The 207,237-nt window shown below is 69.1% G+C and carries 183 protein-coding genes, 3 tRNA genes and 16 pseudogenes (1 of these 202 only partly in view); 147 read left to right on the top strand and 55 right to left on the bottom strand.

The window, feature by feature from the left end; translation table 11 throughout:
* The first annotated feature begins 115 nt into the window (after nucleotides 1-115).
* From AC2W7K_RS02545 to AC2W7K_RS02340, 42 genes and pseudogenes are all read left to right on the top strand, one after another.
* A complete protein-coding gene (locus AC2W7K_RS02545; RefSeq protein ID WP_198498890.1) occupies nucleotides 116-886 on the top strand; it encodes a prepilin peptidase in 771 nt (256 codons plus the stop codon).
* Between the two features lie 10 nt (nucleotides 887-896).
* Nucleotides 897-2,095, top strand: a pseudogene (aroC, locus tag AC2W7K_RS02540) (chorismate synthase).
* Nucleotides 2,092-2,715, top strand: coding sequence for a shikimate kinase (locus tag AC2W7K_RS02535; protein ID WP_140954958.1), 624 nt, complete (start codon nucleotides 2,092-2,094; stop codon nucleotides 2,713-2,715). The pseudogene aroC and the gene AC2W7K_RS02535 overlap by 4 nt, the downstream one beginning before the upstream one ends.
* A pseudogene (aroB, locus tag AC2W7K_RS02530) lies at nucleotides 2,712-3,822 on the top strand (3-dehydroquinate synthase). The gene AC2W7K_RS02535 and the pseudogene aroB overlap by 4 nt, the downstream one beginning before the upstream one ends.
* A 129-nt stretch (nucleotides 3,823-3,951) precedes the next feature.
* Nucleotides 3,952-4,512 (top strand): elongation factor P, encoded by a 561-nt coding sequence (gene efp / locus AC2W7K_RS02525; RefSeq protein ID WP_137823958.1) that lies wholly within the window; start codon nucleotides 3,952-3,954, stop codon nucleotides 4,510-4,512.
* Nucleotides 4,513-4,920: a transcription antitermination factor NusB gene (gene nusB / locus AC2W7K_RS02520; protein WP_137823959.1), complete on the top strand. Its 408-nt coding sequence runs from the start codon at nucleotides 4,513-4,515 to the stop codon at nucleotides 4,918-4,920.
* A 121-nt stretch (nucleotides 4,921-5,041) separates the two neighbouring features.
* Nucleotides 5,042-5,593, top strand: coding sequence for a bifunctional pyr operon transcriptional regulator/uracil phosphoribosyltransferase PyrR (gene pyrR, locus AC2W7K_RS02515; protein WP_198498887.1), 552 nt, complete (start codon nucleotides 5,042-5,044; stop codon nucleotides 5,591-5,593).
* Nucleotides 5,590-6,570: an aspartate carbamoyltransferase catalytic subunit gene (locus tag AC2W7K_RS02510; RefSeq protein WP_198498886.1), complete on the top strand. Its 981-nt coding sequence runs from the start codon at nucleotides 5,590-5,592 to the stop codon at nucleotides 6,568-6,570. Before pyrR ends, AC2W7K_RS02510 begins: the two co-directional genes overlap by 4 nt.
* Nucleotides 6,563-7,873 carry a dihydroorotase gene (locus AC2W7K_RS02505; protein WP_211979155.1) on the top strand — a complete coding sequence of 437 codons (1,311 nt, stop codon included), beginning with the start codon at nucleotides 6,563-6,565 and terminating at the stop codon, nucleotides 7,871-7,873. Before AC2W7K_RS02510 ends, AC2W7K_RS02505 begins: the two co-directional genes overlap by 8 nt.
* Nucleotides 7,858-8,352, top strand: coding sequence for a PH-like domain-containing protein (locus AC2W7K_RS02500; RefSeq protein ID WP_137823963.1), 495 nt, complete (start codon nucleotides 7,858-7,860; stop codon nucleotides 8,350-8,352). The genes AC2W7K_RS02505 and AC2W7K_RS02500 overlap by 16 nt, the downstream gene beginning before the upstream one ends.
* Complete coding sequence (gene carA / locus AC2W7K_RS02495) at nucleotides 8,349-9,488, top strand: glutamine-hydrolyzing carbamoyl-phosphate synthase small subunit (RefSeq protein ID WP_211979156.1); 1,140 nt, start codon at nucleotides 8,349-8,351, stop codon at nucleotides 9,486-9,488. Before AC2W7K_RS02500 ends, carA begins: the two co-directional genes overlap by 4 nt.
* Before the next feature lie 9 nt (nucleotides 9,489-9,497).
* On the top strand, nucleotides 9,498-12,773 hold the full coding sequence (gene carB / locus AC2W7K_RS02490) for a carbamoyl-phosphate synthase large subunit (RefSeq protein ID WP_344250537.1): 3,276 nt from the start codon (nucleotides 9,498-9,500) through the stop codon (nucleotides 12,771-12,773).
* The gene (gene pyrF, locus AC2W7K_RS02485; protein WP_211979275.1) at nucleotides 12,773-13,654 is read left to right on the top strand and encodes an orotidine-5'-phosphate decarboxylase; all 882 of its coding nucleotides are present in this window, start codon (nucleotides 12,773-12,775) and stop codon (nucleotides 13,652-13,654) included. Before carB ends, pyrF begins: the two co-directional genes overlap by 1 nt.
* A gap of 136 nt (nucleotides 13,655-13,790) precedes the next feature.
* Nucleotides 13,791-14,102 carry an integration host factor, actinobacterial type gene (gene mihF / locus AC2W7K_RS02480; RefSeq protein ID WP_137823967.1) on the top strand — a complete coding sequence of 104 codons (312 nt, stop codon included), beginning with the start codon at nucleotides 13,791-13,793 and terminating at the stop codon, nucleotides 14,100-14,102.
* Nucleotides 14,103-14,120: 18 nt separating this feature from the next.
* The gene (gmk, locus tag AC2W7K_RS02475) at nucleotides 14,121-14,684 is read left to right on the top strand and encodes a guanylate kinase (protein WP_198498883.1); all 564 of its coding nucleotides are present in this window, start codon (nucleotides 14,121-14,123) and stop codon (nucleotides 14,682-14,684) included.
* Complete coding sequence (gene rpoZ, locus AC2W7K_RS02470; RefSeq protein ID WP_198498882.1) at nucleotides 14,685-15,032, top strand: DNA-directed RNA polymerase subunit omega; 348 nt, start codon at nucleotides 14,685-14,687, stop codon at nucleotides 15,030-15,032. It abuts the gene before it with no gap.
* A complete protein-coding gene (coaBC, locus tag AC2W7K_RS02465; protein ID WP_211979158.1) occupies nucleotides 15,029-16,330 on the top strand; it encodes a bifunctional phosphopantothenoylcysteine decarboxylase/phosphopantothenate--cysteine ligase CoaBC in 1,302 nt (433 codons plus the stop codon). Before rpoZ ends, coaBC begins: the two co-directional genes overlap by 4 nt.
* Nucleotides 16,327-17,527: pseudogene (gene metK, locus AC2W7K_RS02460) on the top strand (methionine adenosyltransferase). The gene coaBC and the pseudogene metK overlap by 4 nt, the downstream one beginning before the upstream one ends.
* A gap of 2 nt (nucleotides 17,528-17,529) precedes the next feature.
* A complete protein-coding gene (locus AC2W7K_RS02455; RefSeq protein WP_211979160.1) occupies nucleotides 17,530-19,614 on the top strand; it encodes a primosomal protein N' family DNA-binding protein in 2,085 nt (694 codons plus the stop codon).
* A gap of 31 nt (nucleotides 19,615-19,645) precedes the next feature.
* A complete protein-coding gene (locus AC2W7K_RS02450; protein WP_211979161.1) occupies nucleotides 19,646-20,644 on the top strand; it encodes a methionyl-tRNA formyltransferase in 999 nt (332 codons plus the stop codon).
* Nucleotide 20,645: 1 nt separating this feature from the next.
* A complete protein-coding gene (locus AC2W7K_RS02445; protein ID WP_486005705.1) occupies nucleotides 20,646-22,016 on the top strand; it encodes a transcription antitermination factor NusB in 1,371 nt (456 codons plus the stop codon).
* 1 nt (nucleotide 22,017) lies between these two features.
* A complete protein-coding gene (rpe, locus tag AC2W7K_RS02440) occupies nucleotides 22,018-22,683 on the top strand; it encodes a ribulose-phosphate 3-epimerase (RefSeq protein WP_211979163.1) in 666 nt (221 codons plus the stop codon).
* 24 nt (nucleotides 22,684-22,707) lie between these two features.
* Entirely contained in the window at nucleotides 22,708-23,385 is a 678-nt protein-coding gene (locus AC2W7K_RS02435; RefSeq protein WP_211979164.1) for a nicotinamide mononucleotide transporter family protein, read from the top strand.
* Between the two features lie 45 nt (nucleotides 23,386-23,430).
* Nucleotides 23,431-23,694, top strand: a complete 264-nt coding sequence (locus AC2W7K_RS02430) for a phosphoribosyl-ATP diphosphatase (protein WP_198498874.1) — start codon at nucleotides 23,431-23,433, stop codon at nucleotides 23,692-23,694.
* 28 nt (nucleotides 23,695-23,722) lie between these two features.
* The gene (hisG, locus tag AC2W7K_RS02425; RefSeq protein ID WP_211979165.1) at nucleotides 23,723-24,562 is read left to right on the top strand and encodes an ATP phosphoribosyltransferase; all 840 of its coding nucleotides are present in this window, start codon (nucleotides 23,723-23,725) and stop codon (nucleotides 24,560-24,562) included.
* Nucleotides 24,543-25,004, top strand: coding sequence for a PH domain-containing protein (locus AC2W7K_RS02420; protein WP_198498872.1), 462 nt, complete (start codon nucleotides 24,543-24,545; stop codon nucleotides 25,002-25,004). Before hisG ends, AC2W7K_RS02420 begins: the two co-directional genes overlap by 20 nt.
* 2 nt (nucleotides 25,005-25,006) lie before the next feature.
* A complete protein-coding gene (locus tag AC2W7K_RS02415; protein ID WP_486005704.1) occupies nucleotides 25,007-26,230 on the top strand; it encodes a CaiB/BaiF CoA transferase family protein in 1,224 nt (407 codons plus the stop codon).
* A gap of 4 nt (nucleotides 26,231-26,234) precedes the next feature.
* On the top strand, nucleotides 26,235-27,737 hold the full coding sequence (locus tag AC2W7K_RS02410; RefSeq protein ID WP_211979167.1) for a carboxyl transferase domain-containing protein: 1,503 nt from the start codon (nucleotides 26,235-26,237) through the stop codon (nucleotides 27,735-27,737).
* 18 nt (nucleotides 27,738-27,755) lie between these two features.
* Nucleotides 27,756-28,520, top strand: coding sequence for an imidazole glycerol phosphate synthase subunit HisF (gene hisF / locus AC2W7K_RS02405; RefSeq protein ID WP_198498869.1), 765 nt, complete (start codon nucleotides 27,756-27,758; stop codon nucleotides 28,518-28,520).
* The gene (gene hisI / locus AC2W7K_RS02400; RefSeq protein WP_198498868.1) at nucleotides 28,517-28,885 is read left to right on the top strand and encodes a phosphoribosyl-AMP cyclohydrolase; all 369 of its coding nucleotides are present in this window, start codon (nucleotides 28,517-28,519) and stop codon (nucleotides 28,883-28,885) included. The genes hisF and hisI overlap by 4 nt, the downstream gene beginning before the upstream one ends.
* A complete protein-coding gene (gene trpE / locus AC2W7K_RS02395) occupies nucleotides 28,866-30,404 on the top strand; it encodes an anthranilate synthase component I (protein ID WP_211979168.1) in 1,539 nt (512 codons plus the stop codon). Before hisI ends, trpE begins: the two co-directional genes overlap by 20 nt.
* Nucleotides 30,401-31,036 (top strand): Trp biosynthesis-associated membrane protein, encoded by a 636-nt coding sequence (locus AC2W7K_RS02390; RefSeq protein ID WP_211979169.1) that lies wholly within the window; start codon nucleotides 30,401-30,403, stop codon nucleotides 31,034-31,036. Before trpE ends, AC2W7K_RS02390 begins: the two co-directional genes overlap by 4 nt.
* 169 nt (nucleotides 31,037-31,205) lie before the next feature.
* Nucleotides 31,206-31,475: an HGxxPAAW family protein gene (locus AC2W7K_RS02385; RefSeq protein ID WP_198498865.1), complete on the top strand. Its 270-nt coding sequence runs from the start codon at nucleotides 31,206-31,208 to the stop codon at nucleotides 31,473-31,475.
* Complete coding sequence (gene trpC, locus AC2W7K_RS02380; protein ID WP_486005703.1) at nucleotides 31,472-32,278, top strand: indole-3-glycerol phosphate synthase TrpC; 807 nt, start codon at nucleotides 31,472-31,474, stop codon at nucleotides 32,276-32,278. The genes AC2W7K_RS02385 and trpC overlap by 4 nt, the downstream gene beginning before the upstream one ends.
* A 70-nt stretch (nucleotides 32,279-32,348) precedes the next feature.
* Nucleotides 32,349-33,563: a tryptophan synthase subunit beta gene (gene trpB, locus AC2W7K_RS02375; protein ID WP_198498863.1), complete on the top strand. Its 1,215-nt coding sequence runs from the start codon at nucleotides 32,349-32,351 to the stop codon at nucleotides 33,561-33,563.
* On the top strand, nucleotides 33,560-34,366 hold the full coding sequence (gene trpA / locus AC2W7K_RS02370; protein ID WP_211979171.1) for a tryptophan synthase subunit alpha: 807 nt from the start codon (nucleotides 33,560-33,562) through the stop codon (nucleotides 34,364-34,366). Before trpB ends, trpA begins: the two co-directional genes overlap by 4 nt.
* The gene (lgt, locus tag AC2W7K_RS02365; protein WP_211979172.1) at nucleotides 34,363-35,523 is read left to right on the top strand and encodes a prolipoprotein diacylglyceryl transferase; all 1,161 of its coding nucleotides are present in this window, start codon (nucleotides 34,363-34,365) and stop codon (nucleotides 35,521-35,523) included. The genes trpA and lgt overlap by 4 nt, the downstream gene beginning before the upstream one ends.
* Nucleotides 35,524-35,711: 188 nt before the next feature.
* Nucleotides 35,712-40,409, top strand: coding sequence for a glutamate synthase large subunit (gene gltB / locus AC2W7K_RS02360; protein WP_211979173.1), 4,698 nt, complete (start codon nucleotides 35,712-35,714; stop codon nucleotides 40,407-40,409).
* Nucleotides 40,402-41,843: pseudogene (locus tag AC2W7K_RS02355) on the top strand (glutamate synthase subunit beta). Before gltB ends, AC2W7K_RS02355 begins: the two are co-directional and overlap by 8 nt.
* Nucleotides 41,844-41,959: 116 nt before the next feature.
* Nucleotides 41,960-43,498 (top strand): pyruvate kinase, encoded by a 1,539-nt coding sequence (gene pyk / locus AC2W7K_RS02350; RefSeq protein ID WP_198498858.1) that lies wholly within the window; start codon nucleotides 41,960-41,962, stop codon nucleotides 43,496-43,498.
* A gap of 315 nt (nucleotides 43,499-43,813) precedes the next feature.
* Nucleotides 43,814-45,319, top strand: coding sequence for a dicarboxylate/amino acid:cation symporter (locus AC2W7K_RS02345; protein ID WP_249121056.1), 1,506 nt, complete (start codon nucleotides 43,814-43,816; stop codon nucleotides 45,317-45,319).
* A 212-nt stretch (nucleotides 45,320-45,531) separates the two neighbouring features.
* Nucleotides 45,532-45,602: transfer RNA gene (locus tag AC2W7K_RS02340), tRNA-Gly, on the top strand.
* 451 nt (nucleotides 45,603-46,053) lie between these two features.
* Here the strand turns inward: AC2W7K_RS02340 and AC2W7K_RS02335 are convergent.
* A tRNA-Leu gene (locus AC2W7K_RS02335) sits at nucleotides 46,054-46,138 on the bottom strand.
* Between the two features lie 137 nt (nucleotides 46,139-46,275).
* On the opposite strand from AC2W7K_RS02335, the gene AC2W7K_RS02330 reads away from it, so the two are divergent.
* Nucleotides 46,276-46,899 (top strand): ANTAR domain-containing response regulator, encoded by a 624-nt coding sequence (locus AC2W7K_RS02330; protein WP_232623608.1) that lies wholly within the window; start codon nucleotides 46,276-46,278, stop codon nucleotides 46,897-46,899.
* Between the two features lie 229 nt (nucleotides 46,900-47,128).
* Here the strand turns inward: AC2W7K_RS02330 and AC2W7K_RS02325 are convergent, their stop codons facing one another.
* Nucleotides 47,129-47,587 carry a hotdog fold thioesterase gene (locus AC2W7K_RS02325; RefSeq protein WP_211979175.1) on the bottom strand — a complete coding sequence of 153 codons (459 nt, stop codon included), beginning with the start codon at nucleotides 47,585-47,587 and terminating at the stop codon, nucleotides 47,129-47,131.
* A 43-nt stretch (nucleotides 47,588-47,630) separates the two neighbouring features.
* Here AC2W7K_RS02325 and AC2W7K_RS02320 point away from each other — a divergent pair, with 43 nt between their 5' ends.
* From AC2W7K_RS02320 to AC2W7K_RS02310, 3 genes are all read left to right on the top strand, one after another.
* Nucleotides 47,631-48,419: a 5'-3' exonuclease gene (locus tag AC2W7K_RS02320; RefSeq protein ID WP_486005702.1), complete on the top strand. Its 789-nt coding sequence runs from the start codon at nucleotides 47,631-47,633 to the stop codon at nucleotides 48,417-48,419.
* Complete coding sequence (polA, locus tag AC2W7K_RS02315) at nucleotides 48,317-50,299, top strand: DNA polymerase I (RefSeq protein ID WP_486005701.1); 1,983 nt, start codon at nucleotides 48,317-48,319, stop codon at nucleotides 50,297-50,299. Before AC2W7K_RS02320 ends, polA begins: the two co-directional genes overlap by 103 nt.
* Nucleotides 50,300-50,394: 95 nt before the next feature.
* On the top strand, nucleotides 50,395-50,964 hold the full coding sequence (locus AC2W7K_RS02310; RefSeq protein WP_486005700.1) for a maleylpyruvate isomerase N-terminal domain-containing protein: 570 nt from the start codon (nucleotides 50,395-50,397) through the stop codon (nucleotides 50,962-50,964).
* A gap of 300 nt (nucleotides 50,965-51,264) precedes the next feature.
* On the opposite strand, the gene AC2W7K_RS02305 is transcribed toward AC2W7K_RS02310, so the two are convergent.
* Entirely contained in the window at nucleotides 51,265-52,104 is an 840-nt protein-coding gene (locus tag AC2W7K_RS02305; RefSeq protein ID WP_137824113.1) for a class I SAM-dependent methyltransferase, read from the bottom strand.
* A gap of 206 nt (nucleotides 52,105-52,310) precedes the next feature.
* Between AC2W7K_RS02305 and rpsA the strand changes: the two are divergent.
* From rpsA to AC2W7K_RS02280, 5 genes and pseudogenes are all read left to right on the top strand, one after another.
* Nucleotides 52,311-53,788 (top strand): annotated as a pseudogene (gene rpsA / locus AC2W7K_RS02300) (30S ribosomal protein S1).
* Complete coding sequence (locus AC2W7K_RS02295; RefSeq protein WP_376871089.1) at nucleotides 53,766-55,634, top strand: hypothetical protein; 1,869 nt, start codon at nucleotides 53,766-53,768, stop codon at nucleotides 55,632-55,634. The pseudogene rpsA and the gene AC2W7K_RS02295 overlap by 23 nt, the downstream one beginning before the upstream one ends.
* Nucleotides 55,635-55,672: 38 nt before the next feature.
* Complete coding sequence (gene coaE / locus AC2W7K_RS02290; protein ID WP_211979178.1) at nucleotides 55,673-56,647, top strand: dephospho-CoA kinase; 975 nt, start codon at nucleotides 55,673-55,675, stop codon at nucleotides 56,645-56,647.
* 46 nt (nucleotides 56,648-56,693) lie between these two features.
* A complete protein-coding gene (gene uvrB, locus AC2W7K_RS02285) occupies nucleotides 56,694-58,829 on the top strand; it encodes an excinuclease ABC subunit UvrB (RefSeq protein WP_232623606.1) in 2,136 nt (711 codons plus the stop codon).
* A gap of 311 nt (nucleotides 58,830-59,140) precedes the next feature.
* Nucleotides 59,141-60,205, top strand: a complete 1,065-nt coding sequence (locus tag AC2W7K_RS02280; RefSeq protein WP_211979179.1) for a TerC/Alx family metal homeostasis membrane protein — start codon at nucleotides 59,141-59,143, stop codon at nucleotides 60,203-60,205.
* Between the two features lie 115 nt (nucleotides 60,206-60,320).
* Here AC2W7K_RS02280 and AC2W7K_RS02275 read toward each other — a convergent pair whose 3' ends face one another.
* Nucleotides 60,321-60,611 (bottom strand): YciI family protein, encoded by a 291-nt coding sequence (locus AC2W7K_RS02275; RefSeq protein ID WP_211979180.1) that lies wholly within the window; start codon nucleotides 60,609-60,611, stop codon nucleotides 60,321-60,323.
* 71 nt (nucleotides 60,612-60,682) lie between these two features.
* Here AC2W7K_RS02275 and AC2W7K_RS02270 point away from each other — a divergent pair, with 71 nt between their 5' ends.
* From AC2W7K_RS02270 to secG, 10 genes are all read left to right on the top strand, one after another.
* On the top strand, nucleotides 60,683-63,196 hold the full coding sequence (locus AC2W7K_RS02270) for a DEAD/DEAH box helicase (protein ID WP_211979181.1): 2,514 nt from the start codon (nucleotides 60,683-60,685) through the stop codon (nucleotides 63,194-63,196).
* 73 nt (nucleotides 63,197-63,269) lie between these two features.
* Nucleotides 63,270-66,149 carry an excinuclease ABC subunit UvrA gene (gene uvrA / locus AC2W7K_RS02265; protein WP_211979182.1) on the top strand — a complete coding sequence of 960 codons (2,880 nt, stop codon included), beginning with the start codon at nucleotides 63,270-63,272 and terminating at the stop codon, nucleotides 66,147-66,149.
* Nucleotides 66,142-68,004, top strand: a complete 1,863-nt coding sequence (gene uvrC, locus AC2W7K_RS02260; RefSeq protein WP_486005699.1) for an excinuclease ABC subunit UvrC — start codon at nucleotides 66,142-66,144, stop codon at nucleotides 68,002-68,004. Before uvrA ends, uvrC begins: the two co-directional genes overlap by 8 nt.
* A 120-nt stretch (nucleotides 68,005-68,124) precedes the next feature.
* Nucleotides 68,125-69,009, top strand: coding sequence for an RNase adapter RapZ (gene rapZ, locus AC2W7K_RS02255; RefSeq protein WP_137824003.1), 885 nt, complete (start codon nucleotides 68,125-68,127; stop codon nucleotides 69,007-69,009).
* A gap of 1 nt (nucleotide 69,010) precedes the next feature.
* Nucleotides 69,011-70,006, top strand: a complete 996-nt coding sequence (locus AC2W7K_RS02250; RefSeq protein WP_211979184.1) for a gluconeogenesis factor YvcK family protein — start codon at nucleotides 69,011-69,013, stop codon at nucleotides 70,004-70,006.
* A gap of 26 nt (nucleotides 70,007-70,032) precedes the next feature.
* Nucleotides 70,033-71,016 carry a DNA-binding protein WhiA gene (gene whiA / locus AC2W7K_RS02245; RefSeq protein WP_137824005.1) on the top strand — a complete coding sequence of 328 codons (984 nt, stop codon included), beginning with the start codon at nucleotides 70,033-70,035 and terminating at the stop codon, nucleotides 71,014-71,016.
* A gap of 9 nt (nucleotides 71,017-71,025) precedes the next feature.
* Complete coding sequence (gene gap, locus AC2W7K_RS02240; protein ID WP_198498843.1) at nucleotides 71,026-72,027, top strand: type I glyceraldehyde-3-phosphate dehydrogenase; 1,002 nt, start codon at nucleotides 71,026-71,028, stop codon at nucleotides 72,025-72,027.
* Nucleotides 72,024-73,244 carry a phosphoglycerate kinase gene (locus tag AC2W7K_RS02235; RefSeq protein WP_211979185.1) on the top strand — a complete coding sequence of 407 codons (1,221 nt, stop codon included), beginning with the start codon at nucleotides 72,024-72,026 and terminating at the stop codon, nucleotides 73,242-73,244. The genes gap and AC2W7K_RS02235 overlap by 4 nt, the downstream gene beginning before the upstream one ends.
* A 12-nt stretch (nucleotides 73,245-73,256) precedes the next feature.
* Entirely contained in the window at nucleotides 73,257-74,042 is a 786-nt protein-coding gene (gene tpiA, locus AC2W7K_RS02230; protein ID WP_211979186.1) for a triose-phosphate isomerase, read from the top strand.
* A 44-nt stretch (nucleotides 74,043-74,086) separates the two neighbouring features.
* Nucleotides 74,087-74,332, top strand: a complete 246-nt coding sequence (gene secG / locus AC2W7K_RS02225; protein WP_137824009.1) for a preprotein translocase subunit SecG — start codon at nucleotides 74,087-74,089, stop codon at nucleotides 74,330-74,332.
* A 113-nt stretch (nucleotides 74,333-74,445) separates the two neighbouring features.
* Here the strand turns inward: secG and AC2W7K_RS02220 are convergent, their stop codons facing one another.
* The 5 genes and pseudogenes from AC2W7K_RS02220 to AC2W7K_RS02200 form a co-directional block, all read right to left on the bottom strand.
* Nucleotides 74,446-74,751, bottom strand: a complete 306-nt coding sequence (locus AC2W7K_RS02220) for a hypothetical protein (RefSeq protein ID WP_486005709.1) — start codon at nucleotides 74,749-74,751, stop codon at nucleotides 74,446-74,448.
* Nucleotides 74,752-75,524: 773 nt separating this feature from the next.
* Nucleotides 75,525-75,788 (bottom strand): annotated as a pseudogene (locus AC2W7K_RS02215) (glucose-6-phosphate isomerase); the annotation flags it as partial.
* 269 nt (nucleotides 75,789-76,057) lie between these two features.
* Entirely contained in the window at nucleotides 76,058-77,161 is a 1,104-nt protein-coding gene (tal, locus tag AC2W7K_RS02210; protein WP_211979188.1) for a transaldolase, read from the bottom strand.
* Complete coding sequence (locus tag AC2W7K_RS02205; protein WP_486005708.1) at nucleotides 77,158-78,090, bottom strand: transketolase-like TK C-terminal-containing protein; 933 nt, start codon at nucleotides 78,088-78,090, stop codon at nucleotides 77,158-77,160. Before AC2W7K_RS02205 ends, tal begins: the two co-directional genes overlap by 4 nt.
* A 159-nt stretch (nucleotides 78,091-78,249) precedes the next feature.
* Nucleotides 78,250-79,241 (bottom strand): annotated as a pseudogene (locus AC2W7K_RS02200) (transketolase family protein); the annotation flags it as partial.
* Between the two features lie 225 nt (nucleotides 79,242-79,466).
* Between AC2W7K_RS02200 and AC2W7K_RS02195 the strand changes: the two are divergent.
* Nucleotides 79,467-79,964: a hypothetical protein gene (locus AC2W7K_RS02195; protein ID WP_211979190.1), complete on the top strand. Its 498-nt coding sequence runs from the start codon at nucleotides 79,467-79,469 to the stop codon at nucleotides 79,962-79,964.
* A gap of 11 nt (nucleotides 79,965-79,975) precedes the next feature.
* Nucleotides 79,976-80,962 carry a heme o synthase gene (locus AC2W7K_RS02190; RefSeq protein WP_137824014.1) on the top strand — a complete coding sequence of 329 codons (987 nt, stop codon included), beginning with the start codon at nucleotides 79,976-79,978 and terminating at the stop codon, nucleotides 80,960-80,962.
* 221 nt (nucleotides 80,963-81,183) lie between these two features.
* Here the strand turns inward: AC2W7K_RS02190 and AC2W7K_RS02185 are convergent, their stop codons facing one another.
* The 4 genes from AC2W7K_RS02185 to AC2W7K_RS02170 are packed head-to-tail and all read right to left on the bottom strand — an operon-like array spanning nucleotide 81,184 to nucleotide 84,247.
* Nucleotides 81,184-81,594 (bottom strand): VOC family protein, encoded by a 411-nt coding sequence (locus AC2W7K_RS02185; protein WP_344250507.1) that lies wholly within the window; start codon nucleotides 81,592-81,594, stop codon nucleotides 81,184-81,186.
* A gap of 16 nt (nucleotides 81,595-81,610) precedes the next feature.
* The gene (locus AC2W7K_RS02180) at nucleotides 81,611-82,480 is read right to left on the bottom strand and encodes a COX15/CtaA family protein (protein WP_486005698.1); all 870 of its coding nucleotides are present in this window, start codon (nucleotides 82,478-82,480) and stop codon (nucleotides 81,611-81,613) included.
* A 49-nt stretch (nucleotides 82,481-82,529) separates the two neighbouring features.
* Complete coding sequence (locus tag AC2W7K_RS02175) at nucleotides 82,530-83,315, bottom strand: ABC-2 transporter permease (RefSeq protein WP_249121058.1); 786 nt, start codon at nucleotides 83,313-83,315, stop codon at nucleotides 82,530-82,532.
* A complete protein-coding gene (locus AC2W7K_RS02170) occupies nucleotides 83,312-84,247 on the bottom strand; it encodes an ABC transporter ATP-binding protein (RefSeq protein ID WP_211979193.1) in 936 nt (311 codons plus the stop codon). The genes AC2W7K_RS02175 and AC2W7K_RS02170 overlap by 4 nt, the downstream gene beginning before the upstream one ends.
* A gap of 120 nt (nucleotides 84,248-84,367) precedes the next feature.
* Between AC2W7K_RS02170 and AC2W7K_RS02165 the strand changes: the two genes are divergently transcribed.
* From AC2W7K_RS02165 to abc-f, 10 genes and pseudogenes are all read left to right on the top strand, one after another.
* On the top strand, nucleotides 84,368-85,087 hold the full coding sequence (locus AC2W7K_RS02165; RefSeq protein ID WP_137824017.1) for a helix-turn-helix transcriptional regulator: 720 nt from the start codon (nucleotides 84,368-84,370) through the stop codon (nucleotides 85,085-85,087).
* Entirely contained in the window at nucleotides 85,084-86,514 is a 1,431-nt protein-coding gene (gene sufB, locus AC2W7K_RS02160) for a Fe-S cluster assembly protein SufB (RefSeq protein WP_137824018.1), read from the top strand. Before AC2W7K_RS02165 ends, sufB begins: the two co-directional genes overlap by 4 nt.
* A 33-nt stretch (nucleotides 86,515-86,547) precedes the next feature.
* Nucleotides 86,548-87,723, top strand: coding sequence for a Fe-S cluster assembly protein SufD (gene sufD, locus AC2W7K_RS02155; protein ID WP_211979194.1), 1,176 nt, complete (start codon nucleotides 86,548-86,550; stop codon nucleotides 87,721-87,723).
* Nucleotides 87,720-88,043, top strand: a complete 324-nt coding sequence (locus AC2W7K_RS02150) for a non-heme iron oxygenase ferredoxin subunit (RefSeq protein WP_198498831.1) — start codon at nucleotides 87,720-87,722, stop codon at nucleotides 88,041-88,043. The genes sufD and AC2W7K_RS02150 overlap by 4 nt, the downstream gene beginning before the upstream one ends.
* Nucleotides 88,044-88,054: 11 nt before the next feature.
* Complete coding sequence (gene sufC / locus AC2W7K_RS02145; RefSeq protein ID WP_198498830.1) at nucleotides 88,055-88,813, top strand: Fe-S cluster assembly ATPase SufC; 759 nt, start codon at nucleotides 88,055-88,057, stop codon at nucleotides 88,811-88,813.
* Entirely contained in the window at nucleotides 88,813-90,096 is a 1,284-nt protein-coding gene (locus tag AC2W7K_RS02140; protein WP_211979195.1) for a SufS family cysteine desulfurase, read from the top strand. The genes sufC and AC2W7K_RS02140 overlap by 1 nt, the downstream gene beginning before the upstream one ends.
* Complete coding sequence (gene sufU / locus AC2W7K_RS02135) at nucleotides 90,093-90,587, top strand: Fe-S cluster assembly sulfur transfer protein SufU (protein WP_211979196.1); 495 nt, start codon at nucleotides 90,093-90,095, stop codon at nucleotides 90,585-90,587. The genes AC2W7K_RS02140 and sufU overlap by 4 nt, the downstream gene beginning before the upstream one ends.
* On the top strand, nucleotides 90,587-90,922 hold the full coding sequence (locus AC2W7K_RS02130; protein WP_137824023.1) for a metal-sulfur cluster assembly factor: 336 nt from the start codon (nucleotides 90,587-90,589) through the stop codon (nucleotides 90,920-90,922). The genes sufU and AC2W7K_RS02130 overlap by 1 nt, the downstream gene beginning before the upstream one ends.
* Before the next feature lie 171 nt (nucleotides 90,923-91,093).
* Nucleotides 91,094-91,444, top strand: a pseudogene (locus tag AC2W7K_RS02125) (ribonuclease H family protein); the annotation flags it as partial.
* Nucleotides 91,445-91,792: 348 nt separating this feature from the next.
* Entirely contained in the window at nucleotides 91,793-93,391 is a 1,599-nt protein-coding gene (gene abc-f / locus AC2W7K_RS02120) for a ribosomal protection-like ABC-F family protein (RefSeq protein ID WP_211979198.1), read from the top strand.
* A 52-nt stretch (nucleotides 93,392-93,443) separates the two neighbouring features.
* Here abc-f and AC2W7K_RS02115 read toward each other — a convergent pair whose 3' ends face one another.
* From AC2W7K_RS02115 to AC2W7K_RS02105, 3 genes are read right to left on the bottom strand one after another with little or no spacing between them, the layout of a single operon-like run.
* Entirely contained in the window at nucleotides 93,444-94,340 is an 897-nt protein-coding gene (locus AC2W7K_RS02115) for an SURF1 family cytochrome oxidase biogenesis protein (protein ID WP_211979199.1), read from the bottom strand.
* Nucleotides 94,340-94,552, bottom strand: coding sequence for a hypothetical protein (locus AC2W7K_RS02110; RefSeq protein ID WP_137824030.1), 213 nt, complete (start codon nucleotides 94,550-94,552; stop codon nucleotides 94,340-94,342). The genes AC2W7K_RS02115 and AC2W7K_RS02110 overlap by 1 nt, the downstream gene beginning before the upstream one ends.
* The gene (locus AC2W7K_RS02105; protein WP_486005697.1) at nucleotides 94,549-95,139 is read right to left on the bottom strand and encodes a DUF3099 domain-containing protein; all 591 of its coding nucleotides are present in this window, start codon (nucleotides 95,137-95,139) and stop codon (nucleotides 94,549-94,551) included. The genes AC2W7K_RS02110 and AC2W7K_RS02105 overlap by 4 nt, the downstream gene beginning before the upstream one ends.
* 119 nt (nucleotides 95,140-95,258) lie before the next feature.
* On the opposite strand from AC2W7K_RS02105, the gene AC2W7K_RS02100 reads away from it, so the two are divergent.
* The 3 genes from AC2W7K_RS02100 (at nucleotide 95,259) to AC2W7K_RS02090 (ending at nucleotide 97,297) form a co-directional block, all read left to right on the top strand.
* The gene (locus AC2W7K_RS02100; RefSeq protein WP_198498821.1) at nucleotides 95,259-95,969 is read left to right on the top strand and encodes a beta-ketoacyl-ACP reductase; all 711 of its coding nucleotides are present in this window, start codon (nucleotides 95,259-95,261) and stop codon (nucleotides 95,967-95,969) included.
* 76 nt (nucleotides 95,970-96,045) lie between these two features.
* Nucleotides 96,046-96,804, top strand: a complete 759-nt coding sequence (gene fabI, locus AC2W7K_RS02095; RefSeq protein WP_137824033.1) for an enoyl-ACP reductase FabI — start codon at nucleotides 96,046-96,048, stop codon at nucleotides 96,802-96,804.
* A 4-nt stretch (nucleotides 96,805-96,808) separates the two neighbouring features.
* Nucleotides 96,809-97,297 (top strand): SixA phosphatase family protein, encoded by a 489-nt coding sequence (locus AC2W7K_RS02090; protein ID WP_211979201.1) that lies wholly within the window; start codon nucleotides 96,809-96,811, stop codon nucleotides 97,295-97,297.
* Here AC2W7K_RS02090 and serB read toward each other — a convergent pair.
* Complete coding sequence (gene serB, locus AC2W7K_RS02085) at nucleotides 97,275-97,934, bottom strand: phosphoserine phosphatase SerB (RefSeq protein WP_249121059.1); 660 nt, start codon at nucleotides 97,932-97,934, stop codon at nucleotides 97,275-97,277. The genes AC2W7K_RS02090 and serB overlap by 23 nt on opposite strands.
* On the bottom strand, nucleotides 97,931-98,665 hold the full coding sequence (locus tag AC2W7K_RS02080; RefSeq protein ID WP_344250498.1) for a hypothetical protein: 735 nt from the start codon (nucleotides 98,663-98,665) through the stop codon (nucleotides 97,931-97,933). Before AC2W7K_RS02080 ends, serB begins: the two co-directional genes overlap by 4 nt.
* 43 nt (nucleotides 98,666-98,708) lie before the next feature.
* Here AC2W7K_RS02080 and AC2W7K_RS02075 point away from each other — a divergent pair, with 43 nt between their 5' ends.
* The 5 genes and pseudogenes from AC2W7K_RS02075 (at nucleotide 98,709) to AC2W7K_RS02055 (ending at nucleotide 102,959) form a co-directional block, all read left to right on the top strand.
* Nucleotides 98,709-99,494, top strand: coding sequence for an ABC transporter ATP-binding protein (locus AC2W7K_RS02075; protein WP_198498818.1), 786 nt, complete (start codon nucleotides 98,709-98,711; stop codon nucleotides 99,492-99,494).
* Between the two features lie 15 nt (nucleotides 99,495-99,509).
* Complete coding sequence (locus AC2W7K_RS02070) at nucleotides 99,510-100,328, top strand: sulfite exporter TauE/SafE family protein (protein ID WP_211979203.1); 819 nt, start codon at nucleotides 99,510-99,512, stop codon at nucleotides 100,326-100,328.
* 172 nt (nucleotides 100,329-100,500) lie between these two features.
* A pseudogene (locus tag AC2W7K_RS02065) lies at nucleotides 100,501-101,261 on the top strand (TrmH family RNA methyltransferase).
* The gene (locus tag AC2W7K_RS02060) at nucleotides 101,237-102,280 is read left to right on the top strand and encodes an RNA polymerase subunit sigma-70 (RefSeq protein WP_344250493.1); all 1,044 of its coding nucleotides are present in this window, start codon (nucleotides 101,237-101,239) and stop codon (nucleotides 102,278-102,280) included. Before AC2W7K_RS02065 ends, AC2W7K_RS02060 begins: the two are co-directional and overlap by 25 nt.
* Nucleotides 102,281-102,356: 76 nt before the next feature.
* Nucleotides 102,357-102,959: a maleylpyruvate isomerase family mycothiol-dependent enzyme gene (locus tag AC2W7K_RS02055; RefSeq protein WP_249121062.1), complete on the top strand. Its 603-nt coding sequence runs from the start codon at nucleotides 102,357-102,359 to the stop codon at nucleotides 102,957-102,959.
* 16 nt (nucleotides 102,960-102,975) lie between these two features.
* Here the strand turns inward: AC2W7K_RS02055 and AC2W7K_RS02050 are convergent, their stop codons facing one another.
* Nucleotides 102,976-103,473 carry a hypothetical protein gene (locus AC2W7K_RS02050; RefSeq protein WP_211979205.1) on the bottom strand — a complete coding sequence of 166 codons (498 nt, stop codon included), beginning with the start codon at nucleotides 103,471-103,473 and terminating at the stop codon, nucleotides 102,976-102,978.
* A gap of 259 nt (nucleotides 103,474-103,732) precedes the next feature.
* On the opposite strand from AC2W7K_RS02050, the gene AC2W7K_RS02045 reads away from it, so the two are divergent.
* The gene (locus AC2W7K_RS02045; RefSeq protein ID WP_249121063.1) at nucleotides 103,733-104,518 is read left to right on the top strand and encodes a phosphatase; all 786 of its coding nucleotides are present in this window, start codon (nucleotides 103,733-103,735) and stop codon (nucleotides 104,516-104,518) included.
* 74 nt (nucleotides 104,519-104,592) lie between these two features.
* On the opposite strand, the gene AC2W7K_RS02040 is transcribed toward AC2W7K_RS02045, so the two are convergent.
* The gene (locus AC2W7K_RS02040; protein WP_211979207.1) at nucleotides 104,593-105,156 is read right to left on the bottom strand and encodes a YbaK/EbsC family protein; all 564 of its coding nucleotides are present in this window, start codon (nucleotides 105,154-105,156) and stop codon (nucleotides 104,593-104,595) included.
* 177 nt (nucleotides 105,157-105,333) lie between these two features.
* On the opposite strand from AC2W7K_RS02040, the gene AC2W7K_RS02035 reads away from it, so the two are divergent.
* A complete protein-coding gene (locus tag AC2W7K_RS02035) occupies nucleotides 105,334-105,588 on the top strand; it encodes a type B 50S ribosomal protein L31 (protein WP_009375892.1) in 255 nt (84 codons plus the stop codon).
* A 111-nt stretch (nucleotides 105,589-105,699) separates the two neighbouring features.
* On the opposite strand, the gene AC2W7K_RS02030 is transcribed toward AC2W7K_RS02035, so the two are convergent.
* From AC2W7K_RS02030 to AC2W7K_RS02020, 3 genes are read right to left on the bottom strand one after another with little or no spacing between them, the layout of a single operon-like run.
* Nucleotides 105,700-106,524: a PfkB family carbohydrate kinase gene (locus AC2W7K_RS02030; RefSeq protein ID WP_486005696.1), complete on the bottom strand. Its 825-nt coding sequence runs from the start codon at nucleotides 106,522-106,524 to the stop codon at nucleotides 105,700-105,702.
* 35 nt (nucleotides 106,525-106,559) lie between these two features.
* Nucleotides 106,560-107,024 (bottom strand): tRNA (cytidine(34)-2'-O)-methyltransferase, encoded by a 465-nt coding sequence (locus tag AC2W7K_RS02025; RefSeq protein WP_211979208.1) that lies wholly within the window; start codon nucleotides 107,022-107,024, stop codon nucleotides 106,560-106,562.
* A gap of 24 nt (nucleotides 107,025-107,048) precedes the next feature.
* The gene (locus AC2W7K_RS02020) at nucleotides 107,049-107,735 is read right to left on the bottom strand and encodes a class I SAM-dependent methyltransferase (protein ID WP_211979209.1); all 687 of its coding nucleotides are present in this window, start codon (nucleotides 107,733-107,735) and stop codon (nucleotides 107,049-107,051) included.
* Nucleotides 107,736-107,935: 200 nt separating this feature from the next.
* Between AC2W7K_RS02020 and AC2W7K_RS02015 the strand changes: the two genes are divergently transcribed.
* The 6 genes and pseudogenes from AC2W7K_RS02015 (at nucleotide 107,936) to metX (ending at nucleotide 117,276) form a co-directional block, all read left to right on the top strand.
* Nucleotides 107,936-108,865, top strand: a complete 930-nt coding sequence (locus tag AC2W7K_RS02015) for a cation diffusion facilitator family transporter (protein WP_211979210.1) — start codon at nucleotides 107,936-107,938, stop codon at nucleotides 108,863-108,865.
* 156 nt (nucleotides 108,866-109,021) lie between these two features.
* Nucleotides 109,022-109,741 (top strand): P-loop NTPase family protein, encoded by a 720-nt coding sequence (locus AC2W7K_RS02010; RefSeq protein WP_249121064.1) that lies wholly within the window; start codon nucleotides 109,022-109,024, stop codon nucleotides 109,739-109,741.
* Nucleotides 109,731-111,374: a DNA polymerase Y family protein gene (locus AC2W7K_RS02005; RefSeq protein WP_211979211.1), complete on the top strand. Its 1,644-nt coding sequence runs from the start codon at nucleotides 109,731-109,733 to the stop codon at nucleotides 111,372-111,374. The genes AC2W7K_RS02010 and AC2W7K_RS02005 overlap by 11 nt, the downstream gene beginning before the upstream one ends.
* A pseudogene (locus AC2W7K_RS02000) lies at nucleotides 111,374-114,787 on the top strand (error-prone DNA polymerase). Before AC2W7K_RS02005 ends, AC2W7K_RS02000 begins: the two are co-directional and overlap by 1 nt.
* Nucleotides 114,788-114,917: 130 nt before the next feature.
* Nucleotides 114,918-116,240, top strand: coding sequence for a bifunctional o-acetylhomoserine/o-acetylserine sulfhydrylase (locus AC2W7K_RS01995; RefSeq protein WP_198498802.1), 1,323 nt, complete (start codon nucleotides 114,918-114,920; stop codon nucleotides 116,238-116,240).
* A 1-nt stretch (nucleotide 116,241) separates the two neighbouring features.
* Nucleotides 116,242-117,276 (top strand): homoserine O-acetyltransferase MetX, encoded by a 1,035-nt coding sequence (metX, locus tag AC2W7K_RS01990; RefSeq protein WP_486005695.1) that lies wholly within the window; start codon nucleotides 116,242-116,244, stop codon nucleotides 117,274-117,276.
* A gap of 13 nt (nucleotides 117,277-117,289) precedes the next feature.
* Here the strand turns inward: metX and AC2W7K_RS01985 are convergent, their stop codons facing one another.
* Together AC2W7K_RS01985 and AC2W7K_RS01980 are read right to left on the bottom strand one after the other, a co-directional pair.
* Nucleotides 117,290-119,326 carry an acyl-CoA dehydrogenase family protein gene (locus AC2W7K_RS01985; RefSeq protein WP_211979214.1) on the bottom strand — a complete coding sequence of 679 codons (2,037 nt, stop codon included), beginning with the start codon at nucleotides 119,324-119,326 and terminating at the stop codon, nucleotides 117,290-117,292.
* 54 nt (nucleotides 119,327-119,380) lie between these two features.
* Nucleotides 119,381-120,034: a TetR/AcrR family transcriptional regulator gene (locus tag AC2W7K_RS01980; RefSeq protein ID WP_211979215.1), complete on the bottom strand. Its 654-nt coding sequence runs from the start codon at nucleotides 120,032-120,034 to the stop codon at nucleotides 119,381-119,383.
* A 62-nt stretch (nucleotides 120,035-120,096) separates the two neighbouring features.
* Here AC2W7K_RS01980 and AC2W7K_RS01975 point away from each other — a divergent pair, with 62 nt between their 5' ends.
* From AC2W7K_RS01975 to AC2W7K_RS01955, 5 genes and pseudogenes are all read left to right on the top strand, one after another.
* Nucleotides 120,097-121,386 (top strand): acetyl-CoA C-acetyltransferase, encoded by a 1,290-nt coding sequence (locus tag AC2W7K_RS01975; RefSeq protein ID WP_211979216.1) that lies wholly within the window; start codon nucleotides 120,097-120,099, stop codon nucleotides 121,384-121,386.
* Nucleotides 121,383-122,738 carry a 3-oxoacyl-ACP reductase gene (locus AC2W7K_RS01970; protein ID WP_211979217.1) on the top strand — a complete coding sequence of 452 codons (1,356 nt, stop codon included), beginning with the start codon at nucleotides 121,383-121,385 and terminating at the stop codon, nucleotides 122,736-122,738. The genes AC2W7K_RS01975 and AC2W7K_RS01970 overlap by 4 nt, the downstream gene beginning before the upstream one ends.
* Nucleotides 122,738-123,598 (top strand): MaoC/PaaZ C-terminal domain-containing protein, encoded by an 861-nt coding sequence (locus AC2W7K_RS01965; RefSeq protein ID WP_211979218.1) that lies wholly within the window; start codon nucleotides 122,738-122,740, stop codon nucleotides 123,596-123,598. Before AC2W7K_RS01970 ends, AC2W7K_RS01965 begins: the two co-directional genes overlap by 1 nt.
* 137 nt (nucleotides 123,599-123,735) lie before the next feature.
* A tRNA-Leu gene (locus AC2W7K_RS01960) sits at nucleotides 123,736-123,823 on the top strand.
* Nucleotides 123,824-123,935: 112 nt separating this feature from the next.
* Nucleotides 123,936-125,242: pseudogene (locus AC2W7K_RS01955) on the top strand (M20/M25/M40 family metallo-hydrolase).
* Here the strand turns inward: AC2W7K_RS01955 and AC2W7K_RS01950 are convergent.
* Nucleotides 125,196-126,170 carry a DMT family transporter gene (locus AC2W7K_RS01950; RefSeq protein ID WP_486005694.1) on the bottom strand — a complete coding sequence of 325 codons (975 nt, stop codon included), beginning with the start codon at nucleotides 126,168-126,170 and terminating at the stop codon, nucleotides 125,196-125,198. The pseudogene AC2W7K_RS01955 and the gene AC2W7K_RS01950 overlap by 47 nt on opposite strands.
* Nucleotides 126,171-126,178: 8 nt before the next feature.
* Entirely contained in the window at nucleotides 126,179-126,382 is a 204-nt protein-coding gene (locus AC2W7K_RS01945) for a DUF5703 family protein (RefSeq protein ID WP_232623601.1), read from the bottom strand.
* A gap of 54 nt (nucleotides 126,383-126,436) precedes the next feature.
* On the opposite strand from AC2W7K_RS01945, the gene AC2W7K_RS01940 reads away from it, so the two are divergent.
* A complete protein-coding gene (locus AC2W7K_RS01940) occupies nucleotides 126,437-127,168 on the top strand; it encodes a histidine phosphatase family protein (RefSeq protein ID WP_198498795.1) in 732 nt (243 codons plus the stop codon).
* A gap of 2 nt (nucleotides 127,169-127,170) precedes the next feature.
* Here the strand turns inward: AC2W7K_RS01940 and AC2W7K_RS01935 are convergent, their stop codons facing one another.
* A complete protein-coding gene (locus AC2W7K_RS01935; RefSeq protein ID WP_198498794.1) occupies nucleotides 127,171-128,004 on the bottom strand; it encodes an undecaprenyl-diphosphate phosphatase in 834 nt (277 codons plus the stop codon).
* A 350-nt stretch (nucleotides 128,005-128,354) separates the two neighbouring features.
* On the opposite strand from AC2W7K_RS01935, the gene AC2W7K_RS01930 reads away from it, so the two are divergent.
* The gene (locus tag AC2W7K_RS01930) at nucleotides 128,355-128,975 is read left to right on the top strand and encodes an aldo/keto reductase (protein WP_486005707.1); all 621 of its coding nucleotides are present in this window, start codon (nucleotides 128,355-128,357) and stop codon (nucleotides 128,973-128,975) included.
* Between the two features lie 54 nt (nucleotides 128,976-129,029).
* On the opposite strand, the gene AC2W7K_RS01925 is transcribed toward AC2W7K_RS01930, so the two are convergent.
* Nucleotides 129,030-129,338, bottom strand: a complete 309-nt coding sequence (locus AC2W7K_RS01925; protein ID WP_198498792.1) for a hypothetical protein — start codon at nucleotides 129,336-129,338, stop codon at nucleotides 129,030-129,032.
* 95 nt (nucleotides 129,339-129,433) lie between these two features.
* Here AC2W7K_RS01925 and AC2W7K_RS01920 point away from each other — a divergent pair, with 95 nt between their 5' ends.
* Genes AC2W7K_RS01920 through mshC form a run of 3 tightly spaced genes read left to right on the top strand, consistent with a single transcriptional unit; the run spans nucleotide 129,434 to nucleotide 132,115 of the window.
* Nucleotides 129,434-129,997 (top strand): DUF3090 domain-containing protein, encoded by a 564-nt coding sequence (locus AC2W7K_RS01920; protein ID WP_137824063.1) that lies wholly within the window; start codon nucleotides 129,434-129,436, stop codon nucleotides 129,995-129,997.
* Nucleotides 129,964-130,815, top strand: a complete 852-nt coding sequence (locus AC2W7K_RS01915) for an SCO1664 family protein (protein WP_486005706.1) — start codon at nucleotides 129,964-129,966, stop codon at nucleotides 130,813-130,815. Before AC2W7K_RS01920 ends, AC2W7K_RS01915 begins: the two co-directional genes overlap by 34 nt.
* A 40-nt stretch (nucleotides 130,816-130,855) precedes the next feature.
* Complete coding sequence (gene mshC / locus AC2W7K_RS01910) at nucleotides 130,856-132,115, top strand: cysteine--1-D-myo-inosityl 2-amino-2-deoxy-alpha-D-glucopyranoside ligase (RefSeq protein WP_198498791.1); 1,260 nt, start codon at nucleotides 130,856-130,858, stop codon at nucleotides 132,113-132,115.
* Between the two features lies 1 nt (nucleotide 132,116).
* Here the strand turns inward: mshC and AC2W7K_RS01905 are convergent, their stop codons facing one another.
* Nucleotides 132,117-132,947 (bottom strand): proteasome assembly chaperone family protein, encoded by an 831-nt coding sequence (locus AC2W7K_RS01905; protein ID WP_198498790.1) that lies wholly within the window; start codon nucleotides 132,945-132,947, stop codon nucleotides 132,117-132,119.
* 22 nt (nucleotides 132,948-132,969) lie between these two features.
* Here AC2W7K_RS01905 and AC2W7K_RS01900 point away from each other — a divergent pair, with 22 nt between their 5' ends.
* Nucleotides 132,970-133,629: an HAD family hydrolase gene (locus tag AC2W7K_RS01900; protein ID WP_198498789.1), complete on the top strand. Its 660-nt coding sequence runs from the start codon at nucleotides 132,970-132,972 to the stop codon at nucleotides 133,627-133,629.
* Here the strand turns inward: AC2W7K_RS01900 and AC2W7K_RS01895 are convergent.
* Nucleotides 133,607-134,416, bottom strand: a complete 810-nt coding sequence (locus AC2W7K_RS01895; RefSeq protein ID WP_198498788.1) for a RecB family exonuclease — start codon at nucleotides 134,414-134,416, stop codon at nucleotides 133,607-133,609. The two genes, AC2W7K_RS01900 and AC2W7K_RS01895, sit on opposite strands and share 23 nt — an antisense overlap.
* A 153-nt stretch (nucleotides 134,417-134,569) precedes the next feature.
* On the opposite strand from AC2W7K_RS01895, the gene AC2W7K_RS01890 reads away from it, so the two are divergent.
* From AC2W7K_RS01890 to arc, 3 genes are read left to right on the top strand one after another with little or no spacing between them, the layout of a single operon-like run.
* On the top strand, nucleotides 134,570-135,730 hold the full coding sequence (locus AC2W7K_RS01890) for a site-2 protease family protein (RefSeq protein ID WP_198498787.1): 1,161 nt from the start codon (nucleotides 134,570-134,572) through the stop codon (nucleotides 135,728-135,730).
* 46 nt (nucleotides 135,731-135,776) lie between these two features.
* Nucleotides 135,777-136,901, top strand: a complete 1,125-nt coding sequence (locus AC2W7K_RS01885; RefSeq protein ID WP_232623599.1) for a tRNA (adenine-N1)-methyltransferase — start codon at nucleotides 135,777-135,779, stop codon at nucleotides 136,899-136,901.
* Complete coding sequence (gene arc, locus AC2W7K_RS01880) at nucleotides 136,898-138,544, top strand: proteasome ATPase (protein ID WP_198498786.1); 1,647 nt, start codon at nucleotides 136,898-136,900, stop codon at nucleotides 138,542-138,544. Before AC2W7K_RS01885 ends, arc begins: the two co-directional genes overlap by 4 nt.
* A gap of 40 nt (nucleotides 138,545-138,584) precedes the next feature.
* Here the strand turns inward: arc and AC2W7K_RS01875 are convergent, their stop codons facing one another.
* Nucleotides 138,585-138,980 carry a DUF3054 domain-containing protein gene (locus AC2W7K_RS01875; RefSeq protein WP_198498785.1) on the bottom strand — a complete coding sequence of 132 codons (396 nt, stop codon included), beginning with the start codon at nucleotides 138,978-138,980 and terminating at the stop codon, nucleotides 138,585-138,587.
* Between the two features lie 32 nt (nucleotides 138,981-139,012).
* Here AC2W7K_RS01875 and dop point away from each other — a divergent pair, with 32 nt between their 5' ends.
* The 7 genes and pseudogenes from dop (at nucleotide 139,013) to AC2W7K_RS01840 (ending at nucleotide 145,058) form a co-directional block, all read left to right on the top strand.
* Nucleotides 139,013-140,551, top strand: a complete 1,539-nt coding sequence (dop, locus tag AC2W7K_RS01870; protein WP_198498784.1) for a depupylase/deamidase Dop — start codon at nucleotides 139,013-139,015, stop codon at nucleotides 140,549-140,551.
* The gene (locus tag AC2W7K_RS01865; protein ID WP_095375555.1) at nucleotides 140,551-140,742 is read left to right on the top strand and encodes a ubiquitin-like protein Pup; all 192 of its coding nucleotides are present in this window, start codon (nucleotides 140,551-140,553) and stop codon (nucleotides 140,740-140,742) included. The genes dop and AC2W7K_RS01865 overlap by 1 nt, the downstream gene beginning before the upstream one ends.
* A 1-nt stretch (nucleotide 140,743) precedes the next feature.
* On the top strand, nucleotides 140,744-141,544 hold the full coding sequence (gene prcB, locus AC2W7K_RS01860) for a proteasome subunit beta (protein ID WP_198498783.1): 801 nt from the start codon (nucleotides 140,744-140,746) through the stop codon (nucleotides 141,542-141,544).
* Nucleotides 141,541-142,230 (top strand): proteasome subunit alpha, encoded by a 690-nt coding sequence (gene prcA / locus AC2W7K_RS01855; protein WP_198498782.1) that lies wholly within the window; start codon nucleotides 141,541-141,543, stop codon nucleotides 142,228-142,230. The genes prcB and prcA overlap by 4 nt, the downstream gene beginning before the upstream one ends.
* Nucleotides 142,227-143,633 carry a Pup--protein ligase gene (gene pafA / locus AC2W7K_RS01850; protein WP_198500973.1) on the top strand — a complete coding sequence of 469 codons (1,407 nt, stop codon included), beginning with the start codon at nucleotides 142,227-142,229 and terminating at the stop codon, nucleotides 143,631-143,633. Before prcA ends, pafA begins: the two co-directional genes overlap by 4 nt.
* Before the next feature lie 33 nt (nucleotides 143,634-143,666).
* Complete coding sequence (locus AC2W7K_RS01845) at nucleotides 143,667-144,623, top strand: FKBP-type peptidyl-prolyl cis-trans isomerase (protein WP_232623598.1); 957 nt, start codon at nucleotides 143,667-143,669, stop codon at nucleotides 144,621-144,623.
* A gap of 61 nt (nucleotides 144,624-144,684) precedes the next feature.
* Nucleotides 144,685-145,058, top strand: a pseudogene (locus AC2W7K_RS01840) (FKBP-type peptidyl-prolyl cis-trans isomerase).
* Nucleotides 145,059-145,070: 12 nt separating this feature from the next.
* Here AC2W7K_RS01840 and AC2W7K_RS01835 read toward each other — a convergent pair.
* Complete coding sequence (locus tag AC2W7K_RS01835) at nucleotides 145,071-146,207, bottom strand: DUF3866 family protein (protein ID WP_198498780.1); 1,137 nt, start codon at nucleotides 146,205-146,207, stop codon at nucleotides 145,071-145,073.
* A 51-nt stretch (nucleotides 146,208-146,258) separates the two neighbouring features.
* Between AC2W7K_RS01835 and AC2W7K_RS01830 the strand changes: the two genes are divergently transcribed.
* The 5 genes and pseudogenes from AC2W7K_RS01830 (at nucleotide 146,259) to AC2W7K_RS01810 (ending at nucleotide 152,030) form a co-directional block, all read left to right on the top strand.
* Nucleotides 146,259-147,272: a helix-turn-helix transcriptional regulator gene (locus tag AC2W7K_RS01830; RefSeq protein ID WP_232623597.1), complete on the top strand. Its 1,014-nt coding sequence runs from the start codon at nucleotides 146,259-146,261 to the stop codon at nucleotides 147,270-147,272.
* Nucleotides 147,256-148,143: a WYL domain-containing transcriptional regulator gene (locus AC2W7K_RS01825; protein ID WP_198498779.1), complete on the top strand. Its 888-nt coding sequence runs from the start codon at nucleotides 147,256-147,258 to the stop codon at nucleotides 148,141-148,143. The genes AC2W7K_RS01830 and AC2W7K_RS01825 overlap by 17 nt, the downstream gene beginning before the upstream one ends.
* Nucleotides 148,144-148,217: 74 nt before the next feature.
* Nucleotides 148,218-148,499 carry a Sec-independent protein translocase subunit TatA gene (tatA, locus tag AC2W7K_RS01820; RefSeq protein WP_232623596.1) on the top strand — a complete coding sequence of 94 codons (282 nt, stop codon included), beginning with the start codon at nucleotides 148,218-148,220 and terminating at the stop codon, nucleotides 148,497-148,499.
* Nucleotides 148,500-148,555: 56 nt separating this feature from the next.
* A complete protein-coding gene (gene tatC, locus AC2W7K_RS01815) occupies nucleotides 148,556-149,344 on the top strand; it encodes a twin-arginine translocase subunit TatC (protein ID WP_171006939.1) in 789 nt (262 codons plus the stop codon).
* A pseudogene (locus tag AC2W7K_RS01810) lies at nucleotides 149,341-152,030 on the top strand (DEAD/DEAH box helicase). Before tatC ends, AC2W7K_RS01810 begins: the two are co-directional and overlap by 4 nt.
* 54 nt (nucleotides 152,031-152,084) lie before the next feature.
* Here the strand turns inward: AC2W7K_RS01810 and secA2 are convergent.
* Nucleotides 152,085-154,346, bottom strand: a complete 2,262-nt coding sequence (secA2, locus tag AC2W7K_RS01805; protein WP_198498777.1) for an accessory Sec system translocase SecA2 — start codon at nucleotides 154,344-154,346, stop codon at nucleotides 152,085-152,087.
* A 1-nt stretch (nucleotide 154,347) separates the two neighbouring features.
* Nucleotides 154,348-156,057 (bottom strand): 5'-3' exonuclease H3TH domain-containing protein, encoded by a 1,710-nt coding sequence (locus tag AC2W7K_RS01800; protein ID WP_232623595.1) that lies wholly within the window; start codon nucleotides 156,055-156,057, stop codon nucleotides 154,348-154,350.
* A gap of 81 nt (nucleotides 156,058-156,138) precedes the next feature.
* Here AC2W7K_RS01800 and AC2W7K_RS01795 point away from each other — a divergent pair, with 81 nt between their 5' ends.
* Both AC2W7K_RS01795 and AC2W7K_RS01790 read left to right on the top strand, forming a co-directional pair.
* The gene (locus AC2W7K_RS01795; protein ID WP_486005693.1) at nucleotides 156,139-157,137 is read left to right on the top strand and encodes a hypothetical protein; all 999 of its coding nucleotides are present in this window, start codon (nucleotides 156,139-156,141) and stop codon (nucleotides 157,135-157,137) included.
* A 207-nt stretch (nucleotides 157,138-157,344) separates the two neighbouring features.
* Nucleotides 157,345-158,088 carry a polyprenol monophosphomannose synthase gene (locus AC2W7K_RS01790; RefSeq protein ID WP_198498776.1) on the top strand — a complete coding sequence of 248 codons (744 nt, stop codon included), beginning with the start codon at nucleotides 157,345-157,347 and terminating at the stop codon, nucleotides 158,086-158,088.
* Between the two features lie 77 nt (nucleotides 158,089-158,165).
* Here the strand turns inward: AC2W7K_RS01790 and AC2W7K_RS01785 are convergent, their stop codons facing one another.
* A complete protein-coding gene (locus AC2W7K_RS01785) occupies nucleotides 158,166-158,507 on the bottom strand; it encodes an RNA polymerase-binding protein RbpA (protein WP_009375781.1) in 342 nt (113 codons plus the stop codon).
* An 82-nt stretch (nucleotides 158,508-158,589) separates the two neighbouring features.
* Nucleotides 158,590-159,324, bottom strand: coding sequence for a glycerophosphodiester phosphodiesterase family protein (locus AC2W7K_RS01780; RefSeq protein WP_198498775.1), 735 nt, complete (start codon nucleotides 159,322-159,324; stop codon nucleotides 158,590-158,592).
* A gap of 55 nt (nucleotides 159,325-159,379) precedes the next feature.
* Between AC2W7K_RS01780 and AC2W7K_RS01775 the strand changes: the two genes are divergently transcribed.
* Together AC2W7K_RS01775 and AC2W7K_RS01770 are read left to right on the top strand one after the other, a co-directional pair.
* Entirely contained in the window at nucleotides 159,380-159,736 is a 357-nt protein-coding gene (locus AC2W7K_RS01775) for a hypothetical protein (protein ID WP_198498774.1), read from the top strand.
* Nucleotides 159,737-159,900: 164 nt separating this feature from the next.
* A complete protein-coding gene (locus AC2W7K_RS01770; protein ID WP_198498773.1) occupies nucleotides 159,901-160,671 on the top strand; it encodes a septal ring lytic transglycosylase RlpA family protein in 771 nt (256 codons plus the stop codon).
* Here the strand turns inward: AC2W7K_RS01770 and AC2W7K_RS01765 are convergent.
* The gene (locus tag AC2W7K_RS01765) at nucleotides 160,656-161,657 is read right to left on the bottom strand and encodes a helix-turn-helix transcriptional regulator (protein ID WP_486005692.1); all 1,002 of its coding nucleotides are present in this window, start codon (nucleotides 161,655-161,657) and stop codon (nucleotides 160,656-160,658) included. The two genes, AC2W7K_RS01770 and AC2W7K_RS01765, sit on opposite strands and share 16 nt — an antisense overlap.
* Before the next feature lie 95 nt (nucleotides 161,658-161,752).
* On the opposite strand from AC2W7K_RS01765, the gene AC2W7K_RS01760 reads away from it, so the two are divergent.
* The 8 genes and pseudogenes from AC2W7K_RS01760 to AC2W7K_RS01725 all read left to right on the top strand — a co-directional run bounded on the left by AC2W7K_RS01760 (nucleotide 161,753) and on the right by AC2W7K_RS01725 (nucleotide 170,457).
* Nucleotides 161,753-162,736 (top strand): SDR family oxidoreductase, encoded by a 984-nt coding sequence (locus AC2W7K_RS01760; RefSeq protein WP_198498771.1) that lies wholly within the window; start codon nucleotides 161,753-161,755, stop codon nucleotides 162,734-162,736.
* A 73-nt stretch (nucleotides 162,737-162,809) separates the two neighbouring features.
* A pseudogene (locus AC2W7K_RS01755) lies at nucleotides 162,810-164,188 on the top strand (flavin monoamine oxidase family protein).
* 15 nt (nucleotides 164,189-164,203) lie between these two features.
* Nucleotides 164,204-165,742: an APC family permease gene (locus AC2W7K_RS01750; RefSeq protein ID WP_198498769.1), complete on the top strand. Its 1,539-nt coding sequence runs from the start codon at nucleotides 164,204-164,206 to the stop codon at nucleotides 165,740-165,742.
* Between the two features lies 1 nt (nucleotide 165,743).
* A complete protein-coding gene (locus AC2W7K_RS01745; protein WP_198498768.1) occupies nucleotides 165,744-166,175 on the top strand; it encodes a helix-turn-helix transcriptional regulator in 432 nt (143 codons plus the stop codon).
* 1 nt (nucleotide 166,176) lies between these two features.
* Nucleotides 166,177-166,596 carry a VOC family protein gene (locus AC2W7K_RS01740; protein ID WP_198498767.1) on the top strand — a complete coding sequence of 140 codons (420 nt, stop codon included), beginning with the start codon at nucleotides 166,177-166,179 and terminating at the stop codon, nucleotides 166,594-166,596.
* Between the two features lie 9 nt (nucleotides 166,597-166,605).
* A pseudogene (locus tag AC2W7K_RS01735) lies at nucleotides 166,606-168,982 on the top strand (ATP-binding cassette domain-containing protein).
* Between the two features lie 118 nt (nucleotides 168,983-169,100).
* Nucleotides 169,101-169,859, top strand: a complete 759-nt coding sequence (locus AC2W7K_RS01730; protein ID WP_269780024.1) for a transglycosylase family protein — start codon at nucleotides 169,101-169,103, stop codon at nucleotides 169,857-169,859.
* A 151-nt stretch (nucleotides 169,860-170,010) separates the two neighbouring features.
* On the top strand, nucleotides 170,011-170,457 hold the full coding sequence (locus AC2W7K_RS01725) for a transglycosylase family protein (protein WP_486005691.1): 447 nt from the start codon (nucleotides 170,011-170,013) through the stop codon (nucleotides 170,455-170,457).
* Nucleotides 170,458-170,713: 256 nt separating this feature from the next.
* Here the strand turns inward: AC2W7K_RS01725 and AC2W7K_RS01720 are convergent, their stop codons facing one another.
* A complete protein-coding gene (locus AC2W7K_RS01720) occupies nucleotides 170,714-170,917 on the bottom strand; it encodes a hypothetical protein (RefSeq protein WP_198498765.1) in 204 nt (67 codons plus the stop codon).
* Nucleotides 170,918-171,087: 170 nt separating this feature from the next.
* Here AC2W7K_RS01720 and AC2W7K_RS01715 point away from each other — a divergent pair, with 170 nt between their 5' ends.
* Nucleotides 171,088-172,443, top strand: coding sequence for an MFS transporter (locus AC2W7K_RS01715; protein WP_198498764.1), 1,356 nt, complete (start codon nucleotides 171,088-171,090; stop codon nucleotides 172,441-172,443).
* Here AC2W7K_RS01715 and AC2W7K_RS01710 read toward each other — a convergent pair whose 3' ends face one another.
* Nucleotides 172,444-173,037, bottom strand: a complete 594-nt coding sequence (locus AC2W7K_RS01710) for a maleylpyruvate isomerase N-terminal domain-containing protein (RefSeq protein ID WP_198498763.1) — start codon at nucleotides 173,035-173,037, stop codon at nucleotides 172,444-172,446.
* 128 nt (nucleotides 173,038-173,165) lie between these two features.
* Between AC2W7K_RS01710 and AC2W7K_RS01705 the strand changes: the two genes are divergently transcribed.
* The 5 genes from AC2W7K_RS01705 (at nucleotide 173,166) to AC2W7K_RS01685 (ending at nucleotide 177,993) form a co-directional block, all read left to right on the top strand.
* A complete protein-coding gene (locus AC2W7K_RS01705; RefSeq protein WP_198498762.1) occupies nucleotides 173,166-173,912 on the top strand; it encodes a DUF5058 family protein in 747 nt (248 codons plus the stop codon).
* A gap of 10 nt (nucleotides 173,913-173,922) precedes the next feature.
* On the top strand, nucleotides 173,923-174,654 hold the full coding sequence (locus tag AC2W7K_RS01700) for a hypothetical protein (protein ID WP_198498761.1): 732 nt from the start codon (nucleotides 173,923-173,925) through the stop codon (nucleotides 174,652-174,654).
* Nucleotides 174,655-174,681: 27 nt separating this feature from the next.
* Nucleotides 174,682-175,923 carry an amidohydrolase gene (locus AC2W7K_RS01695; protein WP_198498760.1) on the top strand — a complete coding sequence of 414 codons (1,242 nt, stop codon included), beginning with the start codon at nucleotides 174,682-174,684 and terminating at the stop codon, nucleotides 175,921-175,923.
* Nucleotides 175,920-177,353, top strand: a complete 1,434-nt coding sequence (locus AC2W7K_RS01690) for an amidase (RefSeq protein ID WP_198498759.1) — start codon at nucleotides 175,920-175,922, stop codon at nucleotides 177,351-177,353. Before AC2W7K_RS01695 ends, AC2W7K_RS01690 begins: the two co-directional genes overlap by 4 nt.
* A 124-nt stretch (nucleotides 177,354-177,477) precedes the next feature.
* On the top strand, nucleotides 177,478-177,993 hold the full coding sequence (locus AC2W7K_RS01685) for a ferritin (RefSeq protein ID WP_137824099.1): 516 nt from the start codon (nucleotides 177,478-177,480) through the stop codon (nucleotides 177,991-177,993).
* A 113-nt stretch (nucleotides 177,994-178,106) separates the two neighbouring features.
* Here AC2W7K_RS01685 and AC2W7K_RS01680 read toward each other — a convergent pair whose 3' ends face one another.
* Nucleotides 178,107-179,042 (bottom strand): AEC family transporter, encoded by a 936-nt coding sequence (locus tag AC2W7K_RS01680; RefSeq protein WP_198498758.1) that lies wholly within the window; start codon nucleotides 179,040-179,042, stop codon nucleotides 178,107-178,109.
* A gap of 91 nt (nucleotides 179,043-179,133) precedes the next feature.
* On the opposite strand from AC2W7K_RS01680, the gene AC2W7K_RS01675 reads away from it, so the two are divergent.
* On the top strand, nucleotides 179,134-179,598 hold the full coding sequence (locus AC2W7K_RS01675; protein WP_198498757.1) for an Hsp20/alpha crystallin family protein: 465 nt from the start codon (nucleotides 179,134-179,136) through the stop codon (nucleotides 179,596-179,598).
* Between the two features lie 57 nt (nucleotides 179,599-179,655).
* Here AC2W7K_RS01675 and AC2W7K_RS01670 read toward each other — a convergent pair whose 3' ends face one another.
* Nucleotides 179,656-180,378, bottom strand: a complete 723-nt coding sequence (locus tag AC2W7K_RS01670) for a class I SAM-dependent methyltransferase (protein ID WP_198498756.1) — start codon at nucleotides 180,376-180,378, stop codon at nucleotides 179,656-179,658.
* 135 nt (nucleotides 180,379-180,513) lie between these two features.
* Here AC2W7K_RS01670 and AC2W7K_RS01665 point away from each other — a divergent pair, with 135 nt between their 5' ends.
* Nucleotides 180,514-181,773 (top strand): aspartate aminotransferase type Ic, encoded by a 1,260-nt coding sequence (locus AC2W7K_RS01665; RefSeq protein ID WP_198498755.1) that lies wholly within the window; start codon nucleotides 180,514-180,516, stop codon nucleotides 181,771-181,773.
* A gap of 77 nt (nucleotides 181,774-181,850) precedes the next feature.
* On the opposite strand, the gene AC2W7K_RS01660 is transcribed toward AC2W7K_RS01665, so the two are convergent.
* Genes AC2W7K_RS01660 through AC2W7K_RS01650 form a run of 3 tightly spaced genes read right to left on the bottom strand, consistent with a single transcriptional unit; the run spans nucleotide 181,851 to nucleotide 186,647 of the window.
* Complete coding sequence (locus AC2W7K_RS01660) at nucleotides 181,851-182,756, bottom strand: 3-hydroxybutyryl-CoA dehydrogenase (RefSeq protein ID WP_269780022.1); 906 nt, start codon at nucleotides 182,754-182,756, stop codon at nucleotides 181,851-181,853.
* Nucleotides 182,753-183,253: a peptide deformylase gene (locus AC2W7K_RS01655; protein WP_198498754.1), complete on the bottom strand. Its 501-nt coding sequence runs from the start codon at nucleotides 183,251-183,253 to the stop codon at nucleotides 182,753-182,755. The genes AC2W7K_RS01660 and AC2W7K_RS01655 overlap by 4 nt, the downstream gene beginning before the upstream one ends.
* A complete protein-coding gene (locus AC2W7K_RS01650; RefSeq protein WP_486005690.1) occupies nucleotides 183,246-186,647 on the bottom strand; it encodes a pyruvate carboxylase in 3,402 nt (1,133 codons plus the stop codon). Before AC2W7K_RS01650 ends, AC2W7K_RS01655 begins: the two co-directional genes overlap by 8 nt.
* A 176-nt stretch (nucleotides 186,648-186,823) precedes the next feature.
* Between AC2W7K_RS01650 and AC2W7K_RS01645 the strand changes: the two genes are divergently transcribed.
* Nucleotides 186,824-187,639, top strand: a complete 816-nt coding sequence (locus tag AC2W7K_RS01645; RefSeq protein WP_137826149.1) for a ParA family protein — start codon at nucleotides 186,824-186,826, stop codon at nucleotides 187,637-187,639.
* Nucleotides 187,640-187,741: 102 nt separating this feature from the next.
* Here AC2W7K_RS01645 and AC2W7K_RS01640 read toward each other — a convergent pair whose 3' ends face one another.
* Both AC2W7K_RS01640 and AC2W7K_RS01635 read right to left on the bottom strand, forming a co-directional pair.
* Nucleotides 187,742-188,323: a MerR family transcriptional regulator gene (locus AC2W7K_RS01640; protein WP_137826148.1), complete on the bottom strand. Its 582-nt coding sequence runs from the start codon at nucleotides 188,321-188,323 to the stop codon at nucleotides 187,742-187,744.
* Nucleotides 188,324-188,574: 251 nt separating this feature from the next.
* A complete protein-coding gene (locus tag AC2W7K_RS01635) occupies nucleotides 188,575-189,306 on the bottom strand; it encodes a lysophospholipid acyltransferase family protein (protein ID WP_198498752.1) in 732 nt (243 codons plus the stop codon).
* Nucleotides 189,307-189,407: 101 nt separating this feature from the next.
* On the opposite strand from AC2W7K_RS01635, the gene AC2W7K_RS01630 reads away from it, so the two are divergent.
* From AC2W7K_RS01630 to AC2W7K_RS01615, 4 genes are read left to right on the top strand one after another with little or no spacing between them, the layout of a single operon-like run.
* Nucleotides 189,408-190,235: an alpha/beta hydrolase gene (locus AC2W7K_RS01630; RefSeq protein ID WP_486005689.1), complete on the top strand. Its 828-nt coding sequence runs from the start codon at nucleotides 189,408-189,410 to the stop codon at nucleotides 190,233-190,235.
* A gap of 15 nt (nucleotides 190,236-190,250) precedes the next feature.
* Nucleotides 190,251-190,676 (top strand): hypothetical protein, encoded by a 426-nt coding sequence (locus AC2W7K_RS01625; protein WP_198498750.1) that lies wholly within the window; start codon nucleotides 190,251-190,253, stop codon nucleotides 190,674-190,676.
* A gap of 34 nt (nucleotides 190,677-190,710) precedes the next feature.
* Nucleotides 190,711-191,847, top strand: a complete 1,137-nt coding sequence (locus AC2W7K_RS01620) for a DEDD exonuclease domain-containing protein (RefSeq protein WP_486005688.1) — start codon at nucleotides 190,711-190,713, stop codon at nucleotides 191,845-191,847.
* Complete coding sequence (locus AC2W7K_RS01615; RefSeq protein ID WP_486005687.1) at nucleotides 191,844-192,464, top strand: hypothetical protein; 621 nt, start codon at nucleotides 191,844-191,846, stop codon at nucleotides 192,462-192,464. Before AC2W7K_RS01620 ends, AC2W7K_RS01615 begins: the two co-directional genes overlap by 4 nt.
* On the opposite strand, the gene trpD is transcribed toward AC2W7K_RS01615, so the two are convergent.
* Nucleotides 192,432-193,553 carry an anthranilate phosphoribosyltransferase gene (trpD, locus tag AC2W7K_RS01610; protein WP_198498748.1) on the bottom strand — a complete coding sequence of 374 codons (1,122 nt, stop codon included), beginning with the start codon at nucleotides 193,551-193,553 and terminating at the stop codon, nucleotides 192,432-192,434. The genes AC2W7K_RS01615 and trpD overlap by 33 nt on opposite strands.
* A 219-nt stretch (nucleotides 193,554-193,772) precedes the next feature.
* Here trpD and ctaE point away from each other — a divergent pair, with 219 nt between their 5' ends.
* The 5 genes and pseudogenes from ctaE (at nucleotide 193,773) to AC2W7K_RS01585 (ending at nucleotide 199,013) form a co-directional block, all read left to right on the top strand.
* Entirely contained in the window at nucleotides 193,773-194,411 is a 639-nt protein-coding gene (gene ctaE, locus AC2W7K_RS01605; protein ID WP_486005686.1) for an aa3-type cytochrome oxidase subunit III, read from the top strand.
* A gap of 55 nt (nucleotides 194,412-194,466) precedes the next feature.
* Nucleotides 194,467-195,252 carry a cytochrome bc1 complex diheme cytochrome c subunit gene (gene qcrC, locus AC2W7K_RS01600; protein WP_198498747.1) on the top strand — a complete coding sequence of 262 codons (786 nt, stop codon included), beginning with the start codon at nucleotides 194,467-194,469 and terminating at the stop codon, nucleotides 195,250-195,252.
* A gap of 52 nt (nucleotides 195,253-195,304) precedes the next feature.
* Nucleotides 195,305-196,348, top strand: a complete 1,044-nt coding sequence (qcrA, locus tag AC2W7K_RS01595) for a cytochrome bc1 complex Rieske iron-sulfur subunit (RefSeq protein ID WP_198498746.1) — start codon at nucleotides 195,305-195,307, stop codon at nucleotides 196,346-196,348.
* Nucleotides 196,345-197,969 (top strand): annotated as a pseudogene (gene qcrB / locus AC2W7K_RS01590) (cytochrome bc1 complex cytochrome b subunit). Before qcrA ends, qcrB begins: the two are co-directional and overlap by 4 nt.
* A 795-nt stretch (nucleotides 197,970-198,764) precedes the next feature.
* A complete protein-coding gene (locus tag AC2W7K_RS01585; RefSeq protein WP_198498744.1) occupies nucleotides 198,765-199,013 on the top strand; it encodes a hypothetical protein in 249 nt (82 codons plus the stop codon).
* 335 nt (nucleotides 199,014-199,348) lie between these two features.
* On the opposite strand, the gene AC2W7K_RS01580 is transcribed toward AC2W7K_RS01585, so the two are convergent.
* The 6 genes from AC2W7K_RS01580 to AC2W7K_RS01555 form a co-directional block, all read right to left on the bottom strand.
* The gene (locus AC2W7K_RS01580) at nucleotides 199,349-199,750 is read right to left on the bottom strand and encodes a cytochrome c oxidase subunit 4 (protein WP_198498743.1); all 402 of its coding nucleotides are present in this window, start codon (nucleotides 199,748-199,750) and stop codon (nucleotides 199,349-199,351) included.
* Nucleotides 199,747-201,444, bottom strand: a complete 1,698-nt coding sequence (gene ctaD / locus AC2W7K_RS01575; protein ID WP_198498742.1) for an aa3-type cytochrome oxidase subunit I — start codon at nucleotides 201,442-201,444, stop codon at nucleotides 199,747-199,749. Before ctaD ends, AC2W7K_RS01580 begins: the two co-directional genes overlap by 4 nt.
* Nucleotides 201,441-202,313, bottom strand: coding sequence for an aa3-type cytochrome oxidase subunit II (ctaC, locus tag AC2W7K_RS01570; protein WP_198498741.1), 873 nt, complete (start codon nucleotides 202,311-202,313; stop codon nucleotides 201,441-201,443). Before ctaC ends, ctaD begins: the two co-directional genes overlap by 4 nt.
* Nucleotides 202,314-202,422: 109 nt before the next feature.
* On the bottom strand, nucleotides 202,423-203,112 hold the full coding sequence (locus AC2W7K_RS01565; protein WP_198498740.1) for a leucyl/phenylalanyl-tRNA--protein transferase: 690 nt from the start codon (nucleotides 203,110-203,112) through the stop codon (nucleotides 202,423-202,425).
* 42 nt (nucleotides 203,113-203,154) lie between these two features.
* The gene (locus tag AC2W7K_RS01560) at nucleotides 203,155-203,508 is read right to left on the bottom strand and encodes a HesB/IscA family protein (RefSeq protein WP_140955028.1); all 354 of its coding nucleotides are present in this window, start codon (nucleotides 203,506-203,508) and stop codon (nucleotides 203,155-203,157) included.
* A gap of 93 nt (nucleotides 203,509-203,601) precedes the next feature.
* On the bottom strand, nucleotides 203,602-205,020 hold the full coding sequence (locus AC2W7K_RS01555) for a M20/M25/M40 family metallo-hydrolase (protein ID WP_486005685.1): 1,419 nt from the start codon (nucleotides 205,018-205,020) through the stop codon (nucleotides 203,602-203,604).
* Between the two features lie 163 nt (nucleotides 205,021-205,183).
* Between AC2W7K_RS01555 and AC2W7K_RS01550 the strand changes: the two genes are divergently transcribed.
* Entirely contained in the window at nucleotides 205,184-205,648 is a 465-nt protein-coding gene (locus tag AC2W7K_RS01550) for a DUF3043 domain-containing protein (RefSeq protein WP_284711140.1), read from the top strand.
* Here AC2W7K_RS01550 and AC2W7K_RS01545 read toward each other — a convergent pair.
* Complete coding sequence (locus AC2W7K_RS01545) at nucleotides 205,623-206,729, bottom strand: quinone-dependent dihydroorotate dehydrogenase (RefSeq protein WP_198498738.1); 1,107 nt, start codon at nucleotides 206,727-206,729, stop codon at nucleotides 205,623-205,625. The two genes, AC2W7K_RS01550 and AC2W7K_RS01545, sit on opposite strands and share 26 nt — an antisense overlap.
* A 107-nt stretch (nucleotides 206,730-206,836) precedes the next feature.
* On the opposite strand from AC2W7K_RS01545, the gene AC2W7K_RS01540 reads away from it, so the two are divergent.
* Nucleotides 206,837-207,237, top strand: the start of a protein-coding gene (locus AC2W7K_RS01540; RefSeq protein ID WP_198498737.1) for a leucyl aminopeptidase. 1,087 nt of this gene lie beyond the right edge of the window; the window shows 401 of its 1,488 coding nt (coding positions 1-401); it begins with the start codon at nucleotides 206,837-206,839; its stop codon lies beyond the right edge, outside the window.

Here is a 207,237-nt window from a genome sequence, read left to right as displayed (position 1 = left end):
TCGCCGCTTCGTCTCTCTCGCGCGCGCGCCGGCACCCCGCTCACCGCGGGCGCAGCTGGCGGCGGTGGCCGAGGCGATGCACGGCGCGGCCGAGAAGGCCTGACCGGGGCCGCGCATGGTCGCACACGCGCTCTTCATCGCCGTCACCGCGGTCATCGCCGGCGGCCTCGCCGCCCTCCTCGTCGCGACCCCCGCCCGGTGGCTCGCCGACGACGCCGACCTCACCGCCCTCACCGGCTCCCGCGCCTTCCGGCCGAGCCTCCTCATCCTCGCAGCCGTCGCCCTCGCCGCGGTCGCCGCTGCGCTCTTCCCCATCGACCAGGCGATTCCCCACCCACCGGAATGGACGGCCCACGCGCCGGGCAGCGGCACGACGCTCACCCCACCCCACCCGACGGGGATCGACTTCGCGCTGACGAGCCTCAGCCTCGGCGCCGGAGCGGCCGCCACACCCGTCCTCCTCGTCACCGACCTCCTCATCCGCCGCCTGCCCGACCGGATCGTCTACCCGCTCATCGCCCTCCTCGGCGCCGCCTTCATCACCGGCATCCTCGTCGGGAACTCGACGCTGTGGTGGTTCGCCCTCCTCGGAGCGATCGTCGGCATCCTCCTCTTCGGCGCCATCCACCTCGTCGGACGTCTCGTGCGGAAGCCGACGATGGGACTCGGCGACGTCAAGCTCGCGTTCGTCGTCGCCGGTGTGTCCGGGCTCTTCTCCCCGTGGGCCCCGCTCGTCGTCCTCCTGTTCAGCGTGCTCATCGCCGGGGTCTGGGCGCTCATCGCCGGCCTGCGCGCCCACGACCTCAAGGCGACGACGATCCCGTTCGGTCCCGCGATGCTGTCCGGTCTGTGGCTGGGGTCGGTGGGGGCACCGTTCGTTTTGTAGAATCGGTGGAATGTTGAGATGGCTGACTGCAGGCGAATCCCACGGCGAAGCGCTGATCGGGATCATTGAGGGGCTGCCCGCCCACATCCCGATCACCAGGGACGACATCCGCGTCAACCTCGCCAGGCGCAGGCTCGGCTACGGCCGGGGCGCGCGCATGAAGTTCGAAGCCGACGAGGTCCGGATCCTCGGCGCGTCCGCCACGCGAAGACCCTCGGCTCGCCGGTGGCGATCGAGGTCGGCAACACCGAATGGCCCAAATGGGAGACGGTGATGAGCGCCGACGCCATCGACGAGTCCGACCTCGACGGTCAGGCCCGCAACGCCCCGCTCACCCGTCCGCGCCCCGGCCACGCCGACATCGTCGGGATGCAGAAGTACGGCTTCGACGAGGCCCGCCCCGTCCTCGAACGCGCCTCGGCCCGGGAGACGGCGATGCGCGTGGCGCTCGGGACCGTGGCCGCGAAGTTCCTCGGCGAACTCGGCATCACCCTCGTCTCCCACACGGTGGCGATCGGCGGCGTCGAGAACGCACCCGGCGCTGACGCCCCGCTGCCGCGCGCCAGTGACGTCGACGCCCTCGACGGCGACCCCGTCCGCAGCTTCGATCCGGCGCTGTCGACCCGGATGGTCGCGGAGATCGACGCAGCGAAGAAGGCCGGGGACACCCTCGGCGGAGTCGTCGAGGTCCTCGCCTACGACCTCCCGCCGGGCCTCGGCTCCCACGTCCACTGGGACCGCCGCCTCGACTCCCGCCTCGCCGGTGCCCTCATGGGCGTCCAGGCGATCAAGGGCGTCGAGGTCGGCGACGGCTTCCTCACCGCCGCCCGCCCCGGATCGGCCGCCCACGACGAGATCCTCGTCGGCGCCTCCGGCTACCACCGGGCGAGCAACCGCGCCGGCGGCACCGAGGGCGGCATGTCGACGGGCGAGCCGCTGCGCGTGCGCGCGGCGATGAAGCCGATCGCCACCGTGCCCCGCGCCCTGTCGACCGTCGACGTCGTCACCGGGGAGCCGGCGAAGGCCAACCACCAGCGCTCGGATGTCTGCGCCGTGCCCGCCGCCGGCGTCGTCGCCGAGGCGATGGTCGCCCTCGTCCTCGCCGAGGCGGTCGTCGAGAAATTCGGCGGCGACTCGGTGGCCGAGACGAAGCGGAACCTGGAGGGCTACCTCGCCGCCATCCCGGAGAACCTGCGCATCGGACGATGAGCGAGCACCCGCTTCCGAAACCCGTCCCGCCGCTCGAACCGGTGCCCGCCGCGCACTCGCGCATCGTGCTCACCGGGCCGCCGGCGGCGGGGAAGTCGACGATCGGCCGGCTCCTCGCCGACCGGCTGGGCCTGCCCCTGACGGACACCGACGCGAACATCGTCGACCGCCACGGCGTCATCGCCGACATCTTCGTCGAACGCGGTGAGGACCACTTCCGCCGCCTCGAACGCGAAGTCGTGCGCCGGGCGCTGCGCCGACTCCTCGACCGCCCCGGCATCGTCTCCCTCGGCGGGGGAGCGATACTCAACTCCGGGACCCGCGCGCAGCTGCTCCACCCCGCGATCAAGGTCGTCCACATCGACATCGACACCGAGACCGTGGCCCCGCGGCTCAACGCCCCGCACCGGCCGCTGCTGCGCGGGGCGGGCTCCCCGGTGGAGAACTGGCTCGCCCTCGTCGCCGAACGCGAACCCCTCTACCAGCAGGTGGCGACGTTCCGCGTCCACGCCTCGAACTCACCGCCCTCGACCGTCGTCAACCGCATCGTCGACGTCCTCACCGGCCTCCAGCGGGCCGAGGACTACGCGAAGTACCAGCAGACCAAGGAGACCCCATGACCGTGACCACCATCGACGTCGACGCCGGAGGCCGCTACCCGGTGCTCGTCGGTCAGGGACTGCTCGGGCAGCTGCGACCTGCTCGGACCCCAGGTCGAGAAGGTCCTCGTCATCCACCCCCGCGCCCTGCGCTCGACGGGCGAGGCGGTGCGCGACGACCTCGGCGCGACGGGACTCGACGCGATCGTCGCGGAGATCCCCGACGCCGAGGAGGCCAAGCACATCCAGGTCGCCGCCTTCTGCTGGCAGGTGCTCGGGCAGTCCGACTTCACCCGCACCGACGCGATCGTCACCGTCGGCGGGGGAGCGGTGAGCGACCTCGGCGGATTCGTCGCCGCGACATGGCTGCGCGGGATCCGCGTCATCCACATCCCCACGACGGTCCTCGGCATGGTCGACGCCGCGATCGGCGGGAAGACCGGGATCAACACGGCCGAGGGCAAGAACCTCGTCGGCTCCTTCCACGCCCCCGCCGGCGTCCTCGTCGACCTCGACACGCTGTCCACCCTGCCGGAGAACGAGCTCTTCACCGGGCTCGCCGAGGTGGTCAAGGCCGGCTTCATCGCCGACCCCGTCATCCTCGACCTCCTCCGCGACCACACGAAGGAGGAGATCGCCGACGTCAACGGACCCGTGCTCCGGGAACTCATCGAACGGGCGATCGCCGTGAAGGCCGAGGTCGTCGCCGACGACTTCACGGAGGCCGGGCGCCGCGAGATCCTCAACTACGGCCACACCCTCGGCCACGCGATCGAGCACAAGGAGCGCTACCAGTGGCGCCACGGCGCGGCCGTGTCCGTCGGCATGGTCTTCGCCGCCGAGGTCGCGGCGATGGTGAAGAACCTCCCCGCCGAGGTCGTCGACCTCCACCGCGAGCTGCTCACCAAGCTCGGCCTGCCCACCGGGTACCGTGCCGACGTGTGGCCGCAGCTGCTCGACACGATGAAGCGGGACAAGAAGGCCCGCGGGTCGATGCTGCGCATGGTGCTGCTGAGCGACATCGGTCAGCCCGCGACCGTCGAGATCCCCGACGTCTCCCTCCTCCACACCGCGTACCAGGAGATCGGCGAGGACTCCCCGCGCAGGCTGCTCGGGCCCGGCGCGTGAGCGACGGGGGCGCTCCCTGAGCGCGTATGACAGTGGCAGTGCGGGCTTGCTAGAATCGCTCATTGGCGAAACCGCCGCCCCCTGACACGACCGCATCGTGCGGGGCATGATGTGAAGAAGGACGGATTAGTGGCGACAACGAACGACCTGAAGAACGGCCTCGTGCTCAACCTCGACAACCAGCTGTGGCAGGTGCTGGAGTTCCAGCACGTCAAGCCCGGCAAGGGTCCCGCGTTCGTCCGCACCAAGCTCAAGCACGTGATCTCCGGCAAGATCATCGACAAGACGTTCAACGCCGGCACCAAGGTCGAGACCGCCAACGTCGACCGCCGTGACATGCAGTACCTCTACCACGACGGCTCCGACTACGTCTTCATGGACGCCAAGGACTACGACCAGGTGACCATTCCGGCGAGCCTCGTCGCCGACGCCGCGAACTACATGCTCGAGAACCAGGAGCTCCAGGTCTCCTTCCACGACGGCACCCCGCTGTCGGTCGAGCTCCCGGCCTCCGTCGAGCTGACGATCTCCCACACCGAACCGGGCCTCCAGGGCGACCGCTCGACCGGCGGATCGAAGCCCGCGACCCTGGAGACCGGCTATGAGATCCAGGTCCCGCTCTTCCTCGAAGAGGGCACGAAGATCAAGGTCGACACCCGCACGGGTGACTACCTCGGCCGCGTCAAGTAAGTGGGAGCACGCACCCGGGCCCGACGCCGGGCCCTCGAGCTCCTCTTCGAAGCGGGGCAGCGGGGACTCGACATCGACGAGGTCGTGGCCATGCGGTCGAACGACCCCGACTACCCGATGAAGGCGTACGCCGTCGAGATCGTCGACGGCGTGAAGTCCCACCGCGAGGAGATCGACGAGATCATCTCCACCTACTCGGAGGGCTGGACGATCGACCGGATGCCGGCCGTCGACCGGGCGCTGCTCGAGATCGGCACGTGGGAGATCCTCTTCAACGACGAGGTTCCCGACACCGCCGCGATCGACGAGGCGAAGATGCTCGCGAAGCAGTTCTCGACCGACGACTCCCCGGGCTTCGTCTCGGGTCTGCTCTCGCGCATCCTCGACGTCAAACCGACGCTGACGTGAGTCGCTGCGCCCGCACTCGCCGGGCGCAGCGGACCCACCGCTCGGGCCGGCGCAGGCGCGCGCTAGACTGAGCACACCACGCTCCTTTAACCACCGTCCCGAGAGGCGGAGAAGGGCAGATATGACTGAGCGAACAGTGCTCGATGCCGCAGACATGCGGCGGGCGATGACCCGCATCGCCCACGAGATCATCGAAGGCAACAAGGGCACCGACGATCTCGTCCTCCTCGGCATTCCCCGCCGCGGAGTGCCCCTGGCCACCCGCCTCGGTGAGCTCATCGCCGACATCTCCGACCGTCCGCAGGGCGCTCCGGGACTCGTCGGCAGCCTCGACATCACGATGTATCGCGATGACCTGCGCTCGAACGCCTACCGGGCACCGGCCCCCACCGACATCCCCGGGGAGGGCATCGACGGGACCACCGTCGTCCTCGTCGACGACGTCCTCTTCTCGGGCCGGACGATCCGGGCCGCCCTCGACGCGCTCTCGGACCTCGGCCGCCCCGCCAAGGTGCGTCTGGCCGTCCTCGTCGACCGCGGCCACCGGGACCTGCCGATCCGCGCCGACCACGTCGGCAAGAACCTCCCCACCTCGAGCAGCGAACGCGTCAACGTCTCGCTCGCCGAGATCGACGGAACCGACGCCGTGACGATCTCCGGAGGCCGCGAATGAAGCACCTCCTCGACACCGCGTCGCTGACCCGCGAGGACGCCGTCGCGATCCTCGACATCGCCGAGGAGATGGCGCAGGTCGGTGAGCGCGAGGTGAAGAAGCTGCCCGTGCTGCGCGGCCGCACCGTCGTCAACCTCTTCTTCGAGGACTCGACCCGCACCCGGCTCTCCTTCGAAGCCGCCGCGAAGCGCCTGTCCGCCGACGTCCTCAACTTCTCCGCGAAGGGCTCCTCGGTGTCGAAGGGCGAGAGCCTCCAGGACACCGTCCAGACGATCTCCGCGATGGGCGCCGACGCGATCGTCGTCCGCCACTCCGCCGCCGGCACCGCGCAGCGCCTCGCCGACACCGGCTGGATCGACGTCCCCGTCGTCAACGCCGGGGACGGCACCCACGAACACCCCACACAGGCCCTGCTCGACGCCTTCACCCTGCGCCGGGCGCTGGGCGGCTTCCCCGCCTCGGGGGCGGTCAAGGACGGACCCCGCGGGAAGGGCCTCGACGGCGCCACCGTGGCGATCGTCGGCGACATCCTCCACTCCCGGGTGGCCCGGTCGAACGTCCACCTGCTCGACCGCCTCGGCGCCGACGTCCACCTCATCGCCCCGCCCACGCTCCTGCCCTGGGGCGCGGAGACGTGGCCGGTGACGATCCACTACGACCTCGACGAGGCGATCGCCGGCCAGGACTTCGACGCGGTGATGATGCTGCGCGTCCAGCACGAGCGGATGCACGAGTCGTTCTTCCCCAACGCCCGCGAGTACGCGCGCCTGTGGGGACTGAGCGAGGCCCGCCTGTGGGCCCTGCCGGAGTCGGCCTTCATCATGCACCCCGGGCCGATGAACCGGGGCTTCGAGATCTCCGCGGCCGCCGCGGACTCACCCCGCGCCCTCGTCCTCGACCAGGTCGAGAACGGTGTGAGCGTGCGCATGGCGGTGCTCTACCGTCTGCTGACCGGTCAGGAGGAGACCATTGACTGACTACCTCATCCAGGGCGCCGACGTGCTCGGCCGCGGCCCAGCCGACATCGCGATCGCCGACGGCGCGTTCGTCGACCCCGACCTCCTCGGGCCCGACCCCGAGGTCATCGACGCCACCGGACTCATCGCCCTGCCCGGCCTCGTCGACATGCACACCCACCTGCGCGAACCCGGCAAGGAGGACGCGGAGACGGTGCTCACCGGCTCCCGGTCCGCCGCCGCCGGCGGGTACACGTGCGTCCACGCGATGGCGAACACCGCCCCCGTGGCCGACACCGCCGGCGTCGTCGAACAGGTCCACCGGCTGGGTCGCAGCGCCGGCTTCACCGAGGTCGTGCCCATCGGCGCCGTGACCATCGGGCTCGAGGGCAGGCAGCTCGCCGAACTCGGCGCGATGGCCCGCTCGGAGGCCCGCGTGCGGATCTTCTCCGACGACGGGATCTGCGTCTCCGACCCGCTGCTCATGCGCCGGGCCCTCGAATACGTCAAGACCTTCGACGGCGTCATCGCCCAGCACGCGCAGGAGCCCCGGCTCACCGAGGGCGCGCAGATGAACGAGGGCGTGGTCTCGGCCGAACTCGGCCTGCCCGGCTGGCCCGCGGTCGCCGAGGAGTCGATCATCGCCCGTGACGTGCTGCTGGCCGAACACGTCGGCTCCCGCCTCCACATCTGCCACGTCTCGACCGCCGGCAGCGTCGACATCGTCCGCTGGGCGAAGTCGCGAGGAGTCCGGGTCACCGCCGAGGTCACACCGCATCACCTCATGCTCACCGACGAACTCGTGCGCACCTTCGACCCCGTCTACAAGGTCAACCCGCCGCTGCGCGCGCAGCGCGACGTCACGGCCCTGCGGGAGGCGCTGGCCGACGGCACGATCGACGTCATCGGCACCGACCACGCCCCGCACACCGCCGAACACAAGTGCAGCGAATGGTCGGCCGCGGCCATGGGCATGGTCGGCATGGAGACCGCCCTGCCCATCGTCGTCGAGGCGATGCGCGACTACGACTTCGACTTCGGCGACATCGCCCGGGTGATGTCCCAGGCCCCCGCCCGGATCACCGGCGCCACCGGCCACGGCAGCCTCGAGACGGGTGCGAGCGCGAACCTCGTGCTCATCGACCCGAACGCCCCGCACACGATCGTCCCGGCCGACCACGCGACGAAGGGCAGGAACAACCCCTTCGCCGGTCTCGAGGTCGCCACCGCGATCACCGACACGTTCTTCTACGGGCACCGCGTGCTCGCAGACGGCGAACTCACCACCCCCCATCCGGCAGGAGCGTCATGGACCGAACAGTGAGCGTCCTCATCATCGCAGGCATCCTCCTCCTCATCCTCCTCGCCCTGACCTGGGGCTGGTCGCGGCGCAAGAGCCGACAGACCGACGTCGCCGCCCCCGTCAAGCCGGGCCTCGGCATCACCCCGATCGCCGACCCCGTGGCCGGTTCGTACGTCTCGACGACGACGGCCGGCAACCCGCTCGACCGCGTCGCCGTCCACGGCCTGGGCATCCGCACCAGCGGCGAGCTCGTCGTCACCGACGCCGGGGTCATCATGGACCTCGCCGGGCGGGAGGACTTCATCATCCCGCGCTCCGACATCGTCTCCGTCGACACCACCTCGGGGATGATCGGGAAGTTCGTCGAACGCGGCGGCATCGTCCGCATCACCTGGAGGCTCGGGGAGACCCTCGTCGACACGGGCTTCCGCGCCCGGTACTCCGCCGACACCGCCCCCACCGTCAACCGCATCCGAGAGATGATCGTAGAGGCACCATGAGACTGTCCACCACCCCCGCCGTCCTCGTGCTCGAAGACGGCCGCACGTTCACCGGATCCGCCTACGGCGCGATCGGCCAGACCGTCGGCGAAGCCGTGTTCGTCACCGCGATGTCCGGCTACCAGGAGACCCTGACCGATCCGTCGTACCACCGGCAGATCATCATCCAGACCGCACCCCACATCGGCAACACCGGCGTCAATGCCGCCGACGACGAGTCCCGCCGCTTCTGGGCCGCCGGCTACGTCGTCCGCGACGCCTCCCGCGTCTCGTCGAACTGGCGCAGCGAGGGCGACCTCGACGAGCGGCTCAAGTCCGAGGGCATCGTCGGCATCAGCGACGTCGACACCCGGGCGCTCACCCTCCACCTGCGGGACAAGGGAGCGATGCGGATGGGGATCTTCTCCGGTCCCGCCGCCGAGCTCGACCCGACCGTCATGCTCGAGACGGTCCTCGAGACCCCGCGGATGGCCGGGGCCCGACTCGCCGAGGAGGTCAGCGTCTCCGCACCCGAGTTCGTGCCCGCTGTCGGCGAAGCGAAGTTCAGCGTCGCTGCCGTCGACCTCGGCATCAAGGCGATGACCCCGCAGCGACTGGCCGAGCGCGGCATCGACGTCCACGTCCTGCCCGCCTCGGTGAGCTTCGCCGAGATCGAGGCCCTCGGCGTCGACGGGGTGTTCTTCTCCAACGGTCCCGGCGATCCCGCGACCGCCGACGACCAGGTCGAGCTGCTGCGGCAGGTGCTCGCCGCACGGATCCCGTTCTTCGGCATCTGCTTCGGCAATCAGCTGCTCGGCCGGGCCCTGGGTTTCGGCACGTTCAAGCTGCCCTTCGGCCACCGCGGCATCAACGTCCCCGTCATCGACCGGACGACCGAGAAGGTCGAGATCACCGCCCAGAACCACGGCTTCGCCGTCGACGCCCCGCTCGAGGGGGAGACCACGGCCCCGGCGGACCCGGACTTCGGCCGCGTCGCCGTGTCCCACGTGTGCCTCAACGACGACGTCGTCGAGGGACTCCAGTGCCTCGACATCCCCGCGTTCTCCGTCCAATTCCACCCCGAGGCAGCGGCCGGGCCCCACGATTCGAGCTACCTGTTCGATCGGTTCGTCGACCTCATGTCCGCCCGCGCCTAAGGAGACCCCATGCCACTGAGAAGCGATATCGAATCCGTCCTCGTCATCGGCTCCGGTCCCATCGTCATCGGACAGGCCTGCGAGTTCGACTACTCCGGCACCCAGGCGTGCCGTGTGCTCCGGTCCGAGGGCCTGCGCGTCATCCTCATCAACTCGAACCCCGCGACGATCATGACCGACCCCGACGTCGCCGACGCCACCTACGTCGAACCGATCGACCCCGACATCATCGAGTCGATCATCGCCAAGGAGCGCCCCGACGCCCTCCTGCCGACCCTCGGCGGGCAGACCGCGCTCAACGCCGCGATCGCCCTCCACGACGCCGGCACGCTCGAGAAGTACGGCGTCGAGCTCATCGGCGCCGACGTCGACGCGATCCAGCGCGGTGAGGACCGCCAGAAGTTCAAGGACATCGTCGAGGAATGCGGCGCCGAGGTGGCCCGCTCCGTCATCTGCCACACCCTCGACGAGGCGCTGACCGGGGCCGAAGAGCTCGGCTACCCGCTCGTCGTCCGTCCCTCCTTCACGATGGGCGGCCTCGGGTCGGGCATGGCCTACGACGAGACGGATCTGCGCCGCATCGCCGGTGCCGGGCTCTCGGACTCCCTGACGACCGAGGTCCTCCTCGAGGAGTCGATCCTCGGCTGGAAGGAGTACGAGCTCGAGCTCATGCGCGACCACAAGGACAACGTCGTCGTCGTGTGCTCGATCGAGAACGTCGACCCCGTCGGCGTCCACACCGGTGACTCGATCACCGTCGCCCCCTCGCTGACGCTCACCGACCGCGAATACCAGACGATGCGCGACATCGGCATCGACATCATCCGCGCCGTCGGCGTCGACACCGGCGGCTGCAACATCCAGTTCGCCGTCGACCCGGCCACCGGTCGCATCGTCGTCATCGAGATGAACCCGCGGGTCTCCCGGTCCTCGGCGCTGGCGTCGAAGGCCACGGGCTTCCCGATCGCGAAGATGGCGGCCAAGCTCGCCGTCGGCTACTCCCTCGACGAGATCCCCAACGACATCACGAAGGTCACCCCGGCGAGCTTCGAGCCGACCCTCGACTACGTCGTCGTCAAGATCCCGCGCTTCACCTTCGAGAAGTTCCCCGCCGCCGACCCGACCCTGACGACGACGATGAAATCCGTCGGCGAGGTCATGGCGCTGGGCCGCAACTTCACGACCGCCCTGCAGAAGGCGATGCGCTCGATGGAGCAGAAGGGCTCCTCGTTCGACTGGTCGGACCTGCCCGACATCAGCGACGACGAGGTGCGCGAGGCCCTCCTCGAACGGATCGCCCACCCCACCGCCGACCGCATCCACTCCGTCCAGCGCGGGCTCGCCGCGGGCCTGACGAACGCCGAGGTCCACGAGGCCTGCGGGATCGACCCGTGGTTCCTCGACCAGATCGAGCTCATCAACGAGGTCGCGCAGTTCATCGCCGACGCCGACGAGCTCGACTCCGAGGTGCTCAGGGTCGCGAAGAACCACGGGTTCTCCGACGAGCAGATCGCCGGGCTGCGCAGCCTCACCACCGAGGTCGTCACCGGCATCCGCCACGCCCTGCGCATCCGCCCCGTCTTCAAGACCGTCGACACGTGCGCGGGAGAGTTCGAAGCGCACACCCCGTACCACTACTCGAGCTACGACGCGGAGACCGAGGTCGCCCCGCGGGAGCGCCCCGCCGTCCTCATCCTCGGGTCGGGTCCGAACCGGATCGGACAGGGCATCGAGTTCGACTACTCGTGCGTCCACGCGACGATGGCGATCGGGGAGGCCGGCTTCGAGACCGTCATGGTCAACTGCAACCCCGAGACCGTCTCGACCGACTACGACACCGCCGACCGCCTCTACTTCGAACCGCTGACGTTCGAAGACGTCATGGAGGTCTACCACGCGGAGCTCGCCGCCGGCCCCGTCGCCGGCGTCGTGTGCACCCTCGGCGGGCAGACCCCGCTCGGGCTCGCCGACCAGCTCAAGGCGGCGGGCGTGCCGGTGCTCGGCACCCAGCCCGAGGCGATCGACCTCGCCGAGGACCGGGGCGAATTCGGCGCCGTCCTCGACCGGGCGGGACTGACCGCGCCCAAGCACGGCACCGCCGTCACCGCCGCCCAGGCCGCGGCGATCGCCGCGGAGATCGGCTACCCCGTGCTCGTGCGCCCCTCCTACGTCCTCGGCGGCCGCGGCATGCAGATCGTCTACGACCGCACGCAGCTGCTCGACTACATGGCCACCGCCACCGAGGTCTCCGTCGACCGGCCCGTCCTCGTCGACCGGTTCCTCGAGGACGCCATCGAGATCGACGTCGACGCCCTCTACGACGGTGAGGACATCTTCATCGGCGGCATCATGGAGCACATCGAGGAGGCCGGCATCCACTCCGGCGACTCCGCGTGCGTGCTGCCCTCGCTCACCCTCGGCGAGGACGTCCTCGACCGCGTCCGGCAGGCCACCCGCGCGATCGCCGAAGGCGTGAGCGTCCGCGGCCTGCTCAACATCCAGTTCGCGATCACCGCCGACGTCCTCTACGTCATCGAAGCCAACCCGCGCGCCTCGCGCACCGTGCCGTTCGTCTCGAAGGCGACGTCGACGCAGCTGGCGAAGGCAGCCGCGCTCATCGCCGTGGGCCGGACCATCGCCGACCTGCGCGGCGATCTGCTGCCGGAGACCGGCGACGGCTCGACCCTGCCGCTCGAGCACCCGATCGCCGTCAAGGAGGCCGTGCTGCCGTTCCGCCGGTTCCGGACCGTCGAGGGCAAGGTCGTCGACTCGATCCTCGGCCCTGAGATGCGCTCGACCGGCGAGGTCATGGGCATCGACCACGACTTCCCGACGGCGTTCGCCAAGGGCCAGCTCGGCGCCTCGATCAAGCTGCCCACCTCGGGCACGGTGTTCGTCTCCGTCGCCGACCGCGACAAGCGGGCGATGGTCCTGCCGGTCAAGGAGCTCGTCGACCTCGGCTTCGACGTCGTCGCGACGACGGGCACGGCTGCCGTGCTCTCCCGCTACGGCATCGCGACCTCCCAGGTCCACAAGCACTTCGAGGCCGACGCCGAGGACCGCACGGTCCTCGACTACCTCGCCGCCGGGACGATCGACATGGTCATCAACGTGCCCTCCGGCCGTCAGGAGCGCGCCGACGGCTACGAGATCCGCGCCGCGGCGACCGCGAACTCGGTGCCGCTCATCACGACGATCGCCGAATTCGCCGCCGCCGTGACCTCGCTCCACGTCGTCCGCGACAAGACCTTCGGCGTGCGCAGCCTCCAGGACTGGAGCGCGTGATGTTCTCCACCCGGCTCACCGCGGCGATGGCCGCCCACGGTCCCGTGTGCGTGGGCATCGACCCCCACGACCATCTCCTTCAGACGTGGGGGCTGCCGCGGAGCGCCGCCGGCGTCCGGGAGTTCGGGCTGCGCACCGTTGAGGCGCTCGCGGGGACGGTCGCCGCGGTCAAACCGCAGGCCGCGTTCTTCGAGCGCTTCGGCTCCGCCGGCGTCGCCGCCCTCGAGGACACCCTCGCGGCGTGCCGGGAGCAGGGGCTGCTGACGATCCTCGACGTCAAGCGCGGGGACATCGGCTCGACGATGGCCGGCTACGCCGAGGCCCATCTGCTCCCGGACTCACCCCTGTCCGCCGACGCCATCACGGTCTCGCCCTACCTCGGCGTCGGAGCCCTGGCCGCCGCGTTCGACCTCGCCGCGGCCCACGATCGGGGCCTCTTCGTCCTCGCGCTCACCTCGAACCCCGAGGGCGCGGACGTCCAGCACGCCCGCACCGGTGCCGAGGCCCCTGGCTTCGGCGACTCCGTCGCCGGGTCCGTGGCCGCCGCCGTCGCCGCCCGCAATGCCGAGCTCACCGGGGGAGCGGGTGAGCTCGGCCCCTTCGGCCTCGTCGTCGGGGCGACGATCGGATCGGCCGCACGGGACCTCGGCTTCGACCCGAGCGCCTGCGGGGGACCGCTCCTCACCCCGGGCGTCGGGGCGCAGGGGGCCGGCCGGGACGAACTCCTCGACGTCTTCGGGCCCGAGGCGCTCGCACGACACCAGGTCGTCGTCGCCGTCTCCCGGGCCGTGCTCGCCGCCGGACCGGCCGGTCTCGCGGAGGCGGCCCGCAGCCTCAACGCGTCCCTGACGGCACCCCCGCCGGTGTCCGCCGGGCGCTGAGCGGCTCCCTGCGGCCTACCGCACAGTAGGGCCGGGGCGCGGATTTTCTTCCCTGCGCTGTGTCGGTTGTCATGGTTTGTGTTTTAGACTGAAGCAACTTCCCTACCTGCCCGTTCATGGTGACAGAGGAGATAATGTGGCACTCGAACCATTGACCCCGCAACAGCGTTCGGCCGCTCTTGACAAAGCGTTCAAGGCTCGACAGGTGCGCGCCGAGGTGAAGTCGGCCCTCAAGAGCGGTGAGACCGATCTTGCGGCAGTGCTCAAGAAGGCAGGGAAGGACGAAGCACTCGCGAAGATGCGCGTGCTCGACCTCCTCCGGTCGCTGCCCGGAGTGGGCGATCGCCGGGCCGAAGCGGCGATGGAAGAGGTCGGGATCGCCTCATCGCGGCGCATCAAGGGCCTCGGCGTGCACCAGAAGAACGCCCTGTTGGAGAAATACTCCTGAGTGTGACACTTTAGATCTGTGAACACTCGACTCACCGTTCTCGCGGGACCCACCGCAGTCGGAAAAGGCACCATCAGCTCCTATATCAGACAGCACCACCCCGAGATCTGGTTCTCGGTGTCTGCGACGACGCGGCCCCGGCGCCCCGGTGAGATCGACGGTGTTCATTATCACTTCGTCTCCGACGACGAGTTCGACGGGCTCATCTCCCGCGACGAGATGCTCGAGTACGCCGTCGTCCACGGCCGCCACCGCTACGGCACCCCGTCGGGGCCCGTGCGGCAGCACCTCGCCGAAGGCATCCCCTCCCTGCTCGAGATCGACCTGCAGGGGGCGCGCCAGGTCAAGGCGAAGATGCCCGACGCCCTCTTCGTCTTCCTCGCCCCGCCGACCTGGGACGAACTCGTCTGCCGGCTCACCGGGCGCGGCACCGAGAGCGCCGAGGAGCAGGCGAGGCGGCTGACCACGGCGCGGGCCGAACTCGCCGCCGAATCCGAGTTCGACGTCACCATCGTCAACGACAGTGTTCGCACTGCGGCAGAAGAACTCATACAATTGATGGGTATATCCACACTCGATTAGATGGGACACCCCTTGCCTGCTCAGCCCGAAGGCATCACCAATCCGCCGATCGACGAACTCCTCACCGTCACCGGCTCGAAGTACGAACTCGTGTCCGTCGCCGCTCAGCGTGCGCGCCAGATCAACTCCTACTACGCACAGCTGCAGGAGGGTCTGCTCGAGAACGTCGGACCGCTCGTCACCCCGGAACCCCACGAGAAGCCCTTGTCGATCGCCCTGCGCGAGATCAACGAGGGCAAGATCGTCTCCCGTGAGATCAGCGAAGCCGACTTCGCGACGACGACCGTCGAGGAGACCGCCGAGGCGCCCGTGAACACCGACGGCGCGATCGACTTCAGCGACCAGTGAGAATCGTCCTCGGAGTCGCCGGTGGGATCGCCGCCTACAAATCGGCGCACGTCATCCGGCGCCTCCGGGAGCTCGGGCACACCGTCACGGTCGTGCCCACCGCCGACGCCCTGAAGTTCGTCGGCGCCCCGACCTTCGAAGCGCTGTCGGGACAGCCCGTGACCACCGACGTCTTCGACGAGGTCGACAAGGTCAACCATGTGCGCATCGGCCATGAGGCCGAGCTCCTCATCGTCGCCCCGGCCACGGCGAACACGATCGCGAAGATCGCCGCCGGCCTCGCCGACGACCTGCTCACCGCCTCGGTGCTCACGACGACGGCGCCGATCGTCGTGGCGCCTGCGATGCACACGGAGATGTGGCACAACCACGCGACCGTGGCGAACATCGCGACGCTGCGCGAGCGCGGTGTCCACGTCCTCGACCCCGCCGTCGGCCGTCTCACCGGACCCGACTCCGGACCGGGGCGCCTGCCCGAACCCGAGGAGATCGTCGCCTTCGCCCTCGCCGCGGCCCAGGCCGATACGACCGAGGCCGGCACGACTGAGACCGCCGCTGCCCAGGCCGGCACGGCAGGCACCGACTCCACGGGCCCCCTGAGCGGCAGGCGCGTCGTCGTCAGCGCCGGCGGCACCCGAGAGGCGCTCGACCCCGTCCGGTTCCTCGGCAACCGCTCCTCGGGCAAACAGGGCATCGCGCTGGCCCGCGCCGCGTTCGCCGCCGGCGCGCAGGTCGAACTCGTCGCCGCGCACGTCGACTCCGGACTGCTCGCCGACCTGCCTGCCGGCATCACCGTGACCCCGATCGAATCGACCCTCGACCTCCAGGCCGCGATGGCCACGGCGGCCGAGCACGCCGACATCATCATCATGGCCGCCGCCGTCGCCGACTTCCGGCCGGCCCGGCTCGCCGATGCGAAGCTCAAGAAGTCCGGGGACGAGGGGATGAGCATCGAACTCGTCCAGAACCCCGACGTCCTCGCCGGGCTCGTCGCCGACCGCCGACCCGGCCAGTTCATCGTCGGCTTCGCCGCCGAGACCGGCGACGCCGCCCACACCGCACACGAGTACGCCGAGGCGAAGTTCCGTCGCAAGGGCGCCGACCTCCTCGTCTTCAACGACGTCTCCGCCGACCGCGCCTTCGGCCACGACGTCACCGAGGTCGTCATCCTCGCCGCCGGGGACGGTGGCTCCGACGTCGTCGACGCGGCGACGCTGGCGGGCACGAAGGACGATGTTGCGCAAAAGGTCGTTGCCGAAATCGCCCGCCGCACCACCCCAGTAGAATCGACGCCGTGAGTACATCCGAACTGCGCTACTTCTCCTCCGAATCCGTCACCGAAGGCCACCCCGACAAGATCTGCGATCAGATCAGCGACGCCGTGCTCGACGACCTCCTCTCCAAGGACCCGAACGCGAAGGTCGCCGTCGAGACGATGGTGACGACCGGGCTCGTCCACGTCGCCGGTGAGGTCAACACCGACGCGTACGCCGATGTCGCCGGCATCGTCCGCAGCCTCATCACCGGCATCGGCTACGACTCCTCGGACACCGGCTTCGACGGCCATTCGTGCGGTGTGTCGGTCTCGATCGGCAGCCAGTCTCTCGACATCCACTCCGGGGTGACGAACCCGCTCGACTTCCGCGAGGCGCTCGAGACCGACCACGGCTCGTCGCTGGGCGCCGGGGACCAGGGTCTGATGTTCGGCTACGCCGACAACGCGACCGACGTCCTCATGCCCCTGCCCATCCACCTCGCCTCCCGGATGGCCGAGAAGCTCAGCGCCGTCCGCAAGTCCGGGGAGCTGTCCTACCTCCGCCCCGACGGCAAGACCCAGCTGACGATCGGCTACGACGGGGACACCGCGGTCTCGCTCGAGAACATCGTCGTCTCCACCCAGCATGCCGCCGACATCTCCCAGGACCAGCTCAAGGCTGACATCGAGGAGTTCGTCGTCGGCCGATCGCCGAGGCCTCGGGACTCGACCGCGGCAATGAGAAGATCCACATCAATCCCGCCGGCCCTTCGTCACCGGCGGCCCGATGGGCGATGCGGGACTGACGGGGCGCAAGATCATCGTCGACACCTACGGCGGCTTCTCCCGCCACGGCGGCGGCGCGTTCTCCGGCAAGGACCCCTCGAAGGTCGACCGCTCGGCTGCCTACGCGATGCGCTGGGTGGCGAAGAACATCGTCGCCGCGGGACTCGCCGACCGCGCCGAGGTCCAGGTCTCCTACGCGATCGGCCGGGTCGACCCGATGGGCCTCTACGTCGAGACCTTCGGCACCGAGAAGGTCGACCCCGCGGCGATCACCAAGGCCATCCGCGAGGTCTTCGACCTGCGCCCGGCGATGATCATCCGCGAACTCGACCTGCTCCGCCCGATCTACTCGCAGACCTCGACGTACGGTCACTTCGGCCGTGAGCTGCCCGACTTCACGTGGGAGAGGACCGACCGCGCCGACGACCTGCTGCGCGCCGTGTCCGCGCACTGAGAGTGGACGAGCCCCTTCCCATCGCGACCGGCACCACCGCTGTGGGGCAGGTGCCGCTCGCCCCGGACGCGCCCGTCGCCCGCGTCCTCGTCGACCACCCGGTCCCGCATCTCGCGCGCGCCTTCGACTACGCCGTCCCGGAGAAGCTCGCCGAGGCGGCGCAGCCGGGGGTGCGGGTGCGCGTGAAGTTCGCCGGCCGGCTCCGTGACGGGTTCATCCTCGAACGCGCGGACGAGAGCGACCACATCGGTCCGCTCGCCGTCATCGAGCGGATCACAAGCCCGCTGCCCGTGCTCACCCCCGCCCTCCTCGAACTCTGCGAGGCCGTCGCCACCCGGTACGCGGGCACCCTGCCCGATGTGCTCCGGCTCGCGATCCCACCCCGCCACGCCCGCGCCGAGAAGGCCGTGCTCCGCGCGATCGAGCGGCGGCAGATGGGGGAGACCGGCGGCAAGACCGCAGGCGACGAGCCCGGCCGGGACGATCCCGGCCGAGACGAGGACGCCCCCGAGGAGCCCCCGATCGTCGACGCCCTCGGCGAGTGGGTCATCGAGGCCGGCACCGAGGTCACCGACGGCGATCCCGGCACCGCCGGGTCCGACCGCGCCCGCCTCGCGCTCACCTTCACTCCCGGCACCACCCCCGGCCTCGGGTGGATCACCGCGGGACTGCGCGCCGCGCGGGCCGCTCTGGCCCGGGGTGCCGCCGTGCTCTGGCTCGTCCCCGACCACCGGGAGATCGCGGTGCTCTCGGCAGCGCTCGAGGCCGAGATCGCCCGCGGCGGGCAGATCACCGAGTACACCGCCCTCCACGCCGACCAGTCACCGGAGCAGCGGTGGGCGGCGTGGCTGCGTGGCCTCCTCGGCGACACCCGCCTGATCATCGGCACTCGCGCCGCCGCCTTCGCCCCGCTCGCCGACCTCGGCGTCATCATCTGCCTCGACGACGCGAACCAGAACTACCTCGACCAGCACGCCCCCTACCCGCACGCGCGGGAGGTCAGCCTGCTCCGGTCGAACCTCGAGGAGACCGGTCTCCTCTTCGCCTCGACCGACCGCAGCGCCGAGGTCGAGCGGCTCGTCGAGATCGGGTGGCTGCGCGACATCAGCCCCGCTGCCGCGGCCCGCCGCAGCTCCTCACCGCTCGTCGTCGTCCCCGACGAGGAGCGCGACCCCTACGCGTGGCAGCGGATCCCCACCCGGGCGTGGGACATCATGCGCGCGGCGCTCAAGCCCCGGGACGGGAGCGCGCCCGGCCCCGTCCTCGTCCAGGTCCCCCGCGGCGGGTACTACCCGGTGTTCGCGTGCGCGCGATGCCAGGAGACGGCCCGCTGCCCGGTGTGCGAATCGCCGCTGTCGACCCAGTCCGAGGTCGGGCCCTTCGCGTGTCGGACGTGCGGGTACCACTCCGAGACCTTCACGTGCGCGCGCTGCCGCTCCCACCAGGTGCGCTCTATCGTGCGCGGACGCACCCGCACCGTCGAGGAGCTGGTCAAGGCGCTGCCGGGCATCGAGATCGTCGAATCCGGGGGAGACGACATCCCCGTCGCCCTCGACTTCGCCCCCCGCGTCGTCGTCGCGACGACCGGCGCCGAACCCTACGCGATCGGCGGCTACGCCGCGGGGATCCTCCTCGACACCCTGTGGCCGGGCCCGTGGATGCGGGCGAGCGACGAAGGGGTGCGGCGGCGGATGCGGGCGGCCTCCCTCGTCCGCTCGCGCACCGACGGGGGAGTCGTCTACCTCGGTGATGCCGATGAGACGATCCGCGGGGCGCTGACGACCTTCGACCCCGCCGTGACGATGACGCGGTCGCTGGCCGACCGCCGGGAGCTCGGGTTCCCGCCGTACCGCCGGATCGTCGAACTCACCGGTCCCGGCACCGACATCGACGCCGTGCTCGCCGAGGTGCCGGAGCTCACCGAACTCATCCGCGACGACGACGAGGACGGTCAGCGCGTCGTCGCCGCCTTCCCGATCGCCGCCGGCCCCCACATCGGCACGCGCCTGGCCGAGACGACGGCGGCGCGCTCGGCGAAGAAGCTGCCGCAGGTGCGGGTGCGCATCGACGATCCCCGGTCGCTCTGAGCCCGGCGCCCACGACGTACAATCTCTTTCTGTGGATATCGTCTTCGCCGGCACCCCGGAGGTCGCCGTTCCCGCGCTCGAGGCGCTCGTCGCCTCCGACCACACGGTCCGCGCGGTGCTCACCCGTCCCGACGCCCCGGTCGGCCGCAAGCGCGTCCTCACCCCCTCACCCGTCAAGGCCCGGGCGCTCGAGCTCGGACTGCCCGTCATCGAAGCCGATCGTCTGCGCGGGGACGTCATCGGGCAGCTGCGGGAGATCGGCGCCGATGCCGTCGCCGTCGTCGCCTACGGCGCGATCGCCGGACCCGCAGCGCTGTCGACGGCGCGACTCGGCTGGTTCAACCTCCACTTCTCGCTCCTGCCCGCCCACCGCGGGGCCGCCCCGATCCAGCGCGCCCTCATCGCGGGGGAGACGACGAGCGGGGTGAGCGTCTTCCGGATCGACACCGGCATGGACACCGGCGATGTCGTGCGCACCCGCACCCTGCCGCTCGATCAGGACGACGCCGCCGCGGCACTGGCCGCCTACGCCGCGGTCGGGGCCGGCGAACTCGTCGCCGCGTTCGACGATCTCGCCGCCGGCACCGCGGACTTCACCCCGCAGGACGCGCTCATCGCCGCAGGCGCTCAGCCGAGCCATGCCGAGAAGATCACCGCCGCCGACGCCCACCTCGACCTCACCCGCCCCGGTGCCGAGGTCGTCGCCCGCTCCCGCGGGGTCAGCCCCGCACCGGGACCGTGGGTGACGGTCGACGGGAAGCGGACGAAGCTCTTCGGCCTCACCCCGGTGGGAGGCGACGCCGCCCCGACTCCGGCCCCGACCGCCTCGGCGGAGGTCGGCCTGCTCACCTCCCACGACGGTGCCGCCGTGCTCGGGGTCGGGGACGGCTGGCTGCGCGTGAGCGAGATCCAGCCCTTCGGCAAACCCCGCATGAGCGCGGCCGACTATCTGCGCGGACACGGCGAGGTCCGCATCGACGCCGCCGCACCGGCCGACGCCGGCCGCGCCACGACGAGCAAGGAGGCCTGAGATGGCCCAGAAGCCCAACCTGCCCCGCCGGCTCGCGTGGGAGGTGCTCACCGACGTCGACACGAAGGACGCGTACGCGAACCTCCTGCTGCCGGCGAAGATCGCCCGCACGCACCTGAACCCCCAGGACGCCGCGTTCGCCACCGAACTCACGTACGGCACCCTGCGCGGACAGGAGTTCTACGACGCCGTCATCGCCCACGCCGCCGGTCGACCGGTCACGCAGATCGACCCCGAACCGCTCGCGGCGATGCGGATGGGCGCCCACCAGATCCTCGCGATGCGCGTGCCCGACCACGCCGCGCTCTCCGAGACCGTCGGAGTCGTCAAATACGCGGCCCCGAAGACCGCGGGCTTCGTCAACGCGGTGCTGCGCCGGGTCTCCGAGGCCGACCGGCAGACCTGGCTCGACCGGGTCGCAGGGGCGCTCGGAGACCGCCCGGCAGGCGATCGCCAGCTCGCATCCCGAATGGATCGTCCGGGCGCTCACCCAGGCGCTCAAGGGCCACGGCCGCGACGCCGGCGAACTCGATGCGCTGCTCACCGCCGACAACACTCCGGCCCAGGTCGCCGTCACCGCCCTGCCGGGACTCCTCGACCGCAGCGCGCTGCCCGGCACCCCGACCCCGCTCTCGCCGCTCGGCGTCCACCTCGAGACGGCCGTGCCCAAGGACATCCCCGCCGTCGCCGACGGTCGCGCCCGCGTCCAGGACGAAGGCTCCGCCCTCGTCGCCCTCGCACTCGCCGAGCGGCCGCCCCGGACGGGACGTGGGCCGACCTCTGCGCGGGCCCCGGCGGGAAGGCCGCTGTCCTCGCCGCCCGCGCCCGCACCGAGGGCGAGTCCCTCGACGCGTTCGACTCGAGCCCGCACCGGGCCTCCCTCGTCGAGACCTCGACCCAGGCGCTCGACAACGTCACCGTCGGCGTCGCCGATGCCCGAGACGCCGAGGGCCCGTACGCGAAGATCCTCGTCGACGTCCCCTGCACCGGCCTCGGTGCGCTGCGGCGCCGGCCCGAGGCCCGGTACCGGCGCAGCCCCGACGACGTCAACGCCCTGGCCGCGCTCCAGCGGGAGATCCTCGCCTCCGCCCTCGACGCGGCGGCGCCTGGCGGCGTCGTCGCCTACTCGACGTGCTCACCTCACTATGCGGAGACCGTCCTCGTCGTCGACGACGTCCTCCGCCGGCGGCGGAAGGAGACCGGCGACGACGTGGAGATCCTCGACACCCCGGCCGTGCTCGCCGCTGTCACCGGCGCCGAGGCCGACTCCTTCGCCTCGGTCAGCCGCGGCGACGGCCGCTACGCGCAGCTGTGGCCCCACGTCCACGACACCGACGGAATGTTCCTGGCCCTGCTGAAGAAGGCGAACTGATATGGCGATCGAGATCAACCCGAGCATCCTCTCCTCCGATTTCTCCGACCTCCGCGGGGAGCTTGAGAAGATCGCGACGGCGGACATGGCCCACATCGACGTCATGGACAACCACTTCGTGCCCAATCTCACCTTCGGCCCGCCCGTCGTCGAGCGGATCCAGGCGATCAGCCCGATCCCGCTCGACGCGCACCTCATGATCGCCGACGCCGACCGCAACGCGCCCGTGTACGCGGAGCTCGGGTGCGCCTCGGTGACCTTCCACGCCGAGGCGGCCGCGGCCCCCGTGCGACTGGCCAGGGAGCTGCGGCGGCTGGGGGCGAAGGCGAGCCTCGCGCTCAAGCCCGCGACCCCGATCGAGCCCTACATCGACCTCCTGCCCGAATTCGACCAGATCCTCATCATGACCGTCGAACCCGGCTTCGGCGGGCAGAAATTCCTCGACGTGTGCCTGCCGAAGATCGCCCGCACCCGGGAGGCGATCTCCGCCTCCGGACTCGAGATCAGGCTGCAGGTCGACGGCGGCGTCTCCGCCGCGACCGTCGAGCGCGTCGTCGACGCCGGTGCCGACGTCCTCGTCGCCGGGTCCGCCGTCTACAGCGCCGAGGATGCGGCCGCGGCGATCGCCGAGCTCCGCAGCCTCGCCTCCGCCTCCCACACCCACTGACCGACCCGCGATCCGAGGCACATCATGGAATTCCTCTCCTGGCTCAACACCCCGGCCTTCGAGCTGCTCGGCAAACCCGTGCCGTACTCGGATCTCTTCGGCAACATCTGCGCGCTGGCCACCGTCGTCCTCGCCCTCAAGCGGAACATCCTCTCCTGGCCGGTGCAGATCCTCGGGTCGATCCTCCTCTTCTCCGCCTCGCTCTCGGCCGGTCTCGGCGGCAATGCCTCCCGCCAGGTCGTCATCATCGTCGCCGCCGTCTGGGGATGGACGCAGTGGCGGAAGTCGCAGGAGGTCAAGGGCGAGGTCGTCGTCCGGTGGGCGACGTGGAAGGAGCGGATCGGGCTCATCGCCGCCCTCGTCATCGGCACCGCCGTCTTCGGGTACATCCTCTCCGTCGGCGGCTGGTCGTGGAACCCCTACCCCGACGCCTACATCTTCATCGGCTCCCTCGTGGCGATGTACGCCCAGGGACGGGCGATCGTCGAGTTCTGGTTCGTCTGGCTCGCCGTCGACCTCGTCGGCATCCCGCTGGCCGTGGCCGGGGGACTCGTCTTCTCCGGCGCCGTCTACCTCATCTTCCTCGTCATGGTCGTCATCGGCTTCCTCGACTGGTCGAAGCGCTCGAAGCAGACGATCTCCGCCCCGCACACCGGTGCGACCGACATCACCCGCGGCCCGGATGCCGCGTCCGGGACCTGAGACCCCGGTCAGGGCACGCAGCGGCGATGGTCTACCCTGGATCACGTGAAGACCTTCGACTCTCTCTACGCTGAACTCCTCGCCAAGTCCCTCGACCGGCCCGCCGGATCGAAGACCGTCGCCGAACTCGACGCGGGAGTCCATGCGATCGGGAAGAAGATCGTCGAGGAGGCCGCCGAGGTGTGGATGGCCGCGGAGTACGAGACGCCGGACGAGCTCGCCGAGGAGATCTCCCAGCTGCTCTACCATCTCCAGGTGCTCATGATCGCCAAGGACTTAAGCCTCGACGACGTCAACGCCCACCTGTGACCTTCCTCTCCTCCTCGCAAAGGACGCCATGCTGCGTGTAGCCGTGCCCAACAAGGGCATCCTCTCCGAAGCCGCCACCGACATGCTCAGCGAAGCCGGGTACTCGACCCGGCGCGGATCGAAGACCCTCGTCCACCGGGACGAGACGAACGGGGTCGAGTTCTTCTACCTGCGCCCCCGCGACATCGCCGTCTACGTCGGCTCCGGCATCCTCGACGCCGGGATCACCGGTCGCGACCTCCTCCTCGAATCCCAGGCGAAGGCCCAGGAGGTCATCGGCCTCGGCTTCGGGAACTCCCGCTTCTTCTACGCCGGGGAGCGCGGCCGCTACGACAGCGTCGACGAACTCGCCGGCAAGCGGATCGCCACGAGCTTCCCGCATCTCGTCCAGACCGACCTCGACGCCCGGGGCATCACGGCCGAGACCGTCCAGCTCGACGGCGCCATCGAGGTCTCGATCCAGCTCGGCGTCGCCGATGCCGTCGCCGACGTCGTCGAGACCGGCAGCACCCTGCGGGCGGCGGGCCTCGAGACCTTCGGGGAGCCGATGCTCGAGTCCGAAGCCGTCCTCGTCCAGCGCGACGGCGCCGACGCCTCGATCGAGGTGCTCAAGCGCCGCCTCGAATCCGTCATGGTCGCCCGCCAGTACGTGCTCGTCGACTACAACATCGAAGAGCGCCTCGTGCCCGAGGCGATCAGCCTGACCCCGGGACTCGAATCGCCGACGGTCTCCCCGCTGCAGGAGACCGGCTGGGTGGCCGTGCGGGTCATGGTCGAGGCGAAGTCCGTGAACAACGTCATGGACCGCCTCTACGCGGTCGGTGCGCGCGCGATCCTGGTGACGAACATTGGCGCCTGCCGCATCTGAGTTCGCCGTCTTCCGGCCCCGGCGGGTCCGCGTGCTCGGCTTCGTCGGCGCGGCCGTCGTCTTCGTCGGCTTCGCGGTGCTCTCCGTCGCCCTCCTCGTCGTCGACTGGCGGCCGTGGACGTGGTTCGACGTCGTGTGGATGAACCTCCTCGGCGTCCTCTTCGCAGCCGCCCTCCTGCGGGTCGGCAGCATCGAGGCCCGCCCCGACGAGGCGGGGCTGACGGTGCGCAACATCGTGCGCACCCGCCGGTTCGGCTGGGGGCAGATCCTCGGGGTGACGTTCTCGACGTACGGCGACGACCCGTGGGCGATCCTCGACCTCGCCGACGGTTCGACGTGCGCGGTCATGGCCGTCCAGCACGCCGACGGCCCCCGCGCCTACGACGAGGTCGCCCGACTGCGTAAGCTCGTGACCACATGGACCACATATGAGGAGGACTAGGCATGTTCGACGACGCACCGGCCACAGGTGAGGGGCCGCTGAGCGGGTACACCGTCATCGATCTCTCCCGCGCCCTCGCGGGTCCGCACGCGGGAATGATGTTCGGCGACCTCGGCGCCCGGGTCATCAAGGTCGAGAACCCCGGCCGCGGCGACGACTCCCGCTCGTGGGGTCCGCCCTTCGTCGGTCCCGCCGACGATCCGCAGGCGACGTACTTCCTCTCCGCGAACCGGAACAAGGAGTCGATCGCCCTCGACCTCAAATCCGAGACCGGCAAGGACACGCTGCGGGCGCTCATCGCCCGCGCCGACGTCCTCATCGAGAACTTCCGCACCGGCGTCCTCGACCGCCTCGGGTTCTCCCCGGCCACGTGCCTGGAGATCAACCCGCGCCTCGTCATCCTCTCGATCACCGGCTTCGGCCACGACGGGCCGGAGGCCGCCCGCGCCGGCTACGACCAGATCGCCCAGGGCGAAGCGGGACTGATGTCCCTGACCGGGTCCGGGCCTGAGGACATGCAGCGGGTGGGCGTGCCGATCGCCGACCTGCTCGCCGGCATCTACGGCTCCTACGGGGTGCTCGCCGCCCTGCTCGAGCGCGAGCGCACCGGGCGCGGGAAGATCGTGCGCACCTCGCTCATCGCCGGCATGGTCGGCGTCCACGCGTTCCAGGGAACCCGGGCCACCGTGGCCGGGGAGAACCCGCAGCCCGGCGGCAACCACCACCCGTCCCTGTCCCCGTACGGCCTCTTCGCCTCCCAGGACGGGGCCGTGCAGATCTCCGTGGGCAACGAGAGCCTCTGGCAGAAGTTCGCCGCGGCCTTCGACATCGACCCGGCCACCCCGGGCATGGCCGACAACGCCGAGCGCGTGGCCAACCGCCCGGCCGTCATCGCCCTCATCGAATCCCGCTTCGCCGACTTCACGTCCGCGCAGCTGCTCGAGAAGCTCAGCGCCGCGGGCATCCCCGCCGGCACGGTGCGCACCCTCGCCGAGGTCTACGACTGGGAGCAGGCGCTGAGCCAGGGGCTCAAGGTCTCCGTCGACCACCCCGTGCTCGGCGACATCGACCTGCCCGGACCCCCGCTGCGGTTCTTCGACACGGGAGCCGACGGGGAGGTCGAGACGACGAAGACGACGCACGAGGCCCCGCCGCTGCTCGATGAGGACGCCGAGGCGATCGCGGCGTGGCTCACCGGCGAGTCGGCGCCCGAGGGCGGGGACTGAGACGATGGCGAGGCTGAACGCGCACGAACTCGTCGACATCGTCGTCGATGAGGGGTCCTTCGTCTCCTGGGACGAGGCCCCCATCACCCCCGCCGGAGGCATCTCCGAGGACTATGCCGCCGAACTCGCCGCGGCCCGTGAGAAGTCCGGGGTCGACGAGGCGATCATCACCGGGGAGGGCACGATCGGCGGCCGCCGGGTCGCCGTCGTCGCCGGAGAGTTCCGGTTCCTCGCCGGATCGATCGGCGTCGCCGCCGCCCAGCGGCTCGTCGACGCGATCGAGCGGGCCACGCTCGAGGGCCTGCCGCTGCTCGCCGGTCCCGCCTCCGGGGGCACCCGGATGCAGGAGGGCACCGTCGCGTTCCTCTCGATGGTGAAGATCACCAACGCCGTCGTCGCCCACCGTCGGGCCGGTCTGCCCTACCTCGTCTACCTTCGGCATCCCACGACCGGCGGCGTGTTCGCCTCGTGGGGCTCGATGGGCCACGTCACCGTCGCCGAACCCGGATCCCTCATCGGCTTCCTCGGCCCCCGCGTCTTCGAAGCCCTCTACGGCGAGTCGTTCCCCGAGGGTGTGCAGACCGGGGAGAACCTCCACAAGCACGGGATCATCGACGCCGTCATCGGTCCCGAGCGGATCCAGACGACGGTCTCCCGGGTCCTCGACGTCCTCATGGGCGCCAAGGAGGTGCCTCCGCGCGTGCCCGACCCGGACACCCGCCCGGGCACGATCGACCCCGAGTCGGATGCGTGGGCGGCGATCACCCGGTCCCGCCGTCCCGAACGCCCGGGCGTCCGCGATCTCCTGCGCACCGCGGCGAACACGGTGCTCCCGCTCAACGGCACCGGGGAGGGGGAGAAGGATCCCGGGCTGCTGCTCGCGCTCGCGAAGTTCGGCTCCGCCCCGTGCATCGTCCTCGGCCAGGACCGCTTCCGGCAGGACTCGCGGGCACCGCTCGGTCCGGCCGCGCTGCGGGAGGCCCGCCGCGGCATGCGCCTGGCCAGAGAGCTCGACCTGCCGCTCGTCACCGTCATCGACACCCCCGGCGCCGCCCTGTCCCAATCCGCCGAGGAGGGCGGGATGGCCGGAGAGATCGCGCGCTCGCTCGCCGAGCTCGCGAACCTCGACGCCCCCACCGTCTCCCTCATCCTCGGGGAGGGCTCCGGCGGCGGGGCGCTCGCGCTCATCCCCGCCGACCGCGTGCTCAGCGCCGAGAACGGCTGGCTGTCGCCGCTGCCGCCCGAGGGCGCCTCGGCGATCGTCCACCGGACGACCGACTTCGCCCCGCAGATGGCGCAGAGCCAGGGCGTCCACGCTCCCCAGCTGCTCGCCACGGGAGTCGTCGACCGGATCATCGCCGAACATCCCGATGCCAGCGACGAACCCCTCGACTTCGTCGCCCGGGTCGGACAGACCCTCGAGTTCGAGCTCATCGAGCTCATGCGGGCGCAGTCAGAGCGCCGGCTGGCCCGCCGCATGGAGCGCTACCGCACGCTCGGGATCTAGAGAAGAGAGAAGAGAACCATGGTTGCCGTGAGAGTCATCCCGTGCCTCGACGTCGATGAGGGACGCGTCGTCAAGGGCGTGCGCTTCGCCGACCTCCGGGATGCCGGAGACCCGGTCGAACTCGCACGTGTCTACGGCGAGTCCGGGGCCGACGAGCTGACGTTCCTCGACGTCACCGCGAGCAGCGGCGACCGGGAGACCGTCCACGATGTCGTCCGGGCCAGCGCCGAGCAGGTGTTCATCCCGCTCACCGTCGGCGGGGGAGTGCGCAGCGTCGACGACGTCGACCGGCTCCTGCGCGACGGCGCGGACAAGATCTCCGTCAACACCTCGGCGGTGGTCGATCCGCAGCTCATCAGCGACATCTCCCGGCACTTCGGCAACCAGGTGCTCGTCCTCTCCCTCGACGCCCGGCGCACCCGGGAGACGACGACACCGTCGGGCTTCGAGGTCACCGTGCGCGGCGGACGTGAGGGCACGGGCCGCTGCGCGATCGACTGGATCCGCGAGGCCGCCGACCGCGGGGTGGGCGAGATCCTGCTCAACTCGATCGACGCCGACGGCACCCGTGAGGGCTTCGACCTCGAACTCATCGCCGCCGCCCGTCAGGCTGTGGGCGTCCCGCTCATCGCCTCCGGCGGCGCCGGGAAGGTCGAGCACTTCGCCCCCGCCGTGCGGGCCGGGGCCGATGCCCTGCTCGCCGCGAGCGTCTTCCACTTCGGGACGCTCACCATCGCCGAGGTCAAGGACGCACTGCGCGCAGAAGGGTTCGATGTCCGATGAGTCAGCAGCAGATCGATGCGACGCCGGAGAACTGGCGCGAGATCATCAGCTTCGGGCCCGGCGGGCTCATCCCCGTCGTCGTCCAGGAGGCGACGACGCGCGAGGTCCTCATGCTCGCGTGGATGGACCGCACCGCCGTCGAGAGGACACTGGCCGAACGCCGCGCCGTCTACTGGTCGCGGTCCCGGCAGGAGCACTGGGTCAAGGGGGAGACGTCGGGCCACACCCAGGCGCTGCGCTCGCTCGCCCTCGACTGCGACGCCGACGCCCTCCTCATGACCGTCGACCAGACGGGACCGGCCTGCCACACTCTGACCGCGACCTGCTTCACCGGAAGGACGATCAGTGACGACGCACGCGACTGAACCGCTGACCATCCGCCCGAGCCTCGCCGAGTTCCGCGCCGCCGGCGCCGACCACCGGCTCGTGCCCGTCCACACCGAGGTCCTCGCCGACACCGACACGCCCCTGAGCCTCTACCGGAAGCTCACCGACGGCGGTCCCGGGTCGTTCCTCTTCGAATCCGCCGAGGCCGGGGCCTGGGCGCGCTATTCGTTCATCGGCTCCGCCCCTGTGGCGACGCTCGTCACCACCCCCGAGGGCTTCACCTGGACGGGCACGCCGCCGGTCGGGGTGCCCGAGACCGGCAGCGTCCTCGACGCGGTCTCGGCGACGCTCGAGCTGCTCAAGATCGACACGAGCGATCTGCCGCCCATGGTCTCGAGCCTCGTCGGGTACTTCGGGTGGGACATCATCCGGGAGTTCGAGAAGCTCGGCACCGCCAATCCCGACGAGCATCGCCTGCCGACCGTGCAGCTGATGATCCCCGGCGACATCGCCGTCTACGACCACTATTCGGGCACGCTCACCCTCGTCGCCAACGTCGTCAACGTCAACGGGGCCGACACCGGCATCGACGAGGCGTACGCGGCCGGAGTGGCGCGGATCGAGACGATGCTCGCCCGGCTCTCCCGTCCTGCTCCCGCCGAGGCGGTCGTCCCGGTGGCCACGACACCGCAGGTGCGCACCCGCACACCGCGGGCGGACTACCTGTCCGGAGTCGAGCGCGCGAAGCAGGACATCGTCGACGGGGAGATCTTCCAGGTCGTCCTCGGCCAGCGCTTCGACACCGACTGCGACGCCGACCCGCTCATGGTCTACCGCATGCTCCGGCACTCGAACCCTTCGCCGTTCATGTACCTGCTGGGCCTCCACGACGCAGACGGGCAGCCGGTGAGCATCATCGGCTCCTCGCCCGAGGCCCTCGTCACGGTCCGCTCCGGCACCGTCGTCACCCACCCCATCGCCGGGTCCCGTCCCCGCGGGGCGACCCCGGAGGACGACGACCGGCTCGCGAGGGAGCTGCTCCGCGATGAGAAGGAGCGCGCCGAGCATCTCATGCTCGTCGACCTCGCCCGCAACGACCTCGCGAAGGTCTGCACCGCGGGCACGGTCGATGTCAGCACCTTCATGGACATCGAGCGCTTCAGCCACATCATGCACATCTCCTCGACCGTGCGCGGCGAGGTCGCCGACGGCCACGACGGCATCGACGTGCTGCGGGCGACCTTTCCCGCCGGCACCCTCTCCGGGGCCCCGAAGCCGCGTGCCCTGCAGATCATCGACGAGCTCGAGGTCGTCGGGCGCGGACTCTACGGGGGAGTCGTCGGCTACCTCTCCTTCACCGGTGACCTCGATCTCGCGATCGCCATCCGCACCGGGGTGCTCGCCCGCGGGGTGATGAGCGTCTTCGCCGGCGGCGGGATCGTCGCCGACTCCCAGCCGGAGACGGAGTATCGTGAGTCCGAGAACAAGGCGGCCGCGGTGCTCGCAGCCGCCGCAGCAGCCGGTCGGGTCCAGCGCCTGACGGAAGGAGCACGATGACCAAATCCCGCGGAGTCCTCCTCGTCCTCGTCGTCGCCGCCGGCATGTGGGCGATCACCCTGGCCACGTGGCAGGCGGGGGCGAGCAGCGAGACTCTCGGTCCCGCGGGAGTCGCGATGCCCGGCCAGGCCGAGACGACGCAGGCCTCGCCCGTGGCCACCGCGTGCGTGGCGATCATCGCTGTGTGCGGGCTGCTCTCGGCGATGTTCGGCCGCATCGGCCGCTTCGTCATCTTCGGTCTCGCGGAGCTCGCGGCACTCGGCTACGGGGTCAGCGCGATCACCGCGATCGGTGCCCCGGGGGCGACCTCATGGCCGATCGTCGCGCTGCTCGCCGCCGTCGTCGGCGTCATCGTCATCGGCTGGGTCGCCTACGCCTCGCGGACCTGGACGGGGTCGAATCGGTACGCCCGCAGCGCCGAAGGCGCCGGCGGCGAATTCGACTCGGCCGCGACGTGGGATGCGCTCTCCCGCGGCGACGAAGTGGAGACCGGACGCGAGGAGGCCGGCGCCGAGGCGGCGGCGGAATCCGCGGACGCGCAGTCCGCGGATGCACAGCCCTCAGACGCGCAGGCGGCGGAGGACGAGTCCCCGCGCAACGACGACGGTCCGACAAGCAGCCGGAGTTCCTGAGTGCGCGTGTGGCGTCTGCCACGTCTCGCCTCTCGCGTCGATGCGGAATCAGCATTCCGGACATGACGATCCTGCCCCGACCCTGTCCTGCAGGTCGCGTCGATGCGAACTCACCACCTCGGACATGACACAATAGACCCATCACGTGCACGTCAGCATAAGGAGCACCATGTCGCAATCAGTCGCCCGCTCGGGTGCCGCCGATCTCGATAAGTCCACGATCGACTACGCTGCGATCGCCGATCCCGGTCACGGCAACTCCGTCGCCGGGTGGACCGGCGTCATCATCATGCTCATCGGACTCTCGATCGGCTGCGTGGGCTTCACGATCCATGCCCCGATGATCACCTACATCGGCGGCGGCGTCACCGTTCTCGGCCTCATCGTCGGCATCATCCTGCGCGCCGTCGGACTGGGAAACAAGCCGAAGCGCACATGACCGTCCTCGACGACATCGTCACCGGGGTGACCGAGGACCTCGCCGCCCGTCGGCGCGAGGTCCCGCTGACGGCCGTCCGCGACGCGACAGCGGCCGCACCGGCCGTCCGCCCCTTCGACCTCAGCGCCGACTTCGGGGTCATCGCCGAGGTCAAGCGCCGCTCGCCCTCCCGCGGAGATCTCGCGACGATCCCCGATCCGGGGACACTCGCCGGCCTCTACGCCGCCGGCGGCGCCCGGGCGATCAGCGTGCTCACCGAGGGCCGGCGCTTCTCCGGCAGCCTCGCCGACCTCGACGCGGTTCGCGCGGCCGTCGACCTGCCCGTCCTCCGCAAGGACTTCATGGTCGACGAGTACCAGTTCCACGAGGCCCGCGCCCACGGCGCCGACCTCGTCCTCCTCATCGTCGCCGCGCTCAGCCCCGCCCAGCTGCGGGAGTTCCACGACCTCGCCGCCTCCCTCGGGATGACCGCGCTCGTCGAGACCCACAGCGAAGCCGAACTCGCCACCGCGATCGACATCGGCGCCCGCCTCATCGGCGTCAACACCCGCAACCTCAAGGACCTCAGCGTCGACACGGGACGATTCGCACCGCTGGCGGCCCTCGCCCCGGCCGAGGCCACGCTCGTCGCCGAGTCGGGGGTCGCCTCGGTAACCGACATCGAGGACTACGCGCGCGACGGCGCCGACGTCGCCCTCGTCGGCGAAGCCCTCGTCCGCGACGGCGATCCCGCCGCGGCCGTCGCGCCTTCACCGCCGCCGGTCGCCGCCCGGACACCCCGGACGCCCCACCCCAGCCGCTGACCCGCACGGCGCCCGAGACGGCCCCGGCCGCCTCGGTGCCGGACGCACCACGACCCGCAAAGGACGCACCATGACCGAGACCAGCCAGGAGACCGGACCGTATTTCGGTGCGTTCGGCGGCAGGTTCATTCCCGAAGCCCTCATCCCGGCCCTCGATGAGATCGAGGAGACCTGGCGCAAGTCCCAGGTCGATCCGGAGTTCGGGGCCGAGCTGCACGAGCTGCAGGTGTCCTACATCGGGCGCCCGAGCCTGCTCACCGAGGCCAAGCGGTTCTCCGCCCACTGCGGCGGGGCCCGCGTGTTCCTCAAACGGGAGGATCTCAACCACACGGGCAGCCACAAGATCAACAACGCCCTCGGTCAGGCTCTGCTCGCCAAGCGGATGGGCAAGACCCGGCTCATCGCCGAGACCGGCGCCGGCCAGCACGGGGTCGCCACGGCGACCGCCGCGGCCCTCCTCGACATGGAGTGCGAGGTCTACATGGGCGAGGAGGACACGCAGCGCCAGGCGCTCAACGTCGCCCGGATGCGGCTGCTCGGGGCGAAGGTCAACGCCGTGACGAACGGCACCCGCACCCTCAAGGACGCGATGAACGAGGCGATGCGCGACTGGGTCGCCAACGTCGGCAGCACGCACTACGTCATCGGCACCGTCGCCGGTCCCCACCCGTTCCCCGCGATGGTCCGCGCGTTCCAGCGCGTCATCGGCGACGAAGCCCGCGACCAGCTGCGCGAGGCCACCGGCGGCCTGCCCGACGCCGTGCTCGCCTGTGTCGGCGGCGGATCGAACGCGATGGGCATCTTCGCGGCGTTCCTCGACGACCCCGAGGTCCGCATCTACGGCTTCGAGGCCGGGGGAGAGGGCATCGACTCCGGACGGCACGCCGCCCGCTTCTCCGGGGGTCGCCCCGGCGTCCTCCACGGGTCGGCGACCTACATCCTCCAGGACGAGGACGGCCAGACACGGCCCTCGCACTCGGTCTCGGCAGGTCTCGACTACCCGTCGGTGGGACCCGAGCACTCGTACCTCCACGATGCCGGCCGCGTCACCTACGAACCCGTCGTCGACGACGAGGCGATGGAGGCCCTGCAGCTGCTCGCCCGCACCGAGGGCATCATCCCCGCGATCGAATCCGCCCATGCGCTGGCCGGGGCGATGCGGGTCGGCCGACAGCTCGGCCCCGACGCGGTCCTCCTCGTCAACCTCTCGGGCCGCGGCGACAAGGACATGACCACGGCCGCCACGTGGTTCGACTACTTCGACGAAGGAGCCGTGCAGGTATGACAGGCACGACAGAGACGCAGGCAGGTCCCCGCACCGGGGCGACGCTCGACGCGATCGCGGACTCCGGACGCAGCGCCGCCCTCATCGGCTACCTGCCCGTCGGGTTCCCCACCGTCGCAGGGTCGATCGAGGCGATGACCGCCCTCGTCGACTCCGGCGTCGACATCGTCGAGGTCGGCCTCCCGTACTCCGACCCGGGCATGGACGGGCCGGTCATCCAGCGCGCCGCCGAGCAGGCCCTGGCCGGCGGGGTGCGCACGAAGGACGTCTTCGCGGCCGTCAGCGCCGTCGCCGAGGCGGGCGGGACGCCGGTGGTCATGAGCTACTGGAACCTCGTCCTCCAGTACGGCGTCGACGCGTTCGCCCGCGACCTCGACGCCGCCGGCGGGGCCGGGATCATCACCCCCGACCTCATCCCCGACGAAGCCGCCGACTGGCTGGCCGCCTCCGACGAGTACGACCTCGACCGCATCTTCCTCGCCGCTCCGTCCTCGACCCCCGAGCGCATCAGCCGCATCGTCTCCGCCAGCCGCGGCTTCGTCTACGCGGCCTCGACGATGGGGGTGACCGGGGTGCGCACGTCCGTCGACGACCATGCCCGCGACCTCGTCTCCCGCCTCCGCGAGGCAGGCGCCCCGCACGCGTGCGTCGGCCTCGGCGTCTCGACCCGGGACCAGGCCGCCGAGGTCGCCGCCTACGCCGACGGCGTCATCGTCGGCTCCGCTCTCGTCCGCAGCCTCGACGACGGCGGCGTGGCCGCCCTGTCCGATCTCGCCGCGCAACTCAGGGAAGGCTGTGCATGAGCCCCGTCGACATCACCGCTGCGATTCCGTCTCCCACGTGGAGCGGATTCTCCATCGGGCCGCTGACGATCCACGCGTACGCGCTGTGCATCCTCGCCGGCATCCTGCTCGCCCTGTGGCTGACCTCGCGGCGCTGGCGGGCGATGGGCGGACACGAGGACGACCTGTGGAACATCGCGATCATCGCCGTGCCCGCGGGCATCATCGGCGGACGCCTCTACCACGTCTTCTCCACCCCTGACCCGTACTTCGGGCCCAACGGCAACCCGCTCGATGCGTTCAAGATCTGGAACGGCGGCCTCGGCATCTGGGGCGCCGTGGCGCTCGGCATGCTCGCGGCGTGGCTCGTCGCCCGCTATCAGGGGATCCGGATCCTCCCGTTCCTCGACGCCGCCGCCCCCGGGCTCATCCTCGCCCAGGCCGTCGGCCGGTGGGGCAACTGGTTCAACCAGGAGCTCTTCGGCGCCCCGACGACCCTGCCGTGGGGTCTGCGCATCGACAAGTTCATCGACGGGCAGCTCAACCCGAACTGGCCGGATCCCGCGCTGCCGGCCGACACGCTCTTCCAGCCGACGTTCCTCTACGAATCCCTGTGGAACCTCGCCGGCTGCCTCATCCTCATCGTCGCCGCGCGGAAATTCCGCCTCGGCCACGGCCAGGTCTTCGCGCTCTACATCTGCTACTACACGCTCGGACGCGTGTGGATCGAGGCGCTGCGCATCGACGACGCCGAACTCGTCCTCGGCCTGCGGCTCAACATCTGGACATCGATCCTCGTCTTCGCCGTCGGACTCATCTGGTTCCTCGTCTCCCGCTCACGCCACAAGGAGCCCGAGTCGACGATCTACGTGCCCGGCGCCCGCGCCCTGGCCAAGCACGGCCGACACGAGGACGACGGGGCCGACCACGACGGCACGCCCGGCGGCGGAGGCGCCGCGTCGACCCGCTCAGCCGCGCAAGGCCAGGCTCCCGCGCAGGACACCGCGACCGCCGATGACACGGCGGCCGACCGGGCCGGTGCGCGGCGGAAGCCGCGGGGCAGGGACGACGAGAAGCCCGGGTTCGGGTTCTTCGGAGCGGTCACCTCGGCGATCTCGATCATCCCCGATGTGCGGTCGCGGAACCGCGGAGGAGAGGACGAAAAGTCCGGCAATTGAGACGTTGAGGTTCACCTTTCGGTCCTTTCTCGTTTTCACGTTGAGCCCTCACGGGGTGTAAGTTGGTAATCCGACCGTGAGAACCACGTCACACCTGTGCCCGCAGGACGATCTCCCCAGGGCATGCCGAAGCCAGTTCGAGACAGCGTCGTCTGCTGGAGAATGACTAGACCCCGTGAAGGCAGCCGATGTCCCGTGAAACCTCATCGACCCCACAACTCCCGCCGCAGCGCACCGGACTCTACGACCCCGCGCTCGAACACGATGCGTGCGGTCTCGCTCTCATCGTCCGCTACCGCGGCGCCGCCGACCACGAGGTCGTCGAACAGGCGCTGAGGGCGTTGCGCAAGCTCGAGCACCGCGGCGGCATCGGCTCCGACGAGGGCACCGGCGACGGCGCCGGCCTCACCCTGCAGATCCCGCACGACTACTTCGCCGAGGTGGTCCGTGAAGAGCAGGACATCGACCTGCCCGCGCCCGGCGAGTACGCCGTGGGCATCGGATTCTTCTCCCAGGACTACCGCACCGACCTCACCGGCCTGACCTCGACCGAGTCGCCGATCCCCGCCGGGGAGTTCCCGACCGCCGGGGAGGAGCCGCTCGCCGACGAGGAGGCGCTCGTCCGCCGGATCGCCGCCGAAGAGGGCCTGAGCGTCCTCGCCATCCGCGACGTCCCCCGCGACGAGAGCGTGCTCGGGGAGATCGCGCGCTCGACGCAGCCGCACATGCGCCACGTCTTCTTCGGGTTCGACGCCCGCTACCCGGCCCGGGACGCCGACGACCTGCGCCGCCGGTCCTACATCGTGCGCAAGCGCCTCGACCGGGAGGGCATCTACTTCCCGTCGCTGTCGCCGGCGACGATCACGTACAAGGGCATGCTCGCGACCGGCCAGCTCGCCCCGTACTACACGGAGCTCAACGACGACCGGGTGACCTCGCGCATCGCGCTCGTCCACTCGCGGTTCTCGACGAACACGTTCCCGTCGTGGCAGCTCGCCCAGCCGTTCGGCACGATCGCCCACAACGGGGAGATCAACACCGTGCGCGGCAACCGCAACTGGATGCGGGCCCGGGAGGCGCACCTCGCCTCCGACCTGCTGGCCTCCCCGGTGCCCGAGACCGACTCGAGCCTCGAGCGCCTCTTCCCGATCGTGCCCCCGGGCGCCTCGGACTCCGCGTCCTTCAACGCCGTCCTCGAGCTCATGGTCGCCTCGGGGCGGTCCCTGCCGCAGGCGATGCTCATGATGATCCCCGAGGCCTGGGAGAACAACCCGGGCATGGGGGAGTCGCGCAAGGCCTTCTACGAGTACCACTCGCTGCTCATGGAGCCGTGGGACGGTCCCGCGTGCGTCGGCTTCACCGACGGCAAGCTCGCCGGTGCCGTGCTCGACCGCAACGGTCTGCGACCGGCCCGCTACGTCATGACCTCCGACACCGTCGTCCTCGCCAGTGAGATCGGCGTCGTCGACCTGCCCGAGGCCGACATCGTCGGCCGCGGCCGGCTCACCCCCGGCCGCATGTTCCTCGTCGACACGGAGTCCGAGCGGATCATCTCCGACACGGAGATCAAGAACCAGCTCGCCACCCAGCACCCCTACGCCGAGTGGGTCGCCGACTCCTCGAAGCGCCTCGAGGACCTGCCCACCCGCGTCCACGTCCTCCACCCGCAGGCCTCGGTGCGCCGGCGCCAGCGGACCTTCGGCTACACCGAGGAGGAGCTGCGGCTGCTGATCACCCCGATGGCCGAGACCGGGGCCGAACCGCTCGGGGCGATGGGCACCGACACCGCGATCGCGGGCCTCTCGACGCGCCCGCGGCTGCTCTTCGACTACTTCCACCAGAACTTCGCGCAGGTGACGAACCCGCCGCTCGACTCCATCCGCGAGCACATCGTCACGAGCATGGCCGCGGGACTCGGTCGGGAGGGCAACCTCCTCGAGCACAGCCGCCCCGACTCCGCGCACATCATGCTCTCGCGCCCGGTCATCGACAACGACGAGCTCGCGGCGATCGGCCACGTCAAGGGCCACCACCTCGGCGTCGACAATCCGCGTCCCACCGTCACGCTCTCGGGTCTCTACTCGGTCAACGCCGGACCCGACGCGATGGAGGCGCGGATCGAGGCACTGTGCGCCGAGGCGAGCGCCGCCGTCGACGCCGGCGCGGTGTTCATCATCCTCTCCGACCGCGACTCCACGGCCGACCTCGCGCCGATCCCGTCGCTGCTGCTCACCTCGGCGCTCCATCACCACCTCGTGCGGGAGAGGTCCCGGACGCGGGTGAGCATCGTCGTCGAGGCCGGGGACGTCCGCGAGGTCCACCATGCCGCGACGCTCGTGTCCTTCGGCGCCTCGGCGGTCAACCCCTACCTGCTCATGGAGACCGCCGAAGCCCTCGTCCGCTCCGACCGGGTGACCGGGGTGAGCGAATCCGCGGCCGTGGCCAACGTCCTCGGCGCGCTCAACAAGGGCCTGCTCAAGATCATGTCGAAGATGGGCATCTCGACCGTGCAGTCCTACCACGGGGCGCAGACGTTCGAGGCCGTCGGTCTCTCCGATGACCTCATCGACCGGCACTTCACGTCGACACCGCACCAGCTCGGCGGCAAGGGGATGCGCGAGATCGCCGCGGAGAACACCGCGCGCCACGCCGATGCCCACCGCGACGACCATCCGCGCCCCTCTCATCGGCCCCTCAAGGTCGGCGGGGAGTACCAGTGGCGCCGGGAGGGGCCGGGCCACCTGTTCAACCCGGAGACGATCTTCAAGCTCCAGCACTCGACGGCGTCGAAGCGCTACGACATCTTCCAGGAGTACACGCGCGCCGTCGACGACCAGTCGCGTGAGCTGATGACCCTGCGCGGCCTCCTCGACCTCGTGCCCGGGGCCGAGGGCCCCATCGACATCGCCGAGGTCGAACCCGCCGAGGCGATCATGAAGCGCTTCTCCACCGGCGCGATGAGCTACGGGTCGATCTCGAAGGAGGCCCACGAGACGCTCGCGATCGCGATGAACCGGATCGGCGGGAAGTCGAACACGGGGGAGGGCGGCGAGGACGTCGACCGGCTCCTCGACCCCGAGCGCCGGTCGGCGATCAAGCAGATCGCCTCGGGCCGCTTCGGGGTGACCAGCCACTACCTCACCGAGGCCGACGACCTGCAGATCAAGATGGCGCAGGGCGCCAAGCCCGGGGAGGGCGGTCAGCTGCCCGGGGAGAAGGTCTACCCGTGGATCGCGAAGACCCGGCATGCGACCCCCGGCGTCGGGCTCATCTCCCCGCCGCCGCACCACGACATCTACTCGATCGAGGACCTCGCGCAGCTCATCTACGACCTCGGCCGGGCCAATGCCCGGGCCCGGGTCCACGTCAAGCTCGTCTCCGCGGTCGGGGTCGGCACGGTCGCGGCGGGAGTCGCGAAGGCCGGAGCCGACGTCGTCCTCATCTCCGGTCACGACGGTGGCACGGGCGCGAGCCCGCTCAACTCGCTCAAGCACGCGGGCACCCCGTGGGAGCTCGGACTCGCCGAGGCGCAGCAGACGCTCATCCTCAACGGCCTGCGGGAGAAGGTGAGCGTCCAGGTCGACGGTCAGCTCAAGACCGGCCGCGACGTCATCATCGCCGCCCTCCTCGGGGCCGAGGAGTTCGGGTTCGCGACGACCGCGCTCGTCGTCTCCGGCTGCATCATGATGCGCGTGTGCCACAAGGACACGTGCCCGGTGGGCGTGGCCACGCAGAACCCGCTGCTGCGCTCGCGCTACACGGGCCAGGCCGACCATGTCGTCAACTTCTTCACGTTCATCGCCGAGGAGGTCCGCGGGTACCTCGCGCAGCTGGGCTTCCGCACCCTCGACGAGGCGATCGGCGCCGTCGAGCGCCTGCGCGTCGACGAGGACCGGGCCCGGGAGTCCGGTCTCGACCTCGACCTCTCGACGATCCTCACGGTCCCGGGCAACCTCTCCGGGGACACCTCGGTGGCCCGCAAATGCGCCGGTCAGGTGTTCCGCGACTTCCACGGGGAGCTCGACCCGCAGCTGCTCGACCAGGTTCGGGAGGCGATCGAGACGAAGTCGCCGGTGACGATCTCCTCGACGGTCGTCAACACCGACCGCAGCGTCGGCACCCTGCTCGGCCATCACGTCACCCGGGCCTACGCCGACCGCGGCCTGCCCGAGGACACGATCCGCCTCGAACTCCACGGCACCGCCGGGCAGTCGCTCGGCGCGTACCTGCCGGTCGGGGTGAGCATCGACCTCACCGGCGACGCCAACGACTACGTCGGCAAGGGACTGTCCGGGGGCACCGTGGCCGTCCACCCGGCCCCGGAGAACCCGACCCGCCCCGAGCACAACGTCATCGCCGGCAACGTCATCGGCTACGGCGCGACCAGCGGCAAGCTCTTCATCTCCGGTCAGGTGGGGGAGCGCTTCATGGTGCGCAACTCCGGCGCCGAGGCGGTCGTCGAGGGCATCGGCGACCACGGCCTGGAGTACATGACCGGTGGGGTCGCCGTCATCCTCGGCGGCACGGGACGCAACTTCGCGGCCGGCATGTCCGGCGGCACCGCCTACGTCCTCGACTTCAACCCGGCCCGGCTCAACCCGGACGAGCGCGCCGCCGGCGTCTTCCGCTTCACCGGGGTCGGCGTCGATGACATGGAGGTCCTCGAGCGGCTGCTCGGCGAGCACGTCGAATGGACGGACTCGCCGCTGGCCGCCCAGCTGCTCGACGGCCTGCGCCGCGGCGAGGACGTCCTCTCCCGCTTCACGAAGATCATTCCCGTCGCCTACCAGGCGGTGCGAGACATCCAGTCCGAGATGGCCGCCGAGGGCACGCCAGCGGACTCGGACGCCGCCTGGCGCAAGATTCTGGAGGTCACCAATGGCTGATCCGCACGGATTCCTCACCGTCACCGAACGCGAGCTGCCGCAGCGCCGCCCGGTTCCCATCCGCCTGCTCGACTACCGCGAGGTCTACGAGGCCGGCGACCCCGAGCAGCTGCGGCGCCAGGCGTCGCGCTGCATGGACTGCGGCGTTCCGTTCTGCCACCAGGGCTGCCCGCTCGGCAACCTCATCCCGGAGTTCAACGATGCGATGTACCGCGGCGAGCTGCCGCGGGCCGTCGACCTCCTCCACGCGACGAACAACTTCCCGGAATTCACCGGTCGGGCGTGCCCGGCGCCCTGTGAGAACGCGTGCGTGCTCAGCATCAACCAGCCGGCCGTGACGATCAAGCAGGTCGAGGTGACGATCGTCGACGAGGGCTTCGCCGCCGGTCTCATCCAGCCGCAGATCCCCGACCGCATCACCGGGCACACCGTCGCCGTCGTCGGGTCGGGTCCGGCCGGACTCGCCGCGGCCCAGCAGCTCACCCGCGCCGGGCACACCGTTGTCGTCTACGAACGCGACGACCGCCTCGGCGGGCTGCTGCGCTACGGCATCCCCGACTTCAAGCTCGAGAAGCACCACATCGATCGGCGTCTCCACCAGATGCGGGCCGAGGGCACGCGCTTCGAGACCGACGTCGAGATCGGCGTCGACATCACCCTCGAGCAGCTCCAGTCGCGCTTCGACGCCGTCATCGTCTGCACCGGGGCGACCGTGCCCCGGGACATGCCGGTGGCCGGGCGCGAGCTCGACGGCGTCGAATTCGCGATGGACTTCCTCGTCCCGAGCAACAAGGCTCAGGCCGGCGGGATCCCACGCCGATCAGCGCCAAGGGCAAGAACGTCATCATCATCGGCGGCGGCGACACGGGCGCCGACTGCCTCGGCACAGCGCTGCGCCAGGAGGCCGCCTCGGTGACGACGCTCGCGATCGGCGCGAAGCCCCCGGCCTCGCGCAGCGAACGCGACCCGTGGCCGACGGTGCCGCGGATCTTCGAGGTCCAGACCTCCCACGAGGAGGGCGGCACCCGGCAGTACCTGGCGTCGACGACGGGCTTCGCCGGCAACGGCGAAGGCGAGGTCGCCGGCATCGAGGTCTCCGAGACGCAGTTCGTCGACGGGAAGCGGATCCCGACCCCGGGCACCGAGCACGTCCTCGACGCGGACCTCGTCCTGCTCGCGCTCGGGTTCTCCGGACCGGAGTCCGAGGCGCTCGGCCTCGACGTCGCCGACACCGGAGCGTTCGTCCGCGACGACAGCTACGCGTCGTCACAGCCGGGCGTCTACGTCGCCGGTGACGCCGGCCGCGGGCAGTCGCTCATCGTCTGGGCGATCGCCGAGGGACGGGCGGTCGCCGCCGAGGTCGACACGTACCTCACGGGGTCGACGCGGCTTCCGGCACCGGTCCGGCCGCGCGACACCGGATTCACAGTGTAAAATGATCTGTGTCACTATTTGAGAATACGCACAAGGGCGTGCATCGGCTCTCCGGCAGGGATCTCCTGCCGGAGAAGGGTCGATGTGACTCCTGAGGTGCAGGTAGGGTGGAGTGCATGAGGCGAGCAAAGATAGTCGCAACACTGGGTCCGAATCAGAATTCCTACGAAGACATCCGCACACTCGTCGATGAGGGCGTCGACGTCGCCCGATTCAATCTCAGCCACGGGCTGCGGGAAGAGCATGAGGAGAAGTTCGCCTGGGTCCGCCAGGCCGCTCTCGACACCGGCCGCGCCGTCGCCGTCCTCCTCGACCTCCAGGGTCCGAAGATCCGAGTCGGCACCTTCGCCAACGGCAAGGAGTACCTCGAGGACGGGGCGACCTTCACGATTACGAGCCGCGACGTGCCCGGCACCGCGGAGATCGTGAGCACGACGCTCAAGACGCTGCCGAACGACGTGTCCGTCGGCGACCCGCTGCTCATCGACGACGGCCGCCTGCGCCTGCGGGCCACCGAGGTTACCGAGACCGACGTCGTCACCGAGGTCGAGATCGGCGGTCCGATCTCCAACCACAAGGGCATCAACCTGCCCGGTGTGCCCGTGTCCGTGCCGGCGCTGTCGGAGAAGGACATCGACGACCTCAAATGGGGTCTGGGCCTCGGGTTCGACTGGGTTGCCCTCTCCTTCGTCCGCAGCCCCGCCGACATCGACGACGTCCACGCCGTGATGGACGAGGTCGGCGTGCGCGCCCCCGTCATCGCCAAGCTCGAGAAGCCGCAGGCCGTCGAGGAGCTCGACGCCGTCATCGACGCCTTCGACGGGATCATGGTCGCCCGCGGCGACCTCGGCGTCGAACTGCCGCTCGAACAGGTGCCGATCGTGCAGAAGCGCGCCGTGGAGATCGCGCGCCAGCAGGCCAAGCCCGTCATCGTCGCCACGCAGATGCTTGAGACGATGATCGAGGCCTCACGGCCCACCCGCGCCGAGGCGAGCGACTGCGCGAACGCGGTCCTCGACGGCGCCGATGCGCTCATGCTCTCGGGGGAGACCTCGGTCGGTGCCCACTGGGTCGAGGCGATCCGCACGATGAGCCGGATCATCTCCTCGACGGAGGAGCACGGGCTCGATCGGATCCGTCCGCTCGGCACCGTCCCGCACACGAAGGGCGGCGCCGTCACGGCCGCCGCCGTGCAGATCGCTCAGCAGCTCGACATCGATCTGCTCTGCACGTTCTCGCAGACCGGTGACTCCGTGCGCCGGATGTCGCGGCTGCGTCCGCGGTGGCCGATCCTCGGCTTCACCCCCGATCCGCAGGTCCGTCACCAGCTCGCGCTGACGTGGGGCGTGCGGCCCTACCTCGTCAAGACCGTCCGCCACACCGACCAGATGGCCCGGCAGGTCGACGCGGTGCTGCTCGCCGACGGCACCGCCCGCGAAGGCGACCAGTCGATCCTCGTCGCCGGATCGCCTCCCGGCATCCCCGGGTCGACGAACGCCCTGCGCATCCACACGATGGGCGATGCCGCGAAGGGCGTGGCCGCGGCGTACCAGGACTCGAGCGACAGCGACGAGGATCCCCTCGCCGGGTACGGCGTCGTGTCCGAGGCGCCGATCACCCGCGACATCCCGATCGTGCAGTCCGCGGAGGGCTGAGCGTCTGGACTGAGCGCGTGAACTGAGCGCTCGCGCTGTGCGCGTGAGGCTCGTGTCCGGCAGCAGTGAGGGCCCGACCGGAGAACCTCTCCGGTCGGGCCCTTCTGTGTGCCGTCGTCCGGGACGGCCGGCCACTGCTCTTCTGGTCGACCACCTCGGCGGGGATCCAGTCGTACGGGATGGTTGGCCGCCTCGGCGAAGTTGCGATCCATGTCACTCCGGTTTGCGGAATTCGACGGATTGCTCAACAGTTGTGCAGTGAGTTGAGTTTTCCACGGGCGCCGCTGTGCCCGTGCCACCGTCGAAAGGAACCATATGAGACTGCCGGCTTGGTCGAAGTCGTTCGGGGTGCAGGTGACGATCGCGCTGATCGCCGGTGTCGTCCTCGGGCTCGTCGCCCGTTCGTGGGGACCTGTGAGCGAGACGCAGGACAACTGGCTGGGGACGACGCTCGAGACCATCGGGTCCTCGTACGTCACCCTGCTCAAGGCGGCCGTCGTGCCGCTCATCATCACCGCGATCATCGCGAGCATCGGCAACCTGCGCAAGGTGACCAATGCCGCGAAGCTCGCCGTGTCGACGCTGCTGTGGTTCGCGCTCACCGCGCTCATCGCCGTCATCATCGGACTCATCATCGGCGTCGTCATGCAGCCCGGCGCGCACGCGGACGCCGCGTCCCTGCAGGGCGGGGCGCCGTCGAGCGAGGGCAGCTGGATCGGCTTCCTCACCGGGCTCATCCCGGTGAACTTCCTCGGCCTCGAGGTCGCGACGGCACCTGATGACACGGGCGCGCTGGCCTCGGAGGTCAACTTCAACGTCCTCCAGCTCATCATCGTCTCCGGTGCGCTCGGCATCGCCGCGGTCAAGGTGGGCAAGGCGGCCGAGCCGTTCCTCGAATTCGCCGAGGCGGCCCTCGCCGTCGTCCAGAAGGTCGTGTGGTGGATCGTGCGGATCGCCCCGATCGGCACGCTCGGCCTCATCGGCAACGCCGTGAACTCGTACGGCTGGTCGACGATGGGATCCCTGCTGTGGTTCGTCGTCGCCGTCTACATCGGACTCGCGATCGTCTTCTTCGTCGTCTACCCGCTGCTCGCCCGCGTCAACGGACTCTCCGTGCGCCAGTACTTCTCCGGTGTGTGGCCGGCGACGCAGATGGGCTTCGTCTCCCGTTCCTCGATCGGGACGATGCCGGTGACGCAGAAGGTCGCGACCGACAACTTCGGCGTCCCGCAGGGGTACGCGGCCTTCGCCGTGCCGTTCGGGTCGACGACGAAGATGGACGGCTGCGCGGCCATCTACCCGGCGATCGCCGCGGTGTTCGTCGCCCAGTTCTTCGGCATCGAGCTCGGACCCATCCAGTACCTGCTCATCATCTTCGTCTCCGTCATCGGGTCGGCCGCGACCGCCGGGACGACGGGTGCCACGGTCATGCTCACCCTCACGCTGTCGACGATCGGCCTGCCGCTCGAGGGTGTGGGACTGCTGCTCGCGATCGAACCGATCGTCGACATGGGCCGTACCGCGCTCAACGTCTCCGGTCAGGCGCTCATCCCGGCGATCGTCGCGAAGCGCCACGGCATCCTCGACGTCACCCGGTACGACGCGAAGCGCATCGACGGCTATGTGCCGGTGACCGAGGACGTCGCTGACGGTGCCAGCGCGGACGGTGTCTCGGGTGCGGACGGCGCCACGGGTGCGGTTGCTCCGGTAGCCGGTGGCTCGAACGTCGTCGGCGATGCGCAGAAGTCCGTCGCCGACTCCGGAACTGCGGGTGCTGCTGGATCCGCTGCCGGGGCGCGGACTGAGAGCTCGCGCGTCTGAGATCTCGCGGGACTGAGATCTCCTGCTGCGCCCGCCCCTGAACGGGGGCGTCCGCTTGAGTGAGCACCATCGACCGTCCGGCCTCCGGGCCGGACGGTCGCGTGCGTTCTGCACGTCCGCGACACGCGCCTCACCGCAGATCGGTGTCTCGATTCGCGCGTCGACTGCGCATAGTCGCCTGACATCGGCTACATTGGGAGATGTTCCACTTCGCGGGTGTAGTTCATCGGTAGAATGAGACCTTCCCAAGGTCTAGAGGCGGGTTCGACTCCCGTCACCCGCTCTCATCGCTCGAGGCCCTGTTCGCCGCTTGAACTCAGGGACTCCTGGCTTCCGGCAAGTGCTCGTTGTCAAGTTTTCTGAAATCCTCGCACCCCCGGCGCACCTCGTTGGTCTCGCGCTCTCTCTGCGGTCCCCGACTCACTGCATGAATCGCGTGTGCGCCACCTCGGCGGCGATTGTGCGCCACGCCCATGGCGAAAATGAGTGCGATTTCGCCATGACCCTGGCGCAGAACCTCAGGGGCCGTCATCTACCTGGCGCAGAATCCCAGGGGTCGCCATGAGCTTGGCGCGAAATCACGAGTCTGCGGAGGCCACTGGTGTCAATTGCACGAAGCTCCGCAAGCGTACGGATGCACTGCTGCTGAGTCGTGCCGAGAGTGGCGTCTGTGCCGACCCGAAAGTGCTGAACGTGCCGCGATATCGCAGGCGCGATGCAGGGACACGTCGCCGTGGTACCGGATGTGGGACTCGAACCCACACGTCTTTCGACAACGCATTTTGAGTGCGCCGCGTCTACCGATTCCGCCAATCCGGCTCGTCGAGAACACCGTTCCCGACATCGACAACTCTACGGCAGGGCACGCGGCATCGCCCAATCGCCTTGCCCCATGGGTGGCTGTCCTCACAGGGGAAACGGCTGATGCGCAGGCATGCCTGGTCTAGACTGGTGCCGTGCTTTCCAACAGCGAACAACCCACCGCAGATGAATCCGTGCCCGTCCGCCGCGTCGTCGTGGCCGAAGACGAGGCCGTGATCCGTCTCGACATCGTCGAAATGCTCCGCGAAGTCGGCTACGACGTCGTCGGTGAAGCCGCGGACGGCGAATCCGCGATCCGGCTGGCCGAAGAGCTGCGTCCCGACCTCGTCGTCATGGACATCAAGATGCCGATCCTCGACGGCATCGCCGCGGCCGAGCGCATCGCCAAGGCCCGCATCGCCCCCGTCGTCCTCCTCACCGCGTTCTCGCAGAAGGAACTCGTCGAGCGCGCCCGCGACGCCGGAGCGATGGCCTACGTCGTCAAGCCCTTCACCTCGGCCGACCTCATCCCGGCGCTCGAGATCGCGCTGTCGCGCCACGCGGAGATCAGCTCGCTCGAATCCGAGATCTCCGACCTCACCGAGCGCTTCGAGACCCGCAAGCTCGTCGAGCGCGCGAAGAGCCTCCTCCAGACCTCGATGGGTCTGAGCGAACCCGAGGCCTTCCGCTGGATCCAGAAGACCTCGATGGACCGCCGTCTGACGATGCGCGAAGTCGCCGAAACCGTCCTCAAGCAGATCGGCGCGAAGAAGGACTGACACCTTCCCATCGGGCGGTTGCCGGCTGATCGGCGCCGACCCCGGCTCACGTTGAGACGACTCGGCCCCGGACGCGGAGAGAACCGCGACCGGGGCGTCGTGCGTGCGGAAACGATCACCGCGCCGAGGCGGTCGACCGCCTCGGCGCATCACGGTGAGCGCTGCCCATCCGGCAAGCATTGCCCACCCGGTGAGCGGTGCCCACCCAACGACCCGACCGCCGGGCGGCCTACTGCGCCTTCGAGGCGAGGATCATGTTCGTGATCCGCACGATCGAGAGCAGCCGACCCTCCTCGTCGGTCATCCTCACCTCGTGGGACATGAGCGTGCGGCCGCGGTGGAGCACCTCGGCGCGCCCGGTGACGAGCTCTCCGCGCATCGCCCGCAGATGGGTGGCATTGAGGTCGACGCCGACGACGTTCTTCCCGCCGCTGGTGAGGAACGCATGCATCGAGGCGAGCGATTCCGCGAGGACGACGTGACCGCCGCCGTGGAAGAGGCCCATCGGCTGCGTGTTGCCTGCGACCGGCACGGTCGCGCTCATCCAGTCGAAGCCGATGCCGGTGAACGCGATGCCCATCCGGTCGGCGAGCCCACCCCCGGCGCCCTGGGCGTTGAGCTGGTCGAGCAGACCCTTAGCCTCGTCCTCGGTCGTCTCTGCTGTCAGCGATACGTGCGGAACCACCATCGATCTCCTTCTCATGTCCGTGATGAACGCTAGGCTAAGGCATGTGAGTCACGCTAACGAATCCCTCCTGCTCATCGACGGTCACTCGCTGGCCTACCGCGCCTTCCACGCCCTCCCGGCGGAGAACTTCTCCACGAGCACCGGCCAGACGACGAACGCGATCTTCGGGTTCATCTCGATGCTCATCAACGTCCTCCGCGACGAATCGCCGAGCCACGTCGCCGTCGCCTTCGACCTCGGCCGGGAGACGTTCCGCCTCGAGGAGTACCCGGAGTACAAGGCGGGGCGGGCGAAGACCCCGCCGGAGTTCCACCCGCAGATCGACCTCATCAAGGACATCGTCACCGCCATGGGCATCCGGGTCGTGACGAAGGAGGGCTTCGAAGCCGACGACGCGCTCGCGACGATGGCGACAATGGGCACCGAGGCCGGCGCCGCGGTCGAGGTGATGACCGGGGACAAGGACTCCTTCCAGCTCTCGACCGACACCGTGACGATCCTCTATCCCAAGCGCGGGGTCAGCGACCTCGTGCGGATGACGCCCGAGGCGATCGAGGAGAAGTACGGGGTCACCCCCGCCAACTACCGGGGCCTGGCCGCGCTCGTCGGGGAGAAGGCCGACAACCTGCCCGGCGTGCCCGGAGTCGGGGACAAGACCGCCGCGAAATGGCTCAAGGCCCACGGCGACCTGCCCGGCGTGCTCGAGCACGCGACGAGATCGGCGGCAAGGTGGGGGAGAAGCTGCGCGACCACATCCCCGAGGTCGAACGCAACTACCGCCTCAACCGGCTCCTCGACGACCTCGACCTCGGCCTCGACTTCGCCGACCTGAAATGGGGCGAGGGCGACCCGGCCGAGCTCAGCAGCCTCTTCGACCAGCTCGAGTTCCAGGCCCTCGGCAAGCGCCTGGCGGCGATCTTCGGCGACGCCGCGACCCCGGAGGCGGCGGAGTCCGCCCCCGCCCGGGAGGTCGAGATCGCGACGGTCGCTGTGCCCGCCCTCCTCGACTCCATCGCCGAGGCGGATGTCCTCGCGCTCGACACCGACGGGACGTACGAACTCGGACACGGCGATGTGCGCTTCCTCGCGGTCTCCGCCCAGCCGGGGACCGCCTCGGTGGTCGACCTGGGAGAGGCGAGCGACGCCGACCTGGCCGCCCTTGAGGCCGCCCTGCGGAAGGCCGCGCTCATCTTCCACTCCTCGAAGGTGCAGATCAAGGCCCTGCGCTCGGTGGGCATCGACCTCACCGACGTCGCCGGGGACACGGCCCTGGCCGCGTACCTCCTCGTGCCCGACCAGCGCAGCTACGAACTGCGCGACATCGCCGCCGAGCGCGCCGGCATCGACCTCGCCCCCGCCGAAGCGAAGGACGGTCAGCTCGCCCTCGACCTCGACACCGACGCGACCGCGCGCACCCACGGCGCCAACGCCGCGGCCCTGCTCGAGGTCCACGAGATCCTCGCGACGGCCATCGACGAGGCGAACATGACCCAGGTCTACCGCGACATCGAGTTGCCGCTCGTGCCCGTCCTCGCCGGCATGGAGCTCGCCGGCATCGCCATCGACGAAGCGGGGCTGGCCGAACTCGTCGAGGACTTCACGAAGCAGGCGCAGGCAAGTGCCGAACTCGCGTACGAGGCGATCGGCCACGAGGTCAACCTCGGCTCCCCGAAGCAGCTCCAGACGGTCCTCTTCGACGAACTCGACATGCCGAAGACGAAGCGGACGAAGACGGGATACACGACCGACGCGGATGCGCTGGCCGAGCTCTTCGTCAAGACCGAGCACCCGTTCCTCCAGCACCTGCTCGCCCACCGCGACGCGACGAAGCTCAAGCAGACCGTCGTCGGCCTCGGCAAGACCGTCGCCGAGGACGGGCGCATCCACACGACGTATCAGCAGACGGTCGCGGCGACCGGCCGCCTGTCCTCGCTCGACCCGAACCTGCAGAACATCCCCGTGCGCACGGAGTCGGGCCGGCGCATCCGGGAGGTCTTCGTCGCCGACCCGCACGTGCCGGGCGGACTGCTCCTCACCGCCGACTACTCGCAGATCGAGATGCGCATCATGGCGCATCTGTCCGGGGACGCCGCGCTCATCCAGGCGTTCAAGGACGGCGAGGACCTCCACTCCTACGTCGGCTCGAAGGTCTTCTCCGTCGGCATCGACGAGGTCGATGCGACGATGCGCTCGAAGGTCAAGGCGATGTCGTACGGCCTCGTCTACGGACTCTCCGCATTCGGACTGTCGAAGCAGCTGGCGATCGGCGTCGATGAGGCCCGCGGTCTCATGGACCAGTACTTCGAGCGCTTCGGCGCCGTCAAGGACTACCTCGACGAGATCGTCGAGCAGGCCAGGGACAACGGCTTCACCGAGACGATCATGGGCCGCCGGCGCTATCTGCCGGCACTCCACAGCGACCGCCGGCAGCTGCGGGAGATGGCCGAGCGCGCGGCGCTCAACGCCCCGATCCAGGGCTCGGCGGCCGACATCATGAAGATCGCCATGCTCAAGGTCGCCGACCGCCTCGAGGGCTTCCGATCCCGGATGCTCCTCCAGGTCCACGACGAGATCATCGTCGACCTCCACCCCGAGGAGGCCGACGAGGTCAAGGCCATCGTCACCGAGGAGATGGGATCGGCGTACGAACTCGACGTCCCGCTCGACGTCAACGTCGGCACCGGCGCCTCCTGGCACGCCGCCGCCCACTGAGTCTGGCATGCCGCCGCCCACTGAGGGCGGTGTGGCGTGGGCACGAGCAGGATCGTGCGCCGAGGTGGTGGTCCGAACCTGGCTAGACTGTCGACATGGACGGGCGATTGACCGAGAACTTCGCCGAGGCGGCCTGCTGGGTCGAGTCCCTCGTCGACCGCATCGACCCGCGCGCATGGGACGGACCCGGCCTGGGCGACTGGAGTCTCCGTGCCCTCGTCGGTCACACGAGCAGGTCACTGCTCACCGTTGAGGCCTACCTGGTCGCTCCCGCCGACGAGGTGGCGCTCGAGAGCCCGGAGGCCTACTTCGCCTTCGTCGCCACGCAGACGAGCACCGATCCGGGCGCCGTGTTCGAGCGGGGCGTCGCCGCCGGTGAGGCCCTCGGCAGCGACCCCGGGCGTGCGCTGAGCGCGATCGCCGACCGGGTCATCCCGCTCGTTCAGTCGGCTGAGGACCGCGTCATGACGACCGCCGCCGGCCCGATGCTGCTCAGTGCCTATCTGCCGACGCGGACGTTCGAACTCACCGTGCACGTCTCGACATTGCCGCGGCTGCCGCAATCACCGCCTCGGCGCCGGACGGTCCCTTGGTCGAATCGCTCGGTATCGCAGCCCGACTGGCTGCCCTCGGAGGCGACGGAGAGCGCGTGCTCCTGGCGCTGACGGGCAGAACCGCGCTCGGAGACCGTTTCTCCGTCCTCGACTGACGAGGTCCTCGACCGAGGTTCGCGGCCGCCCCGCTCTCGATCTCGCGGCAGCGCGGAAATCGCGTTGGCGCGCTCTCGATCAAGCCGGAGCACGGATAGCGGCCCGTGCACGACCCGCTATCCGCGCTGCCCCTTGATCGAGGGGCAGCTGCCGCGTGATCGACGGAAGTTCGCGCCGAGGCGGTCCGGCGGCCCGGCAGTCGCGTAGTAGGGGCACGGGTCAGGCCCCGGGCAGAATTCAAACCTCGGGCAGAGGTCAGGCCTCGGGCAGGGTTGTCGAGAAGATCACGGTGCCGGGCATGAGAGCACCGCGCAGGGGCGACCAGCCGCCCCACGCCGTCTCGTTGGAGTCGGGCCACTCGGGTTCGGTGACCGCGTCGATCCGGAAGCCGGCGGCCACGAGGAGGCTCACCCAGTCGCCCATCGTCCGGTGGTGCTCGGCGTAGACGGGCTGACCGTCGGCGGCGATCTCGACGTACGGGGTCCGGTCGAAGTACGAGTACTCGACGGTCAGCCCGTTCTCCCCGGGCACGTCGGGGAACATCCAGCGCATCGGATGCGTCGTCGAGAACACCCACTTCCCGCCGGGACGGACGACGCGGGCCACCTCGGCGAGGACCACCTCGGCGTCCTTGACGAAGGGGAGGGCCCCGTACGCGGAGAACGCGATGTCGAAGCTGTTCGAGGCGAACGGCAGCTGGCGGGCATCGGCGCGGACGAACGTCGGGGGAGTGGCGTCGGCGCTCAGCGGATTCTCCCGCTGCAGGCGCGAGGCCTGCTCGAGCATGCCCGCGGAGACGTCGATGCCGGTGGCGATCGCCCCCTCCTCGGCGAGCCAGCGGGAGCACTGGCCGGCCCCGCACCCGACCTCGAGGATCTGGCGGCGGGCGACGTCACCGAGGAGATGGACGTCGGATTCGTGAATTCCCTCGGGACACCAGATGAAATCGGAGGCGCCGAGGAAGCTGCCGTGCTCGGCGAGGTAGTCCTCGGCGGAGTTGTCCCAATAGCTGCGATTGGCGCGCACTGACGCCTCTTCGTCGATGGGCAGGTACCCGCCGCTGATGACCTCTGTCGAATAGCTTCCGTCGCTCATGAGTCCTCCGCGGTCGAACGGGCAGATCACCTCGGATTCCGAGGGTGCATTCACGCCCTGAATGATGCTAGTATTGACAACCGTATGTGCGTATGCATACAAGTCCATAATCGTAATCGAGACCGGATGCGATTCCCCACAGGCTGTGTCACAGCAGATCAAGGGTATCGGATCCGGGACACAATTCCATCGGAGTCCCTACCTATATGACCACCACCACGCCGGAATCGGTGCAGCCGAAGCAGGTCGCTGTCAATGACATCGGAACCGCTGAGGACTTCCTCGCCGCCGTCGACGAGACGATCAAGTACTTCAACGATGGCGACATCGTCGAAGGCACCGTCGTCAAGGTCGATCGCGACGAGGTCCTCGTCGACATCGGATACAAGACGGAAGGCGTCGTCCTTTCGCGTGAACTCTCCATCAAGCACGATGTCGATCCCGGCGAAGTCGTCGAGGTCGGGGACCCCATCGAGGCACTCGTTCTCCAGAAGGAGGACAAAGAGGGCCGTCTCATGCTGTCGAAGAAGCGTGCGCAGTACGAGCGCGCCTGGGGCGACATCGAGAAGATCAAGGAAGAGGACGGGGTCGTCACCGGCACCGTCATCGAGGTTGTCAAGGGCGGCCTGATCGTCGACATCGGCCTCCGCGGCTTCCTCCCCGCCTCGCTCGTCGAGATGCGTCGCGTCCGCGACCTCGCCCCCTACATCGGGCAGCAGGTCGAGGCGAAGATCATCGAGCTCGACAAGAACCGCAACAACGTCGTCCTCTCGCGCCGCGCCTGGCTCGAGCAGACCCAGTCCGAGGTCCGCCACGACTTCCTCCAGACCCTCCAGAAGGGTCAGGTCCGTCCGGGCGTCGTCTCCTCGATCGTCAACTTCGGTGCCTTCGTCGACCTCGGTGGTGTCGACGGACTCGTGCACGTCTCGGAGCTGTCCTGGAAGCACATCGATCACCCGGGTGAGGTCGTCACCGTCGGTGACGAGGTCACCGTCGAGGTTCTCGACGTCGACATGGACCGGGAGCGCGTCTCGCTCTCGCTCAAGGCGACGCAGGAAGATCCGTGGCAGCACTTCGCCCGGACCCACGTCATCGGCCAGATCGTGCCGGGCAAGGTCACCAAGCTCGTTCCGTTCGGTGCGTTCGTGCGCGTCGAGGACGGCATCGAGGGCCTCGTCCACATCTCCGAGCTCGCCGTGCGCCACGTCGACCTCCCGGAGCAGGTCTCTCCGTCGACGAGACGATCTACGTCAAGGTCATCGACATCGACCTCGAGCGCCGCCGCATCTCGCTCTCGCTCAAGCAGGCGAACGAAGGCGTCGACCCCGAGGCCGAAGAGTTCCTCGACCCCGCTCTCTACGGCATGCCGCAGGAGTACGACGAGGACGGCAACTACAAGTACCCCGAAGGCTTCGACCCCGAGACCAACGAGTGGATCGAGGGTTTCGAGGCGCAGCGCGAGGTCTGGGAGCAGCAGTACGCCGCCGCCCAGTCGCGCTGGGAAGAGCACAAGAAGCAGGTCGCGAAGGCGATTGCCGCAGACGCCGAGGCCGGCGCCGCGGAATCGGGCTCCGACGCCGCTCCCGCCACCGGGTCCTTCTCCTCCGAGGAGTCGGGCGACGAAGGCACGCTCGCCAGCGACGAAGCACTCGCAGCCCTGCGTGAGAAGCTTGCAGGCAGCTGACATCAGCGCAGTGAAGGGCTCCCGGCCGACAGGTCGGGAGCCCTTTGCATTGGCGCGACTGCGACCCTGGGCGTGGTACGCCCTCGCCCTCACGCTCGGCAGCATCACCGTCTTCGGCGGGGTCGCCGCCGACCCGGGCGGCACCGTGTCGGCCGGCAACGACGACTCCTCCCTGTTCATCTGGTGGCTCGGCCACGGCGCCGAGGTGCTCGCGGGCCTCCTCGGCTTCGGCGGGGGTCTCGCCGGCACCGGCGACGGCTTCCTCTACACCGAGGCGATGAATGCGCTGGCCGGCGGCGTCAACGGCGCCTGGAACACCTCGCTGACCGGCATCGCCATCCTCCTCGCCCCGCTGACGTGGGTGGCCGGGCCGATCATCGCCTACAACGCCCTCATCCTCAGCCTCCCGGTGCTCAACTCGCTGGCGTGCGCGATCCTCTTCCGCCGGTTCCTCAAGCGCGGACCCGCGTTCGCGGCCGCGGCCGGCATCGGCTTCTCCTCCTACGTCATCGCGCAGCTCTCGGGCCACCCGAACCTCGCGTTCGCCGTCACCCCGCCGCTCGTCGCCGCCCTCGTTCTCGCGCTCCTGTCCGGTCCGCGCACCGGCCGACCTGGCGGACGCCGCTTCTGGCTGCTCAGCCTCGGCCTCGGCGTCGTCCTCGGATTCCAGTTCTACGTCTCCACCGAGGTGCTCGCTGGGACCTTCCTCGCGTTCCTCTGCTTCCTCGCCGCCCTCATCGTCTGCGGCCGTTCCCTGCTGTCGCCGGCCGGCTGGCTGCGGCTGGGAGCCGGCGGCCTCCTCGGCGCCGGCATCGCCCTGCTCGCGGCCCTGCCGCTGCTGATGACGATGGCCGGGCCCAACGCGCCGTCGGGGGCGATCCGTCCGCACGGCGTGTGGAACACCGATCTCCTCGACCCCATCGTGCCGGGCCTGCCGACGCTCTTCGGGACCGGGGAGTCGCCGCTGCCGCGCGTCATGGACCTCGACGGCGCGGAGATCGGCGCCTACGTCGGCCTCCCCGCGCTCATCGCCGCGGCCCTCATCATCCTCACCCTCGGACGGCGGGGGAGATGGGTCGTGCCCGTGCGCATCGCCGCCGTCTCCGGGACCCTCGTCTTCCTCCTCTCCCTCGGATCGCCGGTCCTCCTCGCCGGTCAGCCCCTCCTCGGCGCGGGACCCTTCGCCCTCGTCGAGGCGATCCCGGTCCTCAACAACATCCTGCCGATGCGCCTCGTCCTCCATTCGACGATCGCGCTCTGGGCGATCCTCGGCTGCGGGCTGCAGTGGGCGCTCGAGCGCCGCAGCACCCGGGCGGGCATCGGCATGCTCGCCCTCCTCGCCGTGTCCGCCGTCGTCGTCCTGCCCGGCGCCCAGCCGACCCGTGAGGTCTACGTGCCCGACTTCTACACCGGATCCATCGCCGAGGTGATCCCGGAGGGGGCCGTCGTCAAGACCCTCCCGCGCCCGCTGGCCTGGGCGGCTCCGCACGCGGACGAGGCGATGGTGTGGCAGTCGGTGGCCGATTTCCGCTACCGGGAGACCGGCGGGTACTTCATCGGCTCGAGCCCGAGCTCGCCGATCATCTACTCCGCACCCGAGGACGACCTCGATGCCGCGCTGCGGGCGACGATCTTCAACGGCGCCCCGGTGCCTGCCGCCTCCGATCCGGCCGTCACCGCCGGGGTCGAGGGCCTGCGCGCCGATGGCGTCGACTTCGTCGTCCTCGCGCCCGAGGCGCCGCTGACCCCGGGCGGGACCGGTGAGCTCGAAGGCCTCCTCGATGCCGCGCTCGGGGAGCCCGTGTTCTCCGGTGAGGGCGTCGTCGTCTACCGGGTGAGTCGGTGACGCCGTTCGCTGAGGACGCGGTTCGCTAAGCTGGCCCCATGCTGAGAATCGGACTGACCGGGGGGATCGGCGCGGGCAAGTCGACGGTGGCGAACCTCCTCGCCGCCCACGGTGCGGAGATCATCGACGCCGACGTCATCGCCCGGGAGGTCGTCGCCCCGGGGGAGCCGCTCCTCGACGCCCTCGCCGCCGAGTTCGGGCCCGCGATCCTCGCCGCCGACGGCAGCCTCGACCGGGCCCGGCTGGCCGCCGTCGCCTTCGCCGACGCAGAGTCGACGAAGCGCCTCGGCGAGCTCATGCACCCGGTCATCCGGGATCGAACGGCCGGCCGCTTCGCCGCCGCGGACGCCGAGGTGGTCGTCCACGATGTGCCCCTCCTCGTCGAGAACCACATGGAGGTCGGGTACCACCTCACGCTGCTCGTCGACGTCCCCGCCGCGGTGCGCCTGGACCGGCTCGCCGAGACCCGAGGGATGGACCGGGCCGATGCCGAATCCCGCATCGCCCGGCAGGCCACGGACGAGGTGCGCCGCGCCGCCTGCGACGTCCTCATCGACAACACGGGAACGCCGGCCGCCACCGCGGAGATCGTCGACGCCCTCTGGGACTCCCGGCTCGCCCCCTTCGCCGCGAACCTCGCCGCGCAGCGTCCCGCCGCGCGCAGCGGCGACGACCGTATACGGCGCCGGGAGGGCGACGCGGAGCGGCTCGTCGCGAAGCTGCGCCACGGCACGGGGGAGACGCACCCGATCACCGCGCAGGACACCGCCCCCGATGCCCCGCTCTCCTTCGTCCTCGACGCCGGGGACGCCCGGACCGCCGAGGCGCTCGCACCGCAGCTGACCGCGCTCGGGTTCCCGCCCGCGGAGTCCGGAGGCGACACCGGAGTGCGGGCGAGTGCCGATCCCGGCCAGCCCGCCGAACTCCGCGTGCGCACGACGGCCGGGGATGCGGGGGCGGCGGTGGGCGCGGAACCGGTGGGCGCGGAAGGAGCCCGGGACAGCGCGGAATGACCGTCCCGCCCAGTGCCGTGTCAGGGCCGAGGTCTAGGCTGGGGGCATGAGCGAAACCCGTCCCCTGCCCGCGATCGGGCACCGCCCGGACGTCACCCGCACGGTGGCGCCCTTCGAGGTCGTCTCCGAATACTCCCCCTCGGGCGATCAGCCCACCGCCATCCACGACATCTCCGACCGCCTCGAGTCGGGAGAGCGCGACATCGTCCTCCTCGGCGCGACCGGCACCGGCAAGTCGGCGACCACGGCGTGGCTCATCGAACAGGTGCAGCGTCCGACGCTCATCATGGCGCCGAACAAGACGCTCGCCGCGCAGCTGGCCAACGAGTTCCGCCAGCTGCTGCCGAACAACGCCGTCGAGTACTTCGTCTCCTACTACGACTACTACCAGCCCGAGGCGTACGTCCCGCAGACGGACACGTTCATCGAGAAGGACTCGTCGATCAACGACGAGGTCGAGCGGCTCCGGCACTCCGCGACGAATTCGCTGCTGACCAGGCGCGACGTCGTCGTCGTCTCGACCGTCTCGTGCATCTACGGCCTCGGCACGCCCGAGGAGTACGTCGACCGGATGGTCACCCTCCACAAGGGGCAGGAATGCGACCGCGACGAACTCCTCAAGCGGTTCGTGTCGATGCAGTACTCGCGCAATGACATGGCCTTCACCCGCGGCACCTTTCGGGTGCGGGGCGACACGGTCGAGATCATCCCGCAGTACGAGGAGCTCGCCCTGCGCATCGAGTTCTTCGGCGACGAGATCGAATCCCTCCAGACCCTCCACCCGCTCACCGGGGAGATCGTCCGTGACGAGGACACGATCCACGTCTTCCCCGCCTCCCACTACGTCGCCGGGGAGAACCGGATGGGGCGGGCGATCAGCGAGATCGAGGACGAGCTGCAGTCGCGGCTGAGCGAATTCGAAGCGCAGAACAAGCTCCTCGAGGCCCAGCGCCTGAAAATGCGCACGAGCTACGACCTCGAGATGATGGAGTCGATGGGCTTCACCTCGGGCATCGAGAACTACTCCCGGCACATCGACGGACGCCCTGCGGGGTCGGCCCCGAACTGCCTGCTCGACTACTTCCCCGAGGACTTCCTCCTCGTCATCGACGAATCCCACGTCACCGTGCCGCAGATCGGCGGCATGTACGAAGGCGACATGTCCCGCAAGCGCACCCTCGTCGAACACGGCTTCCGCCTGCCGAGCGCGATGGACAACCGGCCGCTGAAGTTCGACGAGTTCCGCGAGCGCGTCGGACAGACCGTCTACCTGTCGGCGACCCCCGGCGACTTCGAACTCGAACGGTCGGAGGGCACCGTCCAGCAGATCATCCGCCCGACCGGTCTCGTCGATCCCGAGGTCGTCGTCAAGCCGACGAAGGGCCAGATCGACGACCTCCTCGACGAGATCAGGACACGGGTCGAGAGGAACGAGCGCGTCCTCGTCACGACCCTGACGAAGAAGATGGCCGAGGATCTCACCGACTACCTCCTCGAGCACGAGATCCGCGTCCAGTACCTCCACTCCGACGTCGATACGCTGCGCCGCGTCGAACTCCTCACCGAGCTGCGCGCCGGTGAGTTCGACGTCCTCGTCGGCATCAACCTGCTCCGCGAGGGCCTCGACCTGCCGGAGGTCTCGCTCGTGGCGATCCTCGACGCCGACAAGGAGGGCTTCCTGCGCTCGGCGACCTCGCTCATCCAGACGATCGGACGCGCGGCCCGCAACGTCCACGGCGAGGTCCACATGTACGCCGACACGATCACCCGGTCGATGCAGGAGGCGATCGACGAGACGAACCGCCGTCGCGAGATCCAGATCGCCTACAACGAGGAGCACGGCATCGACCCGGCGCCGCTGGTCAAGAAGATCGCCGACATCACCGAGCGCCTGCAGCGCGAGGACGCCGACACGCGCGAGCTCCTCACCGAATTCGACTACGGCAAGGGCAAGCGCGGCTACAACTCGACGCTCACCGACGAACAGCGGCAGGCCGCTTCGAGCGGCGGCGGCTCGCTGCGGCCACCGGCCGCCGATCTCACCGAGCTCATCGAATCCCTGACGACGCAGATGCATGCGGCGGCCGCGGAACTCCAGTTCGAACTCGCCGCGCGGCTGCGCGATGAGCTCTCCGACCTCAAGAAGGAGCTGCGGGCGATGAAGGAGGTCGGCCACGCGTGAGCCGGCCGCCGCGCGTGCTGCGTGCCCGGCGGCCACGCGGCAGGCGGGCTTGACGGGAATCCCGTCCGCGTCCTGAGAGGCGGATGCGCACAATCGCGGCAACCCGACTATACTGGTGAGGCTGGCGAAAGGGAGTATCCCGTCCATCCGTGCTCGTCACCACGACCCGTCTGCGGGTCCGGGCACGGAGCGCACGCCGCCGCAGGCTCGCCCGCCGCACCGCGAACATCGCGGTCGGCCGACGACTCCGCGGTCACAGCGTGGGAGAGACTTTCGACACGGGTACAGTCCGTCATCACGAAAGGCCCCAATTGGATACCCTGTCCTCCACCCTCGCCGCCGGCGGCAATGCCGCTGCATCGACAGGAGCAGTCATTCCCGGCTGGTTCATGATCACCTCCGGGATCATCGTCGTCGCGATCCTCATCTTCGACCTCCTCCTCGTCATCAAGCGCCCCCACGTCCCCTCGATGCGCGAGGCCGGCATCTGGGTCGCGTTCTACGTCGCCCTCGCCCTGGCCTTCGCCGGTTCGCTCTTCTGGATCGGCGACGCCCAGCACGGCAGCGAGTTCCTCACCGGTTGGCTGCTCGAGTACTCCCTGAGCATCGACAACCTCTTCGTCTTCATCATCATCATGAGCAGCTTCCAGGTGCCCCGGAAGTACCAGCAGGAAGTCCTCATGGTGGGCATCATCATCGCCATCATCTTCCGCGGCATCTTCATCCTCGCGGGAGCGGCGATCATCAACGCCTTCGTCGAGGTCTTCTTCCTCTTCGGCCTCTTCCTCCTCTTCGTCGCCTACCGTCAGGCCTTCAGCAGCGACGACGAGGGCGACGGCGAGAACGCGCTCATCCGCTTCCTCCGCAAGCGGATCAACGTCGTCGACGAGTACCACGGCAACAAGCTGCGCGTCGAGCTCGACGACGGCAAGAAGTACTGGACGCCCATGTTCATCGTCTTCCTCGCGATCGGCTCGACGGACGTCATGTTCGCCCTCGACTCGATCCCCGCGATCTTCGGTGTCACACAGAACGCGTTCCTCGTCTTCACCGCGAACGTCTTCGCCCTCATGGGTCTGCGCCAGCTCTACTTCCTCCTCGGCGGACTCGTCGACAAACTCGTCTACCTCCACTACGGGATCGCGGCGATCCTCGCGTTCATCGGCGTCAAGCTCTTCCTCCACGCCCTCCACGAGACCGATGTGTCGTGGCTGTCGTGGGGCAACTCGGTGCCCGAGGTCCCGACGTGGCTGTCGCTGACGTTCATCGTCGTCGCCATGGTCGTCGCGACACTCGCCTCGCTGTGGAAGATGAAACGCGAGGGCAAGTCGTTCCGGGACGCCGGAGCGACCGAAACGGAAGCCAAGCAGGACTGAGCCCCCGCTCCCGCAGGCGGCACGCGCCGCAGCGGAGACAGCAGTGCGCGGGTGCCCCCGTCAGCGGTGGGCACCCGCGCACTGTGTCGTTCGGACGGGCGAGTCCGGGAGCGGCTCAGTCCTCGGCGAACGCCCCGAACATCGGATTCCACTCTCGGATCCGGGTCTCGGCGATGACACCGAGGTCGTGGTACGGATCGCCGGTGAGCATGTCGCGGGCGGCATCCTGATCGGCGGCGCTGACGAGCAGCAGGCCGCCGGGCTGCTCATCGTCGGTGAACGGGCCGGAGGCGAGCATGGCACCGGACGCGTTCTGCGCGGCCTGCCACTGACGGTGTGCGGGCCTGTGCGCGAGACGCGTCTCGGTGTCGGGGCCATAGACGTAGGTGACGGCGAAAACCGGCATCTGCCACTCCTTGAGGGATTCGAGGTCAATAGGATGGACATCAGTCTAGAGCGAAAGGTCAGTGCACAGTGGTGACGAGGCTGCAGGAGATTCCGGCGGAGTTCGCCGACGAGGATGCGATCTTCGAGGCGTTCGCCGAGTACTGCCGCGAACTGGGGATCGAACCCTACCCGGCGCAGGAGGAGGCGATGCTCGCGATCCTCTCCGGGGACAACACGATCGTCGCCACCCCGACGGGGTCGGGGAAGTCCCTCGTCGCGCTGTTCGCGCTCTACTGCTCGTTCACCCGCGGCATCCGGGCGTACTACACCGCACCGCTCAAGGCGCTCGTCAGTGAGAAGTTCTTCTCCCTCATCGACGCGTTCGGGCCCGAGAACGTCGGCATGATCACCGGCGACTCGACGGTCAACGGCGATGCGCCCGTCATCTGCGCGACCGCGGAGATCCTCGCCAACCAGGCGCTGCGCGAGGGAGGACTCCTCGACGTCGGCATGGTCGTCATGGACGAGTTCCACTACTTCGCCGATCCCACCCGCGGGTGGGCCTGGCAGGTTCCGCTCCTCGAACTCCCGCAGGCGCAGATGGTGCTCATGTCGGCCACGCTCGGGGAGACGGCGGAGATCCGGGCGACGATGACGGAGACGACGGGCCGCGACTCCGCCCTCATCACCTCGGCGTCGCGTCCCGTGCCGCTCGAATACGAGTACTCGACCGAACCGCTCTCCGACACCCTCCGCGCCCTCGTCCGCCACGACCGGGCACCCGTCTACGTCGTCTCGTACTCCCAGGCCGGTGCGATCGACCTCGCCACGGGCCTGCTCTCGGTCGATCTCGCGAGCAAGGAGCAGAAGGCGAGGATCGCCGAGGAGATCAGGGGATTCACGTTCTCGAAGGGATTCGGCCAGACGCTGCGCCGGCTCCTCCTCCACGGCGTCGGCGTCCACCATGCCGGGATGCTTCCGAAGTACCGCCGCCTCGTCGAGCAGCTCGCCCTCAAGGGCGTCCTCCTCGTCATCTCCGGCACCGACACCCTCGGGGTGGGCATCAACGTGCCCATCCGCACCGTGCTCCTGACCGGGCTGACGAAGTTCGACGGGCGGCGGATGCGCAAGCTCAGCGTCCGCGAGTTCCAGCAGCTCGCCGGGCGGGCCGGTCGCGCCGGCTTCGACACCCGCGGGTTCGTCGTCGCCCAGGCCCCCGAGCACGTCATCGAGAACCTCCGCGCCGAGGCGAAGGCCGCCGGCGATGAGAAGAAGCGGAAGAAGGTGAAGAAGAAGTCCGCACCCGCCGGTTTCGTCGGGTGGTCCGAGGAGACCTTCGCCAAGCTCATCGAGTCCGCGCCGGAATCCCTGCGGTCCCGGATGCGCATCGACCATTCGATGATCCTCAACCTCATCGCCCGCCCGGGATCCGATGTCTCGACGATCAGCCGGTTCATCGATGAGACGCACGAGAGCCGCGAACGGCACCTCGACCTCAAGCTCACGGCGCTGAAGATCGGCCGTTCCCTTTTCGACGCCGGACTCATCGAGCGGCGCGGGACCGAACTCGTGCCGACGGAGGACCTCGGTCCCCAGTTCGCCCTCAACCAGCCGCTCGCCCCGTTCGTCCTCGCCGGACTCGACCTCCTCGACCCCGATTCCCCGACGTGGGCGCTCGACGTCGTCTCCCTCGTCGAGGCGACCACCCCGGTGCCCTTCGCGATCCTCAAGGGCCAGCTCGACCGGATCAAGCGGGAGACGCTGGCCGAACTCAAATCCGAGGGCCTCGAGTATCCGGAGCGGATGGCCATCCTCGACGAGGTGACCGGGCCGAAGCCGTTGGCCGAGATCCTCGAGCCCGCGTTCGACCACTTCCTCCTCGCCCACCCGTGGCTGCGGGCCGGCGACTTCGAGCCGAAGTCGATCGTGCGCGACATGGTCGAGCAGGCGATGGGCTTCACCCAGTTCGTCGGCTACTACGGTCTCGCCCGTGCCGAAGGCAGCCTCCTGCGCTACCTTACCGACGTCTACCGGGCGCTGACCCACAACGTCCCGGCCGACCGGCGCGGGGAGGAGCTCCAGGACATCATCGAATGGCTCGGGGAGACGGTGGCCCGCACCGACTCCTCCCTCCTCGACGAATGGCGCACCCTCCAGGGACTGAGTCCCACGGACTTCGGCGACGAGGAGCTGCCCGACCTCGACCGCGCGTTCTCGGCGAACACGAAGCTCTTCACCGCCGAGATCCGCAATGCGATGTTCCATCGCGTGCTGCTCGCCGAACGCGCGGACTACGCCGAGCTCGGCCGCCTCGACGCGGAGTCCGGGTTCGACGAGAAGGCCTGGGAGACCGCGATCGAGGACTTCTACGACGAATACGGCGACCTGCTCGTCGACCAGACCGCGCGGGGACGGGAATATATCGACATCGTTCCCGGTTCGACCACCTGGAGTGTGCGTCAGATCCTCGCCGATCCCGACGGCAACCGCGACTGGGCGATCGATGCCGAGGTCGACGTCGCCGCGAGCGATGAGACCGGGGACATCGTCGTGCGCATCCTCGCCGTCGGAGAGATCGCCGAGAACCATGTCAGGGCCGAGTGAGACACTCCTCGCAGGCGCTGCCTCCTCCCGCCGCGACCGTCATGTCAGGACCGAGTAATACAGTGGACAGGTGATGAAAACGAACAGTGCGAACAGCGCGCAGAACCCCTCCGGCGTGTCCCACCTCGACACGCTGTGGGTCAAGGGCGCCCGCGCGCACAACCTCAAGAACGTCGAGATCGCGCTGCCGCGCGACTCCATGGTCGTCTTCACCGGACTCTCGGGGTCGGGCAAGTCGTCGCTGGCGTTCGACACGATCTTCGCCGAAGGACAGCGCCGGTACGTCGAATCCCTGTCGTCGTACGCCCGGATGTTCCTCGGCCAGATGGACAAACCCGATGTCGACTTCATCGAAGGGCTCTCCCCGGCGGTGTCGATCGATCAGAAGTCGACCTCGCGCAACCCGCGGTCGACGGTCGGCACGATCACCGAGGTCTACGACTTCCTCCGCCTCCTCTGGGCGCGCATCGGCGTGCCCCACTGTCCGATCTGCGGCGAGATCATCACGAAGCAGACCCCGCAGCAGATCGTCGATCAGCTCCTCGAGCTGCCGGAGCGGACGAAGTTCCTCGTCCTCGCGCCCGTCGTGCGCCTGCGCAAGGGCGAATTCGTCGACCTCTTCACCGACCTGCAGGCGAAGGGCTTCTCCCGTGCCATCGTCGACGGTGAGCAGATCAGCCTGAGCGACCCGCCGACCCTGGACAAGAAGTACAAGCACACGATCTCCGTCGTCGTCGATCGCCTCGTCGCGAAGCCCGGCATGCGCCCGCGTCTCACGGACTCCGTCGAGACCGCTCTCGGACTCGCCGACGGCCGCATCGACATCGACCTCGTCGACGAGGGCGTGACCCGCACGTTCTCCGAGCACATGTCGTGTCCGAACGAGCATCCGCTGACGATCGACGAGATCGAACCCCGGACCTTCTCCTTCAACTCGCCCTTCGGCGCGTGCCCGACGTGCGACGGCATCGGCACCCGGCTCCAGGTCGATGAGAGCCTCGTCGTCCCCGACGAGGACCTCAGCCTCGGCGCCGGCGCGGTCGCTCCGTGGTCGGGCGGCAAACAGGTGTCGAAGTACTTCAACCGCCTGCTCACCGGTCTCGGCAACGAGCTCGGCTTCACGCTCAAGACCCCGTGGAAGGACCTCACGAGCGCACAGCGCACCGCGATCCTCACCGGCAAGGACTACGAGGTCCACGTCAAGTACCGCAACCGCTTCGGGCGGGAGCGGACGTACTCGACGGGCTTCGAGGGCGTCTTCCAGTACATCCAGCGCAAGCACGACGAAACCGAGTCCGACTGGTCGCGTGAGCGCTACGAGTCGTACATGCGCGAGATCCCGTGCGCCTCGTGCAACGGCACCCGGCTCAAACCCGAGGCCCTCGCCGTCAAGGTCGGTGACCGCTCGATCGCCGAGGTGGCTGAGCTCGCCCTCGACGAGGCGGCCGGCTTCCTCTCCGGACTCGAGCTCAGCGGCCGTGACGCGGCTGTCGCCGCGCAGGTGATGAAGGAGATCAACGCCCGCCTCGGCTTCCTCCTCGACGTCGGCCTCGAATACCTCAGCCTCAACCGCGCCGCCGGGACCCTGTCCGGCGGTGAGGCCCAGCGCATCCGCCTGGCCACGCAGATCGGCTCGGGCCTCGTCGGCGTCCTCTACGTCCTCGACGAGCCCTCGATCGGCCTCCACCAGCGCGACAACCGCCGTCTCATCGACACGCTCATCAAGCTCAAGGACCTCGGCAACACCCTCATCGTCGTCGAACACGACGAGGACACCATCGGCGCCGCGGACTGGATCGTCGACATCGGCCCCGGTGCCGGCGAGCACGGGGGAGAGGTCATCTACTCCGGTCCGGTCCCCGGGCTCAAGGACGCCGAGCGCTCGATCACCGGTGCCTACCTCGACGGACGCAAGTCCATCGCGATCCCCACCGTACGCCGGCCGATCGACCCCGAACGGATGGTCACCGTCGAGAAGGCGAGCGAGAACAACCTCCGCGACCTCACCGTCTCCTTCCCGCTCGGCGTCCTCACCGCGGTCACCGGGGTGTCCGGGTCCGGCAAGTCGACGCTCGTCAACGAGATCCTCTACACGCAGATGGCGAACGTCCTCAACGGCGCGTCCCGCGTGCCCGGTCGGCACAAGCGGGTGACGGGGCTGGAGAACCTCGACAAGGTCGTCCACGTCGACCAGTCGCCGATCGGCCGCACCCCGCGGTCGAACCCGGCGACGTACACCGGCGTCTTCGACCACATCCGCCGGCTCTTCGCCGAGACCGAGTCCGCGAAGGTCCGCGGCTACCAGCCGGGCCGCTTCTCCTTCAACGTCAAGGGCGGCCGCTGCGAGAACTGCAGCGGTGACGGCACGATCAAGATCGAGATGAACTTCCTCCCCGACGTCTACGTCCCCTGCGAGGTGTGCGGGGGAGCCCGGTACAACCGGGAGACGCTCGAGGTGACGTTCAAGGGCAAGACGATCGCCGAGGTCCTCGACATGCCCATCGAGGAGGCCGCGGAGTTCTTCGCCGCGATCCCCGCGATCTCCCGGCACCTGTCGACCCTCGTCGACGTCGGCCTCGGCTACGTCCGGCTCGGACAGCCGGCGACGACGCTCTCCGGCGGTGAGGCGCAGCGCGTCAAGCTCGCCGCCGAACTCCAGAAGCGCTCCCGCGGTCGCACCGTCTACGTGCTCGACGAGCCGACGACCGGTCTCCACTTCGAGGACATCTCGAAGCTCCTCCACGTCCTCCAGGGGCTCGTGGAAAAGGGGAACTCCGTGATCGTCATCGAGCACAACCTCGATGTCATCGCGAACTCCGACTACGTCATCGACCTCGGCCCCGAGGGCGGTCGCGGCGGCGGTCAGGTCGTCGCCGAAGGCACCCCGGAGGAGGTCGCGAAGAACCCCGCCAGCCACACCGGGCGCTTCCTCGCCGAGATGCTCGATGCCTGATCCCGCGAGCTACCGTCCGGCCACCGGCAGCATTCCCACCTCGGCCGGGGTCTACAAGTTCCGTGACCCCGACCGGCGGGTGATCTACGTCGGCAAGGCGAAGAATCTGCGGAACCGGCTCAACTCGTACTTCGCCAACCCCGCGCAGCTGCACCCGCGGACCTCGACGATGGTCCACACCGCCGCCTCGGTGGAATGGACCGTCGTCGACACCGAGGTCGAGGCCCTCCAGCTCGAGTGGACGTGGATCAACGAATTCAATCCGCGGTTCAACGTCATGTTCCGCGACGACAAGTCCTACCCCTATCTGGCGATCACGATGAACGACGAGGTGCCCAGGGCGTTCATCACCCGCGGCAAACGCCGCCGGGGCGTGAAGTACTTCGGCCCGTTCGCCCAGGTGTGGGCGATCAGGGACACCCTCGATCTCCTCCTCAAGGCGTTCCCCATGCGCACGTGCACCCCGGGGGTGTTCCGCCGTGCCGAACGCAGCGGTCGGCCGTGCCTGCTCGGGTACATCGACAAATGCGCCGCCCCGTGCGTCGGCAAGATCAGCATCGACGAGCACCGGGACCTCGCCCGCAGCGTCGTCGACTTCATGTCCGGCAACACGGGGCGCTTCATCAGCGAGCGGAAGAAGGAGATGGCCGCCGCCGCCGCCGACCTCGACTACGAACAGGCGGCACGGCTGCGCGACGAGCTCACCGCGCTGCAGAAGGTCCTCGACAAGTCCGCCGTCGTCCTCTCCGTGTCCGCCGACTGCGATGTCTTCGCCCTCGTCACCGAGGAGCTCGAAGCCTCCGTCCAGGTCTTCCACGTCCGCGGCGGCCGCATCCGCGGCCAGCGCGGGTGGATCATCGAACGCTCCGACGACCACACCCCGGCCGAGCTGACCACCGACTACCTCCGGCAGGCGTACACGGGACTCGACGCCGATGCGATCCCCAAGGAGATCCTCGTCGACACCGTGCCCGCCGACCTCGACTCGCTCGAAGCCTGGCTGAGCGAACAGCGCGGCGCCAAGGTCACCGTGCGGGTGCCCGAACGCGGCGAGAAGAAGGCCGTGCTCGAGACGGTGACGAAGAACGCTAAGGAAGCGCTCGTCCAGCACAAGCTCAAGCGCTCCTCCGACCTGACGACCCGCAGCACCGCGCTCAAGGAGATCCAGGAGCACCTCGACCTGCCCGAGGCGCCGCTGCGCATCGAGTGCATCGACATCTCCCACACCCAGGGCTCGAACGTCGTCGCCAGCCTCGTCGTCTTCGAGGACGGCCTGGCGAAGAAGCGCGACTACCGGCACTTCGCGATCCACGGCGAGGCGGCGACCGACGACACCGCCTCGATGTACGACGTCGTCTCCCGGCGCTTCAGCCGCTACCTCGAGCAGATGGCCTCCGACGAACCCGACGACCGCTTCGGGTACCGTCCCAGCCTCCTCGTCGTCGACGGCGCCGGACCCCAGGTCGCGCGCGCGACCCGGGCGCTGCACGACCTCGGAATCGTCGACATCTCCGTCGTCGGCCTCGCCAAGCGGCTCGAGGAGGTCTGGGTCCCCGACGACCCGTTCCCCGTCATCCTCCCGCGCAACTCCGAGGGACTCTTCCTCATGCAGCGCCTGCGGGACGAGGCGCACCGCTTCGCGATCACCTACCACCGGTCGAAGCGGGCGAAGGCGATGACGAGCTCCGTCCTCGATGAGATTCCCGGCCTCGGCGAGGCGAAGCGGACGGCACTCCTCAAGCACTTCGGCTCGGTGAAGCGGACACGTGCGGCCAGCGTCGAGCAGCTCTGCGAGGTCAAGGGGATCGGGCCGGCCCTGGCGGAGAAGATCGCCGCGGCCCTGCAGACGGACTGAACCCCACCATCCCGAGCTGAACGGGCACTGAGATCGGCGCCCCACAGGCGTGCTCTACAGTAGTGTTCGATATGAGCGACCGTGCGCGGTCGCCGCCAGCCGGGGACACGAGGAGGACGCATGACCACACAGGCCGACGACCACCCCATCGAGGTCGTCCTCGTCACCGGCATGTCCGGGGCCGGGCGGACCACCGTGGCCAATGTCCTCGAAGACCTCGACTGGTACGTCGTCGACAACCTCCCGCCGCAGATGATGCGCACCCTCGTCGAACTCGTCGCCCGCGCCGACGGCGCCGTGCCGAAGATCGCGATCGTCACCGACTCGAAGGGCCGGGCGAAGTACACGGAGCTCGAGGACACGATCTCCGACTTCCTCGACCAGGGACTGTCGCTGCGCATCCTCTACCTCGACGCCGCCGACGAGGTCCTCGTCCGCCGGTTCGAATCCACCCGCCGGCCGCACCCGCTGCAGGGGGAGGGAACCCTCCTCGAGGGGATCGAGGCCGAACGCGAGGCCCTTGAATCGCTCAAGCACCGTGCCGACATCATCATCGACACCTCCGACCTCAACGTTCACCAGCTCGGCGCCGAGGTGCGCAAGCGCTTCAGCGCCGACGACGCCCCGCCGCTGCGGCTGACGGTGATGAGCTTCGGCTTCAAGTACGGCCTGCCCAAGGACGCCGACAACGTCGCCGACGTCCGCTTCCTGCCCAACCCGTACTGGATTCCCCACCTGCGCGGACACAACGGACTCGACTCCGACGTCGCCGACTACGTGCTCGGACAGAACGGCGCCGAGGAGTTCATCGAACGCTACACCGCCACCCTCGACACGATCGCGCAGGGCTACCTCCGGGAGGGCCGCGGCTACGCGCTCATCGGCATCGGCTGCACCGGCGGCAAGCACCGGTCGGTGGCGATCAGCGAACGCATCGCGAAGGGGCTGGCCGCCCGCACCGGCATTCCCGTCACCGTCCGCCACCGCGACCTGGGGAGGGAATGACATGGAGACCGAGGATCTCCCGCAGATCACCCCGGCCGTCATCAACAAGGGCCCGAAGATCGTGTCCTTCGGCGGCGGTCACGGTCTCTACGCCGCCCTGCGCGCGTTCCGGCTGCTCACCGAATCGCTCACGGCCGTCGTCACCGTCGCCGACGACGGCGGCTCCTCCGGTCGGCTCCGCGACGAGCTCGGCAGTCTGCCGCCCGGGGACCTGCGCATGGCGTTGGCCGCGCTCTGCGACGACGGGAACTGGGGCAAGACGTGGCGCGACGTCATCCAGCATCGCTTCGAATCGAGCGGGGAGCTCAACGGCCACGCCGTCGGCAACCTCCTCATCGCCGCCCTCTGGCAGATCCACGGCGACCACGTCGCCGGCCTCGACTGGATGGCGAAGCTGCTGCGCGCCCACGGCCGCGTGCTGCCGATGTCCTCGGTGCCGCTGACGATCGAAGCCGACGTCCAGTTCCCCGGCTCGTTCCAGGTCGTGCGCGGACAGTCGGTGCTCGCCTCGACCCGCGGTCATGTCGAAGCCGTCCGCCTCGACCCAGCGGACCCGCCGGCCCGCTATGAGACCGTCGAAGCCGTCGCCGAGGCGGAGGTCCTCAACCTCGGGCCCGGCTCGTGGTACACCTCGGTGATGCCGCACCTGCTCGTGCCCTCCCTCTCCGATGCGATCGTGCGGTCGAACGCGGTGAAATCCCTCACGCTCAACCTCTCGTCCTCGGACGGGGAGACCCGGGACCTCAGCCTCGGCGAACACCTCATGTCGCTGCACCGCCACGCCCCGGCCCTCACCCTCGACTACGTGCTCGTCGACGAGGCGTCCGTGGTCTCCGAACCGGAGCTCGAACACCATGCGCGGGAGATGTTCGACGCCAAACTCCGGGTGCATCCGCTCAGCTCCCGGCGGGCAGGGCAGCATGACAGCCTCAAGCTCGCAGCATGTTACCGTGACATGTTGGTTGACGCCGGGATCGACGTCGACGAGCAGTGGTAGGACCGATCCGTGCAGGAGGACGAACAATGGCATTGACCGCTCAGGTCAAGGACGAGCTGGCGAGGGTGAAGATCACCCGGACCTCGGCTCGGAAGGCCGAAGTGTCCTCGATCTTCCGCTTCTCCTCCGCCCTCCACCTCGTCAACGGCTCGATCGTGCTCGAGGCCGAACTCGACACCGCTCAGGCCGCGAAGCGCCTGCGCAGCGAGATCAAGGATCTCTACGGCCAGTTCGCCGACATCGTCGTCATCAACGCCGCCGGCATCCGCCGCTCCAACCGCTACCTGCTGCGCGTCACCCGTGACGGCGGCGCACTGGCCCGCCAGACCGGGCTCGTCGACAACCGCGGCCGACCCGTGCGCGGTCTGCCCTCGGCGATCGTCAACGGCTCCGTCGCCGACGCCGAGGCCGCCTGGCGCGGGGCCTTCCTCTCCCACGGCTCGCTCACCGAGCCCGGCCGCTCCTCCGCCCTCGAGGTCACCTGCCCGGGTCCCGAGGCGGCACTCGCGCTCGTCGGAGCCGCCCGACGGCTGGGCCTGAGCGCGAAGGCCCGCGAGGTCCGCGGCGTCGACCGCGTCGTCATCCGCGACGGCGACGACATCGCCGCCCTGCTCACCCGCATGGGCTCCCACAACGCGGTTCTCGTGTGGGAGGAGCGGCGGATGCGCCGCGAGGTCAGGGCGACGGCCAACCGGCTCGCGAACTTCGACGACGCCAACCTGCGCCGCTCCGCCCGGGCCGCCGTGGCCGCCGGCGCGCGCGTCGAACGGGCGCTGGAGATCCTCGGCGAGGACGTGCCCGAGCACCTCCGCTACGCCGGACAGCTGCGCGTCACCCACAAGCAGGCCTCCCTCGAGGAGCTCGGACAGCTCGCCGACCCGCCGATGACGAAGGACGCCGTGGCCGGACGCATCCGGCGGCTGCTGTCGACGGCGGACAAGCGAGCGGAAGAATTGGGAATTCCTGGGACTGAAGCAAGTCTCACTCCCGACATGCTCGAAGACCGATAGGATTCGAGCATGAGACGAATCGCAATCAATGGCTTCGGCCGCATCGGTCGCGCCCTCTTCCGCCTGTCCCTCGAACCCGGTGCCGACTTCGAAGTCGTCGCCATCAACGACCTCACCGACACTGCGACGCTCGCCCACCTCCTCGCCTACGACTCCGTGTGGCCGCGCTTCGACCACACCGTCGAGGCCGGAGAGGATTCGCTCATCGTCGACGGCCGCGAGATCGCCGTCTTCTCGGAGAAGAACCCCGCCGACATCGACTGGACGTCGAAGGACGTCGAACTCGTCGTCGAATCGACCGGCATCTTCACCCGCCGCGACCAGGCCGAGGCCCACCTCGGCGGGACCGTGAAGACCGTCGTCCTCTCCGCCCCCGGCAAGGACGTCGATGCGACCTTCGTCATGGGCGTCAACGAGGACACGTACGACCCGGACAAGCATGAAGTCGTCTCGAACGCCTCGTGCACGACGAACTGCATGGCGACCGTCGTCAAGGCCCTCGACGACGCGATCGGCGTCGAATCCGGACTGCTCAACACCGTCCACGCCTACACCGGCGACCAGAAGCTCGTCGACGGTCCGCACCGCGACCTCCGCCGCGCCCGCGCCGCCGCGATCAACATCGTGCCGACGACGACCGGCGCCGCCCGCACCGTCGGCAAGGTCATGCCCCACCTCGAGGGCAAGCTCGACGGCTTCGCGATCCGCGTGCCCGTGCCCGCGGGATCGATCATCGACTTCACCTTCACCCCGAAGAAGCCGGTCACCCGCGACGAGGTCAACGAGATCCTCAAGGCCGCCGCGGAGGACTCGCCCTACCTCGACTACACCGAGGCCGCCCTCGTCTCCACGGACATCGTCGGGACCACCGCCTCGGCGATCGCCGACTCGGAGCTGACGATGGTCCTCGGCGACCAGGTCAAGGTCGTCGCGTGGTACGACAACGAGTGGGGCTACTCGAACCGACTCAAGGACATGGTCAGCTACCTTCTGCGCGAAAGGCCCCAATGAGGACATTCACGGACCCGGAGATCTTCGCCCACCGGACGGTGCTCGTCCGCAGCGATCTCAACGTTCCCATGGACGGGACGACGATCACTGACAACGGACGCATCCTCGCATCCGCGGCGACGATCCGATCCCTCGCCGAGGCGGGGGCCCGGGTGATCGTCATCTCCCACCTCGGCCGCCCGAAGGGCGCACCCGATCCGCACTTCTCGCTCGCCCCGATCGCCGGCGAACTCGCCGCTGCGATCGGCCGTGACGTCGCCTTCGCCTCCGACACCGTCGGCGAGGATGCGCAGGCGAAGGTCGCAGCGCTCGGCGACGGGGACGTCCTCCTCCTCGAGAACCTCCGGTTCAACCCGGGGGAGACCTCCAAGGACGAGGCCGAACGGCGCGCATTCGCCGAACAGCTCGCCGAGTTCGCCGACGACTTCGTCTCCGACGGATTCGGCGTCGTCCACCGCAAGCAGGCCTCGGTCTACGAACTCGCGCAGCTCCTGCCGCACTACGCCGGTTCGCTCGTCCAGGTTGAGGTCGAGGTCAGCGACCGTCTCCTCAACTCGCCGCAGCGGCCCTTCACCGTCGTCCTCGGCGGTTCGAAGGTCTCCGACAAGCTCGGTGTCATCGACAACCTCATCGACCGGGCCGACAACCTCCTCATCGGCGGTGGCATGGTCTTCACGTTCCTCGCCGCGCTCGGCCACGACATCGGTGCGAGCCTCGTCGAGAAGGATCGCATCGACGACGTCAAGGGCTACCTCGACCGGGCCGAGCAGGGCGGGGCGCGGATCATGCTCCCCACCGACATCGTCATGGCCGCCTCCTTTGCCCCCGACGCCGAGAACTGGGTGCGCCCCGTCGACCGCCTCGAGGACACCCCAGCCGGGGCCGAGGGACTCGGCCTCGACATCGGGCCCGACACCGCACGGGCCTACGCCGAGGTGATCGCCGACTCCGCGACCGTGTTCTGGAACGGCCCCATGGGCGTCTTCGAGTTCCCGGCCTTCGCCGCGGGCACGAAGACCGTGGCCGCCGCGCTCACGGCCACCGCCGAGGGCGCGCGCGCCGACCGGCTCACCGTCGTCGGCGGAGGAGACTCCGCGGCCGCCGTGCGGGCGCTCGGCTTCTCCGACGACGAATTCGGCCACATCTCCACCGGCGGCGGGGCGAGCCTCGAGTACCTCGAAGGCAAGACCCTGCCCGGCATCGACGCTCTCGCGTGAGGACGACCCATCATGACTGACCGCACACTGCTGCTCGCCGGCAACTGGAAGATGAACCACGACCACCTCGAGGCGATCTCGACGGTGCAGAAGCTCGCATGGGCGCTCGAGGACGCCAAGCTCGACGACTCCCAGCTCGAGGTCGTCGTCGTCCCGCCGTTCACCGACATCCGCTCCGTCCAGACGCTCGTCCAGGGCGACAAGCTGTGGCTGCGCTACGGCGCCCAGGACGTGTCCCGCCACGAACCGGGCGCGCACACCGGGGAGATCGCCGCGTCGTTCCTCTCCCGCCTCGGCTGCTCGTACGTCGTCGTCGGGCACAGTGAGCGCCGCGCCGACAACCACGAGACCTCGGATGTCGTCGCCGCGAAGGTCAAGGCCGCGCTCGGCCACGACCTCGCCCCCATCCTCTGCGTCGGCGAATCCCTGGCCGAACGCGAGGACGGCACCCACGTCGACTTCACCCTGGGCCAGCTCGACGACTCCCTGGCCGGCCTCTCGGCCGAGGAGCTCAGCGGCCTCGTCGTCGCCTACGAACCCGTGTGGGCAATCGGAACGGGGAAGACGGCGACGGCGGCTGACGCCGCGGAGATGGCCGCGGCGATCCGCGGTCGCCTGCGCGAGAGGTACGGCGACAGCCTCGCCGACTCCACCCGGATCCTCTACGGCGGGTCGGTGAAGACCGACAACGTCGCCGACATCCTCGTCTCCGACGACGTCGACGGCGCACTCGTCGGGGGAGCGAGCCTGAGCGGGCCCGATTTCGCCGCTTTGTGCAAGGCCGCCGTCGGCAAGTAGACTGAACCGCAAATCCTCTGACAGAAACACAGGTTGAACTCGACGTGGAAATTCTCACCTACGTACTCATCGGCGTGCTCGTCCTCACGAGCATCTTCCTCACCCTGCTCATCCTCATGCACAAGGGCAAGGGCGGCGGCATGTCCGACATGTTCGGCGGCGGCATGTCCTCCTCGCTGGGATCCTCCGGTGTCGCCGAGCGCAACCTCAACCGGTTCACCGCGCTCATGGCGATCGTCTGGGGCGCGTCGATCATCCTCCTCGGACTCATCACGCGCTTCAACAGCTGAGACCCGACCGAACGCAGAACCGACGAAGGCCCTCACCGACACCGGTGAGGGCCTTCGTCGTGCGGTCATGCGACGCGCAGGGCATCCGACTCGAAGGTCAGCCGACTCGCACGTCAGTCGACTCCGAAGTGGTGGTGCGGGGCGACCTCGGCGACGGCGTCGCGCAGCTGTGCGAGCCCGCGGGCCCGGTCGGTGAGGTGGACCCGGAGCACCGGACGCCCCTTCGCCCGCAGGGCCGCGGCATCGCCGAGCGCCTGCGCGTGCTCGAGTTCACCGAACCCGTAGCCGCGGCCGGGCACGATGAGCTCCGTGCGCGGGTCGGCGGTGATCTGGAGGAACACGCCGTTGGGGTGACCGCCCTTGTGGTACTGGCCCGTCGAGTGGAGGTACCGCGGGCCGAAGCCGAACGTCGTCTGCACCCCGGCGTGCCGGGAGACGAGCGGACGGAGGTCGACCGCCTCGGCGTCGCCGAGCCGATCGAGGTAGGCCTGGATGGCGACATAGCCGTACTCGTCGACCTGTGCGAAGAGCTCACGGAGGGCCCCGACGAGGTCGTCGGCCTCATCGATGTCGCCGTAGACCTCGACGGCGCCGTCGACGAACGCCGGGATCTCCTCGGCGTGGGTGCCCGTGTCGAGGGCCTCCCGGGCGAACGCCTTCGCCGCCTCGACATCCGGCTGATCGAACGGGTCGACCCCGATGCTGTAGCCGGCGATCGCGGTGGCGAACTCCCAGAAGAGGAACTGCTCGCCCAGATCGCCGTCGACCTCGGCATTGAAGCCCGAGGGCGCGCCGATCGTCGTGGCCGGGCCGAGGGTGCAGAGCAGGGCATCGGCGCGGGCGTCGGCGAAGCCGACATCACCGGGTTCGTCGAGGACGACGGGGAGGATCCCCTGCCCGTCCTTGCCGAGCGATTCCGCGATGAGCTGCTCGACCCAGGCTCCCAGACCGGCAAGGGCCGCCGAGGTGGGAGCGAGGACGAGCTTCTCCGTGGCCCGGGCGTGGGCGATGCCCAGCCAGGTGCCGAACCGCAGCGCCGGGTTGTCCGGGCTGTCAGCGCCGAGGTCGGCGGCGATGCCCGCCGCGGACTCGACGATCCGGCGGATGTCGACCCGGCGAGACCGGCGGGGACGAGGCCGAACGGGGAGAGGGCACTGAACCGACCGCCGACGTTCGGGTCGGCGTGGAACGTCGCGAGGTACCCTTCGGCACTCGCGAGCTCAGCGAGTTCGGTCCCGGGATCGGTGATCGCGATGAACCGGCTGGCCGGGTCGATGCCGACGGCCTCGAAGGCCGCGGCGAACGCGCGCCGGATGGCATCGGTCTCGATCGTCGTCCCCGACTTCGAGGCGATGACGAGGACGGTGTGGTCGAGGTCGGTGCCGATCGCCTCGGCGACCTGATTGGGATCGGTCGAATCGACGATCTCGAGGTCGACCCCGGCCCACGCCGCCATCACCTCGGGGGCGAGCGACGAGCCGCCCATGCCGGTGAGGCTGATCGAGCGCAGACCCTGCGCGGCGAGATCGTCGCGCAGCGCCTCGATCTCGGTGACGAGCTCACCGGCCCGGCCCGCGAGATCGACCCAGCCGAGACGATCGGCGGCGACGGAGTCGGAGAAGACGCTCGCGTCCTGCGCCGCGATCCGCGAGGGCACCCGGGCGCTGAGCAGACGGTCGAGTTCGGCCTCGAACTCCGCACTGACGGGGACGCTGAGCTCGACTCTCATGCGCGCTCCAATGCCCGGCGGACAGTGCCCTGGAGCTCGGTCCAGCTGACGTCGAACTTCTCCAGGCCCTCGGTCTCGAGGACGGTCATGACATCGGCGTAGTCGATGCCGAGACCGGCGAGCCGGTCGAAGACCTCGTCGGCGGCCCGGTAGTCCTCAGCGGCGATCGGAGCCCCGACCTCGCCGTGGTCGGCGAAGGCGCGCAGCGTCGCCTCGGGCATCGTGTTGACGGTGTCGGGGGAGACGAGACCGGTGACGTACATCGTGTCCGGGTAGTCGGGGTTCTTCACTCCGGTCGACGCCCACAGGAGCCGCTGCGGGCGGGCCCCGGCGAGTTCGAGGACGCGGAAGCGCTCGGAGGTGAAGAGCTGCGAGTGGATCTCATGGGCGAGCACGCAGTTGGCGATGCCCGCGCGACCGGCGAGCTCCGCGGCGGCCGGATCGTCGACGGCGGCGAGGCGCTTGTCGATCTCCGCATCGACGCGGGAGACGAAGATCGAGGCGACCGACCGGATCGTCGAGAGGTCGTGACCGGCGGCCCGCGCCTTCTCCAGTCCCTGGAGGTACGCCTCGACGACGTGCCGGTAGCGGGAGAGCGAGAAGACGAGCGTGACGTTGACGCTGATCCCGGCGCCGATGGTGTCGGCGATCGCGCTCAGTCCCTCCTCGGTGGCGGGGATCTTGATCATCGCGTTCGGCTCGCCGACCCGCTCCCACATGATCGTCGCCGCCGACGCCGTTCCCGCGGTGTCGCGGGCCAGCGGCGGGGGGACCTCGATCGAGACGCGTCCGTCGGCGCCGTCGGTGGCGTCGTAGACGGGCCGCAGCAGCCGGGCAGCTGCCGCGACGTCCTCGGTGGTCAGGGCTTCGATGGCCTCTTCGACGTCGGCACCGGAGGCGGCGAGGTCGGAGAGTGCGCCGTCGTAGCTGTCGGAGCCGGCGATCGCGGTGGCGAAGATCGTCGGGTTCGTCGTCACCCCGGTCACCGACGACTCGTCGATGAGGGTCTGGAGGTCACCGGACTCGAGCCGGGTGCGGGACAGGTCGTCGAGCCACACCGAGACTCCTGCCTCGGTGAGGCGGGTGAGGTTCTCGCTCATGCTTCTCCCTTCGCTGCTGCAATGGACTCCTCGGCCGCGGCGACGACCGCCTCGGCAGTGATGCCGAACTTCTCGAAGAGCGTCTTGGCATCGGCTGAGGCGCCGAAGAGCTCGAGGGACACGGCGCGCCCGGCATCGCCGAGGTAGCGGTGCCAGCTCATCGCCGATCCCGCTTCGACGCTGACCCGGGCCTTGAGCGACCGGGGGAGGACGGCGTCGCGGTAGTCCTCGTCCTGGGCGTCGAACCATTCCTGGCTCGGCATCGAGATGACGCGCGCCGCGATCCCCTTGGTCTCGAGCTCCTCGGCCGCGGCGATCGCAAGCTGGACCTCCGAGCCGGTGGCGATGATCGCGACCTGCGGGTCGTCGCCGGTGTCGAGGAGGACGTAGCCTCCGCGGGCCGCCTCGGAGGCCGGTGCGTACTTCGTCCGGTCGAGGGTCGGCACGGCCTGCCGGCTGAGGATGAGGCCGCTGGGGCCGTCGGTGCGGTCGAGGATCTTCCGCCACACGACCGCGGTCTCGTTGGCATCGGCGGGGCGGACGACGTCGAGGCCGGGGATCGCCCGCAGCGCCGAGAGGTGCTCGACGGGCTGATGGGTGGGGCCGTCCTCGCCGAGGCCGATCGAATCGTGGGTCCACACGAAGATGTTCGGCAGCTTCTGGATGGCGGCCAGGCGCACGGCCGGTCGCTGGTAGTCGCTGAAGACGAGGAACGTGCCGTTGTAGGGACGGGTCCCGCCGTGAAGTGCGATGCCGTTGCCGATGAGGCCGGCGGAGAACTCGCGGACGCCGAAGTGGATGTTGCGTCCGTACGGGTTGCCGGTGAACGTGTCCGTCGAGCGGTCGGTGGGCAGGAAGCTCGGGTCGGCCTTGATGAGGGTGTTGTTCGACCCCGCGAGGTCGGACGATCCGCCCCAGAGCTCGGGCATCCGGGCGGCGATCGCATTGAGCACCTGGCCGGAGGCGGCGCGGGTGGCGATGCCCTTGGCGTCGGCGTCGAAGACGGGGAAGTCTCCGTCGAGGCCCTCGGGCAGGGTGCGGGTGGCGAGCCGGTCGAAGAGTGCGGCGCGTTCGCCGTTGGCGTCGCGCCAGGCCGCGTACTTCTCCTTCCACGCGAGGTGAGCGGCGCGACCGCGCTCCTCGGCGCTGGTCCGGGTGTGCTCGAGCACCTCGGGGGAGATCGCGAAGTTCGCATCGGGGTCGAAGCCGAGCAGCTCCTTCGTCGCCCGCACCTCGTCCTCACCGAGGGCGGCACCGTGGGCGGCCCCCGTGTTCCGGGCGTTCGGCGCGGGCCACGCGATGATCGTCGAGAGGCGGATGAAGGAGGGACGGGAGTCGGCGCGAGCGGCCTTGACGGCGGCGTGGAGGGCGTCGAGGTCCTCGGTGTACTCTCCGTCGGCAGTCCAGTCGACGTGCTGGACGTGCCAGCCGTAGGCCTCATAGCGCGCCGCAGTGTCCTCGCCGAAGGCGATCGCGGTGTCGTCCTCGATGGAGATCCGGTTGTCGTCCCAGATGACGATCAGGTTCGACAGCTCCTGGGTGCCGGCGAGCGAGGAGGCCTCACCGGAGACGCCCTCCTCCATGTCGCCGTCGGAGGCGAGGACGATGATGTCGTGATCGAACGGCGAGGTGCCGGGGGCGGCGTCGGGATCGAAGAGTCCGCGTTCGCGGCGGGAGGCCATCGCCATGCCCACCGCCGAGGCGACACCGGAGCCGAGCGGGCCCGTGGTGATCTCGACACCGGGAGTGTGTCCGACCTCGGGGTGGCCGGGGGTGAGCGAATCCCAGGTGCGCAGCGCCTTGAGGTCGTCGAGCTCGAGGCCGATGCCGGCGAGGTAGAGCTGGACGTACTGCGTCAGCGAGCTGTGGCCGAGGGAGAGGACGAAGCGGTCACGGCCGACCACGTGGGATCGGACGGGTCGAGGGTGAGGGCCTTCTGGTAGAGGTAGTAGGCGACGGGAGCGAGGCTCATCGCGGTGCCGGGGTGTCCGTTTCCGGCCTTCTGCACGGCGTCAGCGGCGAGGAGGCGGGCGGTGTCGACTGCTTGGGAGTCGAGGTCTGTCCAGGACAGGGCATTCATGTCTGAGAGCGTTCCTTCTGTCGTCGGCGATGCGTCCTCTCAAACTCTACCGCGCACCGGCCGGACCCTCCCGGTCCGGACACGTGGTGATACGGTCGCTGCGCTGGCAGTGTCCCCACTGTGCTGCCCTCCCACCGCCGGCACGTCCACGTCGCCCGCCCACGTCAAGGAGACCTCCCCATTCCCCGCAGTCCCCAGCACCCGACCCTGCCTCGACGATCACCCGTGCGCCATGCCCGGGCACTCCGGAACCTCGGCATCAGCCTGACCGTCCTCGTCCTCGTCGAGCGGATCGTCTTCACGACCCTCTTCGTCGAGCCCTTCGGAAACGGCACTGGCACCGAGGCGGTCGGGAGCTGGCTGCTCGCCTTCCTCCTCGGCGCGGGCCCCTTCCTCGTCCTCCTCATCGTCCTCGCGATCGCCCGACCTGCCGGTCTCATCTGGTGGGCGGCGGTGGCCTTCACAGTCCTCGCCGGAGCCTTCGGCATCGTCGTCGATGTCGACATGCTCACACTCGAAGATCCCCTCGCGGGGCTCGGACTGTTCGTCCTCGCGGCGGTCCTGTGGGCCGCACTCGCCGTAGTGGGGCTGGTGGTCGGGGCCGTCGCGGTGCTTGTCCGGCGACGCCGTGAGCGCGCAGATGATCCCGATGACCGCGCACTCGGTCCCGATGACAGGGCGACTCGCCCGACCCCAACTGGAAATTCATTCGACACAGAGTAGAATCGTCTCTCGTGAGTGAACTTCGTCAGAACCCGGGCACGCAGAGTGAACGACCTCTGCAGAGGACCATCGACGAAGCTCGACACTCGCAGAAACCCCGATCGATCATCGGCGCCTACATCGCCCTGACGAAGCCGCGGGTCATCGAACTCCTCCTCGTCACCACCGCCCCGGTGATGTTCCTCGCCGCCAACGGCATGCCGAATCTCTGGCTCGTCCTCAACACCCTCATCGGCGGGGCCGCCGCTGCCGCCTCGGCATCGGTGTTCAACTGCTACGTCGACCGCGACATCGACGCGAAGATGGATCGGACGAAGCACCGTCCGCTCGTCACCGGGGAGATCTCGCCGCGTGCAGCCCTGATCTTCGCCTTCGTCCTCGGCATCGGGTCGATCTTCTGGCTCGGCGGATTCACGAACTGGGTGACGGCAGGACTGACCGCCTCGGCGATCCTCCTCTACGCGGTCTTCTACACGCTCGTCCTCAAGCGCCGCACGACGCAGAACATCGTGTGGGGCGGCGCGGCCGGCTGCATGCCGGTGCTCATCGGCTGGTCGGCGGTGACCGGCGGGCTGTCGTGGGAGCCGGTCATCCTCTTCCTCGTCATCTTCTTCTGGACGCCGCCGCACTACTGGCCGCTCGCGATCAAGTACAAGGCCGATTACGACGCTGCCGGTGTGCCGATGCTGCCGTCGAAGGTCCCGCCGACCTCGGTGGGCCGCCAGATCATCCTCTACGCCTGGGCGATGGTGCTCACCTCGCTCGTCCTCATCCCCGTCGCCCCGATGGGACCGGTCTACACGGCCGTCGCGGTGCTCGCCGGTGCCTGGTTCCTCTGGTCGTGCTACCAGCTCGTGTCTCGCGCGAAGAAGGGCCTCAGCGGCACCTCGCTGCGGGCGATGAAGGTCTTCCACGGCTCGATCACGTACCTGTCGGTGCTCTTCCTCGCCGTCGCCGTCGACCCGTTCGTCACCCCGCTGCTGCCCAGCCTCTGGTGATCCGCGGCAGGTATCTGCCACCCCGCACCTGACGGTCCACACACCACCCGTGCCCGCGGTGTTCTCATCGCTGCGTGGAGGAGTTGCGGAGCTGAGGGTGGTGCATACGCGCCGAGGTTGTCCGTGGGTCTCCGGGTGGTGCAGTCTCGCCGAGGTTGTTGCTGAGGCCCAGGGATGCGCGCAGCGGGAGCGAGCGTGATCCCGACGACCGAGGCGGCGCGTCAGCCGGCGGCGACGAGCTCGGCGATGACGATCTTCTTCATTCCCATGAGCGCGCGCACCTGAGCGTCGCCGGTCATCAGCTCGTCGAGGTTCTTCGGCACGATCTGCCAGCTGATCCCGTACCTGTCCTTGAGCCAGCCGCACTGCTCGGATTCGGGCACCGCGGACAGCGCCTGCCAGTAGTGGTCGATCTCCGCCTGGTCGGCGCATTCGACGGTCAGGGAGATCGCCTCGTTGAAGGTGAACGCGGGTCCGCCGTCGAGGCAGATGAAGCGGTTGCCGTCGAGTTCGAAGACGCCGGTGATGACCTTGCCGCTCATCCCCGCGAAATGCTCGTCGAGACTCTCATCGGGGTATCGCTCGATCGAGACGATGCGGGAGTTCGGGAAGACGGTGCAGTAGAATTCCATCGCCTCCTCGGCGCGGTCAGTGAACCACAGACACGGGACGATCGGCGTTGACATGGGTTCTCCTCGGGTACGCGCTGTCGAGCACAGCGACACTGGCTGCGATCGTAGCCGAGAGACCGATCATATGGAATGCCACGAGCACCCACGGGACGCCGGTGAAGTACTGGATGTAGCCGATGAGACCCTGCGCGAGCTCGACGATGAGGAGGACGACGAGCGGGCGCACCATCGGGGCCCAGCGCTTGCGCGCGTAGACGAGAGCGACGATCGTCGCGATGACGAGCAGCCACACCGGGAACGCGTGGAGGCGGGTGATCCAGATGTTGTCGAGGCCGTTGCGGGTCGAGATCGTCGACCCGGAGTGCGGGCCTGCGCCGGTGGTGAGCACGCCGAAGAGGACGATGACCGCGGTGAGCGCGAGGATCGCCCACCCGAGTGCCGGCAGCGGCGACGGTGCCTTCTCGCCGGTGCGCACCCCGGTGTCGTAGGTGCGGCGGACGAAGTACGCGGCGACACCGACGGCGATGGCCGAGGGCACGAAGTGCCCGGCGACGACCCAGGGATTGAGCTTCGTCCACACGGTGATCCCGCCCATGACCGCCTGGACCGGCACGATCGCAGTGAGCGCGATGTTGAGCCAGAAGAGGTCCTTGCGCTCCTTCCGGATCCGCCAGAGGAGGACGAGGATCGCGACGCCGATGAGGGCGAGGACGACGGCGAGCAGCCGGTTGCCGAACTCGATGACCCCGTGGATGCCCATCTCCGGGGTGGCGACGAGGGAATCCGGGGTGCATTTCGGCCAGTCCGAGCATCCCAGACGGATCCGGTGAGGCGGACGATGCCGCCGGTGAAGATGATGCCGGCCTGGGCGATGAGCATCGCCCACGCGGCGAAGCGGATTCTGGTCTCTTGGTTTCTCATGCGCATTCCTGTGTTCATTCGAAGCGGAACCACCTGCGTGCGGCAAGCGCTCCCACCAGGCTCCAGACGAGGAGCACGATCAGAGCTGTGAAGTCCCAGGTGCCGGCGAGGCTCGCGCGCATCGCGTCCCCGAGGGCACCGGAGGGAAGGCAGCCGACGATGGTTCCCCATTCGCCGGTGGCGGGAAGGACGAGTCCGCCGGCACCGGCCATGAGGACCCAGACGAGATTGGCAGCGCCCAGGGTCGCCTCGGCGCGCAGCGTGCCCGCCATGAGGAGGCCGAGCGCGAGCAGCGTCGCAGTGCCGAGGATCGTGGTGATGATGAGCGCGAGGATGTCGAGTCCGCCGCGGTAGCCGAGGATCCCGGCGATGCCGAACGCGAGGGCGAATTGGATGACGACGACGCCGATGACCGCCCCGAGCTTGCCGAGGATGAGCCCCGTTGTCCCCAGCGGCGTCGTCGCGAGCTGGGCGAGCACCCCGTAGCGGCGGTCGAAGGCGGTGGCGATCGCCTGTCCGGTGAATGCCGTCGAGGCCAGGCAGAGACCGAGGGTGCCGGGAAGGGCGATGCTCAGCCGGTCACCGCCCGGCGGGATCGCGCCGAGCGCGTCGAGCAGGGGAGTCGTCGTGAGGAAGACGAGGAGCCCGAGCGGGAGGATGAGCGCGAGCAGGAGCTGTTCGCCGTTGCGGAGCACGGCTGCGGTCTCGAACTTCGCCTGCGCGAATACGCGGCGGGCGCGCATGCCCGGCGCCGGGGACGGCTGGGAGGCACCCGTGCCGCTGACTGTCGTCTCGCTCATCGCAGCGGCCTCCCCGTGAGTTCGAAGAAGACATCGGCCAGCGACTGCGACTGCATGCTGATGTCCCCGATCGTCAGCCCCGCCTCGGCGATGACCGTGCACAGGGCGGCGATGCGCGCGCTGTCGAGGTTGCCCGCGGCGACGATGAGCGTGCCCTGCACCGAGGCGGGGGCGACGGCGGTCAGGGCAGACGTCAGCTCCCGTCCGGCGTCGGTGGAGGGGTCGGGAGCGTCGGGCACGGTGATGACGAGCCGACGACCGGCCGCCGAGGCGCCGCGCAGCTCCGCGGGGGCACCGCGGGCGATGATCCTGCCGCGGTCGATGACGACGATGTCCTCGGCGAGCTTCTCCGCCTCGGCGAGGTCATGGGTGGTGAGGACGACGCTGACCCCGGAGGCGGCGAGATCGCCGATCACCTCGTGGACGACCTCACGGGCCTGCGGGTCGAGGCCGGCGCTCGGCTCGTCGAGGAAGACGATGCGGGGACGGCCGATGAGGGCGGCGGCAAGGGCCACGCGCTGCCGCTGTCCGCCGGAGAGCCGGCGGATCGACCGGTTGGCGAACTCGCGGATGCCCAGCGGTTCGACGAGCTCGTCGAGCGGGCGCGGATCGGGATAGAGAGCGGCGAGGTGGCGGAGGACGGCGAGCGGCTTCGCGCTCATCGGCAGGCCACCGTCCTGGAGCATGACCCCGGCGAGCTGCGCGGTCTCCTCGTGACGGCGGTAGGGGTCGCGGCCGAAGATCTCCACGGTTCCGGCGTCGGGTCGCTTCGAGCCGACAGCCAGCGCGATCGTCGTCGACTTGCCCGCCCCGTTGGGGCCGAGTACGCCGAGGACGGTGCCGACGCGGGCGTCGAGGTCGATGCCGTCGACGACATGGTGCGCGCCGTAGGAATAGCGCAGCCCACGGATGAGGAGTGCCGATTGTGCCACCCGACCATTCTACGACCGGTCGAAACGTCCCGTCGAAACCGGGCCTTCAGTTAGGCTCACCTAGTTTTACGAAACAATTTTACGCAACAATAGTGTTGTGTTAGTCAAGGGAGGTGGACTATGACTGCGAACGACGCGGACGACAGCAGGACCCGGCAGAAGGTGTTCCGCTCCGTGCTCGACGACGGTCCCATCACCGCCTCGGCGCTGGCAAAAGGCCTTGAGCTCACCCCGGCAGCGATCCGTCGTCACCTCGACGCGCTCGAAGGCCAAGGACTCATCGAGGTCCGCGGTCTCGCCGGGAAGCAGGCAGGGCGGGGGAGACCGGCGCGGCACTACGTAGTCACCTCGCGCGGCCACGACGAGCTCAGCCGGTCCTACGACGAGTTCGCCGTCAACATCCTCCGGTTCTTCCAGGACCGGATGGGGGAGGACGCGGTCGTCGACTTCTCCGACGACTTCGTCGCGAAGCTGCGCGACCGCCTCGGCGGAGAACTCGAGAAGCGGGGCGGGACGTCGGTGGCGTCACGCTCGCGGGCCCTGGCCTCAGCGCTCACCCGTGAGGGCTACGCCGCCTCGGCGACACCGGTCGCGGCGGGCACGTCACTCGAGGCGATGCAGCTGTGCCAAGGACACTGTCCGATCCAATCCGTGGCCGCCGAGTTCCCCGAGATCTGCGAAGCAGAGCTCGCGATGTTCTCGGAATACCTCGGCGTCGATGTGAGAAGACTCTCGTCGCTCGCCCACGGTGACCACGTCTGCACGACCCACATTCCGACCTCGGAACTCACCAGGCCCCTCATCCACTCAATCGATCGACCTCAAGGAGGTTCACGATGACTGACACAAGCAATCCGATCATCGAGGCGAACCCCGAGCTCAAAGACCTCGGGCAGTACGCATACGGCTGGCACGACGAGAACGATGCCGGAGCCGCAGCGGCTCGCGGTCTCAACGAAGACGTCGTGCGCAACATCTCGAAGCTCAAGGACGAACCGGACTGGATGCTCCAGCGTCGCCTCAAGGCGCTCAAGCTCTTCGAGAAGAAGCCGATGCCGAACTGGGGCGCCGACCTCTCGGGAATCGACTTCGCCGACATCAAGTACTTCGTCCGCTCCACCGAGGGCCAGGCCCAGTCGTGGGAGGACCTGCCCGAGGACATCAAGAACACCTACGACCGCCTCGGCATCCCGGAGGCGGAGAAGCAGCGCCTCGTCGCCGGCGTCGCCGCGCAGTACGAGTCCGAGGTCGTCTACCACAAGATCAACGAGGAGCTCGAGAGCCAGGGCGTCATCTTCCTCGACACCGACACCGGTCTCAAGGAGCACCCGGAGATCTTCGAGGAGTACTTCGGCTCGGTCATCCCGTCGGGTGACAACAAGTTCTCGGCGCTGAATACGGCCGTGTGGTCGGGCGGATCCTTCATCTACGTCCCCAAGGGCGTCCACGTCGAGATCCCGCTGCAGGCCTACTTCCGCATCAACACGGAGAACATGGGCCAGTTCGAGCGCACGCTCATCATCGCCGACGAAGGCTCGTACGTCCACTACGTCGAGGGCTGCACGGCCCCGATCTACAAGACGGACTCGCTCCACTCCGCCGTCGTCGAGATCATCGCGAAGAAGGACGCCCGCGTCCGCTACACGACGATCCAGAACTGGTCGAACAACGTCTACAACCTCGTGACGAAGCGTGCGATCGCCGAAGAGGGCGCGACGATGGAATGGGTCGACGGCAACATCGGCTCGAAGGTGACGATGAAGTACCCGGCGATCTGGCTGACGGGCGAACACGCTCGCGGCGAGACGCTCTCGGTCGCCTTCGCCGGCGAGGGCCAGCATCAGGACACCGGTGCGAAGATGGTCCACGCCGCCCCGCATACGCAGTCCTCGATCGTCTCGAAGTCCGTCGCCCGCGGCGGCGGTCGCGCCGGCTACCGCGGACTCGTCCACGTCTACCCGGGTGCCGAGGGCTCGTCGAACAACGTGCTCTGCGACGCCCTGCTCGTCGACAACATCTCCCGGTCGGACACGTACCCCTACATCGACATCCGTGAGGACGACGTCACGCTCGGCCACGAGGCGACCGTGTCGAAGGTGAGCGAGGACCAGCTCTTCTACCTCATGTCCCGCGGCCTCGAGGAGACCGAGGCGATGGCGATGATCGTGCGCGGCTTCGTCGAGCCGATCGCCCGTGAGCTGCCGATGGAGTACGCCCTCGAGCTCAACCGCCTCATCGAACTGCAGATGGAAGGCGCCGTGGGCTGAGCCCGCGACCGACTGCACGCTTAAGGAGATTTTGTGACTGACACCACCAACCCGCTCGGCGTCTCCGAGCATTCGCACGGCGCGGGCGTCCACGTGCCCGACGCCAAGCGCGACGCGCGCACCCGCAGCTTCGACGTCGCCGACTTCCCCGTGCCCACCGGCCGGGAGGAGGAGTGGCGCTTCTCGCCCGTGCGCAAGCTCAGCGACTTCTTCGCCGATGCGCCCGGTGAAGCGCGCCTGAGCGTCACCGGCGAACTGCCTGCCGGCGTCACCGTCGAGGAGATCAGCCTCGAGGCCGCCCAGGAGCTCGGCATCCTCGAACCCGAGGACCGCGCGGCCGCTGTGGCCGCGAACCGCACGGCCACCGTCACCCACTACACGGTGCCCGCTGACACGGAGCTCACCGAGGCGGTCGTCATCCACGCCGACGGCACCGGCACCGACCTCGTCCACGGCCATGTCGTCGTGTCCGTGGGGGCGAACGCGAAGGCGACGATCGTCGTCGAGCACGAGGGCCTGACCCGCTACTCCGAGCTCGTCTCCCTCGTCGTCGGCGACGGCGCGGACCTCACCTTCGTCTCCCTGCAGCTGTGGGACGACGGTTCGCAGCACCTCGGCCAGCACGATGCGATCGTCGGCAAGGACGCGAAGCTCAAGCACATCGTCGTCACCCTCGGCGGTGACATCGTCCGGCTCAACGCCAACGTCCGCTACTCGGCCAACGGCGGCGAGGCCGAACTTCTCGGCCTCTACTTCGCCGATGCCGGCCAGCACCTCGAGCACCGCACGTACATCGACCACAACACCGCGAAGGCGACGTCGAACGTCATGTACAAGGGCGCCCTGCAGGGCAAGGACGCGCGCAGCGTGTGGATCGGCGACGTCCTCATCCGCCCCGAGGCGCTCGGCATCGACACGTACGAGCTCAACCGCAACCTCATCCTCACCGATGGGGCGCGCGCGGACTCCGTGCCGAACCTCGAGATCGAGACCGGTGACATCGAAGGAGCCGGACACGCCTCGTCGACCGGTCGCTTCGACGAGGAGCACCTCTTCTACCTGATGTCGCGCGGCATCCCCGAGGACGTCGCCCGCCAGCTCGTCGTCCGCGGCTTCTTCAACGAGGTCATCCAGAAGATCCAGGTGCCGGAGATCGAAGAGGTCCTCTCGGCCCGCATCGAGGACGAACTGTCCCGGAGCGTTCTGTGACGATGATCGACGTGGCCGCCTCCGAGGATGTGGCACTCGACAGCGCGCTGCGGATCGACGTGGAGAACCGCGAGATCTGCCTGGCCCGCGACTCCTTCGGAGTCGTCCACGCGATCGACGATCTGTGCACCCACGGCGAGGTGTCCCTGGCCGAGGGCGAGGTGGAGGGCTGCGCCATCGAATGCTGGCTGCACGGCTCCCAGTTCGACCTCAACACCGGCCAGCCGCTGAGCCCCCCGGCCTTCGAACCCGTCGCGGTCTACCCGTGCCAGGAGATCGCCGGCCGCATCCTGCTCGACCCGAACACGACTGTGAACTGAAAAGGATAATCATGTCCACACTGAAAATCTCCGACCTGCACGTCAGCGTCAACACCGAGGCCGGCGCGAAGCCGATCCTCAACGGCATCAACCTCGAGATCGACTCGAACCAGACGCACGCGATCATGGGCCCCAACGGCTCGGGCAAGTCGACACTGGCCTACTCGCTCGCCGGTCACCCGAAGTACGAAGTCACCGGCGGATCCGTCACCCTCGACGGTGAGGACGTCCTCGACATGACCGTCGACGAGCGCGCCAAGGCCGGTCTCTTCCTCGCCATGCAGTACCCCGTCGAGGTGCCCGGCGTGACCGTGACGAACTTCCTCCGCTCGGCCAAGACCGCGATCGACGGCGAGGCTCCGAAGCTGCGCAACTGGACGAAGGACCTCAAGTCGGCGATGGAGCAGCTGCGCGTCGACCCCGAGTTCGCGACCCGCAACGTCAACGAGGGCTTCTCCGGCGGTGAGAAGAAGCGCCACGAGATCCTCCAGATGGAGATGCTCAAGCCGAAGTTCGCCGTCCTCGACGAGACCGACTCCGGCCTCGACGTCGACGCTCTGCGCATCGTCTCCGAAGGCGTCAACCGGGTCCGTGAGACGACCGACGTCGGCGTCCTCCTCATCACCCACTACACGCGGATCCTCCGCTACATCAAGCCCGACTTCGTCCACGTCATCGTCAAGGGCAAGGTCGCCGAGGAGGGCGGACCGGAACTCGCCGAGCGCCTCGAGAACGAGGGCTACGACCGCTTCCTCTCGTCCGCGGTCTGATGTTCTCTCGGCTCCGGGGCGACTTCCCGATCCTCCGTGCGAGGGTCGGGGAGTCGCCGCTGACCTATCTCGACTCGGGAGCGACGTCGCAGAAGCCCGAATGCGTCATCGACACGTTCACCGAGTACTTCACGCAGCGCAATGCCGCCGTTCACCGGGGTGCGCACACGCTCGCCGTCATGGCCACCGACACGTTCGAGGCCGGCCGGGAGGCCGTGGCGAACCTCGTCGGCGGTGCGCCGAACCAGGTCGTGTGGACGAAGAACGCCACCGAGGCGCTCAACATCGTCGCCCTCGGCATCGACCGGGCCAGCCACGGGTTCGGGGGAGAGGCCGCGCAGCGGTTCGCGATCGGGGAGGGCGATTCGATCGTCGTCACCGAGATGGAGCACCACGCGAACCTCGTCCCCTGGCAGCAGCTCGCGCAGGCCACCGGGGCGCAGCTGCGGTGGATCCCGGTCACCGATGACGGAGAGCTCGACCTCACCGACCTCGAGACGATCGTCGACGAGACGACGAAGGTGCTCGCGTTCACCCACGTCTCGAACGTGCTGGGCACGATCAACCCGGTCGCCGAGCTCGTCGCCCGGGCCCGGGAGGTCGGGGCGTTCGTCGTCCTCGACGCGTGCCAGTCGGTGCCGCACATGCCGGTCGACTTCACCGACCTCGACGTCGACTTCGCCGCCTTCTCCGCCCATAAGGCGCTCGGGCCGACCGGCCTCGGCGTGCTCTGGGGGAAGGCCGAGCTCCTCGATGCGCTCCCGCCCGTGCTCACCGGCGGTTCGATGATCACGACCGTGACGATGGATTCGGCGGAGTTCATGCCCGCCCCGCAGCGCTTCGAGGCCGGCACTCAGCCGGTGGCCGAGGTCGCGGCGTTCGCGACGGCCATCGGCTACCTCACCGAGGTGGGGCTCGACCGGGTCTTCGACCATGAGGTCGAGCTCGGCCGGCAGCTGCTCGAGCGGATCGCGCAGATCCCGGGGATCCGGGTCCTCGGCAATGCCGAGAACCGGATCGGCACCGTGGCCTTCGACGTCGACGGCGTCCACGCCCACGACGTCGGCCAGTACCTCGACTCGCAGGGCGTGGCCGTGCGTGTGGGCCACCACTGCGCGCAGCCGCTGCACCGCCGGTTCGGGGTGACCGCCTCGACCCGGGCCAGCACGTACCTCTACAACAACGGCGAGGATGTCGAGCGCTTCCTCACCGCGCTGGCTGAGGTGCGTCCGTTCTTCGGTCTCGCGGACACGCCGGCCGCGGAGAAGGCGCAGGCATCATGACCACCCAGATGCAGCAGCTCTACCAGCAGGTCATCCTCGACCACTCGCGGTCGCGGATCGGCAACGCCGCGCTGCTCGGCGATTCGGCCCCCGGGCCGCACGGGCACTCCCACCAGGTCAATCCGACCTGCGGGGATGAGATCGAGCTCGAGACCGAACTCGCCGCCGACGGCACCGTGAGCGTGCGGTGGACCGGGGACGGATGTTCGATCTCGATGGCCTCGGCGTCCGTGCTCACCGAGCTCGCCGCCTCGGCGACGGTGTCCGAGATGCTCGAGATCGAAGCGGCTTTCCACGAGCTCATGCACTCCCGGGGGACTCTCGAGGCCGACGAGGAAATACTCGGCGACGCCGCGGCGTTCACCGGAGTGTCGAAGTTCCCGGCACGGATCAAGTGCGCCCTGCTCGCCTGGATGGCGTTCAAGGACGCGCTCAGCCAGGCCCAGGCGGGAGCACCGGAACACGCACCGACCGAAGACGAGGAGAAGTGATGCCCGAAGTCATTGATGCACCGCAGAACGCGAGCGTCGACGAAGTGCGCGAAGCGATGATGGACGTCGTCGACCCCGAGCTCGGCGTCAACATCGTCGACCTCGGACTCATCTACGGCCTCGCCGTGGAGGACGACGGCACCGCCGTCATCGAGATGACCCTGACGTCGGCGGCCTGCCCGCTCACCGACGTCATCGAGGACCAGACCGCGCAGTGCCTCGACGGCATCGTCCCGGCCTACCGCATCAACTGGGTGTGGATGCCGCCATGGGGTCCGGAGAAGATCACCGAGGACGGCCGCGAGCAGATGCGGGCCCTCGGGTTCAACATCTGAGCGACTCGGGCGGACTGCACCCGAACTCGTCACGCGGACGTCCGTCCGCACCTCCCTCGCCGAGGTGGCCGATGCGCCGCCTCGGCGAGGTCGCGTTCGGCGGGTGCCTGCGACCGTGAAACAATGGTGCGGGCCCATTGACGACCGGACCCGACGTCCAGAGGAGAACCATTGACGATCATCGCTGCCGCAGACGGGTCTGCGCTCGGCAACCCCGGACCGGCTGGGTGGGCCTGGTACATCGACGACGACTGCTGGCACGCCGGGGGCTGGAAGAACGCGACGAACAACCGCGGTGAGCTCATGGCCGTCCTCGACCTCCTCGAATCGACCGCCGACGTCGACGAGGACCTCAAGATCTTCTGCGACTCCCAGTACGTCATCAACGCCCTGACGAAGTGGATGCCGGGTTGGAAGCGCAAGGGCTGGAAGAAGGCCGACGGCAAGGAGGTCCTCAACCGCGACCTCCTCGAATCCCTCGATCAGGCGCTGACCGGACGCGACGTCGAATTCGAATGGGTCAAGGGCCACAACAACCACGCGATGAACGAAGCCGCCGACGAGCGCGCCCGGGCCGTCGCCACCGCCTACCAGAAGGGCACAGCGGTGCCCGAGGGACCCGGCTACGTCCGCCGGGACGTCCGTGAGCGTCGAAGCCGGCACGGAATCGCCGGCGAACGCCCAGGTCGAGCCAGAGGCATCGGCGTTCGCCGAAGCTCCCGCGCCCGGCGGGGACACCGGGGACACCACCGTCGTCTCCACGCGCGTGGCCCGCACCATCGCCGACGAACTCGTCTCCCGGGCCCGCGCCCAGGGAGTCCACCCACAGGAATACCTGGCCGACCTCATCGGCCGCAGTTTGGAGAGAGAATGATCCAGGCCTCCGGCCTCGAAGTCGCCGTCGGCGCCCGCACCTTGATGTCCGACGTGTCCTTCCGCGTCGACAAGGGCGACCGCGTCGGGCTCGTCGGACGCAACGGCGCCGGGAAGACGACGCTGACGAAGGTGATCATGGGCGGCCACCCCGCCACCTCGGGCAACGTCTCGATCTCCGGGTCCGTCGGCTATCTGCCGCAGGACCCGCGCAGCGGCGACCTCGAGGCGACGGCGAAGGAGCGCATCCTCGGCGCCCGCGACCTCGACGTGCTCGTCAAGCGCCTGCGCAAGGCCGAACGTCAGATGGCCTCGCCCGACGAGAACGTCGCGGCGAAGGCCATCGACCGCTACCCGCGCATCGAAGCCGAGTTCGTCGCCGCCGGCGGATACGCTGCGGAATCCGAGGCGTACGCGATCGCCGCGAACCTCGGCCTCGACGAGGACCTCGTCAACCAGGAGATCGGCACCCTCTCCGGCGGTCAGCGTCGCCGCGTCGAACTCGCCCGGATCCTCTTCTCCGCTCCGGACACGATGATCCTCGACGAGCCGACGAACCACCTCGACGCCGAATCCGTGCTCTGGCTGCGCGACTACCTCAAGGCGTACTCCGGCGGACTCATCGTCATCAGCCACGACCTCGACCTCATCGATGAAGTCGTCAACAAGGTCTTCTTCCTCGACGCCACCCGGCAGACCATCGACATCTACTCGATGGGCTACCGCCTCTACCTCAAGCAGCGCGAGGACGACGAACGCCGACGCCGGCGCGAACGTGCGAACGCGGAGAAGAAGGCCGCGGCGCTGACGGCGCAGGCGAACAAGATGATGGCGAAGGCGACGAAGACCGTCGCCGCCCAGCAGATGGTCAAACGCGCCGAACGCATGCTCGCCGGCCTCGATGAGGAACGCAGCGCCGACAAGGTCGCGAATCTCCGCTTCCCGGCGCCCGCGGACGTCGGCCGGGTGCCGCTGACCGCCGAGGGCCTCTCCCGCAGCTTCGGGTCGACGGAGGTCTTCACCGGTGTCGACCTGGCGATCGACAAGGGCTCACGCGTCGTCATCCTCGGCTACAACGGCGCCGGCAAGACGACTCTGCTGCGCCTGCTCGCCGGACTCGACGAACCCGATTCCGGTGAGGTCATCGCCGGTCACGGTCTCAAGCTCGGCTACTACGCGCAGGAGCATGAGACGCTCGATCTCGACCGCAGCGTGCTCGAGAACATGCAGCGCAATTCTCCGCACCTCGACGACACCGCGGTGCGCAACGTGCTCGGCTCGTTCCTCTTCTCCGGTGACGACGTCCACAAACCCGCCGGGGTCCTCTCCGGCGGTGAGAAGACGCGTCTGGCCCTGGCGACCCTCGTCGTCTCGAGCGCCAACGTCCTCCTCCTCGACGAGCCGACGAACAACCTCGACCCGGCCTCGCGGGAGGAGATCCTCTCGGCGATCCGCCGCTACGAGGGAGCGATCATCCTCGTCACCCACGATGAGGGTGCGGTGTCCGCACTCGATCCCGACCGGGTCCTGCTCCTGCCCGACGGCGACGAGGACCTGTGGAACGAGACCTACCTCGACCTCGTCACCCTGGCCTGAGCCGCTGCGTCCCTGAGCCGCTGAGCCGCTGACTTGGAGCTGCGCACAGGGCTCACCTCGGGCGGAAGCGCTCCTCGAGGAGCTCGTCCTCCTCGGCTTCGTCCCGACCGCGCACGGTGGGACTGACGAAGCGGCTGCGACCGTACCGGCTGCCCGGTTGGCTGACCTTGGCCCCGGCGTCGAGGGCCGCCTTGTCGACGACGACGTACTCGGTGTCGCTCGTCGCAGTGGCCAGCGCCTCGGCGGTCGCCTTCCGTTCCCGCCGGGCCGAGATCGACACGGCGATGATGATCATGATCCCGAACGCGAACCACTGGAGCATGTAGGACAGGTGGTTGCCGGGGTTGAGGTCGGGCGCCGGGAGGGGAGTCAGACCCTCGGCCTGCGTCGCCCCCGTCGTCACCTCCTCGGCGTAGACATTGGCGTACGCCGCGTCCATGCCGGGGATCCGGGCCGGGTCGATCGCCTTGATCATGCCCTCGGGGTTGTCATCGTCGGAGCCGTCCTGGGCGATCTTCAGCCGTGCGGTGATCGTCTGCTCACCGGCCGGGGCGTCGGGCACCGCGGTCGATTCGGGCACCCATCCGCGCACGATCGCGATCGTCTCTCCGCTGGTCAGGGTGAACGGGACGACGACGTAGAAGCCGACCTTGTCATTGACGGTGCGGTTGCGGGCGAGCACGGTGTCCGCGGTCTCGAAGCGACCGGTCAGCGACACCGGCGTCCATTCCGCGGATTCCGGCAGCGTCGCCGAGGTCGACGGGAGCACCGCGGAGATGTCGACGGGAGCCGCCGAGTAGTTGGCGTTGATCGTGTCGATCTCCGCCTGGCGTTCGGCGCGGCGGTCCTTCTGCCACAGGGCGAGGAACACGCACGCGATGACGACGATGATCGTCATCGCGATGTATTTGAGCCACCGGGCACTGAAGAGGAATGAGTAACGGGCCATCAGCCGGCGTCCTCCGGGATCTCGTCGACGGAAACATCGGTGCGATAGAAGCTGCGCAGGGTGAGGAACTCCCGCAGCTGGTCGAGGTGCTCGTCACAGGCGAGCCACACCTTGCGCCTGACAGGCGTGTGCAGGCGGGGATTGTTCCACAGGATCGCCCGTGTCGCATCGGCTCGGCATCCCTTGGCCGAGCACCGCAGTGCCTCGGTCACCGTCGGCCACCCGCGCTCTCCTCGTCGTCCTCGACGATCTCGCCGTTGCTGTCGGCGGTGAAGTGATGCTCGCTCTCGGTCATCCGCGGGGACGACGTCCGCGGGGATCGCTGCGCAGACGGACCCGCCGAGGCGGTGCCCGGGTCGGTCCCGGCACCGCCGGTTCCCGGAGTGTCGGTCTCGGGATCGACGGTCTCCCCGGGGATCGTCTCGCCCCGCGGCGTGCGCCCGGTCCCGGAGTCCTTCGCGGTCGCATCGCCGGGTTCCCCGCCGAGGGTGTCGCCGCTGATCGTCTCGCCCGGCCGGGCGGCAGCTGGTCGAGGGGAGCGGAGTCGATGAGGGCCGAGCGGTCGTCGCGGAGCGCTCCGTCCGGCGTTGGCGAAGATGACAGCCGGATAGGGCAGGAGCACGGCGCCGGCGACGCAGATCCACATGAGGACGTGCTGCGAGGCGACGAACGCGAAATAGGCCGCCACGAAGCAGAGAGTGCGGATCCCCATGGTGATCGAATACTTGATGATCCTCGACTTCATATCGTCGTCGAGCGCAGTGTCTGCTGTGGTGATCTGCTGCGGGTGCTTGGCCATAACCTTCTTCACTCGGGTCTACCTACAAAATCATACGCTTCGTTTGTGGGAGCATGTCGAGGCCGCACCAAACACGGTAGGTTGGTCTCCGTACTGTCGTTCCAACAGAAGAGAGTCCCGTGTCAGAACCACGTGTAGTCCTCGTCACCGGAGGCAACCGCGGAATCGGCCGCACCATCGCCGAGGAGTTCCTCGCCAACGGCGACAAGGTGGCCGTGACCTCCCGCAACGGAGATGCCCCCGACGGCGCCCTGGCCGTCGCCGCCGATGTCACCGACTCCGCATCCCTCGACGCCGCGTTCAGCGAGGTCGAAGAGAAGCTCGGACCCGTCGAGGTGGTCGTCGCCAACGCCGGCATCACCCGCGACAACCTGCTCATGCGCATGGACGACGACGACTTCGCAGCGGTCATCGACACGAACCTCACCGGCGCCTACCGCACCGTGAAGCGCGCGATCACCAACATGATCCGCGCGAAGAAGGGCCGCATCGTCCTCATCTCCTCGGTCTCCGGCCTCTACGGCGTCCCCGGCCAGGCGAACTACTCGGCGTCGAAGGCCGGACTCGTCGGCTTCGCCCGCTCGATCACCCGCGAGCTCGGCTCCCGCGGCATCACCGCCAACGTCGTCGCCCCGGGCTTCATCCGCACCGACATGACCGATGAGCTCGACGAGAAGCAGCAGAAGGACTACCTCGCGACGATTCCCGCCAAGCGCTTCGCCGAAGCCGATGAGGTCGCCCGCGTCGTCCGCTGGGTCGCCTCCGACGACGCCTCCTACATCTCCGGAGCCGTCATCCCCGTCGACGGCGGCCTCGGCATGGGACACTGACAACAGCCCCTGACCCCGGACACTGAGCAGCCCAGCGCTGCACTGACACCAGAGAACAGACTGAGAAAGGACCACCATGGGAATTCTTGACGGAAAGCGCATCCTCGTCACCGGTGTGCTCACCGAGGCGTCGATCGCCTTCGCCGCCGCCCGCATCGCCCAGGAGCAGGGAGCCGAGGTCATCCTCTCGAGCTTCGGCCGCCAGATGAAGATCACCCAGGTCATCGCCGAGCGCCTGCCCGTGACCCCGCGCGTCATCGAACTCGACGCCACCAGCGAAGAGGACCTCGCCGCTCTGCCCGAGCGCCTCGAGGGCAACATCGACGGCATCGTCCACGCGATCGCCTTCGCCCCGAAGGACGCCCTCGGCGGCGTCTTCCTCGACACCCCGTGGGAGTCGGTGCAGGCCGCCATCCAGGTCTCGGCCTACTCGCTCAAGGCGATCACCGTCGCCGCCCTCCCGGTGCTCAACCCGGGCGCGGGCATCGTCGGCCTGACCTTCGATGCGACGATCTCCTGGCCGGTCTACGACTGGATGGGCGTGGCCAAGGCCGCCTTCGAGTCGACCGCCCGCTACCTCGCGAAGTACGTCGGCGACAAGGGCATCCGCGTCAACCTCGTCTCCGCGGGACCGCTGAAGACGACGGCGGCGACCTCGATCCCCGGCTTCGGGACGCTCGAGGACATGTGGGGCGAGCGCGCCCCGCTCGGCTGGGACCAGAAGGACACGACGCCGGCCGGCAAGGCCATCGTCGCCCTCGTCTCCGACTGGTTCCCCGCGACGACCGGCGAGATGGTCCACGTCGACGGCGGATTCCACTCGACCGGCGCCTGAGACCATGCCCGTCCTCATCCTCGCCCGGCACGCGAAGGCCGAACCGAACGGTCCGACCGACTTCGAGCGCTCCCTGAGCGCGACCGGTCTGGCCCAAGCCGTCGAGGCGGGGGCCGAGATCGCCGAGCGCTGGTCACCTGAGGTGGCCATCGCCTCGGCGGCCCGGCGCACCACGCAGACCGGGCAGGCCGTCGTCGAGGCCGTCAACCGGGTGACCGGCGGCGACCTCGAACTCGTCCTCGACGAGTCCCTCTACGGTGGGGGAGTCGAGGACTGGATGGACGCGATCCGATCGATCCCGGCGGCTGCGACGTGTGCGTACATCGTCGGCCATCAGCCCACCGTCGCCGAGGTGGTCGGTCACCTCTCCGCCGACGCCGGAGTCCCGGAGTCGTTCCGTCCCTCGTCGCTCGCGGTCTTCGACCTGCCGTCGTGGGATGTCGAACCGGGAGCCTATCCCGTCCCCGAGATCATGTCGTTCCGAGGAATCTGACCGCCTCGGCGAGATCGCGGGTGTCGATCGCGACGTCCGCCGCCGCTCTCAGCGCCGGCTTCGCACAGAATGCGACCCCGAGCCCGGCCGCGCCGATCATGCCGATGTCATTGGCACCGTCACCGATCGCCACGGTCCGCTCGGGGTCGCAGTCGTATCGGCCGACGAGTTCGGTGAAGATCCGCTCCTTGGCCCCCGGGTCGATGACGGGACCCTGCGTGCGTCCCGTGAGACGACCCCCACTGACCTCGAGACCGTTCGCGTGGACCTCGGTGATGCCGAGGGACTGAGCGAGCGGGGCGATGACGGCGGAGAAGCCGCCGGAGACGAGGGCGACGACTCCGCCGGCGGCCTGCACGGCGGCGACGAGCTCGGCGGCTCCGGGGGTGAGCGTCACCCGCTCCCGCACCGCGTCGAGGACGGAGACGGGAAGACCCGCGAGCAGGGAGACGCGCTCCGCCAGGGATGCTGCGAAGTCGAGCTGACCGGCCATCGCCCGCTCGGTGATATCGGCGACCTGGGCGCCGACTCCGGCATGGTCGGCGATGAGGTCGATGACCTCCTCGTTGAGGAACGTCGAATCGACGTCCATGACGAGCAGCTGGACGGGGGCGGCGAGCACGGGAGAGTCAGTCACCCCCTCATCGTAGCCACCGCAGTGACATAGTCCGCGGCGGCAGGGTGGAGCCGTGCGAGCAGCTCGCCGAAGACCGGCGGGTCGAGCGTGGCCGGGGCGAGGACGGTGCGCATCCGCGCGTGGATGTCGAGGGCGGCGAAGATCGCCCGCGAATCGACGTCGAGCGGCAGGAGCGTCGTCAGCGGGTGCGTCGCCGTCAGCTCCTCCTGCCAGTCCCGCCACGGCGCGCTCCGCCACTGCTCGGGCACGTCGATCGACTCGACGATCGACAGGCCCTCCATGACGAGCAGCCGCAGCCGGCGCAGCGCCTCGGCGGGCGTCTCGACGGTGACGGGACGATAGACCGACTCCCGGCACGCGATGACCTCGACGTTCGCCTCGGCGCCGAGCAGCATGATCCCCACCTGATCGGCTCCCCGGTGGAGGACGATCGGGGCCGGATGGCGACCGACCCGCGCACGGTCCTCCTTCGCGACCGGCGGGGTGGTGTGCGGCAGGGAGGGATGGTGGAGGGCGAGGCGGGCATGGGTGATCCCAGCCGCCTGCGCGGCCGCGGCGAAGAGGAGGAGACCGGTCGGACTCGGCGTCTCCAGGACGGCATCGGAGACGATGAGAGGAACATCACGCTCGGCGTCGAGGAAGGCAGTGCTGACCTCGTCGGGGGCGCGGGTCCCCGAGAGGCGGTGATTGAGGGCGAGCGTGAGCAGCAGCGAGTCGAGCAGTGAGTCCATGTCGGACCAGAATAGACCCACCGCTGAGATAGAGTTGGGTGATATGAGTGATGTGCTGACTGTGGATTCCGTGTCCGTGCGCCGCGGGGAGAGCTTCCTCCTCCGAGACTTCTCCCTCACCGTCTCCGAAGGCCAGCATTGGGTCGTCCTCGGCCCCAACGGCGCCGGCAAGACGACGCTGCTCGAACTCGCAGCAGGACGCATGCATCCCACATCGGGCAAGGTCGGCATCCTCGAGGAGCGCCTCGGCCGGGTCGACGTCTTCGAGCTGCGTCCGCGCATCGGCTACGCCTCGACCGCGCTGGCCGGGCGCATCCCGAACTCCGAAGCCGCCCTCGACACCGTGCTCACCGCGGCCTACGGCGTCACCGGTCGCTGGGTAGAGCAGTACGACGAGACCGACATCGACCGTGCCAAGGACCTGCTCGCGGCCTTCAACATCACCCACCTCGCCGAGCGCACCTTCGGCACCCTCTCGGAAGGCGAGCGCAAGCGCGTCCAGATCGCCCGTGCGCTCATGACCGACCCCGAACTCCTCCTCCTCGACGAACCTGCCTCCGGCCTCGACCTCGGCGGCCGCGAGGAGCTGCTGAGCGCGCTCACGGAGATCCTCTCCTCGAAGTGGGCTCCGGCGACGATCATGGTCACCCACCACGTCGAGGAGATTCCTGTGGGCATCACCCACGCGCTCCTTCTCGGCGGCGGGAAGGCGGTCGCGGCGGGTCCGCTCGATGAGACGCTCACGGCGGCCAACCTCTCGGAGACCTTCGGCCTCGACGTCAAGCTCACCCGCGACGGCGATCGCTTCCACGCGCGCTCCCAGTCCTGAACCGCGGCTGACAGCGTGGAGATCTGGCAGATCGCACTCATCATCCTCGCCGGCATCGGCGCCGGGGGGATCAATGCCGTCGTCGGATCCGGGACGCTCATCACGTTCCCCGTCCTCGTCGCCTTCGGGGTGCCCCCGGTGGTCGCGACGATGAGCAATGCCGTGGGCCTCGTCCCCGGCAACATCGCCTCGTCGTTCGGGTACCGGGAGGAGCTCAAGGGGCAGTGGAAGCGGTTCGCCGGGTTCGTTCCGGCCTCCCTGGCCGGGTCTCTCCTCGGCGCGTATCTGCTCCTCCACCTGCCCGAGGACGCGTTCGAGACGATCGTGCCGATCCTCCTCGTCCTCGCCCTCGTCATGGTCGTCGGCCAGCCCTATCTCTCCCGGTACCTCAAGGAGCGGGCGCTGCGACGGGAGGCCACCGAGGTGGCCGTCGCCCCCACCGCGCTCGACGGCTCGGGTGCGGGGCTGGGACCGGCGAAGTACACGGTCGCGCTCATCATCATCTTCCTCACCGCCATCTACGGCGGATACTTCGCCGCGGCGCAGGGGATCATCCTCGTCGCGCTGCTCGGGCTCATCCTCACCGACGACCTGCAGCGGCTCAACGGGCTGAAGAACGTCCTCGTCCTCGTCGTCAACACCGTCTCGGCGACGACGTACATCATCGTCGGTCACGACCGGATCAACTGGACGGCGGTCGTCTGCGTGGCAGTCGGCTCGCTCATCGGCGGCTACATCGGGGCCCGGGTGGGACGGAAGTTCTCCCCGAGTCTGCTGCGGGCGGTCATCGTCGTCCTCGGCATCGTCGCGATCGTGCGGATCCTCACGCTGTGAGCGGCGCTGAGTTGGGGGACAGGCAGTGAACACTCCAGCGAAGGCTCCGCTGACTCGGGAGCAGATCATCGCACGGGCCGCGGAACTCGGGATCGCCGCCGGCCGCCTGGACTTCTTCGACGCCGCCGAGGTCGGCGGGGGTGCTCGGGCCACCGGTGCTGCGGGTGAGGCGCTGTCGGATTACACGAACCTCACCGACGTCGCCCTGCGCAGCGTCCGCGAACCGGCCGAGGGTCTCTTCATCGCCGAATCCTCGAAGATCATCCGCCGGGCCCATGCCGCGGGCATGGCACCGCGGTCGTATCTGACGAGCCCGAAATGGCTCTTCGACCTCGCCGATCTCATCGCCGGCAATGACGCCCCGATCCACATCGGCACCGACGCCGCCGTCGAGGCGCTCACCGGCTTCCACCTCCACCGCGGGGCACTCGCGGCGATCGCCCGGCCCTGCCCGCACTGGCTGATCTGCTCGCCGAGGCCCGCCGGGTCGTCGTCATCGAGGACGTCGTCGACCACACGAACGTCGGCGCGATCTTCCGCTCCGCCGCGGCCTTCGGCGTCGATGCCGTGCTCGTCACGCCGCGGTGCGCCGACCCCCTCTACCGCCGGTCGATCCGGGTGTCGATGGGCACGGTCTTCCAAGTGCCGTGGACGCGCATCGACCCCTGGCCGGGCGGGGTGGCGACCCTGCGGGAGCTCGGCTTCCACGTCGCCGCCCTCGCCCTCGACGAGGACTCGGTCTCGATCCAGGAGTTCGCGGCCACCGCCCCGGAGCGCACCGCCGTCGTCTTCGGCACGGAAGGCGACGGTCTGGCCAGGGCGACGATCGCCGCGGCCGATTCGACGGTGATGATCCCGATGAGCGGGGGAGTCGACTCCCTCAACGTCGCCGCCGCCTCGGCGGTCACGTGCTTCGCCCTGCAGGGACGGTGAGCCAGCGGGCGTGCGACAATGACGCCATGACGTCCGTCACACCGACCGTCGACGACCTCGAGGCGATGCGGGGCAGGCTCACCGCATTCTGCTACCGGATGCTCGGCAGTGCCGCCGACACCGACGATGCCGTGCAGGAGACGATCATCCGCGCACACGGTGCTCTCGACCGCTTCGATCCCGCCCGGGGGCAGCTCTCGACGTGGATGCACCGGATCGCTGCGAACATCTGCATCGACCTCGCCCGCAGCGCCGCGCGCCGGGAACTCGCTGTCGATCTCGGTCCCGCCCGCACCCGCGCCGACTCCGCTGACCTCGGAGAGCCGCTGCCCGCCGATCGCTTCGTCGAGCCGATGCCCGACGCCGCGGTGATCTGCGCCGACGATCCGGCCGACATCGTCGCCCAACGGCAGTCGGTGCGGCTCGCCTTCGTCGCCGCCCTCCAGTGTCTGGCGCCGCGCCAGCGCGCGACCCTCCTCCTGCGGGAGGTGCTCGGCTTCGACGCCGCCGAGACCGCCGACATCCTCGACACGAGCGTGCCCGCCGTCAACAGCGCCCTCCAGCGGGCCCGAGCGCGCCTGTCCGCGGCGGCGCCCGAACCCCTCGCCCAGCAGTCCCTCGCCGATCCCGACCAGCAGCGACTGCTCGACGACTACGTCGCCGCCTTCGAGGCCCACGACGTCGGCGGGCTCAAACGTGTGCTCCGGGAGGACCTGCGGATGTCGATGCCGCCGTTCGCGTGGCGGCTTGAGAGTCGTGAGGAGTTCCTGGCTGTCTTCGCCGCCGCCGATGCCTGCGTCGGCGATCGTCTCCTGCGGGTGCCGATCAACGGCACGGCCGGGTTCGGGCAGTACCGCCGTGAGGGTGATGTGCTCCACCCGTTCGCGCTCGTCGTCCCCGAGATCCGTGACGGGGCGATCGCCGAGATCGTCACGTTCCTCGGAACCGGTGACCGGTTTGCGGAGTTCGGGCTGCCGCTGCGCCTCGAGCCGGGCTCGGTGCCGCCGGGACGCCGGTGACCAGGACAGATGGATTCAGCGGAAGAAACCTTTCCCCGGAGCGATGAATCGAGCGCCCCTCATCCGTATCAGGAGTATGACTGAGAACATGAATGAGAAGCTCATCCGCAGTGAGACCACTGCCGAACGCACCCGGCTGACCGATCTCCTCGCCGGCCTCACCGAGGAGCAGTGGGCGACGCCCTCGCTCTGCGCGGGGTGGCGGGTGAGAGAGGTCGCCGCTCACCTCTCGATGCCCTTCCGGCTCAGTGTGCCCCAGTTCCTCTTCGGCGTGGTGAGCAACGGCTTCCGGTTCGATCGGTTCGCCGATCGGAGGGCGAGAGCCGACACGGAGTCGCTCTCGGATGCGCAGCTGCTCGCTGTCCTGCGGAACAACATCGACACCGACTGGCGGCCACCGGGAGGCGGCGTCGTCGGCGCGCTCAGCCACGATGTCATCCACGGCCTCGACATCACCGAACCACTCGGGCTGCCGGCGGCTCCTCCCGAGCGGATCCGGATCGTCCTCGACAACGCGGGGGAGCGGAACCTCTCCCATTTCGGCGTCGACCTCACCGGTTCGCGGCTCATCGCCGACGACGTCGACCTCACCCTCGGGGACGGACCGCGCGAGATCCGCATGAGCGCCAAGGAGATGCTGCTGACGGTGACGAAGCGTGCCGGCGGAGCGGTGGTCTAGCGGGCGTGCCCCGCGCTCAGCGACCGGCCTGCTCCCGCAGCCAGATGAGGTCGCGGGCATCGACGACGACGGAGCGCAGCGCCGCGATCTCCCGCCACGCCGCAGCGAGGTCGTCGTCGGTGAGTTCGACGGCGAGCTCACCGGACTGGGACTCGTCCTCAGCGAGGTAGGCCGCACCGGGGGCAGCGGCACCGAGGTTCGGCGACCCGAGCAGGGCGCGACGGCCGACGAAGAAGCAGTGCGTGCGCAGGCGGTCGACATGCTGGATCTGGACTCCGGTGTCGACGAGCAGCTGCAGACCGTCGACCGAGAGATACCCGCCGGCGACGGCCACGGGATCGATCGTCGTCACCACCGCCCACGTCCGCGGGGAGCCTGCGGCCGCCTCGGCGATGCGCTCACCGAAGTTGCGGGCGAGGTGAGGGCTGACGAGGATGACGTCCTCGTCGGGAGCGGCGAAGGCGCGCTCGAGCCAAGCCGCCGGATCACTGATGACGCGCATCGCTGAGCTCATGCCACCAGGGTACGCGCACTCCGCCCGGTTGAGGAGGTCCCTTGTTGACTGGCCTCGGTGGCCCTCCTCAGCGCTCGAGGCATATGTCTTCTGTGTGAACACCTCGGGAACACCCGTCTGTGCCCCCGTCCTCACGGGCGTGCGGGGGCTGGGTGGTCGCGGGACTGTATAGAGTTGTGGGAGCCGTTGCCGAGAACCGACTGGCGATGGCGGAGAGACCGGCGCTGTGGCAGCACAGCCGCCCCGTATGAGGAGATCAGTGGACCGCACGACCCTAGCCCAAGCCCTGGAGACCGGACGCATCACGGGGGAGGTGGCGACACCGCGGGACAACAACCTCGACCACATGCGGCGCTTCCTCGCCGGAGAGCGCCAGTTCGACTTCGGGGTGAGCCTCACCGCGGACTGGGACTTCGACTCCGTCTTCGCGCTCATGGTCGAGCGCGCGGGCCTACGCCCGGAGAAGGACTTCACCCACGGGGTCGACACGATCTCGACCGAGCGCTGCATCGACGCCCTCGAACGACTCGCGGCCGCCATCGGCGACGTCGCCCGGGCCGGGGGACGGATCCTCTTCGCCACCGGCCACCCCGCAGGCCTCCTGCCTGTCCATATGGCCATCGCCGAGGCGGCTGAGGAGCGCGGGGCCGTGATCGTGCGGCAGTCGTCCTCGGTCCCGCTGCCCGCACTCGGCGGCGACCTGCGCGAGATCGACCGGGTCTGGGTCTGGCAGCTCCACGGCGGCACCCCGCACACGCATCTCGCCGAACCGATGCAGACACTGCTCGACGACCTCGCCCGCCGGGGCGAGCCGCTGCCCGACCTCATCGTCGCCGACCACGGCTGGGCCGGGGCCGCCTCGGCGCGGGGTCTGCGCACCGTCGGCTATGCCGACTGCAACGATCCGGCGCTCTTCGTCGCCGAAGCCCAGGGCGCCATGGAGACGGTCGTGCCCCTCGATGACGACGTCGACCCCTACCTCTACGGTCCGCTCATCGAGTTCGTCCTCGACCGGGCCGGCCTCGAACGGGCAGAACTCGACTGAACTGAACTCGACTGAGCAGAAGCGGACGGCGCGGGGCCAGACCTGGCGCTGCCGGGTGAGTCCGGGCGCCGTTCTCAGGCGATGGTGGTCGCCAGGCCCTCGATCACCTCGGCGCCCGGCAGGGACGCGAGTGCCGCACCGGAGAGTAAGAGCTTCGACCCGCGGATGCCGGAGCCGATGATGAGCTCATCGGCCTCGGCGACGCGGGAGTCGATGAGGATCCGGTAGGTGTCCGGCAGGCCGATCGGGCCGATGCCGCCGTACTCCATCCCGGATTCGCCGACGGCCCGATCCATCGGCAGGAACGAGGCCTTGCGGACGTCGAGGAGCTTCTTCACGCGCTTGTTGACGTCGGCTCGAGTGTCGGCGAGGACGAGGCAGGCGGCGATCCGCTCCTCGCCCGAGCGGGCACCGGCGACGAGGACGCAGTTCGCCGAGGTCTCCGGGCCCAGCCCGGTCGCTGAGAGGAGGGCCGCGGTGTCGGCGATCTCGGGATCGATCGCGAAGACCTCGACGTCACCGGTGACCGTCGGCAGTGCCGCGGCCGTCGGGGCGGCCATGAGCTCGGGTGCCTGAGCGGCGGGGCGCACGTCGAACTGCGCGCTGAGACGGGATCGGGTGGGGAGGGCAGTGTTCATGACCACAGTCTAGGAGACCGGTGTCGAATCGCATTGGGAGCGTGCGTCGGTTAGACTGGACTGTCGGTTCGCGTCCGGTTCCTACGGCGCGAAGCGTTTTCAGCAGACGAATTCGGGCACTGGCGGATGGGTCGAACCCATACCAGGCGCCTGAGCGGATTCAGCAAAGGTAAGAATATGAAGAAGGACATCCACCCGGAATACGCGCCGATCGTGTTCAACGACCTCGCGTCCGGCACCAAGTTCCTCACGCGCTCGACCGCGAAGAGCGACAAGACGATCGAGTGGGAAGACGGCAACACCTACCCCGTCATCGACGTCGAGATCTCCAGCGCTTCGCACCCGTTCTACACGGGCAAGCAGCGCATCCTCGACTCCGCGGGCCGCGTCGAGAAGTTCAAGGACCGTTACAAGGGCTTCGGCAAGCGCTGATCCCCCTCGCGGTTCCCACCGCGAACAAGCTGCCCCGCACACCATCAGGTGTGCGGGGGCAGTTTCGCATCCCGGGGCGTCCCCGCAGGGACGCCCCGGGCGCGGTGAGGGTCAGGAGACGGTGACGGCGACCTCGGCCGACGGCGTCGTGCGGGCGGCCGGGTGGAGGAGCGAGGACACGCCGGTCGCGTTGTCCAGGCTCGCCGCGATCCCGTGGGCGACGGTCTCCTTGGCCTTGACGACGGCATCGGGGATCGACAGGCCCGTGGCGATCCCGGCGGCGATCGACGAGGCGAACGAACAGCCGGCGCCGTTGACGAGCTTGTCGTTGACCTTGCGCGAGCGCAGGGGCGTCACGGTCTGCCCGTCGAAGAGGATGTCGATGGCGTCCTCACCGGCCAGGCGCGCTCCGCCCTTGACGACGACGTTCTGAGCTCCCTGCCCGTGGATGATCTGCGCGGCCTCGATCATGCCCTCGACGGAGTCGATGGGGTCGATGCCGGCGAGCACGGCCGCCTCCTCGAGGTTCGGGGTGATGACGGTGGCCAGGGGCACGAGGTTCTCGACGAAGAGATCCCGGAGGTCGACCATCGACCCGGAGCCCTTGCACACGAGGACGGGGTCGAAGACGTACGGCAGCTGATTGTCCTTGAGGTCCTCGGCGAGGACGAGGGCGGAGTCGACGGAGCCGAGCATGCCCGACTTGATCGCGTCGAAGCGGTGGATCGCGAGTGCCGAGGCGAGCTGGCGATTGACGACCTCAGGCTCGATGAAGTCGATCGCGTGGTTGAACGAGTCCTCCGGGTCGAAGGTGACGATGCAGGTGACGACGGCAGTGCCGAAGGCACCGTACTCCTCGAACATCTTCAGGTCGGCTTCGAGTCCGGCCCCGCCGGAGACGTCGGAGCCGGCGATGGTGAGCAACTTGGCGGTCATGGTGGTCCTTTCGGGAAAAACTGTCGACGAGAAGTCTACGCGCCCGCGTATCCGCGCTGACGCCATGCCTCGTAGACGGCGATCGAGGCGGAGTTCGCGAGGTTGAGGGAGCGCCGGCCCGGCAGCATCGGGATCCGCACCCGCAGGTTGACGTGGTCATCGTCGACGACGGCATCGGGCAGCCCCGTCGACTCCTGACCGAAGAGGAGGACGTCGCCGTCCTCGTAGGCGACCTCGGCGAAGGAGTCGGACGTGTGCGTCGTGAACGCGATGACCCGCCGGTCGCCGAGGACCTCCCACAGGTGGTCGAGATCGGGATGGACCGTGACATGGGCGAGATCGTGGTAGTCGAGGCCCGCCCGCCGCAGCTTCGCGTCCGTGAGATCGAAGCCGAGCGGTTCGACGAGGTGGAGGTGAGCCCCGGTGACGGCGGCCAGGCGGATTGCGTTGCCGGTGTTGCCGGGGATCTCGGGGGTGTGGAAGACGATGTCGATGCTCATATGACAGCCATCATCTCACCCCGGTCAGTAATGATCCTCGCCGAGGCGGTCAGCGGAGTCCCGGCGCACGAGGAGATATCCCTGCCTGGTCGACTCGGGGAAGCGGCCGGCGGCGTCAGGTTCGCGTTCGAGCTGGGTGACAGGGGAGAAGCCGTGGGGCCGGAGGCGCTCGAGGACGTCGTCGAGGCTGCGGCGGTGGAAGTCGAGGTCGACGTCGAACCCGGCGAGGTCGGAGAAGTGGTCGACGGAGTCGCCGAGCTGGAAGGCGAGCTGGAAGTACCCGCCGGCACGGAGCACCCGCGCCGCCTCGGCGAAGACCTGATCGAGGTCGTCATCGGGGATGTGGATGATCGAGTACCACGCGACGAGGCCGGAGAAGCTGCTGGCCGGATACGGCAGGCACGTCATCGATCCGGTCGTGAACTCGAGATCGGAGTAGAGGCTGCGGGCGGCGGCGATCATCTCCGGGGAGAGGTCGAGTCCGGTCGCGTCGAGGCCGAGCCCGGTGAGGAACGCCGTGATCCGGCCCGGTCCGCTGCCGAGGTCGAGGGTCTCGGGGTGCCCGGTGGCAAGGACGAGTTCGGCGAAGGCGCCGAGAACGGCGCGATCGTGGGGCTTGGCGGTGAGCTCGGCGGAGACCCAGTCCGTGTAGGTCTTGGCGATCGCGTCATAGGACGTGCGGGTCGCGGTCACGTAGTCGGAGGCGTTCATGCCCTGAGCCTAGACCGTGCCGGGCGCAAACGAAACGTCCCCGTGGGGACAGTGCGCCCTGACGGACCCGTCCTCCGCGGTGACGCAGCGGGCGGGTGCGGGCCGGAGGGGCGGGGCGGTCCGGTGCGGACGGACGACCGCCTCGGCGCTCGTTAGGATGGAGATCGGACATCCGCCGAGGTGAAGGGACCCACCGTCACATGCGCACCGAACAGCAGGCACTCAAGGTCTCCCTGGTCGCGATCCTCCTCGTGTCCGTGCTCGGGATCGGCTTCGGGCTCGTCTCCGGGTCGTTCGCGATCCTCTTCGACGGCGTCTTCTCCCTCATGGACGCGGTGATGTCGATCGTCTCGCTCACCGTGGCCGGTCTCATCTCTCGGTCGGTGACGAACCGACTGTCGCTGCGCACGCAGAACGCGTTCACGATGGGATTCTGGCACTTCGAGCCGATCGTCCTCCTCATCAATTCGGTGCTCATGATGGGCGTGGCCGCCTACGCCCTGTTCCAAGCGGTCTCGGCGCTGCTCAGCGGCGGGCGCCCGGTCGACTTCGGCCCCGCCGTCGTCTATGCCGCGGTCGTCGTCCTCATCACCGCCGTCATGGGCACCCTCGAACACCGGGCGAACCGGCGGATCGGCTCCGAGTTCGTCGCGATGGACGTCAAGGGCTGGATCATGGCCGGCGGCGTCACCGGCGCCCTGCTCATCGCGTTCATCATCGGCATGCTCATCGACGGCACCGACGCCGCCTGGCTCATGCCCTACGTCGACCCGGCCGTCCTCACCGTCGTCGCCGCCGTCCTCATCCCCGTGCCGCTGTCGACGGCGCGCCGCGCCCTGGCCCAGGTCTCCCTCGTCACCCCGCCCGCGCTGCGGAAGGACGCCGAGGCGGTCGCCCGAGACATCTGCGCGGCCGAGGGCTTCGACGACTTCCGGGTGTATGCGACGGCTCAGGGGCGTGCGCGGACGATCGAGATCGTCTTCTATGTTCCCCGCGGTCTGCCTCCCCGCCCGCTCGAGGACTGGGATCGCATCCGCGATGAGGCCGAGGCGCGCCTCGGCGGCGACGACCCGCACGCGTGGATCACGGTGTCGTTCACGACGAAGGAAGCCCCGGCACTGCCCGAGTGAGGCGGGGGGCGGGCAGTCGCCCGGATCCTGGTGCTCAGTGCTCGGGTCCGTATGGACCCGTATATTCCGTATCTGCCGAAGATGCGACACGCCCGAGCGAACGCAGCTGCCGCCTGAATGTTGCCTATTTCGAACACTAGTTCGATAATAGATGTCATGTCCGCTGCACCACTCGTCGAACAGCTCAGCCGGGAGATGGGGATCTCCACGGCAACGTCCCTGTTCGACGGCCATCCGTCTCGGCCCGTGCATCCTGTGCTCGCGCCGATCTTCCGTCGCGGCGGTCTGCCGCGCGGGGAGATCGTGTCCCTGACCGGCGGACAGTCGCTCAGCTGCGCTCTCGCGACGATCGCCGAGTCCACCCGGGAGCAGAAGTGGTGCGCCGGCATCGGCCTCGGCGAACCGGCGGTGTCCTCGATCGCCGACCTCGGCGTCGACCTCGACCATTTCGTCAATCTCGTCACCCCGCCGCAGGACTGGCTGCGGGTGGCCTCGATCCTCATCGAATCCTTCGACATCCTCCTCGTCGATCCCGCCTACCAGCCGAGCGCGGGCGAGCGCGCCCGCCTGCTGGCCAAGGTGCGCGAGAGGAAGATGAGCTTCATCAGCCTCGCACCGCTGCAGGGGAGCACGGAGCAGATCGAGATCACCGACGTCCACTGGTCGGGCACCGATCACGGGCACGGCCGACTGCGCTCGTGCCTCGTCGAAGCCCGTTCGCAGACCGGAGTCCACCGCTTCCTCCTCCCGGGACCCGAGGGCACGCCTGCGCCGGCCTCCGCCGGGCAGGATGCCGTGCCGACGCCTGGGGCGGATGCCGAACCAGACGTCGGGCGCGGCCCCGAGCAGAGACCGGTGATCCGCAGTGTCAGCTGATACGCGGACCCTCGTCCTCACCGTCCCCGACTGGCCGGCGGTGGCCGCTGGCATCGAGCATGACCTCAGTCCCGGCACCCCGGTCGCCGTCCTCCACGCCGGCAAGGTCATCGCCGCCAATGCTCCGGCCCGGGCCGCCGGCATCGCCGTGGGCAGCAACAAGCGCGCCGCGGGCTTCCGCTGTCCCGAGGCGCAGATCCTCGTGTGGGACGAAGACGTCGACAACCGGCACTTCTCGGCCGGGGTGGAGGCGCTCGAAGACCTCGTCGCCCGGTTCACCCTGCTCGCTCCGGGGACCCTCGCCGTTCCCCTCGACGCCCTGCGGCACGGCTATGCCGACGAAGCCGCCGCCGTCGAGGCCCTGATCTCCGCGCTCGTCGCGACGACCGGTTGGGAGTTCTTCCCCGGCATCGCCGACACCGTCTTCGCCGCCCGGATCGCCGCCGGCAGGGCCACCCGTGTCCCGCCGGGGGAGACCGTGGCGTTCCTCAGCGCCCAGCCGATCACCGCCCTCGAGGTCACCGGGGAGAGCTGGACCGACCTCATCGACGTCTTCGTCCACCTCGGGCTGCGGAGTCTGGGCGCCCTGGCCGCCCTCGACGCGACCGATGTGATGTCCCGGTTCGGCACTGCCGGCCGGCGCGCCCACGACCTCGCCTCGGGCCGTCCCGACAGGCCCCTGCGCGATCACCTCCGCACGGAGGACCTCCAGGTCGAGAGCGTCCTCGACGTCCCCACCACCCGCAGCGACACCCTCGGCTTCCTCGCCCGGCAGCTCGCCGCGGACCTGCTGACCCGGGTGCGTGCGAGAGGCCTCGTGTGCACGCAGATCACCATCGACCTCCGCGCCGCCGGCGACCGCTCCTCGCGGCGCACATGGCGCATCGAGGACATGACCGAGAACGCCATCGCCGACCGGCTGCGGTGGCAGGCCGAAGGCTGGCTGGCCGGCCTCGGCCGTCCCGGTACCGGAGGCCGGAGCGTCGGCGGAGGCAGGACCGTCGGCGGTGGCCGAAACATCGGCGGCGGCCCGACCGACAGCGGCGATGACCCCGGTCCCGATCCCGAGGACTTCTCCGAGGAGGGGATCACCGCGCTCGGCCTCATCGCCGCGGAGCTGACGACACCGGTGGGCGCGACGAAGAGCCTCTTCGACGAGAACACGGGGCAGATCACCCACACCCTCGAACGCCTGCAGGGCCTCTTCGGCCCCGACGCGGTCCTCGTGCCCCGGCTGCAGGGCGGCTGGGATCCGGCCGAGACGAACCTCTGGACCCCGTGGCAGCAGACCGCCGCCCCGGCCCGGGACCCGCAGGCCCCCTGGCCGGGGTCGCTGGGCACCCCGCGGCCGACGACCGTCGACCGGGTCGCCGTCGATGTGCTCGCCGCCGGAGGCCTCCCCGTCGAGGCGCGTCCCGCAGGCCTCGGCGCCGCCCCGCAGACGATCCGCTTCCCGACCGGGACCACCGAGGCGATCGTCGACTTCTCCGGATCGTGGCCGATCGAATCCGGGTGGTGGGATCCGTCCCGGTCGACGTACCGGACGCGGCTGCAGGTCGTCACGGAGTCCGGTCAGGCGCTGCTGCTGAGCCGCGAATCCGGCCAGTGGTATCTCACGGGACGGTACCGCTGATGGGCTTCTCGAACCCGCGCACCCCGTGGTCGGAGCTCGCCCGACGTCTCGAAGGCAAACAGACCGGCGGCACTCGGGCAGGCGGCACACCGACCGGCGGCACGCAGGCAGACGGCGCGCCGAATCCCTCCGGTTCGAACCGCACCCCGGTCGACAAGCACGCCGACGGCTCCGACGCCCCGGCCTTCTCCCGCCCGGACCGCTACCCGGTCTCCGTCGGTCCGCGCGGCCCCGACGGCCTCGCCCGCTACCCGGGCGCCCTCGGAGACAGCTCGAACGGCGTCGGCGGCCCGATCCTCCTGCCCTCGGCGACCCGACCATGGGCGGAGCTGCACGTCCACTCCCAGTTCAGCTTCCTCGACGGCGCCTCCGACCCCGAGGACCTCGTCACCGCCGGTGCCGCCGCGGGCCTGTCCGCGATGGCCCTGACCGACCACAACGGACTCTACGGAGCCGTCCGCTTCGCCCATGCCGCCGCCGAGGCGGGACTGCCCACCGTCTTCGGTGCCGAGCTCTCCCTCGGGCTGAGAGAGAAGATCCCCGGCCAGACCGACCCCGAGGCCACGCACCTGCTCGTCCTCGCCCGCGGGGTCGCAGGCTACCGCAGCCTCTCGGCGGCGATCACGCAGGCGAACCTCGCCGGGGAGAAGAACCGCCCCGTCTTCGACCTCGAGGAGCTCGCCGCGGCCAGTGCGGACTGGATGATCCTCACCGGCTGCCGCAAGGGCCCCCTGCGTCAGGCGCTGGGCGACCCCGACGGCGGGCTGGGCGCCTGCGGCGGCTGAGCGCGCTCTTCGGCCCCGACCGCGTCGGCGGTCGAACTCAGCCGCGACGGCACCCCGGACGACGACGAGCGGCTGCGTCACCTGGCCGACCTGGCCGCCCGGACGGGACTGCCGACCGCGGCCAGCAGCAACGTCCACTTCGCCACGCGGGCGCACTGGCGCTCGGCGCAGGTGCGGGCCTCCGTGCGGTCGCGGCGCTCCCTCGACGACCTCGCCGGGTGGCTGCCGGCGACGGCGGCGGGCCGGATCCACACAGGAGAGGAGATGGCGGCGCAGTTCCCCACGGCTGCCCTCGACGGGGCCGTGCGGATCGGCGAGGAGTGCGCGTTCACCCTGAGCTCGGCCCGCCCCGAACTGCCCAAGGCGCCGATGCCCGATGACCGTGAGGCCGAGGAGTACCTGCGGGAGCTCGTCACCGACTGCGGTCTCGCCCGCTACGGGACGCGGGCGGAGCATCCGCGCGCCTGGGAGCAGCTCGACCGGGAGATGGACATGATCGCCCGGCTCGGGTTCTGCGGGTACTTCCTCATCGTCCACGACATCACGAGCTTCTGCCATCGGGAGGCGATCTTCTGCCAGGGCCGGGGATCGGCGGCGAACTCCGCGGTCTGCTATGTCCTCGACATCACCGCCGTCGACGCGGTCAAGCACAACCTCCTCTTCGACCGCTTCCTCTCCCCGGACCGCAAGGGCTACCCCGACATCGACATCGACATCGAATCGGGCCGGCGGGAGGAGGTCATCCAGTACGTCTACGACCACTTCGGGCGGGAGCGGGCGGCCCAGGTCGCCAACGTCATCACCTACCGCGCGAAGTCGGCGATCCGCGACGCCGCCTTCAGCCTCGGCTTCGCCCCGGGGCAGCAGGACGCGTTCTCGAAGGCGAGCAACCGCTGGTCGACCCTGCCCGAGGCCGCGGACTCCCCGGTGCCGGCCCAGGTCATCGACGTCGCCGGTGACCTGCTCGGCTCACCCCGCCACCTCGGCATCCACTCCGGCGGGATGATCCTCGCCGATCGCCCCATCGGCGAGGTCGTGCCCATCGAACACGCGACGATGGACCATCGCACCGTCGTCCAATGGGACAAGGACGACTGTGCGGCGATGGACCTCGTCAAATTCGACCTCCTCGGCCTCGGGATGCTCACCGCCCTCCACGAAATGGTCGACCTCGTCGACCGGCACACCGGGGAGCGCATCGACCGCGCCCTCATCGACGATGAGGACCCGCGGGTGTACGAGATGCTCTGCCGGGCCGACGCCGTCGGCGTCTTCCAGGTCGAGTCCCGCGCCCAGCTCGCAACCCTGCCCCGGCTGCGACCGCGCGAGTTCTACGACCTCGCCGTCCAGGTCGCGCTCATCCGCCCCGGCCCCATCCAGGGCGGGTCGGTCCACCCCTACATCCGGCGACGGCAGGGACTCGACCCGGTCGAATACCTCCACCCGCTGCTCGAGAAGTCCCTGGCCAAGACGTGCGGGGTCCCGCTGTTCCAGGAGCAGCTCATGCAGATGGCCATCGACGTCGGCGGCTTCTCCGGGGCCGACGCCGACCGGCTGCGGCAGGCGATGGGCTCGCGCCGCTCGCAGCGGAGGATGGCCGAGCTCGCGGAGAAGTTCCGCACCGGGGCACAGGAGCGCGGCGTCGACGCGGAGACCGCGGAGAAGATCTTCGACACGATCGCGGCGTTCGCGAACTACGGGTTCCCCGAATCGCATGCGATCAGCTTCGCCAACCTCGTCTACCAGTCCGCATGGTTCAAATACCATCACCATGCAGCGTTCACCGCGGGCCTGCTGCGTGCCCAGCCGATGGGCTTCTACTCCCCGCAGTCGCTCATCGCCGACGCCCGCCGGCACGCGGTGCCGATCCTGCCCGTCGACCTCCGCCGCTCCTCGGCCGGCACCGACCTCGAGGCCACGGAGACCGGGGAGCTGGGGATCCGGCTCGGTCTCGACTCGGTCTCCCACGTCGGCTCCTTCGCCGAGGTGATCGTCGCCGAACGCGAACATGCGCCGTTCGCCTCGGTGGCCGACCTCGCCGAACGCACCGGCATCGGGAAGCAGGCCCTCGAAGGACTCGCCACCGCCGGGGCCCTGTCCGGCTTCGACCTCGACCGGCGGCAGGCGCTGTGGCTGGCCGGGGGAGTCGCCGGATCCCATCCGGGCGTGCTGCCGGGCACGGGCGCCGTCTCCCACGCCCCGGCCCTGCCGACGATGGACGCCTTCGAGACGACCCTGGCCGAGCTCTTCTCCACCGGGATCACCGTCGACGGCTACCCCACGGAGATCCTCCGGCAGTCGCTGCGCGAACGCGGGTACGCCTCGACCGCCGATGCCGCCGCCGCTCCCGACGGCAAGCGGATGACCGTCGCCGCCCTCGTCACCCACCGGCAGCGCCCGGCGACCGCCTCGGGGATCACCTTCATCAACCTCGAGGACGAGTTCGGGATGCTCAATGTCGTCGCCACCGCCGGGCTGATGAAGCGGTTCCGGTCGGTCGCGACCTCCCGCAACGCCCTCGTCGTCACCGGGCTCATCCAGCGCGGCGGGGACGTCGTGAGCCTCTATGCGCACAAGCTCGTCCCGCTCGAGGTCCAGCTGCCGACAAAGGCCCGCAACTTCCGGTGACGGGGCCGCCTCGGTGAGGTCGGCCACATGACGGCAGATGACGGTCGGTGACAGCTCCATGACGAGAACGCGCAGAGCAGGGGCGGTCACGGGTGAGAGTGGAGGCACCCGCTCACTCAGAGGAGATGCCATGGCCCAGTCATTCGAAACCCGCCAGATCCATGCCGGACAGGTCCCCGACCCCGCGACGGGCTCCCGTGCGCTGCCGATCCACCAGACGACCTCGTACGTCTTCGCCGACAACGACCAGGCGAAGAACCGGTTCGCCCTCGCCGAACTCGGCCCGATCTACACCCGCATCACCAACCCGACGACCGAGGTCGTCGAGAACCGGATCGCCGACCTCGAAGGCGGCGTCCACGCCGTGCTCACCGCCTCCGGCCAGTCCGCCGAGTTCCTCGCGATCGCGAACATCGCCGAAGCCGGTGACCACATCGTCGCCAGCTCGAGCCTCTACGGCGGCACGTACAACCTCCTCGACGTCACCCTGCGCAAGCTCGGCATCTCCACGACCTTCGTCGACGTCGACGACCTCGACGCCTGGCGCGACGCCGTCGAAGACAACACGAAGCTCTTCTTCGCCGAGGTGGTCTCCAACCCCCGCTCCGACGTCCTCGACATCACCGCGGTCGCCGACATCGCCCACGCCGCCGGGGTGCCGCTCGTCGTCGACAACACCCTTGCCACCCCCTACCTCGTGCGCCCGATCGAACACGGCGCCGACGTCGTCATCCACTCCGCGACGAAGTACCTCGGCGGCCACGGCACCGCGATCGCCGGCGTCGTCGTCGACGGCGGCACCTTCGACTACGGTGCCCACCCCGAGCGCTTCCCCGGCTTCAACACCCCCGACGAGTCGTACAACGGTCTCGTCTACGCCCGTGACCTCGGCGCGGACTCCGCGTTCGGGGCGAACGTGTCCTACGGCCTCAAACTCCGCGTCCAGCTGCTGCGCGACCTCGGTCCCGCCGTCAGCCCGTTCAACGCCTTCCTCATCGCCCAGGGTCTCGAGACGCTGAGCCTGCGCATCGAACGCCACGTCGCGAACGCCGAGCGGGTCGCCGCCTACCTCGAAGGCCACGACCAGGTCACGCGCGTCGCCTACGCCGGCCTCGAATCCAGCCCGTGGCACGACCGGGCGAAGACGTACCTGCCGCAGGGCGTCGGATCGGTCCTCGCCTTCGACATCGCCGGCGGCTACGATGCCGCTGTCGCGTTCGTCGACGCCCTCGAGCTCCACTCCCTCGTCGCGAACATCGGCGATGTCCGCTCGCTCGTCATCCACCCGGCCTCGACGACGCATTCGCAGCTCGACGACGCGGCGCAGGCCGCCTCCGGGGTCAACCCCGCCCTCGTGCGCCTCTCGGTGGGCCTCGAGGGCATCGACGACATCCTCGCCGACCTCGATGCGGGCTTCGCCGCCGCAGCGGCGACGGCCGAGACCGCCGCCTGAGATGACCACCCAGAGCACGTCCGTGGAGTCGATCCTCGGCTTCACCACGGATTCCGGAGACACGTTCGGGACCGTCGAGATCGCCTACGAGACCTTCGGCACCCTCAACGCCGATCGGTCGAACGCGATCCTCGTCGAGCACGCGCTCACCGGCGACACCCGGGCCACCGACTGGTGGTCGGGGGTCGTCGGACCGGGGAGGGCCGTCGACACGAACGAGTACTTCGTCGTCTGTGCGAACGCGCTCGGCGGGTGCAGCGGCACGACCGGTCCGCAGTCGGCCTTCGGCGACGGTCTGCCCTACGGGTCGCGCTTTCCTGTGGTGACGATCAGGGACATGGCGCGCCTCGAGCACAATCTCACGCAGATCCTCGGCATCGAGACCTGGCATGCCGTCATCGGCGGATCGATGGGCGGGGCGCGGGCCCTCGAATTCGGTCTCCTCGATGCGCGCAAGACCGCGAAGTGCGCGATCATCGCCGCCCCCGCGTTCTCCGAGGCCGACCAGATCGCGTGGGCGATGACGCAGGAGCGGGCCATCGAACTCGACCCCGACTACTGCGGCGGCGACTATGCGGCGATCGGCAGGTTCCCCGCCGCCGGCCTCGGACTCGCCCGGCAGATCGCGCACCTGACCTACCGCAACGACGCCGACCTCAATGAGCGCTTCTCCCGGCGGCTGCGCTCAGCCGGGTACTACGAGGTCACCTCGTACCTCGACCATCAGGCGAAGAAGCTCGCCGCGCGCTTCGACCCGCACAGCTACGTCCTCCTGTCGAAGGCGCTGCGCGATCACGATGTGCGCACGGGACGCTCGGCCGACCTGCGCACGGCACTCGCGCAGGCGTGCACCGACAGCCTCGTCGTCTCCGTGTCCTCGGACCGGCTCTATCCGCCGGCCCAGGTCGAACAGCTCGCGGAGCATCTGCCGGGGCGGGTCGACTACCGGGTCATCGACTCCCCGGTCGGACACGACGGCTTCCTCACCGAGGCCGCCGCCGTGTCCGCGGCGCTGCGGGACTTCCTCACCGCGTGAGGCACCCGGCTGATCAGGCGGTGCGGGACTTCGCGGCCTTCTTCAGCTGCTTCTCCGGCACCGGGTAGTCGCGCTGGGCGCGGGCTCGCCGGTAGTGGGCGGCGGCCTCGGCCTGCCGCTCGGCTTCGACGCCGGTGGCGATCGTCGCCCGCCGGTGATCATCCCCGTAGCCGAAGGCGTCGACCAGATCGAGGGCGTTGGCCGCGAGCTTCGCGCAGAGGCGGTTGAGCGTCTCACCGACCTGCCGTGCCCGCGACATCGGCAGACGGCCGTACATGAGGTGCCAGCCGATGTGCTTCTCGATGAGGCTGAGCCCGTAGGTGTCGCGCAGACGGCGGAAGATCTTCGCCTGGGCGGGATCCTTCTGCTCCCGCATCGCCTCGTCGATGGCCTTCCACTTCTCGAGTTCGACGTAGGCGCGGGCCATCTCGACGAGTTCGTGCTGCTGGGAGTTGAAGAGCTCGGCCGCCTGCGCCGCCGGCATCTTCGCCGCCGGACGCAGCGCTGCGGCGAGCCCGGAGACCATGACCTCGAGACGGGTCTCGAGCAGGGTGCGCTGGAGGCGACCCGAACGGATCCGCCTCTCGCTGAGATTGGGGGTGAAGACGTCGGAGATCGCGCGCCCGGCATTGGCCAGGCCGCTGCGGTAGAGCGTGTGCTCGGCGGCCTGGGTGCCGATGAAGCGGGCGGCCCCGCCGACGTCGATGTGTGCGAACTCCTTGGCGTAGTCCCCGAGGATGCGCTTGGCGACGAGCTGGAGGAGGACCGTGTTGTCGCCTTCGAACGTCACGTAGACGTCGAGGTCGGCCCGCAGGCCCACGAGGCGGTTCTCCGCCATGAAGCCGGCACCGCCGCAGGCTTCGCGGCACTCCTGGATGACGTCGAGGGCCATCCATGTCGAGTCGGCCTTGAACGCCGCGGCCCGGGTCTCGAGCAGGGCGCGGTTCTCCTCGCTGTCGTCGACGCCGGAGAACACCTCCTCGAACGAGGTGAGCAGCTTCTCATGGGCGAGGCTCGAGGCGTAGACCGCGGCGAGGCCGGGCATGAGCCGGCGCTGGTGCTGCTGGTAGTCGAGCAGCGTCGTCTCGGTGTAGTCGTCGACGGTGGTGAACTGCTTGCGCTCGAGCCCGTAGCGCACGGCGATGTCGAGGGCGAGCTTGCTCGCCACGACCGCGGACCCGTCGAGGGAGACGCGACCCTGGACGAGGGTGCCGAGCATCGTGAAGAACCGGCGTCCGGGCGAGTCGATGGGGGAGGAGTACTCGCCGTCGGCGGTCACCGCGCCGTAGCGGTCGAGGAGGTTCGTGCGCGGGATGCGCACGGCGTCGAAAGCGAAGCGACCGTTGTCGACTCCCCGCAGCCCGCCCTTGTAACCGTCGTCCTCGATGCTCACGCCCGGCTGCGGCTGGCTGTCGGCGGTGCGGATGGGCACGAAGAACGCGTGCACGCCGTGGTTGACCCCGGCGGTGATGAGCTGGGCGAAGACGACGGCGGCCCGCGCGTCTCGGGCGGCGTTGCCGATGTACTCCTTCGTCGCGGCCCGGAACGGGGTGTCGATGACGAACTCCTCGGTCGCGGCATCGTAGGTCGCGGTCGTGCCGATCGCGGCAACATCGGAGCCGTGGCCGATCTCGGTCATCGCGAACGATCCGAGCAGCTCTCCCTGCTGGGCGGGCACGAGCCAGTCGGCGTGCTGGGTGGGGTTGCCGAGGTGGAGGATCGCCCCGCCGAAGAGTCCGAACTGCACTCCGGCCTTGATCTGCAGGCTCGGCGAGGCGGTCACGGTCTCCTCGAAGCCGGCGACGGTCTTAGCGTGTTCGTTCGTGCCCCCGAGCGTCTCCGGCAGCGCGGCCATCGGCAGCTTCGTGCCGGCCATGAGTCCGACCGCGGCAAGCGTGTTCGCGCGGGTGGTCTCGAGGTCGTCAGCGGGATCGAGGTGGGTGGACTCGTCGAGGGCGAGGCTGCGTCCCTGGCGGCGGGCCTCTGCCCAGCGTCCGTCGAGGACGGTCTGGATGGCGGTGGGGTCGAGGTCGAGCGCGAAGTCGGTCATGCGTGTGCTCCTGGTCTGTGCGATGGCGGTGCGTGGTCGAATCGTAAGGGTGTCTCAGGCTGTCGGCGGGGCGCCCCTGGCCTCGGGCGGCAGGGACGCCCACAGCCACGTGCTCACCGAGGCGGCGAACGCCTCGGGGGAGCCGGGGGCCGAGAGCCACGTCTCTGTCGCGGCGCGGACGAAGCCGATGGCGCCGGCGGCCCACAGCTTCCCGTCGTCACCGGCGAACCGTCCGTCGGTGACATCGAGGTCGAGGCGCTCGGCGAGGAGGTCGGCGACCTCGCGGAAGAAGCCGCCCTCCTCACCGGGATCGAATCGCCCCACGGCCTGGTCGCAGAAGCGGTAGATGCTCGGCGACTCGGCGGCGAGGCTGACGAACGCGCGGATCATCGCCTCGAGGGTCTCGCGGCGGTCAGGGGTCGGACCGGCGGAGTCTGCGATCGGGACGCGGGAGGCGCTCGCTTCGTCGAGCGAGTTCGCGATCACCTGCATCGCCCAGCCGCCCATCGCCTCCTGGAGCCCGGCGCGGTCGGTGAAGTAGCGGTAGAGCACGGCCTTCGTCGTCCCGGAGTGCTCGGAGATCTGCTCCATCGACAGATCGTCACCGTGTTCGTCGACGACATGGCGGACCGTCCGCAGCAGCTCGCGGCGGCGACTGTCGCGATGCTCCTGCCACCGCGTCGAGCGGCCGTCTGTGAGCGATTTCATGATACAGACGGTATCAGGTACTGTCGGTAACAGCTAATTCCTCGACAGACACGGAGGCGCTCATGCCCGCACCCACCTCACGCGCCGTCATCCTCGGCGGCAACCGCATTCCCTTCGCGCGGTCGAACAAGCAGTACGCGAAGGCGAGCAATCTCGACATGCTCACGAGCACGATCGACGGCCTCGTCGCCCGCTTCGGGCTGGCCGGGGAGACGATCGGCGAGGTCGCCGGCGGTGCCGTCCTCAAGCATTCGAAGGACTTCAACCTCACCCGCGAGGCCGTGCTCGGCTCGGCGTTGTCCCCGACGACACCGGCCTACGACATCGGCCAGGCCTGCGCCACGGGCCTCGAGACCGTCGTCAGCCTGACGAACAAGATCAACGCCGGGCAGATCGAATCGGGCATCGCCGCGGGCGTCGACTCGGCCTCGGACGCGCCGATCGTCGTCAACGACTCGCTGCGGGAGATCCTCCTCGAGCTCTCCCGGGCGAAGACGCTGACGCAGCGCGTGCGCATCGCCGCGCAGATCCGCCCCGCCTACCTCGCTCCGCAGGCGCCGTCGACGGGGGAGCCGCGGACCGGCCTGAGCATGGGTGAGCACCAGGCGATCACGACCGCCGAATGGCAGATCAGCCGGGAGGCCCAGGACGAACTCGCCCTCGCCTCCCACCAGGGACTGGCCAGGGCGTGGGACGAGGGCTTCTTCGACGACCTCGTGACCCCGTACCTCGGAGTCAGCCGCGACACGAACCTCCGCCCCGACTCGACACTCGAATCGCTCGCGAAGCTCTCCCCGGTCTTCGGCAAGCGCCTGCCGACCGCGGCGACGATGACCGCGGGCAACTCGACCCCGCTCACCGACGGGGCCGCATCGGTCCTGCTCGGCAGCGAGGAGTGGGCGGCCGAGCACGGCTTCACCCCGCTGGCCCGGCTCATCGACGCCGAGGCGGCCGCTGTGGACTTCGTCGACGGAGCCGAGGGCCTGCTCATGGCTCCCGCCTACGCCGTGCCCCGGCTGCTCGCCCGCAACGGTCTGACCTTCGACGACTTCGACGTCTTCGAGATCCATGAGGCCTTCGCCTCGACAGTGCTCGCGCATCTGGCCGCCTGGGAGTCCGAGGAGTTCGGACGCGAGAAGCTCGGTCTCGACGGGGCCTTCGGAACCCTCGACCGGTCGAAGCTCAACCCGCTCGGCTCCTCGCTCGCGGCGGGACATCCGTTCGCCGCGACCGGCGGACGCATCATCGCGACGACCGCGAAGTACCTCAAGGAGACCGGCAAGAAGCGTTCCCTCGTCTCGATCTGCGCAGCAGGCGGACAGGGACTCACGGCGATCGTGGAGGCAGCATGAAGGACAAGTACCTCGAACTCATGGGCGGACCGCTCGGGAAGATCGCGAAGACCCTCGGTCTCCCGCAGCCCGTCGAACTCCAGCGCTTCGGCTCGACCCCCGAGTCCTATCTGCGCCGGCCCGTCCTCGTCACAGGCTCCGGCAGCGGGGCCCAGACGATCGCCGACCTCCTCCTCGACAACGGATTCGAGGTCAGGCGGCACGCGGCCCCCGATGAGTCGCTGCGGGCGATCATCGCCGTCCTCGACGACGTGACCTCGCCCTCCGAGCTCTCCGAGACCGTGCTCGGCCTCGGCGGAGCGGTGCGGTCGCTGGCCAAATGCGGTCGCGTCGTGACGATCTCGGCAGCACCCGACCCGACCGCTCAGGAGCCGCAGGTGGCCGCCGCCACCCAGGGCATCACCGGTCTCACCCGGTCGTTGGCCCATGAAATGCGGCGCGGCGCGACAGCCAACGGGATCCTCCTCGGGCGCGGCGTCGGCATCGACGCGCCGTCGGTGGCGTCGGCGCTGTGGTTCCTCCTGTCGGGCAAATCGGCGTATGTCGACGGCCAGTTCATCACCGTGACCTCGGGTGCCGGCGAGAGCGTGACCGATGCCGAGTTCCTCGCCACCGGTCAGACCGGTCCGCTCGCCGGGCGCACCGCCGTCGTCACCGGGGCCGCCCGGGGCATCGGCGCCGAGGTGGCTCGCGTGCTCGCCCGCGACGGCGCCCACCTCATCGGCGTCGACATGCCCCAGGCCGGGCAGGCGCTGGCGCAGGTGATGAACGAGGTCGGGGGCAAGTCCCTCCAGCTCGACATCACCGCCGACGGGGCCGCCGACGCGATCGCCGAGGCCGCCGACGGCACCGTCGACATCCTCGTCCACAACGCCGGGATCACCCGTGACAAGCTGCTCGCGAACATGGACGCCTCCCGCTGGGACTCAGTGATCGCGGTCAACATCGCCTCGCAGGCGCGCATCAACTCCCGCCTCTTCGAGACCGGACGCTTCGCCGAGGGCGCGCAGGTCGTGTCGCTCGCCTCGACCTCCGGCATCGCCGGCAACCGCGGGCAGACGAACTATGCGACGTCGAAGGCCGGGGTCATCGGACTCACGGCCGCCTCGGCGGGGGACTTCGCGGCACTCGGCGGCAGCGCCAACGCCGTTGCCCCCGGGTTCATCGAAACCGATATGACCGCGGCGATGCCCCCGCTCACCCGGCAGGTCGCGCGCCGGCTCTCGAGCCTCCAGCAGGGCGGACTGCCCGTCGACGTCGCCGAGACGATCGCGTTCCTCGCCTCCGCCTCGGCGCGCGGCATCAACGGCCAGACCCTGCGGGTGTGCGGGCAGAACATGGTGGGTGCGTGATGAGCATGCTTCCCGTCTACGCGAAGGCCGTGCTCAAGGCCCTGCCGTTCGGCACGCGTCCCGGCACGGACCTGCCGGACAGGACCATCGCGCGCAGCATCGCCATCGACGCCACCGCCTATGCGGGGTTCGCGAAGGTCATCGAGGCTCCGCTGCGCGACGTCGTCCATCCCGGCTACCTCCACGTGCTCGCGTTCCCGCTGAGCATGCAGCTCCTCAGCGATCCCGCCGTGCCGCTGCCGCTCGTCGGGATGGTCCACATCCGCAATCGGGTCGAGGTCATCCGCCCGGTGCGCATCGGCGATGTCGTCGACTTCTCCGTCTCGCTGGCCGGCCCCTTCGCGCATCCGGCGGGGACGACGATCGACGTCGAGGTCACCGCCCAGGTCGACGGTGAGACGGTGCTGACGGAGACGACGACGTACCTGGCGAAGGGCAAGCGACTCGCCGGTGCGCAGGAGCAGCCGCAGCCGGCGCGTGAGGACTTCGTCGCGCCGCTGCCGACCGCGCGCTGGCGGCTCGACCCGATCATCGGGCAGCGCTACGCGAAGGTCTCCGGCGACTACAACCCCATCCACCTCAACGGGCTCGCCGCGCGCGGCTTCGGGTTCCCCAAGGTCATCGCGCACGGGATGTACACCGCGTCCCGGGCGCTGGCTGCGGCCGACCCCAGGCTCGAGTCCTACCGCTGGGACGTCTCCTTCGCGAAGCCGATCCTGCTTCCCGCGACCGTCGGGTTCGCCTTCACCGGGGGAGCGCGGCACGAGGCGGCGGACTTCGCGGTCTTCGACCCGGCTAAGGGCAAGCCGCACGTGCTCTCGAGCGTCACCGAGGTGGCCGCACCGAGCGGCAGCGCCTGAGGCTGTCGGGCGGCATCGCCTGAGCCGGCCTACAGGCATCGCCTGAGGTCAGAGACGGTGTGCAGTGAGGTCGGTCACAAACGGCCGATTCGATTTTGCGCCGCCGCCGAACGCGTGTAGAGTAATTCCTGTTGCCAGCGCGGGTGGCGGAATTGGTAGACGCGCTAGCTTGAGGTGCTAGTGTCCAAATTATCGGACGTGGGGGTTCAAGTCCCCCTTCGCGCACAACAGGGAAGGCCCTTCCGGAGGAATCCGGGAGGGCCTTCGCTCATTCCCCGTCGCGCCCGTGCGTTAACGTTGATCCTGTTCAGCACCGTCGTGTCGAAGGGGAGTCTCCATGTTTGATTTCAGTGCCGCCGAGGACGAGGTCACATCCCTGTGCCAGCAGCTCATCCGCATCGACACCCAGAACTGGGGGATGAACAAGGCGAACCCGGAACGCCCGGCCGCTGAGCTCATCGAGAGCTGGTTCGCCGAGGTGGGGCTGGCGTCGACGATCGTCGAATCCGCTCCCGGCCGGCGTCGCTGGTCACCCGGATCGCCGGCGTCGATGCGACGGCTCCGGCCCTCGTCGTCCACGGCCACACCGACGTCGTCCCGGCCGCCGCCGAGGACTGGAGCGTCGACCCCTTCGCCGGTGTCATCAAGGACGGTCTGCTGTGGGGACGCGGGGCCGTGGACATGAAGGACATGGACGCGATGATCATCGCGGCGATCCGCGACATGGTCCGCCAGGGCCTCCAGCCCCGCCGCGACCTCATCGTCGCCTTCTTCGCCGACGAGGAGGCCGGAGGCGAATACGGGGCCCGCTACGTCGTGCGCAACCACCCCGAGTTCTTCGCCGGCGCCACCGAGGCGATCTCCGAGGTCGGCGGCTACTCCGTCGACATCCGCGGACAGCGGGTCTACCTCATCCAGACAGCGGAGAAGGGGCTGGCATGGCTCAACCTCATCGCCCACGGCTCCGCCGGCCACGGTTCCCAGCGCAACGACGACAACCCCGTCACCCGGCTCGCCGCGGCGATCACCCGGATCGGCGAGCACGAATGGCCGCAGGACATCCCCCCGGCGACACGACAGCTGCTCGAAGGGGTCTCGGAGATCACCGGGATCGCCTTCACCTCGGAAACGATCGGCGAACTGCTCACCGAGCTCGGCTCCGTCGCGAAGTTCGTCGCCCCGACCCTGCAGAACACGTCGAACCCGACGTTCCTCGAGGCCGGCTACAAGCACAACGTCATCCCCGGCACGGCGACCGGATACGTCGACTGCCGTACGCTTCCCGGCCAGCACGAGGACGTCATGCTCACGATCAAGGAACTCGCCGGACCGGGCATCGACATCGAGGTCAGCGAACAGGGCCCTGCCCTCGAAGCCGACTATCAGACCCCGCTGGTGGCCCAGATGAACGCGAGCCTGCTCGCCGCCGACCCGGACGCCAGGGTGCTGCCGTACACGCTCTCGGGCGGCACCGACAACAAGTCGCTGTCGGAGCTCGGGATCGCCGGCTACGGGTTCGCACCTCTCCGGCTCACCGGGGACCTCGACTTCCCGGCGATGTTCCACGGCGTCGACGAGCGCGTGCCCGTCGACGCGCTCAGGTTCGGGACCCGCGTCCTCGGCGACTTCCTGATGCGGGCGTGATCGTCACCGCGATCCCGACGAGGACGAGCGCGGCGCTGAGCACCGTCGTCACGCTCACCAGTGATCCCGGCAGCGGCAGCAGGTAGTCGAGGAGGAGCGCGCCGAGGAGGTTCCCGAACAGCGAGAAGAGGCTGAGGAGGAGCACGCCGAGGCGACCGACCGTGAGCGCGGTGATCCCGATGAAGATCACCCCGAAGGCTCCGCCGAGCAGCAGCCACCACTCCTCCGGCGCCGTGGGGAACCCCTGCCACCGCGCACCGCCGGCCATGACGACGGCGGTGGCCGCGAGGAGGGCGACGAACCCGGTCGCGAAGTTCGCCGTCGTCGCGACGACGGCCGATCCGGATGCCGCCCGGACGCGGCCGTTGAAGGCCTGCTGGACACTGACGAGACCGCCGGCGATGAACGGCAGCACCGGTGCCCACCACGGCACCCCGAGGTCGAGCCGCTCGGCGGCGCCGACGACGAGGGCCCCGAGGACGATGAGGACCCCGAGGATGCGCAGCACCGTCAGCCGCTGACGGCCGCCGGGCGGCAGCGCCGTGCCGTCGACGATGATGCCGCCGGCGACCTGACCGGCGACGAAGGCCATCGTGAACATCGCGACGCCCATGAGCGGGACCGTCACCGCCTGGGCGACGACGACGAACGCGCCGTTGAGCCCGCCGAGGAGCATCCACCACGGCAGCCGGCCCGAGCGCACCCAGACGACGAGTCCCGACGGCGCGCGCGACGACGCGCTCGCGACGAGGACTGCGCCGACGACGAGGAGACCCGTGGCGAAGGAGATGAGCGCGGCGAAGACGGCGCCTCCGAGCACCGCCCCGAGCAGACCGTTGGCGCGTCCCTGCAGCGACATCGCCGCCCCCGCGAGGATCGTCGCGGAGCCGGCGAGGAGGAGGGAGAGGAAGCCCGAGTGCGTTGCCAACCCCGCGATCAGCCGGCGGTCGGCAGCGGCATGATCTTGCGGCGCAGCCAGACGGTGCGGGTGCCCCCGGCGGAGATCCGGGTCCGTGCGAGCTCCCACTGACCGTATTCGGCCTGGTCGTTGAGCTCCTGGAGACTGACGGAGCGCGGGACGTCCTTGGAGAACGAGACCTTCCGGAACTCGTAGGTCATCCTCGGTCGCTGGCGTTTCATGCGCCCACCTCCTTCATAGGGCCACTGTAGACGATGTGGGCTAATCTGGATCGTATGCCCGTCATCGTCCTCCTCAGACACGGACTCTCGAGCGCGAACACGGCAGGGATCCTCGCCGGACGCACCCCCGGCGTGTCGCTGACCGAGGACGGGACCCGGGCACTGGAGGCGACGCTGCGGATGCTTCCGCACACCTCCTTCGCCCGCCTCATCCACTCACCGCTGCTGCGGTGCGTGCAGACCGCCGAGATCGCACAGACGCACATCGAGGTGACCGAGACCCGCATCGGCGAGGAGTTCGTCGAACTCGACTACGGGGACTGGACCGGGCGCAGCCTCGCCGACCTCGTCACGACACCCGACTGGGAGACGGTGAGCCGGCGCGCCTCGGCGATGCGGTTCCCCGCCGGCGAGGCCATCGCCGAGGCGGCCGACCGGGCCGTGTCCGGGGTGCGGTTCCTCGTCGGCGAACTCCGGGAGCTCGAGAGGCTGGAGCAGGAAGCGGCGCAGCGACCCGAGCCGCCGAGCGAATCGTCGGCAGCGGGGGAGAAGCCGAAGCCCGCGTGGGGGATGATCGTCTCCCACGGCGACATCATCAAGGCGATCATCGCCGAGGCGCTCGGTATGCCGCTCGATGACTTCCAGCGGCTCGCGGTCGCCCCCGGCTCGTTCACGATCATCGACTACTCCGGGCCGTTCCCGGTGCTCACGGCGATGTCGGTGACCGCCGCCGGGCTTGCGGAGGCCGGTGTGCCCGGCGGCGGCGGTCTCAGCGACCCCGAGTGACCTCAGCCTGCGGCGAGGACGCCGGTGCCGAGGAGGATGAAGAGGAGGATGCCGAGCGCGACGCGGTACCACACGAAGATCGCGAACGACTTCGTCTGGATGTAGCGCAGGAACCAGTGGATGACGGCGAGGCCGAGGCAGAACGCGATGACGGTGGCGAGGATCGTCGGACCCCAGCCGAGCACCATCTCGGTGTCGCCGAGGCTCTTGACGATGCCGTAGAAGCCCGACCCGAGCACGGCGGGGATCGCCAGCAGGAACGAGTAGCGCGCAGCGGCGGGACGGTCGAAGCCCATGAACCGGCCGGCCATGATCGTGCCTCCCGAGCGGGAGACGCCGGGGATGAGGGCGAGAGCCTGCGCGAAGCCGTAGACGATGCCCTGTCCCCAGGTCATGTCCTCGATCGTGTACTGCTTCTTCCCCACCCAGTCCGCGAGGCCGATGATGAGGCCGAAGACGATGAGCATCGTCGCGGTGATCCACAGACTGCGGAAGGTCGTCTCGATGTAGTCCTGGAAGAGGAGTCCGAGGATGACGATGGGGATCGACCCGACGATGATGAGCCAGCCCAGGCGCACCTCGGGGTCCTTGCGGTCATGCCTGCCGACGAGCGCCAGGCACCACTTCGAGATGATGGAGACGATGTCGCGCCAGAAGTAGACGACGACGGCGAGCTCGGTGCCGATCTGGATGATCGCGGTGAAGAACGCCCCCGGATCCCGACCCGGCAGGAGCCATTCGCCGACGATGCGCACGTGCGCCGACGATGAGATCGGCAGGAATTCCGTGAGTGCCTGGACGATTCCGAGCACGGCGGCCACGAGCCATTCGTACATGCGTCTCCTAGGAGAAGAGGGTTGGCGGGAACGTGACCACGGTAGTCGGCGAATCGGGTAACCTCAAGAATCATGAACTCCAACCGCCTGGGAACGACCGGTCTTGACGTCAGCGATGTGGGTCTGGGCACCTTCGAGTGGGGGCATCGGGTCGACGGGCGGGACGCGCAGAGGCTCGTCGACGCCTACGCCGAGGCGGGCGGCAATCTCCTCGAACTTCCCAGCTCAGGCCTCCATGCGGCCGAAGTCCTCGGACAGGTCGACCTGCCGGACGCGGTGAGTGTGATGGGCAGGGTCGGGGTGTCGCTGAGTGAGTCCTCCCACATCGAGCTCGGGCTCGGCGCGCCCGCATCCTCGACCAGGTCGCCGAGCTGCTGCGCGCGATCGGCCGCGAGCACCTCGACGTCCTCGTCCTCGACGTCTTCGACGCCGAGGTCGACAGGTCCGAGACCGCCTCGGCGATCGACACCCTGCTCACGCTCGGCACCGTCCGCTACGTCGGCGTCTCCCACCACACGGGATGGCAGCTCGCCGAGATGCGCGGGGCCGGCATTCCGATCGCGTGCGCGATCAGCGAATACTCCCTGCTCAACCGCGACGCCGATGCCGAGCTCGGACCGGCCTGCGACTATGCGGGCATCGGCCTCATCGCCGGTGCCGGGTTGGGCCGCGGGGTGCTTGCGGACAAGTACCAGCGCGGCACTCCCCAGGACTCCCGGCTGGCGGGGGAGCTCTCCGACTACGTCTCGCCCTACCTCGACGACAGGGCGTCGCGGGTGCTCGCGGGCGTGCGCCGGGCCGCGGCGGCCCTCGGGGTGAGCACGACGGACATCGCCCTGGCCTTCAACCGCGAACGCGGCATCGCCTCCACCCTCGTCTCCGCGCGCACCCCGGAGCAGCTGGGTCAGATCATGAGCAGCGACGTCACCCTCGAACCGGAGATCGCCGAGGTGCTCGAGCAGATCTCCTGAAGTCTCGGCTCCCGGCAGGCACCGGTCCTCGTGAGGGTCAGCCCTCGTGAGGCGTCAGCGCCGGGCGTCGTCGATGTCGTCCTCGTCCTCGTCATCGTCGTCATCGGCGACGCCGAACTCGTCGTAGTCCTCGTCTTCGTCGTCGGCCTTCGCATCCTCGACGTCGTCGAAGAGCTCGAACGGGGTGACTTCGTCATACGCGGTGTAGATGGCGTCTTCGTAGATCTCGAAGGCGTCGGCCAAAGCCATGTACGCGGCTTCGACTCGGGGGTCTTGGTCTCCATTGCGATGTGCGGATGCGGCGAAGTGCTCCCTCACCGCTTCGAGGAATGCGTCCAGGGCCTCACGAGGATCTGTGCTCATGAGTCAAATGTATCCCAGCACGACGGTCACGCCTAGGGTCGGCGCAGATGGCCGGGGTTCCGACGGCCGGGCGGCAGTGGATTAGGCTGGGCCACATGGCCTCACTCTACGATCACCCCACACCCGACCGCTTCGTCGTCGGCACGATCGGCCTGCCGGGGGAGCGGACCTTCCTCCTCCAAGCGAAGTCCGGCGACGCCCTGACGACGGTGATCGTCGAGAAGGAGCAGGTCGAGATCCTCGCCGACCGCATCACCGAGCTCCTCGACATGGTGATGATCAAGGACCCCGCCGCCCGCGTGCCGCAGACGGCGATCGACGACCGCATCGACAATGCCGGGCTCAACGTCCCCATCGACCCCGAGTTCCGGGTCGGGACGATGAGCCTGGGGTGGGACACCGTCGCCCACGAACTCGTCGTCGAGTGCTTCGAACTCACCGAGGAGGACGCGCAGGCCGGCACCTCGGCCGACCCCGATGACGACGAGGTCGAGCGCGATGTGCTGCGCACCGTCCTCGATGCGGCCGGTGCCCGCGAGTTCGCGCGCCGCGCCGAGCAGGTCGTCTCCGCCGGGCGCGGGGACTGCCCGTTCTGCTCGCTGCCGCTCGAACCCGAAGGCCACCTCTGCCCGCGCGCCAACGGTGTTGCACGAGCCTGACGGCCGGCGGCGGTCGACGCCTCGTCGAATCCGCGCTGACCGGCGGGGAGCCCACGCTCATGGGAGACATCCCGCGGGCGAGCAACTCGACCTCGCTCGTCGTCGTCGACCACGCCGACCGCGTGCTCAAGGCCGTCTACAAGCCGATCGCCGGCGAGAGACCCCTCCACGACTTCCCCGACGGCACCTTGGGGCTGCGCGAAGTCGCCGCGTACCGGCTCAGCGCCCACCTCGGCCTGCGGGTCGTCCCGCCCACCGTGCTCCGCACCGATCTGCCGCACGGTCCCGGCTCCCTCCAGGCCTACGTCGAGGACGCCGGCGACGACGCCGACGTCGCGCTCACCGAGATCGACGGGATCCCCGAGGCGTTCGCCCCGATGTTCGCCCTGCGCACCGAGGACGGACGGGACCTCGTCCTCTCCCACAGCCTCGGCGAGGAGCTGCGCCGGGTCGCCTTCTTCGATCTGCTCGCCGGCAACGCCGACCGCAAGGCCGGGCACATCATCACTGGCAGCGTGCTGCCCGGGGTGACCGGGGGGTTCGGGACGTTCGGCATCGACAACGGATTGAGCTTCCACCCGGAGGAGAAGCTGCGCACGGTGCTCTGGGGATTCGCCGACTCCGCGTTCGATGACACCGAGCGCGCGGCCCTCGACGAGGTCGCGGCCATGCCCGCGGTGCTCGTCGACGCGCTCACCGAGTGCCTGCGGGAGACGGAGATCACAGCGCTCGCGCAGCGGGCGCAGACCCTGGCCGACACCGGGATCTTCCCCCCTCCGCCCGAGGACAGGACGGCGATTCCCTGGCCGCCGATCTAGGACGTGCTCGCGACCGCCGGTCTCGGTTAGGCTGGTCTGCGTGAAATCATGGTCCGCACCTGAGCTGCCCCAGCTGTCCACCACCGGCACAGTCCCCACCGTCTTCGACACCGGGGCGCGCAGCCCGAGGCGACTGAGCGGACGCGACGGCAGAGCAGCCCTCTACGTCTGCGGGATCACCCCCTACGATGCGACCCACCTCGGCCATGCCGCGACCTATGTCGCCTTCGACCTGCTGGGCCGGGTGTGGCGCGATGCCGGCCTCGACGTCGTCTACGTCCAGAACACGACCGATGTCGACGACCCGCTGCTCGAACGCGCCGCGGCCACGGGCGTGGACTGGCGCGAACTCGCCGAGTCGCAGATCCAGCTCTTCCGCGACGACATGGAGGCGCTGCGCGTCATCCCGCCCCAGGACTACGTCGGCGTCGTCGAATCGATTCCGCGGATCGCCGCCGCCGTCAGCGCCCTCCTCGCCGAGGGGGCCGCGTACACCCTGGACAACGGTGACGTCTACTACCGGGTGGACACCCCGATTCAGCCGCCGTTCGGCAGCGTCAGCCACGACGATCGGGCGACGATGCTGCGCCTGTCCGCCGAGCGCGGCGGCGACCCGGAGACCCCCGGCAAGGAGAATCCGCTCGACCCGCTGCTGTGGCGCGCGGCCCGCGACGGCGAACCCTCCTGGGACGGCGGGGCGCTCGGTCCCGGACGCCCGGGCTGGCACATCGAGTGCACGGTCATCGCCGACGACTGTCTCGGCCTGCCCGTCGACGTCCAGGGCGGCGGCAGCGACCTCATCTTCCCGCACCACGAGATGGGCGCCGCCCACGCCGCGGCGTGGCAGCGCACGCCGCTGGCGCGGACGTTCATGCACACGGGCATGGTCGGCTTCGAGGGCGAGAAGATGAGCAAGTCGAAGGGCAACCTCGTCCTCGTCTCGCAGCTGCTCGCCGAGGGCGTCGACCCTATGGTCATCCGCACCGTGCTCCTGTCGAACCACTACCGCAGCGACTGGAACTTCACCCGCGACCTCCTCGACTCCGCGGCCGAGCGCCTCGCCGCATGGAAGCACGCGGCGACGTGCGAATCGGAGTGCCGGGAGGGGCTGCGCACCCACATCATCGGCCTCCTGCGCGAAGCCCTCGCCGACGACCTCGACAGCCCCCGGGCCCTGGGGATCCTCGACGAATGGGCCGAGCACTACGCCGACACACCGGCCGGGGAGCCCGGCGCCGTGACCGGGGAGCGGGTCGCCGACGCCGTCGACGCCCTGCTCGGCATCCGGCTGCGCGACTGACTCAGCGCTCGCGGCCGCGTCCGCGCAGGTAGCGTTCGAATTCCGCGGCGATCGCCTCGCCGCTGGCCTCGGGCAGCTCGGTCGCGTCGATGCGCTGCTCGAGGCGCCCGAGCAGCTCGGCCAGCTGCGGATTGCCCGACACGACCTCATCGGCGCCGAGCTCCCAGGCTCGGCTCTCCTCCTCGAGGATGGGAATGTCGATCTCGATCCCCGTGGTCTTCTCGACGGCCCGGACGAGTGCGAGTTCGGCCTTCGGCGACGGCGAGTCCCCGAGGTAGTCGGGCACGCCCACCCAGAGGTTGATCGCGGTGAGCTGCCGCCACGAGCACGCGACCCCGAGGAGTCCGAGGATGCCGATGGGCCCTTCGTAGCTGTTGATCTCGATGCCCAGCTGCGCGGCGAGGTCGGGGTCCTCGGTGTTCGCGACGACCGGCAGCGGCCGGGTGTGGGGCACCTCGGCGTGGAGGCCGCCGAGGAGGACGACGGAATCGTCCTCACCCACCTCGGCGAGGATGAGGGAGAGGAACTCCCGCCATTTGAGTCCGGGCTCGTGCCCGTGGATGACGGTGACGGCACGTCCCTCATGGGTGCCGCGGTGGACCTCGACGCCGGGCCACGCGATGCTCGCGCGTCCCGTCTCATCGCGTTCGATCTCCGGTTCGGAGAAGCGGAACTCGTAGAAGCCGTCGGTGTCGAGGATCTCGCTGTCGTCGAGCCCCCACGTGTCGATGATGTCCTTGACCAGCGAGCTCGCCGCCTCCGAAGCATCGGCGTCCTGCCCCTCGAAGGCGATGAAGACGAGCGCACCGTGACCTGATGGGAGAAATGTCATGCGACCACATTACGCTGGAACCATGACGAATCCTGGCGCGGTCCTCTGGGACATGGACGGAACCCTGGTCGACACCGAACCGTACTGGATCGAGGCCGAGACCGAGCTCATGGCCGCCCATGGACTGCCGTGGTCGGAGGAGCAGGGCCTCGAGTTCGTCGGCAACGATCTCCTCACCTCCGGCAGCCTCATGCGGGAGGCCGGACTCGACCTGCCCGCCCCCGTCATCGTCGACACGCTGCTCGCGGCCGTCATCGCCCGCATCGCGGAGTCCGTGCCCTTCCGGCCCGGCGCGCTCGAGCTGCTGAGCGCGCTGCGGGAGGAGGGGATTCCGTGTGTGATGGTGACGATGTCCTACCGCAGCCTCGCCGAGGCGGTCATCGCCGCGTGCCCGCCCGACAGCTTCGTCGGGCTCATCTCCGGTGACGAGGTCAGCGCCGGCAAACCCGATCCGGAGCCCTACCTCGCGGGAGCCGCGCTGCTCGGTCTCGATCCCGGCAGGTGCATCGCCCTCGAGGACTCCCGGCCCGGACTGGCCAGCGCCGAGGCGGCGGGCACGATCGCGATCGGCATCCCGCACCTCGTCGACCTCGACCCCGCCCCCGGCACGACCCTGTGGACGAGCCTCGCCGGACACGACGTCGACGATCTGCGCGCGCTCACGTCCCGACTATCCGCGTGATCTCCGGGGTCGGGGGAGCGGCGTTGCCCCAGGCCGGGCACAGGGGCTTGAACGAGCACCAGTTGCACAGCGGGGACTTCCGGGGACGCCAGCGATCGGCTTCGGCGGCTGCGACGATGTCGTTCCAGATCGCGGCGATCTCGAATTCGCTGGCCTCGAGATCGGCCGGAGTCGGATGGGATTTGAGGATGCTCCGCGAGCCGAGGTACATGAGCTGGAGCGTGTGGACGAGCTCTCCGGTGAGCCGGTACTCGACGAGCGCGTAGAACCCCATCTGGAACTTCGCCTCCCGCCCGTACTGGGGTTTCGGCTGCTTGCCGGTCTTGTAGTCGACGAGGCGCTTCTCCCCGCCCGGGGCGACGTCGACCCGGTCGATGAACCCGCGCAGCTCGAGCCCGTTGTCCAGCGTCGTCGTCACGTACTTCTCCGTCGTCTCCGGTTCGAGATGCTCGGGGTACTCGAGGGTGAAGTACGCGCGCACGAGGTTGTGGGCGGATGTGAAGAATGTCTCCTTCTCCTGATCATCGGCGAAGATCTCGAGCACGGTCGGGTCCTTCTCCACCAGGGCGTCCCAGCTCGGGGAGAGCATCGCCTGGGCGGCGTCCTCGGTGCGCTCGGCCGCCGGCAGCGTGAAGAGCTGCTCGAGCACGGAGTGGACGAGCGTGCCCTTGAATGCCGCCTGTGAAGGGGGTTCCGGAAGCCTGTCAATGCTGCGGAAGCGGAACTTCAAGGGGCATTGCACGAAGTCGTTCGCACGGGACGGAGAGAGACTGGTGAGCTCGGCCATGCACCCACTCTAACGAGGGGTCCTGACACGGGCCGGGCACGACGCGGCAGGCCCCGTCGAGTTGAGCGGACACGACGCGTCTGACATGGTGAAGGCCTCTGCCGCTGTTAGGCTGAGAATCCCGACCCCAACGTGCAAGAGGATGTCCTTTTCATGGCCGCGAAGAACCACCAGACCGGCGCCTCATCCGGCGTGCGCCTGGGGACCGTTCTCGGCGCCCCCGTCATCCTCGCGTGGTCGTGGTTCCTCGCCGCGATCGTCATCACGATCCTCTTCGCCCCGTGGGTGCACACGGTGCGCCCCGACCTCGGGCTGTGGTCGTGGGCGGTGGCGTTCGCCTACGCCGTCCTCCTCTTCGCCTCGGTGTTCCTCCACGAACTCGCCCACGGCGTCGCCGGCCAGTTCTACGGGCAGAAGGTCGCGGCGATCGAGCTCAACATCTGGGGCGGCTTCACCCGCTTCGAACCGCAGGTCGACAACCCGCGCGACAAGGCGGCGATGACGAGCTTCGTCATCTCCATCGTCGGGCCCATCGTCAACATCGTCCTCGCCCTCCTCGGGTGGTGGTGCCTGAGCGCGGTCACCCCGTACTCGGTGCCGTGGCTGCTCCTCGTCGCGATCACCTTCGCCAACGTCGCCCTCGGCGCGATCAACCTGCTCCCGGGCATCCCGCTCGACGGCGGGTGGGCGCTGCAGGCGCTGATGTGGCGGATCACCGGGTCCCAGTACCTCGGCACGATCGTCGCGAGCTGGGTGGGGCGGATCATCGCGATCGGCTTCATCGGCTGGTCGGTCATCACCCCGCTGCTCGCCGGTCAGCGGCCCGATCCGCTCAACGTCGCCTGGATGTCGCTCATCGCCATCATGCTGTGGTTCTCCGCCGGGGATGCCGCGACCCATGCGAAGCGGGCCCGGAAGATGGAGACCTACGATCTGCGGCAGGTCATCCAGCCGGCGATCGCCGCGACCTGGGACGCCGATCTCGCCGACACCCTCGACTATGCGAACACGCTCGGCCATGCCAAGGAGCGCACGCTCATCGTCGTCCTCGACCAGAAGGGGCTGCCCTACGGTCTCGTCGACCGCCACGCCGCGGCCGGTCGCCTTGCCGAATCGATGACCCACATCCCCGTCGGCGAAGTGGCCAGGCCCCTTGCCGGCTGGATCGGGGTGCCCAAGGACATCACGGCACCGCATCTGCTCGAGTCGCTCACCCACCGCCCCAAGGCGCAGTTCTGCCTGGTCATGGACGGCAACACGCTCGTCGGCGTCATCGATCTGCAGGAGTTCTTCGACGAGCTTCTCGCGGCCTGAACCGGTGTGCGTAAGGCACACCTCACCAGCGTAGAGTAGAAGCATCATGACTCAGCCTCACCGACCCGACACCGCACTGCGCGCGGGGGAGAAGATCCAACTCACCGATCCCAAGGGCCGGATGCACACGATCGTGCTCGCCTCCGGAGAGGTGTTCCACACCCACAAGGGACTCATCAGCCACGACGACATCATCGGCCGTCCCGAGGGCATCGTCGTGACGAACTCCGGGGGTGTGGACTTCCAGGTCTTCCGCCCCCTCTACGAGGACTTCGTGCTCTCGATGCCGCGCGGGGCCGCCGTCGTCTACCCGAAGGACTCGGGTCTCATCGTCACCCTCGGCGACGTGTTCCCCGGAGCCACCGTCGTCGAGGCGGGCGTCGGGTCGGGCGCCCTGTCGATCGCCCTGCTGCGCGCCGTCGGGCCCCAGGGCCGCCTCCACTCCTTCGAGCTGCGCGAGGAGTTCGCCCACATCGCCGCGGGCAACATCGCCGACTTCTTCGACGGCGCCCCCGACAACTGGGCGGTCACGGTCGGCGACCTCGCCGAGACCCTGCCCGCGGAGTTCGCCCCCGGCACGGTCGACCGCGTCGTCCTCGACATGCTCACCCCGTGGAACGTGCTCGCCGCCGTCACGGAGGCGCTGGCTCCCGGGGGCGTCGTCATCGCCTACGTCGCGACCGTCCCGCAGCTCTCGCGCTTCGTCGAGGCGGTCCGGGAGACCGGGTGCTTCAGCGAACCTAGCGCGATGGAGTCGATGGTCCGCGGCTGGCACGTCGACGGACTCGCCGTCCGTCCCGACCACAGGATGATCGCCCACACCGGCTTCCTCGTCATCGCCCGCAGAATGGCACCGGGGGAGGTGCCCCTGGAGAAGAAGAAACGCCCCCAGGGTGCGCCGGCCTCGACCGCCGACGTCGAGGCGTGGACCGGAGGAGAGGTGACGGAGACGGCGATCGGCACCCGGGTGGCGACCGGCAAGAAGCTGCGTCGGGTGATGCGCGAGGCCGGCAGACGACTCGAGACTCCCGGCACCAATCCGGCACAGCCAGCCGCAGACCAGCCTGACCCGGCGCCGCCTGCCGGAGACCAGACCGACCCGGCACAGCCTGCCGCAGACCAGCCGGCCGCAGCGGCCACGGACCCAGAGCAGAAGGAGGACAGCCGATGACAGAGACACCGACGAGCGAGGTGAAGAAGCTGCGGGAGGACACCGCCTCCCTGCGTCAGCAGCTGTTCACCGCCGGCAAGCGGAACGAGGCGCTGTCGAAGACGCTGCGCACCGCCCGGGAGGAGCTCGGGCGGATCAAGGAGGAGGCCAGGCGGCTGACCGAGCCCCCGAACAGCTGGGGGACCCTCATCGCCGTCGACGACGCGGGCCTGTTCGCCGATGTCATCGTCGGCGGACGGCGGATGCGGGTGGCGGTCGGTCCCGAGGTCGAGGCGAAGTCGCTGCGTCCCGGCACCGAGGTGCTCCTGTCCGAGGGCCTCGTCATCATCGGCACCGGCGACTTCGGCTCGGTCGGCAGCGTCGTCACCGTCCGCGAGTTCATCGACGACACCCGCATCCTCGTCGGCGCTCCCGGCGACGACGAGCAGGTCTACGTCCTCACGCAGGAGGTCCTCGACTCAGGCGTCCGCCTCGGCGATGCCGTCGTCGTCGACACCCGCACCCACTTCGCCCTCGAGGTCGTCGAGAAGCCGGAGGTGTCCTCGCTCCTGCTCGAAGAGGTCCCCGACATCACGTACTCGGACATCGGCGGTCTCGCCGATCAGATCGGGCAGATCCAGGACGCCGTCGAACTGCCCTTCGAGCACCCGCAGCTCTACACCGAGCACGGGCTCAAACCGCCCAAGGGCATCCTCCTCTACGGTCCGCCCGGCTGCGGCAAGACGCTCATCGCCAAGGCGGTCGCGAACTCGCTCGCCGAACGCAGCTCGGAACGGGCGCGGAAGACCTACTTCCTCAACATCAAGGGCCCCGAACTCCTCGACAAGTACGTCGGGGAGACGGAGCGGCAGCTCCGGCTGATCTTCGCCCGAGCCCGTGAGAAGGCCTCGGCCGGGTTCCCCGTCGTCGTCTTCTTCGACGAGATGGAATCGCTGTTCCGCACCCGCGGCACCGGCAAGTCCTCCGACGTCGAGACGACGATCGTTCCGCAGCTGCTCACGGAGATCGACGGCGTCGAGCAGCTCGACAACGTCATCGTCATCGGCGCCTCGAACCGCGAGGACCTCATCGACCCCGCGATCCTGCGGCCCGGTCGCCTCGACGTGAAGATCCGCATCGAACGGCCCGACGCCGAGGCCGCGCGCGACATCTTCGGCAAGTACCTCACCCCGGCGCTGCCGCTGCGGGAGAGCCTCGTGGCCGAACACGGCGGAGCCGAAGCCACGGTCAGCGCCCTCATCGACTACTGCGTCGAGCGGATGTACGCGAGCGTGCCGGAGAACGAGTTCGTCGAGGCCACCTACGCCGACGGCTCCCGCGAGGTCCTCCACTTCTCCGACTTCGCCTCGGGCGCGATGATCCACAACATCGTCGACCGGGCGAAGAAAGGGGCGATCAAGTCACTGCTCGAGACCGGGCAGCGGGGTCTGCATCCCGAGCACTTCGCCGAGGCGATCGCCGAGGAGTTCAGCGAGCACGAGGACCTGCCGAACACGACGAACCCCGACGAGTGGGCGCGGATCTCCGGGCGCAAGGGCGAGCGGGTCACCCATCTGCGGATGATGCACCTCGACACGACCCGCGGAGCCCCGACGCTCGAGTCCGAGATCGCCGAGGCGACCCCGAACCCCGACCTGCTCTGAGGCCGGACCGGGTCCGGGCTTGTGGGTCGTGGTCTGCGGCTCAGCGGCGGCGCTTGCCGCCGCCGGAGACGGCGGTGGCGATGACCCGCCAGCCGACGAGGGTGATGAAGTTGAGCGTCGTGGCGACGATCATGAAGCTCACGGGAACCTGCCCGGGATCCCCGCCGGCGCCGGTGAGGCCGCGGATGACGAGGCCGAGCAGCACGGTGATCGCCCAGATCCCCGTGCCCGAGGCGAGCGGGGACAGCGGTCGGTCCCACACCGCGGCGAGCACCCACGCGACGACGAGGGCGGCGACGAACGGCCAGGCGGTCGTGACGATGCCCTGCGGGTCGAGGTCGTTAGAGTGGGTGTAATGCCCGATGATCGTGAAGAGGATCACGAGCACGAGGTCGACGACTAGGGCGATCGGGAGATGAGATTTCTTCGCAGCCACGAGTGCGAGTCTAACGGTGGAGGGAGCAGGTCATGATCACGGTGCACCGGGTGATGGGAGCCGAGACCGAGTTCGGGCTGAGCCAGCCGGGCAACCCCGGGGCGAACCCGATGCGCGACTCCGCGCGCGTCGTCGACGCATATGCGGGACCGCGCGGTCTCAAGTCGTCCCAGAGCTTCTGGGACTTCGAGACCGAGTCCCCGCTCGCCGATGCCCGCGGGTTCCTCATGAACGTCGCCGACGCCGACGCCTCCCAGCTCACGCACCTGCCCGCCGAGGCGGTCGAAGCCGAGTACCTCGCCAACGTCGTCACGGAGAACGGCGCCCGCTACTACGTCGACCACGCCCACCCCGAGTACTCCTCTCCCGAGGTGCTCACCCCGCGTGACCTCGTCGCCTACGACCGGGCCGGGGATCTCGTCGCCCTGGCCTCCGTCCGTCGGCTGGCCGCCACCGACGCGCCGGTCAACCTCTACAAGAACAACACCGATTCGAAGGGCGCCTCCTACGGCACCCATGAGAACTACCTCGTCGACCGCACCGTCGACTTCGACGACCTCGTCGCCGGGCTCATCCCGTTCTTCGTCACCCGGCAGATCCTCTGCGGCTCCGGTCGGGTCGGGATCGGCCGCGAAGCGGAGACCCCCGGCTTCCAGATCTCCTCGCGGGCGGACTTCTTCGAAGCCCAGGTCGGACTCGAGACGACCCTGCGCCGCCCCATCGTCAACACCCGTGACGAACCGCATGCCGATCCCGACCGGTACCGCCGACTCCACGTCATCATCGGCGACGCCACCCTCGCCGAACCCGCGACCCTCGTCCGGTTCGGCTCGACCGCCCTCGTCCTCGGCCTCATCGAGGCGGGTCTGGCCCCCCGGATCGAGCTCGCCGACCCGCTCCAGGCGCTCTGGGACGTCTCCCATGATCTCCAGCTGAGCACCCGCCTGCCGCTGGCCGACGGGTCTCACCTGACCGCCCTGGAGATCCAGGACCTCTACTGGACCGCGTGCCGGGAGCACGCGGGCGATGACCCGGAGACGCAGGAGGTGCTCGCCGAATGGCGTCGCTTCCTCGACGGTCTCGCGACCGATCCCACCACGCTCGCCGATTCGATCGACTGGGTCGCCAAATGGGTGCTCCTCGACGGCTACCGGCAGCGGGAGGGACTGTCCTGGGATCATCCCAAGCTCGCCCTCATCGACGTCCAGTACCACGATGTGCGCCCCGAGAAGGGCCTCTTCCACAAGCTCGAGAGGGCCGGGCGGATCACCCGTCTGACGACGCCGGAGGAGGTCGAGGCCGCCGTCACCACCCCGCCGGAGGGCACCCGGGCCTACCTCAGGGGACTCGCGGTGACGCGGTTCTCCGACGCCCTCGTCGCCGCCAGCTGGGACTCCCTCGTCTTCGACGCCGGGGCCGCCGGGCTGGTGCGCCTGCCGATGAGCGAACCCCGCAAGGGAACCCGCGCCCTGCTCGCCGAGCGGCTGTCCGGCGTCGACGACGTCGACGGCCTGCTCACGGCCCTGGGAGTGACTAGACTGAGCGCCAAGACGCAAGAGAGAAGGCTGTGATGAGCTCGAACGAACAGATCAACAAGGACCACTCCGCCGGTGGGGACGAGCCGCCGGTCGATCCGCCGCAGGCGGTGTCCGCCCAGATCAACACCGAGAACGTCGATTCGATCCTCGACGAGATCGACAGCGTGCTCGAGTCCAACGCCGAAGAGTTCGTCCGCAACTTCGTGCAGAAGGGCGGCCAATGAGATGGCAGGGTTCCCGCCTGCATTCCTCAGCTCGACGAGCAACTCCTTCATCGACCTCATCCGGGACCTCGCCCCGGACGCGCTGCCGCAGCCGCAGGGCTCTGCGATGAGCGAGCAGCTGCCGCACGCGACGACGATCGTCGCGTTCCACACCGGCTCCGGCGTCCTCATGGCCGGCGACCGGCGGGCGACGATCGGGAACATGATCGCCTCCCACGCGATGGAGAAGGTGCGTCCCGCCGACGACTACTCCGTCATCGGCATCGCCGGCACCGCCGGTGTCGCCCTCGACCTCATCCGGCTCTTCCAGCTCGAGCTCGAGCACTACGAGAAGATCGAGGACGCCCGGCTCTCCCTCGGTGGGAAGGCCAACCGGCTCGCGGCGATGCTGCGCGGCAACCTCGGACTGGCGATGCAGGGACTGAGCGTCGTGCCGATGTTCGCCGGCGTCGACGACTCCCGCCCCCAGGGTCAGATCTTCAGCTTCGACATCACCGGCGGCAAGTACGAGGAGCACCGCTTCCACGCGATCGGCTCGGGCTCCGGGTTCGCCCGGGGTGCGCTGAAGAAGCTCTGGGAGCCCGGACTCGAGCCCGATGCCGCGCTCACCGTCGCCGTCGAAGCCCTCTTCGACGCCTCCGACGACGATTCGGCGACCGGGGGACCGGACTTCGTGCGGAAGCTCGCCCCGACGGTCTTCACCGTCGAACTCGGCACCGGGGTCAGGGAGGTCCCCGCCGACCGGGTGCTCGCCACCGCCGCCGAGGTGGTCGCGGAGCGGACGCGGAAGGCACAGGCATGACTCAGGCACCGTTCTACGTCTCACCCGAACAGCTGATGAAGGATCGGGCGGACTTCGCGCGCAAGGGCATCGCCCGCGGCCGGTCCGTCGTCGTCCTCCGCTACGACACGGGCATCCTCCTGCTCGCCGAGAACCCTTCGCCGACGCTGCACAAGATCGCCGAGATCTACGACCGCATCGGCTTCGCCGCCGTCGGCAAGTACAACGAGTTCGAGACGCTGCGGCAGGCCGGGGTCCGCTACGCGGACCTGCGCGGCTACTCCTACGACCGCAGCGACGTCACCGCCCGGGGACTGACGAACGCCTACGCCCAGACACTGGCCGGGGTGTTCACGACCGAGTCGAAGCCCTTCGAGGTCGAACTCGTCGTCGCCGAGCTCGGCCGGACCGCCGCGACCGACCAGCTCTATCGGATCACCTACGACGGGTCCGTCATCGATGAGACGGAGCACGTGGCCATCGGCGGTCAGGCCGATGCGATCACCGCCCGCCTCAAGGGGATCGTCACGAGCGCCAAGCCGCTCACCGCGGTCGTCGACCTCGGCGTCGAGGCGCTCAAGGCCGCCGGTTCGGGTCCGCTGCCCGTCGACGACCTCGAAGCCGCCGTGCTCGACCGCGAGGTGCCCGGACATCGCACCTTCCGGCGGCTCTCCGATGCCGCCCTGGCCGAGCTCAGGTCGGACTGATGGCCCGCATCTACGGGCTCGAGACCGAGTACGGGCTCGCCCACACCCCGGGGGAGGACCGGCGGCGGATCGGTCCCGAGGAGATCGCCCGCTACCTCTTCCGACCGGTCGTCAGCTGGGGGCGGTCGTCGAACGTCTTCCTCCCCAACGGCTCCCGCCTCTACCTCGACGTCGGCTCCCACCCGGAGTACGCGACGGCCGAATGCGATTCGCTGCCCGACCTGCTCGCCCAGGACAGGGCCGGCGAGGCGCTGATGATCGACCTCCTCGATCAGGCGCAGGAGGCCCTGGCCGCCGACGGGCTGACCGGGCGGATCCACATGGTGAAGAACAACACGGATGCGGCGGGCAACTCCTACGGCTCGCACGAGAACTTCCTCATCCGGCGCGGCCTCGACTTCAACCGGCTGACCACCGTGCTCCTGCCCTTCCTCGTCACCCGGCAGCTGCTCGTCGGGGCCGGGGCGATCATTCCCCGCACCTCCTCCTTCCATCCCGACGAGGACGTCACGCGCACGGACATGACCTTCGGCCTCTCCGCCCGCTCCGATGTCATGTGGGAGGGCCTGTCCTCGGCGACGACCCGGTCGCGGCCGATCATCAACGCCCGCGACGAACCGCACGCGGATGCGGAGAAGTACCGCCGGCTCCACGTCATCGTCGGCGACTCCTCGATGTCGACGGCCACCTCGGCGCTCAAGCTCGGCTCCGCCGTGCTCATGCTCGACCTCATCGAACAGGGGGCGCGCCTCCCCGACCACGGGCTGCGCCACCCCGTCCGCGACATCCGCGTCATCGCCCGCGACCTCACGGGCAGGACCGTCCTCGAACGCAGCGACGGGTCGACGACGACGCCGCTGGGACTGCTCGCCGACTACCGGGACCGGGCGGCCCACCTCGTCGAGACCGGTGACCACAGCCTCGGCGACGAGGCGCTGGCCGCCTACGTCATCGACCTGTGGTCGCGGATGCTCACCGCCGTCGAGGCGCAGGACTTCGCGGGCGTCGACACCGAGATCGACTGGGTGATCAAGCGCACGCTCATCGACCGGGCGATGGCCCGCGGTGACATCGGGCTGAGCGACCCGCAGATCCAGCGTCTCGACATCGCCTACCACGACATCACCCCGGCCACCGGGCTCTTCCCCAGACTCGAGGCGGCGGGCCTGGCGAAGAGCCTCGTCAGCCGGCAGGCCCAGGACGCGGCGAAGGAGGCTCCGCCGCAGACGACGCGGGCGGCCGTGCGCGGAGAGTTCATCCGCGCCGCCCACGACGCCCGCCGCGACTACACCGTCGACTGGGTCCACCTGCGCCTCAACGACGAATCGGGCCGCGCCGTGGCGCTCAAGGATCCCTTCTCTCCGACGCATCCGCAGGCGGAAGCTCTCATCGCCGGCCTGTAGGATCGTCTGGAACATTCCGACGAAAGGAACCACGTGCGCACCACAGTGCTCAGCGCCATCGCGGCAGCCGTGCTGCTGCTCTCGGCCTGCGGGTCGTCCGAGCCCGACGACAGCGGAGCGAGCGCTCCGGCCTCCGTGCCCGCCCAGGACGCGAAGTCGACGAGCCTCGACGACATCACCGTCGACGGCGATCCGGGCGAGAAGCCGACAGTGGAGTTCACCGCCCCGCTCGTCGTCGAATCGACCGAGGCGAAGGTGCTCAGCGAGGGCGACGGCGATCCGGTGGCCGCCGGCGAGCAGGTCACCGCGCAGATGACGCTGGTCTCCGGCGTCACCGGCGAGGTCATCGAGTCGAGCTACGACTCGGGTTCGCCCGCCGGGTTCCCCATGGACAAGTCCCAGATCTCCGAGGACCTCTACACCGCGATCGAGGGCAAGAAGGTCGGCTCCCGGGTGCTCATGACCCTCAACGGCAGCCCCCAGCAGGGTCAGCCGAGCCAGACGCTCATCTACGTCATCGACATCGAGAAGACCTCGCAGCCGCTCACCCGCGCCGAGGGCGAGGAGGCCGACCAGTCCGGCAACCCCGTGACCGTGACGTGGGAGGACAACGGCGAACCGAAGATCACCGCTCCCACCGGCGACAAGCCGAGCGACCTCCAGTCGTTCACGACGATCGAGGGCACCGGCCCCGAGGTCAAGGAGGGCCAGACCGTCGCCGTGAAGTACACCGGATGGCTGTGGGACGACACGTCGCAGCCGTTCGACTCGAACTGGCCCGAGGGCAGCCAGCCGTTCCCCGTCTCCCCGGTGGGTCAGGCCAACGTCATCGACGGCTGGAACGAAGGCCTCATCGGGCACAAGGTCGGCAGCCAGATCGTCCTCGTCATTCCCCCGGACAAGGGGTACGGCTCGGCCGGCAGCCCGCCGAAGATCCCGGAGAACGCGACGCTGATCTTCGTCATCGACATCCTCTCGGCCGACGGCTGAGACGGCACGAGCGCTCGACCGCCCGGTCAGGCGCTGCAGTCCACCACCAAGGAGGAACACCATGGCCAAGCAGAAGCCCGAAGTCGAATTCCCCGGCGGGGAGGCTCCCACGGAGCTCGTCATCGTCGACGACATCATCGGCGACGGCCCCGAGGCGAAGCCCGGGGACACCGTGAGCGTCAACTACGTCGGCGTCGCCCACTCGACGGGCGAGGAGTTCGACGCCTCGTACAACCGCGGCACCCCGCTCGAGTTCCGTCTCGGCTCCGGCATGGTCATCGCCGGCTGGGACCAGGGCATCCAGGGGATGAAGGTCGGCGGCCGCGCACCCTGCAGATCCCCGCGCACCTCGCCTACGGCGATCAGGGTGCCGGCGGGGTCATCAAGCCCGGCGAGTCGCTGATCTTCGTCTGCGACCTCGAAGGCGTCCGCTGAGCCGACGCCGACTCAGGCGGGGGAGACGAGCCCCGCCGCATACCTGCCCGCCGCGGCGGCAGCGAGGAACGCTGCCGCATCGGCGGGCAGTCTGCGTCCCATCGTCGACAGGCCCACGGGGCTGTCCTCCAGGGCCGCCCACAGCCCGGTGAGATCGACGTCGACGAGCTCATGGTCGCGCAGCTGCGGCAGCTGGTCGGCGACCACTTCGGCGATGACCTGCGGGTCGGGATCCATGGCGGCGCGGTCGGTCTCCGGCAGCGTCGCGAAGTCGGGCACCGGCACCCGCACGCCCGGACGGGCCACCTCGGCGAGCGCGGTGAGCGTATGGTGGGAGATCCCGAAATGCCGGCCCCGGGCGTCGGCGTTCGACATCCGCAGCACCCCGACGGGGATGCCGCCGAGGAGGGCGGCGGCGTTGAGGTGCTCGCCGACGACGAGACCGGAGAACCCGTACTTCGTTCCCGTTCCGAGGTTGCCCGGTCCCTGCGCGACGACGGCGATGTCGGCGCCGAGGACGTGCTTGGCCGCGAGCAGGCCGGTGTGGATCGTCACCGCCTCGTGATCAGCACCCCACGACTGACCCGTGCTGATGCTGCCGGCGATCCACCCGGCAGCGGTGAGACCGGCCACGGCCTGGGAGAACGCGGCCGGCAGCGCCGCGCCGTCGGTGAGGATGTAGGCGATGCGCAGCGTCGGATCGACGGCGCGGATGCCGGCGACGATCGCCGGCAGCGCGGAGTGGAGGTCGGCGACGACGACGGGCATGCCGTCGATCGAGTCCGCCGCGGCGAGGGTCTCATGATGCTCCGACTCCTGATCGTCGACGCCGAGGACCATCGTCTGCAGGGGGGAGTAGCGGTCCTTGACGAGATGGCCGGGACCCGGGGCCGGGTCCGCGGGCAGACGGTCGGGCAACGCCACGATGAGGCCGAAGCCGCCGGTGCCGAGCCGCTTCGCGAGCGCGGAGACGTTGAGCAGGACGGTGTCGCCGACCTGCGGCGTGCCGACCGCCTCGGTGTAGGCGATCGCCCTGATCCGGGCCACATCCGTGCCCGGCAGCGGCCGATCGAGGTCGGCGTCGACCTCGGTGAGGCCGGGACGGGAGGAGCGGATGCCTGCGACAGTGCCTGTGCGCCAATGAATCATGGTCCCAACCCTATCGCCCGATCCCTGTGGCGGTGGGTTACGGTGGATGCTGTGAACACACAACGCGCCAGCCGCCAGCGGCAGCAGACCGAGCGGCTGATGAACCTGCTCATCGCCCTGCGGGCGGCCCGCGGCTGGGTGTCCCGGACGACCCTGATGAGCGCCATCGACGGCTACGGCGACCTCGACGACGCCGCCTTCGACCGCAAGTTCTCCCGCGACAAGGAGCTGCTGCGGCACATGGGGATCACGATCGCGACCCGCGGCGAGCACGACGCGTACTCCGATGTCGGGGAGACCGGGTACCGGATCTCCACCGACGACTATGCGATGGGCGATGTCGATCTCACCCCCGCCGAGGCGGCAGCGGTGGCCGTGGCCGCGCGCTTCTGGTCCGACACCGAACTCGGCGCCTCGAGTGCGCAGGCCCTGACGAAGCTGCGGGCGCTCGGCATCGAGCTCACCGCCGGGCAGGGGCTGAGCATCGGCCCGGGGGCGGCGAGCAAACTCGGCAACGTCAACTTCGCCACCGCCCTCCACCACATCAACGCCCGGGAAGCGGTGAGCTTCAAGTACCACAAGCCCGGGCAGAGCCCGCGGAAGGTGCGCCTCGAACCCTACGCCCTGCTCAGCCGCGGGGACCGGGTCTACCTCATCGGCTTCGACCTCGACCGGGGTGCCGAACGCACGTTCCGGCTCACCCGGATCGAGGGGAAGCTCACCAAGCTCGGCGGACGGGAGCCCGGGGACTACGAGATCCCCGCCGACTTCGCGCCCGCGGTCAGCCTCCAGGCGAGCACCGAGATGGCCGTCGTCACCGAGGCGCGGCTGCGCCTCGCCGCCCACCGGGCCGATCCGCTGCGCCGGCGCCGGGTGCGCGAGGACGGCGAGGACATCATCGTCGAGTACTCCGACGCCCAGACGCTCGCCGCCGAGATCGTCGGCTTCGGCGACGCCGTCGAGGTCCGCGGGCCCGCCGAGCTCGTCCGCGCGGTGCAGGCGCGCCGGGAGACGATCGCCGATTCCCTCGACCGCTTGGGAGGTCGCAGTGTCCTCAGCGCGTGAGAGGCTCACCCGGCTGCTCAGCCTCGTGCCCTACCTCGACGCCCACCCCGGCGCCGACCTCGAGGAGACGGCGGCGTACTTCGGCATCGACGCGGCGACCCTCATCGACGACCTCGAGCTCCTCTTCGTCACCGGTCGTCCCGGCCACATGCCCGACGACCTCATCGACGCGACGTGGGACGGCGGGAAGATCTTTATCTCCAACGCCGAGGAGGTCTCCGTCCCCGTGCGCCTGAGCGCCGAGGAGGCCGGTGTCCTCGTCCTCGCCCTCGAGCTCATCGCCGCCCTGCCGGGACTCGACGCCGAGGCGGTGCGCACGGCGGCGGCGAAGCTGCGGGTCGCGGCAGGGGAGAACCTCCACACCCCCGTCGACGTCGATCCCGTCCCCGCCGACGAGGAGCTGATGAGCGCGCTCAAGGGGTTCATCGCCGCCGAGGCGGCCGTCGAGATCGACTACTACGTCGAGTCCCGCGACGAACTGACCACGCGCACCATCGCCCCCACGCGGCTCGTGCCCGGGGCCGACTGGTATCTCGATGCGTGGTGCTACTCCGCGCAGGGCCCGCGCCGCTTCGCCCTGTCCCGGATCCGCGCCTGGACGGAGACCGCGCATCCGCCGATGCACGAGGGTGCCGCCCCCGAGGCGCCGACCGAGGTGACGATGACCCTGACCGCGGCCGGGGCGTGGCTCGCCGACGAGCTCGACGTCCGTGAGCGGACGTACGGCGTCGACGGCGACGGCAGCGTCGAGATCCGTCTCACCGTTCACTCCCGCGACTGGCTGGCCCGGTTCCTCCTCGGCCATGCCGACGTCGTCTCCGCCATCGACGCGCCGGCCGCGGTGGCCGCCGCCCGGGAGCGCCTCGGCTGATCGGCGCGCGCGGATGAAAGGCTCAGCCGCACAGCGTAGAATTGCCAGGAGCAGTCACAAGCCTAGGAGCTCTCATGAACTTAAGCCCCATGCACATCGCCGTGGTGGTCATCGTCATCATCCTCATCTTCGGTGCTCCCAAGCTGCCGATGCTGGCCAGGAGCCTCGGCCAGTCGCTGAAGATCTTCAAGTCCGAGGTCAAGGACCTCCGCAGCGATGACAACGAAGAGAAGACCACCGAACCGGGTCAGCTGGGACGAGAGTCCGACCAGTCGGCCCCGCGCACCACGCCTGATGCCGCGCCGAACCCGTCCGCGGCGCAGCCGAACCAGGATCCGCAGTCTCGCGAGAAGTGAAATCCCACAGCGAACGGAGCGGCCTGTCCTCACGGAAGAAGAACCCTGAGAAGAAGATGCCCGTCATGGGGCATCTCATCGAACTGCGCAACCGGTTCGTCATCGCGGCCGTCGCCATCCTCCTCGGCGCCATCGGCGGCTGGTTCCTCTACGACCCGGTCCTCGACATCCTCCAGGAGCCGGTGAGGACGATCAACGACTCCACCGGTCGGGTGGCGCAGGTCAACTTCGCCGGCGTCGCCTCGCCGTTCGACATGAAGATCAAGCTCTCGTTCTTCATCGGCCTCTTCATCTCGTGCCCGATCTGGCTCTATCAGGTCTGGGCGTTCGTCGTCCCCGGCCTGACGAAGAAGGAGAAGCGCTACTCGTTCGGGTTCCTCGGCGCCGCCGTCCCGCTCTTCCTCGCGGGCGCCGCGATGGCGTTCTTCGCGCTGCCGAACGCCGTCAAGGCCCTGACCTCGTTCACGCCCTCTGGCGCGACGAACATCATCCCGGCGCAGGACTACCTCAACTTCGTCATGGTCATCATCGTCGTCTTCGGCCTCGCCTTCGTGCTGCCCGTCCTCATGGTCGGACTCAACATGCTCGGCATCCTCTCGGCGACGCGGATCCGCAAGTCCTGGCGCATCATCGTGATGATCACCTTCGTCTTCGCCGCCGTCGCCACCCCCACCCCCGATGCGATGTCGATGTTCTTCCTCGTCATCCCCATGCTCACGCTCTTCTGCCTGGCGTGGGGGATCTGCGTGCTCGGCGACCGCAGACGCAAGCGCAAGCTCGTCGCCCAGGGCGTCTGGGTCGACCCGGACGAACTCGACGACGACGATGAGAAGGGACAGCGATGAACGACTCCCAGAGTCCGGCCGCCGCGTATGCGGAGTTCCGGGCCCGCGCCGAACGCGACCAGACGCCGCTGGGACGGTTCATCGCCCGCACCGACTTCGCCCTCGACGACTTCCAGCTCGAGGCCTGCACCGAACTGCAGGAGGGCAAGGACGTCCTCGTCACCGCGCCCACCGGGGCGGGCAAGACGATCATCGCCGAATTCGCCGTCGACCTCGCGATGGACGAGGGCAAGCGGGTCTTCTACACGACCCCGATCAAGGCCCTGAGCAATCAGAAGTTCGCCGATCTCGTCGCCGTCCACGGGGCGGAGAACGTCGGCCTCCTCACCGGTGACACGTCGATCCGGCGCGATGCGCCGATCATCGTCATGACGACCGAAGTGCTGCGCAACATGCTCTACAACGACCCCGAGGGCCTCGACGACCTCGGCTTCGTCGTCCTCGACGAGGTCCACTACCTCGCCGACCGCTTCCGCGGGCCCGTGTGGGAAGAGGTCATCATCCACCTGCCCGAACGCGTCCAGGTCGTCTCGCTCTCGGCGACGGTGTCGAACGTCGAGGAGTTCGGGGCGTGGCTGCGCGAGGTCCGCGGGCCGACGACGGTGATCTCGACCTCGCACCGTCCGGTGCCGCTGGTCAACCACGCGCTCGTCGGGCACCGCATGTACGACCTCTTCACCCACCACGACTCCGAGCGCATCGATCCCGCCCTCTCCCACGCCACCCGGACGTACGGGGGACCGCGGTCGAAGCGCGAGCGCGGGGCCAAGGCCCGCTTCCGCCGGCCCAGCCGCACGCAGATCGTCGCCTCCCTCGCCGAGGCGGGGATGCTGCCGGCGATCATGTTCATCTTCTCCCGCAACGGCTGCGACGAAGCCGTCGAGCAGTACATCGCCACAGGGGCCGACCTCAACACGCGTGAGGACAAGGTCATCGTCAACGCCGCGCTCGAGCGACTGCGCGACGAACTGCCCGCCGAGGACCTCGGAATCCTCGGCTACCACTCGTTCCGCGAGGGGCTCCTCCTCGGCGTGGCCGCCCACCATGCCGGGATGATCCCGCAGTTCAAGGAACTCGTCGAGGAGCTCTTCTCCGCCGGCGTCATCAAGGTCGTCTTCGCCACGGAGACCCTGGCGCTGGGCATCAACATGCCCGCCCGCACCGTCGTCCTCGAGAAGCTCGTGAAGTTCAACGGCGAAGCCCATGCGTCGATCACCCCGGGGGAGTACACGCAGCTGACCGGCCGCGCCGCCGCCGCGGCATCGACCGGATCGGCCACGCCGTCGTCGTGTGGCATCCGACGATGGACATCAGCGAGGTCGCCGGTCTCGCCTCGAACCGCTCGTACGCGCTGAGCTCGGCGTTCGGTCCGACATACAACATGACGGCGAACCTGCTCTCCCGGATGAGTCCCGCCGACGCGGCGAAGGTGCTCGAGACCTCGTTCGCCCAGTTCCAGGCCGACAAGGCCGTCGTCGGTCTGGCCCGGAAGGTCCGGAAGAACGAAGCGACGATCGCGGCGTACGAGACGTCGATGCAGTGCGACCGCGGCGACTTCGGCGAGTACGCGCGGCTGCGGCAGCAGATCTCCGAGACGGAGAAGCAGGAGACGCGGACGAAGTCGAAGACGAAGCAGCGGGACATCGTCGAATCGCTGACCGCGCTCAAGGTCGGCGATGTCATCACCCTGCCGACGAAGCGCGTCGAGGGCACCGCGGTGATCATCGCCCCGATGAGCTCCCGCGACGGGGTCTCCCGGCTGCCGACGGTGCTCACCGAACAGGGCAAGGTCTGGCATCTGCGTCCCCACGAGGTCACCGAACCGGTCGCCTCGATGGGGCGGATCAAGGTGCCGAAGAAGTTCAATCACCGGCAGGCCGCCGACCGGCGGGTGCTGCTCGGCATCCTCGCCGAGGCGATCGCCGACGGCCGCGTCGACCGTGACGCGCACTGGGTCTCGACCCCGACGGGCACCGGGGTGAGCACGACGGTCGCCGAACTCCAGGCGCGGCTGCGGGCCCATCCCTGCCATGACTGTCCCGACCGCGAGATGCACGCCCGGTGGGCCAATCGCGCGGCGAAGCTGCAGAAGGAGAACGCGTCGCTCATCAAGCGCATCGAGGGACGCACGACCTCGATCGCCCTCGTCTTCGAACGCGTGCAGGAGGTGCTGGCGACGCTCGGGTTCGACCCGGAGCATTCTGACATGCTGCGCCGCATCTACGGGGAGCGCGACCTCCTCGTGGCGCTGACGGTCCGCGCCGGCCTCTGGGACAGGCTCACGGAACCCGAACTCGCGGCCTTCGCCTCGAGCTTCGTCTACCAGGCCCGGCGCAGCGAGAGCTTCCACGCCGAACGCGCCCCCAGCCGCGACCTCAAGGTCGCAGGCGATGAGGCGATCGACCTGTGGAAGGAGCTCTACCGGCTCGAGGAGCAGCACGCGCTGACCCCGACGCCGGAACCCGACCGCGGGCTGTTCACTCCGATGTACCGGTGGACGGAGGGCAAGAACCTCGCCGAGTCCCTGAGGGGCACGGACATCGCCGCCGGCGACTTCGTCCGCTGGGCGAAGCAGACGCTCGACCTCCTCGGACAGCTCACCGAGGTCGTCACCCCGGAGACCGCGGTGCGCATCCGCCGGACCATCGATGCGGTGCGCCGCGGCGTCGTCGCCGACGACTCCTGAGGCGACGACGCGCGAGCCGCCGGCTCGCGTACCCCTGCCTCGCGAGCCGGCGCCTCAGCGGCGGATGCGCTTGACGATGTTCTCGATGTCGGAGCCGAAGGCGTTCTCCGTCGTCAGATAGGTCCACGTCGACGAGGGGCGCTTGAGGCCGTGGGAGGCGAGGTCGATCCCGGTGTCGGTGAACTCCGCTTCCTCGACCGTGGCCTGCGAGTCGTCGAGGACATCGGACCAGAACGAGGAGAACACGCGGATCGACTCCGTGTTGAACGCCTCGTGCGGCTTCTCCTTCGCGAAGGTGCGCAGGTGGATGCCCTCCCGCAGGTCGTTGAGGAACGCGAGATGGTCGACCCACCGGGCGTCGAGGTGGAAGAGGAGCACGGAGCGCAGGCTCTCATCGATGAGGTCGGTCGAATGCTCCTTCTCGAGGTCGGTCACCGTGTCCCCGAGGCGCTCCCTGAGCTCGTCGATGGCCTCGTTGTCCTCCCGCAGCTCCCGGCGGCGGGCGAGGACGAGTTCGCGCTGCTTGGCCATGAGCTCGTTGAACCGCCACGTGTCGCGGTGCAGGGCCGTGTTCTGCCCCTCCGCGACCCGCTGGGCGTGCTCGACGAGGGTGAGGGCCCGCTTCGATTCGATCCATCCGTTCTCATCGCCCTCGGTGACGAAGCGCTGGATCTCCGGGACGCGGGTGAGGAGCTCGTCCTCGAGGCTTGTGAAGAACACCGATGATCCCGGATCCCCCTGCCGTCCGGCACGACCGCGCAGCTGGTCGTCGAGGCGGGAGGAGAGGTAGCGTCCGGCGCCGATGACGAGCAGCCCGCCGGCCTCGGCGACCTCGTCGTCGGCGAGGCGGATGTCGGTGCCGCGCCCGGCCATCTGGGTCGACACGGTCACGGCGCCGGCGCGTCCGGCATCGCCGATGATCGCGGCTTCGGCCGAGTCGTCCTTGGCATTGAGGACGGCGACGTCGACGCCGCGGTCGATGAGGCGGGCGGCCAGGGATTCGCTTTCGGCCACCGAGGAGGTGCCGATGAGCACGGGGCGGCCCTTCGTGTGGTTCTCGACGACCTCCTCGACGATGGCCCGCTCCTTCGACTCCTGATACGTGTAGAGCCGGTCGGGTTCGTCATCGCGGATGACGGGCAGATGCGTGTCGACGGGGACGATCTCGAGTGAGTAGAACTCGCGGAGGTCGTCGCCGACGGCGAGCGCCGTTCCGGTCATCCCGCACACGGTGGCATAGCCGTGGATGAGCTCTTCGACCGTCATCTGGTCGAGGATCTCCCCGCTCTCGGTGGTCACGAGCTTCTCCTTGGCCTCGACGGCGGCCTGGAGGCCGTCGGGCCAGCGCTGGAGTTCGGCGACGCGGCCGCGGGAGGCGGAGATGAGCTTGATCGCTCCGTCGACGACGAGGTAGTCGACGTCGCGTTTGACGAGCGCCTTGGCGTAGAGGGCGAGGTTGACGGCGGCGAGGTCTGCCGCGCCGTCGCCGTAGAGCTCGACCCCGAGTTCGTCCTCGACGCGGGTGACGCCGTCGTCGGTCAGGGACACCGCGCGGCGGTCGGGGCTGATCTCGTAGTCGACGCCCGGGTGGAGGGTCTCGACGAGCGCGGCGATGCGCTCGTTGCCGTCCTCGATGCTCGAGGAGCCGGCGAGGACGAGGGGGACCCTGGCTTCGTCGATGAGGACGGAGTCGGCCTCGTCGACGATGACGACGTCGCGTTCGGCGACCCTGATGTCGTCATCGTCGAGGACGAAGCGGTCGCGCAACACGTCGAAGCCGACCTCGGTGACCGAGGCGTAGAGCACCTCGGCACGGTAGGCGGCGCGGCGCTCGGCGTCGTCCTGGGCAGCGGAGATCGCCGCGGAGGTCACGCCGAGGAGGTCGAAGACCGGCTGCATCCAGCTGCGGTCGCGCACCGCGAGGTAGTCGTTGACGCTGACGACGTGGACCCGGCGGCCCTGGAGCGCGTACCCGGCGGCAGCGAGGGCGCCGACGAGGGTCTTGCCCTCACCGGTGGCCATCTGGACGATGTGGCCCTGGAGGAGACCGACGAGACCGGTCAGCTGCGTGTCGTAGGCGCGTTCGCCGAGGGTGCGTTCGGCGGCTTCGCGGGCGAGTGCGGCGTATCGGATGAGCGTGTCCTTGGCTCCGCCGCTGGCGAAGACCTCACTGGCCGCCTCGGTGAGTTCGGCATCGCTGAGATCGGCGAATTCGGCGCCGGCGGCGTCGATGTCCGCGGTGGCCTTCTCGAACCAGCCGGTGGCCTTCTCGGCCTGCGCGCCCGGGCGGTTGAGCAAACGGGAAAGGAGTCCCAAGTCATCGTCCTGTCTGTTGCGGGGGTCGAGAGTCGATTCTATCCTCGACGGCGATCGGCCATGACCCGTCGACGACCGCCTCGGCGTTGCCCTTGCGGCGCAGGAACGACTGGAGATCCGCGGCCTGAGCGCGCTTCCAGTCCCGCTGGGCGGCCATGATCTGCGGCCCGGTCAGTCCCGCGATCTCCACCGAGCTGTCAGCGATCGCTCGGGAGATGTCCAGGGCGGCGCGCGCGTCGGCGGCCGCGTCGTGGGCGTCGAGGAGGGCGACGTGCCATGCCTCGGCGGTCGCGGTCAGGGTGCGCTTGCCCTTGCGGTACCGGTCGACGTGCCGGTCGATGACGAAGGTGTCGACGATCGCCGGCAGCAGCTCGCTCAGCGTGAGGTCGGGGCGGTGGCGCCGGACCTCGGCGTCGAGGACGCTGAGGTCGTAGACGATGTTGTGTCCGACGACGACGGCGCCCTCGTCGCGGAAGCCGGCGAACGCTGAGCACAGGGCGGTGACGACCTCGACGGCGGGGGAGCCGTTGGCCTGCGCGTACTCCGTGGTGATGCCGTGGACGGCGCGGGCGGACTCGGGGATCTCGATGCCGGGATCGGCCAGCCACATCTCGACGCGGTCGGGGTCCTCGACGAGCGCGGCGGTGACGATGCGCGCGGTCGCCGGTTCGACCCCCGTCGTCTCGAGGTCGAAGCCGATGAGGCGGGCCTGCGGCCACGGCGGCGCGGTGGCAGCACTCGAGGCAGGCCCCGGCGCGGGCACGGCCGCTGTGTCCGCCGCCGGGGCGGCGCCGTCGCGGGCGGCTTCGCTCAGGGCCGCGAGCAGGTTGTCGACGGAGCGGGTGATGTTCTGTCCCGCCGCGGCCGCCGTCACGGCGTCGGCGTCGACCGGGTGGGGCAGCGCCGTGAGATCGAGACCGTGGGCGACGTCGGTCAGGCACGTCATCACGTCGACGGTCTTGAGCAGCGTCTCCTCGGAGTCGACGATCGTCGTCGCCCGCTTCGGGCTCAGACCCCCGTCCTTGACCCCTGCCTTGGCCGCGGAGATGATGCCGGACAGCGAGCCGAAGCTCGTCAGCAGGGTGGCGGCGGTCTTCTCCCCGATGCCCGGCGCGCCCGGCAGCCCGTCGGAGGGGTCGCCGCGCAGCGCGGCGAGCTCACGGTAGCGCAGGCCGGTCGCGACCCCGTAGAGCGCCGGGAGGTCGGCGGCGCCGATGGCCTCCCATTCGCCGCCCTTGCGCGGGCGCAGCACGCTGATGTCGCGCTCGGCGTCGAGGAGGGCGAGCAGGTCCCGGTCGGGGGAGACGATGACGACCGGGGTCGTCGACTCCGCGGCGAGAGTGGCGATGACGTCGTCGGCCTCGGTCCCTTCCACCTCGGCGATGGGAATGCCGGCGGCCGCGAGCACCCGACGCATGATCGGCAGCTGGGCGTCGAGTTCGGGAGGGATCTCCGTGCCGGCCTCGGCGTCCTTGATCCGGGCCGCCTTGTACTCGGGCATGATCCGGGTGCGGAACTCCGGGCGCCAGTCGGCGTCCATCGTCGCGATCACCCGCGCCGAGGAGAAGCGGCGGATCATCTGGGCGATGGCGTCGATGACTCCGCGGACGGCGTTGACCGGCTGGCCCTCGTCGTTGACGATCGAATCCGGCACCGAATAGTAGGCGCGGTAGTAGAGCGCGGGCGTGTCGACGAGTACCAAAGGCTTCACAGTCCCCGACGATACCCGACGGCGCTGACACCGCGACGCCCGATGCGCGCGGTGCGCGGCGGCAGGTGTAGCCTGGCGGCTGTGATCATGTACTACGGCGGAGATGTCTACAGCAGCGTCGATCCCTTCGCGACTGCCCTCGGCAGCGCGGACGGGACCGTGAACTTCATCGGCTCGGACGAGGCGGCACTCGCCCTCGACGCCGAGGCGATCGACCTGGGCGGTGACTTCCTCACGCCCGGGTTCGTCCATGCCGGCCTCCTCCTCGACGAGGCGGCGCCGAGTCCGGCCGCCCTCCATGACGCGGGCATCGCCTACGTCCACGCCCTCGGCGATGAGGCGGGCATTGCGCGCTTCGCGGCCGACGCGCCCGAGGGCCTCACGGTCATCGGCTACCCGGAGCTCGCGGCCGGCGGCAGCCGGGCGTGGCTGCCCGCCGCGGCCCTGGCGGAACTGACGGCCCTGCCCGAGACCTCCCTCTACCTCGTCGTCGCCGACGCTGAGGAGCTCACCGCAGTGCTCACCCGACTCGCCGCGGACCCCGCCCACGCGCAGCGCTGGGGGTACCGTCTGCTCCTCGACTTCACGGTGCCCGCGTCCCTCGTCGATGACATCGGCCGGACCGGTGTCGCACTCACCCTCGACCCGAGCCGCGACCAGCCCCTGGCCGCGCTGCTCTCCGCCGGAGCGCAGGTCTCCTTCGTCTTCGCCCACGAATCGCCGTGGGTGAGCGTGCGCGACGCGGTCATCGGCAGCGACGGGGTCGCGCGCGCGCCGCCGCTTCAACGCCGCCACCCGGTTCGCCCACCGGGCCGCTGGCAACCCCGAGGGCGGAGTGCTCCGTCCCGGTGCCGCCGCCGACTACGTGCGGTGGCGGGTCGAACGCCTCGTCGTCCAGGTCGCCGACCCCCGGGTGGCGGCGTGGAGCACGGATCCGGCCTCCGGCACCCCCGGGCTGCCCGAGCTCGCTCCCGACGTCGCCCTGCCGACACGCGTGAGCTGAGCCGGATTTCAATCCGACACGCCGAGAAGCGGAAAGTTTTCTTCCCCTTGACACTTCGCTCTCACCTGCGGATTTGATCAAAGTCGCAGGTCACAGACATTTTGCAGACTCGGGTCGAGCGATTAGATTCGTCGTTGACGTTCCACCGGTCGTGGAATGGAGCCGACACTCCTGTCAATAGATAACTCACTGTGCGCCGCGGTTGTCCCGTTCGCGCACAGCGTGGTCCGAAGGCGGGGGTGTCGGCTCATTGTTTGCTCCCGGGTGGGCGTAGGGTTGACGCCGTGGTTTCGAAGATTCTGGTAGTCATCCCGACGTACAACGAACGTCTCGCCCTTCCCGTCACCCTTGCGGGGCTGTTCGAGCATCAGCCCGAGGTCGACGTCCTCGTCGTCGACGACGGCTCTCCCGACGGGACGGGGGAGTGGGCCGCTGCGCAGGCGGCCGTCGATGAGCGCGTCCACGTCCTCCACCGCACGGAGAAGGCCGGTCTCGGCATGGCCTACATCGCCGGCTTCACGTGGGCGCTCGAGCGCGACTACGAGATCATCTGCGAATTCGATGCCGACGGGTCGCACCGGCCCCTCGACCTCGGACAGCTCATCGCTCCGGCACTCGCCGGTGCCGCCGACCTCGTCATCGGCTCCCGCTGGGTGCGCGGCGGCGCGATCGTCGACTGGCCCCGGTCCCGCTTCCTCCTCTCGCGAGGGGCCAACCTCTACGTCGACGCGATGATGGGCCTCGGGGTCCGGGACGCCACTGCCGGCTTCCGCGCGTACCGCCGCGAGGTCCTCGAGGCGCTGCAGCTGACCGGGGTCGAATCCCAGGGCTACTGCTTCCAGATCGACATGACGTATCGCACGATCGAGGCCGGCTTCCGCGTGCTCGAGGTCCCGATCGTCTTCGTCGAACGCGAACTCGGGGAGTCGAAGATGAGCTCCTCGATCATCTCGGAGGCGTTCACGAAGGTCGCCGGCTGGGGACTGGCCCGCCGCGGCCGCCAGGTGCGCGCCCTCTTCGGACGCTGAGGGCCCCGGTTCCGTTCGCGAATGCACGAGGGGCGTCGACCTCTCGGTCGACGCCCCTCGTGTCGGGCAGCGGAGTCTCAGCTCTGCGCGGGCACCTCACCGCGGCGAATCGCCAGGCGCTCGTCGAGGAGGACCTGGAGTTCGTCGAAGGACCGGCGCTCGAGGAGCATGTCCCAGTGCGAGCGCACGTGCTTCTCGGGTTCGCCGTCGGGTTCGTTGACGCCGACGCGCACGCCGATGCCGTGGATGCCCGAATCCCACGTCGAGGGGACCTCCGCCTCGATCGAGAACGGAACCTTGAAGCGGGTGCCGTCCTCGCATTCGAATTCGACCATCTGGCGCGGCGCCGGCTCGACGCCCTCCTCCGACTCCAGGCTGCGCGAGCCCAACTGTGTTCCGCGAAGACTGCGTTCGCTCATCTCTTCGACCTTCCGACTCGACTGCAGACGTGCATACGAAAGCAACAGTCTACCGCTTCGGGCTATTCCCCTGCGCGGACGGTCAGCCGAGCGTGCGCTGCGCGAGCGGCACGTCGTCGGTGACGATGGCGTCGACGCCGAGGCCGGCGAGCGTGCGCATGTCGGCTGCCTCATTGATCGTCCACACATGCACCTCGAGGCCGAGCCGGTGGGCGCGGTCGACGAAGTCGCCCGTGACGATCGGCACGCCCTTCCAGCGCATCGGCACCTGGAAGGCGTCGAGGTCGGGGGAGAGCTCGAGCAGACCGCGAGTCGGGAAGCCGGGCAGGGCGCCGAGGAGGAACCGTGCCGTCTCCCCGGTGCCCGCCGAGGTGGCCACCCCGGGCAGGCTCGCCCGCAGCCGGCGCAGCGTGGCATCGGAGAACGACGCCAGGCGCAGGGAGTCCTCGATGCCGCCGAGGCGGACGAAGCGGACCATCGCCGCGATCGACTCCGGAGCCTTGACGTCGATGTTCCACTTCGCACCCGGCAGGGCATCGACGAGATCGCCGAGGCGGGGCAGGCGTCCGCCGTCGACGAGGTCGATGGCGTCGAGCTCGTCGGCCGGCAGGTCCCGGATGAGATGCGGGCAGTCCGCGATGCGCCGCAGATCCGCATCGTGGGCGGCGAAGAGGACGCCGTCGGCGGAGGCGTGGACGTCGGTTTCCATCCAGACGATTCCCGCGTCCCAGGCCGCGGTGAACGCCGTGAGCGTGTTCTCACTCGTGCCGGGCCACAGGCCGCCGCGGTGGGCGATGATCTCAGGCTGGGAATTCATGATCCAATCCTAGAGTCCTGTTGAAATCTCTCCTGGTGTCGACAACGATGGAGGCATGAGCCGAGCACAGGACCCCATCGAACCGGACTTCGTCATCGATTCGACCAAGCGCACCCCCACCGAGCGGGCGCGCACCGCGGCGACCCGCGCCTACGGCGCCGCGAGCAGCGGCGTGAGGAACGTCCGTGAGGCCGCAAAGGGCTCACGCCTCATCGAGGCCGCCGAGTCGTCGGTGAACAGGGCGCTCGGCAGCGTCTCCCATGCGATCGACGACGCCGTGCGCAGCGGCAAGGTCGAACGCGCCTTCGACCGGGCACAGGAGACCGTGACCTCGGGCGCCGACAGCGTCCGCCGACTGGTCACGCGGCGGTCACGGGACACCGGCGATGCCGCCGGGCGCACCCGCGACTGACACCGCCGCAGTGACGGAAGTCTCCTGCGCTCGGGCGGCGATTGCGCGTGCCGCGTTGAAAATGTAACAGTTCGTTAACTAGACTGGCCCCAGGTAACGATCCGATAACTTGGGGCACAGGCTCGCTGAGCGTGTGCCGCGCACTCTCACGCGAAGGACGGACTGTGGGCAAACACTCCTCGACCTCGACGAAGGGCTCGCTCCTCGCCGCACTCAAGCCGGCGAAGAAGCGCACAGGGCGCCACGCACCCGAGGCGAACTCGGCGACCGGAGTCCTCTCCGCCGTCCGGTCGCGCCCCGTGCTCTCGGCCTTCATCGTGCCCGCCGCCGCGACCGCGGCGGTCGTCGGGTCGACGTTCGCGATGGCGCCGAATGCCGCCGGACCCGCGGAGCAGGTCGTCGCGCAGAGCCCGGTCGTCGTCGAGGTTCCCGCTGCCAGCCCGGCCGCCGATGAGAACCTCAAGAAGGCCGAGGAGCAGGCGAAGGCCGAGCCGGAGAAGCTCTCGCTCGAAGCGAAGACGAAGGCACCGGAGCCCAAGCCGTCGGCCTCGAGCGAGAAGTCGTCGACGGCACAGAGCTCCGGATCGAAGTCCTCCGGATCCGACGACTCCGCACCCTCGAAGTCGGGGTCCTCGGCCGGCAGCTCCGGTTCGTGCCCGATGTCCTACTACGGCGGCGGTGACGGCTTCGACGGACAGAAGACCGCGAACGGCGAGACGTTCAACACGAACGAGCTCACCGCCGCGCACAAGAGTCTGCCCTTCGGCTCGAAGGTGAAGATCACGAACAAGGCCAACGGCAAGTCCGTGACCGTGCGCATCAATGACCGCGGCCCCTACAGCGGATCCCGCTGCATCGACCTCTCGAAGGCCGCGATGTCCGCCGTCGGCGGCATCAGCGCCGGGGAGATCCAGGGCACCTACGAAGTCCTCTGACACCGATCGCGCGGCCGGTCACAGCCGGCCGGTCCCTCTGTTGAGTTCGAGAAGCTCGCACGCCCGGCGTGCGAGCTTCTCGCGCACTTCCGCCGGGGAGACGACCTCGACCCCGGGCACGGTGAGCAGCTGCGAGACGGCGACCTCGACCGATTCGAGGGCGATGTCGACCTCGATGCGGCCCACCCCGTCGGCCCCGGTGACCGGACGGGCGGCGGCCACCGCCTCGGCGGTGAGGGGACCGGGGACGTGGTGGACGAGATCAGCGCACGCCGTCTGCGGGAGCGGATCCGGACCGGCAGTGTGCGCAGACTCCGGTCGAAGTCGATGCGCGCCTGCTGCCAGTGGTCGGCGAGGTCGAATCCCGTGGGACCGGTCGCCTGCGTCCAGTGCACGCGGACCTCGGAGATCCGCGAGACCCGATACGTCCGGGGCGCGACTCCCGGCGGCTGGGCGACGAGGTACCAGCGCCCGGCCTTGACGACGAGACCCAGCGGAATGACGCTGCGTTGCCGGGTGCCGTCGGCCCGCGCATAGGCGAAGCGGAGACCGCGGCGCTGGCGCAGTGCGGTGGCCACGGTGTTCAGTGCCGGGGGAGCGGCCTCCTCGGCGAACCAGTCGGGACCGTCGACGATGACGGTGCGCGTGAGATCGTCGTGACCGGAAACAGCGGCGATCTTCGCCCGCGCTGTCGCGAGGTCGCCGGAGAGCCCGAGATCAGCGGAGGCGAAGGATCCGAGGAGCACCGAATCGAGTTCGGTGCGGGTGAGGCCCGACAGCGGTGACGTCCACTCGCCGAGGAGGCTCACCCCGCCGCCCGGACCGGACTCCGTGACGATGGGCACGCCCATCCGGGAGAGTTCAGCGAGGTCGCGGTAGATCGTGCGCACCGTGACCTCGAGGCGGGTCGCGAGGTCGCTCGCCGTGAGCGGATGCGACCGCGCCGAGAGCAGCGCGATCTCCGAGACGAGTCGGGCGGCCTTCACGCAGCTCTCCCGACCGGCGACACAGCATCCATGGACAGAGATTCTATGCTCATCCCTGACAGTGGATGTCAGGGATCGGGGTCGAGGATCGATCCATGACGCATTCACCAGCTCCAGCTCAGTCCTCCACCCGACCCGCACCGACCCGTCTCGACAGCCGACCGTTGGCCGGCCGGACCGCTCTCGTCGCCGGGGCGACCCGCGGCGCCGGCCGGGCGATCGCCCGGGAACTCGCCGCCGCCGGAGCATTCGTGTGGTGCACCGGCCGGTCGACGGCCGGCGCACCATCGGACTACGGGCGACCGGAGACGATCGAGGAGACGGTCGACCTCATCCGCGCCGCCGGGGGAGAGGGGCAGGCCGTGGTCTGCGACCACCTCGACGAGGAGTCGTTGTCCGCCCTGGCCGAGCAGGTCGAGGCGGAGGGCCGGGGCCTCGACATCCTCGTCGGCGACATCGGCGGAGAGGCGTACGTGTCCTGGGGTCAGCCGCTGTGGGAGGGCGACGGCGCCCAGGGTCGGCGACTCCTCGAGACCGGTCTGCTCAGCCACCTCCTCACCGCCCGTGCCCTCCTCCCGCTGCTCACCCGCACACCGGGCGGGCTCCACATCGAGATCACCGACGGCACGAGCGCCTACAACGCGACGCACTTCCGCGAATCCATCTGGCTCGACCTCACGAAGACGGCGATCAGCCGGTTCGCCTTCGGTCTCTCCCATGAGCTCGCCCCCGTCGGCGCGACCGCCGTGGCCCTGACCCCGGGTTGGCTGCGCTCGGAGATGATGCTCGAGGGCTTCGCGACGACTGAGGAGACGTGGCTGACCGACGCCCTCGACGAGTCGAACGAGGCCGCACCCCGGGACTTCGCGATCTCCGAGACCCCGCACCTGATCGGCCGCGGCATCGCCGCACTCGCCGCCGATCCCGACCGTCACCGCTTCACGGGACTCACGCTGAGCAGCTTCGACCTCGCCGGCACCTACGATCTCACCGACCTCGACGGCTCCCGACCCGATTCGTGGGGCTACCTCGCCGCGAAGGAGGACGATCCGTCCGCGGACCCGATGACCTTCCGATGACCGGGTGTCGTGAGACACCGCTACCCAACCCCGGTGCCCGGGACTACTCTGGCAGTACATCAGAGGAACCACGATCCTTGAGGGGAGCGCCATGTCGGAGGAGACAGCAGACGTCATCATCGTCGGAGCCGGGCCGACGGGGCTGACCGCCGCCCGCGCGCTCACCGCGGCGGGCCGGTCGGTCATCGTCCTCGAAGCCCGCGACCGGGTGGGCGGGAGGACGTGGACGGACACGATCGACGGACAGATGTTCGAGATCGGCGGCCAGTGGATCTCACCGGACCAGACGGCGATCCTCGACCTCGTCGACGAACTCGGCCTGACGACCTACCAGCGCTACCGGGACGGCGACAGCGTCTACCTCGCACCCGACGGGACCCGCACCGTCTACGACGGCGGCATGTTCCCCGTGCCCGCGGCCACGCAGGCGGAGATGGAACGCCTCATCGGCCTGCTGGACGACCTCGCCGAGCGCATCGGCGCCGACGCCCCGTGGGACGCCGCCGAGGCGCCGACCTCGACGCAGTCTCCTTCCAGCACTGGCTGGAGGGGCAGTCCGACGACGCGCTCGCGGTGGCGAACATCGGGATGTTCGTCGCCGGAGGCATGCTGACGAAGCCGACGACCGCGTTCTCGGCGCTCCAGGCGATCCTCATGGCCGCCTCGGCGGGATCGTTCTCCCACCTCGTCGACGACCACTTCATCCTCGACCGCCGGGTCGTCGGCGGCATGCAGTCGGTGTCGCAGCGCCTGGCCGCCGACCTCGGCGAGGACATCGTGCGGCTGAACAGCCCCGTCCGAACCATCGACTGGAGCGGTGAGAACGTCGTCGTCTCCACCGATGACGCGTCCTACACCGGCACCGCGGTGATCGTCGCCGTCCCGCCCAACCTCTACTCCCGGATCACCTACGTCCCGCACCTGCCGCGCCTCCAGCAGGTCTTCCACCAACACCAGTCGATGGGGCTCGTCATCAAGGTCCACGCGACGTACCCGCGCCCGTTCTGGCGGGAGCAGGGCCTGTCGGGCACCGGTTTCGGCGCCGGCCACCTCGTCCAGGAGGTCTACGACAACACGAATCACGGGGAGGAGCAGGGAACGCTCGTCGGCTTCATCTCCGACGTCAACGCCGACCGCATGTGGGCACTGAGCGAGGAGGACCGGAAGACTGAGATCCTCGAGGCGATCGCCGCGTTCCTCGGACCGGAGGCGCTCACCCCGACGGTCTTCCACCTCTCGGACTTCGGGGCCGAGGAATGGACGCGCGGGGCGTACGCGACGAGCTACGACCTCGGGGGACTGAGCCGCTGGGGCCGGTACCAGAACGATCCCGTCGGGCCGCTCCACTTCGCGAGCTCGGACATCGCCGGCCGCGGCTACCAGCACGTCGACGGCGCGGTGCGGATCGGGCGGGACACCGCTGAGACGGTGCTTCGCGCTCTCGCCGACTAGTGGTTAGATGAACGGATGACTTCGGCAACACCCGCACCAGAACGCCCCATCGAAACCGACTCCGGCCTGAGCGCAAAGGGGCTCTCCGCCGGCAAGGTCGGTGCGATCGGCGGCGCGATCATCGGCATCGCCTGCATCGCGCCCGCGTACACGCTCACATCGGGGCTCGGCCCGACGATCTCCGAGGTCGGGGTCCACACCCCCGCGATCCTCCTCATCGGCTTCGTCCCCATGCTCCTCGTCGTCTTCGGCTACCGGGAGCTCAACACCGCGATGCCCGATTCGGGCACGACCTTCACGTGGGCGACGCGCGCCTTCGGCCCGTGGCTCGGATGGATGGGCGGTTGGGGGCTCATCGCCGCGACCGTGCTCGTCCTGTCCAACCTCGCCGCCGTCGGCGTCGACTTCCTCTTCATCCTCCTCAGCCAGATCTTCTCCGATCCCGCGATCGCCGACCTCACCCGGGTGCTGTGGATCAACATCCCCATCACCATCCTGCTCACCGCGGTCGCCGCCTGGATCTCCTACCGCGGCGTCGAAGCCACCGAGAAGGTCCAGGTCTGGCTCGTCGCCTTCCAGGTCATCGCGCTCGGGTGGTTCGTCATCGCCGCACTCATCCACGTCGCCAACGGCACCGCCTTCGACGCCACCCCGGTCAGCCTCGACTGGTTCAACCCGGTCGCGGCCGGGGACTTCTCGACGATCGCGGCGGCCGTGTCGCTGTCGATCTTCCTCTTCTGGGGCTGGGACACCGTCATCACGATGAACGAGGAGGCCAAGGACCCGGAGAAGACCCCCGGCCGGGCGGCGATGCTGACGATCGTCGCGATCGTCGTCATCTACCTCGCCTGCACGATCGCCGTCATCGCCTACGCCGGCGTCGGCACGGAGGGCCTCGGGGCCGGCAACCCGGAGAACCAGGAGTCGATCTTCGCAGCACTCGCCTCACCGATCATGGGCCCCTTCGCCATCATCGTCTCGATCGCCGTGCTCTCCTCGTCACTCGCCTCGCTGCAGTCGACGATGGTCTCACCCTCACGCACGATCCTCGCGATGGGCCACTACGGTGCGCTGCCGAAGCGCTACGGCAACGTCTCCCCGCGCTTCAAGTCGCCCTCGGTCGCGACGATCACCTCGGCGGCAGCGGCGATCATCTTCTACGTCGTCATGCGCCTGCTGTCCGAGAACGCCCTGTGGGACACGATCACCGCGCTCGGGCTCATGGTCTGCTTCTACTACGGGGTGACCGGACTCGCCTGCACGTGGTACTTCCGCCGGTCCCTCTTCCTCTCCGCCCGGACGGTGTTCTTCCGCTTCCTCTTCCCCCTCCTCGGCGGACTCACCCTCCTCGTCATCTTCGTCCGCACCGCGATCGACTCCCTCGACCCCTCGTACGGGTCGGGGTCATCGGTCTTCGGCATCGGCCTCGTCTTCGTCCTCGGGATCGGGGTGCTCCTCCTCGGCGTCGTCATCATGATCATCCAGGCCGTGCGCCACCCCGCGTACTTCCGCGGGGAGACGCTGAAGAAGGGCATCCACGCCGAGGCGGCCTGAGGTGGGGGAGAGGCATCGGCTGGCCGAGCTGCGGGCGCTGCGGCGGGTCCGCGATCGCATCGACCGCGAGTTCGACCGACCCCTCAACGTCCCCGACCTCGCGGCCGGGGTGCACATGTCGGCCGGTCATCTCAGCCGCCGCTTCAAGGCCGCCTACGGCGAGTCGCCGTATGCCTACCTGCTCACCCGGCGCATCGAGCGGGCGATGTCGCTCATCCGCCGCGGCGACCTCTCGATCACCGAGATCTGCTTCGCCGTCGGGTTCACCTCGCTCGGCACCTTCAGCACGCGGTTCTCCGAGCTCGTCGGCATGTCACCGACGAGCTACCGGCAGCGGGCGGTCCACGGCGACCTCGACCTTCCGACGATCATCGCCAAGACCGTGCTCAGGCCCGTCAGGAATCGAGAAGTGGGACACCGCCCCGGCGACTAGCATGAGAGTCATGGACATCTCGATCACTGCCAGCTTCCTTCCGCACACCGACGCCGAGGCGTCACTGACCTTCTACCGCGACGTCCTCGGCTTCGAGGTCCGCCTCGACGTCGGCCAGGGCCAGATGCGCTGGATCACCGTCGGCGCCCCCGACCAGCCCGACACCTCGATCGTGCTCACCCCGGCCGTCGTCGACCCGACGCTCACCGATGCCGAGCGCGAGACCATCGAGGCGCTCATGGCCAAGGGCAGCTACGCGTCCATCGTCTTCGCGAGCCCCGCTGTCGACGCCGTCTTCGCCGAGGTCGAGGCGAAGGGCGCCGACATCGTCCAGGAGCCGATGGACCAGCCCTACGGTCTGCGCGACTTCGCGCTGCGCGATCCGGCCGGCAACCTCATCCGCGTCCAGCAGCGGGACTGAAGGGCCGCGATGACCCAGGCAGCGGACAGCCATGACCTCATCCGGGTGCGCGGGGCCCGGAGAACAACCTCCGCGACGTCTCCGTCGACCTGCCCAAACGCCGGCTCACCGTGTTCACCGGTGTCTCCGGGTCGGGCAAGAGCTCACTCGTCTTCGGCACGATCGCCGCGGAGTCGCAGCGGATGATCAACGAGACCTACAGCGCCTTCGTCCAGGGGTTCATGCCGCAGATGGCCAGGCCCGACGTCGACGTCCTCGAGAACCTGACGACGGCGATCCTCGTCGATCAGGAGCGGATCGGGGCGAACCCGCGCTCGACCGTGGGCACCGTGAGCGACATCAACGCGAAGCTGCGGATCCTCTACTCCCGGCTCGCCGAACCGAACCTCGGCTCGCCCAACGCCTACTCGTTCAACGTCGCGACGATCAGCGGCAAGGGCGCGGTGACGACGGTCAAGGGCGATGCGAAGGAGGTCGAACGGCGCGAATTCAGCGTCAACGGCGGCATGTGCCCGCACTGCGAGGGGATGGGCACGGCCACCGACATCGACGTCGCGCAGATCGTCGACGAGACGAAGTCGATCAACGAGGGGGCGATCACCGTCCCCGGGTTCAAGGTCGGCGGCTGGTCCGTCCGCTTCTACGCGGAGTCGGGGTTCTTCGACCCCGACGTCCCGGTGGCCGAGTTCACGGCCGCGCAGCGGCGCGCCCTGCTCGATCTCGAGGGGGAGAAGATCGTCGTCAGCGGGACGAACCTCACCTATGACGGCCTCATCCCGAAGATCCGGAAGTCGTTCCTGTCCAAGGACCGCGACGGCATGCAGAAGCACATCCGGGAGTTCGTCGACCGCGCCGTCGTCTTCACCGAGTGCCCCGAGTGCCACGGCACGCGGCTCAATGCGGCGGCGCGGTCCTCGCTGCTGGCCGGGAAGTCCATCGCCGAGGTGTGCGCGATGGAGATCTCGGAGCTGACCGCGTGGCTCGCTGAGATCGACGACCCCGGTGTCGCACCGCTCGTCGCGTCTCTGAAAGAGACCGTGCAGGCCTTCGTCGACATCGGACTCGGCTACCTCTCCCTCGAGCGCTCATCGGGGTCGCTGTCCGGGGGAGAGGCCCAGCGGATCAAGCTCGTCCGCCATCTCGGCTCCGCGCTCACCGACGTCACCTACGTCTTCGACGAACCGACGATCGGCCTCCACCCTCACGACATCGAGTCGATGAACCGTCTGCTCCTGCAGCTGCGGGACAAGGGCAACACCGTCCTCGTCGTCGAGCACAAACCGGAGACGATCGGCATCGCCGATCATGTCGTCGACCTCGGCCCCGGTGCCGGCACCGCAGGGGGAGAGATCTGCTTCACCGGCACGGTCGCGGGTCTGCGGGAGTCGGGCACGCGCACCGGCGATCATCTCGGCTTCACCGCCGCGCTCAAGGAGGCCGTGCGCACACCGACGGGCGCACTGGAGATCAGAGGAGCGGACGGCCACAATCTCCGCGACGTCGACGTCGACATCCCCCTCGGGGTGCTCACCGTCGTCACCGGGGTCGCCGGATCCGCAAGAGCACGCTCATCGACACCTCGCTCGTCACCCGCGACGGGGTCATCATCATCGACCAGACGCCGATCAGGGGATCGAGACGGAGCAATCCGGCGACGTACACCGGCATGCTCGAACCGATCCGCAAGGCGTTCGCGAAGGCCAACGACGTCAAACCGGCCCTCTTCAGCGCGAACTCCGAAGGGGCCTGTCCGGTGTGCAACGGGGCCGGCGTGATCTATTCGGATCTCGGGATGATGGCGGGGATGTCGGCCCCGTGCGATGTCTGTCAGGGCAAGGGCTTCCAGGCCGCGGTGCTCGACTACACGTTCGGGGGCAGGAACATCCGCGAGGTGCTCGACATGCCCGCCGCCGAGGCGGTCGACTTCTTCTCAGCGGGGGAGTCGAGGATCCCGCAGGCCGCGAAGATCGCCGCCACCCTCGTCGACGTCGGTCTCGGCTACATCAGTCTGGGCCAGCCGCTGACGACGCTGTCCGGCGGTGAGCGGCAGCGCCTCAAACTCGCCGCGCATCTGTCGGCGAAGGCCGCCGACGCGGCGTCGGTCATCGTGCTCGACGAGCCGTCGACCGGCCTCCACCTCGCCGATGTCGAGAACCTCCTGCGCCTCCTCGACGGCCTCGTCGACGCCGGCCGTACCGTCATCGTCATCGAACACCATCAGGCGGTCATGGCGCATGCCGATCACATCATCGATCTCGGGCCGGGAGCCGGACACGACGGCGGGCGGGTCGTCTTCACCGGCAATCCCGCCGAGCTCATCGCCGACGGTGCCACGCTCACGGCGCGCCACCTCGGCGATTATGTCCGGCAGAGTGTACAGGTGTGAACTTTCCGTGCCCGTATAGACACGGCCGGAGAAGTCGATTACCGTTTCTAACGGTTCGGTAACGTCCGGCCGTGTCCGAGGCTCCTTCCCAAGGGCATGCACCCACCTCACAACGGAGATGACCACTGTGAAACTCGTCAGCACCTTCCTGCGCAGATCCGCGATGCTCGTCGGGGCCGGGGCACTGGCCGCGGCCGGTCTCCTCGGTGCGAATGCGCCCGCCCAGGCCGATGAGTCCGAGAGTGTGTGGGATCGCGTCGCCGCCTGCGAATCGAGCGGCGACTGGAGCATCAACACGGGCAACGGCTACTACGGCGGTCTGCAGTTCTCGCTGCAGACGTGGAAGGCGTTCGGCGGTGAGGGCATGCCGCACGAAGCCAGCCGTGAGGAGCAGATCCGGATCGCGCAGAAGACGCTCGCCGTGCAGGGTCCCGGCGCCTGGCCGACGTGCGGGAAGAAGGCCGGCCTGACGAAGGCGAACGGCGCTGCCGATGACGGCGGAGCCTCCGAGGCCGAGAAGGACGAGGACGCGAAGGCCGAAGAGCCGAAGAAGGACGAGCCGAAGCCCGAAGAGCCCAAGGCCGAGGAACCCAAGAAGGACGAACCGAAGGCTGAGGAGCCGCCGGCACCCGAGGAGCCCAAGGCCGAGGAACCGAAGGCTGAAGAGCCGAAGGCTGAAGAGCCGAAGGCTGAAGAGCCGAAGCCTGAGGAGCCCGCCGCGGAAGAACCGGCAGCGCCCGAAGAGCCGACGGACGACGCGCCTGCCGACGGCACCGCCGGCGACTCGGCAGACACCGGCGACGCACCCGAGTCGGACGACGGCGGGAGCCCGCCGAACGGCACCGGCCTCACCGGGCACGTCATCCAGATCTTCTGATCCGGGGGAGTCGGCGCACTCAGGGCACGGTGACCGTCCTCTGAGACGATTCCCACGCGCGGACCCCGGACAGATGTGCTCATCGTCGTTAGCGTGGATAACGGTTCGGTAACGGCCGGACCGCTTGACCGAATGCAGTCGATCTTTGGAGATGACATTCGTGAGACACGCTGCGACCACTCTGCGCAGAACAGCACTGCTCACCGGAGTCGGCGCGATCGCCGCCGCCGGACTCGTCGGCCTCAGTCCACCAGCCCAGGCCGCTGAATCCGAGAGCGTCTGGGATCGCGTCGCCGACTGTGAGTCCGGCGGTGACTGGAGCATCAACACGGGCAACGGCTACTACGGCGGTCTGCAGTTCTCGGAGCAGACATGGGAGGCGTTCGGCGGTGAGGGCATGCCGCATGAGGCGAGCAAGCAGGAGCAGATCCGCATCGCCCAGAAGACGCTCGCGGAACAGGGACCCGGTGCCTGGCCGACATGCGGTGAGAAAGCCGGCCTGACGAAGGAGACCGGCGCCGCGGACGACGGCGGCGGCTCCGGTGGTTCGGACGACTCCGGCAAGGTCGGCCTCGGCGGCTACGTCGGGAGCGGATGACCGTCGGATCATCGTGTGGCCGCGGACAGCTGGACGCTGTTCGCGGCCACACGCACATTCACGGCACTGCCGCGTCCCGGCCTTCCAGCGTATAGCGCCGATAATATACATTATGTTAACTAAACCGATGAAGCCACTGCCCCGGCCTCATCTCGTGTCTCTCATGGAGCCCGCAGGTCGACATGGAGCGTGCAGGCCATCCCGGAGTCTGCGGGTCGACACGGAGTCCGCAGCGTCGGCCCGTGCTGCGCGCGACTCACTGATCGCCGCTTTCGCCGGCCTGCGCGACCATGACTTGCGGCCCGCCTGTGCGACGGCGGCTTTCGGATTGCCCGGACTTCTCGGAACCATTGCCGGCCAGCGCATCGCGCACCGGCATCTCCACCTGCTCGGTGGTCGGATGAACTCGCCTGAGCGACACCAGCGTCCAACCGAATGCTCTGCCCCGACTCTCAGTCATCGGACTACTCCCCTAGTCACACCCCGGGCTCAGCCGATCTCGGCGTCGATTCGCCTCCACGGAAGGAGCAGACATCGGACTGTTGACTTATCTAACGAGCGTTCAATAGGGTGAGTGTGATCGCGGCCACAGGAGATCGGTCGGATGTCACCACGACGCAAGGAAGCTTCATGGTTCACCCTCAGTCCACTCCCCCTGTCGCACTCGCTTCAGCCGGGTCGGAATCCCGCCGCAAGGCCTGGTCGCTGACAGGTCTGCTCGTCGTCCTCTACGTCGTCAACTACGGCGACAAGGCCGCCTTCGGCATCATCGCCCAGGCCCTCGGGGAGGAACTCGGCATCAGCGCCGCTCAGATCGGCCTCGTCGGCAGCCTCTTCTTCTTCGCCTTCACGGTCGGCGGCTTCTTCGCCGGCGCCCTCAACCGCTGGATGTCGCTGCGCACCGTCCTCCTCGTGCTCGCACTCGTGTGGGCGGCCGCCATGCTCCCGCTCGTCGTCGCCGCGACCTTCGCCGTCCTCGTCGCCTCCCGGATGCTCCTCGGCTTCGCCGAGGGCCCGAGCTCCGCCCTCATCCACACCGCCGCATATTCGTGGCACCCCTCGTCACGCCGCGGCTTCCCGGGTGCGCTGCTCGCCAGCGCCGCCTCGGTGGCGAAGATCGTCCTCGCTCCCCTGCTCGCCTACCTCTCGGTGACGTTCGGCTGGCGCAGCGCGCTCATCACGATGGCCGTCATCGGCATCGTCTGGTGCTTCTTCTGGCTGCGCTTCTGGGAGGTCGGCCCCTACATCCCGGCGAAGGCGACCGGACCGGCGAAGAAGGCGCACTCCGACGCCGCAGCCGAGGACACCGCCGCGGATGACTCGGACGAGCCCCGCGTGCCGTGGGCGAGGATCTTCCTCACCCGCACCTTCCTCACCGGTGTCCCGCTCGTGGCGAGCATCTACGCCCTCGTCACCGTCGTCCTCACCTGGCTGCCGTCGTACTTCGAGGTCGGTCTCGGCTTCAGCCGCCTCGAGGCCGGGTCGATGCTCGCGATCCCCTCGATCGTCGGTCTCATCAGCCTCATCGGCGGCACCCTGCTCTCCGACTTCCTCCTCGCCCGCGGCTGGTCGTCGCGGTTCGTCCGCATCGTCGGACCCTCGCTGCTCGTCGTCGTCGGCGGCGGCATCCTCTTCCTCCTGCCCTCGATCGAGAACGCGGCCGCCGCGGTCGCGATCGTCGCGATCGGCTACGGCGTCGGGGTCGTCGTCCTCCCGCTGTCGAATGCCGCGGTCTCCGAGATCTGTCCGCCCCAGCAGACCGCCGGCACCCTGGGGGTGTTCCTCGCCCTCATGGCCATCGGCGGGCTCGTCGGACCCTACGTCACCGGGCTCATCGTCGATGCCGCCGCCAGCCCCGGCCTCGGCTATGCGACGGCCTTCCAGGTCCTCGGCGTCGCCGCGGCGGTCTCGGCGGTGCTCACTCTGCTCTTCGCCAATCCCGAACGCGACAAGGTCATCGTCCGCGGCGCCGCCGCCCAGGAATGATCATCCGCGGCGGCTGACCGGGCGTCCCGACAGCAGGAGCACCCGGTCGGCCGCACTCGCGGCCGGCGCGTCGGTGCGCGGCGGCGCATAGCCGCCGGTGTCGCCGAGGTCGACGATGAGCGCGGCGAGGTCGGTCGCCATGAACTCCGCGAGCGCCTCATCGACCGGCCACGGATCGCCGGTGCCGGCGGAGAGGTCAGCGGCATGGAGGGCGAGTTCGAGGATCCGCATCCGCACGAGCTGGGTGCCCGGCAGATCCCCGATGCGGTGGCTGACCGAGACGCTGAGATCGACCTCGGCGGCGAGCCGGCGGAAGCGGTGCTCATGGGTCCAGAACGCCTCGAGCGGATCCTCGCCGAGGTGGTCCCGGTCCCTCGTCGCCTCCACCTCGGCGGGCGGGTCCTGGGCGAGCAGCATCGCGTACCGCAGTCCCCCGCCGATGAGGTGGTTGACGAGATCGCGGTTCGACCAGCCCCCGCAGCCGCTCGGCGCGGCATAGTGCGCACTCGCCTCGGGCGGTCCCAGACGCCGCAGCGCCTGCACCCAGCAGGCTTCGGCGCGGTCGAGATTCTCGGCGATGACGGGCTCGAGCATGTCACCGATTCTGCCACGACCACCGGCTTCTCATCTGATGGGAAGTTTCGCGCTGCCTCTGGGCCGCCTCGGCGTTTGGGGTTATCTTGCTCACACGAGAAGAATCACCCGAGGTGAGGAGTCCGACCATGGTGACGGCAAGTGCCTCCGCCGACTATCTGCCCCTGGCCAACGCCCCGGTCCTGTGGATCCTCGCGCTGTCCGTCATGGGCGTCGTCGTCATCCAATCCCTCATCTACATGCGCGCGGTGCGGCAGAACGCCGCCTCGGCCGACATGAGCCAGGCCGAGGTCACCGCCGCCTTCCGGGCCGGCGGGGTCGCGGCGATCGGCCCCTCGCTCGCCGTCGTCCTCGTCGCCATCGCTCTCCTGCCGCTCTTCGGCACTCCCCCGGTCATCGTCCGCGTCGGCCTCATCGGCTCCGCCGCCACCGAGGTGGCCTCGGCCTCGATCGCGGCCGGGACGATGGACGCCAACCTCGGCGATGCGACCTTCACCCGCGGCGTCTTCATCGTCGCGCTCATGGCGATGAGCCTCTCCGGCGCCGGCTGGATGCTCTCGGCGCTCATCCTCACCCCGATCTTCAAACGCAGCTCCCACAAGCTCGAGAAGATCAATCCCGCCCTCATGTCGCTCGTGCCCGGTGCCGCGCTGCTCGCGGCGTTCGCGGCGCTGACGTTCCGCGAGATCCCGAAGTCGCCCACCCACGTCATCGCGATCGCCGTGTCCGCGGTGACGATGGCGATCTGCCTCGCCGCCGCCCACGTCCTCCGCCAGTCGTGGCTGAAGGAATGGGGACTGGGCATCTCCGTGCTCGCCGGTCTCGTCGCCGCCTACTTCGCCCACTACGCCGGCCTCGGCATGCCCGACGCCTGAAGGAGGCCTCATGTCCGTCATTCCCTCGCCCTCGCATGAGGCATTCGAAGCCACGACGACGAAGTGGGGCTCGATCACGCTCTTCATCGGGTTCCTCATCGCCACCTCGGTGCCGTTCTACCTCCTCGTCGTCGCCGACGCCGACATCGGGTTCGGCGACATCCTCACCGCGTTCCTCGCCGTCTTCGCCGTCTACGGCGTCTTCTACGTCGTCGAACCGCTCACGTACTTCCCCATCCTCGGACCGGCCGGGATGTACCAGGCGTTCATGATCGGCAACGTCGCGAACAAGCTGCTGCCCTCGGCGATCGTCGCCCAGGACACGATCGGGGCGAAGCCGGGCACCCGGAAGGGCGAGTACGCGGCGACGATGGCGATCTGCGGGGCCGCGATGATCCACGTCGTCTCCATGGTCCTCTTCGTCGGGGTCCTCGGCACCTGGCTCGTCACGGTCATCCCGGAGAACATCACCCTCATCGCCCAGCTCTACATCCTCCCGGCGATCCTCGGCGGGGTCACCGTCCAGCTCATCGTCTCACTCCGGCAGGTGAAGTCGACGATCATCGCGCTGGCCGTCGCCGCCCTCGTCATCCTCGTCCTCATTCCGGTCGTGCCCGTCCTCGCCCCCGGCGACGTCGCTATTGTGGTCATTGTCACCATCGTCATCACGTGGTTCACCCGGAACCGGGCCGTCACCGACACCCGCGATGACTCCGGTGAGGACACCGTCGGGATCAACTGAGCTCCCGACCGAGCACGAAAGGACGCCATGCCGCTGACAACGCGCCTGCGCACCGCGGTCACCGATTCCCTCGCCGAGGCGGTCGCCGACTACCAGCAGTTCCACCGCACCCCCGAGCTCTCCATGGCCGAGACGCAGACGGCGGCAGCGATCGCCGAGTTCCTCACCGGACTCGGCCTCGCACCCCAGACGTTCGGCGGCACCGGCGTCGTCGCCGTCATCGAGAACGGCGAGGGACCCGTCGTCGCCTACCGCGCCGACACGGACGGACTGCCGATCGCCGAGGACACCGGACTCGACTACGCCTCCCACGCCGAGGGCACCCTGCCCGACGGGACGACGACCCCGGTCATGCACGGCTGCGGCCACGACACCCACATCACCGTCGGCCTCTACCTCGCCCGGTTCCTCACCGAGCACCGGGAAGCGTGGGCCGGCACCGTCGTCCTCCTCTTCCAGCCCGGGGAGGAGACCGCTGCGGGAGCGCAGGCGATGCTCGACGACGGCCTGTGGGAGACCGTGGTCAATCCCGAGGTCGTCTACGGTCAGCACGTGTGGCCCGGACGTGCCGGAGACGTCTACGTCTCCTCCGGCACGGCGATGGCGATGTCGGACTCCCTGCGCGTCACGGTCCGCGGGAAGCAGGCGCACGGCTCCCAGCCGGAGAACGCGATCGACCCGATCGTCCTCGGCGCCTTCATGATCACCCGCCTCCAGTCGATCGTGTCCCGGGAGATCTCGGGCCGCGACACCGCCGTCGTCACCGTCGGCACGTTCCACGGCGGACTCAAGGAGAACATCATCCCCGAGACCGCGGTCTTCACCCTCAACATCCGCACCTTCGACGAGGACGTCCGCGCCGTCGTCCTCGACCGGGTCCACCGCATCGTCCGCGCCGAAGCCGAGGCCTCCGGCGCCCCCGAGCCTCTCATCGAACCGATGCACTCCTTTCCCCGCTGCGTCAACGATCCCGATCGCACGGCCGCCTTCGTCTCCGCCGCGGGCGCCGAACTCGGCGAGGACCACGTCCACGTCGTGCCCGCCGTGACCGGCAGTGAGGACTTCGGGGCGTTCGGCGACGCGCTCGGAGTGCCCTACGTCTACTGGTTCTTCGGCGGCTACTCCCCCGCCATCCTCGACGGCGACGAACCGCCGGCGGGCAACCACTCCCCGCACTTCGCCCCCGACGATGTGCCCACCACCCTGGAGACGGGCCTGCGCGCCGCCCTGACGGCCGTGCTCTCCGACCTCGGGAGGGCGGAGGGATGAGTGAGGACCTGCGCTGGATGAGCACCCGCGAACTCGCCGCGAGGATCGCTGACAAGGAGATCTCGGCCCGGGAGGCGCTGGACGATCAGCTGCGCCGCATCGACGAGGTCAACCCCGCGCTCAACGCCGTCGTCACCCGCGACGACGACCGGTCGCGGGCGGAAGCCGCAGCCGCCGACGAGGCGCTCGCGGCCGGAGCCGAGATCGGCCCGCTCCACGGAGTGCCGATGACCCACAAGGACACCAACGACACCGCGGGCATGCGGACGACGTGGGGGTCGCCGATCTTCGCCGACCGCGTGCCGCAGTCCGACTCCCTCATCATCTCCCGGCTGCGCCGTGCCGGGGTGATCACGACGGGCAAGACGAACGTCCCCGAGTTCGCCGCCGGCTCCCACACGTTCAACCCCGTCTTCGGCGTCACCCGCAACCCGTACGATCTCGACAAGTCCGCCTCGGGCTCCTCCGGCGGCGTCGGAGCGGCCCTGGCCGCGGGCATCCAGGCCTCCGGCGACGGGTCCGACATGGGCGGATCGCTGCGCTCCCCCGGGTCCTTCAACAACGTCGCCGGCTTCCGTCCGACGAACGGGCGGATCCCCAACTCCTCCCCCTCGCCGTTCTCCTGGCTCGGACAGACCGGCTTCATGGCGCGCACCGTCTCCGACATCGCGTTCCTCATGAGCATCGCCGCCGGTCCCGAACCCGGACTGCCGGCGATCCTGGCCGAACCCGGGTCCGTCTTCGACCGTCCCCAGTTCCGCCTCGGCGGGCAGGCCCCCGACCTCACGGGCGTCCGGATCGGGTTCAGCCCCGACCTCAAGGGCCTCCTGCCCGTCGAGCCGGAGGTCGTCGACATCGTCGCGGCCACCGCTCCCGTCTTCGCGGACCTCGGTGCCTCCGTCGACGATGTCATCCCCGATCTCTCCGACGGCGACGAGGTCTTCGGCGTGCGCCGGGCCATGGACTTCCTCGCCTCCTGGGGCGGGCTCTACGAGACCGATCGCGACCGGATGAAGGAATCCGTGCGCTGGAACATCGAAGCCGGGCAGCGGCTCACCGGCCCGCAGATCGTCTCCGCCGAGGCCGCCCGCGCCAGGCTGAGCGGCGAGGTGCAGCGGTTCTTCGCCGATCACGATCTCCTCGTCCTCACCACGTGCCAGGTCCTGCCCTTCGACGTCGGCATCGAATACCCCATGGAGATCGACGGCACCCAGCTCGAGACCTACCTCGACTGGATGCGGGCGCTGTGCCTCATCACCGCCACCGGCTGCCCCGCGATCTCCGTGCCCGCCGGGTTCTCCGCCGCGGGACTGCCCGTCGGGGTCCAACTCGTCGCGAAGCCCGGCGACGACGTCCGCCTCCTCGAGATCGCCCACGCCTTCGAACAGGCCACCCGGTGGAATGAGCGCCACCCGGAGATCGGCGAGTGATGGTTCGGCTTGCCTCAGCACTGTTTGCCGAGCCTTTCCACACTGGAATGATTCCAGAAATGGTGTCAAGCTGGTCACGACGCAGGCGGCAGTCCGCTGCCTGACAACGCATTAGGAGATTCACATGCACCTGAGCCCCGCAATGCAGAAGGTCCTCGGCGAGCAGGTCACGCTCGAACTCGAGGCCTCGATGGTCTACCTGCAGATGTCCATTCAGCTCGACGACCTCGAGCTCACCGGCATGACCCGGTGGATGCGCGCCCAGTCGGAGGAGGAGCAGGTCCACGCCGCGAAGTTCATCCAGCACTGCGTCGACCGCGGCTTCGCCCCGCAGATCGGTGACATCGCCGCCCCGAAGGTCTCCGGCTCCCGTCCGCTCGACTTCTTCAAGGCCGCGCTCGCCCACGAGGAGAAGGTCTCCGAGTCGATCCGCAACATCTACCGCACCGCCCAGGCCGAGGGCGACCTCGACGTCCTTCCCCTGCTCAACTGGTTCATCGACGAGCAGGTCGAGGAAGAGGCGAGCATCTCCGAGATCATCGGTCGCCTCGAGATCGTCGGCGACAGCGGCTCGGGTCTGCTCTCGATCGACAACGCGCTCGGTTCGCGTCACCCGGACATCTCCGCCGACAGCGAGTGAGACTCCGCTGACAGCGAATGAGACTCCGCTGACACGGCCGGTTCCCCACCGCGGGGAGCCGGCCGTTGTGCTTCCCCACGCCGGGCCGACTTCCGGCCCCTGCGGCGGACTCCTCAGACCCCGAAGACGAGCTGGGCGAGGAGCAGCGTCGGGGGCAGGGTGGCGAGCATGAGCACCGTCTGGGCGGCGATGAGCGCGGCCATGAGCTCGGCGTTGCCGCCGAGCTGCCGGGCCATGACATAACCCGAGCTCGCCGTCGCGATCGCCTGGAAGATCAGTCCGACCACGGCCGCCTCGGCGGGGACGTCGAGCACGACGAGCGCGGCGAGGCTGAGCCCGGGCAGGACGACGAGCTTGACCGCCGTCGACCAGACGAGGCCGGCGCCGTGCTCCCGCAGGGAGAACCACCGCAGTCCCGCTCCCACGCAGATGAGGCCGATCGGCAGGGCCGCAGCCGCGAGCGGATCGAGGACACCGGAGACGAGTTCCGGCAGCGCCCACCCGCTGAGGTTCCACAGTCCCCCGAGGGCGCACCCGATGACAAGGGGGTTGAGGACGATGACGCGGAGGAGGCCGAGGACCGACCGTCGTCCCGTGCGGAGGAACTCGAACCCGAGACTCGAGACGATGTTGACCGTGGGCACGAGGATGGCCGCGACGATCGCCGCCAGCGCTCCCCCGGTCGGTCCGAGCAGGCTCGCGGAGATCGAGAGGCCGATGTACGTGTTGAAGCGGATCCCGCCCTGGAGCACCGAGGTGAACGCCGGCAGATCCGCGGCGACGACGCGGCGGAGGACGATGATGAACAGCGAGACGATGAGCGTGGGCACGACGAGGGCGACGGCGAGTCGGAGCACGGGGACGGCGGTGACGTCCACCTCGGCGACGGAGGTGAAGAGGAGGACGGGCAGGAGACAGTAGTACGCGAGCCTCTCCGCCCCCGCCCAGAAGTCCTCGCCGGAGAACAGCGGAGTCCTCCGCAGTCCCAGGCCGAGCACGATGAGTGCTGTGACCGGGACGAGGGCGGCGAGGATCGGAGACAGGCTCATATTGTTTGAGAGTTCCATGTGTGAGGATTGATTTCAAAATTGAGTGTGTTTGACTCAATACAGGACCGGTTCCCCCAATGAAAGGACGATCATGGCCACTCGCTTCGATCCCATCCGCGATCTCGACCGCTTCTTCACCGAGGTCACCCGCACCCCGAACGCCGCGACCATGCCGATGGACCTCTACCGCGACGGCGAGGTGTTCGTCGCGCAGATCGACATGCCCGGGGTCGACCCCTCGAGCATCGACGTCGATGTCGAGGACCGCACGCTCACGGTGCGCGCGCAGCGGACCTCACCGGTGGCGGACAAGGACGTCAAGTGGCTGACCAGGGAGCGGACCTCGGGCACGTACGCCCGCCAGCTCACCCTCGGCAACCGCGTCGCCCTCGACCGGATCCGCGCCGACTACGAGGACGGGGTGCTCACCCTGACGATCCCCGTCGCCGAGGAGGCACGACCGCGCAAGATCAGCGTCTCCCATCAGGCGCCGAAGCAGACCGAGGTCATCGAATCCACCGAGGTGGTCGAGACCGAGGACGACCGGCCCCTCTGAGCCAGGGCTGATCCGCACCGGCGGGCAGAGAAGCATGAGCGCGTGCCTGCCCGCCGTTCAGCGTTCACGCGCGAGCAGGTAGGCCAGGCACATGTAGGGCAGGTCGACGGTGCCGGTGATCGGATGCTCCTCGGTGAGATAGCCGCGCAGGTTCGCCTCGACGCGGCTGCGGGTCGCCTCGCTCGACCGCAGCCAGTACGACCGGGTGCGCGCGAGATCGACGATGCCGTCGACGTCGAGCGGGGTGGAGAAGTCGATGACGGCCCGGTCGTGGAGGCTGAAGCCGCGCGGCGCGGGCACGTACGCGGGCCGGTAGACGTCCCCGGCGTGCATGATGCGGCTGAGCCGCAGCACCCAGTCGACGCGGACGTCGAGTTGGTTGATGAGGATGAGCAGCCGACCGGAGGGCGTGAGGATCCTCGCGATCTCCTCCCCCGCCGCCGCCTCGTCGAACCAGTGCCAGGCCTGGGCGACCGTGACGACGTCGACGCTGCCGGTCGCCAGGCCGGTCGTCTCCGCGGACCCGACGAGAGACGGTGCCGGATTGTGCTCGAGGGCCGCGGCGTCGGGGTCGACGGCGACGACCTCGGCGCCGGCGGCGAGCAGCCTCCGACTGAGGATTCCCGTGCCCGCCCCGAGGTCGCACACCCGCAGCCCGGCCCAGCCGGCGCCGAGGAGGTCGAGGGCCGCCTGCGGATAGTCGGGGCGGACGGCGTCGTAGAGGTGGGCCTGAGTGCCGAACCGAGTCCCATGCGCGGCCTGAGCCCGGGGTCTGACCATGGCGCTGTCCTCCTCTGCGACTCTGCGGCCGATCGTCTCAGGAACACACTCTAACGAACACGCCCGGCCCGCCCTGTGACTAGGATGGAGGCACCGGCAGTCACCACCGCCGCAGCGCGGCGAGAAGGAGCATCGATGACCCCCACCCCCGATCTCGAGTCCGCACTCGAGAAGGCCTCCCGCGCGTACGAGGAGTTCGCCTCGCGCGGCCTCGACCTCGACATCACCCGAGGCAAGCCGAGTCCCGCCCAGCTCGACCTCGCGGTCGACCTGTTCACGCAGGTGACCGGGGACGACTACCGGACACCGGGGGGTGTCGACACGCGCAACTACGGTGGCCTCGACGGGATCATCGAACTCCGGGAGATCTTCGCGCCGCTGCTCAAGGTGCCCGCCGAGCAGCTGCTCGCCGGCGGCAACGCCTCGCTCACCCTCATGGCGCAGGCGCTCACCTTCGCCCTCCTCCACGGCACAGCCGCCGATTCCACCCCGTGGGGGGCGGGCACCCACAAGCTCATCTGCCCGGTCCCCGGCTACGACCGCCATTTCACTCTCGCCGAATCCCTCGGCTTCGAGCTGCTGAGCATTCCGATGGACGATGAGGGCCCCGACCTCGACGCGGCGCAGCGCCTCGCCGCGGACCCGACCGTCAAGGGCATGTGGCTCGTGCCGATGTACTCGAACCCGACGGGGATCACCATCACTCCCGACCGGGCCGCCGCGCTGGCGGCGATGCCCGCTGCCGCCCCGGACTTCACGCTGCTCTGGGACAACGCGTACGCCCTTCACCACCTCCGCGACGAACACCCGGAGACGATCGACATCCTCTCCCTCTGCGCGGCCGCCGGCCATCCCGAACGCCCCTGGATCTTCGCCTCGACCTCGAAGATCACCCATGCCGGTTCCGGAGTCTCGTTCTTCGCCGGTGGTCCGGAGACCATGCGCTGGTTCACCTCGAACCTCGCGAACATCGCGATCGGGCCCGACAAGGTCAACCAGCTGCGTCACCTGCGCTTCTTCAAGGACAGCCAGGGCGTGATCGACCATATGCGCAAGCACGCGGAGATCATCGCCCCGAAGTTCGACGCGGTGCTCGACGCTCTGGAATCCGGACTCGGCGGAACCGACCTCGCGACGTGGACGAAGCCCGACGGCGGCTACTTCATCACCCTGACCACCCTCGAGGGCACGGCCGATCGGATCGTCAAGCTCGCCGCCGAGGCCGGGGTCAAGCTCACCCCGGCCGGGGCGACGCACCCGTACGGGCTCGACCCGCAGGGCAATGTCATCCGCATCGCTCCGACGATGCCGACCCTGGCCGACGTCGAACTCGCCGCCGAGGGACTCGTCGCCTGCGTCAAGCTCGCCAGCTACGAGAAGCTCCTCGCCGGCTGAGCTCAGGGCCCCGCCGTTCGACGCCGACGGGGCTGCCTGCGCACGATGCGCAGACAGCCCCGTCGGCGTGTGCGGGCTCAGTACTCGTAGAAGCCGCGGCCGGTCTTCCTCCCGAGGAGACCGGCATCGACCATGCGGGAGAGGAGGACCGGAGGCTTCGCGGCGGGATCCCCGGTCTCATCGAAGATGCTCTGAGCCGCGAACAGGCAGGTGTCGAGCCCGACGAGATCGGCGAGGGCGATCGGACCCATCGGGTGGGCGGCCCCGCCGACCATGCCGGCGTCGATGTCCTCCTTCGTCGCCGCCCCCGACTCGAGCATGCGGATCGCCGAGCACAGGTACGGGATGAGGAGGGCGTTGACGATGAACCCGGGCCGGTCCTGGGCCTGCACCGGTGTCTTGCCGAGCACCTGTGACACGAACTCCGTGACGGACTCGGCCACGCCCGGGTCGGTGAGCACCGAGGACACGACCTCGACGAGCGGCTGGACGGGTGCGGGATTGAAGAAGTGGATGCCGAGGACCCGCTCGGGTCGCGAGGTCGCCTGTGCGAAGCGGATGATCGGCATCGACGAGGTGTTCGATGCGAAGATCGCCTCCTCATCGGTGACGACCTCGTCGAGGCGGGCGAAGATCGACTTCTTGATCTCCTCGTTCTCGCTCGCCGCCTCGATGACGAGCTGCCGGTCGGCGAGCTCGGTGATGTCGGTGGTGAATCGCAGCCGCGCCTTGGCCGCCTCGCTCTCGGCGGCCGTGAGCTTGCCCTTCTCCACGGCCCGGGCCAGTGACTTCTCGATCCGCGCCTGACCGGCGGCAGCCGCCTCGTCGCTGACCTCGGAGACGATGACGTCGAGACCGGACTTCGCGAGCACCTCGGCGATGCCGGCTCCCATGAGTCCGCTGCCGATGACAGCGGTGCGGGCGATGACCATGGACTTCCCTTCGTTCTCGGCACCCCGGGCGGGCGCCTCGGTGACTGTCATGAGGCGAGGAACCAGTCCGCGCTGCGGATGGCCTTCATCGCCTCGCGGCGGCGCTCCCCCGGCAGCGTCTGGATGTAGACCTGCCCGTCGAGGTGCGCCACCTCGTGCTGGAGCATCTGCGCGAACACCTCGGTGCCGGAGATCTCGATCGGGTTGTTCTGCGCGTCGACACCGCGCACCCGGGCGAACTCCCACCTCGGGGTGAGGAAGAAGAGCCCCGGCACGGACAGGCAGCCTTCGTCGATGTCGCGCAGCGCACCGCCGAGTTCGACGATCTCGGGGTTGATGACGTACCCGGTGCGCCCGTCGAGGTCGTAGCCGAAGGCCCGCAGCCCCACCCCGATCTGCGGTGCGGCGACGGCTGCCCGCCCCTCGGGCAGGGACGAGTCGACGAGGTCGGCGGCCAGTGCCGCCACGGAGTCGTCGAAGACGGTGATCGGGTCGGCCTTGCTGCGGAGCACGGGGTCACCCCACAGGCGGATGTCCCGCTCAGGCATCGATGACCGCCACGAGATCGCCGCCCTCGAGCTGGGAGACGGAGTCGATCGCGATCCGGGAGATCGGCCCGGCCACGGGCGCGGTGATCGAGGCCTCCATCTTCATCGCCTCGATCGTCGCGATGACATCGCCGGCCTCGACGGTGTCGCCGACGCCGACCTGGAGGGTGACGACACCGGCGAACGGGCTCGAGACGTGCCCCGGCTTCGACGGGTCGGCCTTCTCCGCGGTCTTGACGTCGGACTCGACGGACCGGTCGCGGACCTCGAGCGGACGCAGCTGCCCGTTGAGGGTGAACATCACCGAGCGCATGCCGCGTTCGTCGGTGTCGCCGATCGCGCGCAGGCCGATGAGGAGGTTCTTGCCCTTGGACAGTTCGACGGTCGCCTCCTCACCCGAGGTCAGGCCGTAGAGGTACTCGGCGGTCTCGACGATCGAGAGGTCGCCGAAGCTCGAGCGCATCCGCTCGAACTCCTTCGTCGGGGCGGGGAAGAGCAGTTCGTTGAGCTTCGCCTGCCGCTCGGGCCCGGGGGTCTCAAGCGCCTCCGCGTCCGCCGCAGCGAGCTCCTCGGTGACGGGCTTGTGGGTGCGACCGGCGAGGGCCTTCGTCCGGAAGGGCTCGGGCCAGCCGCCCGGAGGGTCACCGAGGTCGCCGGAGAGGAAGCCGATGACCGAATCCGGGATGTCGAACTTCTCGGGGTTCTCCGCGAACTCGGCCGGGTCGACGCCGGCTCCGACGAGGTGGAGGGCGAGGTCGCCGACGACCTTCGACGAGGGCGTGACCTTGACGAGGTGGCCGAGGATGTCATCGGCGGCCTCGTACATCTTCTCGATCTCCTCGAACCGCTCCCCGAGGCCGAGGGCCACGGCCTGCTGCCGCAGGTTCGAGAGCTGACCGCCGGGGATCTCGTGCCGGTAGACGCGACCCGTCGGCCCGGGCAGACCCGATTCGAAGGGCGCGTAGACCTTGCGCACCGACTCCCAGTAGGATTCGAGGTCCTCGACGGCGGTGAGGCTGATGCCGGTGTCCCGGTCGGTGTGCTCGAACGCGGCGACGAGGGCGGAGAGGCTCGGCTGGCTCGTCGTGCCGGCCATCGCCGCCGAGGCGGCATCGACGGCGTCGGCCCCGGCGCCGGCCGCGGCGAAGAGGGTCGCGAGCTGACCGCCGGCCGTGTCATGGGTGTGGACGTGGACGGGCAGGTCGAAGTTCTCCCGCAGCGCGGTCACGAGCTTCGCTGCGGCGGCCGGGCGGAGCAGGCCGGCCATGTCCTTGACCGCGAGCACATGCGCTCCGGCCTCGACGATCTGCTCGGCGAGTCGGAGGTAGTAGTCGAGGGTGTAGAGCTCCTCGGCGGGATCGAGGATGTCCGAGGTGTAGCAGAGGGCCACCTCGGCGATCGTCGTGTCCGTGCCGCGCACCGCCTCGATCGCCGGACGCATCTGCTCGATGTCGTTGAGGGCGTCGAAGATGCGGAAGACGTCGATGCCGGTGCGGGCCGCCTCGTCGACGAAGGCATCGGTGACCTGGGTGGGGTACGGCGTGTAGCCGACGGTGTTGCGCCCGCGCAGGAGCATCTGCAGGGCGATGTTCGGCACGGCCTCGCGCAGCTGGGCCAACCGCTCCCACGGATCCTCGCCGAGGAAGCGCAGGGCGACATCGTAGGTCGCCCCGCCCCAGGCTTCGATGCTCAGCAGCTGCGGGGTCATCCGCGCGACATGGCCGGCGACGGCGAGGAGGTCGCGGGTGCGCACCCGGGTGGCGAGAAGGGACTGGTGGGCGTCGCGGAACGTCGTGTCCGTGACCGCCAGGGCCTCCTGCTCGCGCAGGGACCGGGCGAAGGCCTCGGGACCGAGCTCGAGGAGGCGGTCGCGGCTGCCGGGAGGCGGAGCCTGGCCGAGGTCGAGGACGGGCAGCTTGTCGGCCGGGCGCAGGCGCACGGTCGGCTCGCCGTGGGGCCGGTTGACGGTGACGTCGGCGAGGTAGTCGAGGATCTTCGAGCCGCGGTCGGCGCTGACCCGGGCGTCGAGGAGCTGCGGGCGCTCCTCGATGAACGAGGTCGCGAGGTCGCCGGCGACGAACGAGGGGTCCTCGAGCACGGCCTGGAGGAAGCCGATGTTCGAGGACACGCCGCGGATGCGGAACTCCGCGAGGGCGCGGCGGGCGCGGGAGACGGCCTGGGCGAAGTCGCGTCCGCGGCACGTGAGCTTGACGAGCATCGAGTCGAAGTGCGCGCTCACCGAGGCGCCCGCGTGGACGGTGCCGCCGTCGAGGCGGACGCCCGCGCCGCCGGCGGACCGGTAGGCGGTGATCGTGCCGGTGTCGGGCCGGAACGAGTTCGCCGGGTCCTCCGTCGTGATGCGGCACTGCAGGGCAGCGCCCTTGATCCGCATGTCCTCCTGGCGCAGTCCGAGGTCGGCGAGCGTCTCCCCCGCTGCGATGCGCATCTGCGAGGCGACGAGGTCGACGTCGGTGATCTCCTCGGTCACGGTGTGCTCGACCTGGATACGGGGGTTCATCTCGATGAAGACGTGCTTGCCCGCCCGGGGGCCGTCGGTCTCGAGGAGGAACTCGACGGTGCCGGCGTTCTGGTAGCCGAGCGCCTCGGCGAACTTCAGGGCGTCGGAGTGCAGCGCCGCGGCGATCTCGGGGTCGAGGTTGGGCGCCGGAGCGATCTCGATGACCTTCTGGTGGCGGCGCTGGACGGAGCAGTCGCGTTCGAAGAGGTGGATCGCGTTCGCATCGTTGTCGGCCAGGATCTGGACCTCGATGTGGCGCGGGCGCTGCACGGCCTGTTCGATGAAGACCGTGGGGTCGCCGAAGGCGCCTTCGGCTTCGCGCATCGCAGCCTTGAGGGCGTCCTCGAGCTGGTCGGGGTCCGAGACCCGGCGCATGCCGCGGCCACCGCCGCCGGCGACGGCCTTGACGAAGAGGGGGTACTCCATCGCTGAGGCGTCGGCGAGCAGCTGGGCGATGTCCGCCGAGGGACGGGTCGAGTCGAGAACGGGGATGCCTGCTCCGCGGGCTGCCGAGAGCGCCTGGACCTTGTTGCCGGCGAGTTCGAGGACATCGGCCTTGGGGCCGATGAACGTGATGCCGTTCTCTGCGCACGCGCGGGCGAGATCGGGGTTCTCCGAGAGGAAGCCGTACCCGGGGTAGACGGCGTCGGCGCCGGACTCCTTGGCGACGCGGATGATCTCCTCGACGTTGAGGTAGGCACGGACAGGGTGTCCCTCGTCGCCGATCATGTAGGCCTCGTCGGCCTTCATCCGGTGTTCGGAGTTGCGGTCTTCGTAGGGGAAGACAGCAACGGTCGAGGCGCCGAGTTCGTACGCCGCGCGGAACGCGCGGACGGCGATCTCCCCGCGATTGGCCACAAGCACTTTAGAGAACATCCGTGTTTCTCGCTTCTGTATCGGTCGCCGAGCGGCGAACAGTCGACTGGCTGTCGAGAGACCACTCTACTCAGTGACGTGGGCCACTGAATGCAGGGGGTCCCCGATTCGGACACCGCGCTCACCTCGGCGTGGTCGACCCTGCCCGAACGGGGAGGATACGTTACCGTAGGAGGGTGCTTGTCCTCAGTATCAGCAGTCTCAAGGGCGGCGTCGGCAAGACGTCCGTGACCCTCGGTCTCGCGTCGGCCGCGTACAACCGCGGCATCCCGACGCTCGTCGTCGACATGGACCCGCAGGCGGACTCGTCGACGGGACTCGACGTCCCCACCTCGACGCGGGTCGACATCGCCGACGTCCTCGCCGCCCCGAAATCGCAGAAGATCCTCTCCGAGGCGATCATCCCCTCGGGGTGGGTCGGTGACAAGCTGGGGCACCTCGATGTCATCTCCGGCTCGCCGCGGGCCGCGGAGTTCGACCGCCCCTCCCTGTCCGAGCGCTACCTGCGCCGGCTCGAGGATGCGCTCAGCCGGATCGCGAAGGGCTACCGGCTCGTCCTCATCGACTGCCCGCCGAGCCTCAACGGACTCACCCGCACCGCGTGGACGGCGAGCAGCCGGGTGGCGGTCGTCACCGAGCCGAGTCTCTTCTCCGTCGCCGCCGCCGATCGCGCGCTGCGCGCCGCCGACGAGCTGCGCCAACGCGGCACCTCGGACATCCAACCGCTCGGTCTCGTCGTCAACCGCGTGCGCGCCGGTTCCACCGAGCACGACTACCGGATCACGGAGATGCGGGAGATGTTCGGCCCGCTCGTCCTCAATCCTCCGCTCGCCGAACGCGCTGTCATGCAGCAGGCGCAGGGCTCAGCTCGGCCCATCCATTCGTGGCCGGGCAAACCCGCCGAGGAGGTCGCCTCCTCCTTCGACGCCCTCCTCGAGCGCGCCCTGCGCTCGGAGAACATCCGCGGCCGAAAATCGGCTAAGCAGTCCTAGGCTCTCCCTGCCGGAGTGACTCTCCCTGCCGGAGTGCGGCAGAACGACGAAGGGCCCAACCGATCCGGTTGGGCCCTTCGCCATTCCCCCTGAGGTGTGTGCTCAGCCGAGCTTCTGGGCGCGGCGCTGCGCGAGCTCGTCCATCGCGAGGACGGCGGAATCGTCTTCGGGCAGTCGCTCGCTCGGCAGTTCCGAGAGGCTGCCTTCGACTTCGTTCCACACGCGGCCGACGGCGATGCCGAAGACTCCCTGTCCGCCCTGGAGGAGGTCGACGACCTCATCGGGCGAGGTGCATTCGAAGACGCTCGCGCCATCGGACATCAGCGTGATCTGGGAGAGGTCCTCGACGCCGCGTGAGCGCAGGTGGTCGACGGCGGTGCGGATCGACTGCAGCCCGACACCGGTGTCGAGGAGGCGCTTGACGATCTTGAGGACGAGGATGTCGCGGAAGCTGTAGAGCCGCTGGCTGCCGGAGCCGGTGGCATTGCGGATCGAGGGAGTGACGAGGTCGGTGCGTGCCCAGTAGTCGAGGCGCCGGTAGCTGATGCCGACGACCTTGCACACGGTGGGACCGCGGTAGCCGGCCTCTTCGTCGAGGACGGGCAGGTCGTCGTCGAACAGGAGACCCTGTGCTGCCGACGGCAGTGGCGTCGACTCGACGCTTTCGTGACTTGAGCGGTTCACACCGACTCCTCCTTATAGTCCCTGGGGGAAGCGAGGCCGCTTCGAAGGGTCAGAGAATGGAATCATTCTACCGCTCTTCGCAGCGAACCTACAGTGGGATTCAACAACTCCAAACTATTCTGCCGCGGAGGCCGCGACAAACACCCCAAGGTAACGATTTGCGCGTGTCGCCGTTATGGGAGGAATCGAACACCGGTCCCTGCCTGTGGAGCACTCGGCAGACACGGGCTGTGACCTCGGACGATGGGTCCTCAGCCGGCGTTGGTGTCGTCGGGTTCCTCCGCTGCCTTCTTCGGCTTCGCCGAGGTGAGCAGCTTCGTCTTCACGGTCGAGGCGTAGGTGTCGACGTACTCCTGGCCGCTCAGGCGCATGATCTCGTACATGATCTCATCGGTGATCGACCGCAGCAGGAAGCGGTCGACGGGCAGGCCCTCGTACTTCGAGAAGTCCATCGGCGAGCCGAAGACGACCCCGACGCGTCGGAACTTCGGGATGAGACGGCCGGCGGGCTGGATCTTGTCGGTGCCGATGATCGCGACGGGGATGACGGGGGCACCGGATTCGAGGACGAGGCGGGCGATGCCGGTCCGGCCGCGGTAGAGCTTGCCGTCGGGAGAGCGCGTCCCCTCGGGGTAGATGCCCAGCGAGTTGCCCTCGCGGAGGACCTTGAGCCCGGATTCCAGCGACGCCTGCGACCCGGAGCCGCCGCCGCGGTCCATCGGCAGCTGGTTGTTGAGTTTGAAGAACCACCGCGTCGCCGCGCCCTTGATGCCGCGTCCGGTGAAGTAGTCCTTCTTCGCGAGGTAGACGACGGGGCGGGGGGCGAGCAGCGGAACGAAGATCGAATCCATGAAGTGCATGTGGTTGCCGGCGATGATCGCCGGGCCGTCCTGCGGCAGGTTGTCCAAACCGCGCACCCACGGACGGAAGAGGATCCGCAGGATGGGTCCGGCCAGGACCCGTTTGAGAAACCAGTAGAACACGCGCACCCTTCCATGTCACGACGCTTGAACGTCCCCGGTCATCATATATCCAACTGCACTGTCGAACCGTGCGCCGCCGGCCGACGTGCGATGCTGGTGGAATGGACATCGACTTCACCCCCTCTGCCGCACCGCGCGCCGCGTACTCGGCGATCGCCCCGACCGCGGACACCGCGGTCCTCTTCCTCCACGGCATCACCGGCTCACCGGCGGCCTGGCAGCCGATCGCGCGCGCCCTGGCAGCCGACGACCTCAGCGTCTCCGTTCCCCTCCTCCCCGGCCACGGCGGCACGTGGCGGGAACTCGCGGCGACGACGTGGGCGGACTGGCTGACCGCCGCCGAGGCGGAGCTGCGTGAGCTCCAGGCCCGCCACACCCGGGTCGTCGTCGCCGGACTCTCGATGGGCGGGGCACTCACCCTGGCACTGGCGACGGGTGCGAACCCACCGGATGAGATCGTCCTCGTCAACCCCGGTCTCCACATCGACTCCCCGCTCACTCCCCTGCTGCCCGTGCTCAGGCACGTCGTCCCCTTCGTCCCGGCGATCGGCAACGACATCGCCCATCCCGACCGGGACGAGTTCGCCGGCGACCGGACACCTGTGGCCGCGGTCGCCTCGTTCGCCGCGGCCCTCACCGACCTCTGGGAGAACCTCTGGCAGGTGGGAACGCCGACGACGGTGCTCGTGTCCGGTCAGGACAGCGTCGTCGGACCGCGGAGTCTGCGGGTGCTCCGGTCCCGCCTCGGCGTGCGCCCCGACATCGTGCCGCTGCGGCGCAGTCGACACGTGGCGACCCTCGACTACGATGCCGACGTCATCGCCGAGGCGGTCGCCGCCGCCGCACACCGCACGCCTGCTCCGCGCACGGCCGGGGCCCCGCGGTCGGGGACGGATTCGCCCGCGCCGGGAATATCGCGCAAGCGGTGATTGCTGATGAATGACATGAGCGACGACGAGACCGAGGACTGGCGCCGGCAGGTGCCGGAATCCGAGACGATCGGCGACTCCTCCCGGGTCAGCGACAGCCACTGGGAGGATGTCGTGGCCCGGCTCTCCGAACCGGATGCGCCGATGAGCGAGATGCCCGTCGAGGAGATCCGGGAGCGGCTGGCCGACGCCGAGCACTGGGAGCCCGAGCCGGCGGCCCCGATCGGGTGGCGCACGGCTCCCCCGACGCTCATGCTCTCCGTCGTCGCGACCTTCGGAGCCGTCGTCCTCCTCATCATCGGCGCGGTCCTCTTCCGTCCGCTGCCCCAATGGTTCCTCCTCGTCGGACTCGCCGTCGGCATCGGCGGTGCGATCGGGCTGTTCTTCCACCTGCCCAAGCAGTCGCGCACCGAGGGCGGCGACAGCGGAGCCTCGGTGTGAGCGCGTGTCAGGGGCGCCTGGCACACTGGCGACCATGACGTCTCCCGCCACTCCCTTCGATCGGGCGCCGACCCGTCTCGAGCACACGCAGCTGAGCCTCGAGGACATCGGCACCCCGCTTTACGACGTCACGTTCGTCGTCGTCGACCTCGAGACGACGGGCACGCACGCGGGAACGGCGGAGATCACCGAGATCGGTGCGGTCAAGCTGCGCGCCGGGGAGGTCATCGGGGAGTTCCAGACCCTCGTCAAGCCCGAGCACTCCGTCATCACCCCGTTCGTCTCCCGGCTCACCGGCATCACCCACGCCATGGTCGATGACGCCCCGACGATCCGCTCGGTGCTTCCGAGCTTCCTCGAATTCGCCGCCGGCACCGTGCTCGTCGCCCACAACGCCCCCTTCGACATCGGCTTCCTCCGCTCCGCATGCGACCGCCTCGACTACCACTGGCCGAATCCCCAGGTGCTCGACACGGTGACGCTCTCGCGCCGCGTGCTCGGTCGCGACGAGGTCCGCAACCACAAACTCGGCACGCTCGCCGCCCACTTCGGCACCGCGGTCGAACCCGACCACCGCGCGCTGTCGGACGCTCGGGCGACCGGCGAGGTGCTCCACCGCCTCCTCGAGCGGTTCGGGAGCTTCGGCATCACCACCCTCGAAGAGCTCGCGACGGTCCGCCAGGCCGGGTGGGCGCGACGCCAGGCCAAAGCGCATCTCGCCAAGGGCGTGCCGGCCGAACCCGGCGTCTACATGTTCGTCGACGGCACCCGCCGCGTCCTCTACATCGGCAAATCCGGCAATATGGCCCGGCGCGTGCGCGGCTACTTCAACGCCTCGGAGAATCGGGGGCGGATGGCCGAGATGATCACCGCGGCGCAGGAGGTCACCGCCCTGCCCTGCGCGCACGTCCTCGAGGCGGAGGTGCGCGAGGTCCGGCTCATCGGCGAACTCGCCCCGCCGTACAACCGGCGGTCGAAGAACCCCGAGCGCAACGCCTGGGTCGTCCTCAGCGGCGAGGCCTACCCGAGGCTCTCCGTCGCCCGCTCCCGCTCGGCACTTGAGCGCTCACCGGCTCCGCCGCTGGGCCCGTTCCGGTCCCGGAAGCGGGCTCAGGCGGTCAAGGAGCTCCTCGAGACCCTCTACCCCGTCAAACGGTGCACGCGAAGGTGAGTCCGGCGACGCTGGCAGCCCACCGGGCGTGCGTGAGCGCCCAGGTCGGACAGTGCGGGGGTCCCTGCGCCGGGGTCACCGATCCGGGCGCGTACCGGACGGCCATCGCCGGGCTCATCGGCGCGCTGTCAGGAGACTTCACCTCGCTGCACGAGCACAGCCGGGAGCGGATGGCGCGGCTGGCCGGTGAGGCCCGCTACGAGACTGCCGCCGAGGTCCGCGACGGCATGCGGGCGGCACTGTCGACAGCCGCCCGCGCGGAGACCGTGGTACGCCTGGCCGCCGTCGAGGAGATCCAGGCGTGGGCTCCGGGCGGCGAGGGCGGAATCGACCTCGCTGTCATCCGCCGCGGTCGGCTCGCCGCGGCCGGTCACCGGTCGACGCCGAGCGGCCTCGACGCGGCGTTCGCAGCACTCGCGGCGACCGCGGAGTGGGTGCCGGCCCCGGGCCTGTTCCCCTCCCCCGGTGATCCGCTGCCCGAGGAGACGCGGATGCTCGCCCACTGGCTGGAGACGGCCGTGCCGTGGTCGGTGACCGGGGAGTGGGCGCTGCCGCGGGAGGGCGCGGTCTTCCACGCCCGGGCCTCAGGCGCCGTTCGCCTCGGCGATGCGTCGTGAGACCGTGACGAGCTGATCGAGCTTCTGGGCCCCGAGCCCGGCGTCGACGGTGTCCTCGACGATGCGCAGCTTCGCGGCGAGGCGTTCGGTGAACGACCCGACAGCGGCCTCGTCGGCGGCGACGAGCGCAGCGGCGGCGTTGATGAGGACGATGTCGCGCACCGGTGACTTCTCACCGGCGAGCACCGACCGGGTGATCGCGGCGTTCTCGAGCGGTCCGCCGCCGCGCAGGTCGTCCTTCGTCACCCGTTCGAACCCGAGGTCGAGGGCATCGAACGTCGTGTGCTCGACCTCGCCGTGGCGGACCTCCCAGACGTCGTTGACGTCGGTGTTGCTCAGTTCGTCGAGACCGTCCCGGGAGCGGAAGACGACCGCCTGGTGACCGCGTTTGGCGAGGGTGCCGACGACGAGCGGGGCCATCTGCGCATCGGCGACGCCGATCGCGGTGTGCCGGGCGCGGGCCGGGTTCGTCAGCGGACCGAGGATGTTGAACGCCGTCGGCACGCTGATCTGGCGCCGCACGGCGGCGACGAACTGCATCGACGGGTGGAAGACGTTGGCGAAGCAGAACGCCAGCCCCACCTCGGCGGCGACGATGCCCGTCTGCTCGGGCGTGATGTCGAACCGGACGCCGAGGGCCTCGAGGACGTCGGCCGACCCCGACGCCGAGGAGGTCGCCCGGTTGCCGTGCTTGACGACCCGCTGCCCGGTGGCGGAGATGATCATCGCCGCGGTCGAGGAGATGTTCGCCGTCTTCGCCCGGTCACCACCGGTGCCGACGATGTCGACGGAGTCCTCGAGACCGGGCAGGGGCACGGCGTGCTCCATCATCGCCGCGACGAGACCGGCGATCTCCGCAACCGTCTCGCCCTTCGTGTGGTGCGCGGCGAGGAATGCGGCCATCGTCACATCGGGAGTCTGGCCGGACATGATCTGATCCATCGCCCACGAGGCCTGGGCCTCGGTGAGGTCCTGACCGTGCATGAGGGTCATGAGCAGGTCGGGCCAGTTCGCAGTGACGTCCGCACCTGTCGATTCGGTCCCGGTGACCGTGGTCGCCGGGGCTGTCGTGCGCGGGTGATCCGTCATTGCTCAGTGCTCTCCATCTGGGGGCGCGTGCACCGCCTCCGAACAGGAGGCGGACCTTACCTGCGGCATCCTATCGCGTCTTCGACACGCGGGGTGGAGATCACAGAATCACGAGATTGGGGCACCAATCCGGGGATTTCGCTACACCGTGTAGAAATTTCTCCTCCGAAACCTGGGTAAAAGGTGAAAACTCACCCCGAGACGGGTAATAATGGTGGGGTGTCAACTGCCACTGCATCCCAGACAGCGCCAGCGCATCCGGTAGTCAATCGCCCGAATGTGACCACGGTGGGCTTCATCGTGTTCCTCGCGAGCGACCTGATGTTCTTTGCCGCGCTCTTCGCCATGTACTTCACCATCCGATCCGTCGTCCCGGGTCTGTGGGAGACGCAGACCGAGCTGCTGAACGTCCCGTTCGCGCTCGGCAACACCATCATCCTGGTGTCGTCGTCCTTCACCTGTCAGATGGGCGTGTTCGCGGCTGAGCGGTTCCGGCCCCGCCGGACCGGAGGGCTGTTCAACATCGCCAAGTGGGGCATGATCGAGTGGTTCTACCTCACGTTCCTCCTCGGCGCGGTCTTCGTCTCGGGTCAGGTCATGGAGTACGCGGAGCTCGTGCGCGAGGGTCTGTCGATCGACACCGACGGATACGGTTCGGTCTTCTACCTGACCACCGGCTTCCACGGCCTCCACGTCACCATCGGACTCATCTGCTTCCTGCTCGTCATCGGACGCGCCTACGGGGCGAAGAAGTTCGGCCACCACGAAGCCACATTCGCGATCTGCGTGTCCTACTACTGGCACTTCGTCGATGTCGTCTGGATCGGCCTCTTCGGCGTCATCTACCTCCTCCAGTAGTCCACCGCCGACACGGTCACCCGGACATCAGAAACTTCAAGCAAAGGACTTTCCCGTGAAGCTTTTAGCAGATCGCCGCAGGCACCCGATGGCACTCGTCGTGCTGCTCCTCGTGGGCCTGCTGCTGACCGGCGGAGCGTATGCTCTCTTCACTCAGACCTCGAGCGCCAAGGCACAGACCGCCAGCGCCTCTGACATCGAAGAGGGCCAGAAGCTCTTCGCCGCGAACTGCGCAACGTGCCACGGCCTCAATGCCGAGGGCACGAAGGCCGGCCCCGGTCTCATCGGCGTCGGCGCGGCGGCCGTCGACTTCCAGGTCGGCACCGGTCGCATGCCCCTGCAGGCCAACGGCCCGCAGGCCCCCGTCAAGGAACCCCAGTTCGATGAGGAGCAGACCGGGCAGCTGGCAGCGTACGTCGCTTCTCTGGGACCGGGACCGGCGATCCCCGAAGCCCAGTACATCGATCCCGAGAAGGGCGACCCCGCCGTCGGCGGCGGCCTCTTCCGGACCAACTGCGCGATGTGCCACAACGTCGTCGGGGCCGGTGGCGCGCTGACCCGGGGCAAGTACGCCCCGAACCTCCAGGATGTCTCGCCCAAGCACCTCTACGAGGCGATGCAGACCGGACCGCAGAACATGCCCATCTTCAACGACGCGAACCTCACTCCCGAGGACAAGCGGGACATCATCTCCTACGTCCGGGAAGTCTCTGAGAACCCGTCCCCCGGCGGCTTCAAGCTCGGTTCGCTCGGACCAGTGGCCGAGGGCCTCTTCATCTGGTTCTTCGGACTCGCAGCAGTCATCGGTCTGACCGTATGGCTCTCATCGAGAGCGAAATGAGCACAGCGTTGTTGACCACATTCCATTACGAGATTAGACGGGGAAATATTCGATGACCTCGAAAGAGCACTCCGGCGGCGGCAGCCAGCTCGAGGAGTTGAACGGGTTCACCAACCCGGGCCTGCCCGAACACAAGCCGCGTCTGTCCGACTCGGACCCCCGCGCCCAGAAGGTCGCGGAGCGTCAGGTCGCCTTCTGGTTCATGCTGTCGATGGTCGGCACGATCTGGTTCATCGTCGCGTACTTCCTCTTCCCCCTGGGTGAGGAGATGCAGAGCATCCGCATCGCCAACATGATGGTCGGCCTCGGTGCCGCCCTGGCGATGTTCTCCCTCGGCGCCGGCGCGGTGCTGTGGGCGAAGAACCTCATGAGCGATCACGAGGGCATCGACGAACGTCACGACATCAGCGGCAGCGAAGAGGATCAGGCGATCGCGCTCGAGATCCTCCACCAGGCCAAGGAGGAGTCGGGCATCGCCCGTCGCCCGCTCCTGCGCAACACGCTCATCGCAGCGCTGGCGATCGCTCCCCTGCCCGCGATCCTCGTCTTCCGCGACCTCGGTCCGCTGCCCGGAGACGCCCTGTTCAAGACCCTGTGGGGCGAGGGCGTGAGGCTCATCCGCGATCCGGGCGGCATTCCCAGCCCCGATTCGGAGCGCCCTATCAAGGCCGAGGACGTCACGATCGGCTCCGCCTACCACGTGCTGCCCTCCGGCATCGGCGACGAGTCCAACGCCGGTCACGCGCTCGACGAGAAGGCGAAGGCCGCCGTTCTCCTCATGCGCATCGACCCCAAGGAGCTCAAAGAGGATCCGGCACGCGCCGACTGGTCGCACGACGGCATCGTCGCGTACTCGAAGATCTGCACCCATGTCGGCTGCCCGGTGGCCCTCTACGAGCACCAGACCCACCATCTGCTCTGCCCGTGCCACCAGTCGACGTTCGACGTGACCGAGCACTGCAAGGTCATCTTCGGCCCGGCGAAGCGCCCGCTGCCGCAGCTGCCCATCCGGGTGGACAGCGAAGGCTACCTGGTCGCGCAGTCGGACTTCCCTGAGCCTGTCGGACCTACGTTCTGGGAGATCAATCACCCATGAGTACTACACAGCCCACAACAACCGTCGGGAAGCTGACGAACTTCACCGAACAGCGCGTCGGGGCCTCCGTCCTCGTCCGCGAGTTCGGGCGCAAGATCTTCCCGTCGCACTGGTCCTTCATGCTCGGCGAGGTCGCCCTCTACAGCTTCGTCATCGTCGTCCTCTCGGGCACGTTCCTCACGTTCTTCTTCCAGCCCGCGATGGGCGAGCTCCACTACGAGGGACCCTGGGTGCCGCTGCGCGGCGTCCAGATCTCCGAGGCCTATGATTCGACGCTGGCGATCTCCTTCGAGATCCGCGGCGGGCTCTTCATCCGCCAGATGCACCACTGGGGCGCCCTGCTCTTCGTTGCGGCACTGAGCCTCCACATGCTGCGCGTGTTCTTCACGGGTGCCTTCCGCAAGCCGCGCGAGCTCAACTGGGTCGTCGGCGTGCTGCTCCTCATCCTCGCGATGGCAGCCGGCTTCACCGGCTACTCGCTGCCGGACGACCTGCTCTCGGGCAACGGCCTGCGCATCATCGACGGCATCCTCAAGTCGCTGCCGCTCGTCGGCACCTACATCTCGTTCTTCCTCTTCGGCGGCGAGTTCCCGGGTGTCGACATCGTGTCGCGACTGTACTCGCTGCACATCATGATCGTCCCGGCGCTGCTCATTGCGCTCATCGGCATCCACCTCATCTTCGTCGTCGTCCACAAGCACACGCAGTGGCCCGGCGCCGACACACCGAGAAGAACGTCGTCGGCGAACCCGTCCTCCCGACGTTCGCTGCGAAGGGCGGAGGATTCTTCTTCCTCATCTTCGGTCTCATCTCCGTCATCTCGGCACTGTTCACGATCAACCCGATCTGGAACTACGGACCGTACGACCCCTCCCCCGTCTCCGCCGGCACGCAGCCGGACTGGTACATCGGCTGGGCCGACGGATTCCTCCGCATCGTGCCGGGCTGGTTCGAGTTCTACATCGCCGGCTGGCCGATCTCGTTCAACATCAACAGCGCCGTGCTCGTCATGGGCGGTGTGTTCGCCGCGATGTTCGTCTACCCGTTCTTCGAGGCCTGGCTGCTCAAGGACAACCGCGAGCACCACATCCTCGACCGTCCGCGCAACAACCCCACACGCACCGCCATCGGTGTCGCAGGCATCATCTTCTACTGCAACATGTGGGCTGCTGCGTCGGGTGACATCATCGCCGTGTTCTTCCACATGTCGCTCAACGACATGATCTACATCTTCCGCGCGCTCTTCTTCATCGGCCCGGTCATCGGCTACATCGTGACCAAGCGCATGTGCCTCGCACTGCAGCGCAAGGACCGTGAGGTCGCTCTGCACGGTCGGGAGACGGCGAACATCATCCGCCTCCCCCACGGCGAATTCCTCGAGCGTCACGAGGCGCTCCCGCCGAACAAGCTGTGGAAGCTCACCGCGTTCGAATCGCCGCACTACATCCCGCCGCAGCCGAACGCCGAGGGCAAGGTGACCAAGCTCGAGAAGTTCCGCGCCCGCCTGTCGAAGTTCTTCTTCGAAGATCGTGTGGCACCGGTGACGAAGACCGAGCTCGAGGCCTCGCACCACGACCACGGAGCGGTCGAAGGCGCGGATCAGAAGTCGATCAGCCACTGATCGTCACGGTTCGGACTCCGGTGAGAGTCGGATCCTGACCCGCTGACTTTCGTCGGACCCGAGAGGGCCCAGCACATCGCGTGCTGGGCCCTCTTGCGTACCCGCCCACCGTCCCCGCTCCCCCGGCTTCACAGCCTCGAGAACACCCTGCCGATGGGTGCACCTGGCGTTCGGCTGATCGACGGCGTCCGCGATCTCCCCGCGCTCATCTCCCCGCGCTCATCTCTCCTGTCCTGCGCAAACCTTCACGGTGTAACTCAGGCTGCCGAACAGCCTGGCGGCCCCTCAATCAACAGGTCGCGTGAAAATGTGGTCCCCAAAGGCGAGATATTCACGCCAAGTGTTGAATGAGCGGCCGGTCATTCGCCGAAGCGGTGACAAACGCGCTCAGTGTTGAACGAGCGGGGCGATCTCGGCGCGGAGTGCGGCCGGCGCGTTCCTTCGGGGAGGTGCACCCCGCGGCTGAACAACCACGAGGCCGCGTTGCCGGCGAGACCACTCCCCTGATCACGATGAACTTCCTCGGCGGCGAGGCCACTCCCCGGCCCCGACGGACCCCCTCGTCGACGCGAAGGAACCGGTGGGCTAGGACTCTCTCAACGGTACTGCTGAGGACGCCGCTTTCCAGGTTGTGGTGGTTCGTTGACGACGGTGGAGGGTGTTCGCTGTCCTCGGGCCGAGATCGCTTGACGCATCCGTGGCGCGTCCCCCCCCCCCCCACCTGCGGGTTGCCGAGGCGGGAACGATCGCTCCAACGGAGAGAGCACCTGTTGCCGACGACGCTCGTGAGGTCCCGTGGTCCTCGACGTGGTCGACCATGTCGGTGGAGTCAATGACGGCCGAAAACTGACCCCGCAGCGACGGATCCGTGCGACCGCCTCGGCGCAGGGTCAGCTCAGCAGACGCGGCGACCGCACCGCTTTCGACCAACGCGCCTCCGACCGCCGCGTCGACGACTACGGCGACCACCGTGCCGACCACTACGCGGAGCACGATGTTCCCCGCCCTGGACGGGTAGGAGAAGACGCTCCGGCGGCGGCGTGAGCAGCTGCAGGTGCGGTTATAGCGCCCAGGGTGGTGTGAGGCGCGTTGTGCGCGGACAACGCGCTCCACGGGGTGCAAGATTTATCGTCGACCGCCGCGCCTCCGACTACGGCGACCGCCGCGCCTCCGACTACGGCGACCGCCGCGCCGACCACTACTCGGAGCTCGACGTTCACCGCCCTGGACGGGTAGGAGATGACGCTTCGTCGCTCTCTCGCCGTCTCACCACCCCTCCGAGGCGGCGGGGGCGTGAATGCGCGAAGGCCCGGACTCGTGAGAGTCCGGGCCTTGACGTCTGAGCGGAGCATCAGCGATGCGTGCCGCTCAAGTGGCGATCAGTGGGCGAATCCGCCGCGATCGTGCTCGTACGAGATGCCGACGAGCGCGATGATGCCGAGCACGGCACCGAACGGGAAGATCCACCAGCCCATGGCGATGCCGTAGAACGAGACGGCACCGGCAGCGGCACAGACGATCGGCCACCAGCTCCACGGGCTGAAGAAGCCGTAGTCGGCATCCGCATCCGAGATCTCGGCGGTCTCGGTGTCCTGGGGCTGACGGCCGACGCGACGGTCGGTCAGCCACAGGTACACGCCGATCATGATCGACATGACGCCCACGAGGAGGAGGGCCGGGAAGCCCACCATCTCGTTGAAATGGGTGACGAAGCCGTAGATGACAGCCATGATCATGAAGAAGATGCCGCAGTAGACGAAGAGATTGATCGAAGCCTTCACTTGGCAGCACCTCCGGTGAGCTGAGGTTCAGCGTGGCCGTGTCCGGCGTATTCGAGAAGCTCAGGATGGTTGACGTCGAATGCCGGACGCTCCGAACGGATGCGGGGCAGCGACGTGAAGTTGTGGCGCGGGGGCGGGCACGAGGTCGCCCATTCGAGCGAACCGCCGTAGCCCCACGGGTCGTCGACGGTGACCTTCGGCGCATTGCGCGCCGTGATCCACACGTTCCAGAAGAACGGAACCATCGAGAGACCGAGCAGCATCGCGCCGACCGTCGACACCTGGTTCATCCAGGTGAAGCCGTCCTGCGGCAGGTAGTCCGCGTAACGACGGGGCATGCCGTCGACACCGAGCCAGTGCTGGACGAGGAAGGTGCCGTGGAAGCCGATGAACAGCATCCAGAAGTGGATGTGTCCGAGCTTCTCGTTGAGCATCTTGCCCGTCCACTTCGGCCACCAGAAGTAGAAGCCGGCGAACATCGCGAACACGACCGTGCCGAAGACGACGTAGTGGAAGTGCGCGACGACGAAGTACGAGTCCGACACCGACTGGTCGAGCGCCGGGCTGGCGAGGATGACGCCCGTGAGACCACCGAAGAGGAAGGTCACGAGGAAGCCGATCGCCCACACCATGGGTGTCTCGAACGTGATCGAGCCTCGCCACATCGTGCCGATCCAGTTGAAGAACTTCACACCGGTCGGAATCGCGATGAGCATCGTCATGAAGGCGAAGAACGGCAGCGCCACCACGCCGGTGACGTACATGTGGTGCGCCCACACGGTCACGGACAGGGCCGCGATCGAGATCGTCGCGAAGACGAGCTCCTTGTAGCCGAACACCGGTTTTCGACTGAAGACAGGGATGATCTCCGTGATGATGCCGAAGAACGGCAGGGCGATGACGTAGACCTCCGGATGCCCGAAGAACCAGAACAGGTGCTGCCAGAGTATCGGTCCGCCGTTGCCCGGACTGAACACATGCGAGCCCAGGATGCGGTCGGAGGCGAGGACGAGCAGGGCCGCAGCCAGGGGCTGGAAGGCCATGAGCACGAGGATGCCGGTGATGAGGACGTTCCAGCTGAAGATCGGCATGCGGAACATCGTCATGCCCGGGGCGCGCATCGTGATGATCGTCGTGATGAAGTTGACCGAGCCGAGGATCGTGCCGAAGCCCTGCAGCGCGAGGCCGAGGACCCAGAGATTGCCGCCGGCGCCTGGTGTGAATGTCGTATTGCTCAATGGCGCATAGGCTGTCCACCCGAATGCCGCCGCACCCTGCGGGGTGAGGAAGCCCGACAGCGCGACGAGGCTGCCGAAGAGGTAGAGCCAGAAGGCGAACGCGTTGAGTCGCGGGAACGCCACGTCGGGCGCACCGATCTGCAGCGGCATGATGACGTTCGCGAATCCGGCGAAGAGCGGGGTGGCGAACATCAGCAGCATGAGCGTGCCGTGCATGGTGAACAGCTGGTTGTACTGTTCCTTCGTCTCCACGATCTGCATTCCGGGCTCGAAGAGCTCGAGACGGATGATGAGCGCCATCACGCCGCCGATGCAGAAGAAGAAGAACGAGCCGATCAGATACATGTACCCGATGGTCTTGTGATCCGTCGACGTGATCCAGTCGACGATGATCTTGCCCTTGCTCCGGGGTACGACCGGAGCGTCGAGAGCCGGTTTCTCAGCTGTCGCGGTCATTCTTGAGCACCTTCTTTCGGGTACCAGTTGCGATCGTACTCAGGCCCGAGCTGACCGGTGTTGCCCTGATCAGCCAGAGACTGCGTGTACTCGTCGAACTCCGCCTGCGAGACGACCTTGACGTTGAAGAGCATCTCGGAGTGGTATTCACCGCAGAGTTCGGCACACTTGCCGACGAAGTCGCCTTCCTTCTCGGCACGCAGATACAGGCTCTGGTCGTTGCCGGGGATCATGTCGCGCTTCTCGAGGAAGGCGGGGACCCAGAAGGAGTGGATGACGTCACGCGAGTGGAGCTTGATCTCCAGATCGGTGTTGACGGGGAGATAGAGAGTGGGGGCGTTCTCGCCCGGTGCTGCGGTGCCGTCCAGCGGCACCTGCGTGCCGGCGTAGTAGACGTCCTGGTTGACGTAGTTGAAGTCCCACGCCCACTGCTTGGCGGCCACCTCGATGACCTGGGTGCCCGGGGTCCGGTCGTCGGTCGTCTTCGCCATGACCTGGACGTTCTGGAAGAAGAATCCGAGGACGAGGATGACGGGGGTCACCGTGAAGAGGATCTCGATGGGCATGCTGTAGCGCATCTGCACCGGCAGGCCGCGATCGTTCTTGCGGCGACGGTAGGCGACAATGGCCCACAGGATCAGACCCCAGACGATGAGCCCCACGATCATCGAAGCGATCCACGCCCCGTTCCACAGCGAGGTGTAGGCCTCGGTGTGGTTGGTCGCGCCCTTCGACTCAAGGGGGAAGAAACCGTTGGCAATCTGCTCTTTCGTACATCCCGAGAGCAACACCGGCAGAACCACGGCGCCCAGAATGCCGAGCCGCTTCGCCCAGGACCGGCGCGGTCCTGGCTGATTCGGAGAATCCACGTGCAGCCTTTCACAACCATCTTCGCCGTTCGGCAGGCCGAAAGACGAGTACGTACTTTGTCATCTAACAGACTACCGCTACACACGGTAGAAATTCACATGCAGATGTTCATTTGTTGAGAATTCGCTGAGCACGATTGCCGCGGAGCGCGGATTCTAGGCGCGCGGCGTAGTCGAGACCGCTGATCTCCGACACGCCGAGGGTCGCCAGATGTGGTGTCTGCCACTGTGTGTCGATGAGCCAATCGGGACCATCGTCCGAGGTGGCGCCGTCGGTTCGGGAGCCGCCTGCGACCCGCGCCGCATCTGGTTCCTGCTCGCCGTCGAGGAGGGCGACGAGGTGGACGAGTGCGGCCTTCGAGGCGTCGCGATCACGGTGGAACATCGACTCCCCGGCGAAGAGGGATCCGATGGCGACGCCGTAGAGTCCGCCGACGAGGCGGCCGTCCCGGCGCACCTCGATCGAATGCGCCCAGCCGTCGTCGAAGAGGCCCTCGTAGAGGCCGATGATCTCCCGGGTGATCCAGCCGCCGGGACGGCTCGGTTCGGCGCAGGCGCGGATGACCTCGCCGAAGGATTCGTCGACGGTGAACTCGAATCCGCGCAGCGACTTGCGCAGACTCTTGCTCACCTTGAGGTCGCCGGGCAGGAGGACACCGCGACGGCGCGGGCCCCACCACCCCATGCGACCGCTGCCGCCGCGGCCGATGCCCATCGGGAAGAGTCCGGCACGATATGCGGAAAGGACCTGGCGATCTGTGGCCGTCGTCGTGACGGCGCGCAGATCCTCCAGGTCCATTTCGTCAGTGCTGCGGTGCGGCTGCCGGGTCGGCGGTTCCGCTCAGTGGAACGAGTCGCCGCAGGCGCACGATCCGCCCGCATTCGGGTTGTCGATCGTGAAGCCCTGCTTCTCGATGGTGTCGGAGAAGTCGATGGTCGAGCCGTTGAGGTAGGGCACGCTCATCCGGTCGACGATGACCTCGACGCCGTCGAAGTCGCGCACGGCATCCCCGTCGAGGTGACGCTCGTCGAAGTAGAGCTGGTAGATCAGACCTGAGCAGCCGCCGGGCTGGACGGCCACGCGCAGGCGCAGATCGTCACGGCCCTCCTGCTGCAGGAGGCTGCGCACCTTGTCCGCTGCGGTCGTCGAGAGTTCGACCTCGTGCGTGGCAGTGGCTTCGTTCGTCGCTGTCATTGGTACTCCTTCATTGTTCCTGGGCCCAGGCTACACCGCGTTCAACGCGGATCATCCGGGACCTATTCCCCCGCGTGCCGAAATCCTCGGCGCTCACTCCTGCGCTGCCGTGTCCTGCGCCTTGTCGCCGGTGCCGAGACCCTGACGTCCGAGAGCGTCGAGGAGGAGCGCCTCGGCGACGATCGCGGCCTTGAAGTCGGGCAGGTAGAGGGATTCGTTGGCGCTGTGGGCCCGGGCATCGGGGTCCTCGACGCCGGTGACGAGGATCGAGGCCTGCGGGAAGACCTCGAGGAGGTCGGCGATGAACGGGATCGAGCCGCCGATGCCCATCGTCACCGCCTCGGTCCCCCACGCCTCGGTGAGCGCGACCCGGGCGACCCGGACGGCGGGATCGTCGAGGTCGGCCTGCCAGGGGCTGCCGCCCTCGGTCGCCCCGATGCTCAGGGTCGCGCCGAAGGGCAGATTGTCCTCGAGGTGCTTCGTCACCGCCGCGACCGCGCTCTCCGGGGTGTCCCCGGGGGCGAGGCGGATGGAGAGCTTCGCCCGCAGACTCGGCTGCAGGGTGTTCGAGGAGACGTCGACGTCGGGGATGTCGAGGCCGATGACGGTGATCGACGGCTGCGTCCACATCCGCGAGGCCAGGCTCCCGGTGCCGATGAGCGCGGTGCCGGGCAGGACACCGGAGTCCTCCCGGACCGTGGCCTCGGCGTAGTCGATCGGGGATTCGGGCACCGCGGCGAGTCCGGCCACCGCGACCGCACCGTCGTCGTCGTGGAGGCTCGCGAGCACCTTCGTCATCACGAGCATCGCATCGGGCACCACTCCCCCGTACATGCCCGAATGCACGGCGTGGTCGAGCGTGGAGACCTCGAATTCGAGGGCGCACATCCCGCGCAGGCTCGTCGTCAGGGCCGGGGTGCCGGCAGCCCAGTTGCTCGAGTCGGCGACGACGATGACGTCGGCGGCGAGCTTGTCGCGGTGGCGTTCGAGGAAGTTCCGGAAGCTCGGGCTGCCCGCCTCCTCCTCCCCTTCGATGAAGAGGCGTACCCCGACGCCGAGGCGGTCGGCGAGCAGCCGCAGCGCCGTGAGGTGGACCATGATCCCGGCCTTGTCGTCGGCGGCGCCGCGACCGTAGAGACGGTCCCCCTTCCGCGTCGCGACGAACGGCTCGGTGTCCCACGCCTCGTCGCGGCCGGGCGGCTGGACGTCGTGATGGGCGTAGAGGAGCACCGTGGGTGCGCCCGCAGGCGCAGGCGCCGAGGCGACGACGGCGGGGTAGCCGGGGGTGCCGTCCGCGGTATCGGCGGTGAGGATCTCGACGTCGAGGCCGAGGTCGCGGGCGAGGGCGGCGACCGCCTCGGCGTTGGCCGTGACCGCAGCGGGATCGAAGCTCGGCCAGGCCACGGACGGGATCGCCACGAGGTCGGTGAGCGTGTCGAGGATGTCGTCGAAGATCTCGTCGACGCGGGTGTGCAGGGAGGCGCCGTCAAGCGCGGAAGTCGATTCGGTCATGGTCCAACGGTAGTATTGAAAGGGTGTTCGGAAGCAAAAAGACTCACGAGGACAACGACTCCTCCACGACGCCAGACGACGACCTCACCGCAGGCGAGGCCAGCCCTCGTGATGCGGAAGCGAAGAAGGGACGTCCCACCCCAAGCGCAGCCAGCAGGAATCGATGCGGCGCCAGCCGCTGGTCTCGAAGGATCGCAAGGTGGCGAACCAGCGGGCCAAGGAGCAGCAGCGCAAGGAGCGCGACCGGGCGCGTATCGGCATGATGAACGGTGAGGAGAAGTACCTCACCCGCCGTGACCGGGGCCCGCAGCGCCGCTACGTCCGCGATTTCGTCGACGCCCGCTTCTCGATCGGGGAGCTCTTCATCCCCGCCGCGATCCTCATCCTCGTCGTCGCCTTCACCCAGCCCGTGGCGATCCAGCAGTACTTCACGTACGCGGTGTGGGGTCTGCTCGCGCTCGTCATCCTCGACGGCTTCATCCTCAACTACATCCTCAAGGGACGCCTGCGGGCGAAGTTCGGCACGGTCGAGCGCGGCCTGCCGTTCTACGCGGTCATGCGCAGCGTCCAGCTGCGGCCGCTGCGCATGCCCAAGCCGCAGGTCAAGCGCCGCCAGTACCCCGAGTGAGCAGGCGGGTCCGCCCGCCGGAGCGGATGATCCGGCCGGGCCAGAACGGGCCCGAGTAGATCATCTCCGAATAGACCTGAACGAGATCGGCGCCCGCTGCCAGGCGGGCGTCGACGTCGTTTCCGTCGCCGATGCCGCCGACGGAGACGATCGTCAGCTCCCCGCTCACCGTCGCGGCCACGAGGAGGAGCACCTCGAGGGAGCGCGGGGCCAGGGGGCGCCCGGAGATGCCGCCGGCCTGGGAGCGGGCGAACTCGGCCTCCGGACCGGTGAGCACATCGCGGTCGATCGTCGTGTTCGTCACGATGAGACCGTCGGCGCCGGTGCGCACCGCGAGGTCGCAGATGTCGACGACGTCCTCGTCGGAGAGGTCCGGGGCGATCTTGACGAGCAGCGGGACGTGACCGAGGGTCGACCGGGGCGTGGCCACCACCTCGGCGGCGGCCTCTTTGACCGCGGTGATGATCGGTTCGAGGCTCGCCACGGACTGGAGGTCGCGCAGACCGGGGGTGTTCGGGGAGCTGACGTTGATGACGAGGTAGTCGGCCAGCGGGGCGAGCTCCCGGGTCGAGGCGACGTAGTCGGCGACCGCCTCGGCGGCCGGCACGACCTTCGTCTTGCCGATGTTGACGCCGATGATCGGACGCTGCCGGGCGGGCAGCGCGGTCAGGGCGCGACGCTGGGCGGTGATGTTGAACGACGCCTGCCGGGCCCCGTCGTTGTTGAACCCCATCCGGTTGAGCAGTGCGCGGTTGCGCAGCAGCCGGAAGAGCCGCGGCCGCTCATTGCCCGGCTGGGCGTGGGCGGTGATCGTGCCGACTTCGATGTGCCCGAAGCCCAGCGCCGACAGCGCGCGGATGCCGACGCCGTTCTTGTCGAAGCCGGCGGCCAGGCCCACCCGGTTGGGGAAGGGGAGGCCGAGGACCTCGACGGGGGCGCTGGTGCCCCGGGCGACGACGAGGCGCAGCAGCCGGCCGAGCAGCGGGATCCGGTCGAGGATCCGGAGGGCGGAGAACGAGAGATGGTGCGCGCGCTCGGCGTCCATCGGGCGGAAGACGAGAGAGAAGATGAGTCGGTACACGCCTCAACAATAGGCCAGCGCCCGGCGCCCGCCGTGCTCCGAACACGACCTCGGCGGGTTTTGCGACTAGGATCGAGACAACGCTCAACGACGAAGAAAGGGATTCCATGCCCGGTGCCACCACCCCCAGCAGCTACGCTTCGACGACCCCCACGAAGGTGAGTGCAGCCGTCCTCGTCCTCGGCGTGGCCGACGGCTCGGTCCGCGGCCTCGACTCCGCGAAGACGGTGCGCACCGCTGTCGACGACGCGGCCCGGGCCATCGAGTTCACCGGGAAGGCCGGATCCACCGCGCGCATCCCCGCGCCGAAGGGCGTGACCGCCGAGAGCATCCTCCTCGTTGGTCTCGGCGACATCGACGCAGCGAGCGCCGGCGACGATGCCGCGGCCGCGAACGAAGTCCTGCGCCGGGCCGCCGGTGCCGCACTGCGCGCACTCTCGGGCGCCTCCTCGATCGCCGTGGCTCTGCCCGTCGACTCCCCCGCCGCCGTCGAAGCCGTCACCGTCGG

It is taken from the genome of Brevibacterium sp. LAARM2_SD2 (assembly GCF_057364785.1).
The sequence above is the reverse complement of the archived record's forward strand: the minus strand, read 5'-3'. Positions and strand labels throughout refer to the sequence as shown.

What these genes read in the sequence shown, in the direction of transcription:
- AC2W7K_RS01925 (WP_198498792.1), bottom strand. Translation starts at nt 129,338, where the DNA reads ATGAGCACAGATCCTCGTGAGGCCCTGGACGCATTCCTCGAAGCGGTG.
- AC2W7K_RS02130 (WP_137824023.1), top strand. Translation starts at nt 90,587, where the DNA reads ATGCCCGAAGTCATTGATGCACCGCAGAACGCGAGCGTCGACGAAGTG.
- AC2W7K_RS01785 (WP_009375781.1), bottom strand. Translation starts at nt 158,507, where the DNA reads ATGAGCGAACGCAGTCTTCGCGGAACACAGTTGGGCTCGCGCAGCCTG.
- AC2W7K_RS01660 (WP_269780022.1), bottom strand. Translation starts at nt 182,756, where the DNA reads ATGACAGTCACCGAGGCGCCCGCCCGGGGTGCCGAGAACGAAGGGAAG.
- rapZ (WP_137824003.1), top strand. Translation starts at nt 68,125, where the DNA reads ATGACCACACAGGCCGACGACCACCCCATCGAGGTCGTCCTCGTCACC.
- AC2W7K_RS02050 (WP_211979205.1), bottom strand. Translation starts at nt 103,473, where the DNA reads ATGAGCTCAGCGATGCGCGTCATCAGTGATCCGGCGGCTTGGCTCGAG.
- AC2W7K_RS02325 (WP_211979175.1), bottom strand. Translation starts at nt 47,587, where the DNA reads ATGGTGGTTCCGCACGTATCGCTGACAGCAGAGACGACCGAGGACGAG.
- prcB (WP_198498783.1), top strand. Translation starts at nt 140,744, where the DNA reads ATGGCAGGGTTCCCGCCTGCATTCCTCAGCTCGACGAGCAACTCCTTC.
- AC2W7K_RS01650 (WP_486005690.1), bottom strand. Translation starts at nt 186,647, where the DNA reads ATGTTCTCTAAAGTGCTTGTGGCCAATCGCGGGGAGATCGCCGTCCGC.
- AC2W7K_RS02510 (WP_198498886.1), top strand. Translation starts at nt 5,590, where the DNA reads ATGAAGCACCTCCTCGACACCGCGTCGCTGACCCGCGAGGACGCCGTC.
- AC2W7K_RS01550 (WP_284711140.1), top strand. Translation starts at nt 205,184, where the DNA reads ATGCGGCGCCAGCCGCTGGTCTCGAAGGATCGCAAGGTGGCGAACCAG.
- trpA (WP_211979171.1), top strand. Translation starts at nt 33,560, where the DNA reads ATGACAGGCACGACAGAGACGCAGGCAGGTCCCCGCACCGGGGCGACG.
- qcrA (WP_198498746.1), top strand. Translation starts at nt 195,305, where the DNA reads ATGACCTCGAAAGAGCACTCCGGCGGCGGCAGCCAGCTCGAGGAGTTG.
- tatC (WP_171006939.1), top strand. Translation starts at nt 148,556, where the DNA reads ATGCCCGTCATGGGGCATCTCATCGAACTGCGCAACCGGTTCGTCATC.
- AC2W7K_RS02275 (WP_211979180.1), bottom strand. Translation starts at nt 60,611, where the DNA reads ATGCCGGTTTTCGCCGTCACCTACGTCTATGGCCCCGACACCGAGACG.
- AC2W7K_RS01560 (WP_140955028.1), bottom strand. Translation starts at nt 203,508, where the DNA reads ATGACAGCGACGAACGAAGCCACTGCCACGCACGAGGTCGAACTCTCG.
- AC2W7K_RS02035 (WP_009375892.1), top strand. Translation starts at nt 105,334, where the DNA reads ATGAAGAAGGACATCCACCCGGAATACGCGCCGATCGTGTTCAACGAC.
- AC2W7K_RS02415 (WP_486005704.1), top strand. Translation starts at nt 25,007, where the DNA reads ATGTTCGACGACGCACCGGCCACAGGTGAGGGGCCGCTGAGCGGGTAC.
- AC2W7K_RS01690 (WP_198498759.1), top strand. Translation starts at nt 175,920, where the DNA reads ATGAGTGAGGACCTGCGCTGGATGAGCACCCGCGAACTCGCCGCGAGG.
- AC2W7K_RS01665 (WP_198498755.1), top strand. Translation starts at nt 180,514, where the DNA reads ATGACCCCCACCCCCGATCTCGAGTCCGCACTCGAGAAGGCCTCCCGC.
- AC2W7K_RS02030 (WP_486005696.1), bottom strand. Translation starts at nt 106,524, where the DNA reads ATGACCGCCAAGTTGCTCACCATCGCCGGCTCCGACGTCTCCGGCGGG.
- gap (WP_198498843.1), top strand. Translation starts at nt 71,026, where the DNA reads ATGAGACGAATCGCAATCAATGGCTTCGGCCGCATCGGTCGCGCCCTC.
- AC2W7K_RS02105 (WP_486005697.1), bottom strand. Translation starts at nt 95,139, where the DNA reads ATGGCCAAGCACCCGCAGCAGATCACCACAGCAGACACTGCGCTCGAC.
- AC2W7K_RS01740 (WP_198498767.1), top strand. Translation starts at nt 166,177, where the DNA reads ATGAGAGTCATGGACATCTCGATCACTGCCAGCTTCCTTCCGCACACC.
- uvrC (WP_486005699.1), top strand. Translation starts at nt 66,142, where the DNA reads ATGCCTGATCCCGCGAGCTACCGTCCGGCCACCGGCAGCATTCCCACC.
- AC2W7K_RS01730 (WP_269780024.1), top strand. Translation starts at nt 169,101, where the DNA reads ATGACCACTGTGAAACTCGTCAGCACCTTCCTGCGCAGATCCGCGATG.
- AC2W7K_RS01675 (WP_198498757.1), top strand. Translation starts at nt 179,134, where the DNA reads ATGGCCACTCGCTTCGATCCCATCCGCGATCTCGACCGCTTCTTCACC.
- AC2W7K_RS02235 (WP_211979185.1), top strand. Translation starts at nt 72,024, where the DNA reads ATGAGGACATTCACGGACCCGGAGATCTTCGCCCACCGGACGGTGCTC.
- AC2W7K_RS01720 (WP_198498765.1), bottom strand. Translation starts at nt 170,917, where the DNA reads ATGACTGAGAGTCGGGGCAGAGCATTCGGTTGGACGCTGGTGTCGCTC.
- AC2W7K_RS01975 (WP_211979216.1), top strand. Translation starts at nt 120,097, where the DNA reads ATGCCCGCACCCACCTCACGCGCCGTCATCCTCGGCGGCAACCGCATT.
- AC2W7K_RS02010 (WP_249121064.1), top strand. Translation starts at nt 109,022, where the DNA reads ATGTCCGCTGCACCACTCGTCGAACAGCTCAGCCGGGAGATGGGGATC.
- AC2W7K_RS01670 (WP_198498756.1), bottom strand. Translation starts at nt 180,378, where the DNA reads ATGGTCAGACCCCGGGCTCAGGCCGCGCATGGGACTCGGTTCGGCACT.
- AC2W7K_RS01555 (WP_486005685.1), bottom strand. Translation starts at nt 205,020, where the DNA reads ATGACCGAATCGACTTCCGCGCTTGACGGCGCCTCCCTGCACACCCGC.
- hisF (WP_198498869.1), top strand. Translation starts at nt 27,756, where the DNA reads ATGGTTGCCGTGAGAGTCATCCCGTGCCTCGACGTCGATGAGGGACGC.
- AC2W7K_RS01620 (WP_486005688.1), top strand. Translation starts at nt 190,711, where the DNA reads ATGACGTCTCCCGCCACTCCCTTCGATCGGGCGCCGACCCGTCTCGAG.
- AC2W7K_RS01895 (WP_198498788.1), bottom strand. Translation starts at nt 134,416, where the DNA reads ATGGCCGAGCTCACCAGTCTCTCTCCGTCCCGTGCGAACGACTTCGTG.
- AC2W7K_RS02345 (WP_249121056.1), top strand. Translation starts at nt 43,814, where the DNA reads ATGAGACTGCCGGCTTGGTCGAAGTCGTTCGGGGTGCAGGTGACGATC.
- trpC (WP_486005703.1), top strand. Translation starts at nt 31,472, where the DNA reads ATGACCGTCCTCGACGACATCGTCACCGGGGTGACCGAGGACCTCGCC.
- AC2W7K_RS01940 (WP_198498795.1), top strand. Translation starts at nt 126,437, where the DNA reads ATGCCCGTCATCGTCCTCCTCAGACACGGACTCTCGAGCGCGAACACG.
- AC2W7K_RS02075 (WP_198498818.1), top strand. Translation starts at nt 98,709, where the DNA reads ATGAGTGATGTGCTGACTGTGGATTCCGTGTCCGTGCGCCGCGGGGAG.
- AC2W7K_RS01705 (WP_198498762.1), top strand. Translation starts at nt 173,166, where the DNA reads ATGGTGACGGCAAGTGCCTCCGCCGACTATCTGCCCCTGGCCAACGCC.
- arc (WP_198498786.1), top strand. Translation starts at nt 136,898, where the DNA reads ATGACAGAGACACCGACGAGCGAGGTGAAGAAGCTGCGGGAGGACACC.
- AC2W7K_RS02205 (WP_486005708.1), bottom strand. Translation starts at nt 78,090, where the DNA reads ATGCCCGAGCTCTGGGGCGGATCGTCCGACCTCGCGGGGTCGAACAAC.
- AC2W7K_RS01725 (WP_486005691.1), top strand. Translation starts at nt 170,011, where the DNA reads ATGACATTCGTGAGACACGCTGCGACCACTCTGCGCAGAACAGCACTG.
- AC2W7K_RS02390 (WP_211979169.1), top strand. Translation starts at nt 30,401, where the DNA reads ATGACCAAATCCCGCGGAGTCCTCCTCGTCCTCGTCGTCGCCGCCGGC.
- dop (WP_198498784.1), top strand. Translation starts at nt 139,013, where the DNA reads ATGATCACGGTGCACCGGGTGATGGGAGCCGAGACCGAGTTCGGGCTG.
- fabI (WP_137824033.1), top strand. Translation starts at nt 96,046, where the DNA reads ATGGGAATTCTTGACGGAAAGCGCATCCTCGTCACCGGTGTGCTCACC.
- hisI (WP_198498868.1), top strand. Translation starts at nt 28,517, where the DNA reads ATGAGTCAGCAGCAGATCGATGCGACGCCGGAGAACTGGCGCGAGATC.
- tal (WP_211979188.1), bottom strand. Translation starts at nt 77,161, where the DNA reads ATGAGCGAGAACCTCACCCGCCTCACCGAGGCAGGAGTCTCGGTGTGG.
- AC2W7K_RS01920 (WP_137824063.1), top strand. Translation starts at nt 129,434, where the DNA reads ATGGCCTCACTCTACGATCACCCCACACCCGACCGCTTCGTCGTCGGC.
- AC2W7K_RS02535 (WP_140954958.1), top strand. Translation starts at nt 2,092, where the DNA reads ATGAGCGAGCACCCGCTTCCGAAACCCGTCCCGCCGCTCGAACCGGTG.
- AC2W7K_RS02185 (WP_344250507.1), bottom strand. Translation starts at nt 81,594, where the DNA reads ATGGAATTCTACTGCACCGTCTTCCCGAACTCCCGCATCGTCTCGATC.
- uvrA (WP_211979182.1), top strand. Translation starts at nt 63,270, where the DNA reads ATGAAAACGAACAGTGCGAACAGCGCGCAGAACCCCTCCGGCGTGTCC.
- AC2W7K_RS01935 (WP_198498794.1), bottom strand. Translation starts at nt 128,004, where the DNA reads ATGTACGAATGGCTCGTGGCCGCCGTGCTCGGAATCGTCCAGGCACTC.
- AC2W7K_RS01695 (WP_198498760.1), top strand. Translation starts at nt 174,682, where the DNA reads ATGCCGCTGACAACGCGCCTGCGCACCGCGGTCACCGATTCCCTCGCC.
- coaE (WP_211979178.1), top strand. Translation starts at nt 55,673, where the DNA reads ATGCTGAGAATCGGACTGACCGGGGGGATCGGCGCGGGCAAGTCGACG.
- metX (WP_486005695.1), top strand. Translation starts at nt 116,242, where the DNA reads ATGACCACCCAGAGCACGTCCGTGGAGTCGATCCTCGGCTTCACCACG.
- AC2W7K_RS01995 (WP_198498802.1), top strand. Translation starts at nt 114,918, where the DNA reads ATGGCCCAGTCATTCGAAACCCGCCAGATCCATGCCGGACAGGTCCCC.
- AC2W7K_RS02140 (WP_211979195.1), top strand. Translation starts at nt 88,813, where the DNA reads ATGTTCTCTCGGCTCCGGGGCGACTTCCCGATCCTCCGTGCGAGGGTC.
- lgt (WP_211979172.1), top strand. Translation starts at nt 34,363, where the DNA reads ATGAGCCCCGTCGACATCACCGCTGCGATTCCGTCTCCCACGTGGAGC.
- AC2W7K_RS02040 (WP_211979207.1), bottom strand. Translation starts at nt 105,156, where the DNA reads ATGAACACTGCCCTCCCCACCCGATCCCGTCTCAGCGCGCAGTTCGAC.
- AC2W7K_RS01780 (WP_198498775.1), bottom strand. Translation starts at nt 159,324, where the DNA reads ATGAATTCCCAGCCTGAGATCATCGCCCACCGCGGCGGCCTGTGGCCC.
- AC2W7K_RS01885 (WP_232623599.1), top strand. Translation starts at nt 135,777, where the DNA reads ATGACTCAGCCTCACCGACCCGACACCGCACTGCGCGCGGGGGAGAAG.
- AC2W7K_RS02310 (WP_486005700.1), top strand. Translation starts at nt 50,395, where the DNA reads ATGGACGGGCGATTGACCGAGAACTTCGCCGAGGCGGCCTGCTGGGTC.
- carA (WP_211979156.1), top strand. Translation starts at nt 8,349, where the DNA reads ATGAGACTGTCCACCACCCCCGCCGTCCTCGTGCTCGAAGACGGCCGC.
- AC2W7K_RS02025 (WP_211979208.1), bottom strand. Translation starts at nt 107,024, where the DNA reads ATGAGCATCGACATCGTCTTCCACACCCCCGAGATCCCCGGCAACACC.
- pyk (WP_198498858.1), top strand. Translation starts at nt 41,960, where the DNA reads ATGAGGCGAGCAAAGATAGTCGCAACACTGGGTCCGAATCAGAATTCC.
- AC2W7K_RS02305 (WP_137824113.1), bottom strand. Translation starts at nt 52,104, where the DNA reads ATGAGCGACGGAAGCTATTCGACAGAGGTCATCAGCGGCGGGTACCTG.
- AC2W7K_RS01865 (WP_095375555.1), top strand. Translation starts at nt 140,551, where the DNA reads ATGAGCTCGAACGAACAGATCAACAAGGACCACTCCGCCGGTGGGGAC.
- AC2W7K_RS02435 (WP_211979164.1), top strand. Translation starts at nt 22,708, where the DNA reads ATGGAATTCCTCTCCTGGCTCAACACCCCGGCCTTCGAGCTGCTCGGC.
- pyrF (WP_211979275.1), top strand. Translation starts at nt 12,773, where the DNA reads ATGTTCTCCACCCGGCTCACCGCGGCGATGGCCGCCCACGGTCCCGTG.
- sufU (WP_211979196.1), top strand. Translation starts at nt 90,093, where the DNA reads ATGACCACCCAGATGCAGCAGCTCTACCAGCAGGTCATCCTCGACCAC.
- AC2W7K_RS02055 (WP_249121062.1), top strand. Translation starts at nt 102,357, where the DNA reads ATGACTGAGAACATGAATGAGAAGCTCATCCGCAGTGAGACCACTGCC.
- whiA (WP_137824005.1), top strand. Translation starts at nt 70,033, where the DNA reads ATGGCATTGACCGCTCAGGTCAAGGACGAGCTGGCGAGGGTGAAGATC.
- AC2W7K_RS01630 (WP_486005689.1), top strand. Translation starts at nt 189,408, where the DNA reads ATGGACATCGACTTCACCCCCTCTGCCGCACCGCGCGCCGCGTACTCG.
- hisG (WP_211979165.1), top strand. Translation starts at nt 23,723, where the DNA reads ATGCTGCGTGTAGCCGTGCCCAACAAGGGCATCCTCTCCGAAGCCGCC.
- tpiA (WP_211979186.1), top strand. Translation starts at nt 73,257, where the DNA reads ATGACTGACCGCACACTGCTGCTCGCCGGCAACTGGAAGATGAACCAC.
- gltB (WP_211979173.1), top strand. Translation starts at nt 35,712, where the DNA reads ATGTCCCGTGAAACCTCATCGACCCCACAACTCCCGCCGCAGCGCACC.
- sufB (WP_137824018.1), top strand. Translation starts at nt 85,084, where the DNA reads ATGACTGACACAAGCAATCCGATCATCGAGGCGAACCCCGAGCTCAAA.
- prcA (WP_198498782.1), top strand. Translation starts at nt 141,541, where the DNA reads ATGACTCAGGCACCGTTCTACGTCTCACCCGAACAGCTGATGAAGGAT.
- AC2W7K_RS01625 (WP_198498750.1), top strand. Translation starts at nt 190,251, where the DNA reads ATGAGCGACGACGAGACCGAGGACTGGCGCCGGCAGGTGCCGGAATCC.
- AC2W7K_RS01985 (WP_211979214.1), bottom strand. Translation starts at nt 119,326, where the DNA reads ATGACCGACTTCGCGCTCGACCTCGACCCCACCGCCATCCAGACCGTC.
- AC2W7K_RS02385 (WP_198498865.1), top strand. Translation starts at nt 31,206, where the DNA reads ATGTCGCAATCAGTCGCCCGCTCGGGTGCCGCCGATCTCGATAAGTCC.
- AC2W7K_RS01890 (WP_198498787.1), top strand. Translation starts at nt 134,570, where the DNA reads ATGGCCGCGAAGAACCACCAGACCGGCGCCTCATCCGGCGTGCGCCTG.
- AC2W7K_RS02545 (WP_198498890.1), top strand. Translation starts at nt 116, where the DNA reads ATGGTCGCACACGCGCTCTTCATCGCCGTCACCGCGGTCATCGCCGGC.
- AC2W7K_RS02080 (WP_344250498.1), bottom strand. Translation starts at nt 98,665, where the DNA reads ATGGACTCACTGCTCGACTCGCTGCTGCTCACGCTCGCCCTCAATCAC.
- AC2W7K_RS02020 (WP_211979209.1), bottom strand. Translation starts at nt 107,735, where the DNA reads ATGAACGCCTCCGACTACGTGACCGCGACCCGCACGTCCTATGACGCG.
- AC2W7K_RS02500 (WP_137823963.1), top strand. Translation starts at nt 7,858, where the DNA reads ATGGACCGAACAGTGAGCGTCCTCATCATCGCAGGCATCCTCCTCCTC.
- trpB (WP_198498863.1), top strand. Translation starts at nt 32,349, where the DNA reads ATGACCGAGACCAGCCAGGAGACCGGACCGTATTTCGGTGCGTTCGGC.
- uvrB (WP_232623606.1), top strand. Translation starts at nt 56,694, where the DNA reads ATGAGCGAAACCCGTCCCCTGCCCGCGATCGGGCACCGCCCGGACGTC.
- AC2W7K_RS01760 (WP_198498771.1), top strand. Translation starts at nt 161,753, where the DNA reads ATGACGCATTCACCAGCTCCAGCTCAGTCCTCCACCCGACCCGCACCG.
- pyrR (WP_198498887.1), top strand. Translation starts at nt 5,042, where the DNA reads ATGACTGAGCGAACAGTGCTCGATGCCGCAGACATGCGGCGGGCGATG.
- AC2W7K_RS02175 (WP_249121058.1), bottom strand. Translation starts at nt 83,315, where the DNA reads ATGAGCGAGACGACAGTCAGCGGCACGGGTGCCTCCCAGCCGTCCCCG.
- AC2W7K_RS01905 (WP_198498790.1), bottom strand. Translation starts at nt 132,947, where the DNA reads ATGACATTTCTCCCATCAGGTCACGGTGCGCTCGTCTTCATCGCCTTC.
- AC2W7K_RS01835 (WP_198498780.1), bottom strand. Translation starts at nt 146,207, where the DNA reads ATGATTCATTGGCGCACAGGCACTGTCGCAGGCATCCGCTCCTCCCGT.
- AC2W7K_RS01945 (WP_232623601.1), bottom strand. Translation starts at nt 126,382, where the DNA reads ATGAAACGCCAGCGACCGAGGATGACCTACGAGTTCCGGAAGGTCTCG.
- AC2W7K_RS01775 (WP_198498774.1), top strand. Translation starts at nt 159,380, where the DNA reads ATGAGCCGAGCACAGGACCCCATCGAACCGGACTTCGTCATCGATTCG.
- AC2W7K_RS01655 (WP_198498754.1), bottom strand. Translation starts at nt 183,253, where the DNA reads ATGCCTGAGCGGGACATCCGCCTGTGGGGTGACCCCGTGCTCCGCAGC.
- rpoZ (WP_198498882.1), top strand. Translation starts at nt 14,685, where the DNA reads ATGGGACACCCCTTGCCTGCTCAGCCCGAAGGCATCACCAATCCGCCG.
- ctaD (WP_198498742.1), bottom strand. Translation starts at nt 201,444, where the DNA reads ATGACCGCGACAGCTGAGAAACCGGCTCTCGACGCTCCGGTCGTACCC.
- sufC (WP_198498830.1), top strand. Translation starts at nt 88,055, where the DNA reads ATGTCCACACTGAAAATCTCCGACCTGCACGTCAGCGTCAACACCGAG.
- AC2W7K_RS01965 (WP_211979218.1), top strand. Translation starts at nt 122,738, where the DNA reads ATGAGCATGCTTCCCGTCTACGCGAAGGCCGTGCTCAAGGCCCTGCCG.
- rpe (WP_211979163.1), top strand. Translation starts at nt 22,018, where the DNA reads ATGGCGATCGAGATCAACCCGAGCATCCTCTCCTCCGATTTCTCCGAC.
- AC2W7K_RS02165 (WP_137824017.1), top strand. Translation starts at nt 84,368, where the DNA reads ATGACTGCGAACGACGCGGACGACAGCAGGACCCGGCAGAAGGTGTTC.
- AC2W7K_RS02445 (WP_486005705.1), top strand. Translation starts at nt 20,646, where the DNA reads ATGGCCCAGAAGCCCAACCTGCCCCGCCGGCTCGCGTGGGAGGTGCTC.
- carB (WP_344250537.1), top strand. Translation starts at nt 9,498, where the DNA reads ATGCCACTGAGAAGCGATATCGAATCCGTCCTCGTCATCGGCTCCGGT.
- AC2W7K_RS02115 (WP_211979199.1), bottom strand. Translation starts at nt 94,340, where the DNA reads ATGGCCCGTTACTCATTCCTCTTCAGTGCCCGGTGGCTCAAATACATC.
- AC2W7K_RS01710 (WP_198498763.1), bottom strand. Translation starts at nt 173,037, where the DNA reads ATGCTCGAGCCCGTCATCGCCGAGAATCTCGACCGCGCCGAAGCCTGC.
- AC2W7K_RS01700 (WP_198498761.1), top strand. Translation starts at nt 173,923, where the DNA reads ATGTCCGTCATTCCCTCGCCCTCGCATGAGGCATTCGAAGCCACGACG.
- AC2W7K_RS01685 (WP_137824099.1), top strand. Translation starts at nt 177,478, where the DNA reads ATGCACCTGAGCCCCGCAATGCAGAAGGTCCTCGGCGAGCAGGTCACG.
- AC2W7K_RS02090 (WP_211979201.1), top strand. Translation starts at nt 96,809, where the DNA reads ATGCCCGTCCTCATCCTCGCCCGGCACGCGAAGGCCGAACCGAACGGT.
- AC2W7K_RS02250 (WP_211979184.1), top strand. Translation starts at nt 69,011, where the DNA reads ATGGAGACCGAGGATCTCCCGCAGATCACCCCGGCCGTCATCAACAAG.
- AC2W7K_RS02410 (WP_211979167.1), top strand. Translation starts at nt 26,235, where the DNA reads ATGGCGAGGCTGAACGCGCACGAACTCGTCGACATCGTCGTCGATGAG.
- abc-f (WP_211979198.1), top strand. Translation starts at nt 91,793, where the DNA reads ATGATCCAGGCCTCCGGCCTCGAAGTCGCCGTCGGCGCCCGCACCTTG.
- AC2W7K_RS01680 (WP_198498758.1), bottom strand. Translation starts at nt 179,042, where the DNA reads ATGAGCCTGTCTCCGATCCTCGCCGCCCTCGTCCCGGTCACAGCACTC.
- AC2W7K_RS01970 (WP_211979217.1), top strand. Translation starts at nt 121,383, where the DNA reads ATGAAGGACAAGTACCTCGAACTCATGGGCGGACCGCTCGGGAAGATC.
- AC2W7K_RS01980 (WP_211979215.1), bottom strand. Translation starts at nt 120,034, where the DNA reads ATGAAATCGCTCACAGACGGCCGCTCGACGCGGTGGCAGGAGCATCGC.
- AC2W7K_RS01750 (WP_198498769.1), top strand. Translation starts at nt 164,204, where the DNA reads ATGACTTCGGCAACACCCGCACCAGAACGCCCCATCGAAACCGACTCC.
- AC2W7K_RS01900 (WP_198498789.1), top strand. Translation starts at nt 132,970, where the DNA reads ATGACGAATCCTGGCGCGGTCCTCTGGGACATGGACGGAACCCTGGTC.
- AC2W7K_RS01715 (WP_198498764.1), top strand. Translation starts at nt 171,088, where the DNA reads ATGGTTCACCCTCAGTCCACTCCCCCTGTCGCACTCGCTTCAGCCGGG.
- trpD (WP_198498748.1), bottom strand. Translation starts at nt 193,553, where the DNA reads ATGACGGATCACCCGCGCACGACAGCCCCGGCGACCACGGTCACCGGG.
- AC2W7K_RS02015 (WP_211979210.1), top strand. Translation starts at nt 107,936, where the DNA reads ATGCGCACCGAACAGCAGGCACTCAAGGTCTCCCTGGTCGCGATCCTC.
- AC2W7K_RS01565 (WP_198498740.1), bottom strand. Translation starts at nt 203,112, where the DNA reads ATGGACCTGGAGGATCTGCGCGCCGTCACGACGACGGCCACAGATCGC.
- tatA (WP_232623596.1), top strand. Translation starts at nt 148,218, where the DNA reads ATGAACTTAAGCCCCATGCACATCGCCGTGGTGGTCATCGTCATCATC.